The sequence below is a fragment of the Andreprevotia sp. IGB-42 genome, from assembly GCF_009848685.1.
Lineage (GTDB): Bacteria > Pseudomonadota > Gammaproteobacteria > Burkholderiales > Chitinibacteraceae > Andreprevotia.
Genome location: NZ_WXTX01000003.1, coordinates 1 through 228,709, shown reverse-complemented (window position 1 = coordinate 228,709; position 228,709 = coordinate 1). Strand labels below are relative to the sequence as shown.

215 protein-coding genes, 4 tRNA genes and 2 pseudogenes are annotated in these 228,709 nt (G+C 61.1%); 119 read left to right on the top strand and 102 right to left on the bottom strand.

Annotation, left to right across the window (positions count from 1 at the left end):
• Positions 1–14: 14 nt before the first annotated feature.
• From IGB42_RS05995 to IGB42_RS05910, 18 genes are all read left to right on the top strand, one after another.
• Positions 15–422, top strand: coding sequence for an RNA-binding S4 domain-containing protein (locus IGB42_RS05995; protein ID WP_159668413.1), 408 nt, complete (start codon positions 15–17; stop codon positions 420–422).
• A gap of 139 nt (positions 423–561) precedes the next feature.
• Positions 562–1,833 (top strand): diguanylate cyclase, encoded by a 1,272-nt coding sequence (locus IGB42_RS05990; RefSeq protein WP_159668408.1) that lies wholly within the window; start codon positions 562–564, stop codon positions 1,831–1,833.
• Between the two features lie 114 nt (positions 1,834–1,947).
• Positions 1,948–3,768: a M61 family metallopeptidase gene (locus IGB42_RS05985; RefSeq protein WP_159668403.1), complete on the top strand. Its 1,821-nt coding sequence runs from the start codon at positions 1,948–1,950 to the stop codon at positions 3,766–3,768.
• A gap of 175 nt (positions 3,769–3,943) precedes the next feature.
• Complete coding sequence (locus IGB42_RS05980) at positions 3,944–4,957, top strand: putative 2-aminoethylphosphonate ABC transporter substrate-binding protein (protein ID WP_159668400.1); 1,014 nt, start codon at positions 3,944–3,946, stop codon at positions 4,955–4,957.
• A gap of 1,078 nt (positions 4,958–6,035) precedes the next feature.
• Positions 6,036–7,505: a pyridoxal-dependent decarboxylase gene (locus IGB42_RS05975; RefSeq protein WP_159668394.1), complete on the top strand. Its 1,470-nt coding sequence runs from the start codon at positions 6,036–6,038 to the stop codon at positions 7,503–7,505.
• 36 nt (positions 7,506–7,541) lie between these two features.
• On the top strand, positions 7,542–9,083 hold the full coding sequence (locus tag IGB42_RS05970) for a hypothetical protein (RefSeq protein ID WP_159668389.1): 1,542 nt from the start codon (positions 7,542–7,544) through the stop codon (positions 9,081–9,083).
• Positions 9,084–9,110: 27 nt separating this feature from the next.
• On the top strand, positions 9,111–10,274 hold the full coding sequence (locus IGB42_RS05965) for a pyridoxal phosphate-dependent aminotransferase (RefSeq protein WP_159668384.1): 1,164 nt from the start codon (positions 9,111–9,113) through the stop codon (positions 10,272–10,274).
• Positions 10,275–10,391: 117 nt separating this feature from the next.
• On the top strand, positions 10,392–10,817 hold the full coding sequence (locus IGB42_RS05960) for a hypothetical protein (RefSeq protein ID WP_159668381.1): 426 nt from the start codon (positions 10,392–10,394) through the stop codon (positions 10,815–10,817).
• 75 nt (positions 10,818–10,892) lie between these two features.
• Entirely contained in the window at positions 10,893–11,699 is an 807-nt protein-coding gene (locus IGB42_RS05955) for a hypothetical protein (RefSeq protein WP_159668378.1), read from the top strand.
• Between the two features lie 42 nt (positions 11,700–11,741).
• Positions 11,742–12,155 (top strand): hypothetical protein, encoded by a 414-nt coding sequence (locus IGB42_RS05950; RefSeq protein ID WP_159668375.1) that lies wholly within the window; start codon positions 11,742–11,744, stop codon positions 12,153–12,155.
• Between the two features lie 37 nt (positions 12,156–12,192).
• Complete coding sequence (locus IGB42_RS05945; RefSeq protein ID WP_159668372.1) at positions 12,193–12,663, top strand: hypothetical protein; 471 nt, start codon at positions 12,193–12,195, stop codon at positions 12,661–12,663.
• A gap of 70 nt (positions 12,664–12,733) precedes the next feature.
• Positions 12,734–13,282, top strand: coding sequence for a cysteine hydrolase family protein (locus IGB42_RS05940; RefSeq protein WP_159668369.1), 549 nt, complete (start codon positions 12,734–12,736; stop codon positions 13,280–13,282).
• Positions 13,283–13,493: 211 nt separating this feature from the next.
• The gene (locus tag IGB42_RS05935; protein WP_159668366.1) at positions 13,494–14,075 is read left to right on the top strand and encodes an HD domain-containing protein; all 582 of its coding nucleotides are present in this window, start codon (positions 13,494–13,496) and stop codon (positions 14,073–14,075) included.
• Positions 14,072–15,214: a putative 2-aminoethylphosphonate ABC transporter ATP-binding protein gene (locus IGB42_RS05930; protein ID WP_159668363.1), complete on the top strand. Its 1,143-nt coding sequence runs from the start codon at positions 14,072–14,074 to the stop codon at positions 15,212–15,214. The genes IGB42_RS05935 and IGB42_RS05930 overlap by 4 nt, the downstream gene beginning before the upstream one ends.
• Positions 15,211–16,923, top strand: a complete 1,713-nt coding sequence (locus IGB42_RS05925) for a putative 2-aminoethylphosphonate ABC transporter permease subunit (RefSeq protein WP_236822508.1) — start codon at positions 15,211–15,213, stop codon at positions 16,921–16,923. The genes IGB42_RS05930 and IGB42_RS05925 overlap by 4 nt, the downstream gene beginning before the upstream one ends.
• Before the next feature lie 139 nt (positions 16,924–17,062).
• Complete coding sequence (locus tag IGB42_RS05920; RefSeq protein ID WP_159668360.1) at positions 17,063–18,163, top strand: 2-aminoethylphosphonate--pyruvate transaminase; 1,101 nt, start codon at positions 17,063–17,065, stop codon at positions 18,161–18,163.
• 46 nt (positions 18,164–18,209) lie between these two features.
• The gene (gene phnX, locus IGB42_RS05915) at positions 18,210–19,046 is read left to right on the top strand and encodes a phosphonoacetaldehyde hydrolase (RefSeq protein WP_201799840.1); all 837 of its coding nucleotides are present in this window, start codon (positions 18,210–18,212) and stop codon (positions 19,044–19,046) included.
• Positions 19,043–20,143 (top strand): TIGR03364 family FAD-dependent oxidoreductase, encoded by a 1,101-nt coding sequence (locus IGB42_RS05910; RefSeq protein WP_159668357.1) that lies wholly within the window; start codon positions 19,043–19,045, stop codon positions 20,141–20,143. Before phnX ends, IGB42_RS05910 begins: the two co-directional genes overlap by 4 nt.
• Before the next feature lie 76 nt (positions 20,144–20,219).
• Here IGB42_RS05910 and IGB42_RS05905 read toward each other — a convergent pair whose 3' ends face one another.
• The 5 genes from IGB42_RS05905 to IGB42_RS05885 all read right to left on the bottom strand — a co-directional run bounded on the left by IGB42_RS05905 (position 20,220) and on the right by IGB42_RS05885 (position 26,455).
• Positions 20,220–20,945 carry a hypothetical protein gene (locus tag IGB42_RS05905; protein ID WP_159668354.1) on the bottom strand — a complete coding sequence of 242 codons (726 nt, stop codon included), beginning with the start codon at positions 20,943–20,945 and terminating at the stop codon, positions 20,220–20,222.
• A gap of 10 nt (positions 20,946–20,955) precedes the next feature.
• Positions 20,956–24,843 (bottom strand): ATP-dependent RNA helicase HrpA, encoded by a 3,888-nt coding sequence (gene hrpA / locus IGB42_RS05900; protein WP_159668351.1) that lies wholly within the window; start codon positions 24,841–24,843, stop codon positions 20,956–20,958.
• A 36-nt stretch (positions 24,844–24,879) separates the two neighbouring features.
• Positions 24,880–26,148 carry a PAS domain-containing protein gene (locus IGB42_RS05895; RefSeq protein WP_159668348.1) on the bottom strand — a complete coding sequence of 423 codons (1,269 nt, stop codon included), beginning with the start codon at positions 26,146–26,148 and terminating at the stop codon, positions 24,880–24,882.
• Positions 26,149–26,266: 118 nt separating this feature from the next.
• Positions 26,267–26,343 (bottom strand) — tRNA-Asp (locus tag IGB42_RS05890).
• 36 nt (positions 26,344–26,379) lie between these two features.
• Positions 26,380–26,455 (bottom strand) — tRNA-Val (locus IGB42_RS05885).
• A 150-nt stretch (positions 26,456–26,605) separates the two neighbouring features.
• Between IGB42_RS05885 and IGB42_RS05880 the strand changes: the two genes are divergently transcribed.
• The 6 genes from IGB42_RS05880 to IGB42_RS05855 all read left to right on the top strand — a co-directional run bounded on the left by IGB42_RS05880 (position 26,606) and on the right by IGB42_RS05855 (position 32,962).
• Positions 26,606–27,445 carry a type II secretion system protein N gene (locus IGB42_RS05880; protein WP_159668345.1) on the top strand — a complete coding sequence of 280 codons (840 nt, stop codon included), beginning with the start codon at positions 26,606–26,608 and terminating at the stop codon, positions 27,443–27,445.
• Between the two features lie 8 nt (positions 27,446–27,453).
• Positions 27,454–29,592 (top strand): type II secretion system secretin GspD, encoded by a 2,139-nt coding sequence (gspD, locus tag IGB42_RS05875; protein ID WP_159668342.1) that lies wholly within the window; start codon positions 27,454–27,456, stop codon positions 29,590–29,592.
• Positions 29,589–31,058 (top strand): type II secretion system ATPase GspE, encoded by a 1,470-nt coding sequence (gene gspE, locus IGB42_RS05870; protein ID WP_159668339.1) that lies wholly within the window; start codon positions 29,589–29,591, stop codon positions 31,056–31,058. Before gspD ends, gspE begins: the two co-directional genes overlap by 4 nt.
• Positions 31,059–31,143: 85 nt before the next feature.
• Positions 31,144–31,464 carry a PilZ domain-containing protein gene (locus IGB42_RS05865; protein ID WP_159668336.1) on the top strand — a complete coding sequence of 107 codons (321 nt, stop codon included), beginning with the start codon at positions 31,144–31,146 and terminating at the stop codon, positions 31,462–31,464.
• Positions 31,461–32,012: an SRPBCC family protein gene (locus IGB42_RS05860; RefSeq protein WP_159668333.1), complete on the top strand. Its 552-nt coding sequence runs from the start codon at positions 31,461–31,463 to the stop codon at positions 32,010–32,012. The genes IGB42_RS05865 and IGB42_RS05860 overlap by 4 nt, the downstream gene beginning before the upstream one ends.
• A gap of 41 nt (positions 32,013–32,053) precedes the next feature.
• A complete protein-coding gene (locus tag IGB42_RS05855) occupies positions 32,054–32,962 on the top strand; it encodes a polysaccharide deacetylase family protein (RefSeq protein WP_159668330.1) in 909 nt (302 codons plus the stop codon).
• Between the two features lie 81 nt (positions 32,963–33,043).
• Here the strand turns inward: IGB42_RS05855 and IGB42_RS05850 are convergent, their stop codons facing one another.
• The 7 genes from IGB42_RS05850 to IGB42_RS22510 form a co-directional block, all read right to left on the bottom strand.
• Positions 33,044–33,976, bottom strand: coding sequence for an exopolyphosphatase (locus IGB42_RS05850; protein WP_159668328.1), 933 nt, complete (start codon positions 33,974–33,976; stop codon positions 33,044–33,046).
• 19 nt (positions 33,977–33,995) lie between these two features.
• Positions 33,996–34,940 (bottom strand): SPFH domain-containing protein, encoded by a 945-nt coding sequence (locus IGB42_RS05845; protein ID WP_159668325.1) that lies wholly within the window; start codon positions 34,938–34,940, stop codon positions 33,996–33,998.
• Positions 34,941–34,955: 15 nt separating this feature from the next.
• Positions 34,956–35,381 (bottom strand): NfeD family protein, encoded by a 426-nt coding sequence (locus IGB42_RS05840; RefSeq protein WP_159668322.1) that lies wholly within the window; start codon positions 35,379–35,381, stop codon positions 34,956–34,958.
• Positions 35,382–35,550: 169 nt separating this feature from the next.
• Positions 35,551–36,825, bottom strand: coding sequence for a serine--tRNA ligase (gene serS, locus IGB42_RS05835; protein ID WP_159668319.1), 1,275 nt, complete (start codon positions 36,823–36,825; stop codon positions 35,551–35,553).
• Positions 36,826–36,906: 81 nt separating this feature from the next.
• Complete coding sequence (locus tag IGB42_RS05830) at positions 36,907–38,232, bottom strand: replication-associated recombination protein A (protein ID WP_159669067.1); 1,326 nt, start codon at positions 38,230–38,232, stop codon at positions 36,907–36,909.
• A complete protein-coding gene (lolA, locus tag IGB42_RS05825) occupies positions 38,225–38,764 on the bottom strand; it encodes an outer membrane lipoprotein chaperone LolA (RefSeq protein ID WP_236822507.1) in 540 nt (179 codons plus the stop codon). Before lolA ends, IGB42_RS05830 begins: the two co-directional genes overlap by 8 nt.
• 169 nt (positions 38,765–38,933) lie before the next feature.
• Positions 38,934–39,629, bottom strand: a complete 696-nt coding sequence (locus IGB42_RS22510; RefSeq protein ID WP_159668316.1) for an OmpA family protein — start codon at positions 39,627–39,629, stop codon at positions 38,934–38,936.
• A gap of 288 nt (positions 39,630–39,917) precedes the next feature.
• On the opposite strand from IGB42_RS22510, the gene gyrA reads away from it, so the two are divergent.
• The 7 genes from gyrA to IGB42_RS05785 all read left to right on the top strand — a co-directional run bounded on the left by gyrA (position 39,918) and on the right by IGB42_RS05785 (position 46,960).
• Positions 39,918–42,617, top strand: a complete 2,700-nt coding sequence (gyrA, locus tag IGB42_RS05815; protein ID WP_159668313.1) for a DNA gyrase subunit A — start codon at positions 39,918–39,920, stop codon at positions 42,615–42,617.
• The gene (locus IGB42_RS05810) at positions 42,571–43,065 is read left to right on the top strand and encodes a PaaI family thioesterase (RefSeq protein ID WP_236822506.1); all 495 of its coding nucleotides are present in this window, start codon (positions 42,571–42,573) and stop codon (positions 43,063–43,065) included. The genes gyrA and IGB42_RS05810 overlap by 47 nt, the downstream gene beginning before the upstream one ends.
• Positions 43,065–43,484: a PaaI family thioesterase gene (locus IGB42_RS05805; protein WP_201799839.1), complete on the top strand. Its 420-nt coding sequence runs from the start codon at positions 43,065–43,067 to the stop codon at positions 43,482–43,484. The genes IGB42_RS05810 and IGB42_RS05805 overlap by 1 nt, the downstream gene beginning before the upstream one ends.
• Positions 43,485–43,516: 32 nt before the next feature.
• Positions 43,517–44,602 carry a 3-phosphoserine/phosphohydroxythreonine transaminase gene (serC, locus tag IGB42_RS05800; RefSeq protein ID WP_159668307.1) on the top strand — a complete coding sequence of 362 codons (1,086 nt, stop codon included), beginning with the start codon at positions 43,517–43,519 and terminating at the stop codon, positions 44,600–44,602.
• A 3-nt stretch (positions 44,603–44,605) separates the two neighbouring features.
• Positions 44,606–45,679 carry a prephenate dehydratase gene (pheA, locus tag IGB42_RS05795; protein WP_159668304.1) on the top strand — a complete coding sequence of 358 codons (1,074 nt, stop codon included), beginning with the start codon at positions 44,606–44,608 and terminating at the stop codon, positions 45,677–45,679.
• On the top strand, positions 45,676–46,263 hold the full coding sequence (locus tag IGB42_RS05790; RefSeq protein WP_159668301.1) for a TIGR00730 family Rossman fold protein: 588 nt from the start codon (positions 45,676–45,678) through the stop codon (positions 46,261–46,263). Before pheA ends, IGB42_RS05790 begins: the two co-directional genes overlap by 4 nt.
• 82 nt (positions 46,264–46,345) lie before the next feature.
• Positions 46,346–46,960, top strand: coding sequence for an N-acetyltransferase (locus IGB42_RS05785; protein WP_159668298.1), 615 nt, complete (start codon positions 46,346–46,348; stop codon positions 46,958–46,960).
• A gap of 47 nt (positions 46,961–47,007) precedes the next feature.
• Here IGB42_RS05785 and IGB42_RS05780 read toward each other — a convergent pair whose 3' ends face one another.
• Positions 47,008–48,231 carry a GGDEF domain-containing protein gene (locus IGB42_RS05780; RefSeq protein WP_159668296.1) on the bottom strand — a complete coding sequence of 408 codons (1,224 nt, stop codon included), beginning with the start codon at positions 48,229–48,231 and terminating at the stop codon, positions 47,008–47,010.
• Between the two features lie 137 nt (positions 48,232–48,368).
• Here IGB42_RS05780 and hisC point away from each other — a divergent pair, with 137 nt between their 5' ends.
• The gene (gene hisC, locus IGB42_RS05775; RefSeq protein WP_159668293.1) at positions 48,369–49,469 is read left to right on the top strand and encodes a histidinol-phosphate transaminase; all 1,101 of its coding nucleotides are present in this window, start codon (positions 48,369–48,371) and stop codon (positions 49,467–49,469) included.
• 60 nt (positions 49,470–49,529) lie between these two features.
• Here hisC and IGB42_RS05770 read toward each other — a convergent pair whose 3' ends face one another.
• From IGB42_RS05770 to IGB42_RS05730, 9 genes are all read right to left on the bottom strand, one after another.
• Complete coding sequence (locus IGB42_RS05770) at positions 49,530–50,171, bottom strand: hypothetical protein (protein WP_159668290.1); 642 nt, start codon at positions 50,169–50,171, stop codon at positions 49,530–49,532.
• A 98-nt stretch (positions 50,172–50,269) separates the two neighbouring features.
• Entirely contained in the window at positions 50,270–50,701 is a 432-nt protein-coding gene (mscL, locus tag IGB42_RS05765) for a large conductance mechanosensitive channel protein MscL (protein WP_159668287.1), read from the bottom strand.
• A gap of 49 nt (positions 50,702–50,750) precedes the next feature.
• Positions 50,751–51,809, bottom strand: coding sequence for a 23S rRNA (cytidine(2498)-2'-O)-methyltransferase RlmM (gene rlmM, locus IGB42_RS05760; RefSeq protein WP_159668284.1), 1,059 nt, complete (start codon positions 51,807–51,809; stop codon positions 50,751–50,753).
• Between the two features lie 69 nt (positions 51,810–51,878).
• Positions 51,879–53,426 (bottom strand): sensor histidine kinase, encoded by a 1,548-nt coding sequence (locus IGB42_RS05755; protein ID WP_159668281.1) that lies wholly within the window; start codon positions 53,424–53,426, stop codon positions 51,879–51,881.
• Positions 53,427–53,476: 50 nt separating this feature from the next.
• Entirely contained in the window at positions 53,477–54,130 is a 654-nt protein-coding gene (locus IGB42_RS05750) for an energy-coupling factor ABC transporter permease (protein WP_159668278.1), read from the bottom strand.
• Positions 54,127–54,789: an alpha/beta hydrolase gene (locus IGB42_RS05745; RefSeq protein ID WP_159668275.1), complete on the bottom strand. Its 663-nt coding sequence runs from the start codon at positions 54,787–54,789 to the stop codon at positions 54,127–54,129. The genes IGB42_RS05750 and IGB42_RS05745 overlap by 4 nt, the downstream gene beginning before the upstream one ends.
• Positions 54,786–55,637 (bottom strand): DUF4349 domain-containing protein, encoded by an 852-nt coding sequence (locus tag IGB42_RS05740; RefSeq protein WP_159668272.1) that lies wholly within the window; start codon positions 55,635–55,637, stop codon positions 54,786–54,788. Before IGB42_RS05740 ends, IGB42_RS05745 begins: the two co-directional genes overlap by 4 nt.
• 7 nt (positions 55,638–55,644) lie before the next feature.
• Entirely contained in the window at positions 55,645–55,956 is a 312-nt protein-coding gene (locus IGB42_RS05735) for a ferredoxin (RefSeq protein WP_159668269.1), read from the bottom strand.
• Positions 55,957–56,102: 146 nt separating this feature from the next.
• Complete coding sequence (locus IGB42_RS05730; RefSeq protein ID WP_159668266.1) at positions 56,103–57,194, bottom strand: DUF2863 family protein; 1,092 nt, start codon at positions 57,192–57,194, stop codon at positions 56,103–56,105.
• Between the two features lie 247 nt (positions 57,195–57,441).
• On the opposite strand from IGB42_RS05730, the gene IGB42_RS05725 reads away from it, so the two are divergent.
• The gene (locus tag IGB42_RS05725; protein ID WP_159668263.1) at positions 57,442–57,921 is read left to right on the top strand and encodes a WbuC family cupin fold metalloprotein; all 480 of its coding nucleotides are present in this window, start codon (positions 57,442–57,444) and stop codon (positions 57,919–57,921) included.
• A gap of 36 nt (positions 57,922–57,957) precedes the next feature.
• On the opposite strand, the gene IGB42_RS05720 is transcribed toward IGB42_RS05725, so the two are convergent.
• From IGB42_RS05720 to metG, 4 genes are all read right to left on the bottom strand, one after another.
• The gene (locus IGB42_RS05720) at positions 57,958–58,449 is read right to left on the bottom strand and encodes a gluconokinase (RefSeq protein WP_159668260.1); all 492 of its coding nucleotides are present in this window, start codon (positions 58,447–58,449) and stop codon (positions 57,958–57,960) included.
• Between the two features lie 53 nt (positions 58,450–58,502).
• The gene (locus IGB42_RS05715; protein ID WP_159668257.1) at positions 58,503–58,787 is read right to left on the bottom strand and encodes an acylphosphatase; all 285 of its coding nucleotides are present in this window, start codon (positions 58,785–58,787) and stop codon (positions 58,503–58,505) included.
• Entirely contained in the window at positions 58,777–58,920 is a 144-nt protein-coding gene (locus tag IGB42_RS05710) for a DUF3096 domain-containing protein (RefSeq protein ID WP_159668254.1), read from the bottom strand. Before IGB42_RS05710 ends, IGB42_RS05715 begins: the two co-directional genes overlap by 11 nt.
• Before the next feature lie 70 nt (positions 58,921–58,990).
• Entirely contained in the window at positions 58,991–61,009 is a 2,019-nt protein-coding gene (gene metG / locus IGB42_RS05705) for a methionine--tRNA ligase (protein ID WP_159668251.1), read from the bottom strand.
• Between the two features lie 147 nt (positions 61,010–61,156).
• On the opposite strand from metG, the gene IGB42_RS05700 reads away from it, so the two are divergent.
• From IGB42_RS05700 to IGB42_RS05690, 3 genes are read left to right on the top strand one after another with little or no spacing between them, the layout of a single operon-like run.
• A complete protein-coding gene (locus IGB42_RS05700; RefSeq protein WP_159668248.1) occupies positions 61,157–61,504 on the top strand; it encodes an Hpt domain-containing protein in 348 nt (115 codons plus the stop codon).
• Between the two features lie 47 nt (positions 61,505–61,551).
• Entirely contained in the window at positions 61,552–62,172 is a 621-nt protein-coding gene (locus tag IGB42_RS05695) for a trimeric intracellular cation channel family protein (protein ID WP_159668245.1), read from the top strand.
• Positions 62,169–62,783 (top strand): CoA pyrophosphatase, encoded by a 615-nt coding sequence (locus IGB42_RS05690; protein WP_159668242.1) that lies wholly within the window; start codon positions 62,169–62,171, stop codon positions 62,781–62,783. The genes IGB42_RS05695 and IGB42_RS05690 overlap by 4 nt, the downstream gene beginning before the upstream one ends.
• Positions 62,784–62,849: 66 nt before the next feature.
• On the opposite strand, the gene IGB42_RS05685 is transcribed toward IGB42_RS05690, so the two are convergent.
• The 7 genes from IGB42_RS05685 to IGB42_RS05655 all read right to left on the bottom strand — a co-directional run bounded on the left by IGB42_RS05685 (position 62,850) and on the right by IGB42_RS05655 (position 70,861).
• Positions 62,850–64,247, bottom strand: coding sequence for a sensor histidine kinase (locus IGB42_RS05685; protein ID WP_159668238.1), 1,398 nt, complete (start codon positions 64,245–64,247; stop codon positions 62,850–62,852).
• A complete protein-coding gene (locus IGB42_RS05680) occupies positions 64,234–64,932 on the bottom strand; it encodes a response regulator transcription factor (protein WP_159668234.1) in 699 nt (232 codons plus the stop codon). The genes IGB42_RS05685 and IGB42_RS05680 overlap by 14 nt, the downstream gene beginning before the upstream one ends.
• Before the next feature lie 69 nt (positions 64,933–65,001).
• Positions 65,002–66,108 carry a ferrochelatase gene (gene hemH, locus IGB42_RS05675; RefSeq protein ID WP_159668231.1) on the bottom strand — a complete coding sequence of 369 codons (1,107 nt, stop codon included), beginning with the start codon at positions 66,106–66,108 and terminating at the stop codon, positions 65,002–65,004.
• Positions 66,109–66,165: 57 nt separating this feature from the next.
• On the bottom strand, positions 66,166–68,109 hold the full coding sequence (locus IGB42_RS05670; RefSeq protein WP_159668228.1) for a DUF3488 and transglutaminase-like domain-containing protein: 1,944 nt from the start codon (positions 68,107–68,109) through the stop codon (positions 66,166–66,168).
• Positions 68,106–69,065: a DUF58 domain-containing protein gene (locus IGB42_RS05665; RefSeq protein WP_159668225.1), complete on the bottom strand. Its 960-nt coding sequence runs from the start codon at positions 69,063–69,065 to the stop codon at positions 68,106–68,108. Before IGB42_RS05665 ends, IGB42_RS05670 begins: the two co-directional genes overlap by 4 nt.
• 12 nt (positions 69,066–69,077) lie before the next feature.
• Positions 69,078–69,989, bottom strand: a complete 912-nt coding sequence (locus IGB42_RS05660; RefSeq protein WP_159668222.1) for a MoxR family ATPase — start codon at positions 69,987–69,989, stop codon at positions 69,078–69,080.
• A gap of 29 nt (positions 69,990–70,018) precedes the next feature.
• Positions 70,019–70,861, bottom strand: a complete 843-nt coding sequence (locus IGB42_RS05655; RefSeq protein WP_159668219.1) for a hypothetical protein — start codon at positions 70,859–70,861, stop codon at positions 70,019–70,021.
• A gap of 223 nt (positions 70,862–71,084) precedes the next feature.
• On the opposite strand from IGB42_RS05655, the gene IGB42_RS05650 reads away from it, so the two are divergent.
• Positions 71,085–72,026 carry a histone deacetylase family protein gene (locus IGB42_RS05650; protein WP_374705045.1) on the top strand — a complete coding sequence of 314 codons (942 nt, stop codon included), beginning with the start codon at positions 71,085–71,087 and terminating at the stop codon, positions 72,024–72,026.
• Positions 72,027–72,097: 71 nt separating this feature from the next.
• On the opposite strand, the gene IGB42_RS05645 is transcribed toward IGB42_RS05650, so the two are convergent.
• Both IGB42_RS05645 and IGB42_RS05640 read right to left on the bottom strand, forming a co-directional pair.
• Positions 72,098–73,570: an inorganic phosphate transporter gene (locus tag IGB42_RS05645; RefSeq protein WP_159668217.1), complete on the bottom strand. Its 1,473-nt coding sequence runs from the start codon at positions 73,568–73,570 to the stop codon at positions 72,098–72,100.
• A gap of 111 nt (positions 73,571–73,681) precedes the next feature.
• Positions 73,682–75,139 carry a YdiU family protein gene (locus IGB42_RS05640; protein ID WP_159669058.1) on the bottom strand — a complete coding sequence of 486 codons (1,458 nt, stop codon included), beginning with the start codon at positions 75,137–75,139 and terminating at the stop codon, positions 73,682–73,684.
• A 76-nt stretch (positions 75,140–75,215) separates the two neighbouring features.
• Between IGB42_RS05640 and ybaK the strand changes: the two genes are divergently transcribed.
• The 3 genes from ybaK to IGB42_RS05625 are packed head-to-tail and all read left to right on the top strand — an operon-like array spanning position 75,216 to position 76,739.
• Complete coding sequence (gene ybaK / locus IGB42_RS05635) at positions 75,216–75,713, top strand: Cys-tRNA(Pro) deacylase (RefSeq protein WP_174764174.1); 498 nt, start codon at positions 75,216–75,218, stop codon at positions 75,711–75,713.
• A gap of 4 nt (positions 75,714–75,717) precedes the next feature.
• The gene (locus IGB42_RS05630) at positions 75,718–76,140 is read left to right on the top strand and encodes a M48 family metallopeptidase (protein WP_159668214.1); all 423 of its coding nucleotides are present in this window, start codon (positions 75,718–75,720) and stop codon (positions 76,138–76,140) included.
• Between the two features lie 47 nt (positions 76,141–76,187).
• Complete coding sequence (locus IGB42_RS05625; RefSeq protein ID WP_159668211.1) at positions 76,188–76,739, top strand: cob(I)yrinic acid a,c-diamide adenosyltransferase; 552 nt, start codon at positions 76,188–76,190, stop codon at positions 76,737–76,739.
• 63 nt (positions 76,740–76,802) lie between these two features.
• On the opposite strand, the gene IGB42_RS05620 is transcribed toward IGB42_RS05625, so the two are convergent.
• The 4 genes from IGB42_RS05620 to IGB42_RS05605 form a co-directional block, all read right to left on the bottom strand.
• The gene (locus IGB42_RS05620) at positions 76,803–78,419 is read right to left on the bottom strand and encodes a tetratricopeptide repeat protein (RefSeq protein ID WP_159668208.1); all 1,617 of its coding nucleotides are present in this window, start codon (positions 78,417–78,419) and stop codon (positions 76,803–76,805) included.
• Between the two features lie 66 nt (positions 78,420–78,485).
• Entirely contained in the window at positions 78,486–81,290 is a 2,805-nt protein-coding gene (locus tag IGB42_RS05615; protein ID WP_159668206.1) for an EAL domain-containing protein, read from the bottom strand.
• 363 nt (positions 81,291–81,653) lie between these two features.
• Positions 81,654–81,740, bottom strand: a tRNA-Leu gene (locus IGB42_RS05610).
• Positions 81,741–81,784: 44 nt separating this feature from the next.
• Positions 81,785–81,871 (bottom strand) — tRNA-Leu (locus tag IGB42_RS05605).
• 67 nt (positions 81,872–81,938) lie between these two features.
• Between IGB42_RS05605 and rnr the strand changes: the two genes are divergently transcribed.
• Positions 81,939–85,052: a ribonuclease R gene (rnr, locus tag IGB42_RS05600; RefSeq protein WP_159668203.1), complete on the top strand. Its 3,114-nt coding sequence runs from the start codon at positions 81,939–81,941 to the stop codon at positions 85,050–85,052.
• 96 nt (positions 85,053–85,148) lie between these two features.
• Here the strand turns inward: rnr and IGB42_RS05595 are convergent, their stop codons facing one another.
• Entirely contained in the window at positions 85,149–85,484 is a 336-nt protein-coding gene (locus IGB42_RS05595) for a hypothetical protein (RefSeq protein WP_159668200.1), read from the bottom strand.
• Between the two features lie 187 nt (positions 85,485–85,671).
• Between IGB42_RS05595 and IGB42_RS05590 the strand changes: the two genes are divergently transcribed.
• The 4 genes from IGB42_RS05590 to IGB42_RS05575 all read left to right on the top strand — a co-directional run bounded on the left by IGB42_RS05590 (position 85,672) and on the right by IGB42_RS05575 (position 87,791).
• Entirely contained in the window at positions 85,672–86,031 is a 360-nt protein-coding gene (locus IGB42_RS05590; protein ID WP_159668198.1) for a hypothetical protein, read from the top strand.
• Positions 86,032–86,113: 82 nt separating this feature from the next.
• Complete coding sequence (locus tag IGB42_RS05585; protein WP_159668195.1) at positions 86,114–86,824, top strand: SIMPL domain-containing protein; 711 nt, start codon at positions 86,114–86,116, stop codon at positions 86,822–86,824.
• Positions 86,825–86,865: 41 nt separating this feature from the next.
• A complete protein-coding gene (locus IGB42_RS05580; protein ID WP_159668192.1) occupies positions 86,866–87,297 on the top strand; it encodes a protein YgfX in 432 nt (143 codons plus the stop codon).
• Positions 87,294–87,791: a GNAT family N-acetyltransferase gene (locus IGB42_RS05575; protein ID WP_159668189.1), complete on the top strand. Its 498-nt coding sequence runs from the start codon at positions 87,294–87,296 to the stop codon at positions 87,789–87,791. Before IGB42_RS05580 ends, IGB42_RS05575 begins: the two co-directional genes overlap by 4 nt.
• 207 nt (positions 87,792–87,998) lie before the next feature.
• Here the strand turns inward: IGB42_RS05575 and IGB42_RS05570 are convergent, their stop codons facing one another.
• From IGB42_RS05570 to hemP, 6 genes are all read right to left on the bottom strand, one after another.
• Positions 87,999–88,784 (bottom strand): heme ABC transporter ATP-binding protein, encoded by a 786-nt coding sequence (locus tag IGB42_RS05570; protein ID WP_159668186.1) that lies wholly within the window; start codon positions 88,782–88,784, stop codon positions 87,999–88,001.
• Complete coding sequence (locus tag IGB42_RS05565; RefSeq protein ID WP_159668183.1) at positions 88,784–89,833, bottom strand: iron ABC transporter permease; 1,050 nt, start codon at positions 89,831–89,833, stop codon at positions 88,784–88,786. The genes IGB42_RS05570 and IGB42_RS05565 overlap by 1 nt, the downstream gene beginning before the upstream one ends.
• A gap of 87 nt (positions 89,834–89,920) precedes the next feature.
• The gene (locus IGB42_RS05560; RefSeq protein WP_159668180.1) at positions 89,921–90,766 is read right to left on the bottom strand and encodes a hemin ABC transporter substrate-binding protein; all 846 of its coding nucleotides are present in this window, start codon (positions 90,764–90,766) and stop codon (positions 89,921–89,923) included.
• A gap of 2 nt (positions 90,767–90,768) precedes the next feature.
• A complete protein-coding gene (locus IGB42_RS05555; protein ID WP_159668177.1) occupies positions 90,769–91,815 on the bottom strand; it encodes a hemin-degrading factor in 1,047 nt (348 codons plus the stop codon).
• Between the two features lie 108 nt (positions 91,816–91,923).
• Positions 91,924–94,098, bottom strand: a complete 2,175-nt coding sequence (locus IGB42_RS05550; protein WP_159668174.1) for a TonB-dependent hemoglobin/transferrin/lactoferrin family receptor — start codon at positions 94,096–94,098, stop codon at positions 91,924–91,926.
• Positions 94,099–94,221: 123 nt separating this feature from the next.
• Positions 94,222–94,389 carry a hemin uptake protein HemP gene (hemP, locus tag IGB42_RS05545; protein ID WP_159668171.1) on the bottom strand — a complete coding sequence of 56 codons (168 nt, stop codon included), beginning with the start codon at positions 94,387–94,389 and terminating at the stop codon, positions 94,222–94,224.
• Between the two features lie 285 nt (positions 94,390–94,674).
• Between hemP and IGB42_RS05540 the strand changes: the two genes are divergently transcribed.
• A complete protein-coding gene (locus tag IGB42_RS05540; RefSeq protein WP_201799838.1) occupies positions 94,675–97,284 on the top strand; it encodes a PD-(D/E)XK nuclease family protein in 2,610 nt (869 codons plus the stop codon).
• A complete protein-coding gene (locus tag IGB42_RS05535; protein ID WP_159668165.1) occupies positions 97,281–100,622 on the top strand; it encodes an exodeoxyribonuclease V subunit beta in 3,342 nt (1,113 codons plus the stop codon). Before IGB42_RS05540 ends, IGB42_RS05535 begins: the two co-directional genes overlap by 4 nt.
• Before the next feature lie 21 nt (positions 100,623–100,643).
• Here IGB42_RS05535 and IGB42_RS05530 read toward each other — a convergent pair whose 3' ends face one another.
• The 3 genes from IGB42_RS05530 to nadB form a co-directional block, all read right to left on the bottom strand.
• Entirely contained in the window at positions 100,644–100,871 is a 228-nt protein-coding gene (locus tag IGB42_RS05530) for a hypothetical protein (RefSeq protein ID WP_159668162.1), read from the bottom strand.
• Between the two features lie 94 nt (positions 100,872–100,965).
• Positions 100,966–102,126, bottom strand: coding sequence for an AAA family ATPase (locus IGB42_RS05525; RefSeq protein ID WP_159668159.1), 1,161 nt, complete (start codon positions 102,124–102,126; stop codon positions 100,966–100,968).
• A gap of 9 nt (positions 102,127–102,135) precedes the next feature.
• The gene (gene nadB / locus IGB42_RS05520; RefSeq protein ID WP_159668156.1) at positions 102,136–103,731 is read right to left on the bottom strand and encodes an L-aspartate oxidase; all 1,596 of its coding nucleotides are present in this window, start codon (positions 103,729–103,731) and stop codon (positions 102,136–102,138) included.
• Positions 103,732–103,920: 189 nt separating this feature from the next.
• Here nadB and rpoE point away from each other — a divergent pair, with 189 nt between their 5' ends.
• The 13 genes from rpoE (at position 103,921) to IGB42_RS05455 (ending at position 115,838) form a co-directional block, all read left to right on the top strand.
• Complete coding sequence (gene rpoE / locus IGB42_RS05515) at positions 103,921–104,532, top strand: RNA polymerase sigma factor RpoE (protein WP_159668153.1); 612 nt, start codon at positions 103,921–103,923, stop codon at positions 104,530–104,532.
• A 53-nt stretch (positions 104,533–104,585) separates the two neighbouring features.
• Positions 104,586–105,077: a sigma-E factor negative regulatory protein gene (locus tag IGB42_RS05510; RefSeq protein WP_159668150.1), complete on the top strand. Its 492-nt coding sequence runs from the start codon at positions 104,586–104,588 to the stop codon at positions 105,075–105,077.
• Positions 105,074–106,060, top strand: coding sequence for a MucB/RseB C-terminal domain-containing protein (locus tag IGB42_RS05505; RefSeq protein WP_159668147.1), 987 nt, complete (start codon positions 105,074–105,076; stop codon positions 106,058–106,060). The genes IGB42_RS05510 and IGB42_RS05505 overlap by 4 nt, the downstream gene beginning before the upstream one ends.
• 155 nt (positions 106,061–106,215) lie before the next feature.
• Positions 106,216–107,640 (top strand): DegQ family serine endoprotease, encoded by a 1,425-nt coding sequence (locus IGB42_RS05500; RefSeq protein ID WP_159668144.1) that lies wholly within the window; start codon positions 106,216–106,218, stop codon positions 107,638–107,640.
• The gene (locus IGB42_RS05495) at positions 107,637–107,882 is read left to right on the top strand and encodes a glutaredoxin family protein (protein ID WP_159668141.1); all 246 of its coding nucleotides are present in this window, start codon (positions 107,637–107,639) and stop codon (positions 107,880–107,882) included. The genes IGB42_RS05500 and IGB42_RS05495 overlap by 4 nt, the downstream gene beginning before the upstream one ends.
• Before the next feature lie 66 nt (positions 107,883–107,948).
• On the top strand, positions 107,949–109,742 hold the full coding sequence (gene lepA, locus IGB42_RS05490; protein ID WP_159668138.1) for a translation elongation factor 4: 1,794 nt from the start codon (positions 107,949–107,951) through the stop codon (positions 109,740–109,742).
• Positions 109,743–109,769: 27 nt separating this feature from the next.
• Positions 109,770–110,726, top strand: coding sequence for a signal peptidase I (lepB, locus tag IGB42_RS05485; RefSeq protein WP_159668135.1), 957 nt, complete (start codon positions 109,770–109,772; stop codon positions 110,724–110,726).
• A gap of 25 nt (positions 110,727–110,751) precedes the next feature.
• Entirely contained in the window at positions 110,752–111,120 is a 369-nt protein-coding gene (locus IGB42_RS05480) for a DUF4845 domain-containing protein (RefSeq protein ID WP_159668132.1), read from the top strand.
• A 6-nt stretch (positions 111,121–111,126) separates the two neighbouring features.
• Entirely contained in the window at positions 111,127–111,828 is a 702-nt protein-coding gene (rnc, locus tag IGB42_RS05475; RefSeq protein ID WP_159668129.1) for a ribonuclease III, read from the top strand.
• A gap of 29 nt (positions 111,829–111,857) precedes the next feature.
• The gene (gene era / locus IGB42_RS05470) at positions 111,858–112,787 is read left to right on the top strand and encodes a GTPase Era (protein WP_159668126.1); all 930 of its coding nucleotides are present in this window, start codon (positions 111,858–111,860) and stop codon (positions 112,785–112,787) included.
• Between the two features lie 18 nt (positions 112,788–112,805).
• Complete coding sequence (gene recO / locus IGB42_RS05465) at positions 112,806–113,564, top strand: DNA repair protein RecO (RefSeq protein ID WP_159668123.1); 759 nt, start codon at positions 112,806–112,808, stop codon at positions 113,562–113,564.
• Between the two features lie 159 nt (positions 113,565–113,723).
• Positions 113,724–114,095, top strand: coding sequence for an STAS/SEC14 domain-containing protein (locus tag IGB42_RS05460; RefSeq protein ID WP_159668120.1), 372 nt, complete (start codon positions 113,724–113,726; stop codon positions 114,093–114,095).
• A 36-nt stretch (positions 114,096–114,131) separates the two neighbouring features.
• Entirely contained in the window at positions 114,132–115,838 is a 1,707-nt protein-coding gene (locus tag IGB42_RS05455) for a hypothetical protein (protein WP_159668117.1), read from the top strand.
• Between the two features lie 90 nt (positions 115,839–115,928).
• On the opposite strand, the gene IGB42_RS05450 is transcribed toward IGB42_RS05455, so the two are convergent.
• From IGB42_RS05450 to yjgA, 4 genes are read right to left on the bottom strand one after another with little or no spacing between them, the layout of a single operon-like run.
• The gene (locus IGB42_RS05450; RefSeq protein ID WP_159668114.1) at positions 115,929–116,603 is read right to left on the bottom strand and encodes an alpha/beta hydrolase; all 675 of its coding nucleotides are present in this window, start codon (positions 116,601–116,603) and stop codon (positions 115,929–115,931) included.
• Positions 116,600–117,190: a molybdopterin adenylyltransferase gene (gene mog, locus IGB42_RS05445; protein ID WP_159668111.1), complete on the bottom strand. Its 591-nt coding sequence runs from the start codon at positions 117,188–117,190 to the stop codon at positions 116,600–116,602. The genes IGB42_RS05450 and mog overlap by 4 nt, the downstream gene beginning before the upstream one ends.
• Positions 117,183–117,845 (bottom strand): HAD-IA family hydrolase, encoded by a 663-nt coding sequence (locus tag IGB42_RS05440; RefSeq protein WP_159668108.1) that lies wholly within the window; start codon positions 117,843–117,845, stop codon positions 117,183–117,185. The genes mog and IGB42_RS05440 overlap by 8 nt, the downstream gene beginning before the upstream one ends.
• A complete protein-coding gene (gene yjgA, locus IGB42_RS05435) occupies positions 117,842–118,408 on the bottom strand; it encodes a ribosome biogenesis factor YjgA (RefSeq protein WP_159668105.1) in 567 nt (188 codons plus the stop codon). Before yjgA ends, IGB42_RS05440 begins: the two co-directional genes overlap by 4 nt.
• A gap of 99 nt (positions 118,409–118,507) precedes the next feature.
• Between yjgA and pmbA the strand changes: the two genes are divergently transcribed.
• Complete coding sequence (gene pmbA, locus IGB42_RS05430; protein WP_159668102.1) at positions 118,508–119,839, top strand: metalloprotease PmbA; 1,332 nt, start codon at positions 118,508–118,510, stop codon at positions 119,837–119,839.
• Positions 119,839–120,465: a DNA-3-methyladenine glycosylase gene (locus IGB42_RS05425; RefSeq protein ID WP_159668099.1), complete on the top strand. Its 627-nt coding sequence runs from the start codon at positions 119,839–119,841 to the stop codon at positions 120,463–120,465. Before pmbA ends, IGB42_RS05425 begins: the two co-directional genes overlap by 1 nt.
• Here the strand turns inward: IGB42_RS05425 and IGB42_RS05420 are convergent.
• Positions 120,462–120,932 carry a MarR family winged helix-turn-helix transcriptional regulator gene (locus IGB42_RS05420; protein WP_159668096.1) on the bottom strand — a complete coding sequence of 157 codons (471 nt, stop codon included), beginning with the start codon at positions 120,930–120,932 and terminating at the stop codon, positions 120,462–120,464. The two genes, IGB42_RS05425 and IGB42_RS05420, sit on opposite strands and share 4 nt — an antisense overlap.
• A gap of 199 nt (positions 120,933–121,131) precedes the next feature.
• Here IGB42_RS05420 and IGB42_RS05415 point away from each other — a divergent pair, with 199 nt between their 5' ends.
• The 11 genes and pseudogenes from IGB42_RS05415 (at position 121,132) to rpoS (ending at position 131,302) form a co-directional block, all read left to right on the top strand.
• The gene (locus tag IGB42_RS05415) at positions 121,132–122,286 is read left to right on the top strand and encodes a PLP-dependent aminotransferase family protein (protein WP_159668092.1); all 1,155 of its coding nucleotides are present in this window, start codon (positions 121,132–121,134) and stop codon (positions 122,284–122,286) included.
• Between the two features lie 73 nt (positions 122,287–122,359).
• On the top strand, positions 122,360–122,851 hold the full coding sequence (locus tag IGB42_RS05410) for a cyclic nucleotide-binding domain-containing protein (protein ID WP_159668089.1): 492 nt from the start codon (positions 122,360–122,362) through the stop codon (positions 122,849–122,851).
• A 213-nt stretch (positions 122,852–123,064) separates the two neighbouring features.
• Positions 123,065–124,858 (top strand): annotated as a pseudogene (locus tag IGB42_RS22150) (FAD-dependent oxidoreductase); the annotation flags it as partial.
• A gap of 41 nt (positions 124,859–124,899) precedes the next feature.
• Positions 124,900–125,061 (top strand): annotated as a pseudogene (locus tag IGB42_RS22635) (FAD-dependent oxidoreductase); the annotation flags it as partial.
• Positions 125,062–125,184: 123 nt separating this feature from the next.
• Entirely contained in the window at positions 125,185–125,445 is a 261-nt protein-coding gene (locus IGB42_RS22145) for a hypothetical protein (RefSeq protein WP_236822504.1), read from the top strand.
• Positions 125,446–125,707: 262 nt separating this feature from the next.
• Complete coding sequence (locus tag IGB42_RS05395; protein ID WP_159668080.1) at positions 125,708–126,823, top strand: aromatic ring-hydroxylating dioxygenase subunit alpha; 1,116 nt, start codon at positions 125,708–125,710, stop codon at positions 126,821–126,823.
• Between the two features lie 94 nt (positions 126,824–126,917).
• Positions 126,918–127,805, top strand: coding sequence for a DMT family transporter (locus IGB42_RS05390; RefSeq protein ID WP_236822503.1), 888 nt, complete (start codon positions 126,918–126,920; stop codon positions 127,803–127,805).
• Between the two features lie 92 nt (positions 127,806–127,897).
• Positions 127,898–128,641: a 5'/3'-nucleotidase SurE gene (surE, locus tag IGB42_RS05385; RefSeq protein ID WP_159668077.1), complete on the top strand. Its 744-nt coding sequence runs from the start codon at positions 127,898–127,900 to the stop codon at positions 128,639–128,641.
• Positions 128,642–128,667: 26 nt separating this feature from the next.
• On the top strand, positions 128,668–129,297 hold the full coding sequence (locus tag IGB42_RS05380; protein ID WP_159669049.1) for a protein-L-isoaspartate(D-aspartate) O-methyltransferase: 630 nt from the start codon (positions 128,668–128,670) through the stop codon (positions 129,295–129,297).
• A gap of 20 nt (positions 129,298–129,317) precedes the next feature.
• Positions 129,318–130,334 carry a peptidoglycan DD-metalloendopeptidase family protein gene (locus IGB42_RS05375; protein ID WP_159668074.1) on the top strand — a complete coding sequence of 339 codons (1,017 nt, stop codon included), beginning with the start codon at positions 129,318–129,320 and terminating at the stop codon, positions 130,332–130,334.
• Positions 130,331–131,302 (top strand): RNA polymerase sigma factor RpoS, encoded by a 972-nt coding sequence (gene rpoS, locus IGB42_RS05370; RefSeq protein ID WP_159668071.1) that lies wholly within the window; start codon positions 130,331–130,333, stop codon positions 131,300–131,302. The genes IGB42_RS05375 and rpoS overlap by 4 nt, the downstream gene beginning before the upstream one ends.
• 90 nt (positions 131,303–131,392) lie before the next feature.
• Here the strand turns inward: rpoS and IGB42_RS05365 are convergent, their stop codons facing one another.
• From IGB42_RS05365 to dapC, 3 genes are all read right to left on the bottom strand, one after another.
• Positions 131,393–132,490, bottom strand: coding sequence for a porin (locus tag IGB42_RS05365; RefSeq protein ID WP_159668068.1), 1,098 nt, complete (start codon positions 132,488–132,490; stop codon positions 131,393–131,395).
• Between the two features lie 234 nt (positions 132,491–132,724).
• Entirely contained in the window at positions 132,725–133,546 is an 822-nt protein-coding gene (dapD, locus tag IGB42_RS05360) for a 2,3,4,5-tetrahydropyridine-2,6-dicarboxylate N-succinyltransferase (protein ID WP_159668065.1), read from the bottom strand.
• A 57-nt stretch (positions 133,547–133,603) separates the two neighbouring features.
• Positions 133,604–134,803 carry a succinyldiaminopimelate transaminase gene (dapC, locus tag IGB42_RS05355; protein ID WP_159668062.1) on the bottom strand — a complete coding sequence of 400 codons (1,200 nt, stop codon included), beginning with the start codon at positions 134,801–134,803 and terminating at the stop codon, positions 133,604–133,606.
• 285 nt (positions 134,804–135,088) lie between these two features.
• Here dapC and IGB42_RS05350 point away from each other — a divergent pair, with 285 nt between their 5' ends.
• The 8 genes from IGB42_RS05350 (at position 135,089) to IGB42_RS05315 (ending at position 141,051) form a co-directional block, all read left to right on the top strand.
• Positions 135,089–135,565, top strand: a complete 477-nt coding sequence (locus tag IGB42_RS05350) for a low molecular weight protein-tyrosine-phosphatase (RefSeq protein ID WP_236822501.1) — start codon at positions 135,089–135,091, stop codon at positions 135,563–135,565.
• Between the two features lie 19 nt (positions 135,566–135,584).
• On the top strand, positions 135,585–135,785 hold the full coding sequence (locus IGB42_RS05345; protein WP_159668059.1) for a hypothetical protein: 201 nt from the start codon (positions 135,585–135,587) through the stop codon (positions 135,783–135,785).
• 6 nt (positions 135,786–135,791) lie between these two features.
• Entirely contained in the window at positions 135,792–136,076 is a 285-nt protein-coding gene (locus tag IGB42_RS05340) for a hypothetical protein (protein ID WP_159668056.1), read from the top strand.
• A 141-nt stretch (positions 136,077–136,217) separates the two neighbouring features.
• On the top strand, positions 136,218–136,796 hold the full coding sequence (locus tag IGB42_RS05335) for a TMEM165/GDT1 family protein (RefSeq protein WP_159668054.1): 579 nt from the start codon (positions 136,218–136,220) through the stop codon (positions 136,794–136,796).
• Positions 136,797–136,859: 63 nt separating this feature from the next.
• Positions 136,860–138,152, top strand: a complete 1,293-nt coding sequence (locus IGB42_RS05330; protein WP_159668051.1) for an NCS2 family permease — start codon at positions 136,860–136,862, stop codon at positions 138,150–138,152.
• A 30-nt stretch (positions 138,153–138,182) separates the two neighbouring features.
• Positions 138,183–138,743: an adenine phosphoribosyltransferase gene (locus IGB42_RS05325; protein ID WP_159668048.1), complete on the top strand. Its 561-nt coding sequence runs from the start codon at positions 138,183–138,185 to the stop codon at positions 138,741–138,743.
• Positions 138,744–138,805: 62 nt separating this feature from the next.
• Entirely contained in the window at positions 138,806–139,360 is a 555-nt protein-coding gene (locus tag IGB42_RS05320) for a hypoxanthine-guanine phosphoribosyltransferase (protein ID WP_159668045.1), read from the top strand.
• Between the two features lie 32 nt (positions 139,361–139,392).
• Positions 139,393–141,051 carry a hypothetical protein gene (locus tag IGB42_RS05315; protein WP_159668042.1) on the top strand — a complete coding sequence of 553 codons (1,659 nt, stop codon included), beginning with the start codon at positions 139,393–139,395 and terminating at the stop codon, positions 141,049–141,051.
• A 111-nt stretch (positions 141,052–141,162) separates the two neighbouring features.
• On the opposite strand, the gene IGB42_RS05310 is transcribed toward IGB42_RS05315, so the two are convergent.
• Positions 141,163–143,007, bottom strand: a complete 1,845-nt coding sequence (locus IGB42_RS05310; RefSeq protein ID WP_159668038.1) for a carbohydrate-binding domain-containing protein — start codon at positions 143,005–143,007, stop codon at positions 141,163–141,165.
• Between the two features lie 236 nt (positions 143,008–143,243).
• Positions 143,244–143,729, bottom strand: coding sequence for a hypothetical protein (locus IGB42_RS05305; RefSeq protein ID WP_159668035.1), 486 nt, complete (start codon positions 143,727–143,729; stop codon positions 143,244–143,246).
• On the opposite strand from IGB42_RS05305, the gene glyA reads away from it, so the two are divergent.
• The 10 genes from glyA (at position 143,728) to IGB42_RS05255 (ending at position 151,703) form a co-directional block, all read left to right on the top strand.
• Positions 143,728–144,975, top strand: coding sequence for a serine hydroxymethyltransferase (gene glyA / locus IGB42_RS05300; RefSeq protein WP_159668032.1), 1,248 nt, complete (start codon positions 143,728–143,730; stop codon positions 144,973–144,975). The two genes, IGB42_RS05305 and glyA, sit on opposite strands and share 2 nt — an antisense overlap.
• Before the next feature lie 106 nt (positions 144,976–145,081).
• A complete protein-coding gene (nrdR, locus tag IGB42_RS05295; RefSeq protein WP_159668029.1) occupies positions 145,082–145,537 on the top strand; it encodes a transcriptional regulator NrdR in 456 nt (151 codons plus the stop codon).
• Positions 145,538–145,539: 2 nt separating this feature from the next.
• Positions 145,540–146,256: a glutamine amidotransferase gene (locus IGB42_RS05290; protein ID WP_159668026.1), complete on the top strand. Its 717-nt coding sequence runs from the start codon at positions 145,540–145,542 to the stop codon at positions 146,254–146,256.
• Positions 146,229–147,377: a bifunctional diaminohydroxyphosphoribosylaminopyrimidine deaminase/5-amino-6-(5-phosphoribosylamino)uracil reductase RibD gene (ribD, locus tag IGB42_RS05285; RefSeq protein WP_159668023.1), complete on the top strand. Its 1,149-nt coding sequence runs from the start codon at positions 146,229–146,231 to the stop codon at positions 147,375–147,377. Before IGB42_RS05290 ends, ribD begins: the two co-directional genes overlap by 28 nt.
• Positions 147,378–147,519: 142 nt before the next feature.
• On the top strand, positions 147,520–148,134 hold the full coding sequence (locus tag IGB42_RS05280) for a riboflavin synthase (protein ID WP_159668020.1): 615 nt from the start codon (positions 147,520–147,522) through the stop codon (positions 148,132–148,134).
• On the top strand, positions 148,131–149,261 hold the full coding sequence (gene ribBA / locus IGB42_RS05275; RefSeq protein ID WP_159668017.1) for a bifunctional 3,4-dihydroxy-2-butanone-4-phosphate synthase/GTP cyclohydrolase II: 1,131 nt from the start codon (positions 148,131–148,133) through the stop codon (positions 149,259–149,261). The genes IGB42_RS05280 and ribBA overlap by 4 nt, the downstream gene beginning before the upstream one ends.
• Positions 149,258–149,737: a 6,7-dimethyl-8-ribityllumazine synthase gene (gene ribH / locus IGB42_RS05270; protein ID WP_159668014.1), complete on the top strand. Its 480-nt coding sequence runs from the start codon at positions 149,258–149,260 to the stop codon at positions 149,735–149,737. The genes ribBA and ribH overlap by 4 nt, the downstream gene beginning before the upstream one ends.
• Complete coding sequence (gene nusB, locus IGB42_RS05265; protein ID WP_159668011.1) at positions 149,734–150,225, top strand: transcription antitermination factor NusB; 492 nt, start codon at positions 149,734–149,736, stop codon at positions 150,223–150,225. The genes ribH and nusB overlap by 4 nt, the downstream gene beginning before the upstream one ends.
• Positions 150,226–150,235: 10 nt before the next feature.
• Positions 150,236–151,198, top strand: a complete 963-nt coding sequence (gene thiL, locus IGB42_RS05260) for a thiamine-phosphate kinase (protein WP_201799837.1) — start codon at positions 150,236–150,238, stop codon at positions 151,196–151,198.
• A 13-nt stretch (positions 151,199–151,211) separates the two neighbouring features.
• A complete protein-coding gene (locus IGB42_RS05255) occupies positions 151,212–151,703 on the top strand; it encodes a phosphatidylglycerophosphatase A (RefSeq protein WP_159668006.1) in 492 nt (163 codons plus the stop codon).
• Between the two features lie 213 nt (positions 151,704–151,916).
• On the opposite strand, the gene IGB42_RS22505 is transcribed toward IGB42_RS05255, so the two are convergent.
• The 4 genes from IGB42_RS22505 to IGB42_RS05235 all read right to left on the bottom strand — a co-directional run bounded on the left by IGB42_RS22505 (position 151,917) and on the right by IGB42_RS05235 (position 156,011).
• Positions 151,917–153,578 carry a carbohydrate-binding protein gene (locus tag IGB42_RS22505; RefSeq protein WP_159668003.1) on the bottom strand — a complete coding sequence of 554 codons (1,662 nt, stop codon included), beginning with the start codon at positions 153,576–153,578 and terminating at the stop codon, positions 151,917–151,919.
• A 374-nt stretch (positions 153,579–153,952) separates the two neighbouring features.
• A complete protein-coding gene (gene msrA, locus IGB42_RS05245; RefSeq protein ID WP_159668000.1) occupies positions 153,953–154,486 on the bottom strand; it encodes a peptide-methionine (S)-S-oxide reductase MsrA in 534 nt (177 codons plus the stop codon).
• Positions 154,487–154,567: 81 nt separating this feature from the next.
• Positions 154,568–155,410, bottom strand: coding sequence for an NADPH-dependent 7-cyano-7-deazaguanine reductase QueF (gene queF, locus IGB42_RS05240; RefSeq protein ID WP_159667997.1), 843 nt, complete (start codon positions 155,408–155,410; stop codon positions 154,568–154,570).
• A 13-nt stretch (positions 155,411–155,423) separates the two neighbouring features.
• Positions 155,424–156,011 (bottom strand): LexA family transcriptional regulator, encoded by a 588-nt coding sequence (locus IGB42_RS05235; protein WP_159667994.1) that lies wholly within the window; start codon positions 156,009–156,011, stop codon positions 155,424–155,426.
• A gap of 133 nt (positions 156,012–156,144) precedes the next feature.
• Here IGB42_RS05235 and IGB42_RS05230 point away from each other — a divergent pair, with 133 nt between their 5' ends.
• On the top strand, positions 156,145–157,125 hold the full coding sequence (locus tag IGB42_RS05230; RefSeq protein ID WP_201799836.1) for a tRNA-dihydrouridine synthase: 981 nt from the start codon (positions 156,145–156,147) through the stop codon (positions 157,123–157,125).
• Between the two features lie 27 nt (positions 157,126–157,152).
• Positions 157,153–157,569 (top strand): hypothetical protein, encoded by a 417-nt coding sequence (locus tag IGB42_RS05225; RefSeq protein ID WP_159667991.1) that lies wholly within the window; start codon positions 157,153–157,155, stop codon positions 157,567–157,569.
• Positions 157,570–157,648: 79 nt separating this feature from the next.
• Here IGB42_RS05225 and IGB42_RS05220 read toward each other — a convergent pair whose 3' ends face one another.
• From IGB42_RS05220 to IGB42_RS05200, 5 genes are all read right to left on the bottom strand, one after another.
• Positions 157,649–159,067, bottom strand: a complete 1,419-nt coding sequence (locus IGB42_RS05220; RefSeq protein ID WP_159667988.1) for a DUF2252 domain-containing protein — start codon at positions 159,065–159,067, stop codon at positions 157,649–157,651.
• A 154-nt stretch (positions 159,068–159,221) separates the two neighbouring features.
• On the bottom strand, positions 159,222–160,298 hold the full coding sequence (gene bamC, locus IGB42_RS05215; RefSeq protein WP_159667957.1) for an outer membrane protein assembly factor BamC: 1,077 nt from the start codon (positions 160,296–160,298) through the stop codon (positions 159,222–159,224).
• 155 nt (positions 160,299–160,453) lie between these two features.
• Complete coding sequence (dapA, locus tag IGB42_RS05210) at positions 160,454–161,335, bottom strand: 4-hydroxy-tetrahydrodipicolinate synthase (protein ID WP_159667954.1); 882 nt, start codon at positions 161,333–161,335, stop codon at positions 160,454–160,456.
• Between the two features lie 118 nt (positions 161,336–161,453).
• A complete protein-coding gene (locus tag IGB42_RS05205; protein WP_159667949.1) occupies positions 161,454–164,621 on the bottom strand; it encodes an efflux RND transporter permease subunit in 3,168 nt (1,055 codons plus the stop codon).
• 63 nt (positions 164,622–164,684) lie between these two features.
• On the bottom strand, positions 164,685–165,815 hold the full coding sequence (locus IGB42_RS05200) for an efflux RND transporter periplasmic adaptor subunit (RefSeq protein ID WP_159667943.1): 1,131 nt from the start codon (positions 165,813–165,815) through the stop codon (positions 164,685–164,687).
• 451 nt (positions 165,816–166,266) lie between these two features.
• Between IGB42_RS05200 and nagE the strand changes: the two genes are divergently transcribed.
• Positions 166,267–168,327 (top strand): N-acetylglucosamine-specific PTS transporter subunit IIBC, encoded by a 2,061-nt coding sequence (nagE, locus tag IGB42_RS05195; protein WP_159667932.1) that lies wholly within the window; start codon positions 166,267–166,269, stop codon positions 168,325–168,327.
• A gap of 270 nt (positions 168,328–168,597) precedes the next feature.
• Here nagE and IGB42_RS05190 read toward each other — a convergent pair whose 3' ends face one another.
• Entirely contained in the window at positions 168,598–169,584 is a 987-nt protein-coding gene (locus tag IGB42_RS05190) for a malate dehydrogenase (RefSeq protein WP_159667929.1), read from the bottom strand.
• 255 nt (positions 169,585–169,839) lie between these two features.
• On the opposite strand from IGB42_RS05190, the gene IGB42_RS05185 reads away from it, so the two are divergent.
• From IGB42_RS05185 to sucD, 12 genes are all read left to right on the top strand, one after another.
• Positions 169,840–170,568 (top strand): GntR family transcriptional regulator, encoded by a 729-nt coding sequence (locus tag IGB42_RS05185; protein WP_159667926.1) that lies wholly within the window; start codon positions 169,840–169,842, stop codon positions 170,566–170,568.
• 72 nt (positions 170,569–170,640) lie between these two features.
• A complete protein-coding gene (sdhC, locus tag IGB42_RS05180; protein WP_159667923.1) occupies positions 170,641–171,015 on the top strand; it encodes a succinate dehydrogenase, cytochrome b556 subunit in 375 nt (124 codons plus the stop codon).
• Complete coding sequence (gene sdhD, locus IGB42_RS05175; protein ID WP_159667920.1) at positions 171,009–171,356, top strand: succinate dehydrogenase, hydrophobic membrane anchor protein; 348 nt, start codon at positions 171,009–171,011, stop codon at positions 171,354–171,356. The genes sdhC and sdhD overlap by 7 nt, the downstream gene beginning before the upstream one ends.
• Positions 171,356–173,128, top strand: coding sequence for a succinate dehydrogenase flavoprotein subunit (gene sdhA, locus IGB42_RS05170; protein ID WP_159667917.1), 1,773 nt, complete (start codon positions 171,356–171,358; stop codon positions 173,126–173,128). Before sdhD ends, sdhA begins: the two co-directional genes overlap by 1 nt.
• An 11-nt stretch (positions 173,129–173,139) precedes the next feature.
• Positions 173,140–173,850 carry a succinate dehydrogenase iron-sulfur subunit gene (locus IGB42_RS05165; RefSeq protein WP_159667914.1) on the top strand — a complete coding sequence of 237 codons (711 nt, stop codon included), beginning with the start codon at positions 173,140–173,142 and terminating at the stop codon, positions 173,848–173,850.
• A gap of 32 nt (positions 173,851–173,882) precedes the next feature.
• The gene (locus tag IGB42_RS05160) at positions 173,883–174,113 is read left to right on the top strand and encodes a succinate dehydrogenase assembly factor 2 (RefSeq protein ID WP_236822500.1); all 231 of its coding nucleotides are present in this window, start codon (positions 173,883–173,885) and stop codon (positions 174,111–174,113) included.
• Positions 174,114–174,157: 44 nt separating this feature from the next.
• Positions 174,158–175,444 (top strand): citrate synthase, encoded by a 1,287-nt coding sequence (gene gltA / locus IGB42_RS05155; protein WP_159667911.1) that lies wholly within the window; start codon positions 174,158–174,160, stop codon positions 175,442–175,444.
• A 92-nt stretch (positions 175,445–175,536) separates the two neighbouring features.
• The gene (locus IGB42_RS05150; protein ID WP_159667908.1) at positions 175,537–178,344 is read left to right on the top strand and encodes a 2-oxoglutarate dehydrogenase E1 component; all 2,808 of its coding nucleotides are present in this window, start codon (positions 175,537–175,539) and stop codon (positions 178,342–178,344) included.
• Positions 178,345–178,426: 82 nt separating this feature from the next.
• Positions 178,427–179,626, top strand: a complete 1,200-nt coding sequence (odhB, locus tag IGB42_RS05145; protein ID WP_159667905.1) for a 2-oxoglutarate dehydrogenase complex dihydrolipoyllysine-residue succinyltransferase — start codon at positions 178,427–178,429, stop codon at positions 179,624–179,626.
• Between the two features lie 52 nt (positions 179,627–179,678).
• Positions 179,679–181,112, top strand: a complete 1,434-nt coding sequence (lpdA, locus tag IGB42_RS05140) for a dihydrolipoyl dehydrogenase (RefSeq protein WP_159667902.1) — start codon at positions 179,679–179,681, stop codon at positions 181,110–181,112.
• A 66-nt stretch (positions 181,113–181,178) separates the two neighbouring features.
• Positions 181,179–182,348 carry an ADP-forming succinate--CoA ligase subunit beta gene (sucC, locus tag IGB42_RS05135; protein WP_159667899.1) on the top strand — a complete coding sequence of 390 codons (1,170 nt, stop codon included), beginning with the start codon at positions 181,179–181,181 and terminating at the stop codon, positions 182,346–182,348.
• 25 nt (positions 182,349–182,373) lie between these two features.
• A complete protein-coding gene (gene sucD / locus IGB42_RS05130; protein WP_159667896.1) occupies positions 182,374–183,258 on the top strand; it encodes a succinate--CoA ligase subunit alpha in 885 nt (294 codons plus the stop codon).
• A 166-nt stretch (positions 183,259–183,424) separates the two neighbouring features.
• Here sucD and IGB42_RS05125 read toward each other — a convergent pair whose 3' ends face one another.
• Positions 183,425–183,562, bottom strand: coding sequence for a hypothetical protein (locus IGB42_RS05125; protein ID WP_159667893.1), 138 nt, complete (start codon positions 183,560–183,562; stop codon positions 183,425–183,427).
• Positions 183,563–183,797: 235 nt separating this feature from the next.
• Here IGB42_RS05125 and IGB42_RS05120 point away from each other — a divergent pair, with 235 nt between their 5' ends.
• Entirely contained in the window at positions 183,798–183,968 is a 171-nt protein-coding gene (locus IGB42_RS05120) for a hypothetical protein (RefSeq protein ID WP_159667889.1), read from the top strand.
• 47 nt (positions 183,969–184,015) lie between these two features.
• Here the strand turns inward: IGB42_RS05120 and IGB42_RS05115 are convergent, their stop codons facing one another.
• From IGB42_RS05115 to IGB42_RS05100, 4 genes are all read right to left on the bottom strand, one after another.
• Entirely contained in the window at positions 184,016–184,510 is a 495-nt protein-coding gene (locus IGB42_RS05115; protein WP_159667885.1) for a DNA-deoxyinosine glycosylase, read from the bottom strand.
• Between the two features lie 83 nt (positions 184,511–184,593).
• Positions 184,594–186,402: a methyl-accepting chemotaxis protein gene (locus IGB42_RS05110; RefSeq protein WP_159667882.1), complete on the bottom strand. Its 1,809-nt coding sequence runs from the start codon at positions 186,400–186,402 to the stop codon at positions 184,594–184,596.
• A gap of 84 nt (positions 186,403–186,486) precedes the next feature.
• A complete protein-coding gene (locus tag IGB42_RS05105; RefSeq protein ID WP_159667879.1) occupies positions 186,487–186,903 on the bottom strand; it encodes a hypothetical protein in 417 nt (138 codons plus the stop codon).
• Positions 186,900–187,340, bottom strand: coding sequence for a thioesterase family protein (locus IGB42_RS05100; protein ID WP_159667876.1), 441 nt, complete (start codon positions 187,338–187,340; stop codon positions 186,900–186,902). The genes IGB42_RS05105 and IGB42_RS05100 overlap by 4 nt, the downstream gene beginning before the upstream one ends.
• A gap of 116 nt (positions 187,341–187,456) precedes the next feature.
• Here IGB42_RS05100 and IGB42_RS05095 point away from each other — a divergent pair, with 116 nt between their 5' ends.
• Together IGB42_RS05095 and IGB42_RS05090 are read left to right on the top strand one after the other, a co-directional pair.
• Positions 187,457–187,909, top strand: a complete 453-nt coding sequence (locus IGB42_RS05095; RefSeq protein ID WP_159667873.1) for a universal stress protein — start codon at positions 187,457–187,459, stop codon at positions 187,907–187,909.
• The gene (locus IGB42_RS05090; RefSeq protein WP_159667870.1) at positions 187,902–188,771 is read left to right on the top strand and encodes a radical SAM protein; all 870 of its coding nucleotides are present in this window, start codon (positions 187,902–187,904) and stop codon (positions 188,769–188,771) included. The genes IGB42_RS05095 and IGB42_RS05090 overlap by 8 nt, the downstream gene beginning before the upstream one ends.
• A gap of 59 nt (positions 188,772–188,830) precedes the next feature.
• Here IGB42_RS05090 and IGB42_RS05085 read toward each other — a convergent pair whose 3' ends face one another.
• Positions 188,831–189,154 carry a DNA-binding transcriptional regulator gene (locus IGB42_RS05085; RefSeq protein WP_159667867.1) on the bottom strand — a complete coding sequence of 108 codons (324 nt, stop codon included), beginning with the start codon at positions 189,152–189,154 and terminating at the stop codon, positions 188,831–188,833.
• A gap of 131 nt (positions 189,155–189,285) precedes the next feature.
• Here IGB42_RS05085 and IGB42_RS05080 point away from each other — a divergent pair, with 131 nt between their 5' ends.
• The gene (locus IGB42_RS05080; protein ID WP_159667864.1) at positions 189,286–190,086 is read left to right on the top strand and encodes a ferritin-like domain-containing protein; all 801 of its coding nucleotides are present in this window, start codon (positions 189,286–189,288) and stop codon (positions 190,084–190,086) included.
• Between the two features lie 45 nt (positions 190,087–190,131).
• On the opposite strand, the gene IGB42_RS05075 is transcribed toward IGB42_RS05080, so the two are convergent.
• From IGB42_RS05075 to rpe, 8 genes are all read right to left on the bottom strand, one after another.
• Complete coding sequence (locus IGB42_RS05075; protein WP_159667861.1) at positions 190,132–190,806, bottom strand: phosphoglycolate phosphatase; 675 nt, start codon at positions 190,804–190,806, stop codon at positions 190,132–190,134.
• A 44-nt stretch (positions 190,807–190,850) separates the two neighbouring features.
• Entirely contained in the window at positions 190,851–191,300 is a 450-nt protein-coding gene (locus tag IGB42_RS05070) for a hypothetical protein (protein WP_159667858.1), read from the bottom strand.
• The gene (locus IGB42_RS05065) at positions 191,297–192,607 is read right to left on the bottom strand and encodes a phosphatase PAP2/dual specificity phosphatase family protein (protein WP_159667855.1); all 1,311 of its coding nucleotides are present in this window, start codon (positions 192,605–192,607) and stop codon (positions 191,297–191,299) included. The genes IGB42_RS05070 and IGB42_RS05065 overlap by 4 nt, the downstream gene beginning before the upstream one ends.
• The gene (locus IGB42_RS05060) at positions 192,604–194,352 is read right to left on the bottom strand and encodes a bifunctional alpha/beta hydrolase/class I SAM-dependent methyltransferase (RefSeq protein WP_159667852.1); all 1,749 of its coding nucleotides are present in this window, start codon (positions 194,350–194,352) and stop codon (positions 192,604–192,606) included. The genes IGB42_RS05065 and IGB42_RS05060 overlap by 4 nt, the downstream gene beginning before the upstream one ends.
• Before the next feature lie 2 nt (positions 194,353–194,354).
• Positions 194,355–195,098, bottom strand: a complete 744-nt coding sequence (locus tag IGB42_RS05055) for a lysophospholipid acyltransferase family protein (RefSeq protein ID WP_159667849.1) — start codon at positions 195,096–195,098, stop codon at positions 194,355–194,357.
• Positions 195,098–196,048, bottom strand: a complete 951-nt coding sequence (locus tag IGB42_RS05050; protein ID WP_236822498.1) for a phosphatidate cytidylyltransferase — start codon at positions 196,046–196,048, stop codon at positions 195,098–195,100. Before IGB42_RS05050 ends, IGB42_RS05055 begins: the two co-directional genes overlap by 1 nt.
• Positions 196,045–196,644 carry a CDP-alcohol phosphatidyltransferase family protein gene (locus IGB42_RS05045; protein ID WP_159667847.1) on the bottom strand — a complete coding sequence of 200 codons (600 nt, stop codon included), beginning with the start codon at positions 196,642–196,644 and terminating at the stop codon, positions 196,045–196,047. The genes IGB42_RS05050 and IGB42_RS05045 overlap by 4 nt, the downstream gene beginning before the upstream one ends.
• A gap of 144 nt (positions 196,645–196,788) precedes the next feature.
• Positions 196,789–197,472 (bottom strand): ribulose-phosphate 3-epimerase, encoded by a 684-nt coding sequence (rpe, locus tag IGB42_RS05040; RefSeq protein ID WP_159667845.1) that lies wholly within the window; start codon positions 197,470–197,472, stop codon positions 196,789–196,791.
• Between the two features lie 117 nt (positions 197,473–197,589).
• Here rpe and IGB42_RS05035 point away from each other — a divergent pair, with 117 nt between their 5' ends.
• A complete protein-coding gene (locus tag IGB42_RS05035) occupies positions 197,590–199,080 on the top strand; it encodes a DNA recombination protein RmuC (RefSeq protein WP_159667842.1) in 1,491 nt (496 codons plus the stop codon).
• Positions 199,081–199,154: 74 nt separating this feature from the next.
• Positions 199,155–200,438, top strand: a complete 1,284-nt coding sequence (locus IGB42_RS05030; RefSeq protein ID WP_159667839.1) for an HD-GYP domain-containing protein — start codon at positions 199,155–199,157, stop codon at positions 200,436–200,438.
• Between the two features lie 19 nt (positions 200,439–200,457).
• Here IGB42_RS05030 and ispH read toward each other — a convergent pair whose 3' ends face one another.
• The 8 genes from ispH to IGB42_RS04990 form a co-directional block, all read right to left on the bottom strand.
• Positions 200,458–201,390 (bottom strand): 4-hydroxy-3-methylbut-2-enyl diphosphate reductase, encoded by a 933-nt coding sequence (gene ispH / locus IGB42_RS05025; protein ID WP_236822497.1) that lies wholly within the window; start codon positions 201,388–201,390, stop codon positions 200,458–200,460.
• Entirely contained in the window at positions 201,387–201,869 is a 483-nt protein-coding gene (gene lspA / locus IGB42_RS05020) for a signal peptidase II (protein WP_159667836.1), read from the bottom strand. The genes ispH and lspA overlap by 4 nt, the downstream gene beginning before the upstream one ends.
• Complete coding sequence (ileS, locus tag IGB42_RS05015; protein ID WP_159667833.1) at positions 201,862–204,732, bottom strand: isoleucine--tRNA ligase; 2,871 nt, start codon at positions 204,730–204,732, stop codon at positions 201,862–201,864. The genes lspA and ileS overlap by 8 nt, the downstream gene beginning before the upstream one ends.
• 56 nt (positions 204,733–204,788) lie before the next feature.
• Complete coding sequence (locus tag IGB42_RS05010) at positions 204,789–205,442, bottom strand: hypothetical protein (RefSeq protein ID WP_159667830.1); 654 nt, start codon at positions 205,440–205,442, stop codon at positions 204,789–204,791.
• Entirely contained in the window at positions 205,439–206,365 is a 927-nt protein-coding gene (locus tag IGB42_RS05005) for a bifunctional riboflavin kinase/FAD synthetase (RefSeq protein WP_159667827.1), read from the bottom strand. The genes IGB42_RS05010 and IGB42_RS05005 overlap by 4 nt, the downstream gene beginning before the upstream one ends.
• A 70-nt stretch (positions 206,366–206,435) precedes the next feature.
• On the bottom strand, positions 206,436–206,873 hold the full coding sequence (locus IGB42_RS05000; protein ID WP_159667824.1) for a DUF1801 domain-containing protein: 438 nt from the start codon (positions 206,871–206,873) through the stop codon (positions 206,436–206,438).
• A gap of 49 nt (positions 206,874–206,922) precedes the next feature.
• Positions 206,923–207,801, bottom strand: coding sequence for a LysR family transcriptional regulator ArgP (locus IGB42_RS04995; RefSeq protein WP_159667821.1), 879 nt, complete (start codon positions 207,799–207,801; stop codon positions 206,923–206,925).
• A gap of 89 nt (positions 207,802–207,890) precedes the next feature.
• Positions 207,891–208,127, bottom strand: a complete 237-nt coding sequence (locus tag IGB42_RS04990; RefSeq protein ID WP_159667818.1) for a thioredoxin family protein — start codon at positions 208,125–208,127, stop codon at positions 207,891–207,893.
• Positions 208,128–208,255: 128 nt separating this feature from the next.
• Here IGB42_RS04990 and IGB42_RS04985 point away from each other — a divergent pair, with 128 nt between their 5' ends.
• Both IGB42_RS04985 and lysA read left to right on the top strand, forming a co-directional pair.
• Complete coding sequence (locus tag IGB42_RS04985; RefSeq protein WP_159667815.1) at positions 208,256–208,615, top strand: helix-turn-helix domain-containing protein; 360 nt, start codon at positions 208,256–208,258, stop codon at positions 208,613–208,615.
• Between the two features lie 89 nt (positions 208,616–208,704).
• A complete protein-coding gene (gene lysA / locus IGB42_RS04980; protein ID WP_159667812.1) occupies positions 208,705–209,940 on the top strand; it encodes a diaminopimelate decarboxylase in 1,236 nt (411 codons plus the stop codon).
• 129 nt (positions 209,941–210,069) lie between these two features.
• On the opposite strand, the gene IGB42_RS04975 is transcribed toward lysA, so the two are convergent.
• Positions 210,070–210,963, bottom strand: coding sequence for a hypothetical protein (locus tag IGB42_RS04975; RefSeq protein ID WP_159667809.1), 894 nt, complete (start codon positions 210,961–210,963; stop codon positions 210,070–210,072).
• Positions 210,964–211,087: 124 nt separating this feature from the next.
• A complete protein-coding gene (locus IGB42_RS04970; RefSeq protein WP_159667806.1) occupies positions 211,088–213,013 on the bottom strand; it encodes an MAC/perforin domain-containing protein in 1,926 nt (641 codons plus the stop codon).
• Positions 213,014–213,322: 309 nt separating this feature from the next.
• Between IGB42_RS04970 and IGB42_RS04965 the strand changes: the two genes are divergently transcribed.
• Positions 213,323–216,607 carry a helix-turn-helix domain-containing protein gene (locus IGB42_RS04965; protein WP_159667803.1) on the top strand — a complete coding sequence of 1,095 codons (3,285 nt, stop codon included), beginning with the start codon at positions 213,323–213,325 and terminating at the stop codon, positions 216,605–216,607.
• Positions 216,608–216,698: 91 nt separating this feature from the next.
• On the top strand, positions 216,699–217,253 hold the full coding sequence (locus tag IGB42_RS04960; protein WP_159667800.1) for a DJ-1 family glyoxalase III: 555 nt from the start codon (positions 216,699–216,701) through the stop codon (positions 217,251–217,253).
• A 73-nt stretch (positions 217,254–217,326) separates the two neighbouring features.
• Here IGB42_RS04960 and IGB42_RS04955 read toward each other — a convergent pair whose 3' ends face one another.
• Together IGB42_RS04955 and IGB42_RS04950 are read right to left on the bottom strand one after the other, a co-directional pair.
• Positions 217,327–218,088 carry a class I SAM-dependent methyltransferase gene (locus IGB42_RS04955; protein ID WP_159667797.1) on the bottom strand — a complete coding sequence of 254 codons (762 nt, stop codon included), beginning with the start codon at positions 218,086–218,088 and terminating at the stop codon, positions 217,327–217,329.
• A 140-nt stretch (positions 218,089–218,228) separates the two neighbouring features.
• Positions 218,229–218,705 carry a PaaI family thioesterase gene (locus IGB42_RS04950; protein ID WP_159667794.1) on the bottom strand — a complete coding sequence of 159 codons (477 nt, stop codon included), beginning with the start codon at positions 218,703–218,705 and terminating at the stop codon, positions 218,229–218,231.
• Between the two features lie 215 nt (positions 218,706–218,920).
• On the opposite strand from IGB42_RS04950, the gene IGB42_RS04945 reads away from it, so the two are divergent.
• Positions 218,921–219,382, top strand: coding sequence for a hypothetical protein (locus IGB42_RS04945; protein ID WP_201799835.1), 462 nt, complete (start codon positions 218,921–218,923; stop codon positions 219,380–219,382).
• A 108-nt stretch (positions 219,383–219,490) separates the two neighbouring features.
• On the opposite strand, the gene IGB42_RS04940 is transcribed toward IGB42_RS04945, so the two are convergent.
• The 4 genes from IGB42_RS04940 to IGB42_RS04925 all read right to left on the bottom strand — a co-directional run bounded on the left by IGB42_RS04940 (position 219,491) and on the right by IGB42_RS04925 (position 223,990).
• Entirely contained in the window at positions 219,491–220,339 is an 849-nt protein-coding gene (locus tag IGB42_RS04940) for a CheR family methyltransferase (RefSeq protein WP_159667788.1), read from the bottom strand.
• Between the two features lie 90 nt (positions 220,340–220,429).
• Entirely contained in the window at positions 220,430–222,178 is a 1,749-nt protein-coding gene (locus IGB42_RS04935) for a sensor domain-containing diguanylate cyclase (protein ID WP_159667785.1), read from the bottom strand.
• 104 nt (positions 222,179–222,282) lie between these two features.
• Positions 222,283–223,461 carry a DUF2863 family protein gene (locus tag IGB42_RS04930; protein ID WP_159667782.1) on the bottom strand — a complete coding sequence of 393 codons (1,179 nt, stop codon included), beginning with the start codon at positions 223,459–223,461 and terminating at the stop codon, positions 222,283–222,285.
• 43 nt (positions 223,462–223,504) lie between these two features.
• Entirely contained in the window at positions 223,505–223,990 is a 486-nt protein-coding gene (locus IGB42_RS04925; RefSeq protein WP_159667779.1) for a GNAT family N-acetyltransferase, read from the bottom strand.
• Positions 223,991–224,096: 106 nt separating this feature from the next.
• Here IGB42_RS04925 and IGB42_RS04920 point away from each other — a divergent pair, with 106 nt between their 5' ends.
• Positions 224,097–224,432 carry a YkgJ family cysteine cluster protein gene (locus tag IGB42_RS04920; protein WP_159667776.1) on the top strand — a complete coding sequence of 112 codons (336 nt, stop codon included), beginning with the start codon at positions 224,097–224,099 and terminating at the stop codon, positions 224,430–224,432.
• A gap of 17 nt (positions 224,433–224,449) precedes the next feature.
• On the opposite strand, the gene IGB42_RS21950 is transcribed toward IGB42_RS04920, so the two are convergent.
• From IGB42_RS21950 to IGB42_RS04905, 3 genes are all read right to left on the bottom strand, one after another.
• Complete coding sequence (locus tag IGB42_RS21950) at positions 224,450–225,196, bottom strand: VanZ family protein (protein ID WP_201799834.1); 747 nt, start codon at positions 225,194–225,196, stop codon at positions 224,450–224,452.
• A complete protein-coding gene (locus tag IGB42_RS04910) occupies positions 225,114–227,135 on the bottom strand; it encodes a DEAD/DEAH box helicase (RefSeq protein WP_159667773.1) in 2,022 nt (673 codons plus the stop codon). Before IGB42_RS04910 ends, IGB42_RS21950 begins: the two co-directional genes overlap by 83 nt.
• A gap of 412 nt (positions 227,136–227,547) precedes the next feature.
• Entirely contained in the window at positions 227,548–228,411 is an 864-nt protein-coding gene (locus tag IGB42_RS04905) for a mechanosensitive ion channel family protein (protein WP_159667770.1), read from the bottom strand.
• A gap of 90 nt (positions 228,412–228,501) precedes the next feature.
• Between IGB42_RS04905 and IGB42_RS04900 the strand changes: the two genes are divergently transcribed.
• Positions 228,502–228,709, top strand: a 208-nt coding sequence (locus IGB42_RS04900; protein WP_159667767.1) for a WbuC family cupin fold metalloprotein, incomplete at its 3' end; no start/stop codon positions are given.

The following is a 228,709-nucleotide window of genomic DNA, read 5'->3' as shown; positions in this document are numbered from 1 at the left end:
TTCCGGAGCCGGGCATGAAGCAGACAGAAGACGAGAAAATCCGTGTCGACAAATGGCTATGGGCGGCGCGTTTCTACAAGACCCGCTCGATGGCGACCGATGCAGTCGAAGCAGGGCATGTCCACCTCAATGGCGAGCGCCCCAAGCCGGCTCGCGCGCTGAAGATCGGCGACAAGCTGCGCATCTATGCCGCGCATGGCGAGTTTGAAATGACCGTGCGCCAGCTCGCCGACAAACGTGGCTCGGCCGCGATTGCGGTGACGTTGTACGAAGAATCGCCCGAGAGCATTGCCAAGCGTGAGCAAAGCCGTGAAATGCAGGCAACGGCACCGCATTTCGATCATCCGGACGTCAGGGGCAGGCCGACCAAGAAGTGGCGGCGCGAGCTGCACAGCTTCGAGCGCAAGCAAGGGCGCGAATAATCAGAAGCCAATCCTGATATTTGTCCATATGTTGCATATATTGTTAATTAAGCAGTCGGCAGACAGCCGGCTGCTGGGGTTTTACCGATTAGTCGGTAAACTGTAAGCACCTTTCTTACACTGCGAAAACGCATTCCTCATGCTGGATATTGCCGCCCGCCCGATCCTCATTCTCTGCGCCGACGCTGATACAGGCCAGGTGCTGGCGGACGGCCTCACGTCCTTCGGATTCGATTGTCAGGCATTCCAGCGCCCGGCCGCCTTGCTGGTGGCGCTAGCCGAAGCGAAGCCGCTGGCAGTGCTGCTTGATGATGCCGGCCTCGAAAGCGGTCTTGCCTTGCAGGAGCTGGTGCAGCGTCTTGCCCGCATTGGCGATTGGCCGTTGGTGTTGCTGTCCAGTTCGCAAACCATCGTCAGCCAGATCCAGCTGTTGCGGGCCGGCGTGAGTGATTTCATTGCCAAGCCCTGCGATGCCGGCAAGCTGGCAGACCGGCTGGATGCGCTGCTGGAAAACAATGAGCCGGTGCCGTTCCGCGTGCTGGTGGTCGATGATTCGATTGCATCGGGCCATTGGGCGCAGAAGATGCTCGAAGAAAACGGCATGCAGGCCAAGCATATCCAGGATCCGCTGGAAATCTTCCTGTGGCTGCAGCGCTACAAGCCCGACCTGGTGTTGATGGACATTTACATGCCCAGCTATACCGGCGATGAAATCGCCCGCATTGTGCGCCAGCACCCGCAATACGACGGCTTGCCCATCGTATTCCTTTCCACCGAAACGCGGCTGGGGCACCAGCTCTCGGCACGGCGCATGGGGGGGGAGGATTTCATCGTCAAGAACAGCGATACGCAGCAACTGATTTCCACTGTCAGCATCGTTGCAGACCGCTATCGCAAGCTGCGCCGCGCGCTCACGCGCGACAGCCTGACCGGTTTGCTCAGCCATACCCACTTTACCAACCGCTTGCAGTCCGAGCTGTTCCTGGCCACGCAAAGCAACCGCCCGCTGGCGCTGGCGATGATCGATATCGATCACTTCAAGCATGTGAACGATAACCACGGCCACCTGACCGGCGATGCGGTGATCAAGAGCCTGGCGCGCCTGCTGCGCCACGCTGCCGCTGAGCCTGATCTGGTGGGCCGCTATGGCGGCGAGGAATTCTGCGTGATCCTGCCCGATGCCAGCGTGCTGCGTGCCGCACAAAAGGTGGACGAATGGCGCGAACGTTTCTCTGCCATCAGCCATATCGCACCGGAGGCGCGGTTCTGCTCCAGCTTCAGCGCCGGCGTGGCGGTATTCGAGCCGGGCATGAGCGTGCGCGACCTGATCGATGTGGCTGACCAGGGGCTGTATCGTGCCAAGGCGGCCGGCCGCAACCAGGTGGGGCTGGCCAGGATGCCGGGGGCCTGATCGACCTGCGGTAAACCGGTGTGATCAACAAATGGCAATAAATCGCGTTGCGATGGATTGGCTGGCGGCGTGGCATCTGTTGAAATAGAACTTTTGCCGCCAGCGAATCTGCCCATGCCCGCCATTGCTCCCGCCATCCGTTACCGCATTGCACCGCTTGATCTCTCCGCCCACCTGTTCCGCATCACGCTGGATGTGGCGCAGCCTGCAGCGGCGGGGCAGATACTGTGGTTGCCGGTATGGATACCGGGCAGTTACCTGATCCGCGAGTTTGCCCGCAATATCGTGGCGATCAGCGCGCAGGATGAACAAGGGCAGGCAGTGGCGCTGCACAAGCTCGACAAGCATCGCTGGCAGGCTGCCGCCATGCAGGGCGCGCTGACGGTGCAATACGATGTCTATGCATTCGATCTGTCGGTACGCGGCGCCTATCTGGATGAAACACGCGGCTTTTTCAACGGCACCAGCGTATTTCTGGCCGTAAATGGCCAGGAGGATCAGCCGGTAGCGGTGGAATTGTTGCCGCCGCCAGGCGTGGCTGCGTGGCAGGTGGCAACCAGCTTGCCGGCAGCCGGCGCTGTACCGTACACGTTTGGCAGCTACCAGGCAGCCAACTACGAAGAACTGATCGATCACCCGGTAGAAATGGGCGAGTTTGCGCTCGCCACTTTCAACGCTTGCGGCGTGCCGCACGATATCGTCATCGCCGGGCGGCACTGTGCCGATCTGGCGCGCCTGCAGCGCGATCTTACCCGCATCTGCGAATACCAGATCAGGCTGTTTGGCGAGCCGGCACCGTTCGGGCGCTACGTGTTCATGACCATGGCAACCGGTGACGGCTACGGCGGGCTGGAGCACCGCGCATCCACCGCGCTGCTCGCCAGCCGTGATGATCTGCCGCTGGCACACGAAACCGCCATCAAGCCCGCCTACCGCCAATATCTGGGGCTGTGCAGCCACGAATACTTCCACAGCTGGAACGTGAAGCGCATCAAGCCAGCCAGCTATGCACCCTACGATCTGGCACGGGAAAGCTATACCCGCCTGCTGTGGGCATTCGAGGGCATCACTTCCTACTACGACGATCTCACGCTGGTGCGTACCGGTCTGATCACGCAGCAGGAGTACCTTGATCTGCTGGCGCAAACGCTGACCAGCGTTGAGCGCGCTGCCGGCCGCAACAAGCAGAACCTGGAAGAAGCCAGCCTCGATGCGTGGGTCAAGTACTACCGGCAGGACGAGAACAGCCCGAACGTGCTGGTCAGCTACTACACCAAGGGGGCGCTGGCCGCGTTGGGCCTCGACCTGACCATCCGTAGCCGGACGCATGGCGCCAGAAGCCTGGACGACGTGATGCGCGCGCTATGGCAGCGCTACGGGCGTGATTTCTATCCGGTTGGCAATGGCGTGCCGGAGGATGAGTGGGAACGGCTGGCCAGCGAAGTGGCGGGTGTGGACCTTTCTGCCTACTTTGCGCTGGCGTTGCGTTCGACCGAGCCATTGCCGCTGGCCGCGTTGCTGGCCGGCTTCGGCGTGGAAACGCAGCTGCGTGCGCCGGCCGGTAGCAGCGACAAGGGCGGCTGGAAGGAGATCGGCGCACCCGGTAACAGCATCGGCGCCAAGCTGGCTGGCGAAGCGGGCGGGGTGAAACTGGCACAGGTCTTCGATGGGGGCGCTGCGCGCGCCGCCGGGTTGTCTGCCGGCGATGTGCTGGTGGCGTGGGATGGCTTGCGCATCAATATCGGCAATATCGATACGCTGCTGGGGACGGCGCTGCCCGGCAGCAGCGTGCCGGTGCATGCATTCCGGCGTGATGAGCTGATCGTGCGCCAGCTGGACGTACGCGCCGCAGAGGCGGATACGTGGGGGCTGCGGGTGAAGGATGACGACAGCACCGCGCTTGCCACACGGCAGCAATGGCTACTTGCACAATAAAGGGGCCCGGTCGCGGCAACAAGGCGTTGGGGATGGCCTTTCCACGGGTGATCGGCAGCAAGCTGCTGCAGAAATGGACTGCCGGTCACCAAAAATTCGTCTAGACGTCACGTCGATGTAACGATCTCTTTTTAGACTGCACCTGTTCCCATCCAAACGTACGGAGTGCAGTAGCATGAAAATCCGCAATCTTCTTCTCGCGCTGGGCGTGGCATCCATTGCCGCGGCCGCTGTCGCTGATTCCACCCTGACTGTTTACACCGCGCTTGAAGCAGACCAGATCAAGGCCTACCAGGAAAAATTCGAGCAGGAAAATCCGGGCGTCAAGATCAAGTGGGTGCGCGATTCCACCGGCATCATCACTGCCAAGCTGCTGGCTGAAAAAGCCAACCCGCAAGCCGACGTGGTAATGGGCCTGGCGGCTTCGTCGCTGCTGGTGCTGGAAAAGGAAGGCATGCTGCAGCCATACGCACCCAAGGGCGTGGAAAAGCTGACCAAGTCCTATGTCGATAGCGCCGCCGTACCAAGCTGGGTAGGCATGGACGTGTGGGGTGCCACCATCTGTTTCAACACCGTTGAAGCAGCCAAGCTGGGCCTGAAGAAGCCGGAATCGTGGAAAGACCTGCTCAAGCCGGAATACAAGGGCAAGATCGTGATGCCGAACCCGGCATCGTCGGGCACCGGTTACTTCGACGTTTCCGCATGGCTGACCCTTTTCGGCGAGAAGGGCGGCTGGGAATACATGGACAAGTTGCACGAAAACATCGGCCAGTACGTGCATTCGGGCTCCAAGCCTTGCAAGCAGGCTGCTGCTGGCGAATTCCCGATCGGTATCGCATTTGAATACCGCGCAGCCAAGCTCAAGGAAGGCGGTGCACCGCTGGATCTGGTATTCCCCAAGGAAGGCCTGGGCTGGGATCTGGAAGCTACTGCCATCATGAAGGGCACCAAGAGCCTGGACGCTGCGAAGAAGCTGGCAGACTGGTCGGCATCGCGCTCGGCCAACGAGCTGTATGAAAAGAACTTCGCCATCGTCGCCATGCCGGGCGTTGCCAAGCCGAACCAGTTCATCCCGGCCAACTACGAGCAACTGCTGGTCAAGCAGGATCTGAAGTGGTCCGCCAGCAACCGCGACAAGATCCTGGCCGAATGGACCAAGCGTTACGATAGCAAGTCGGAAAAGAAGTAAGCCGTTTTTCCCTGCCGGCCACTGCAATATGTGGCCCGCAAAGAAGCCCGCCGGTATATGCCCGGCGGGCTTTTTCTTTGTGCGTGGTTGATGGGGTGCATCTACCGGGCAAGGGCAGGTTCTTCAGCGGCAGCGGCAGGGCTGGCAGTGACGTTTCGCGCTGGTGCAGCCGCGGATACCCCATTGTGTAGCGCCGGATTTTCAGCTTTTCCCGTTATATGTTGCGGCTGCGTCACCATTGCCTGGCCGTTGTTACTTACGTTAAGCCGGCAAATGTGCCCGAAGCATGACATTGGCCTATCCCGTGCTTACGCCCGATCTGGGCGATTGCTCCCGCGGCGGTTCGGATATGCGACGGGTTTGCCCATGTTGCCCGGCATCTGCACACCGGTACCTGCGCTGGTGATGGTGAGGACTGTACCACTGTGCTGCAGCGCTGCCGCTGACAGCGATCTGGTTGTATACCCCTAATTGCACGTGGCCTGCCAAGCCGTATTTCTTCTGAAATTTCAAGCACATCCCGCATGACAGGCCGATGAGAAAGTCATCTTGTGCTGGTTGCTTTTCAGTCTGCAGCACCAGTCAGGATCCGCTGGCAACGCTTGAGTGTGCGTTTGCGTCGGCATGGTCGTTGCAAGGATGTGCTCCGGATTTTGTAAACCTTATACTTTCTATTTTTGAAAGTAATATTTCAGCAAAATTCAAAATATGATTTCAGTTAATGTAAAATTAATGTGGAGTTCAGCGGTTTGCTGCCCTATCATGCACCCCGTTGAAGCCGGATTGCTGCGCTGCGGCAAACCCGGCCCTTATTCCCGCAGATCGTTGCCTGATTCCGTACAGCCAGCCGGTATGACCCTGCATGATGCCGCGCGCCGGTGGGTGCCGGCTGGGTGAAGGCCTGATCGGCAATGAATGCCGGGGTGCACTGCCGTGGACTGGCATTCCACAGTCCTTTGCCGTCATCACGACGGCCACCAAGGGGGTTTGTTTGATGTATGTGACAGAAAGCCTGGGCATTGAAGAGATCCAATCCGCATCATATGAGAAAAAGACAAATCTGCCCTCGCAGGGCGGGTTGCAACTTCATGCATTTGATCCGCAATTGTTTCGCCATCATGCAGAGATAGCCATTGCCCGGCTGGAAAATCATCTGGCCGATACCAGTATCAGGGGATTGGCACTCACCGAGCCCGCCGGCCTGTTGCAGACAGCCAGAAACCTGATGAATTCCAAATCAGGTGATATCGCGATTGGCGATGACAAGAAATTGGGCGCAATCCTTGATCTATATATCAAGACCGGCATCCAGGTGCATTCACCCGGCTATATGGGGCGGCAATTCTCCGGCGTGGTGCCATTGGCCGGTGTGGTGGATTTTGTCAGCTCCATCATCAATCAGCCTTCGTCATTTTATGAAGCGGCGCAATTGCCCAGCGTGGCCGAGCGCATCATGGCAGAGGAATTGAACCGATTCATCGGTTGGGCGCCGGAGCAATTTGCCATGATCACCACATCGGGTGGATCACTGGCCAATCTGACCGCCATCCTTGCCGCGCGTAACGACAAATTCCCGCAGTGCTGGTCGCAAGGAATTGGCGCCGTGGCCGGGCAGCCGCGCCCCGCCATTGCGGTGGGTGACGACGCGCACTACAGCGTGTGCCGCGCTGCCGGCATTCTGGGCATCGGCGAAGACCAGATCGTGCGCTTGCCGCTCAACCACAAAAAGCAGATCTGCCCGCAGCAGGCCAGGCAGACGCTGGCGGATGCCAGTGCGCGCGGCCTGCGCGTGTTCTGCCTGATTGCCTCGGCCGGCACCACATCGACCGGTGCTTTCGATCCGATCGACGAGCTGGCCGATATTGCCGAAGAACAGGATATCTGGCTGCATATTGACGGCGCACACGGTGCCAGCCTGTTGGTATCGGATACCTTGCGGCACAAGCTCAAAGGCATCGAGCGGGTTGATTCGCTGGCTTGGGATGCGCACAAGATGCTGTTCGTACCGGCCATGTGCACCTTGCTGTTCTACAAGGACAAAGCCAAGAGTTTTGGCGCATTTCGCCAGAATGCCAGTTATGTATTCGAGAAAGAGCCGGATATTTATACCGAATACGATAGCGCAGAACAGAATTTCGAATGCACCAAGCGCCCGCTGATCATGAACCTGTGGGTATTGTGGACGCTGTATGGCCCCGCGCTGTTTGCTGAAAAAATCGAATACCTGTGTGATCTGGCATTGCATGCCTATCACATCATCAATGCCCAGGAAGATTTCGAAACCGTGCACCGCCCCGAGTGCAATATCCTCTGCTTCCGCTATTTGCCTGCCAATCTGCAGGCCAGTAATTACCCCGATTTTCAGGTGGCAATCCGCAACCGCATACGCGGGGATGGCAAATTCTTCATTTCCAAAGTGGATGTGGATGAGGCCGGCGCCTTGCGCATCGTGATGATGAATCACCAGATCACCACCGCGCATATCGAAATGCTGTTGCAGGAAATCCGTATCGTCGGCCAGCAATTGCTGTCCGGCCATACCCGCTAACCGTAACGCCCTGAATCAACCATGGACAAGAAAGCAATGACTCAGCAAACATTGACCGCCAGTGCAATCGATCAATTGGTTCAGCAGCTGATTCCGGCTGCAGAGCTGGAACCGCGTTCGATTGACGAGGTGGTCAAATTGCCCGCATTTGCGGAAAAGATGGCCGCGTGTGCGGCCGCGCTGCAAACGCCATACAGCGAGATCGACCATGTGGTGCAGGACGCGCTGGTATTGCGCCGCCTGCAGCAGATGACCAATACCGTGTTGCTCAACCCGCTGTGGAAAGAGCGGCTGGCACTGGGGAGCATCACGGCAGCCCCGCGCGATTTTGATGAATGGCAGCGCATTCCGGTTGCGGACAAAAGCATCCAGCGTGATTTCTTCATGGGCACGCGGCCCGGCCAGGTGGTACCGCTCAGCTATGGCGGTTTCGAGATTGTCGCCAGCGGTGGCACCAGCAGCGGCCAGCCGGTGGAATCGGTGTATTCGCTGCGCGAATTGCACGATACCTACAAAGTGGCCGGTGATTTCATGGGCCAATACCTGCTGCGCGATTACCTGACCGGTACCGATCCGAAATGGATGATCACCACGCTGGCTGATTACCAGATGTGGAGCAGCGGCACCATGGTGGGCGGGGTATTGCAGCATATCCCCGGCATCAATTACATCGGCGCCGGCCCGGTAATGAAGGATGTATACCAGCACATCATGAATTACCCGGGCCCCAAGGCCTTCATGGGTATTTCGGCTGGTGTGGCCATCCTCAGCGAACTGGGCCAGGGCTTGCCGGAAGCCGCGCGCAACAGCTTCCGCGTGGCGCTGTATGGCAGCGGCGTGGTGGCGCAGCGCAAGCAGGTCGAATTGAAGGCGCTGTACCCCAACCTGAACATCCTCAGCTATTTTGCCGCTACGCAGGCAGAAACCATCGGCTTGCAGCTCGATGCCGGGTCGCCGTGGCTGACGGCGGTGCCGGGCCTGCACCTGATTGAAATCGTCGACGAAAACGGCCGCTGGGTGGCCGAAGGCGAAGAGGGCGAGCTGGTGGTTACCCGCCTGCACGCGCACGAAGCACCGCTGCTGCGCTTCAAGCTGGGCGACCGCATGATCCGCCGCCCCGCGCGCGATGGCGCCGGTCTCAAGGCGCAGCAGTTCGAGTTCTCCGGCCGCAGCGGCGATGTCATCCACCTGGCCGATACCCAGTACGCGGCACCGCAAGCGTATGCGGCGCTGGTGCGCGAGCTCAAGACGGCCAGCGTGTTCGACCTGGATACGCTGGCGCACGACATGCAGTTCGTCAATCACCGCAAGACCAGAACACTGCAGCTGATTGCATCGGTGGACGAGCCCGAAGTGCTGACTTCGCGCCTGGATTACCTGCTCGGTGCCGAGGGGCTGCGTCGCGTATTCATCGAGGCGCTGACGCGTTCGCTATCACTGTTCAACCAGGGCGAAGCCAACCATTACGCCATCGACAAGACCGGCTACCGCTTCGAAATCCGCCTGGTGCACAAGCACTCCGACCAGATCCACCGCACTGATGTAGGCAAAGTGCCGCTGCTGCGGGACATTTTCTGACGCGTATCGTTTTACGGGAACCATGCCATGCCAAAAATCGCCGACCGGATGAACCAGATTCCCTTTTCGGGAATACGGACCATTTTCGAACGCGTTGCCCGCCTGGAGCAGGAAGGCAACAAGATCATCCATCTGGAAGTGGGGCGACCGGATTTCGATACACCGCCGCATATCAAGCTGGCTGCCCAGCGCGCATTGCGCGATGGCCATGTGCACTACACATCCAATTTCGGCATCCAGCCGCTGCGCGAAGCCATTGCCCGCAAGCTCAGGTACGACAACCAGCTGGTGTTCGATCCCAAAACCGAAATCATCGTGACCGCCGGGGTATCGGAAGGCATCGTGATGACGGCGATGGCGCTGCTCAACCCCGGTGACGAAGTGCTGATCCCCGAGCCGCTGTTCCAGTGCTACGAAATCGCCGCGCGCATGGCCGGCGCCGTGCCGGTACCGGTGCCGGTCTATCCGGAGAACGGCTATCAGCCCACCCGCATGGATCTGGAAGTGCGAGTAAGCAAACGCACCCGCCTGCTGATCGTCACCACGCCGGGCAACCCCACCGGCGTGGTGCTGGGCGCCGCCACACTGCAGATGCTGGCCGATTTCGCCATCGATCACGATCTGTTCGTGATGGCCGATGAAATCTACGAAAAGCTGGTTTACGACCAGTGCCGGCATATCAGCATTGCCAGCCTGCCGGGCATGCGCAGCCGCACCATCACGCTCAACGGTTTTTCCAAGAGCTACGCGATGACGGGCTGGCGGCTGGGCTATGTGGCTGCCGATGCCGCGCTGATCCAGGCGCTGGTACGCATTCACCAGTACTCGGTGGTGTGCGCCACATCGTTTGCGCAGTGGGGCGGCGTGGCCGCGCTGGATGAATCGCAGGAAAGCCTGCACAGCATGGTGGCGGAATTCGATCGACGCCGGCTGCTGGTGATTGCCGAGCTGCAGAAGATCCCCGGCCTGGCTTTCCCGCGCCCGCAAGGTGCGATGTACGCCTATATCGATGTCTCCGGCGTGGCAGCCGATGCGTTCGAACTTGCCAATGACTTGCTGGAGCAGGCGCATATCGCGGTGGTGCCATGGGACAAGCGGCATATCCGCATTTCCTATGGCAACAGCTACGAAAACCTGCAGATTGCACTGCAGCGCATGCAACGGCATTTGCAGCTGGAAGCAGTGGTTTGAGGAGTGGGAGGTATGGCCGGCATGGGTTTCGGCATGGGGGGCATATGCATACGCAAGGCGTTTATGGGCACATGCCCATGGAGAATCACACGTGATCAAACAGACAGGTGAGAAGTCATGCAAACGATCAATATCGTAACCATCATCGATGTACTGGGCGCCCTCTCCAAGGGCTCGCTGCAGAACAATATCTACATGGTCGACAACAGCTGGAACAGCGAAAACCAGGGTACCTCCGACCTGGTCACTTCCTGCTATCCCGGCCAGCCTATCAACTGGATCATCCACGCGATGGATGTGCAGACACCGGTACTGATAGACAGCATCAATTTTCTTGATAAAGACCGCCAGTATTCGGTTTCCCACGGTTTTGACGCAAAGCCGGTTCTGGGCACCGCGCCGCATTGGTATACCTGGTCGGGCATTGTGCCGTGCTATCTGCCGGCAGGCGAATACCGCTATAGCCTGAAGCTGCAGATGGGCCGTGGCCAGAACAGCATCATGTATTCCGATGCGCCCGCGCTGAACGTGAATTTGCTGTAACGGAGCGGGAGGCGCCGGCCGTTGCCGCTGCCTGGCCGTTTTCCGGCACACCAACCAATACAAAGAGACCCTGCGATGAGCCAGCAATTAGCCATTCTGATCATGATCGACACTGCCGCAGCCATCAAGGCGGGCAATCTGGCGGATCACATATACCTGATAGACAACGCCAAGTGGGTGGGTTCGACCGGTGAAGCGACGGCCAACCTCGTGACGGCGGTAGACGGCACCCGCGTACGCAGCCAGATGGATGCGCAAGTGCTGAACTGGCTGCCGTATGGCATCGGCGATCTGCCGCACTCGCTGCCGCAATCGTTCTTCCTGAGCCCCGCTGCCAAGAAAACCATCAATGCCACGCTGGTGCACCCGGCCAGCGATCCACAGGCCCCGGCAGGCAGCGCCGCGGCAGACGAAGCCGCCACCGCAACCGCCAGCGTGGCTACGGCCAGGGTGGCTGCGGACGAACCCAGCCCGCATGCACGTGGCGCGCAGCACATTCCGCGGCTGGAAGCCAAGCGCATGGATATCACCGGTGCATTGCTGGGCAAAAGCAAGGCCAAGGGCAATACCGCGCTGTATACGTATCCGATGCCACTGGTCACCAATATCACCGGTGAAGCCGTGGATAAATACGTGATCTTCCCGGCGCAATACGGCTCGCCAGACCTGTTCTCCAAAGGGCTTTACTGGAGCGCAACGGTGGATACCAACAAGGTGGGCACCTATGCCTACACGTTGCATATCACGCTGTTCAATCCTTACGAGAAAGATGGCGAGGTCGCGTGGGAGCCGGTCGCATTGACCTTCGATTCGTATATCAACGTCACCAACGAGGCCACCAGAAACGGCTTTTTGAAAGTGCCACAAATGCTGCCTGCGTGATCAGCGGGTTGCCGGCAATTTCCTCTAATTCGGGAGCACGGAATGAAAGCAATATCCATTGTGGCGGTGGTCGATGTGGTCGGTGCGCTGGCCAACGATACGCTGACCGGTAATCTCTACCTGCTGGACAACAACAAGAGCAATGGCTCGACCGACGAAGGCACCGATGTGCTCAAGACCCGGGTGAAGAAAGGCGATCAACTGGTGTGGGTGGTGCAAACGCTCGAATGCGAAGCGTATGCCAGCATTGCCGGCATCGATGTCGACAGCAAATTCGCCGAATACATCGAGCCGCAGCAAAAGACCTACCAGGGCACCAATGTCACCTACTGGTCGGCCACGATCAAGAAAGACCTCGATGTGCCTGTGCCGTACAACCTGCGCTTCCGGCTGGCCAGCCGCGCCAGCGACATCGCAACGTCCAGTTCACCATTGCTGCTGGGCAGTGCCGCCTGATTCACCGGATCACGACAAGATTAACCAGGAGAAAGTCATGCCCGTACCGCTCAATTCGGTGCAGCTCAATGTCATCACCGTTGTCGATGTCGAAAAGGCCATCCATACCGGCACGCTCGATGGCAGCCTGTACATGATGGACAACAGCGCAGATATCGAAGGCCTGCACAGTGCCGGTCAGGGTAGCCCGCTGCTCAGCACCACCTGCACACAAGGCCAGGTGATCAACTGGATCATCTACCCGCTGGTCGGGCCGACATCGGCACGCATCAGCAACATCGCTTTCGTCGATCACGACGTGTGCACCCGGCTGGAAATCTATGGCGCACCGGATATCGAGGCCTCGCCGCGTTACCTGCCGGGTGTCACGCCGGTTTATGACTACTGGGCCGGCATGGTGCTGCCCGATCTGGCGCCCGGTACCTATCACTACAAGCTGGAAATCCAGATGGGCGGGAAGTACATGTACCTGGAATCCCCGTCGCTGAACGTCATTCCCCTGCAGTAGGCAACGCACCAGCGCAGCGATGCGCTGTTGCCGCCTGCCGCTTCATTGCATGAACTCTAGGAGAATCAAAATGACCAAGGCCTTGCTCGTTATCGATGTCCAGAATGATTACTTCACCGGCGGCAACCAGGAGCTGGTGGGCATGGAATATGCGGCCAGCAACGTGCGCCGCGTGCTGGAGCATTTCCGCACCGCCAATCTGCCGGTGTTTCACGTGCAGCACCTTGCCGTGCAGGACGGCGCGAACTTCTTCGTGCCGCATACCAAGGGCTGCGAAATCAACGAAGAAGTGCAGCCGAACGAAACCGAAATCGTCGTCACCAAGAACTATCCCAATTCGTTCCGTGATACCGGGCTGGACGAAGCACTGAAAAAAGCCGGCATCACCGAGCTGGTCGTGGTGGGCGCAATGACGCATATGTGTATCGATACCACGGTGCGCGCAGCGTTCGACCTGGGCTATGTGAACACCGTGCTATCCGATGCCTGCGCAACGCGGGCGCTGGATTTCAAGGGCTGGCATATCCGCGCTGCCGATGTGCACGTGGCATTCCTGGCTGCACTGCAGGTGCCGTTTGCCACGGTCATCACCACTTCGGAATACCTGAACGCCGCCTGAGCGTACATGCCTGCTGCCGGATAGACCGGCGTTTGCAAGGGCCTCCACTGGAGGCCCTTTTGCATTGGCGCACGCTGATCCATCCGGGTGAACAAGGGTTGGAGCGGGAAACTCGCACACTGGTCGGGTTTTTGCAAAAGTCGTCTAGACGTCATGGGCACGTAACACAAGATGTCTAGACTTCGCGCCATCGTACCCGACTGCAATGATCATGCCGCTGACCTGGCCCCATCTCGAATCCCTGCTCGGCGCCAGCGCCGCGTCGCTCTATGGCGGTGAGGCCATCTCCCAGCTTGAGCACGCGCTGCAAAGCGCGGAGTGCGCAGAGCTGGCCGGCGCAAGCGCTGCCTTGATCACCGCCGCGCTGTTGCACGACGTTGGTCATCTGGTGGCCGGGCAGGGTGATCACGACCTCGCCATGGGCGTGGACGACCGCCATGAGCAGATCGGCGTGGCCGCGCTCAAAGACCTGTTTGCCGACGACGTGCTGGCCCCGATTGCGCTGCATGTATCTGCCAAGCGCTACCTGTGTGCCACCGAACCGGGCTACGCGGCTGCGCTGTCGGACGCATCCGCGCTGTCGCTGGCGCTGCAGGGCGGCCCGATGGATGCCGGTGAAGTACGCCGTTTTGCCGCCAACCCGCACGCCGTTGCCGCAGTAGCGCTGCGCCGCTGGGATGACGAAGCCAAGATCGTTGGCAAGCTTACCCCGCCGCTGGCGCATTACCTTGCGCTGGCCCGGCAGGTTGTCCGTCCTGATTCTTCCCGTACTGCCCGGAGTGTTTCCGCATGAAAGCCGATTTCCCCGTAACCGGAACCACTGCCAGCGAGCTGCTGCGCACCGATGGCATTGCCAAACGCTTCGGCGATTTTTCGGCACTGTCCGGCATCGATCTGTCGGTCAGGAAAGGGGAGTTCCTGTGCTTGCTCGGCCCGTCCGGCTGCGGCAAGACCACGTTGCTGCGCATCATTGCCGGGCTTGAAGCGCCCAGCGCCGGCCGCTTGTTCATGCAGCAGCGCGACGTAACCCGGCTGCCCGCCAGCGAGCGTGATTACGGCATCGTATTCCAGAGCTATGCACTGTTTCCCAATCTCGATGTGGCCGGCAATATCGCCTACGGCCTGAAAGGGCGCCGCGAAGACAAGCAACGCCGCGTCACCGATCTGCTGGACCTGATCGGCCTGGCCGGCATCGAAAAGAAATACCCGGCGCAATTGTCCGGCGGGCAGCAGCAGCGGGTGGCGCTGGCGCGCGCGCTGGCCACATCCCCCGGCCTGCTGTTGCTCGACGAGCCGTTGTCCGCACTGGATGCCCGCGTGCGCGAGCACCTGCGCCGCGAAATCAAGGCGCTGCAGCAGAAGCTGGGCGTGACCACCATCATGGTCACGCACGATCAGGAAGAGGCACTGACCATGGCAGACCGCGTGGTGGTGATGAACCACGGCGTGATCGAACAGGTGGGTACGCCGGAAGAAGTCTATGCACAGCCGGCCAGCCGTTTCGTTGCCGATTTCGTTGGCCACGCCAACTGGGTGGATGCGGTGTTCTCGGTCGAGACTGGCGTGCAGGTCAACCAGATCGGCCTGTCGCTGCAGACGCTGCCGGCGCTGGCCGTGGGGCAGGGTGCATTGTCGCTGTTCATCCGCCCGGAAGACATCGTGCTGCATGCACACTGGGAAGGCGGCGCCATGGGCGAGGCCAATACCGCGCTGGCCGATATTGAAAAGATCGAATTGCTGGGTGGCTTTTACCGTGTGGCGCTCAATGTGCCGCTATGGGGCAACCTGCGCGTGAATGCCGATGTGAGCCGTGGCGATTTCCAGCGCCTGCGCCTGTCGCCGGAACGCCGCGTACCGCTGACGCTGCCGGCCGACAAGCTGCGTGCCTATGCGAAGGAAGATACCGGCTTCGCCAGCGGGGCGGCAGCATGATGGCCATCCTGCAGGCATTGCGCATCCCGGGCCTGGCATTGCGTGGCCCGGCGGCCGAGCGCAGCCAGCGCCTGGCCGGCGTGCTCAGCTGCGTGGTTGCGCTGGTATTGATCGTTTTCCTGGCGCTGCCACTGTCCGCCATCCTGGGCAAGGCAGTGACCGATCAGCAGGGCGCGTTCGTCGGCCTGGCGCAGTTTGTGGAGATCGCTGGCGGCAGCCATTTCTGGCATGCCATCCGCAACAGCCTGGCGGTATCGTGCACCACCGCGGTGATCGTATTGCCGCTGGCGTATGCGTTTGCTTCCGCGCTCACGCGTACCGCCATGCCCGGCAAGACGCTGTTCCGCGGCCTGGCGCTGATTCCGCTACTGGCGCCCTCATTGCTGCCCGGCATTGCGCTGGTCTATCTGTTCGGCAACCAGGGGGTGCTGAAGAGCTGGTTTCCGGACGGCAGCATCTACGGCTTCTGGGGCATCGTGATCGCCGAAGTCTTCTTCACCTTTCCGCACGCGCTGATGATCCTGATCACCGCATTGTCGGTGGCGGATGCACGGCTGTACGAAGCTGCCAATGCACTGGGTGCTGGCCGCCTGCGCCAGTTCTGGACGGTGACACTGCCAGCGGTGCGCTACGGGCTGATCTCGGCCGCGCTAGTGGTGTTCACGCTGGTGATCGTCGACTTCGGTGCTCCCAAGGTGATCGGCGGCCAGTACAACGTACTGGCGGTGGAGGCGTACAAGCAGGTGATCGGCCAGCAGAACTTCCCCAAGGGGGCGGTCATCGGCCTGCTGTTGCTGTTGCCGGCCGTGCTCAGCTTCGTGGTGGATGTGGTGCTGCAGAAACGCCAGCGCGCATTGCTTACCGCGCGGGCACAGCCACTGGTGCCGGCAAGGCAACGCTGGGTGGATCTGCTCAGCGTGGCGTGTTGCGCGCTGATTGCCGCTGGCTTGCTGGTCATCCTCGGCACGGCGGTCGCTGCGGCCTTCATCAAGCTGTGGCCCTACAACCTGGCCCCCACGCTTGCGCATTTCGATTTCGACAATATGGATGGTGGTGGCTGGCTGGCGTTCTGGAACAGCCTCAAGCTCTCTGGTGCCACCGCGGTACTGGGGACGGCCACGGTGTTCACCGGCGCTTACCTGGCGGAAAAAACTGCTGCCGCACCGGTGGCCCGGCAACTGGTCAAGCTGCTGGCGGTGCTGCCCATGGCGGTGCCGGGGCTGGTGCTGGGGCTGGGTTACATCTTCTTCTTCAATGATCCGCAGAACCCGCTGCATTTCCTGTACTGCACGCTGGGCATCCTGGTGCTGTGCTCGGTCGCACACTTCTACACCACCGCGCATCTCACTGCCGTCACCGCGCTCAAGCAGCTCGACGGCGAATTCGAAGCGGTGGCGGCGTCGCTCAAGGTGCCGTTCTGGGTGACCGCATGGCGGGTGACGCTGCCGGTCTGCCTGCCGGCGGTGCTCGATGTGGCGCGCTACTTCTTCGTATCGGCGATGACCACGGTATCGGCGGTGATCTTCCTCTACACACCGGATACGGTGCTGGCTTCGGTGGCTGTGCTGAATATGGATGACGCCGGCGATACCGCCGCCGCCGCCGGCATGGCCACGCTGATCGTACTGACCTCGGCCGGCGTATGCCTGCTGTTCGGCTTGCTGTCACACGGGGTGCGCCGCCGCACCCAGGCGTGGCGTGCACGCTGAATACACCTTCTTCCTCTGCCGGGGCTCGCCCCGGTTTTTTTGAAATGGAAAATTGGTCTAGATGACTGGTTTTCCATGGCCGCAATTGCCAACACCTGTTCCGCCGCTGGTGAACAGGCCGCCCACAAGGAGTAATGAAATGCGTGAACCCATCCTGCTAACCCCCGGTCCGTTGACCACTACCCTGCGTACCAAGATGGCCATGCTCACCGACTGGGGCTCCTGGGATACCAGCTTCAATACGCTGACCGCCAGTGTATGTGCCGATCTGGTCGAAATCGCTCATGCCGGCGATACGCATGTGTGCGTGCCGGTGCAGGGTTCGGGCACGTTCGCGGTCGAGGCGGCCATTGGCAACCTGGTGCCGCGCGATGGCAAGTTGCTGGTGCTGGTGAACGGCGCGTACGGCAAGCGCATGGCGCAGCTGACGCGCGTACTGGGGCGCGCGGTGGCTGTTTACGAAACCGCGGACAACGTGCCGCCCGATCCGGCGGAAATCGCCGCGGTATTGGCGGCCGACCCGGCCATTACCCACGTGGGCGCCATCCATTGCGAAACCAGTACCGGCATTCTCAACCCGCTGGCAGCGATTGCCGCAGTAGTGGCGCAGGCTGGCCGCCGGCTGATCATCGATGCGATGAGCTCCTTCGGTGCGCTGGATATCGATGCACGCACATTGCCGTTCGATGCGCTGATTTCGTCCAGCAACAAATGCCTCGAGGGCGTGCCGGGCATGGGCTTCGTCATCGTCAACCGTGATGTGTTGCTGGCCAGTGCCGGCAACAGCCATTCGCTGGCGATGGATCTGCCCGATCAATACCTGTACATGCAAAAAACCGGTCAATGGCGCTTTACCCCGCCCACCCACGTGGTCGCCGCTTTCCGCGCCGCGCTGGATCAATACCACGAAGAAGGCGGCCAGCCTGCCCGGCTGGCCCGCTACAGCGCCAATGGCGCGGCACTGGTGGCCGGTATGCAGTCGCTGGGATTGTCGCTGTTCCTGCCGGCTCCGTTGCAAGCGCCGATCATTTACACCTTCCTCGCGCCCGATCACCCGGACTACGACTTCCGCCGCTTCTACGAAGCGGTGCGCGAACGTGGCTTCGTGCTCTATCCGGGCAAGCTCACCGAAGTGAACACCTTCCGCGTCGGCTGCATCGGTGCCATTGACGCTGCCGAGATCAAGCAGGCCATCGCCGCCGTGGCCGATGCATTGGACCAGCTGGGCTGGACCCGTTGATTTCACTCCCCGGCGGCTGCGTCCGCGGGTTCAAACAAGGATCTCCATGATGAATTATCGCTATTCCCGCCACTACACCGGCCCGGTACAGGCTGTCATTTTTGATTGGGCCGGCACCGTGTTCGATTTCGGCTCGTTTGCGCCTACCCAGGTGCTGATCGATGCGCTGGCCGGTTTCGGCATCGAAATCAGCATGGCCGAGGCGCGTATTCCGATGGGCCTCGCCAAGTGGGATCACATCCGCGCGCTGGGCGACATGCCACAAGTGGCCGCGCGCTGGCACGCACGCTATGGCCGGCCAATGAGCGACCGCGATGTGGATGCCGTCTACGAGGCATTCATGCCGCTGCAGGTGTCCAAGGTGGGCGACTACTCGCAACTGATATCCGGTGCATTGGTGACTGTGGCTGCACTGCGCGGCAAGGGCATCAAGATCGGCTCGTGCACTGGCTACCCGGGCGTGGTGATGCAGGCGCTGACGCCGATTGCCGCAGAGCGTGGCTACGCGCCAGATTGCATTGTCGCCACCGATGACCTGAAGGCCGGTGGTCGCCCGGGGCCATGGATGGTGCTGGAAAACGTGATCCAGCTGGGTGTGAGTGATGTGGCGGCGTGCGTGAAGGTGGATGACACCGTGCCCGGTATCGACGAAGGGCTGGCTGCCGGCATGTGGACAGTGGGCTTGTCGGTTTCCGGCAACGAAGTGGGACTGTCTGCAGAAGAATGGGTGGCGTTACCAACCGCGGAGCAGGCGCGCAAGCGCACTGCGGCGGAAAAGAAGCTGTACCTTGCCGGCGCGCACTACGTGGTGGATACCATTGCCGATCTGCTGCCGGTGATTTCGGACATCGAAGCGCGCATTGCCCGGGGTGAACGTCCGTGAACACGTGCGATGTGGCCATCGTCGGCGCCGGCATTGCCGGCCTGGCGCACGCACTGGCGGCCAGCAGGCAGGGGCTGAAAGTCACGGTGTTCGAGCGCGATAGCGCTGCGCTGGGGGCATCGATTCGCAACTTCGGCCTGGGGCTGGCACTGGGGCAACGCCCTGGCGACATGCGCACGCTGGCTTTGCGCTCGCGGGAAATCTGGCTGGACGTACTGGCGCAGGCCGGGTGCTGGCACAAGGCGCAGGGCAGCCTCATCATCGCGCGTGATGCTGCGGAATGGGCGGTGCTGCAGGAGTTTCAGGCGGTACGCGGCGCCGAATACCACACGCAGCTTGTCGGCGTGGATGACATCGCCGCACAGGGCTTGCCGGCTACCGCGCTGGGTGGCTTGTTCAGCCCCAGCGAAATCGCGCTGGAAGCGCGTGTGGCCATCCCGGCCATCGCACGCTGGCTGCAGAACATGCATGGCATCACCTTCGTGTTCGGCACGCAGGTCAATGCAATCACGCTGCCGCATATCCACACCAGCAGTGGCGTATGGCAGGCCGGGCGCGCCATCGTCTGCGCCGGGCACGATTTCCAGACGCTGTACCCGGAAGCGTTTGCCGGCCAGGGCCTCAAGCGCTGTTCGCTGCAGATGTTGCGTACGCGCAGCCCCGGCTTCACGCTGGGGCCAGCGCTGATGACCGGTCTATCCACGCTGCGCTACGAGGCCTTCGACGATCTGGCATCGCTTGCCGCCTTGCGGGCGCAAGTGCGCGAACACGATCCGTTCTTGCTGGATGAAGGCATCCACCTGATCGTGCAGCAGGTGGGCCACGCGGGTGAGCTGCTGATCGGTGATTCGCATCGCTACGGTGAATCGGTGGGGCCATTCAATACCGAGGCCGTCGATGCGCGGCTGCTGCAACTGGCCGAAGCCGCACTGGGCCGCCGGCTGGAAGTGGCAGAGCGCTGGCAGGGCATCTATGCCAGCGGCCCGGGTGATTATCTGGTGCGCGATGTGGCGCCGGGCGTCATGGCGGTGGCGATTACCGCCGGCGTGGGCATGAGCATCTCGTTCGCACTGGCGGAGCGTAATCTGGCTCGCTGATGCGGGACAGCTTCACGGCCCATCATGCCCCGGAGCGGCTACCGCTTCCAGATGATGGCCGCGGTACAGAGCATGCTCAGCGGCTGGCGATGCCCAACAAGGTGCGCAGATCGCGGATATCCAGGCTGGCCAGCCCGGGTTCCGCGCGCTGCATCGCCATCAGCACCGCCTCTGCAATGCGCTCGCTGGTCAGTGGCGCGACGGAATGCGGCAGCATGTACGCAAACTGTGCCAGGTAAACCGCCTTGAAGCGTGCCAGGAAGTCTTTGGGCGCATCATCCAGCCGGTAAGCACTCGGATGGATGTGGCTGACGTTTTCAAACGGCAGCAGCGCCAACTGGCGCGCGAGCTCGCCGCCTGCCAGTGGCAGGTTGCGCATCATCTGTACGGATGCGGCCACCGGCTGGATCAGGCAAAAGCGTTTGCTGCCGGCATGGGCGGCGGCTTGCGCCAGCGGCAATGCGTCCTGTGCGCGCATCGTGTGCATACCCAGGTCGCGCTGGCTGGACAGGCTGCGCTCACCTATGTGGCAAAACACATCGTCCACCGGCGGCAAAGCGCAGGCTGCCAGCACGGCGTGGTCCAGTGGCTCGCCGGGCAGATAGACATCATCACAGCGCGTGGTGCTGCTGACCATGGGTTTGCTGGTCAGCACCCACACATGGCGGTATTCCTGCACCAGCCGGTTGAGCAAGGTTTCACCCAGCCGGCCCACCGCGCCGGCAATCAACGCGGTACGGCGGGTATCCACGCTTTTCGGCTGTTCGTACAGTGCGCCGCGCAGGTCGATGTGAGGCTTCATCGTGCGGCGCTCATCGACGGGTGATGTCGTCCCAGATTTTGTTCAGGCGCTTGGTGGAAACCGGGTAGGGCGTGCGCAGCTCCTGCGCAAACAAGCCGATGCGCAGCTCTTCGATCATCCAGCGGAATGGCAGCAAGGGGGCGGTATCGCGTCCTTCACGCTGCCATTTTTCCAGCTCCAGCAGCCAGCGGGTCATCAGCTCGTTGATCTCGGCGCCGCGCTGGCCGTCCCGCTGCGGGTTCTGCACGCGCTTGTCCAGCCGCACGCGGATTGCCTTGATATAGATCGGCAGCCGCTGCAATTGCTCCCAAGGTGTTGCGGTCAGGAAGCCATTGAACACCAGTTTGTCGAGCTGGTCTTTCAGCTGCGCGTGGATGGGGCCGGGCTTGCCCAGATGGGCTGCCAGCGGCGCGTATTCCACCACGATATCAGTGAGCGAACGCGTTACCGCATCGCGCACGCTGGGCAGCCGTACCTTGGCACGGGATTTCTGGGCATCGAAATCCTTGCGGGTGCGTGGCGGCTCGTCGTCACCCAGGAACGCACGGTTGCAGATGGTGCTGACGATATCGGCCATCAGCATGTCCGGGTTGCCCAGTGCGCGCAGCGCAATCGCCAGCTGCTGGAAATTGGGAACGGATTTTTCCAGCTGCTTCACGTGCTCTTTCAGCTCGATGCGCAGCAGTTTCACCACGCCTTCGCGGTGGGCAGCGTCAGCTGCATGCCGGGTATCGAAGAGTTCGATCGCGCAACTGGCTTCCTCGGCCACGAGGGCAGGGTAGCCGGTGAGCTTGCGGCCCTGGCGCTTGATGGTCAGGCTGACCGGCAGATCGCCGAAGTCCCATTTCACCAGGCCGCTCTGTTCGATGCCGACATCATCGGCTTCATCGCGGAAGGTGAGCTGCGCTGCATCGCCCAGTTGTGCGCGGATCGCGATCAGGTCGCGGCCGGATGCCAGCTCCTGCCCGCCGTCATCCACCACGCGGTAGTTCATCTGCAGGTGCAGCGGCAGATCGCTGGTATCGAACTCATCCGCACTCACCTGCTGGCCCACGCCGCGTGTAACCGCCTGCGCCAGTTGTGGCAGCAGCGGTGCTTCGCGGTCGGCTTTTTCCAGATCGGTAAGCATGCGCGTGGCAAATTCGGGCACCGGCACGCACAGCCGGCGGATGGCCTTGGGCAGCGATTTGACCAGCAGCGTGATTTTCTCGCGCAGCATGCCGGGCACCAGCCAGTCGAAGACGGCGTGGTTCACGCGGTTGAGCTGGTGCAGCGGCAGCGTGATGGTCACGCCATCGAGCGCATGGCCGGGCTCGAAGCGGTACGCCAGCGGCAGCTTGGTCTCTGCCAGCCGGAAGAACGGCGGAAACTGATCCTCGGTGACGCTGCTGGCCGAATGGCTCATCAGGAATTCGCGCGTCAGGAACAGCAACTGCGGGTCGGCTTGCTCTGCCTTCTTGCGCCACGCTTCAAAGCCCGCACCGCCGACGATATCGGCCGGTATCAGTGTATCGAAGAACTGGTACAGCGCTTCTTCATCCACCAATACGTCCTGGCGACGTGCCTTGTGCTCCAGTTCTTCGATTTCCAGCAACAAGCCGATATTGTGATCAAAGAACCTGGCGTTGGTCTTGTAATTGAAGCGCACCAGTGCATCGCGGATGAACATCTCGCGTGCTTCCACCGGGTTGATGCGGCCGTAGTTCACGCGGCGGCGGTTCACGATCGGTAGCCCGTACAGCGTGACGCGCTCGCTCGCTACCACTTCGGCGCGCTCTTTCTCCCAGTGCGGCTCGAAGTAGTGCTTGCTGGTGAGGTGGGCGGCAATGCGCTCGACCCATTCGGGCTCGATGGCCGCTACGGTGCGGCCGAACAGCTTGGTGGTTTCCACCAGGCTGCCGGCCACGATCCACTTGGGCCGCGCCTTTTTCAGGCAGGAGCCGGGGAAGATACTGAACTTCAGCCCGCGTGCACCCAGGTATTCGTCGTTTTCCGGCTGCTTCATGCCCAGGCTGCCCAGCAGGCCGGCCATCAATGCCTTGTGGATCTGTTCGTAGGTGCCGGGGGTTTCATTGCTGCGCCATTCCAGGTCCTCCACCGTATCGGCCAGTTGGCGATACAGGTCCCGCCACTCGCGCATGCGCAGGTAGGAGAGGAAATTGTCGTGACACAGCGTCAGCAACTGCTTGTTGGAGGTCTTCTCGTTCTGCGCACGCTCGAAGAACGTCCACAGATGCAGATAGGAGAGGAAATCGGATTTCTCGTCGGTAAACTTGGCCTGTGCGCGGTCTGCCGCCTCGCGCGCATCGAACGGCCGGTCACGCGGGTCCTGCACTGAAAGGCCGGATGCGATGATGAGGATTTCGCTCAGGCATTGGTTCTCATGCCCGGCCAGCAACATGCGCCCCAGTCGTGGGTCAACCGGCAAGCGCGCCAGTTGCTTGCCGGTGGCGGTGAGTTCATTCACGTCGTCTACTGCGCCCAGCTCGTGCAGCTGTGCGTAGCCGTCGGCAATCAGCTTGCCCGATGGCGCTTCCAGGAAAGGAAACTGGTCGACTACGCCCAGCTTGAGCGCCGCCATGCGCAGGATCACCGCTGCCAGGCTGGAGCGGACGATTTCCGGATCGGTAAACCCGGGGCGCAGGTTGAAATCGTCTTCCGAATACAGGCGCACGCAGATGCCACTGGAAACCCGGCCGCAACGGCCGGAGCGCTGGCGCGCGCTGGCTTGCGAGATCGGCTCGATCTGCAGTTGCTCTACCTTGGCACGTGGCGAATAACGCTTGATGCGTGCCAGTCCCGAATCGATCACATAGCGGATGCCGGGTACGGTGAGCGAGGTTTCCGCCACGTTGGTGGCCAGCACCACGCGCCGGCCATTGCCGGGGCGGAATATGCGTTGCTGGTCTTCGTTGGACAGCCGTGCAAATAGCGGAATCACTTCCGCCCCCTTGAGCTTCGTGCGGCGGAATTCCTCGGCGGTTTCGCGGATTTCGCGCTCGCCGGGCAGGAACACCAGCACATCGCCGGCGCCATCCTGCCGCCACAGGTGCTCGACTTCGCGCACGATGGCTTCTTCCATCTCGATCTCGGCATCGTCTTCATCGCGGCTTTGCAGCGGTGCGTAACGGACTTCCACCGGGAAGGTGCGGCCGGATACTTCCAGCACCGGCGCGCCATCGAAGTGTTTCGAGAACCGGTCGGCATCGATGGTGGCCGATGTGACGATCACTTTCAGATCCGGGCGGCGCGGCAGCAACTGCTTCAGAAAACCCAGCAGGAAGTCGATATTCAGGCTGCGCTCGTGCGCTTCGTCAACGATGATGGTGTCGTAATTGGCGAGGTAACGGTCCGACATCGTTTCCGCCAGCAAGATGCCGTCGGTCATCAGCTTGATATAGCTGTCGCCGGTGGATTTGTCGGTAAAGCGCACCTTGAAGCCGACGATGCTGCCCAGCTCGGATTTGAGCTCCTGCGCAATGCGGCTGGCCACGGAGCGCGCAGCCAGGCGGCGCGGCTGGGTATGACCGATCAGCCCGGTCACGCCGCGGCCCAGTTCCAGGCAGATCTTGGGGATTTGCGTGGTCTTGCCCGAGCCGGTTTCACCACAGATGATCACCACCTGGTTGTCGCGGATGGCGGCGGCGATCTCGTCGCGCTTCTGGTTGACGGGTAGGTTGTCGTCGAACTCGGGCTTGGGCAGCCGCGCACGCCGGCCGGCGGTTTTTTCCGCTGCAGCGGCCAACTCACGGTCGAGTTCGCCCAGCATGCGCTCGGACGGCTTGCCGCTGGCCAGCCGCTCGCTGAGGGTGTGCAGTTTTTTTTCCAGGCCCCAGCGATCGCGTGCGGTGGTCAGGTCAAGGCGGGAGGAGAGTTCGGCAAGGCTGGGTAGGGACATCGGGCTGCGCGTAGGGCGGGATCAGCGCCGATTTTATCACGCGGACAATCGCACTTCCGGCAGAAACTCTTTCAGGATCAACAATTGCGCGCTGCGCTCGCCTTGCGAGATGGTTCTGCACACGCAAGGCCAGCGTTTGCCGGATCGGGTGCAGGCAAATTCACTGGCGCTGCCGTCGAGCAAAGCCTGTGCATTGGGCGTGAAAGCGCTGAGCGGGCGGCCCAGCATGGCCGACGGCGGCGCATTGAGCTTCTCGCACGCCAGCAGGTTGGCAAATTCGACAATGCCGTCCCGTACCAGCATGAACGCCACCGGCAATGCATCCGCCACATCACCGGCCAGCGGATCGGTTACGGCAAGGGCAGCTTCGGCTGCCTTGACGTGGCTGATATCGATGGCGATGGACAGGATATAGATGTCTCCTTCGCGCACCAGCGGCTGCTTGGTGATGTCGAACCAGTGTGTACGGCCGTTGGGCAAGGTCCAATGGTCGACGATGCGTATGGTCGCGCCATCTTCCAGTACTTCCTTGTCGCCGGTCGTGAAAGGCTGTTCGTCTTCACCGATGCCCATGTGCGATTGCATCAGCAGTTCATGGCCCAACGTGGCCTGCGTAGCGCGGTTCACCAGCAGGAAGCGGCCGTGCTTGTCGCGTACGTAAATCAGGTTGGGGCTGGAATCGATGATCTGGTGCACGAAGAGCTGCTGGTTGAACAGTGCTTCTTCCGTGTCTTTCAGGTGCGTGATATCGCGGATCAGCGCCACGCAGTTCTTCACCGAGCGCGGCTGCAGCCGGGCCTCGAATACCCGGTTCTTGCCATCTTCACCGGTGAGCTGGTATTCAAACTGCTGCGCTTCCTGCTTGCTCTGCACGGCAATCAGCGTTTCCAGATACTGGCGGGCAATGCGCGCCGGCAACAATGCCGATAGCTTGACCTGGTTGCTTTGCGTGGAAGGGTGGTGCGATGCGCTGGTCTTGTTCAGCGGCGTGACCTCGCGCGTGCCATGGTCGATCAGCCAGATCAGGTCGGGCAGGCAGGCGTAGATATCGGTGGTTTTTTCGATGGCAAATTCGGTGGGCATAGCCAGCGCATTGATCTCCGGCTGCTTTTCCCCGTCTGGCTGGCGCAGGTAGAGCGCGTAGCCCAGGCAGGCCAGTACACCGAGTTCGCACCCGATCAGCCAGATGCCCATGCTGGAATAGGCCAGCACGCTAATCACGAGCAGCAGCAACGCGCCTATGCCCAATGGCAGATGGCGGATGTATGCAGATGGCGGCGTGGCGTTGCTTGCTGACGAGGTCATGCCGTAGGTGGATCAATGTACACGATGCACAGTGTAGCGGGACTGACCGCGCTTGGCATCAAGCGATCAACAGGAATTTAACTTCGGGGGGACTCAGAGGGGAACTGCTTGGTGATGCTGGCGGAGCGGACGGGACTCGAACCCGCGACCCCCGGCGTGACAGGCCGGTATTCTAACCAACTGAACTACCGCTCCGCAGCGGTTCTCAACGTGCCCGATAACCTAGGTTATTGGTGGGTGGTGACGGGATCGAACCGCCGACATTCTGCGTGTAAGGCAGACGCTCTACCTACTGAGCTAACCACCCCTCGTCGAGAGAGGCCGAATTAAACCATGCGGGTTTTTGGTCGTCAACAGCTTTCCGCAACTTTTGTGAATTTCCTGCTGCAATAGTCCGTCATGGGCGGTTGCGTTATACACTGCAACTCTTGCCTGACATCGAACTGAAACCCTGTCCGTGAAACCGTTTTCCCCACTGACTTCAATCCGCTTCCATACACTCGTACGCGTACTGGAAGCCTGTACAGTCATTGCGATTGCCTGGGTACTGGCGGGCCTCTTCTGGCAAGTGCCCGGTGCACGCGGCAATACCTTGCGGCTCACACCAGCCGCATTGCCGCCCAAGGCGGTGGAGCTGCCATGGACCCGTGCACAGCAGTGGTTCGGTGCCGCGCAGGCCAGCGCCGAACCCCAGGCCAGCACGCTATCTGCACAATTGCTGGCGGTGTTTGCCGGCAACGACAGGGAGAGCGTGGCGATTTTCTCCGGTATTGAGGCCAGCAGCGTTGCTGTGCGCGTGGGTGCCGAGCTGCAGCCGGGGGTGAAGCTGGTACGCGTGGCCAGCGATCATGCACAGATAGAACGCAATGGGGTGCGTGAAGATATCCTGCTGGCACAGCCGGCGGGTGGCAGCCCGGTCAACCTGCAAGGGGGCAATGTTGCCGCACCGGTGGCGCCACGCAGTGGCGAGCCTGCGCCGGTGGATGCGTTGCCGGTCACCATTGCGCGCGGTCAGATGGCCGCTGCCATGCAGACCGGCAATATCGCCGACTGGGCCAAGGGCCTGGCACTGGCCAAGGATGGTGGCCTGCAGATCGATAACGTGGCGCAGCAGCCGTTTGCCAAGGTACTCAACCTGCAGAACGGCGACGTGATCAAGAGCGTGAACGGCAAGCCGCTCACCCAGCTCTCCGAGATTTCCTTCCTCTATACGGTATTCAGCCAGCAGAGCCAGGTGGCGTTGATCGTTCAGCGCCACGATAACCCGGTGCAGCTGCGATATCAGATTCAACCTTGAGAATGGCAATGAAGCTTTCCCTAAAGCGTTCCCTTGTGGCCCTGATGCTGAGCGGCTGTTTTGCCGCCAGCGCATGGTCTGCAGACGACCGGATGACGCTCAATTTCGTCAATGCCGATATCGAATCAACGGTGCGGGCTGTCGGCCTGATTTCCGGCAAGAATTTCATCATTGATCCGCGTGTGAAGGGGACGATCAACATCGTTTCATCACAGCCGGTGGATAAATCCGCGGTCTATCCCATCTTGCTGGCTGCATTGCGCCAGCAAGGCTTTACCGCGGTGGAGAAGGGCAACCTGGTGCGCATCCTGCCCGAGGCGGATGCCAAGCAGCACTACAGTGCCACAGTTTCGCGCGCGAACAAGGTGTCGGGCGACCGCATCGTCACGCAGGTGTTTCCGCTGCAATATGAGTCGGCCAACCAGATGGTGCCCATCCTGCGGCCGCTGATCTCGCCCAACAACGCCATTGCCGCCTATGTGCCCGGCAATGCGCTGGTGATCACTGATTACGCGGACAACATCACGCGGCTGGACCAGATCATCCGCAACATTGATCAGCCGCCCAATGGCGAGATGTTCCCGATCAAGCTCAAGTATGCATCGGCGCTGGATATCGCGCAGACGCTGGGCCGGCTGATGCCGGAACTGTCGGTGCAGACCGGTCAGTCCGCACCCACCGCATCCGACGGCGTCAAGCGCAGCGTGGTGGTGCCGGACGTGCGCACCAACAGCATGCTGGTCCGCAGTGAAAACCAGGCGCACGCGCAGCAGATCAGGAAGCTGATCGATGTGCTGGACCAGCCCGGTGCGGCCGGTGGCAATATCCATGTGATCTACCTGAAGAATGCCGAGGCCACCAAGCTGGCCGCCACGTTGCGTGGCATCCTTTCCGGCCAGGACACCGGCAGCAGCGCCAGTACGGGCAGTACGCTGAGCAATATGTCGATTTCCTCGTCCAGTGGCAACAGTAGTGCCGGCACGGGTGCCGCGGCATCGACCACGCCCAATTTCTCTGGTAACAATGCCGCTGCAACCGGCAGTGCCGGCAGCGTACAGGTTGGCGGGGCAACGGTGCTGATCCAGGCCGACCCGATGACCAATGCGCTGATCCTGACCGCGCCGGAGAACGTCTACAATAACCTGCGCAGCGTGGTGGACAAGCTCGACATGCGCCGCGCCCAGGTCTATGTGGAAGCGATGATTGCCGAAGTGAATGTCTCCAAGGTGGGGGAATTCGGCGTGCAATGGCTGCTGGGGGGCGGCAACGACAATGTGGCAGGCATCGGTTTCAGTTCGCTCGGCCTGTTGACTAACAGCCTGTCCAACATCATCGGCGCGGTAATCAACAAGGACCCGACCGCGCTGGGTACTGGTGGCACTTTCGGCATCGTCAACGGCAACCCGTTCTCCGAGACCGGCAAGACGCCCACGCTGGGTATCCTGGCTACCGCGCTGCAGAACACCGGCAACGCCAACATCCTGTCCACGCCCAACCTGCTGACGCTGGATAACGAAGAGGCGCAGATCATGGTGGGCAAGAACATTCCCATCGTGACCGGCACGCAGTCATCAACCGGCAGCAACCCCAATCCGTTCACCACGGTGGAGCGCAAGGACATCGGCATCACGCTGAAGATCAAGCCACAGGTATCCGAAGGCGGCAGCATCACGCTCAGCGTGTACCAGGAAGTATCCGATATCGACGATACGGTGAAAACCAGCGGCGCCGGCATTGCCACCACCAAGCGCGCCATCGAATCTAAGGTGCTGGTGGATAACGGCCAGATCATCGTGCTGGGCGGCCTGATCGAAGACAAGCTCTCCAACGGCAGCAACAAGATTCCGGGGCTGGGTGATATTCCGGGCTTGGGTACGCTGTTCCGTTACGACACCCGCCAGTGGCAGAAAACCAACCTGATGGTGTTCCTGCGCCCGGTGGTATTGCGCGATGGCGATGCCAGCCGCGCACTCTCCAATGAGCGCTATCAATACCTGCGCAACGAGCAGGGTAATTACGAGATGCCATCGCGCTTCGGTCTGCCTGATCTGCCCAAGGTGCAACTGGCGCCGCAGGTGGATGTGATGCCCGCGCCGGCTCCTGTCCCGGCCCCGGCGCCCACCGTGGCTAACCCGGTCAAGCCATGAGTGCGCGCCTGGTGCCTTACCACTTTGCGCGCGAGCACGGGGTGGTGGATGTAGAGCAGGGCGAGCAGTCCGTACAGGTGTGGATGCGCAAGGGTGCGGCATTGTCTGCGCTGAATGAGGTGCGCCGGCTGGCGGCGCGCCCGCTCGATATCGTTCTGCTGGATGCCAGCGAGTTCGAAACGCGTCTGGGTGGCCTGTTCAGCGGCGAAGGTGCGCATTCATCCACGGTGGCGGGCGATCTGGAACACCATATCGATCTGTCGCGGCTGGCACAGGAAATGCCGGCGGTGGAGGATTTGCTGGAAGCCGAAGGCGATGCGCCCATCATCCGCCTGATCAACGCCTTGCTGACCGAATCGCTGCGCGAAGGTGCATCCGACCTGCATATCGAGCCGTTCGAAACACGCTCGGTAGTGCGTTTCCGCGTGGATGGGCAGTTGCGTGATGTGCTCGAACCCAACCGTGCGCTGCATGGTGCGCTGGTATCGCGCATCAAGGTGATGGCTGGCCTCGATATCGCGGAAAAACGCCTGCCGCAGGATGGCCGCATCACCTTGCGCATTGCCGGCCGCCCGGTAGACGTGCGGGTATCCACGCTGCCCACCGGTCACGGCGAGCGTGTGGTGTTGCGCCTGCTGGACAAATCCGCCGGCCGCCTGAACCTGGAAAAGCTCGGCATGGTTGGCGATACGCTGATCGGGTTGGAAAAACTGCTGCAGCAGCCGCACGGCATCATCCTGGTGACCGGGCCGACCGGCTCGGGCAAGACCACCACGCTGTATGCGGCGCTGTCGCGCATGGATGCCAGCCGCAGCAATATCATGACGGTAGAAGACCCGATCGAATACGATCTGGACGGCGTGGGGCAGACCCAGGTCAACCCGCGCATCGACATGAGCTTTGCCCGTGCCTTGCGCGCCATCCTGCGCCAGGACCCGGATGTGATCATGATCGGCGAAATCCGCGATCTGGAAACGGCGCAAATTGCCGTGCAGGCATCGCTGACCGGCCACCTGGTGCTGGCCACGCTGCATACCAACGATGCGGCCAGTGCCGTGACCCGGCTGATCGACATGGGCGTGGAGCCGTTCCTGCTGTCGTCGTCGTTGCTGGGCGTGCTGGCGCAGCGGCTGGCACGCACGCTTTGCCCGGTATGCAAGACACAGCATGTATTGACGGCGGAGGAGGCGGCCGAAATCGGCCTGCCCGCGCATACAACGGTATACCAGAGTGTTGGGTGCGCCGAATGCAAGCAGAGCGGCTACCGCGGCCGTACGGGGCTGTATGAATTGTTCGTGGTGGATGCCGAATTGCAGGGCATGATCCATGCGCAAGGTGCCGAGCAGGAGCTGAAACGCTACGCCGCCGCGCACGGCATGCTGTCGCTGCGACAGGATGGCGTACGCCGGGCGGCTGGCGGGCAAACCAGCCTGGAAGAAGTCTGGCGCGTTACGCGGGACGTCTAGTGCGTGCTCGGCTGTCGGCTTGGCCGCAGTCAGGAGGGTTGCTCGCGTATAGTGGTTCGCGCAACGGAATGATCAGGAGAGGGGAATGCGCTCAGGTTTGCGCGCTCAGGATCAGCGCAGCGCGGTCCGGATACCGGTGAAATGCCAGGCCCGCATCCGTACGCTGGAGCTGGGCCTGTCGTATTACGGCGACTGTATCGATCTGAGTGTCACTGGCATGACCATACGCAGCATCTTCGTGCCGCGCCCGAACGAAGAACTGGAGGTCTGCGTGATGCCGCCGCGGCAGGGTGGTGGCCTTGCCGCACCGCTGACTGCACGCGTGCGCGTGGTGCGCTGCCACGAAGTCGAGGCGGGCAGTGGCCTGTATGAACTGGGCCTGGAAATCAGCGAGATTGTCCGATGAAGCATTTGCTGCCCTGTCTGATACTGGTTTGCTGCAGCTGGCTGGCACAGGCCAGCGAGCCGCCGGTGCAGGTGGATGCACACCGTGATGGCGACAAGGTGGTGATTTCTGCCGCGTTTACCACGCAAGCGACGCGCGAGCAGGTATGGCAGGTGCTGGTCGATTTTGACCATATGGCCGAATTCATGCCGCGCCTGGCACAAAGCCGCGTGATGCAGCGCGATGGCGACAAGTTGACTGTCAGCCAGCATGGCAGCGTGCATGTCGGTTTTTTCGATCTGCCTTTTGAGTCGGTGCGCGAGGTGCTGCTCAAGCCGGTATCGGAAATCGATTCGCGTGCAGTGGGCGGCAATGCCGGCCAGTTGCAAAGCGTTTCCACGCTGTCGCAGCAGGGGCACGATACCGTGGTAAGCTACCGCGCCGAATGGATGCCCGGTTCCAGCCTGATGGCCAGTTTTGGCGTCGACATGATCAAGAGCCAGCTCGGCGAGCAATTTGCCGCGATGCGTCAGGAAGTGATACGCCGCGCGGCCCGGGCAAGCCCATAGCACAACCTGTTTTTCAACTCTGTAGCGACCCCTGAATCCGCATGCGACTGCTTGCACTCAAAATAGACATTGATACCTACCGCGGTACGCGCGAAGGCGTGCCGCAGCTCGTCGAGGCACTCAAGCGCCACAACGCCAATGCCACCTTCCTGTGGAGCCTGGGCAGCGACCATACCGGCCGCGCCATCAAGCGCGTATTCCGTCCCGGCTTCATGAAGAAGGTGTCGCGCACTTCGGTGCTGGAACACTACGGCTGGAAGACGCTGATGTATGGCACGCTGTTGCCGGGGCCGGATATCGGCAAGCGCTGCGCCAGCATCATGCGTGACGTGGCCGCACAGGGTTTCGAGAACGGCATCCATACCTGGGATCACGTGCGCTGGCAGGATGGCGTGGTCAACGCCGATGCGGCATGGACCGGCGCCGAGCTGACGGCGGCGGTCGAGCGCTACCAGGCCATTTTTGACGAACAGCCGCTGACCCATGGCGCGGCAGGCTGGCAGATGAATCCGCACGCCTACCGGCTCGAGCAGCGCTTGGGGTTCCGCTATGCATCCGATGGCCGTGGTACGCACCCGTACTGGCCGGTGGTGAATGGCGAACTAGTGCGGGTGCCGCAATTGCCGACCACCTTGCCCACATTGGATGAACTGATCGGCGTCGATGGCATCAATGTGCTCAATGTCGATACGCATGTGCTCAAACTGACCGAGACGGCGTTGCCCACCGGGCACGTATATACATTGCATGCCGAGCTGGAAGGCATGAAGCTGCTGCCGGTATTCGAGCGTCTGCTGGCAGGCTGGACCGAGCAGGGCTACAAGCTGGTGAGCGTGGGCGAGCTCTTCGATACGCTGGATTTGCAGGCATTGCCCTACCACCGTGTGGAAATGGGCGAAATCACCGGCCGCAGCGGTGAGCTGGCACTGCAGGGCGCTGTGTTCCCCTGACTTTGCTCATCCATTGCCGGAATGCAAACAAAAACGCCGGCGATGCCGGCGTTTTGCATGCACGCAGCGTGCTTGTGCAGATCAGCCGTCGGACGTGATCTTCAGCACCAGTTCACGCAGCACGCGATCTGCGTTTTCGTTGGCAACCTGGCAGGTACCGGCATTTTCGTGCCCGCCGCCGCCATACTGCAGCATCAGCTCGCCGATGCTGGTTTGCGACGAGCGGTTGACGATGGATTTGCCGGTGGCAAACACGGTGTTCTGCTTGTGCAGGCCCCACAGCACGTGGATGGAGATATTGCATTGCGGAAACAGGGCATAAACCAGGAAGCGGTTGGCTGCGTAGATGGTTTCCTCTTCGCGCAGGTCCAGCACCACCAGATTGTCGTAAACGCGTGAGCAGCGCTGCAGCTGCTCGCGCGCCAGCGGCTCCTGTTCCTTGTACAGTTCGACGCGTTCCTTCACGTCCGGCAAGGCCAGGATGTCCTCGATGCCATGATCGCGGCAGTACTTGATCAGGTCCATCATCAGGTTGTAGTTGGAAATGCGGAACGTCTTGTAGCGGCCAAGTCCGGTGCGTGCATCCATCAGGTAATTGAGCAGCACCCAGCCTTCGGGCTCAAGGATTTCCTCGCGGCTGAATTCGGCCGAGTCGGCTTGGTCGACCGCCGCCATCATTTCCTCGCTGATCTGCGGAAAACGCGCAGCGCCGCCGTAGTAGTCGTACACCACGCGCGCGGCGGACGGTGCCTTGGGGTCGATTACATGGTTGCTGCGCTCGCCCTCGTTGCGGATGGTTTCCGACAGATGATGGTCGAACACCATGTGCGCGCCCGGCACATAGGGCAGGTTGGTGGTGATGTCGCGATCGGTGATGGGTATCTTGCCGTCCTGCATGTCCTTGGGGTGAACGAACAGGATTTCATCAATCAGGTCGAGCTCGTTCAACAATACCGCACACACCAGGCCATCGAAATCGCTGCGGGTTACCAGCCGGTATTTCTGTTCGGACATCACGCTTCCCCTATTTCGGTCAGACCTTGTGGCCTGATTTCACAATGCTCATTGCGGTGGCGACGAGGCCAGCCGCATCGCCCACGTTGGCGGGCAGCAAGATGGTGTTATTGGTTTTTGCCAGATTGGCGAAGGCGCTGACGTATTGTTCGGCGACCTTGAGGTTTACCGCCTCCAGCCCGCCGCGATGCTCGATCGCTGCAGCAACCACGGCAATGGCTTCCGCATTGGCGCTGGCCACCAGGCGCAGGGCTTCGGCTTCGCCGGTTGCCCGGTTGATATAGGCCTGCTTCTGGCCTTCGGACTGGTTGATGGCGGCCTGCATGTCACCTTCGGATTTCTGGATCGCCGCTTCGCGCTGGCCGTTGGCCAGGTTGATCTGCTCCTGGCGTACACCTTCGGATTGGGCGATACGCGCGCGTTTTTCACGTTCGGCCGTGATCTGCTGCTGCATTGCGTGCAAGATTTCCTTGGGCGGAGTCAGGTCCTTGATCTCGTAACGCAGCACCTTCACGCCCCAGCTGGTGGCCGCTTCGTCCAGCGCCAGCACCACCGCGCGGTTGATGTCATCACGCTCTTCGAAGGTCTTATCCATTTCCAGCTTGCCAATCACCGAGCGCAGCGTGGTTTGCGCCAGTTGGGTAATGGCCAGGATGTAATCGCTGGAGCCATAGGAGGCGAGGCGCGGATCGGTGATCTGGAAGTAGATGATGCCGTCCACCTGCAACTGCGTGTTGTCACGGGTGATACAGATCTGGCTGGGCACATCCAGCGGGATTTCCTTCAGGCTGTGCTTGTAGGCGATACGGTCGATGAAGGGGATGACCACGCGCAAGCCGGGTTCGAGCACATCATGAAAGCGGCCCAGCCGCTCACGCACCCACGCGTGCTGCTGAGGGACGATCTTGAGTGTTTTGATGATGAAAATCAGGACAACAACAAAGAACACAATTGCAAAAGTCATGCAGCAAGCTCCGGCTCAGTTGGTCTGGTTATCAAGGATCAGCACATTGCCACGCTGCGCAATGATGAAATAGCTGGTTTCACGTGGAGTTGCGTTGCGGGCAAGCTCGCCATCCCACAAGGTGCCGCGATAGCGCACGCGCGCGTGACGTTCGTCCCGCCAACTGTCCACTTCCACGCGCTGGCCCACATCCAGCAGGTTGGTCGGGTTGATATTGGAGATATGCCGGCGCTTCCATTGCTTGAGTAGCCACACCGTCAACAAGGACGATGCGCTGGCTGCCAGCAACTGATAGGTCAGGTCAAAGCCCAGCCAGGCCAGCAGTGCACCAACGAGCATGCCGATGGCAATGGCCAGCAGGTACAGGGTGCCGGAAAACATCTCCGCCCCTACCAGAACTGCGGCGGCTATCAGCCAGAAAGTCGATTCGGTCATCATCATGAAGGGTAAGTGGTTGCCTACAGGTATAGCTGACTGCGGCCTGCTTCGCTAAGCCGTGTGCACGCAGATCGCCGTTTTTATGATGGGTCGGCCAGTGTATGGCAATACCGCTGGCGTGCTTTCGTGGCCGGATCAAAAAAACGGCGATCTGCGGATCGCCGTTTCATGCTCAGACCAACTGCTCCAGCCCGCCCAGATAGGAGCGCAATACCGTTGGTACGGTGATCGAGCCATCCACGTTCTGGTAGTTTTCCAGCACCGCCACCAGCGTGCGGCCAACGGCCAGCCCGGAGCCGTTGAGCGTGTGCACCAGTTCGTTCTTGCCTGCTTCATTCTTGAAGCGCGCCTGCATGCGGCGGGCCTGGAAGGCGCCCATATTGGAGCAGCTGGAAATCTCGCGGTAGGTGTTCTGCGCTGGCAGCCACACTTCCAGATCATAGGTCTTGGTGCTGCCAAAGCCCATGTCGCCGGTGCACAGCGCCATCTTGCGGTAGGGCAGTTCCAGCAGTTGCAGGATGCGTTCTGCGTGGCCGGTCAGCTCCTCCAGCGCGGCAAACGAGGTCTCCGGGTGCACGATCTGCACCATTTCCACCTTGTCGAACTGGTGCTGGCGGATCATGCCGCGCACGTCACGGCCGTACGAGCCTGCTTCGGAGCGGAAGCACGGCGTGTGTGCGGCAAACTTCAGCGGCAGTTGCTCTGCCTTGAGGATTTCGTCGCGCACGAAGTTGGTCACCGGTACTTCAGCAGTGGGGATCAGGTATAGCGGCTCGGCATCCGGGCGGCTGACCTTGAACAGGTCTTCCTCGAACTTGGGGAGCTGTCCGGTGCCGGTCATGCTGGCTGCGTTCACCAGGTAGGGGGTATAGACTTCCTCATAACCATGCTCGTTGGTGTGGGTATTGAGCATGAACTGCGCCAGCGCACGGTGCAGTCGCGCAATCGGGCCACGCAGTGCCGAAAAACGGCTGCCCGAGAGCTTGGTGCCGGTCTCGAAATCCAGGCCCAACGGTGCGCCCAGATCGACGTGATCCTTCACCGCAAAGTCGAAACTGCGCGGCGTGCCCCAGCGCAGCACTTCGACGTTTTCCGCTTCATCCTTGCCCACCGGCACCGATGCATCCGGCAGGTTGGGTGCGCCCATCAGCAGCGTATTGAGTTTGTCCTGCAGGGTGGCCAGTGCCGTCTCCGCAGCGCCCAGTTCGCCCTTGAGGTTTTCCACCTCGGCCAAAATCGGCGCAACGTCCTCACCCTTCGATTTGGCAATGCCGATCTGCTTGGAAACGCTGTTGCGTTTGGCTTGCAGGTCTTGCGTGCTGGTTTGCAGCGTTTTGCGTTCGGCTTCCAGCGCGGCGAATTCGGCGGCATTGAAAGTGTAACCACGGGTGGCAAGGCGTTCGACTACGAGGTCGAGTTCGTTACGGAGCTGGTTGATATCGAGCATGGCGGCTTGTTTGACTTGTAATGAATACGGCGATTTTACACGAACTGCCGCCAGGCGATTTTGGCAAGATGGGTCAGATGCTCAGGATTTTCGCTTGCTGCCATGTTCATCCAGCCAAGCCGCATCAAGCTCGGCGAGGTGACGCAGCTTTTCGGCAATCTTGCCCTCCAGCCCACGCGGGGTAGGGTGGTAGAACTGCGTGCCAGCCAGTGCATCGGGCAGATAGGTTTCCCCGGCGGCATAGGCATCCGGCTCATCATGCGCATAGCGATAGGCCTTGCCGTGCCCCAGCTCCTTCATCAGCTTGGTGGGCGCATTGCGCAGGTGCACCGGTACTTCGCGGCTCTTGTCGCCGCGCACCAGCGCACGCGCAGCGTTGTATGCCATGTAGCCTGCGTTGGATTTGGGGGCGATGGCCAGGTAGATGACGGCCTGTGCCAATGCCAGCTCGCCTTCCGGGCTGCCCAGACGTTCGAACGTGGCGGCGGCGTCATTGCAGATCTGCATTGCACGCGGGTCTGCCAGGCCGATGTCTTCCCACGCCATGCGTATGATGCGGCGCGACAGGTAGCGTGGGTCTGCGCCACCATCAAGCATGCGGGTGAACCAGTACAGCGCGCCATCGGGGCTGGAACCGCGTACCGATTTATGCAATGCGGAAATCTGGTCGTAGAAGTTGTCGCCACCCTTGTCGAAACGGCGGGCATTCAGACTGAGCGCATTGGCGAGGAAATCGGCATCGATACTTGCCAGGCCAGCCACCTCCGCCGCGTTGGCGGATTGCTCGATCAGATTGAGCAAGCGGCGTGCATCGCCATCGGCATAGCCAACCAGCGTGTTGACCGCAGAATCATCCAGTTGCAATGCAGGGTAGGCGGCCGCCAGCGCGCGGGTGCTCAGTTCGCGCAATTCGTCATCGGCCAGTGCGTTGAGCACGTATACCTGCGCGCGGGACAGCAGCGCGGCATTCACCTCGAAAGACGGGTTCTCGGTGGTGGCACCGATGAAAGTCACCAGCCCGGATTCCACGAAGGGCAGGAATGCATCCTGCTGGCTCTTGTTGAAACGATGTACTTCATCGACAAACAGGATGGTGTGTCGGCCCAGCTTGCGGTTTCTTTCCGCCTCGTCCATTGCGGCGCGGATATCCTTCACGCCGGAAAATACCGCAGATAGCGGAATGAATTCGGCATCGAAGTTGCTGGCCAGCAGCCGTGCCAGCGTGGTTTTGCCCACGCCTGGCGGCCCCCAAAGGATCATCGAATGGGGTTGGCCGGAGGCAATCGCCAGAGCCAGCGGTTTGCCGTCTGCCAGCAGGTGGCGCTGACCAATCACCTCGTTTGCCGTACGCGGGCGCAGCCGCTCGGCCAGCGGCTCACGGCCGGGCTCGGCAAACAGGTCATTCACGGACGACATCGACATCCTTGGGCGGGGTAAAGCGGAACTGCGCGGCGTCGATCCTGTTGCTGACTACCAGTTGATTCACCAGCACGCGGGTGGTCTGGCCAAACTGGTCGTACAGCACCATTTCCGCCAGTTCGCCATTGCGCAGGCCGATTTCCACTCGCCTGAAGGTCGATTCGGCATTGCGTGGCGTTGCTTGCAGCCAGCCCAGGCCATTTTTGTCTGTCAGATTTTTCAGCTCATAAAGCTTGTCTATCTGATCGCCAGCCAACAAGGCTGCAGGGCTGGCATCAAGTGCGTTGCCCACTTGCTTGATCGTTACCTGTCGCAAATCTGCGTCATACAGCCAGACTTGCTTGCCGTCGCTCACGATCAGTTGTTCGTACGGCGCTGCATACGCCCAACGGAATTTTCCGGGCCGCTGAATGGCGAAGCTGCCACTGCTTTGTGTTGTTTTTTCGCCACTCTTTTTGGGCTGGACGATCTGTGTGAACTGGCCTTGCATGCCATTACTGGCTGCAAGAAACTTTTTCAAATCTGCAATGGTGTCCGCATGGGCATTGCTTGCCCATAGCAAACCGGCTGCGAGCAACGCTCTGAAAAAGATTGTCAAAGGCGGCACTCCTGATCAAGATTCAATGAATATGGTGGCTGAAGTGCAAATAAAAAAGCCCCGCCTAGGCGGGGCTTTTTACACACCAAGCTTACTGACCAGCAACTTCCTGTACGCCCTTGATTTCGATCTCGACGCGACGATCCGGCGCCAAGCATTCGATCAGCTTGGAACGCGGCTTCACCTTGTCGCAAGTATCGCCAGTCACCGGGTCATTCTTGCCGCGGGATTCAGCGCTGATCTTGTCAGCCGGAGCACCCTTGGTCACCAGATAGTCAACCACGGCCTTGGCACGACGGTAGCCCAGATCCAGGTTGTACTTTTCGCTGCCGATGCGGTCAGTGAAGCCGACAACAACTGCGCTGCCTTCCTTCGGATCCATGCCCTTTACTTCTTCATACAGCTTGTCGAGTGCATCCTTGCCTTGTGGCTTCAGGCTCGACTTGTTGAAGTCGAACAGCACATCGGTACGCAGTGTGAATTTCTTGCTCTTCACTACCGGGGCTGCCGGGGCAACCGGAGCCGCTACCGGTGCGGCCGGAGCAGGTGCAGGCGCTGCAGCTGCTACCGGTTCAACGTAGCCTGCGCAGCCCTTGACAGCCTTGGCCAGTGCCCAAGTGCCGGTCTGCCAGCATTCGCTGATACCGTTCTTCACCACGCCTTCCGGGTTTGCTGCGGAAACGTTGGTTGTGTTGGTGAGGTAAGCATCAGTCGCAGCTTGCGCCGACACTGCCATGCCAAGGGCCGCAGCGATTGCCAGGCTGGAAAGAGTTCGTTTGAGCAGCATAGTTGTTTCTCCTGTTAGACGTGTCAGTACAACTTCTATATAGGATATTTGGAGAGTCGAGTGTCAACTCAAAATTTGTTTCCCTACACGAACATTATTCTAATGTCCTAGCAAATTGATAGGCAAATGAAAACCATGTGAATTTTGGTGGGGACTTCCGAGAATTGGAGTGTGTTGCAGGCCATGTTAAACTCGGCTTGGAGGTACTGAGCCCGACTTCGTTCTCTACGCAAGATCCCATCTGAACCTCCCACCCCCACAAACCGCAGTAGCGCACACAGCTGGAATATGTCCGAACAACCTAGCTTCGCCAAAGAAACAATCCCTGTCAGTCTAGAAGAGGAAATGCGCCGTTCCTACCTCGATTATGCGATGAGCGTGATCGTCGGACGGGCCCTGCCGGACGTGAGAGACGGCCTGAAGCCCGTGCATCGCCGCATTCTGTTCGCGATGCATGAAAGCAATAACGTCTGGAATCGGCCGTATGTGAAATGCGCCCGCGTCATCGGTGATGTGCTGGGTAAATATCACCCGCACGGTGACAGTGCCGCCTACGAGGCGCTGGTGCGGATGGCGCAGAATTTCTCGCTGCGTTACATGCTGATCGATGGCCAGGGCAACTTCGGCTCCATCGATGGCGACAATGCGGCTGCCTATCGTTATACCGAGTGCCGCCTGCAGAAGGTTGCCGGTGAATTGCTGGCCGACCTCGACAAGGAAACCGTCGATTTTTCGCCCAACTACGACGAAAAAGAGCTTGAACCCACCGTTCTGCCGACGCGTATTCCCAACCTGCTGGTCAATGGCTCGTCGGGTATTGCCGTGGGTATGGCAACCAATATCCCGCCGCACAACATCAATGAAATCATTGATGGCGCGCTGGCACTGCTTGATAACGCCGAAATCAGCATCGACGAGCTGATCGAGCTGATTCCCGCACCGGATTTCCCCACTGCCGGCATCATTTACGGCATCCATGGTGTGCGTGAAGGCTACCGCACCGGCCGTGGCCGCGTGGTGATGCGCGCACGCACCCATTTCGAAGACTGTGGCAAGAATGGCGATCGCCAGGCCATCATCATCGATGAGCTGCCTTACCAGGTAAACAAGGCGCGTCTGCTGGAAAAGATCGGCGAGCTGGTGCGCGCCAAGACCATCGAAGGGATTTCTGAAATCCGCGATGAATCGGATAAATCCGGCATGCGCGTCGCCATCGAGCTCAAGCGCGCCGAGATGCCTGATATCGTGCTGAACAACCTGTACAAGCACACACAACTGCAGGACAGCTTCGGCATCAACATGGTGGCGCTGGTCGACGGTCAGCCGCGCCTGCTCAACCTCAAGCAGGTGCTCGAGTGCTTCCTCAAGCACCGTCGCGAAGTGGTTACCCGCCGTACCGCGTTCGAACTGCGCAAATCGCGCGAGCGCGGCCATATCCTTGAAGGCCTGGCGGTAGCGCTGTCCAACGTCGATGAAATCATCGCACTGATCAAGGCCGCCGCAACACCGCCGGAAGCCAAATCGGCGCTGATGGAGCGTGAATGGCAATCGCAGATCGTGACCGATCTGCTGGCCCGCACCGATATCCATGCGTCGCGGCCGGAAGGGCTGTCTGCCGCATTCGGCATGACGGAGCGCGGCTATCGGCTGTCCGACGTGCAGGCGCAGGCCATCCTGGAGTTGCGCCTGCAGCGCCTGACCGGCCTCGAGCAGGACAAGATCGTCAGCGAATACCGCGAAGTGATGGAACGCATCCTCGACCTGATGGACATCCTGGCGCGGCCGGAACGCGTGACGGAAATCATCCGCAATGAAATGATCGAAGTCAAAACCAACTTCGGTGATGCGCGCCGTTCCGAGATCGTGCTGCATGGCGAAGACATCGGCATCGAAGACCTGATCACGCCGCAAGACATGGTGGTGACGCTCACGCATGGCGGCTACATGAAAACCACGCCGACCGACGAATATCGCGCGCAGAAGCGTGGTGGCCGCGGCAAGCAGGGTGCAGCCACCAAGGACGACGATTTCATCGATCAGCTGTTCGTGGCCAATACCCACGATTACATCCTGTGCTTCTCTTCTGCCGGCCGCGTGTACTGGCTGAAGGTGTACGAGCTGCCGCAGGGCAGCCGTACCAGCCGTGGCCGGCCTATCGTCAACCTGCTGCCATTGCAGGAAGGCGAGAAAATCAACGCCGTGCTGCCGGTGAAGGAATTCAGCGAAGGCCAGTACGTATTCATGGCCACCGCCGACGGTACGGTCAAGAAAACGCCGCTGGCCGCATTCTCGCGGCCGATGCGCAAGGGCATCATCGCCATCGATCTGGACGAAGGCAACTATCTGATCGGCGTGGCGCTGACTCGTGGCGCTGGCGGTGCGGTGCTGGAAGATGATGTTGCCGACGAGGAGCAGGTGGCTGACGAAGAACAAGCCGAAGACGGTGATCAGGAAGCTGACGGCGACCAGATCATGCTGTTCTCGGATGCAGGCAAATCGGTGCGCTTCAGCCAGAGCAAGGTCCGGCCCATGGGGCGCAATTCCAAGGGTGTGCGCGGTATGAAGCTGGGCGAGGGACACCGGCTGATTTCGCTGCTGGTGGCCGGATCTGCCGATCAGCAGGTGCTGACCGCTACCGAGAACGGTTACGGCAAGCGTACCCCGGTGGGTGATTACCGCCTGACCAGCCGTGGCACGCAAGGCGTGATCGCCATCGATACCGGCGAGCGTAACGGCAAGCTGGTGGCAGCAACGCTGGTCGACGAAACCGACGACCTGATGCTGATCACCACCGGCGGCGTGCTGATCCGCACCAAGGTGGCAGAAATCCGCGAGACTGGCCGTGCCGCACAAGGCGTGCGCCTGATCAACCTGGATGCCGGCGAGAAATTGTCGGTGCTGGAAAAGGTGTGTGAAACCGATTCGGACGAAGGCGATCTGGATGACGATTCCGAAAGTGGCGCCGATGACGGAAACGTCGAAGCGTAATCCGGAGCCGGTGCTTGCACCGGCTTTTTTCGCGCAAATCATGCACTGGTTCGAACACCTGCCGCATTGCCAGCTGCTGGGCATCAAGCATGTGGCATCGCACGCCGGTAGCGTCACGCTGTCGCTGCCGTTCGCGGATGCCATCATCGGCAACCCGCAAACGCGCGTGCTGCATGGCGGCGTGATCACCACGCTGATCGATACCGCCAGCGGTAGCGCCATCTACACGTTGCTGGCCGAGCCGGAAGCCGTCGCCACGCTGGACCTGCGCATCGATTACCTGCGCCCGGCCAAGCCGGATGAACAGGTGTTCTGCACCGCCGAGTGCTACCGCATGTCCGAACACATCGCTTTTACCCGCGCCACCGCGTACCAGGGTGATATCGACAAGCCGGTGGCCTACGCGGTGGGCACGTTTGCGCGTACGCCGCTGAACAGGGAGGCATGATGAACTGCATCGACATTCACAGCATTGCCGACCTGCAGGCGATGCTGGCCCGCATCCCGTATGCCACGCTGATCGGTGCAGAGGTGCGTGAGCAGGACGGCGAGCCGCTGTTCGTGCTGCCTTACCGTGCATCCAATATCGGCAATGTGTTATTGCCCGCACTGCATGGCGGTGTGATTGGCGGCTTTCTGGAAAATGCCGCAATCTGCCACCTGATGTGGGCGCACGAGGCATCGGTGCTGCCCAAGGTGGTGGATTTCTCCATCGATTATCTGCGTAGCGGCCGCCCTCAGGATGTCTACGCCAGTTGCGAGATCGTCCGCCAGGGCAAGCGCATTGCCAATGTGCTGCTCAATGCCTGGCAGGATGACCGCAGCAAACCCATTGCCGCCGCGCGTGCGCATTTCCTCTTGGCCTGACGTGGCTTGAACTTGTTAGAAGGAAGAAAACAATGACCCAGGTGTTCAACTTCAGCGCCGGCCCGGCGGTATTGCCCCGGGATGTGTTGCTGCAGGTGCAGCAGGAGCTGACGGACTGGCACGGTAGCGGCATGTGCGTGATGGAAATGAGCCACCGCGGCCGCGAGTTCACCCAGATCATCCATGAGGCCGAAGCCGACCTGCGCCAGTTACTGGCGATTCCCGCCGACTACAAGGTGCTGTTCATGCAGGGCGGCGCGCATTTCCAGTTCGGCATGCTGCCACTCAATCTGGCCCGCCAGGACGACACCGTGGATTACGTGAATACCGGCCACTGGTCCAAGATCGCCATCAAGGAAGCGCGGCGCTTTGCCAATGTGAATATCGCTGCCAGCAGCGAAGACCGCCATTTCACCTATGTGCCCGATGAAGCCGGCTGGAAGCGTACCGCTGGTGCTGCCTACCTGCATTACTGTTCGAACGAAACCATCGGCGGCGTCGAATTCCCGTTCATTCCGGATAGTGGCGATGTACCGCTGATCTGCGACATGTCGTCCAACATCCTCAGCAAGCCGGTGGACATCAGCAAGTTCGGCCTGATCTACGCCGGCGCGCAAAAGAATATCGGTCCTTCGGGCCTGACGCTGGCCATCGTGCGCGAAGACCTGCTGGGCCGTGCCCGGCCGGAAACGCCCACCATGCTCGATTACAAGGTGCATGCCGATGGCGAATCGCTGTACAACACGCCGCCGACGTTCGGCATCTACGTGGCCGGCCTGGTCTTCAAGTGGCTGCTGTCGCAGGGTGGCGTGAAGGGTATCGAGCAGCGCAATATCGAAAAAGCCTCGCTGCTGTATGAAACCATCGATGCATCGAACGGCTTCTACAGCAGCCCGGTGGACAAGCCGTACCGCTCGCGCATGAACGTGGCGTTCACGCTGAAAGACGAAAAACTCGATGATGCTTTCCTGGAAGGCGCCAAGGCGCGCGATCTGCTGCAGCTGAAAGGCCACCGTGCGGTGGGGGGCATGCGGGCATCGATCTATAACGCCATGACGGTGGAAGGGGTGCGTGCGCTCACCGACTACATGCGTGAATTCGCCGGCAGCAAGGGCTGAAACATGAGTGAAGAACTGCTGAAAACACATCGTGACGCTATCGACGGCATCGACGCCCAGGTGCTGGCGCTGCTGAACCAGCGCGCGCAGCATGCGCGCACCATCGGCGAGATCAAGGGCAGTGGCGTGGTATACCGGCCAGAGCGCGAAGCGCAGGTACTCAGCCGCATCAAGTCGCTGAACCGGGGGCCGTTGTCCGGGGAAGCCGTTGCAAGGCTGTTCCGCGAGATCATGTCGGCCTGCCTGGCGCTGGAGCGCCCGTTGACCATTGCCTTCCTCGGGCCGGAAGGTACGTTCAGCCAAGCTGCGGCCATCAAGCATTTCGGCCATGCAGCCACTACGCACGCTTGTGCGTCGATCGATGAAGCATTCCGGGCAGTGGAAGCCCGTACGGCGGACTACGTGGTGGCGCCGGTGGAGAATTCCACCGAAGGCGCGGTAGGCCGCACGCTGGACCTGATGGTCAATTCGCCGCTGTCCATCTGCGGCGAGGTGGTACTGCGTATCCATCACCACCTGTTGCACCTTGGGCCGGAGCGCGGCGCCATCAAGCGCGTGTATTCACATGCACAGAGCCTGGCGCAATGTCACGAATGGCTGAACAAGAACCTGCCCGCTGATGTCGAGCGCATTTCCGTTGCCAGCAATGCGGAAGCCGCACGGCTGGCCAGCCTGGACGCCACTTCCGCCGCGATTGCCGGTGATGCTGCCGCAGAGAAATTCGGACTGAACAAGCTGGCGGAAAACATCGAGGACGAACCCAACAACACCACGCGTTTCCTGGTGTTGGGTCACCAGCAGACCACGGCATCGGGCCGGGATAAAACCTCGCTGGTGATTTCCGCCCCCAATCGCCCGGGGGCATTGCATTCGCTGATCGAACCACTGGCGCGCCATGGCGTATCGATGACCAAGTTCGAGTCGCGCCCCAGTCGCGCCGGGCTGTGGGAATACCTGTTCTTTGTCGATATCGAAGGCCATGCCAGCGACGACAAGCTGATCGGTGCGCTGGCCGAATTGCGCCAGACCGCGGCCTTCGTCAAGGTGCTTGGTGCTTATCCGGCGGCGGTGCTATGAAGTCGGTCGCGGTATTCTGCGGCTCGCGCCACGGCGCCAACCCGGCTTATGGTGACGCTGCACGTGCCACCGGCAGGCTGCTGGCAGAACAGGGCCTGACGCTGGTCTACGGCGGCGGGCATGTGGGCCTGATGGGTGAAGTGGCGCAAAGTTGCCTTCAGGCCGGTGGCAGGGTGATCGGGGTGATTCCCGAATTCATGGTAGGGCGCGAGCTTGCGCTGGTAGGTTGCACCGAGCTGCACGTGGTCGATTCCATGCATACGCGCAAGGCAATGATGGCCGATCTGGCCGATGCGTTCATTGCCTTGCCCGGTGGCTTCGGCACCTTCGACGAGCTGTTTGAAATTCTCACCTGGGGGCAGATCGGCCTGCATGGCAAGCCGGTGGGTGTGCTTGACGTAGCTGGCTACTACAGCGGCTTGCAGGATTTCCTGCAAAAAACCGTGCAGGAAGGGTTTGTACACGATGCCGAATGTGCCAAATTGCAATTTGCAGATGAGCCGGCACGCTTGCTGGAACTGCTGATGAATACGCCAGTGCTGCCCACAGGCTGGGCAAAGGCAGACTGGCTGGTCAAGACCTGATCGCCAGGGTGGAACCGTGGCCTTCCGCAGCGCTCTGACCACATTGAGACGAACGCCTGGCATGTCGCTGCAGGAGGTGGCAATGTTGGCTCCAGACTTCAATGACCGTACTGGCCAGCCGCAGGACGCGCGGCAGGCTGCCGCGTTGATCTACCAATCCGACCCCGCATTTTACGATTACTGGTTTGCGCTGACGCCGGAGCTGATCGTGTCCAACCTGGCCCGGTTGTGGCAGGCCGGTGAGGGCAGCTATAGCCATGCACATCACCAGGTATGGCTGCATCATGGCGAGCTGGCTGCACTGGCTGCGCATTACCCGGCCAGCGCCGGCGCAGGCATGGCCGCAGCGCTGGAACGGCAGCTGGATCTGCTGCCGCTGGATGCGTCGGTGTTGCAGCGGCGCACCGCTGAGCTGGCTTTCCTGTTTCCGCATGTGCCCGAGCAGGCATGGTATCTGCGCTCGCTGGCGGTCAACGGTGCGCTACGCGGCCATGGCTTGGGTAGCCGCATCCTGCACGATATCGTGCTGTTGGCCGAGGCTGCGGGCTTCGGCCAGATCCATACCGATGTGGATAATGGCAATCCGGGCGCAGTGAAGTTCTATACCCGGCATGGCTTCAGGACAGTGGTGGAAACGCGCGTTACCGCGCTGCTGGCGCAGGATCCGCCCGCCAGCCTGCGCATGGTGCGCGGCTAGACCATCAGTCTGATCAGGCAAAGCGGTGCTGGCTCAGTTTGCGCGGATCAGGCGGTTTTTTCCAGATCATCCACGCAATGTTCGCCATCCTGCGTCATTGCGCAATTGCGGCCGGCCCGCTTGGCTGCATATAGCGCCTGATCAGCCCGGCGCATCACTTCGCTGACCGAATCACCTTGCGTGAACACCGCCATGCCGATGCTCAGTGTGGGTGCCGGGCCGAATTCCGGAATCACCAACTGGCGCACGCATTTCACGATACGGCTGGCCACCTCGCCGGCTGCATGGCTGTCGCTCTCCGGCAGCAGCACGGCAAATTCGTCTCCCCCCAGGCGGCCCAGCGTATCGCCGCCACGCAGCACGTCCGCAATGGCATGCGTGATGGCGCGCAGTACCACATCCCCCGCCATGTGCCCGCGCGCATCGTTGATCTGCTTGAAGTGATCGACATCGATGATCAGCAGCGCAGGGCGGGGGCCGCGTGCGGCGATGGCCTGCAGGCGCTCGGCCAGAAACAGGAAATGCCGGCGATTGGGTATGCCGGTGAGCCCGTCGGTGTTGGCGAGCTCCATCAGTTGCGATTCGATGGCGCGCAGTTCGCTTTCGGCGCGCTCGTAATTCATCAGCAACAGCATGCTGATGGTAATGATGGCCAGCAATACGAAGGTAATGAATGCCAGGCCGAACATGGCGCCATCGCCCAGAATGGCGGCCTCCTCGGCGGTGAGGCTGATCACGCCGCGTGCCAGTTGTACCAGTGCACACAGCGCATAACTGCCCAACAGCAGGTTCAGCGTGCCTTGCACGGCGGGATAGAGGCTGCGGTAGCCAAGCTGGATCAGTCGCGCGCTCAGCAGCACGAAGCCCATGGAAAAGATGAAGATGCTCACGCCATGCGGGGCATGCCCCAGCACGCTGATCAGCCATGCCGTGTAGGCAAAGCCCCATAGCAGGTAGTCCATCTGCTCGCGCTGACCTACCGCTTGGGACAGGAAGCGTCGCAGCCCGGCTGCGATCAGGATGGGTTGCAGCAGCAGTAGCGCATTGGCGAAATGCATCGACCAGAATGGATCGATGACGCCGCGCAACGCAATGGCCAGCGCGCTGAGCGCGAATGCAAACTGGCCTGCTACCCAGTGCCAGTAGCCGGGGTAGACGCGCCGTCGGCATCCCATCAGTGCCATCATGAACCCGCTGGTGAAGAAGACGGCGGCGGCCAGGGTCAGGATGGAGCGCGGATGCAGGAACTCACTGAGGGGAACTGGATACACAATCGGCATTTTCCAGTGGGCTTCAATCCAACATAGTGAGCAATACTGACAAAGCAAAGCTTGGGGTGACGGACGTATGCGCGTTGCCGACGTGGTAATCTTCAGGTTTCCCGTGCCAGTCAGTCAGGAACTGCCCCATGTCGCTTTGTGATCTCGCCCCCGAATACGTTCGCGCCATTTCTCCGTACCAACCTGGTCGTCCCATCGACGAAGTGGCACGTGAACTCAATCTGGATCCGGCCACCATCGTGAAACTTGCCTCCAACGAAAATCCGCTGGGTATCGGCCCCAAGGCGCGAGCTGCCGTTGCCGCGCAACTGGGTGATCTGGCGCGCTATCCGGACGATGCGGCGTTCTCGCTCAAGCACAAGATCGGCCAGAAGTTCGGTGTGAAGGAAAGCCAGGTCATCCTGGGGGCCGGCTCCAATGACATCCTCGAATTCATTGCGCACGCGTTCCTGGCGCCGGGCGTTTCCTCGGTGTATGCGCAATACACGTTTGCCGTGTACCCCCTGGCAGTACAGGCTACCGGTGCCACCGGCATCGAAGTACGCGCGATCGATTACGGCCACGACCTGGAAGCCATGCTGGCTGCCATCCGTCCCGATACCCGCGTGGTGTGGATTGCCAACCCCAACAACCCGACCGGCACACTGGCTCGCCCCGGCGACCTGATCGAGTTCCTGGAAAAGTGCCCGAAGGACGTGCTGGTGGTGCTGGACGAGGCCTACACCGAATTCCTGCCGCAGGAAAAGCGTTCCGATTCGATTTCCTGGCTGCGCCAGTTTCCCAATCTGCTGGTGTGCCGCACGTTCTCGAAGGCATACGGCCTGGCGGGATTGCGCGTCGGCTTTGCGCTGATGAGCGAAGAAGTGGCCGGCATCATCAACCGCGTGCGCCGTCCGTTCAACGTGAACAACCTGGCACTGGCCGCTGCCGAGGCCGCGCTGGACGATATCGAGTTCCTGCGTGAATCGGTACGCATCAACACCGAAGGCATGGCGCAGATCACCGGCGCACTGCAGCGGCTGGGTATTCCGTTTATCCAGAGCTGGGGCAACTTCGTGACCTTCCACGTGGGCGATGCGAAAGCACTCAACCAGTACATGCTGCAGAATGGCGTGATCCTGCGCCCGCTGGCTGGTTACAACATGCCCGATTCGCTGCGTGTCTCCATCGGCCTGCCGCAGGAGAATGCGCGCTTCATCGAAGTGCTGGAAGCTGCACTCGCCGATTGAGGTTGCGTACCTCACGACAGAACGCCGGCTGATGCCGGCGTTTTTACATTACCGGGTACTTCAGTATCGGCGGCCGAACTTGCTGTTGTCGCGCACAAACGCCGGTACGCGGCCAACCAGGCTTTCCAGCAATTCCAGTTCGGCATCGCTGTGGTTGATGGCCGTGGTGGGTACCATCACCGCCCCGTCTTTCAGTATCCAGTACGGTTTTTCATGGTGCTGGGTGTGATAGCGCATGGCCATTTCCGGCGCGGCGTCCGGGGTCAGCTCGGCTTCACCATAGCACAGGCACACATAGCTGCGTGCTGGCTCGCATTCCATGTAACAGGCGGTGCCACGTATGCCTATGGTGGCGGTGCTGGTGTGCAGCGTGGTATCGCCCTTGCCGAACACGCCCAGCAGGGCGCCGGTGGTCAGCCGCAATATCCGCTTGAGCGGGTTGCCGCCCAGCTCCACGCGGCTGTTGGCGCGCTGCAGGAATGCATCGCTGTCGACTACATAGATCACCTGGCTGTCCGGGCCGGTTTCGATCACGTCACCCAGCACCACCGGCATGCCCGGCTGGGCGGGTTTGCCGTTGAGCATCACTGTACCCTTGATGGTACGTATGCCGGTTTTCGCCGGCGTATCGGCCGCCAGCGTGTGCATCATCCAGCCCAGCGGGCCCAGTGCGGCAAGTGTCAGCAGGTCGCGTCGTTTCATCGTGGCATCCGTCAGCGTTGATAGCGGATTTATAGCCCTGCATAAACGACAACGCCGGCTAAAAAGCCGGCGCTGGTGCCTGCCTGCCGATACGCGGTCTACTTCTTCAGCGAATCGCGGATCTCGCGCAGCAGCACGATGTCCTCAGGCGTAGGCGCAGGTTCTGCCGGTTTGGCTGGCTCGGCGTGGCGCAGCTTGTGCATGGCCTGCACCACCAGGAAGATCGCAAAAGCCACGATCACGAAACTGATGCAGGTATTGACGAAGAGACCGTAGTTGACCGTGACCGCGCCCGCGTTTTTTGCGGCTTCCAGCGTAGTGTAAGGGCCGGGCGTCTTGCCTTCCGACAAAACGAAGAACAGGTTCACGAAATCAACCTTGCCGATGATGAAACCCAGCGGCGGCATGATTACGTCCTTGACCAGCGAATCAACGATCTTGCCGAACGCCGCGCCGATCACCACCCCGACCGCCAGGTCGACCACATTGCCGCGCATGGCAAATTCTTTGAATTCCTTGAGCATGCACATTCCCCTGTATCTGTTGAGCCGTCAGCCTATGCGGTGCGGCATTTGCCTGTCAACGCTGGCGCCCGCTTGGCCGGGCCAGGTAACAGGTGATTTCTTCGCGGTCGTGGTAGAGCTGCTTGGCCACCAGCGTGTACTTGATGCCGGCATCTTCCAGCGTGGAATCGATCAGGTCGAAACAGCGCTCGATTTCCTGCCAGCGTTTCTTCATCGGCAGTTTCAGGTTGAATACCGCATGCCGTGTCATGCCGCTGGCAAACCAGCGCGCCATCAGTTCGGCAATGCGCATCGGCTGCTCGACCATATCGCATACCAGCCAGTCCACCGGGTGCTGTGGCCGGTATTTGAAGCCGTCTTCGCGCAGGTGTTTCACGTGCGGGTGGATGGCCATGTCGCCTTTCATCGGCCCGTTATCGATGGCAAACACCTTGAGTCCGCGGCTGACGAGCTGGTACGTCCAACCACCCGGTGCAGCGCCCAGGTCAACGCCGACCATGCCGGCTTTCAGGCGCTGGTCGATATCCGGAATCAGTACCATGAACGCTTCGGCCAGCTTCAACGTGGAACGGCTGGGCGCTACGCTGGGCATGCGTACGCGGGCTATGCCCAGCGGCCACGGGCTGCTGCGGTAGGGATCGGCCACGCAGATGAAGACTTCCGTCAGGCTGGTATAGAAAAGATGCAGGCGCCAGCGTCCGGCCTTGGCTGCCACGCGTGCCGCCAGCGCCTTGCCGACGATATCGCCAAAGCGCTTGCAGAAGCCCGATAGCTGCTTGCCTGCATCGCTGTCCGGGTGTTCCAGCCAGATTTCGCTCCATGGCCCTTGCTGGTTGGCTGGCAGCGCATCAATGGCTGCGAGCAGCGGGGTCAGGCGGTCGCGCTCACCCAGTTCAACGCGGGCCAGTGCAAATACCAGCTGGCGGGCAAAAATCAGCTGGTTGACGTCCAGCTCGCGCAGCAGGCGCTGCGCTTCAGCATAATCGTGCGGGGTGAACAGTACGTAGCCGATACCCTTGTGCCATTCACCGTCGTCGCGCAGGTGGGTGGTCAGCTCTTGGCAGCAATCATCTTCAAAACCGGGGCGGCAATAGAGCAATATCGAGGGAGTCATGGCGTACGTGTCTGGCAAAAGCGCAAGCATAGCAGGCCCGGACGGACAAACGCCGGGAAGCGGCCTTTTTCAGGCCAATTCAGCGGCTGTTGCACGTCTGGGGGCTGCAAGCGGAATGCTGATGATGAATGTGGAGCCTTCCCCCGGCATGCTCTTGACCGCCACGGTGCCAGCCAGCGTTTGCGTGACCAGATTGTAAACCACGTTCAACCCCAGCCCGCTGCCGCCGCTGCCGCGCGCGGTGGTGAAAAACGGATCGAATATCCTGCCCTGGTGCTCATAGGCGATGCCTTTGCCAAAGTCGGTAAAGCGGATGATCGCTGCGCTGCCTTCCTGTTCGGTGGAAATCTGCAGCCTGCCGGCCTCGCCTTCTTCATACGCATGGCAGATGGTATTGGTGACGAAATTGGTGATGACCTGCGATAACGCACCTGGGTAGCTGTCCATCTGTATGCTGCCGGTAATTGCCACTTCTACATTGAGCTGGCTGCGCTTCAGCGTGGGGTGCAGGCTGGCGATGACCTCATTCAGATATTCGCCCAGCTCGAAGGTACGGCGCGCTTCAGAGGTCTGGTCGACCGCCACACGCTTGAAGCTGCGTATCAGTTCGCTGGCGCGCTCGGCATTGCCCAGGATCAGCTCGGCTGACTGAACCGCCGTATCGCAATAGCGCAGCAGGTCCGATTTCTTCATCGCGCCTGCATCGAGCTGCGCGCGTAAATCGCGGCTTTCCTCGGCCAGCACCGATGCGCTGGTCAGGATCACGCCCACGGGGGTATTCACCTCGTGCGCCACCCCGGCTACCAGCCCGCCCAATGAGGCCATTTTCTCGATCTGCACCAGCTCGTTCTGTGCCATTTTCAGCTCGTGGTAGGCCTCGTCGGCGCGGAACATCGCGTCTTTCAGCGCCGCATTGGCATTGCGGCGCTCTTCCAGCTCCGCCAGCAAGCGCGCGGCAATGCGCCGTACGCTGTCCGCCAGGCTGGCAAACTCGTTGCGCAGGTTGCCGCCCAGCTTGAGCTCATCAAGCGAAAAGTGCGTTTGCCCGGCCGCGTGATCCAGCGCGCCGGCCAGCGTGCGCAGCGGGTTCAGGATGATGATGTTGAAGCACACCACCAGCGTGAGCGTCAGTACCAGGTCCAGCAGCAGGATTTCGGCGATTTTTTCCACGATCAGCTGGCGCAGCCGCATGTCCATGCGTTCGCTGGACACGCGGTAGTGTACGGTGCCGATAGGTTTGTCCGGGCGTTCTTCGTAAATGATGGACAGCGTTTTGTAGCCGTTTTCCGTGCCGGGCAGCGCGGTAACGCGCACCACCTTGCCATCGACGCGCTCGCGCCCGGCAAACAGCCCGTCATTGGCGCTTACCGCCAGCGTTTGCAGGTCTGCCCATTCCATCTGGGCATCCAGCACGCGCTGCAGCAGCGCCTGGTCGAAATTCCACAGGATGCCGGGCAGGATGGTGGACAGCCGCTTCTGCAGCGCCAGCTCGTTTTCCTGCAACGAGGTGCGGTACTGATCGCGGCTTTGCAGGTAGGAATACGCGCCAGACAACGCCAGCACGATGGTGACGGTCAGGATGATGAGCAGATTGAGGCGGGTTCGGGTGCTGAGCATATCGCGGCGGGCTGGTTTGCTTTCAATCTAGCCGTCTGCGCGGCAGTACGCTAGCGCAGATAGAACGTATCGTCGAAAGTGCCCACCCATTGCGGGCAATACACGACCAGCAGCGTCAGGTTGATGCCGGTGGTGAACGCTTCCGGCCAGCCCATCAGGAAATAGAACGGCAGTTGCTCTTCCAGCAGGAAGCCGAATCCATACACGCCGGCCAGCCACAGCAGCGTGCAGTTGAGCAGGCCCACCAGCCACATGCCGATGGCACCGGCGGCAAAGGCATTGAAAAAGATGTAGACGAAATAATTGGCCGGCAGGCGTTTGCGCGCCAGCTGCAGCAGCGCGGCGGTGGTGAACACCGGCATCACGCATACCAGCCAGCACAGCCCCAGCGCCATCCATTCGCCATGCGCATAAGCGGCCTCGGTGGCCAGGATGACCGCCATGCTGAGCAACGCGCGCTGGCGGCCGGCAATCAGCGTCAGTGCGGTGGCGCCCAGCAGGTGGTAAGAAAGACCCGGCTGGATACCAGCCTTCAGCTGCCACAGCGCCAGCACCGCAACGGTGGCACCGAACCAGCCGGTCAGCTCATGCTGCTGCAGGTGCAGCCAGCGCAACTGCATGGCGGCGTGCAGCAACAGCATGGCGGCCAGCACCCATGCCGCAATCAGCAGCGATGGCGGGAAGGGGGCTGCCTGCAGGTTCATGCGGTCGCGTTTACCTGGCTACGTAGACGCCATTGCAGGTCCACGATGTCTGCCAACTGCGTCAGGCGGCCGTGGAAGAAATGCCCGACGCCGGGAACGACGATCAGCGGCAGCTGCTGCGGGCGCGCCCAGTCCAGCACCGCCTGCAGGCTGATCACCTCATCTTCCTCACCGTGGATGACGATGGTATCCGCAGGTACGCCCGGAAAATCGTAACGGCTGACTGCGGGGCCTACCAGGATCAGCCCGGCCACTTCCGTGTCATCCAGCCGCTGGCGCAAGCGCGCCTGCACCAGCGTACCGAACGAGAACCCGGCCAGCACGGCTTTGCCCGCGCCGGGGTTTTCTGCCTGCGCGTGGGCCAGTACGGCGGCCATGTCATCCGGCTCGTGCTCGCCACGGCTGTGCGTGCCCTCCGAGTTACCCACACCACGCAGGTTGGGGCAATAGCAGGTATAACCCTGCCGCGAAAGCGTCTTGGCCAGTGTATGCACGATCTTGTTGGTGAAGCTGCCGCCTTCCAGCGGGTTGGGGTGCGCGATCAGCGCAATGCCCTGTACATGATCCAGCGCAGAGGCCAGTTTCAGGCATTCGAGCTGGCCAGCCGGGCCGGGAATCGATAGCGGCTCGAAAGTTGCCGCCTTGCGGATCAGGGTCATGCCTGTGTTTCCTTGCGGGCGTGCCGGCTGGCACGCCAGGTTTTCCAGCGCTTGCGCAGCCACAGCAGTGGCAGCCACAGCAGCAATATCCATGGCAGGATGCTGGCAACAAAAATCAGCACATTGGCCACGTTGTCCATGAAGCGGTGGCCGATGTTGTGCCACGCCTCCACCAGTGGCGCAAACACGCTGCGCTCGGCTACCGAACGGCGCGCCTGCAGGTTGATGTCGATGGCTACCTTGTCGGTCTGGTTGGCAAGCATCAGGCGCCGGCCGGCCATGGCGTCGAGCTGCGCCTGGGCTTCGGCCAGTTCCTTCTGTACCGCCAGCAGATCGGCCAGCTTGGCGTTCTGCGTATCGAGCATCTTGCGCAGGTTGTCCCGCAGCTGTGCCAGGTTCTTCTGCCGCGCCTCGACATCGATCACTTCGTCGGTCTTGTCTTCACGCGCAATCGATTGTTCGACGATCTTGCCCTGCTTGCCCAGGCTGGCGATGAAAGCCGGCGCTGCATGGGGGCGGATGCGCACCGAAACCACTGCGCTGGGCACACCGAAATCGCTGGCCTGGTTGAGCGTGGCGCCCAGCAGCTCGCAAACCGGCTCCTGGCAGCGCGCCTGCACAGCCTGCCACACGGCGGCCAGCTCGTCGGTGCCCGTTTCCACCGTCAGGTGCTGGCGCACGGCGATGTAGCGGCGTGGTGCCGCCTGATCCCCGGCTGTTGCCGCTTCGGCCTGTGGTGCTGCGCGCCCGCCGGCGGTTTCAGCCAGCGCAGCGGCCGGGGGTTCGCCCTTGCTGCAGGCAGCCAGCGCAAGTGATGCAAACAGCAGGCAGGCGTATCGTTTGATCATGGCGGGCTCAGATTTTCAGGCGTTCAACCACACGACCATGCTGCAGGTGCTCGGTAACGATCTCGTCGATGTCGCTCTCGTCCAGGTAGGTGTACCAGGTTTCTTCCGGGTAGATCACCAGCACCGGGCCTTCTTCGCAACGGTCCAGGCAGCCGGCCTTGTTGATGCGTACCCCGCCGGGGCCAGCCAGCTTCAGCGCCTTGACCTTGTCCTTGGCATACGCCTGCATGGTGCTGGCGCCGCAGCGGTTGCAACTCTGGCGCTCGCCTTCGCCGCGTTCGTTCAGGCAGAAAAACACATGGTGTTTGTAATAACTCATCGCCGTAATCCTGTTCAGCTCGGGTTTACCCATTCCAGCGGACTGTTGCACCAGGCGCACCCGGTGCCAGTCCGATATTGGCGCAGGGGCGTGATTGCACGCCGTGCGCCGATTGCAACATCTGCCCACGCAACGGTAGCGCCTTTTTATTGCTGGGTAACCGGTTTGATGTGTGCGGTCACGAAGAAGGGCAGGCCGTCGAGATCCTGGTCTGGCTGTACCGCGTCGATGACACGGATATCGTCCAGCCGGCACTCCTGGAACAGCTCTTCGGCAAAATGGCGGATGCGCTCGGCCGAATCCAGCGGCGCCAGCGGCCATACGAAGCCCTCCCAGCGCTCCTTGTCTTCGCGGATCGAATACGTGATGCGGATTTCGCCGCCTTCGTGGCTGGCAATGGTGGCAACCGGGCTCTGGCCGTTGCTGCGTATGCTGCGCAGCGCATTGCTGGTGGCCACCTGCAAACGGGTTTCCAGCTGCGTGACCCGGCCTGCCTCGGTGGCGGCCAGCCACGCCAGTGGCGTGCGCGGGATCGGGAACAAGGTCACGCCATTGGTCTTGAGCGCATCCCCCAGCTTTTGCGCCAGCGTCAACGTCCATTGCGCGGGCTGTGTATTGAGCTTGATGGCAGCTTCCGCACCGCGCTGCTGGATGGCCACACCCACCAGGTAGCGCTGGAACACCGCTTCGTCCTTGAACGCAAGCGGTGCCAGCTCGAACTGGCGTGGCAGGCCGGCGGCAGCGCTGTCCAGCTCATCACGCCAGCGGGTGAGTTGCGTGGCGCTGACGGCGGCCAGCTGATCGGGGCCCAGCAATTGATCAGACAGCCATACATCCGCATCGGCTGCGATCACGCCGCCCGCTTTCAGCGCATCCAATGCCACTGCGGCATCGATTTCGCCCGGCAGCGTGACGTTGCCCTTACTGCCAGCCACCAATACTACCGGAATGGCAAACGGGATCGCCCAGCGGGTACAGCCCCCGGCGGGGTTTTCCACGGTTTCACGCAGCAACTCCCACAGTACCTTGTAGGCATCCTGCGAAGGCGCCTGCGTCAGTGCCGCGTTCAGCCCGGCATTGTCATTGCTGCCGATCAGATCACCCAGCAGGCTGGCAAGCTGCAAACGCTTCTGCGCAGCCTGGTGGCCATCCGACTCGGTCAGATAGGACATCAACGCGCGGATCACCGGGTTCTGTGCGTTCACACGCGGATATAGGCGGGGGTCTGGCAGGTACATGGAGCAAACCGGAAGGCAAAGCGTGATTATACCCTGCCACCGCGCTCAGGTCGCTGATGTGACACTGGTACCATCGAGCGCTTTCTGATAGTGCAAGGCATTGAATTTATTTGACTATTTTGGTGCGGATTGGGTAAAGTACCTATTCTGTCTCGACGCGCGCTTAGCGTCCTGATGGTTTCTCCTTTGTAGATGTTGTTGGTAACCCGGGACGCGCGTTCCGGGTTTTTTTTCGCCGGACACGACCATGACCGATCCCCTTTTCATCGACCAGGCCATGCTCGCCAGACTGGGCGCAGAGGCGCTGCAGGCGCCGCGGCTGCGCAAGAACCGCAATTTCCATACCGATAATGCCGATCCCTGTCACCGCCTGATCAATGCGCTGGCACCCGGCACCTATGTACAGCCGCATTGCCATCTGGATGCGAGCAAGGCCGAATCCATCATTGCGCTGGCCGGGCGGATCGGGGTGCTGTATTTCGATGCGGCAGGCCGGATCGGGCACTCCTGCGTGATCGAACCCGGTGGCGATGTGGTTGGTGTGAATATTCCTGCCGGTGTATTCCACAGCGTGGTGGCGCTCTCGGATGGCTGCGTGTTCTTCGAGAGCAAGGCCGGGCCGTATCAGGCGCTGGGCAGCGGAGAAAAAGCCCATTGGGCGCCTGCCGAGGGTGAGGCCAGCGTGGGCGAGTACCTGCAATCCATGCTGGCGCACTTTGCCGGCTGATGGCAGTTGGTAGAGGCTATGCCTGCCACGTGCGGATTACTCAGCGTGCGGCAATGCCGCCTGGATGCTGGTGACGATGTCGGCTGGTGGTGGCGCGATATCCACGGTGATCGCATCGGCCGGTTCTTCCAGCGTGGCCAGCTGGCTATCGAGCAGGTGCGGATCGAAAAAATGCCCGCTGCGGCCAGCCAGCCGTTGCGCCAGCAGGGCCGCACTGCCTTTCAGATAAACGAAATGTACGTCGGCATCGCCTTTGCCGAGGATGTCCCGATACACCGCCTTGAGCGCCGAGCAGGTGAACACATGGTCTTCGCCCCGTGCCTGATGCGCCTCGATGGCCGCGCGGATTGCCGCCAGCCACGGCCAGCGGTCGTCATCGGTCAGTGGCGTGCCCGCGTGCATTTTGGCCTTGTTGGCGGCACTGTGGAATGCATCGGCATCGGAAAACCCGCAGCCCATCTGCGCGGCAAGCAGTTCCCCGACGGTGGTTTTGCCACTGCCTGATACACCCATCAGTATCACGATCATTGTTGCGGTCCTTTTGTCGATTCATTGCATACGGGCTAGTTGAAGGGGGCCATTCAGAGCGTGGCAATCTCTTCAAAGCTGTCGTGATGCTCGAAGGCGGCCTCCGCTGCATCCACCCGTTCCACGCGGGCATGTGCCGGGCCTTTCCCGGCCCAGTCGAGCAACGCAGCCAGCGCGGCTGGCTCACCCTCGGCATGGATTTCCACTGTACCGTCGGTACGGTTGCGCACCCATCCGGTAATGCCCAGCTTGCGCGCAGCCAGCACCGTGGCGTAGCGGTAGCCCACCCCCTGCACCAAACCATGCACGCGCAGCCGGCTGGCCGCCTCAGAGGCCATGCGCACCGCCAAACAGGCCCACGAGGCCGATGATGATCAGGTAAAGCGCAATGATATAATTGAGTAGCTGTGGCCGCGCCAGGATAAGGATGCCGGCAATCAGCGATACGATGGCATTGATGTGAAAGTTCATGCTGTACTCCTCTAGTGTATTGCACCGATATCGGCCAAAAACAAACCGGCGCTCACGGCGCCGGTCTGGATCACTTCACACGCATGCCCGGCTTGGCGCCTTCATGCGGTTCCAGGATGTACAGGCCGCCATCGCCGCCGGCCGCCAGTACCATGCCTTCGCTCAACCCGAACTTCATTTTGCGCGGCGCCAAGTTGGCCACCATCACCGTGTGCTTGCCGATCAGGTCTTCCGGCTTGTACGCCGATTTGATGCCGGCAAACACATTGCGCGTTTCACAGCCCAGGTCCAGCGTGAGCTGCAGCAGTTTCTCTGCGCCTTCAACGTGCTGGGCATTGGCGATGCGCGCAATGCGCAGGTCCACTTTCATGAAATCGTCGATGCTGATCGTTTCGGCAATGTCCGGGATTTCATAATCCGGTTTGGCAACTGCCGCTGCAGCAGGTTCCAGGCTCTGTTTGTTTTCTTCTACCATGGCTTCCACGCTTTTCGGGTCGATTCGGGTCATCAAATGCTGGTACACGTTGATGGTGTGTGCCAGCAGCAGCGTCTGTGCATCCGCCCAGGAAAGCGGCGCTACCTTGAGAAATGCCTCCACATCACCGGCAAGCTTGGGCAGCACCGGCTTCAGGTAAATGGTCAGCAGGCGGAATGCATTGATCAGGATCGAGCACACCTGTTGCAGTTCGGCATCGCGGCCTTCCTGCTTGGCCAGCTCCCACGGTTTGTTCTGGTCGACATACTGGTTCACTTCATCGGTCAGCGCCATGATATCGCGCAGCGCGCGGCTGTATTCGCGCGCTTCGAAGCTGGCGGCAATATCGTTGCCGGCAGCCTGCAGCTTGCCCAGCAGCGGCGAATCGAGCGTGGCGGCGAGCTGGCCGTCAAAACGCTTGCTGATGAAGCCGGCGGCGCGGCTGGCGATATTGATGTACTTGCCGATCAGGTCGCTGTTGACGCGTGCAACGAAGTCCTCCAGGTTGAGATCGGTATCTTCGATGGAGGCGTTGAGCTTGGCCGCGTAGTAGTAGCGCAGCCATTCCGGGTTCAGGTGGCGCAGGTACGATTCGGCGGTGATGAAGGTGCCGCGCGATTTGGACATCTTGGCGCCGTCCACAGTAAGGAAACCGTGGGCATTGATAGCGGTCGGCGTGCGGTAGCCGGCATATTCGAGCATGGCCGGCCAGAACAGCGCGTGGAAGTACAGGATGTCCTTGCCGATGAAATGGTACAGCTCGGCATCGCTGCCCTTGCGCCAGTAGCTGTCGAAATCGAGGCCCAGCCGGTCGCACAGGTTCTTGTGGCTGGCCATGTAGCCTACCGGGGCATCCAGCCACACGTAGAAATACTTGCCCGGTGCATCGGGGATTTCAAAGCCGAAATACGGTGCATCGCGCGAGATATCCCAGTCATTCAGGCCGGCCTCGAACCATTCCTGCATCTTGTTGGCCGCGCCTTCCTGCAGCTTGCCCGGTGTTCTGGTCCATTCCCTGAGGAAGTCTTCGCACTCGCCCAGCTTGAAGAAGAAGTGCTCGGAATCGCGCAGCTCCGGTGTGGCGCCCGATACCACCGAATACGGGTTCTTCAGGTCGGTGGGCTGGTAGGTGGTGCCACACACTTCACAGTTGTCGCCGTACTGATCCTTGGCCGCGCACTTCGGGCACTCGCCCTTCACGAAGCGGTCCGGCAGGAACATGTTCTTCACCGGGTCGTACAACTGAGAAATGGTCCGGCTGACGATCTTGCCGTCCTTCTTCAATGCATCGTAGATCCGGTAGGAAAACTGGCGGTTTTCCTCGGAATTGGTGGTGTAGTAGTTGTCGAAGTCGACATGGAAGCCGGTGAAATCGCGCAAGTGTTCACCATGCACGCGCTCGATCAACGCCTCGGGCGTGATGCCTTCCTTTTCTGCCCGCAGCATGATCGGTGTGCCATGCGTATCGTCCGCACACACGTAGTGGCAGGTATGGCCGCGCATCTTCTGGAAACGCACCCAGATATCGGTTTGCACGTATTCGACCAGGTGTCCCAGATGGATGGAACCGTTGGCATAGGGCAGGGCGGAGGTAACGAGGATTTTGCGGCTCATGCTGGACTGTATTCTGGCTTGGCAGGGAAGCGGCGATTATACCGCAGCCACGATACCGCCCGATGTGCACACATGATGCCGGCGCGCTTTATTCATTCGGTATTCCACGGTAAATTAGCAAAAAATCATATAACAACAGGTTGAACGGTGCTGAATCATCAGGACGAAATCGCCAGTATCGAAGCCACCTTTGTCGCGCTGGAGCAAACGCTGGGGATGGATTTGCGCGGCGAACTGCTTCATGCGTACTTTGCCACCCAGGAAGAATGCCTGATCGCGCTGGACGCCGCGCTGCACAATGGCGAGGCGCAACTGGCCATCGAGGCTGCCCACAAGCTCAAGGGCGCTGCCGCCCAGCTGGGGGCGCTGCAACTGTCCGCTTCGTGCAATCTGCTGGAGCAGGAAGCGCGTGCAGGCCGGCTGGCCGGTTTTGCCCCGCACTGGCAGCGTATGCACGCGCTGGCCACGCAATTGGGCATTGCCCTGAAGCCATGACGCCGGCGTGCGGCTAAACTGGCGGTTTCAGCCCCGCGCCGGATGCCATGCACGCCTTGTTCCAGTTCGACTGGCTGTACCTGATCGGTACCGCAGCCTTTACCGTATCGGGTTACCTGATCGGCGCCCGCAAGCAGTTTGATCTGCTGGGCGTGATCATCCTGGCATTGCTGACCGCGATTGGCGGCGGCATGATCCGCGATGTGCTGGTGGGGCGTACGCCGCGCATCTTCCTCGATGCCGAGCCGCTCTACACCATCTTCGGCACGCTGGCACTGGTATGGCTGATCAAGCTGCACCAGCGCAACAAGGGCCTGTTGCTCAAGCTGTTCATCGTTGCCGATTCCATCGGCCTTGTGGCTTTCAGCATTGCCGGTGCGCAGGTGGGCATCGATGCGCGCCTCAACCTGTTCGGCGTGGCCTTTTTGGGCTTCGTCACTGCGGTGGGCGGGGGTCTGGTGCGCGACATGATGGTCAACGACGTGCCCTTCATCCTGCACGAAGATTTCTACGGTACCGTGGCTATCCTGGTCGCCATCATCCTGTTCCTGCTGTACGGCTGGGGTTACGCTGGCCCGCTGGTGGACTGGCCGCTGTTCGCATTCGGACTGGCCCTGCGCCTGATCGCGCACTGGCGGGAAATCCGTTTGCCCAGGGTGGAACGGTGATCCCCGCCAGCGCGGAGCTTGCCCGCTGGCTACATCAGCGGCTGGCCGCGCACCAGCCGCGCCATGACGGAGATCACCCGGACTACAGCGCGCACCGCGCCGCTGCAGTGCTGATCGCGCTGGTGCTGCGCCCGCAAGGCGCTACCATCCTGCTCACCGAGCGCGCGCAGCATTTGTCCACGCATGCCGGGCAGATCAGTTTTCCCGGTGGGCGGGTGGAAGAGACCGATGCGGACGTGGTGGCCGCTGCGCTGCGTGAAGCGCAGGAAGAAATCGGCCTCGACCCGGCGCAGGTCAGCGTGGTGGGGCGGCTGGGCAGCTATGCCACCATCAGCGGTTATCTGGTGACCCCGGTAGTGGCATGCGTGGCCGCGGAACACCTCGCATTGAGCGTGGATCCGGGCGAGGTGGCCGCGGTATTCGAGCTGCCCGCCAGCGTGTTGCTCGATCCGGCCCGCTACGAGCGGCGCGTGGTGGAGCGGCGTGGCATCCGCGGGGTGAGCCATTTCGTGGAATACGATGGCAAGCTGGTATGGGGGGCGACGGCCGGCATGTTGCTGATGCTGATTGCCGCGCTGGATATCGACGGCAGCCCGCGTGATCTGACCTGATCACTACGCTGTGCGGTGTACTTCGGGCTTGGATGGTGGTCTTGTATGCCGATGCCGAACCCGGGCTTAGCGGCCTGCTGCGTCCGCACCCTTGGGTAGTGTCACGTGCACGATCAGGCCATGCGGCGCTGCATCGCGCAATTCCACGCTGCCGCCATGGCGCTCGGCAATTTCCTTCACGATGGCCATGCCGAGGCCACAGCCATTGCCTTCGTTCTGATTGACGCGAAAAAAGCGCTCGAACACACGCGGCTTCTGTTCATCCGGTATGCCGTTGCCGTCGTCTTCCACATCCACCAAGTAGTGGGTGGCGGATTCTTCCAGCCGCACGGTGATGCTGCCGCCGCGCGGAATGTACTTGATGGCGTTTTCGATCAGGTTGATGAACAGCTCGCGCAGCAATGCCGGGTTGCCATCGATGGGTGCGGTGGCCAGCACCGTATCACAGCCCAGATCCATGCCGGCAGCCAGCGAGCGCGGCACGCATTCGGCAGTCAAGTCGCGTATCAGCTTGGCCAGATCCACCTTCACCGTGGGCATGCCGTTCTGGCTGCCCGGTTCCGAGCGTGCCAGCGTGAGCAACTGGTTGACGAGGTGGATGCTGCGCGTGGCACTGGCATGCACCATGTTCAGCCGGTCACGCAGTGTTTCCGGCGAGGTTTCACGCAATGCCAGCTCGGTTTGCGACTTCAGCCCCGCCAGCGGCGTGCGCAGCTGGTGCGCGGCATCGGCGATGAAGCGGCGCTGGCGGCTGATGCTTTCGTTGGTGGTGGCCAGCAACTGGTTCAGCGCGTTGGTGATGGCATGGACTTCCTCGGGCGCATCCAGCAGCTCCAGCGGTGCCAGATCCTGCGCCGAGCGCTTGCCCACCAGGCTTTGCAGCCGGGTCAGCGGCAACAGGCCGCGACCGATACCCCACCACACCAGCAAGCTCATCGCCACGATCAACAAGCCCAGCGGCAAGGCGGTGGCAAACAGGATTTCCCGCGAAAGCTGGTTGCGGCCGGATAGACCCTTGCCGACCTGAACATGCAGGAACTTGCCGCCTGCACCCAGCTGGTAATTGATCGATACCAGGCGCAACGGTCCGTTGGGCTGGTCGATATTGTAGAAATAGGGCGTGCCCGGCGGCGCGGTGCTCAACGGCGGGCGGGGCAGGGTGCGATTGCCGGCAAGCACTTTGCCGCTGTCGGTCCAGACCGAATAGAACAGTTTGTCGTCGGGGTTTTCGTCGATCAGGAGCTGAACGACTTTGTAGAGGTCATCCACGCTGCCGGCATCCTGGGGTTCAACCTGGCGGGCAATGGCGCGGGCAGTCTGCAACAGGCTGTTGTCGATGACTGCGTTGGCGTAATGAATGGCAACCTGGTAGCTGAGGACGGCGCCTGCCAGCCACAGCACCAGTTGCGGAAACAGCAGCCACAGAAGCAGCTGCCGTTTCAGTGAGAACTTACCCTGCGGCATCCTGAGCAAAAGGCTGCTGCTTCTCTAGGAGATAGCCAAGACCGCGTATGGTGCGGATGACCACGCCACACGGCTCCAGTTTTTTGCGCAGGCGATGCACGTAAACTTCGATCGCGTTCAGGCCAACCTCGGCGTTGTCCGAACCCAGTTCGGAAACGATTTGCTCCTTGGTCACCACACGGTCGATATTCGACATCAGAATTTCGAGCACAGTGAGTTCACGGGCGGACAGGTCGAGCGGGGTGTCGTTACACCACGCACGCTGGCCGGCACGGTCAAGGCGCAGGTTGCCCAGTTGCTGTACCGATTGCGGCAGGATCTGGCTGCGACGCAGCAAGGCACGCAGGCGTGCTTCCAGTTCCGCAAATTCGAACGGCTTGGCGAGGTAATCGTCGGCACCGGCATCAAGGCCGGCAACACGCTCGTCCAGACCATCCAGTGCAGTCAGGATCAGGATAGGCAAGGACGGCTTGTGCTGACGCACATTACGCAGCACGGTCAGGCCATCCATATTCGGCAAGCCGATATCGAGCACGACTACGTCATAGTCATTGTGCAGCAGGATTTGTAAGGACAGTGCGCCGTCGTTGACGCAATCGACCTGGAAATCCGCCTGCGAAAGACTGGTTTTCAGCGCATCCGCCAGAATAAGATCGTCTTCGGCGAGAAAAAGCCGGGTGCTCATGGGGCTAAACCTCCGGTTGTAAGTTGAATCTTACTGCTGAGTTTAACTGTAATTTCTGGAATACCCAAGTTAATTTTGATACCCCGCTGTACGGGCGCGTTGCAAGCTTTGCCGGGCGGCTGATTGCGCTGTTTCCAGCTGCCAATCCGGCATGAGCCAAGCTGACAGCTCGCGTTCTATCATTGTGGCCAACGCGTTGATCCACAAGGGCTGATCGTTCAGACAGGGAATATAACGGAAAGCTTCGCCGCCGGCTGACAGGAAGTCCTGTTTTCCTTCAATAGCGATTTCTTCAAGCGTTTCCAGGCAATCGGCAACGAAGCCGGGGCACATCACATCCAGCTTGCGCACGCCGTCTTTTGCCAGTTTCTTCAAGGTAGCAGTGGTGTAGGGCTTGAGCCACTCGGCTTTGCCGAAACGTGACTGGAACGACAGCGTGTACTGCCCGGCGGCAAGGCCCAGCGCTTCGGCAACCAGTCGCGCGGTCTTGTGGCACTGGCAATGGTACGGATCGCCCAGATCCAGCGACCGCTTGGGCAAACCATGAAAACTCATCAGCAGATGATCACCACGGCCGTTGATGCGCCAGTGGTCGCGCACGCTTTGCGCCAGCGCGGTAATGTAGCTGGCATCATCGTGGAAGTGATGCACTGTACGCATCGCGGGCTGGTTGCGATAGCGTTGCATTTGTGCAAAAACGGCATCGCCTACGCTGGCGGTGGAGCTGGCCGCATACTGCGGATAGAGCGGCACCACCAGGATGCGGTCGCAGCCGGCTGCCCTGAGTTCATCCATGCGTGTGGCAATGGCTGGCTGACCGTAACGCATCGCGTAATTAATCACGATCGGTGCCTGCAGCCGTTCACCCAGATAACCTTTGATCAGGGATGCCTGTTTTGCTGTCCAGGTCTGCAATGGCGATCCCTCGCTCGTCCAGATGCTGGCGTACTTCCGCGCGGATTTCCTGGGCCGGGTATTGAGGATGATGCCGCGCAGGATGGGTTGCCACACGAACGCAGGGATTTCCACCACGCGCGGGTCGGAGAGGAACTGCGCCAGGTACGGTTTGACCGCGGCGGCAGTGGGCGCATCGGGGGTGCCGAGGTTGACCAGCAGCACGCCGATGCGGGCGATCTGGTCGTGCTTGAATTCGGGTTCTGGCAGAAAACGGGGCATGTTTCGCAAGCAGTCTGGATGAAGAAGGCAGGCCCGAGGATAGCAGCTGTTGCTGCATCAGGGCCGGAATGGCGGCACGAGGCGGGTTAGCTCGGCCTGGGCAGCTGCATCGCTCCGGTAACGCGCGGCGAGATAGGCGGTGCTGATCGCGTGGATGGCTGCCGCCTGCGCAGGCATGGCGCGCGCTGCGCGGGCGGCGAAGTCTGCAGGACCTTCGCCCCGCGCCGGTATCAATTGATGGCGTGCCAGCCGGCGCAGGAAGCGCAGCCACAGGCGCTGCGCGGCATCGGGGCGCTTGTGGCGGCCTTGCAACGTGTGCAGTCCTGCATAGATTGCCAGGAACAGTACGGCAATACCGCCCAGCCAGGCCAGCAGGCGCGGTGAGGCCAGATCATCGATGCCCAGCCGGCCGAAGAGCTGCAGCTGCCGCTGCGCGTCATAGCCGATGACCCAGCGGTTCCAGCCATATACCACCGCATCCCAGCGCAGGCGTATGCCATTGAGCCACGCTGCGTTGTCGCGCAACAGATAAGGCAGGTTCTGCGCACCGCGCACGCTGCCGGCAATCCCGCGTGTGATCCTGCCCGGCGCCACCACCGCTGTCGGGTCCACCCGTTGCCAGCCTTGACCATCCAGCCAGACTTCCGCCCAGGCGTGGGCATCGGTTTGCCGCACGATCAGGTAATCGGCGTTTTTTTCCCCGCCCAGGTAACCGGCTACGACGCGCGCGGGTACGCCGGCGGCACGCATCAGGAAAACGAAGGCGCCGGAGTAGTGCTCACAAAAGCCTTCGCGGGTATTGAACAGCAGATCATCGATGGTGTTCTGCCCGGGCAGCAACGGGGCATCCAGCGTGTAGCTGAATCCGTTGCTACGCAGATAGTTTAGCGCTGCCTCCACACGTGCCGGGGGTGGTAGCCCGGCCCAGCCTTGTGCAAGCGCGCGCGCGCGCGGGTTGCCACCGGCTGGTAACTGCAGGTCTGCGGCCAGATCGACGTTTGTATCGGTCATGCGCCAGCTCGTCACGCTTTGCATCTGCACGCGCTTGCGCTGGCTGACGGGCTGGTTGCTCACCAGTTGCAATCTGGACGTTAACCGGGTGCCCTGCGGCAATGCGCCAGGGGCCGGCAGATCCAGCGCCAGCAGCCAGTTGCGATTGTGTGGCTCGAGCGTGATGCTGTAACTGAATGCCGGGCTGAGCGCTTCGTATGAGGGCGTGCTGCGCTGGGTATTGAGCAGTTGCTGCCAGCTGCGTCCGTCAAAGTATTCGAATACAGGGCCGCGCCAGTAAAGGGCGTTGCGTGGCGGTTGCGCGCCTTCGAAATCTGCGCGGAAGGCCACGCTGTCGTCCAGTGCCAGATCGGTAAAGCTGCCGGGCGACATGTCATCGGCCAGGCCGATCTTGGCGCCGCTGTCGTTGCCGGGCATTTGCCACAACGGACCGGATAGACGAGGGAACAGGAAAAACAGCAGCAGCATTACCGGCAATGCTTCCAGCATCATCCAGCTGGCGCGCTTGTATTCCTGTACATCCAGCTTGCCGTCCAGCCGCTGCCAGCTGCGCAGCTGTGCGATGATGGCAATGGCGCAAATCGCCGCATAGGCCAGCATCCAGAACGCCTGTGATACCAGGAAGGCTGCACTGGTGGCAAAAAACGCCAGCAAGGTCAAGACGCGGGCATCACGGCGCTGGCGGGTTTCCAGCAGCTTGACCGCTAGCAGGCTGACCAGCAGCGTGACGCCGCCATCGCGACCCAGCAGCGTATTGAACTGCAACAGCACGATGCCCACCAGCACCGCGGCATATAGCAGTCGCAGCCAGCGGGCGGGTAGCGCCTTGCCCTGCCAGGCCAGCCAGCTTCGCCATACCAGTGGTAGCAGCACGATGGCGGCATGCCATGGCGCCAGTTGCAACAAATGCGGCAGCAAGGCCAGCAGCAGCGCAAACACCAGCCCATACAGCGGCAGCCTCGGCAGATCGTCGCGCAGCGCCGTTTTCATGCGTCGCTTCCGTAAAGCGCCAGCGCGGTCAGGCAGGCAATCTGGTGTATCGGTCCGCTATCGAGCGGCAGGCGTTTGCCCGGCAGGTTGAGGCCATAACGGTCTTCATTCTGCTCTGCAGCCAGCACCCATGCCGCCAGGCGGGACAGCCTGGCTTCGTCGTTCAGCCCTTCCAGCTCATACCAGTCGAAGCTGTAGGCTGCGCTTTGCGGGCTGTCGTACTGCTTGATATTCAGCCGGTCGTCGCGCGCCGCCTGTTTCCAGGCAATGCGGCGGATCGGGTCGCCGGCCTGGTAACGGCGCAGGCCGGAAAAATCATCGTCGCCACGCCGCCACGCGCTGCCTCCCAGTTCCGCGAGGCCGGTCAACTGGTAAGAAGGCGCTTCAGCCTCCGGGGTAGGGTAAACAAGGCAGCACGCTGCCAGATGGGCATAACTCCACACCCGGCATAGCTGGGATGGGTAACGTGTTTCCAGCTGGATACTGGGCAGCAGCAGCCAGCCGCGCTGGCTGGTAGCAACCGGTATCCAGGCATCGAAGCCACCGGGTGGATCTATCCTGACTACGGCGACCGCCTCGTTCTTGCCGGCGCCCAGCATGATGGCGTGCCGCAATTTCTTGCTGTCCAGCCGTACCGGAAAATGCGCGGTTTCGCCGGCAAAGACCGCTTCGGGCATGCCGGCAGTCAGCTGCAGGCCCAGCAGGTTGCGGAAACCATGCAGCAGGCTGGCATGGCCCAGCCCGATCATCAGGAAGGCAAAGCCGTACGCCAGGCTGATCTGGTAGTTGATGGCGCCAACCAGCACCAGCAGCGTCATTGCGGCAAACGCAAAGCCGAAGCTGGTGGGCAGTACATAGATGCGGTTGTGCCGCAGCGCAACGGTATCGCTGCTGGCGGGGTGACGGCGCGCCAGCCAGGTTTGCCAGCGCCGCTCCAGCCAGGCCGGGGTTTTCATCTGCACCTGCAGTCAGGGAATGGCAACGTTGCTGAGCAGTTCCGCTGCCGAACGCGGATCCGGCCTGCCGCTGGCGCGTGTCGGCAGGCGGTGGCCAGCCACGCTGGGGAATACCGCTTGAATGTCTTCCGGAATCACGTAATCGCGGTTATCCAGCCACGCCCACGCACGTGCAGCGTTGACGAGCCCCAACAGCGCACGCGGCGACAGACCATAGGCAAAATCGGCATGGTTGCGCGTGGCCAGTGCCAGCGCCTGTACATAGTCCAGCAGTGCCGGGCTGATATGCAGCGCTGCCACTGCATTCTGTGCCGCCAGCAGCGCGTCTGCCTCGATACTGGCGCCCAACTGGGCGATCAGGTCGCGCCGGTCGCTGCCCACCAGCATTGCACGCTCGGCATTGGCATCCGGGTAGCCCAGCTCGATGCGCATCAGGAAGCGGTCCAGTTGCGATTCCGGCAGCGGAAAGGTGCCGATCTGATGCTGCGGGTTCTGCGTGGCGATCACGAAGAAAGGCTCTGGCAGCGGGTAAGTGGCGCCATCGATAGTGACCTGGCGTTCTTCCATCGCTTCGAGCAATGCGGATTGGGTTTTGGGTGGCGCGCGGTTGATTTCATCGCCCAGCAGCACCTGGGTGAACACGGGGCCCTGGTGGAAGCGGAACAGGCCGGTATCACGCTCATAGATCGATACACCCAGCAGGTCCGCCGGCAGCAGATCGCTGGTGAACTGGGTACGCTGGAACTTCAGCCCCAGGCTGACCGCCAGCGCATGCGCCAGTGTGGTCTTGCCCACACCGGGCACGTCTTCCAGCAACAGGTGGCCCCGTGCCAGCAAACATGCGAGCGCCAGTCTGAGCTGGGTATCCTTGCCGAGGATGATCTGGTTGAGTTGCTGGAGCGTGCTGGTGAGTGGGTGAGCCATGCGTGTTTTTCTTGTGTACTGGACAGTCTTTAAAAGTGACCGGTGAAGTTCACACCGATGGTGGGGTCGATATTAAAGCGATCCGGCGATAGCGCGTTACCGTTTTCGTCTTCCATGTTCAATTTGCCGCCAAACAGCCCGGTTGCGTACAGATCGACCTTCCAGCCCGGATGCGTGGCATAACCCACGCGCAGGTAGAGCGGTACCCCTGAGCTTTCGCCAATACCACTGGCGGTGCCATTGAAGCGGAAGCGATCGCTTTTCCAGGCGCCGCCGGCCGCAAATTGCCAGCGATCGAACGGGCTGTAGCTCAGCTCCACGCCCGCCGGCCCGGTGGGACTGGTCTGATCCGGGTTGACCAGCCGCCATTGCTCGCTGATCTGCCAGTCCACCAGCACATACGGCAATACGCGCGTCTGGTCGAGCTGACGATAAATGCCCGCACCCACACCCAGGATCAGGCCTGCCTGGATTTGCCGGCTGGCATCGACACGGGTGCCGAAATCCCATTGTTCGTCACCACGCTGGCGGGTGTCCTGGTGGTACAGCGTGGGAGATACCGAATACAGCCAGTTGTTGCCATCCTGGTAGCTCAGCCGGAACCCGGTGCCGCTGCGGTAGATCTGGCCCAGTGGCGTTGCGCTGGAGAGGGCGAACGGGTTGTCGCTTTGCCAGCGTGCTGGCGCCAGCCGGATGCCGAGTCCGTTGCTGGCATCGCCGCCATCGGCCGGAGTGCGGATGGTGGCTTCTTCACCGAACTGCACCGCATCGATGCGCAGGGTGCCCGCCTGGTCTGCCGCCTGTGCCTGTGTAAACACCAGGCCGCACAGGCTGGCGTGCATCAGTAATGTTGCAAACAATCTACGCGTCATGATCAGGTACTCGTCACGTGCAGCGAGGCAGAGGGGCTGTCTTCATCATGGTAGGCGTTGTCACACAATGCAAAGTCGCCATGCGGTGCTGGTTCGCAAGCGGTGCGCGGCGTAAACTCGCCGTTCCAGAAAATGCACTATACCGGGTCATCAATCCGCGCCACGGCACCAGTCTGGAAACAATCGGCATGGGGCGCACCGCCCCCAGTGAAGGGACGCAACGTTGTATCCTGCAGACGAAGGCATTACCGCATACCTGACGCACTCCGCCTGTGCGATGCATGAAATGGGCCAGGGCCATCCGGAATGCCCGGGCCGGCTGGCCGCAATCCAGGACAGGCTGATTGCCGCGCAGCTGTGGGATTACCTGCTGCATGTGGATGCGCCTGCCGCCACGCACGAGCAGCTGATGCGCGTGCATGACGAAGCCTATATCGATCGCCTGACCAGCATGGTGCCCGGCCATGGTTACGTGCACCTGGACCCGGATACCGCAATCAACCGTTTCAGCCTGCTGGCTGCGTATCATGCTGCGGGTGCGGGCGTTCACGCGGTGGACCTGATCATGCAGGGCAGGGCGAATAACGCATTCTGCTCGGTACGCCCACCCGGCCATCATGCAGAGCGTAGTCGCGCGATGGGCTTCTGCCTGTTCAACAACCTGGCGGTGGCGGCTGCACACGCAATGGATGTGCATGGCATCGAACGCGTTGCCATCGTCGATTTCGATGTGCACCACGGCAACGGCAGCGAGGATATCTTCTGCGATGACCCGCGCGTGCAGATGGTGGGCTTTTTCCAGCACCCGTTCTTTCCGTACTGTGGCGATACGCCACGTGGCCCCAACATGCTGAACGTGCCGCTGCCGCGCGCCACCACCGGCCTGCAGTTCCGCGACATGGTGGTGGAGAAATGGCTGCCGGCGCTGGATGCATTCGCGCCGCAGTTCATCTTCATTTCCGCCGGCTTCGATGCCCATCTCGAGGACGAAATGTCGTCGATGGGTCTGGTCGAAGCCGACTACGCGTGGATCACCCGGCAGATCAAGCAGGTGGCGAAGCAGCATGCGCAAGGTCGCATCGTATCGACGCTGGAGGGCGGCTACGATCTGTCTGCGCTCGGGCGCAGCGTGGCGGTGCATATCAAGGAACTATCCGGTTTGTAATGCCGGTCGATACGGTATGCAGACATGAAAAAGGCCACGTCCCGACGTGGCCTCTCCGTTTGCATCGCGGCTCAGACGAACAGCTTTACCGATAGCCAGAACAGCCCGGCTGCCAAGCCCATGGCTGCGGGCAATGTCAGCACCCAGGCCAGCAGGATTTTCTGCACGGTGGAAATCTGCACGCCGGTGCCATTGGCCACCATGGTGCCAGCCACGCCGGACGACAACACATGTGTGGTGGAAACCGGCAGTCCGAACAGGTTGGCAATGCCGATCGAGCACGCCGCGGTGATCTGCGCGCACATGCCTTGTGCATAGGTCATGCCCTGCTTGCCGATCTTTTCGCCCACAGTCAGCACCACGCGCTTCCAGCCCACCATGGTGCCCAGGCCCAGCGCAGCGGCCACTGCCAGAATCACCCAGAACGGCGCGTATTCGGTGGTGGCAGTCAGGTCCTTGCGCAACTTGTCGAGGTCATCGCGATCCTGTGCAGGCACGGCGGGCAACTTGGCAACCTTCTTGGCGGTATCGTCCAGGCACAGCAGATAGCGGCGCACCTGGGTACGGGCCTCCGGCGTGAGTTCGCGGTAGCTCTTGATGCCTTCCAGCGATTTGAGCAATGCGGCGATGGTGGGCATGGTCAGTGTAGCTTCACAGCGGAACTTGGCCGGGAGTTCACTCGCGTTGTTCTTGCCCAGGGCGAGGTAATCGGTGAGCTCGCCTGCGTGGCGCTCGTAAAACTGTTGCAGGTGCACGGTGGCGTCCCGCGTGCGTTCGATCTGGTAGGTGGTGCTGTCCTGATCAAGCACGAATTTGCCCGGCACGATGCCGATCAATACCAGCATGATCAGGCCAACGCCCTTCTGGCCATCATTGGAGCCATGTACAAAGCTCACGCCCATTGCGGAGAGCACCAGGACCAGCCGATTCCAGAACGGCGGGTGCTTCTTGCCGTCGAGCCCGCGGCGGGTTTCCGGCGTTTTGTGCATCTTGGCCAGCGGCAGGTAGCGCTTGAGCAGCCACAGCAGCAGGCCGGCCAGTGCAAAACCAACCAGTGGCGATACCAGTAGCGACAGGCCGATATCGATGGCTTTCTGCCAGTTGATCGACGTCGCCAGTGGTGCGTCGCGCATCACGGCGTTCATCAGGCCCACGCCGAGGATGGAACCGATCAGCGTATGCGAGCTCGATGCTGGCAGGCCGAAGTACCAGGTGCCCAGGTTCCACAGGATGGCGGCGGCAAGCAAGGAAAACACCATGGCCAGGCCTTGGCCGCTGTTGACGTTGATCAGCAGGTCTACCGGCAGCAGGTGGACGATGGCATAGGCAACGCCCAGCCCGCCCAGCAACACGCCAAAGAAATTGAACAGGCCGGACAACATCACCGCCAGGTTCGGGGGCATGGCCTTGGTGTAGATCACGGTGGCAACAGCGTTGGCCGTATCGTGGAAACCGTTGATGAATTCGAAGGCCAGCACGAAAAACAGCGCCAAAGCCAGACTCAGACCGATGCTGAAATCCAGCCCGCTGAAAAGATCGAGCATGAGAAACTCTGTGAAGGATATGTGACAGCGCGGATTATCCCAGAATCCGTGCAGCCGTGTCTGCACACGAAGAAACCGCTGCCCGCCAATGGTGCGGCATGCACCATGCGGTCATGATGAGCACGATACGCTCAGCGTGTCGGCCCAGTCTGGCGGCGCTGCGGCGTAGCCGGCGTATTCGGCCCGTTCTTCGAATGGCTGTGCCAGGCAGGCCTGCAGGCGGGCGATTTCGCTGAAGTCGCCGGCTTCTGCCTGGCGGATAGCGACTTCAGCCAGGTGGTTGCGCAGCACATAGGCGGGGTTGGCCTGCTGCATCGCTGGCAAGCGTATGGCATCGTCACCGTGATTGAGTAGCAGACGTTCGCGGTACGCGGCAAACCAGCCATCAAACGCATCGCGGTCAAGAAACAGATCGCGCAACGCCGCTGGTGCCTGCGACGTGGATGGCGTGTGGCTCAGTGTGCGCCAGAATATCGTCCAGTCGGTACCGGCAGCCTGCATCAATTCGAGCAGACCGGTAACCAGCGCCCAATCCGTTTCCTGCCATGCATCGAAACCGAGCTTGCGTTGCAGCAGGTCGCTGAATGCTTCCTCGAACAATGGCTGGAAGCGGTGCAACGCGGCGATGGCATCGTCGCGTTCCAGCAAGGGCAGCATGGCTTGCGCCAGGCATTGCAGATTCCACAGCGCGATCTGCGGCTGCTGGTTGTATGCGTAGCGACCGCTTTCATCCGAATGGTTGCAGACATGGCCGGCATCGAAGCCATCGAGGAAGCCGAACGGGCCGTAATCGAGCGTGAGGCCGAGGATGGACATGTTGTCGGTATTCATCACGCCGTGGCAAAACCCCACTGCCTGCCAGTGCGCAATCATCAGCGCGGTGCGCTCGATCACTGCATCCAGTAACGCCAGGTAGGGCTGCGCTGCTGATTGGCATGCCGGGTAGCAATGCGTGATGGTCCAGTCGGCCAGCGCGCGCAATGCATCGTGCTCGTTCTGGTAGAAGAAGTATTCGAAATGCCCGAAGCGCACGAAGGTGGGGGCAACACGGGTGACCACGGCGGCGGTTTCTGCCGTTTCGCGCCATACCCGTTCGGGCGAGCCGGCAATGGCCAGCGCCCGCGTGGTGGGGATGCCCAGCCCATGCATGGCTTCGGAGCACAGGTATTCGCGGATGCTGCTGCGCAATACCGCGCGGCCATCGCCACGGCGCGAGTACGGCGTGGGGCCGGCGCCCTTGAGCTGGATTTCCTGCAACGTGCCGCTGCTGTCGCGGGCTTCGCCGATCAGGATGGCGCGGCCGTCACCCAGCTGTGATACGTAGACACCAAACTGGTGGCCGCAATACACGCTGGCAAGTGGCCCGGCATGCTTGGGCAACGCGTTGCCGACCAGATAGGCGGGCAGGTCATCGCCGGGCTGTGCGGGCAGGTCCAGTTCGGTAGCCAGTGCGCTGTTCCATGCCACCAGATGCGGTGCCGGCAGCGGCGTGGGAGCAACGAGGCTATAAAATCGGTCAGGCAGTGCGGCGAAGCGGGTGTTGGCGATCAGGTCGGCAAAGGTGTGCATGCGCAGCATCGGCCATTGTTGAGTTGTCCAGTCGGGTATTGTACGCTCGCAGACCTCCCCGCCTCAAAATCGGATCATGAGCGAAAAAGCCCCCGTTACCGCCGCAATCCGCGTATTGCGCCAGCACAAGGTTGCGTATACCGAGCATCTGTACGAATACGAGGAGAAGGGCGGTACCGCTGTCTCCGCGCGCGCGCTGGGTGTGGATGAGCATGCGGTGATCAAGACGCTGGTGATGGAAGACGACAGCAAGCAGCCGCTGATCGTGCTGATGCATGGCGACTGCGAGGTATCTACCAAGAACCTGGCGCGCCTGTTGAAGAAAAAGACCATCCACCCTTGCGTGCCGGAGATTGCCAACAAGCATTCCGGCTATGTGGTGGGCGGCACCTCCCCGCTGGGCACCAGGAAAGCCCTGCCCACCTATATGGAGCGCAGCATTGCTGCGCTGGACCGGATCTACCTGAATGGCGGCAAACGCGGCTTTCTGGTGGGCTTGTCGCCAGCCGATATCATTGCCATCCTGAAGCCGACACTGGTGGACGTGGCCAACGCGCACGATGAACAGGATTGAACCGATGAGCACCTTACCCGCCATCCTGCACGACCAGATTTCCGCCTTGCTCGACGCTGGTGACCGGCTGTTCGAACGCGGCGATGACGAAGGCGCACTGAGGAAATACCGCGAGGCCGAAGCATTGCTGCCCTCGGTGCGCGAGCCGTGGGAAGCCAGTACGCTGGTACTAATCGCCATCGGCGATACGCTGTTCCAGATGCGCGATTTTGCTGCTGCTGCCGAGGCGCTGCTGGACGCCATCGACTGTGCCGGCGGTGAGGAAAACCCCTTCATCCACCTGCGCCTGGGGCAATGCGCATACGAGCTGGGCGAGCACGAAGGCGCCGTCGAATCCTTGAAGGCCGCGTATGAGCTGGGCGGCCCGGATGTGTTCGAAGATGAAGAAGAGGTGTACCTGGCATTGCTGCAGGTCAAGCAGGCATAGCCAGCACTGTTTTTTGTCAGGCAGCCCACACTCCACAAGGCAACAGCATGAGCGACCGGCTTACCATGATTACCACCCGCGGCGGTGATGGCGGCGAAACCAGCCTTGGCGACGGCACGCGCGTGCCCAAGCACAGCCTGCGCATCGCGGCACTGGGCGAGGTGGACGAGCTCAATTCGCAACTGGGCGTGGTGCTGACCGAAGCGCTGCCGGCCGGGGTGGTCGATTGCCTGGAGCGCGTGCAACACGACCTGTTCGATCTGGGCGGCGAGCTGTGCATCCCTGGCCGCGAGGCCATCAGTGATGCGCAACTGGGCCGGCTGGAAACCGCAGTGGAAACATTCAACGCTGCATTGCCGTCGCTGGCCGAATTCATCCTGCCCGGCGGTTCACGCGCCGCCGCGCAGTTGCACGTGGCGCGCTGCGTATGCCGGCGTGCCGAGCGCACGCTGGTGGCGCTGGACAAGGAAGAAGTGCTGGCGGCTACCGGCATCAAGTACCTGAACCGGCTATCCGATCTGCTGTTCGTGCTGTCGCGCACCGCCAATCGCCACGCAGGCAGGGGCGATGTACTCTGGCAGCCGGGCTTGAACCGCTAGCCGGTTCGACGCGGCGAAGTTTCGCGCTTGGGGTGCGCTGCAGTCGCCGGCGGCCTCATTGCATCACCCCTCAGCCGCAAGTGCATCCAGCTCGTTGCGCATGCCGTAGAGCACGCCTTCGTCGGTGTTGCCCTGCAGCCGCTCCAGAAACAGGTCTATTTTGCGGATCAGCGCCTTGCGCTCGCCATCCGGCACTTGGCCAGCCTGCAGCGCCTTGATGCTGGCGTGCGTGGCGGACAGCATCAGCCGGTGGTTGAACGTGGTCTGCGCCGCGGGCAGCAGCTTGGCCATGGCTTCGGCAAACTGGTTTTTCATCAGGATTTGCACGCCTTCACGATTCAGCTCGCTGACTTCCTGGCCGATATGCTGGATATACGCCTGCCATTCCGGCCGCTGGCTGGCAGCGCTCTCCAGCATGCCGGAAATGTATTTGGTGGTGACAAAACGGCGCGCCAGCGCGGCCAGCCACCGGTACGGTGCCACGTTTTCATCGGCTTGCTCGCCCGGAAGCGTGGGCGGGCAGACCTGATCTGCGGTCATGATCCAGTTTACTGCCAGCTCCAGCGTGAAATCCGGCCGGGAAACCTGCTCGGCCAGTTCGCCCAGCGCATCGGCCTTGCCGGCAAACAGTGTGCTGGCCAGTGTCCCCACCACGCGGTTCTTCAGCGTATCTTCACGCTGGCAGATGGCGGTGACCATTTTCAGATACTTCTCGGCATCGCCATGGGCGTTGTCGCGGCGGGCGGCCAGCGCCAGCTGCAGCACCGTTTCCGGCGCCAGCACCGATGAATTGCCGCCACAGGTCACTGCTTTTTCCAGCATCTGCCGCGCCTTGGCCGAATCGCCCAGCATATTGGCCAGGTTGCCGGCCTTCTGCAGCCGGGTGACATTGTTCGGTGTCATCGACAGGCATTTCTCGAACACCGCCATCGCTTCGTCCAGCCGGCCCTCCGCCATATACATATTGGCGAGTTCCTCGTATGCATCCACGTACTGGCCGTGATCACTGATGGCGCTCTGCAGGGTGGCTTCGGCTTGCGACTTGTTGCCCTGCTTGTTGAGTACGCGCGCCAGGTTGAGCCTCGCCCACGGCACGATGCGGCTACCGAGTATTTCTTCCAGCAGCACGCGCGCTTCATCCAGCCGGCCGGTTTCCAGCAGCAGGTTGGAGAGCAGGCGCAGGCAATCGTTGCGGTATTGGTCGGCTACCTCAAGGATGTCGCGCAGCACTTCGATGGCGGCATGCGGGTCGTTCTGCTCGATTTTGTCGTACACCGGGCGGAAGAACTTTTTCTTTTCCCACGCCACCTTGAGCCGGTCGGTGAGCTTGGCACTGGTGAAGGGCTTGATCAGGTAATCGTCCGGGCCGATTTCCGCCACCGCGACCACTTTTTCATAACTCGCTTCGGCGGTGATCATGAACCAGATGGTCGATAGCGGCAGTTCTGCGGTCAGGCGCATTTCTTCCAGTAATTCCTGGCCGGTGGTGCCTTCACCGAAGTAATAGTCACACAGCACCACGTCGTATACGCCGTTTTTCAGCCGCCGGCGTGCTTCGCCAACGCTGGCTGCGGTATCCACGCGCGAGATGCCGGTTTGCGACAGCGTCATGCGTACCGACTGGCGTACTACCGAAGCATCGTCAGCGACCAGGACCCTGGCTTCATTGAATTCCGGCATCGGCTTCCATATCCACTTGCTTATTACTAGCAATATCGGCTTTATTTGCCCGCTCTGCAGCATTACTTACAATATGGCACCTTGGCCGTTGTAACGGTTGGCGGTTTGATCAGCGGTATCCGTTGCGCCGAACGGTTGGGGATGCGCTACTGCATAGCCTTGGGCGTAATCCACACCGATCTCGCGCGTCAGCTGCAGGATGCCCGCGTTCTCGACGAATTCGGCAATGGTGCGTTTGCCCATCACGTGGCCGATGTGGTTGATGGCCTCGACCATCGCGCGGTCGGATGCATCGTTGAGCATGCCCTTTACGAAGGCACCATCGATTTTCAGATAATCGACCGGCAGGTGCTTCAGATACGCGAATGACGACATGCCGGAGCCGAAGTCGTCGAGCGAGAAACGGCAGCCCAGTGCCTTCAGCGCATGGATGAACACGGTGGCGCGGGTGAGGTTGGCGATGGCGCTGGTCTCGGTGATTTCAAAGCAGACCGAGGTGGCCGGCACGCCGCTTTCCAGCAACTGGCAGCACACGTATTCGAGGAATGCTTCGTCGCCGATCGATGTGCCGGACAGGTTGATCGAGCATACCAGGTCGGTCTTCAGCGCCCGCATGGTGGCCAGTGCGGTCCTGACCACCCAACGGTCTATGGTGGGCATCAGGTTGTAGCGCTCTGCAGCGGGAATGAAGGCAATCGGCGGCACGATGCTGCCGTCTTCGCCGATCAGCCGCAGCAGCACTTCCACATGGCGTACCTCGTGGCCGTGCAGCGGGGCAATTTCCTGTGCATACAGGCAGAAGCGGTTTTCATCCAGCGCGCGGTGGATGCGCTGCACCCATTCCATCTCGCCATAGCGTACCGTCAGCTCGGCATCGTCCGGTTCGTAGCGCTGCACGCGGTTGCGGCCTTTTTCCTTGGCGAGGTAACAGGCCACATCTGCGGCGCGCATGCTGTCCTCCAGTGTGGAGAAACTGTCATCCAGCGCGACGAGGCCAATGCTGACGCTGACCGAGAATGGCTGGTTGCCCCAGGCAAAGTGCAGCACCTCGATCGATTCGCGCAGCGTTTCCGCAATGCGCTCTGCAGGCTCGGGCGGGCAGCCTTGCAGGATGATGCCGAATTCGTCGCCGCCCAGTCGCGCCAGCGTGTCGTCGCCCCGCAAATGGCCTTGCAGCGTTGCGCATACCTGGCGCAGCAGTTCATCACCGGCGGCATGGCCGCAGGTATCGTTGACGAGCTTGAACTGATCCAGATCCAGATACAGCACGGTGTGATGTGCCGGGCGATGCGGGCGCTCGGCAATCAGCCGCGCCAGCCGCTGCTCGAACTCGCGGCGGTTGACGAGGCCGGTGAGTTCGTCGTGGCTGGCCTGCCACGACAGGTTGGCAACGAACTGGCGCTCGCGCGTCATGTCGTGGAAGGCGAGGGCCACCCCGGCTATGCTGCCCGCTTCGTCGTGCATTGGGGCTGCCACCAGGCGCACCGCTGTTTCCGATCCATCCAGCCGGATCAGCCACAGGTTGCGGCCATCGGTATCGGCGGCAGTCCCTGCCAATACCTGGCCAACGGGGTCGAGCACGTTCTGCTGCTGGGCTTCGTCGGCCAGCCGGCAAACGTGCTCCAGCAACAGGCCGGGGGTGTGGCGTACGCCCAGCAACGCTTCTGCCGCCGGGTTCATGTAGCTGACCCGCCGCTGCGTATCGGTGGTGAGCACCGCATCGCCGATAGAGGCCAGCGTGACCAGCGCACGCTCCTGTTCCGCCTGCAGCGCCGCTTCCATGCGTTTGCGTTCGGTCACGTCCTCGAAGGTGCCGGCCATGCGGATGGCCTGGCCATTGCCATCGTGGGTGGCGCGCCCTGAGGAGTGATACCAGCGGTATTCGCCATCGATGGTATGGATGCGGAATTCGTGCTCGTAGTGAGCGCCGCTTTGCAGGTGGGCATCGAGCGCAGCGCCGACCGGTTGCTGGTCATCCGGGTGCAGCTTTGCCATGATGGCCTGTAGCTCGACCGGTTCATCGTTGCCGGCAAACCCGAACAATTGCTTGTATTGGGTGGAGATATAAACGCCATTGCTGGGAATATCCCAATCCCATACGCCATAGTGGCTGCCACTGACCGCCAATTGCAGGCGCTCTTCGCTTTTCTGCAACGCGTCTTCAAGTTTTTCACGCTCGGCCAGATGCTTGCGGGTGCGCCAGACCGCCAGCACGATCAGGAATAGCGCGGTGGCAAGGTTGCCATAAAGCAATAAATCCCGGATTGCGTGCGAGGCTTCGCCGAGCGTGCCGGAGAATTCATTCTCTATTGGCGTCAGCCGGCTATTGATGGCTTCCAGTTGCCGGCGTGCAGCCCGGGCGCCGGCTTCGTCCAGCGTATTGCCGCTGATACCGGCATGCAGCCGGCTTGCCACTGCATCGAGTTCCGCCAGCGATTCATCAGCCTTGCCCCAGATGGTGATTGCGCGGTCGATATAACTCACATCGCGGAAATAGTGGAACAGCCAGATCATCGCCGGCACGTCGGCGGGCAGGTTGCCGCCGGCCAGGAAACCGCGCTTTGCTGTTGTGAAGTCAGGCTCCGGCGCATCGAGGGCCAGCCGCGCCACATGATCGCCCTTGGGAATGGCGATGGCCTGCCGGTATTGCTGGTAGGCAACCGGGTCACGCGTATCGAGATAGAGAGTCAGCGCATAGATGGCATCTTTCTGTCCCTTGGACCACAGGCTTTCACCGGCTACATAGGCGCGTACCGCAGACAGGATGTTGATGCTGAGTATGCCGGCCAGCACCAGCAGCATGACCACGACAACAAAAGGCCAGATCAGCAGGATCAGCCTCTGGTAACTGTTGTGGCGGTGTGCGGGCATGCAGGGTTCCTGTCTGGCACATCGCGGCTGGCTGTGCCGCGCGCAGGGTGGCGATGGGAAACGCCATTGTATTAAATATTGCTAATTTACTGATGTACTGCACGGAATTTTGATCTGCGGCGCACAGGCGTGGCAGCCTGCCCGGCCGGGCAATTGCCCGCTGGTGCGCAAGCAGGCATGCAATAGCCGTTATCGATCAGATGCTTATGCACTTACTGCATGCTGTCATCGATCACTATATGCCACTGCGCGCGGGTTTGTTCCTGGCGGGACGAGCGGCGGGGAGGGCGGGGAGGGCGGGGAGGGCGGGGAGGGCGGAAAAACAAAAACCCCGATCTTTCGATCGGGGTTTTTGTCTGGTATTGGTGCCCAAGAGAAGACTCGAACTTCCACGCCCTTGCGAGCGCTAGGACCTGAACCTAGTGCGTCTACCAATTCCGCCACCTGGGCATTTCTTCAATACAGTTCTGGCAGTAATTCCAATTTGCGTAGTATGGTGCCCAAGAGAAGACTCGAACTTCCACGCCCTTGCGAGCGCTAGGACCTGAACCTAGTGCGTCTACCAATTCCGCCACCTGGGCTACGCTTGCTGCTAGAATTACTGCTGTGCTGCAAGAAGAGGCGCAATTATCGGGAAACAAAGGACAGATGTCAACAAAGAAAACGCAGAATATTCGACCATCGACACGCGGCAGCAAAAAAACCAGCCTGCGCGAGCAAGACCCATGGCTGGAACGTGAACGCCAGCGATACGATAACCCATTGCCCAGCCGGGAATTTATCCTGCAGCTGCTCACCGAATCCGGTGCGCCGTTCGATGCGGCGGAGCTGGCAAAAAATTTATCCATTACCGAAGCCGAACAGCCGTTTTTTGATCGCCGCCTCGCTGCCATGGCGCGCGAAGGCGAGCTGATGATCAACCGCAAGGGCGCATTGTGCCTGCCGGAGAAAGTCGATTCGATTGCCGGGCGTGTACAGGGCCACAAGGATGGCTTCGGTTTCCTGGTGCCAGATGATGGTAGTGACGACCTGTACCTTGGCCCGCGCGAGATGGACAAGGTATTGCATGGCGACCGTGCGTTGGCACAGCAGATTGGCCTGGATCGCCGTGGCCGCCGTGAAGGCAAGATCATTGAAGTGCTGCAGCGCGCCAATACTCGCCTGGTGGGGCGCTTCCATCTGGAGCGTGGTGTTTCCATCGTGGTGGCGGAAGAAAAACGCATCAGCCAGGAAATTCTCATTCCCCCCGGTGAAACTGCCAATGCCAAGACGGGCCAGGTGGTGATGGTGGAGATGATCCAGCAGCCGGAGCGCCACGTGAAGCCGATCGGCCGCGTGGTGGAAATCCTTGGCAACTATGACGACCCCGGCATGGAAATCGAGATCGCACTGCGCAAGCACAGCCTGCCGCACGAGTTCTCGGTCGAGGCCGAAGCGCAGGGCCGTGCCACCCCGAAGAAGGTGCGCAAGCAGGACTGGGATCCGGTCGATGGCGTGGAGCGCGTGGATCTGACCGATTTGCCGCTGGTGACCATCGACGGAGAAACCGCCAAGGATTTCGACGATGCAGTCTATGCAGAGAAGAAAGGCAAGGGCTGGCGGCTGGTGGTGGCGATTGCCGACGTCAGCCACTATGTAAAGCCGGACGATGCGCTTGACCAGACCAGCTTCGAGCGCGGCAACTCGGTGTATTTTCCTCGCCGCGTGATCCCCATGCTGCCCGAAGGGCTATCCAACGGCATCTGTTCGCTGATGCCGGATGTGGAGCGCCTGTGCATGGTGTGCGACATGCAGGTGTCTGCCAGTGGCGAGATCAAGAAATACAAGTTCTACCCGGCGGTGATGCATTCCAAGGCACGGCTGACCTACACCAAGGTGTGGGACATGATTTCCAGTCCCGAAGGGGAGACGGCCAAGCAATACAAGAAGCTGCTGCCGCACCTGCAGACCTTGTATGCGTTGTTCCAGACCTTCCTCACCGCGCGGCATGAGCGCGGCGCCATCGATTTTGAAACCACCGAAACGGAAATCCGCTTCGATGAAGTGGGCAAGATCCGCGAAATCGTGCCGGTGGTGCGCAACGATGCCCACAAGCTGATCGAGGAATGCATGCTGGCCGCCAACGTGTGCGCGGCCAACTACCTGATCGAGAAGAAGCACCCGGTGCTGTTCCGCGTGCATGAGGGCCCGAACGAATCCAAGCTGGAAAAGCTGCGCGAGTACCTGCGCAGTTGCGGTCTCTCGCTGCCGGGTGACATGGACCCGACTGCCAAGGATTACGCGCAGCTGCTGGAGCAGATCAAGCTGCGCCCGGATGCCGAACTGCTGCAGACCATGCTGCTGCGCAGCCTGTCGCAGGCGGTATACACGCCTGAAAACGCTGGCCACTTCGGCCTGAGCTATGAAGCGTACGCGCACTTCACCTCGCCAATCCGCCGTTACCCTGATCTGCTGCTGCACCGTGCCATCAAGGCGGTGCTGGCCGGCAAGAAGTACCAGCCGGCACAGAAATGGGAGCAACTGGGTCAGCAATGCTCGATGACCGAGCGCCGGGCCGACGAAGCCAGCCGCGATGTGCTCAACTTCCTCAAGTGCTACTTCATGCGCGACAAGGTGGGTGAGGAGTTCGAAGGTACCATTTCGGCGGTTACCAACTTCGGCCTGTTCGTACAGCTGGACAAGCTCTACGTGGAAGGTCTGGTGCATATCTCCGAGCTGGGCCAGGATTACTTCCACTTCGACGACCGCCGTCATGAACTCAAGGGCGAGCGCAGCGGCAAGCTGTACCGGTTGACCGATCGCGTGCAGGTGCGCGTGGTGCGGGTGGACATGGAATCGAACAAGATCGATTTCGTGCTGGTAGAGCCGCAGGCAGCAGCGACGCCGCAGCAAACGCGTGCAGGCAAGCAGGCAGCGATCAAGAATGCGCAAGCTGAGCCGGTTGAGGAAAACGCTGCCAAGGGCCGTTCCCGCAGCCGCAAGGGCGCTGTACAGGCTGCTCAGCCGCAAGCAGTAGCCGAACCGGCCCCGAAGCAGCGCACCAAACGCACTGCCGAACCGGTGAAAACCGCAACCGCTGTGGCAAAACCGGCCCCTCGCAACGCAAGTACTGGCAATAGCGCCGCCATTGAGCAGCAGTCGTCGCAACCAGCACCACAGCCAGCACCTCAGCCAGCTGGACGGCAGCGCAAGGCCAAACAGGCAGAGGGCAATGGCGCCGGAGGCAAGTTGGCAACCGCCGCGACCACGCCGGTTGCCGAACCGGTGCGCAAGTCACGCACGGGCAGCAAGCCCCAGCCGCAAGAAGAAAGCCAGGCCGCGCCGCAGGGCACCAGGCAGAAGCGTGCGGTGGTCAGGCAGGTCAGCGCGCTGGCAACACCACCCGGCAGCAATGCGCCGGTTGCAACGCCCGCATCCGCTGCTGCCCCACGTCCCGGCACGCGACCGGCACGGCAGGTCGCACGCTTGCTGCAAACGCCGGAAGCCGTTGCTGCTGCACAGGTGCTTGCGTCTGCCGCCGCAGAGGCAAAGGCAAACCAGTCGCCAGCACAGCCGCAAGATAAGCCGCAGGATAAACCCAGCCGCAGCCGCAGCAAGGCCGCAACGGTGCAGGCCGATCAGACGGCACAGCCGGCAGCACGCAGCAGGGCCGCCAGAAAACCGGCTGCCGGGGCTGCTGCAGCGCAGGACGGCGGGGTAGCGGATGGCGGTGCACCGACCGCAGGCAGGCGCCGGCGACGCAGTCCGGGCGGGCAGGGCTGAACAGGATGACGGCACGGTGTGCCGTCATTTTTGCTGGATCAATCCGGATTTATGGTCAGCGCACTGGCTTGAGCAGCCGGTGCTGCGGAACGGCGCTTAGCTGAGCGCGCGGTTGAGCAGCTCGCGCTGGGAATCGGGCAGGTCGACAATTTGCCCGATCAGCTTGAAACGGCTGATCTGCCCCATCAGCGTGGCAGTGGTGATTTTCAGTTTGCAGTCGAGGTAGCGTTTTTCGTTGCCGCCAGCGCTGGGCAGGTCGACAAACAGGCGGCAGACGGTGCCGGCCCTTATTTCCTGGTCGGCCAGAATGATCAGGCTGCTGCCCGATGCTTCGACCACGCGGCCGAGCATTGGGGGCGTTGCCGGATCGAGCATGATGGCTGCGCGCCAGCCGACGATCTTGCGCTGCTGTTGGGAGGATGATTCGCTCATGATGACAGGATCAATGCGTGAGGTGATTCGTGGCAGCGGGACACTGCACAGCGCAGGATGGCAATGGCCGGGCTGCCGAAAGTACAGGCGCCATGATACCCTCTCACCCGGGCGCTGTGGCGTGTGCGGCCACTTTTAGTTCGTGTTAAAAATACTCCCCCTGATTTTGCAAGGAGCTCTTCCAGTCATGTTCATCGTTGATCGTTCCGTTGCCCTGATCCGCCCCAAACAGCTGTTCCTGGACTGGCTGCTGGCGTTGCCAGGCAACGATATTCCGCTGACGCTGGAAGATATCCGCAGTGATTGCACGGTGATCCTGATCCCCGAAGCCGCAGAGCCGGAAGACGGCATCGCCTATATCGACGAGATTGCCGACAAGCTGTTCGAGATGGAATTGTCGTCCTGGGTGGGCGATGAGGAACTTTGGCCCAAAAAGCGCAATCTCAAGCTGTTCTGGGAATGGTTCGATGTGGAAATTCACCTTGGCGTGATGGACAGTGTGGATGAGGATATTCACAACACGCCGTCCGACCACGGATACCATTGATGCTGACGGCGCCGGGTGCGCCGTTTTTCATGCCCGCTGCCCGCGTCTGTCCACTTCGGATTCACCCGCTACAGGAAACCTCATGCAACGCCTGATTGCCCCTTTGTTTGTTGCCGCAATGGCAACTGTTGCTCACGCAGAACCACTCAATTACAACGTGGTGAACCTCGAAGCCAATGCCACCCGCGAGGTGGGCAACGATACCGCATATGCCACGCTGTTCATCGAGCTGAGCGAGAACGATCCGGCCAGGCTGGCCGACAAGGTCAACCTGGCGCTTGCCGGTGCCGTCAAGCAGGTGAAGCAGGTGCCTGCGGTGCAATCGAATGGCACCGGTTATTCCACTTATCCGATTTATGAGAGCAAGACCAACAAGCAGCAGGGTTGGCGTGGCCGGGGTGAACTGCGCCTGAGCAGCCGCGATTTTGCCGCGCTATCGAAGCTGCTGGGGCAGTTGCAGTCGCCGCAGGACGGGCAACCCGGCCTGCAACTGGCGGAAGTCCGCTATGGCGTTTCCGAGCAACAACGCACCCAGGTCGAGAATGAGCTGATCGAGGAAGGCCTGAAGGCATTCCGCCAGCGTGCCGAGCTGATCCGCAAGGGCATGGCTGGCCAGAGCTGGAAGGTGGTGAACATCAATGTCAATGCTGGCACTGCAGCACAGCCAGTGATGCCATTACGCACATACAAAGCTTCATCAATATCCCAAGATGCTGCAGCTATACCGACACTGGTAGGTGGCGAGAGCCGCGTGACCGTCTCGGTGAATGGCAGCGTGCAGATCGCCGAATAAGCGCGCCATCTGCCTGACCACCAGCGCCCAAGCCTGATCCCATGCCGCCCTCCTTGCTCATTTCACGCTCGGTCATTGCATTGCGCTGGGCGGCATTCGCGCATGGTGCTGCGCTGCTGGTGGCATTGCTGCTGCCTTGGGGCTGGATGATGGCGGCATTGGTGCTGGTGGCGATTTCTGCATGGCGGGTACGCAAGGCTGCGGCTGGCCCGCAACGGCTGGATGTGCTGGCCGATGGGCAATTGCGCGTCGGCTGGGCCGATGGCCGCAGCGCGGATGCCGGCCTGTTGCCGGCCAGCCGGGTTACCGCGTGGCTGACGGTATTGCAGTTGCAGTTGCCACAACAGCGTTGTGTACTGGTGCTGTGGCCCGACAGCGCACCAGCCGATACGCTGAGGCAATGGCGCGTGTGGTTGCGCTGGCACTGGCCGGCGCTACAGCGTGCTGCGCTGATGCAGATGGAACAGCAATGAACGAGGTCATCGTGCAATACAGCACGGTAAACGGGCAGGACTTTGAAGCATTGCTGGCATTGCGCATTGCCGCGATGCGCGCCAGCCTGGAACAGGTGGGGCGTTTTGATCCGGAGCGCGCCAGACAGCGCTTTGCAGAGTCATTCGACACTGCCGCCAGCTTCAGTATCGACATTGATGGGCAATGGGTCGGGTTCTATACGCTGCGCCCGGTTTACGCTGAGCCTGCTTCAGATCAAACGGTTACAGATGAGCCGGTTGGCGATGCGCTGGGGCTGGATCATCTTTATTTGCATCCAGACCATAGCGGTCGTGGGGTGGGCAGTATGGTGATGGCGCGACTGATCGCCATTTCACGGCAGTTGAACCTGCCGATCAGGCTGGGCGCATTGCGGGGAAGTGCCGCCAACCGTTTTTACCAGCGGCACGGTTTTACACAGTGTGGCGAATCCGAATGGGACATCCTTTACGAGCGCATGCTCAACGCCGTGTGAGTGATAGCAGCGCAGGGCTGCTTCTTTGATGGCCCCAAAGTAGATAGCACTACTGAAGAGCAACAGCAAGGCTCCCTCGCGAGGGCGGGGGAATCAACCAGGGAGAGCCGCTGCCTCACTTGCCAGAGCAGGTTAGGACCCGGCTCGGCCGGGTTCCTGATGCCGGTTGATCACAGATGCTAACCCAAGGTATACGCCAGGCTTGCCCTAGCCGAACATCACCAGCCGGTGTTCGGCATTTTCAGGATGCGCCAGCACGCGGGCCGGCAAGCCGTATACGTCTTCCAGATGGGCCGCAGTCAGTACCTCGTCGGGCGTACCCAATGCCACGGTCTGACCGTGCGATAGCAGCAATAACCGGTCACACCAGCGCGCAGCCAGGTTCACATCGTGCAGGACGACCAGTGCGGCAATGCCTTCCTCTCGTACCAGGCTGGAAACCGTTTGCAGCAGCAACAGCTGGTGCTTGGGGTCCAGGCTGGCAGTGGGTTCATCCAGCAGCAGTACGCGGTATTCGCCGGCTTGCCGTGCTGCCAGTATCTGTACCAGCACGCGGGCGAACTGCACGCGCTGTTGCTCGCCGCCCGACAGCGTGATGTAGCGGCGATCAGCCAGCCCCGTGGCATCGGCCAGTGCGAGCGCACGTAACACCAATGCATCCAGCTCGCCCGGGGTGAGTTCGGGGAAGGGGTATGCGCCCATGCCCACCACCACGCGCACGTTCAGATCGAACGCCAGTGATGGCGATTGCGGCAGCACCGCTCGGCGGCGTGCCAGTGCATCGGGTGCCCAGCTGGCCAGTGCGCGCTCCTCGAACCGCACCTCGCCGGAACCCGCCTTGAGTTCACCGGCCAGTGTGGCCAGCAACGATGATTTGCCGGCGCCATTGGCGCCCAGCACCCCCAGCACTTCGCCCGCTTGCAGGGTCAGCGTGATGCCGTGCAATACCGTGCGCTTGCCGCGCACGCAACTGAGTTGATGGACGGCAAGCATCAGGCAGTCCTCCGTGTCAGCAGCCACAGGAAGAACGGGCCACCGATCAGGCTGGTCACGATGCCGATGGGCAGCTCGGCCGGAATGACCACCATGCGCGCCAGCCAGTCGGCCAGTGTGAGGCCGATGGCACCGGCGATCAGGGTATTGGGTAGCAGCCAGCGGTGATCCGCGCCCAGCGGCAGGCGGATCAGGTGCGGTACCACCAGGCCGACGAAGCCGATGGTACCGGTGACGGCCACCAGCGGGCCGACCAGCATGGCGACAATGATGATCAGCCGGCGGCGCAGCAGTTTGAGTGCAAAGCCCAGATGCTGCGCTTCGCGCTCGCCCAGCAGCAGCGCATTCATGGCCCGCCAGTCGCGCAGCAGCAGCGTGCACAGGATCAGCACCCACGGCGTCAGCCACGCCAGCAGCGTCCAGCTGGCACCGGCCAGGCTGCCCAGGTTCCAGAAGGTGAGGTTGCGCAACTGGGTATCGTTGGCCTGATAGGTAAACAGGCCGATCAGGCTGCCGCAGATGGCATTGATGGCAATACCGGCCAGCAGCAGGTTGGCAACGCCGCTCTGGCGGCTGCCCAGCTTGTAGGCGAGTGCGGTCGCCAGCAGGCTGCCGACGAAGGCCGCCGGCGCGATCACCATCAGCCCGGGTGCACCCAGCACGATGGCGCCGACTGCGCCCAGTGCACCGCCCAGCGAAATGCCGATCAGGCCAGGCTCGGCCAGCGGGTTGCGGAACAGCGCCTGCATGGCGGCGCCGGAGATGGCCAGCCCGGCACCGACCACCACGGCAAACAGCACGCGCGGCAGCCGTACTTCCAGCAACACGTTGCGCCACATGGCTTCATCGTCGGTGGTGGCGCCCGAGAACAGCAGCGCAGGGATGCGTACCAGCGGAATGGATACGGCACCGCTGGAGGCAGAGGCAAATACCAGGATCACCAGTGCAATGCACAGCACCAGCAGTACGCGCAGCGGCGTGATGCGTGGCGGGGGTGGCGTGGCTGAAACATCAGCGGCGGCGTGCGGGGAGGAGGTCACTGCAGGCATGTTAATCGATTTCTTCACAGGAGGCTGTTGCGGTAAATGGCAAGCGGCAGGCGTGGTGCCTGCCGCTTGCCAACGGGCAAGGATCGCTTACTTGCCAGCGCGCCTGGGTAGCATGCTGGCCTGGATCTGGCGCAGCGCTTCCGGCAGGCGCGGGCCGAAACCCAGCAACAGCAGGTCATCCATCACGAGCACGCGGCGGGCCTTGGCGGCCGGCGTGACGGCGATGCCCGGCTGTGCGAGGAAGGCTTCCAGCCCGCCCTGCGCCGTCACCGACATCGACGTGGTGATGATCCAGTCCGGCTTGAGCGCAGCAGCAGCTTCGGCCGAAATCGGCTTGTAACCCTTCACGTTGCCCAGCACGTTGCGCGCACCGGCCAGCTTGACGATGGCATCGGCAGCGGTTTCTGCGCCTGCACCTTCGAGCTTGCCGGTGTGGCTGCTCACCAGCAGCACGCGCTGCGTCAGCTTCACCTGTGTGTATTGCGCCGTCTGCTCGCGGATCTGCTTGACGAGCGCCCGGCCATCGTCACGCAGGCCCATGGCCGCAGCCACGCCGTGGATGCGCTGCTCGAGTGCATCCAGCGTCGGAGCGGACGGTAATACCACCACGCGCTTGCCCAGCCGGCGCAACTGGTCCACCGCTTGCGGCGGGCCAGCCTGGTCGGATGCAAGGATCAGATCCGGTTGCAGGCTGGCAACGCCTTCTACCGAGAAAGCGCGGTAGTAACCGACCTTGGGCAGCTGATGCACGGCGGGCGGGTAGATGCTGGATGAATCGACACCCACCAGCTTGTCGCCGGCGTTCAGCGCGTAGACGATCTCGGTCAACGCACCGCCCAGGCTGACCACGCGTTGCGGCACTGCTGCCTGCGCAAGGCCGGCCAGCAGCATCAGGCCGGCGGCCAGCCAGCCAGTCCATGTCCTGATCGCCATGATCATGCTGCCAGCGGTGCGTTGCACAGGCTGACCAGCAGCTCGCGCCACGCGGCCAATTCCGGCTTGCCCGGCTTGCGCTCGCCAAAGAACTGCACGATCAGCTCGCCACTCGCGGCGTAGATTTCCAGCGAGGTAACCCAGCCATCCACAGTTGGCTTGTTGACGATCCAGCTCGAGGCAATCGCTTCGGTGTTCAGATGCAGATTGAATTTGGCATCGAGCACGTTGTACCAGGGGCCGGTACGCACCAGCTTTTTCACCGGGCCGGAATGGATCTGCACGATGCCGCGGTTGCCCACGAAGCACATGATGGAGAGCTCCTGCTCTGCAGCACGCTGCAGCATGGTTTCCACGGTGTCGTTCGGCACGGTTTGCGCGAGGTCTGCACCGACAGCAGCCAGGGCGCCCAGACGCGAGACCTTGAACTTGCGCAGCATCGGGAAGAACGCGTGCGTGTCTTCCAGCCCCAGCCAGTGCGCACGCAGTGCAGCCGGGTCTTCTGCCTGGTTGCTTTCTGCCGGGATCACGATGGCTTCGACTTCAGGCACGCGCTTTTCAGCAGCCTTGAACCTGGCCACGAAGGCATCCCATGCCGCGACATCGCTGCCCTCGGTCTTGAATACCTTGTGGACGGCCACGCTTTCCTTGTCGAAGAACTGGATGCTGTCGCGGCCACCTTCGGACACCGCGTAGAAGTAACGCCAGCTGCCGAAGAACAGGCGCAGGTCGATGTCGGCACCCAGCACCAGGCCAACCGGGCCTTCGGCCTGGATGTCTTCATACTTGCCGTGGCGCTCGTGCACACACCAGTCATTGCGCGACAGCGCCATCACGTTGCCCAGCGTACCGATCTCGCGGAAGATTTCCTGTGCGGTGCCGGAGAGCTCGAACGAGACAACGCCGCATTCGGCGGCAACGAGCGCGGCCTCTGTGCTGCCCAGACGGGCTGCGCGCTCGCGGATGCGCAGCTTGGATTCATCGGCAATCAGTGCAGCGTGACGCTGCTGCAGATCGGCTGCGAAGTCGACGAAGATGGGTGTGTTCATGATTTGCCTTTCTAGTCTTTTAAAAACAGCTTGCCCGCAATGCGGGCAAGCTAGCTTGCAGTCGATCGGTTTCGACAGGTTTGCGGTGCGGTGCGCCGCGTTTTTCCTTTAGAACTGCCAGTTCACCGAAGCACGGAAGTTGCGGCCCGGCTGGGTGTAGCGGTCCATCACGGTGCTGGTCGATGCCAGGCCGCGCACGTCGCTGTCAACCCAGTATTTGCGGCCGCCTAGGTTGTACACGCCACCGGTGATGCGCAGATCCTTGGCGGCAACCCACCATGCGGTCAGGTCAACCAGGCCATAGCCCGGTGCCTGGAAGTAAGTCGGCGTGCTGACCTTGTCCTTGGCGCTGACGGCGGTAAGACGGCCTTGCGCCCCCCAGGTTTCATTGCCGTAGCCAAGTGCGAATACACCCTTCAGCGGCGATACGCTGTCCAGGTATTTGTCGGTATCTTCATCACGGCCCACTGCGTATGCAATGCCGGCGGTGGCCTTCCAGCCCGGCATGAACGACCAGAATGCTGCGGCATCTGCGCCGTAGATCCGCACGTTGGCCTTGTTCACGTACTGGTAGGTGGTCGATGTACCGGGCACGCAGTTGACGTTGCCCGGGCAGTTGTAGGCGTCTTGCTCGATGAAATCCTTGTAGCGGTTGTCATAGGCGGTGATGCTGCCGCCCAGTGTCTTGCCGCCCAGGCGGGTACCGAATTCAAAGCCGCGGCTCTTTTCAGGCTTGAGGCTGGGGTTGGCGATGGTTGCATAGCCAAACGCCAGGTTGGTGAAGCCCGAGTTGAGTTCCGAATAAGCCGGCGCACGGAAACCGTATGCATACTGGCCGAACAGCGTGAAGCCTTCGCTGACGTTCCAGCTGGCGGCCAGCTTGGGCGACCAGGCGCTTTCGTCCTGGTTGACCGGTTTCAGGCCGGTGTAGTACTTGTCGGTTTCCGGGTCCAGTTTGTAGCTGTCGTAGCGCAGGCCGGGGGTCAGCGTGTACTTGCCGTTGGCGAACGAGATTTCATTCTGCGCAAACACGCCCCATTGCTTGGTGGTGGTGTTGGGGAAATCGCGTGTCGGGAAGCCGCTGGTATTGGGCACCGCGCAGCCGGTTGCGCACTGGTAGCCGGAGCGCAGTTCGCTGCTGTCGGTAGTGAACCATTCGGCGCCATACACCCAGTGCTGGCCGATATCACCGGCAACGATGCTTTCCAGCTGGCCGTTGATGCCCTTGGTATCCTGGCTGAACTCGGATACACGGTTCCATACCTTGCTGGCTGCCGGTGTGCGGATGCGGTCGGTCTGCTGGCGGGCATCGCTATCTTGCTTGTAGAGCATCACCTTGGCGCGGTCGATCAGGCTGTCCTGCAGCGCGGTATAGCCGTATTGCAGCGATGCGCGCTTGCGGTTCAGCTCATCCTGGGCCTTGCTGGAGAGCGGGGTGGACAGCGTGGCATCGCCCAGCTCGTTCAGCAGCGAGGTATCGGTTTCGCTCTTGAACGCCTCGAGCGTGACGCCCAGCGAGTGGCCGCTTTCGAAATTGTGCTGCAGCTTGGCCAGTGCGCTGGTCTGCGTGTAATCCTGCGGGTTGGGCGTGGTGCGGCGCGGGCCGTTGACATCGCGCTCACCCATATTGTCCTGCTCGTGACCCTTGCGGCCGTTGGCCTGCACCAGCCATAGCGTGCCGGCACCGGCTTCACCGGCCACGGCGGCGCTGCCACCGTAGCTGCTGTCGCTGCTGTCGTAATCGCCCTTTACCTGGCCGGCAATGGATTTGCCCTTGCCGCGCAGCAGATCGGCGGGTTCCAGCGTATTCATGCCGACCACGCCACCCAGTGCATCCGAGCCATACAGGCTGGAGCCCGGGCCGCGCACGATATCGATACCGGATAGCGTGGCGAAGTCGACGCTGTTGCGGCCGCTGTTGAGCAGCGGGCCAAAGTTGAATGCATCCGGCAAACGGATGCCGTCCACCAGCATCAGCACGCGGTTACCTTCCAGGCCGCGGATGTTCACGCTGGAGAAGCCGTAGCGCGGATCACGCACGATATTCACGCCCGGTTCCAGATCACCCAGATCGCGCCAGTTGTTGACTTGCTGGTTATCCAGCGTGCTGCGGCTGGTGGTGGTGACCGCCGGCGGCAGGTCTTCCAGTGATTTTTCGGTACGGGTGGCGGTAACGACAACCGGGGCGAGGGTATCGTCGGCCTTGGGGGCATCAGCGGCAAAAGCGCTGTGCAAAGCGCAAGCCATCAGGGTAAGGGCGATCGGGTGCGTGGTACGAGTCATGCCAGGGTCCTTGAGCGGGAGCAGTGTGGGCTGGTGCCCAACGCGGCTGGCTACCCGGCATGAAGTCCGGAACTGGCTGGCGATGCGTGTGTTTGAAGAAGCGGGCACATTGCTGCGCCAGCATCATTTGGTGAGGATCAGTTTGCCTTGCTTGGTTTCGCGCAATGTGTAGCGCACGCCTTTGTGCTCGATCACCACCACCTGCTGATTGGCCAGCAGGCTGCGGCTATCGATCACTGCTGGCAGCGGCTGGGCAGCGGGTGAAGGCGGAGTGGCGCGGGGCGTATTCATGGGTGAAGATAATAAATGATAACAATTCGTATTTGCAAATAAAGCTTACAAAATTTCTGCGCTTTTTGCTTGAAACCGACCGGCGGCAGCATCAATAGCGCTGTTTTGCCCGTAAAACAGGCATGTTCATGGCATTTTCTTACGGTGCAATACCATTGTGTATGTTTTTGTGCAACACGCAGCGTGGTGCACAGTGCTGCGGGTGGCGCTGGCTGAACTGGTATCATCAGCCTGCTACCGCCTTCACCGATGCCGATGACCCCAACCGTTCCGCTATTGGCCTTGATGCCTGACCAACTGCAACGCCTGCCGGCAACGCAGACGGTAGTGCTGACCGTCAACAATCGCCTGGCAAGGCGATTGCATGCCGAGTTTGCGCGGCGGCTGGAAGAGGCCGGGCTGGCCGTGGCAGAACTGCCAGCGATCCTGCCGATTTCCGCGTGGTACGCCGCGCAGGCCGAAGCGGCCGCGTTCCTGCCGGGCGAAATCTTGCCCGCGCACACGCTGGATGCGTTCTCTGCCCAGTTGTTATGGACACTGGCAATCCGCACCGAGGAAAAAGACCGCCCCCTGTTTGACGAGCGCCAGCTGGCGCTGCTGGCCGCTGACGCCGATGCATTGATCAGCGAATGGGTATTGCGCCTGCACGCGGCAGAAGAAACCGATGAATCGCGCCAGCTTGCACGCTGGCAGGCGCGCTACCGCAAGTTGTTGGCACGCACCGATGCGGAAGATGGCGAAGCCGGGATTGCGCGCACCTTGCGCCTGCTGGAAAACGGCCAGTTGCGCGCGCCGGCGCACCTAGTGCTGGCCGGGTTCCGCGAATTGTCGCCGCGCCTCATTCGCCTGCTGGCTGCGATGGCGGCACAGGGCGCGCAGCTTTACCGGCTGGAAGACGCCGCAACACAGCAAACGCAAACCGGGCGTTACCAGGCCGCAGACCGCACTGCCGAATGGACAGCAGCGGCGCAGTGGGCGGCGCGCGCGCTACAGGCCGAACCAACCGGGCGCTTTGCCATCCTGGCGCCAAGACTGGAAAACGATGCGCCGTTTGCACGCCGCGTATTGCTCGATGCGATAGGCGATGCAGATCTGATCAACATCGCCATCGGCAGGCCGCTGTCCGAATGGCCGCTGGTGCGCGCCGCACTGGCCTGGCTGGCGGTGCTCACAAGGCCGGGCAACTGGCAGCCCGCCGAATTGGGGGCCGCGTTGCTGGCCGGCCATTGCGCCGGTGAAGTGGCCGAAGCGGGCGAGCGGGCGCGCATCGATGCGCAATGGCGCTGGCGCGGTACGCTGGAAGTAGCGCAGCACGAATGGTTGCGCCAATTGTTTACCTGCCCGCAATTGTCTGTTGCGTGGCCGCTGGCTAAAGCCGCGCTGGACGACGGGCGCAGGCAGGCCAGGGCGGATGCTTGGGCAGGAAGGCTGGTGGCCGCGTTGACTGCGCTGGGTTTTCCCGGCGAGCGCGGGCTCGATAGCGTGGCTTTCCAGGTGCAGGAAGAATTGAAAGCGGTATTCACGCGCTTTGCCGCGCTGGCGCCTGCCGCGGGCGAGCTCAATGCGCGTGGCGCGGTGCAATTGTTTACCCGGCTGGCACGGGAAACCCCGTTCCAGCCGCAACGCAGTGCCAGCGCACGGCTGGATGTGCTGGGTCTGCTGGAAGCCGAAGGCGAGCGCTGGGACGGCGTATGGATGCTGGGGCTCACCGATGACGTGTTGCCTGGCATTCCCAAACCCAATCCGCTGTTGCCCTTGCCGGCATTGCGCACCGCTGGCGCACCGCGCGCCACGCCGGAGCGTGAACTCATCTACGCGCAATCGCTGTTTGTCGCACTGCAGGCATGTGCGCCCGAAGTGATTGTCAGCCATGCCGAACTCGACGGTGAACGCGAGCTGCGGCCGTCGCCATTGATTGCCCATATACCGTTTACCCGTTGGCGGGCGCTTCCCGTGATGGTGGCCGAGCCGCTGGCATTGCTTGCCCGGCAGGACGATGCCGGGCCGGCGCTGACCGAGCGCGACGTGGTTTCCGGTGGCGTGGGCGTGCTGGAAGCGCAAGGCAAGAACCCGCTGTGGGCGTTCGTGCGTTACCGGCTGGGCGCACAACAGTTGCCGGAGTATGCGGAACAGGTGCCGCTAAGCCTGCGTGGCGTGTTCATTCACAAGGCGATGGAAATCCTCTGGCGCGCATTGCAAAGCTCGGCCGGGCTGGATGCAGCAATCGCGCAAGGCGTGTTGCCCGAGATGATTGCCACTGCGGTGGCCGAGGCCGCGCCACGCAGCCTGGAGGATTTGCCGCCAGCCATCCGTGATCTCGAATGCGCACGTGCGGTGACGGTAATCGGCGACTGGCTGCAGCTGGAACTGGCGCGCACGCCGTTTGAAGTGGCTGCCACCGAAGCGCCGCATACGTGGCGCCATGGCCCGCTGAACCTGCGCTTGCGGCTGGACCGGCTGGACCGGTTGCCCGATGGCGGCGCGGTGATTGTCGATTACAAAACCGGCAAAAACCTGGATATCTCCGGTTGGGGCAAGCTACGGCCATCCGAGTTGCAGTTGCCGCTGTATGCGTCTGCCATTGCCGCCGATGTACGTGGCCTGCTGCTGGCTGGCTTGCACGCACGCGAAGTGGCGGCCAAGGGGCTGGCGGCGGAAGACCTGGGGCTTGCTGGCGTGGCCGACCCGGCGGCGCTCGATCCTGGCAAGGATGCGCTGGGCGGCATGGCCTGGGATGCGCTGCTGGCCACCTGGCAGCAACGCATCAATGCGCTGGCCGATGAGTTCGTCGCCGGCCATGCCGCCAATGTAGCAGCCCGCCCGCAGGACATGGATTACTGCGACGTGCTGCCGTTTTTGCGGCTCGATCTGGAAGACGACGAGGACGCAGCATGAGCCGCCAACCGCAAGACTGGCAGGCACGGCTGGCTGCTCTGGACCCGGCGCGCTCCTTTTTGGTACAGGCGCCAGCGGGCTCGGGCAAGACCGAGCTGCTGACTGACCGCATTCTGGCGCTATTGCCCACGGTAAGCCGGCCCGAAGAAGTGGTTGCCATTACCTTCACCCGCAAGGCTGCGGCGGAAATGCATGCACGGGTAATGCAGAAACTGGCGCGCGCGCGTGGTCCGGCGCCGGAGACCGAGCATGCACTACGCAGCTGGCAGCTGGCAGGTGCGGTATTGGCACACGATGCCGAGCAGGGCTGGCACCTGCTTGATCACCCCGGCCGCCTGACCATACAGACTATCGATTCGTTCTGTGCCGGGCTGGTACGGCGCATGCCTTACCTGAGCCAGCTGGGTGGTATGCCCGCCACCGTGGACGATGCGCGCCCGCATTATCAGGCGGCGGCGCGCGCCACGCTGGCGATGGCGGGTGATGAACTACTGGGCGCACCGATCCGCTTGCTGCTCAGCCATCTGGATGTGGACCTGAAAGCCACCGAGGAACTGCTGGCGGCGATGCTGGCCAGTCGCGATCAATGGCTGCCATTGCTGGGCGGGCTCGCCAATGCATTCGATGCGACCGAACTGGCGCAAGACCGGGCATTGCTTGAATACAATTTGCGCCAGCTGGTGGTGGAAGAAATGCGCAGCCTGGTCGATGCCATGCCCATGGGCTGGTATCACGAACTGGCACCCGTTGCGCGTGCGGCGGCAGAAGCGCTGGAAGCGGAAAAGCCGGGCGTGCTCACCGCGCTGATGGACTGGCAAGGGGAGCTGCTGGCTACCGGGCCAGAGGCCTTGCCACAGTGGCAGGCATTGCGCACGCTGCTACTGACCGGGGGCAAGCCGCGCAGCCCGCGTGGCCTGAGCAAGAACCTGGGGTTTCCGGTGGGCTGCGCGCACAAGGCACCGATGGCCGACTGGCTGGACCGGCACGGCATGGAGGCGCAAGCCGCATGGGCGCAGCGGCTCGATGCGGTCGACGTCTTGCCGGTGCCACGCTTTACCGATGCGCAGTGGCATACGCTGGCGGCGTTGCTGACCACGCTCAAGCTCGCTGCTGCGCAATTGCTGGTGCGCTTTGCCGAGCAGGGTGAAGTGGATTTCACCGAGATTGCTAGCCGCGCGGTGGCAGCGCTGGGGCAGGCGGATGAGCCGAGTGATCTGCTGCTGCGGCTGGATGCGCGCATCCATCACCTGCTGATCGATGAATTCCAGGATACCAGCCAGCCGCAGATCGATCTGCTGGGCAAGCTGACCGCCGGCTGGCAAGCCGGGGACGGGCGCACGCTGTTCCTGGTGGGCGACCCGATGCAGTCGATCTATCGTTTCCGCAAGGCGGATGTGGGTTTGTTCCTGGCCGCGCGTGATCACGGCGTGGGCGAGATCGCACCGCAGTTTCTGGCGCTGACGGATAACTTCCGCTCGCAGGCAGGCATCGTGGACTGGGTGAATCTGGCGTTTGCCCGGCTGTTCCCCGCACAGGACGACGCGGAAAACAGTGCAATCGCCTACGCGCGCTCCGCGGCGTTCAACCCCGCTTTGCCCGATTATGCGGTATGTTTCCACCCGGTATGGCGCCGCGACAGCGAGCTGCCAGCGCAGGCCGAGGCCGATGTGGTACTGGCCTTGGTGCAACAGGCATTGGCGCACGACGAGAGCGGCAATGTCGCCATCCTGGTGCGTGCCAAGAATCACGCACACCGCATTGCCCGCAAGCTGGCGCAGGCGGGGATTGCGCACAAGGCGGTAGACCTGGTGCCGCTGGCGCAACGGCCGGTGGTGGCCGACCTGGTGCAGCTGACGCGGGCACTTTGCCACGCGGGTGACCGGCTGGCGTGGCTATGCGTGCTGCGCGCGCCATGGTGCGGACTCAGCCTGCATACGCTGGCCGCGCTGTTCGGCCATGATCATGTCACGGCGATTCCTGTACTGTTGGCGCATGCGCCACGGCTGGCCGCGCTGGACGAAGACGCGGCGGCGCGGGTGGCCGCGATCGTACCCATTCTGCTTGATGGTAGCCACGCCAACGGCAGTCTGCCGCTGGCAGCACATGTGGCGCAAATCTGGCGCCGGTTGCAGGGGCCGCAGATCTATTCGGCCCCACGCGATGCGGTCGACGCCGAGCGGTTTTTCCAGTTGCTGGAAACGCTGGCCCCCTACGGTGCGCTGGACCCGGCTGCGCTGGATGATGCGCTGGCCAGCCTGTTTGCCGCGCCCGATCCGGCGGCAGACCGGGTCGAGATCATGACCATGCACAAATCCAAAGGCCTGCAGTTCGATACCGTGATCCTGCCCGGCCTGCACCGCAAGGCGCCGCCGGATCATCCGCCGCTGCTGCGGCTGGAGGTCTCGCAAGGCCGCTTGTTGCTGGGGCCGATCAAGCCGCTGGCCGAGCGCGATGCGGACCCGCTGTCGCGTTACCTGGGCGAGCGCAACAAGCGCCGCGCTGCCTATGAGCTGGATCGCCTGCTGTACGTGGCTGCCACGCGTGCCAAACGGCATTTGCATCTGGTGGGGGAGCTAGCGGTCAGCAGCAAGACCGGCGAGATCAGGCAACCACAGTCATCCAGCCTGCTGGCACGCCTGCTGCCGGTGCTGCCGGCGCTGACGCCGCCTGCATTGGTTGCGGCGGTGGACAATGATGAAGCGCAGACAGTGGCCGGCCCCGTGTTTGCCGCATTGCCGGCTGATCTGCTGCCAGCCATCCAGCCCATCATGGAGCCGGAGCGCACCTATGGCCGTTTTTCTCTGGCCGCGCAGTTGGTGGAAGCCGCGGTTGGCACGGTGGTGCATGCCTGGCTGGAACGCATCGGCAATGATGGCTTGGCGCAATGGCCGGCAGCCCGGCTGCAACAGTCGTTACCACTGATGATCCGCCAGCTGTTGCGTGCTGGCCTGTCGTCCGGCGATGCCGCCAGTGCGGCGCAAACGGTATTGACCACCTTGCAGGCCACGCTGGCAGATGCGCGCGGGCGCTGGCTGCTGACGCAGGCTGCACGGCGCGAGTGGCGGCTGATCGATGCAGCAGGCAAGGTTGCGGTGATCGATCTGGCGCTGGAAACCGCCGATGGCTGGCTGGTGGTGGACTACAAGACGGCCAATGCGCGCGATGGTGAGGATGAGGATGTGTTTGCCGAGCGCATGTGGTCAGCACATGGCGAGCAACTGGCGCTGTACTGCAATTTGCTGGCCGCGCTGACCGGTAAGCCGGTCAGCGCCGCGCTGTATCTGCCGCGTGCAGGCCGCTGGCTGGAAAGGACGCCTGTAGCCAAATCCAGCGATTGATGCTGGCGACCTTTCCGGTGGTCAGGGGCGGGGCGTTGTGGTGGGCAACTGGTCGGGCGGGGTGCAGGTATTGTCGGCAAACGGGCCTTTATGCTGCTCCCAGCCGCTGCCGGGGTTGCTCTGCACGCAGATCAGCTTGCCATCCAGTTTGCTTTTCCAGGTATACCAGCCGGCAGGCGCGGCCCATGCGGTGCCGGGTAGCGCAGGCAGCAGCGTGAGCAAGATGGCAATCGTTGCTGCAGTTTTCATGCCGGATTTCCTTTGGCAGGCATCCATGTATGGGCACAGCATGCATGGGCGGGCGGCGTGTGCGCAAGCGTGAAAAATCGCACCGTGGCCGGCTTCAGCGTGATGGCCAGTGCCAGGGCGGCTGGTCCAGCGTTTGCTGCCCTTGCAGCCGGGTTTCGCCCAGTTCCTTTTCCAGCATCAATGACTGGCAATCGGCGCTGCGCTCCAGCGTGGCAATCAGCCGTGGCGCGTGGGATACCACCACTACCTGCGTCTGCCCGGCCGCCAACGCGATCAGCCGCCCCAGTGCTGGCAGCAGATCGAGATGCAGGCTGGTTTCAGGTTCGTTCAGTACCAGCAAAGCGGGCGGGCGTGGCGAGCGCAGCGCGGCGATCAGCAACAGATAGCGCAAGGTGCCATCCGACAATTCAGCGGCACGCAACGGCCGCAGCAGACCGTGCTGGTGCATCAACACTTCGAAACGGCCATCCAGATTGCGGATTTCGATGCGCGCACTGGGAAAGGCGTCTTCCAGCGCGGCATCCATCGCCGCGTTGTCGCCGATTTCCCTTATCGTCTGCAGTGCGGCGGCCAGGTTGGCGCCATCGTCGGCCAGTACCGGGCTATGGGTGCCGATCTGTGCCTGACGCGCCGGGGCGCCTGCATCGCTGCGGAAATGATCGTAGAAGCGCCATGAACGCATTGCCTCGCGCAGCCGCAATACCTCAGGTGCACGCAGCGGGTCTGCACAGTGCGTCATCATGCTGTCGAAGCTGGGCAGCTTGTGGTGCAGCGCCAGCCAGCTGCGGCCGTCACGCATCCGCACGGCTGCATTGCTACGGTCCACCAGCGCACTGGCGGACCGGTAATACGGCCCGGCCCAGATGCATTCGCGCTTGATCACCGGGTCGTGCCCGAACAGCGTGCGGTGCGGAACGGGCATGCCCAGATCGATGGCGTAGCCGAACTCGTCGCTGGCAAAGCCCAGCTTGAGGTTGACCGATTCGCTGCGCACCGTGCCTTCGATGGGCGCATCACCGCGCCGCATCGCGTTCGAGAAATTTTCCGGCCCCGCCCACAGTGTCGATTGCAGGCCACCTTCGCGTGCCAGCGCCGGAATCACACCGTCCTGCGCGGTTTCCGCCAGTAGCCTCAGCGCACGGTATACGCTGGATTTGCCGCTGCCATTGGCGCCGGTAATGACATTGAGTTGCGCCAGCGGCAGGATCAGCGCGCGCAAGGAGCGGTAATTGGCAATGGCCAGCGTGGTGATCATGCGCTGTGGTCAGTCTGCGGCTCTGGGGGGCGCCAGTACTGTCGGCACCGCAGTAGCGAGCATGCCGGGGTAATCACGGCTGTAGTGCAGGCCGCGGCTTTCCTTGCGCTCCATCGCGCAGCGCACGATCAGCTCGGCGGTGGTAACGAGGTTGCGCAGCTCGATCAGGTCATTGCCCACGCGGAAGTTGCTGTAGTACTCGTGGATTTCACTCTGCAGCAGCTGGATGCGGTGCAAAGCACGCTCCAGCCGCTTGTTGGTACGCACGATGCCCACGTAATCCCACATGAAGCGGCGCAGCTCATCCCAGTTGTGCGAGATCACCACCTCTTCGTCCGGATCGGTCACGCGGCTTTCGTCCCATTCCGGCGCTTTCGGTGGCTTTGCGTTGCCGCGTTGCAGGATGTCGTTGGCGGCAGCCTTGCCCAGCACCATGCATTCGAGCAGCGAGTTGGAGGCAAGGCGATTGGCACCGTGCAGGCCGGTGCACGCCACTTCACCCACGCCATACAAGCCGGCAATGTCGGTCTGGCCCTTCAGGTCCACCACCAGGCCACCGCAGGTGTAATGCGCGGCCGGCACCACGGGTATCGGCTCCTTGGTGATGTCGATGCCCAGCTCCAGGCAGCGCTGATAGATGGTGGGGAAGTGTTCCTTCACGAAGCGGGCCGGCTTGTAGCTGATATCCAGGTACACGCAGTCGTAACCGCCTTTTTTCATTTCGAAGTCGATGGCGCGTGCCACCACGTCACGCGGGGCCAGTTCGGCGCGCTCGTCATGATGGGGCATGAAGCGCGTGCCGTCCGGCAGGCGCAGGATGCCGCCTTCGCCGCGTACCGCCTCGGTAATCAGGAAGGATTTGGCATCCGGGTGGTACAGGCAGGTGGGATGGAACTGGATGAATTCCATGTTGGCCACGCGGCAGCCGGCGCGCCAGCCGATGGCGATGCCGTCGCCGGTGGCCACATCCGGATTGCTGGTATACAGATACACCTTGCCCGCACCGCCGGTGGCCAGCACCGTATGGCTGGCCAGCACGGTTTCCACCTTGTCCGCTTCGATATCGTAAACGTAGGCGCCCCATACGCGCTGATCCGCGCTGCCCAGCTTCCTGGCGGTAATCAAGTCGAGCGCAATGTGGTTTTCCAGTACGGTGATATCGGGGTGCGCCGCGACCTTGGTGGCCAGCGTTTCGATGACCGCAGCCCCGGTGGCATCGGCTGCGTGAATGATGCGGCGATGGCTGTGGCCGCCTTCGCGCGTCAGGTGGTAGCCGTGGTAGTTGATGTCGCCCGATTCATCCTTGGTGAACGGCACGCCCATGGCAATCAGCCAGTCGATGGCTTCGCGCGAGTGCTCGATGATGAAGCGGGTGGCATCGGCATCGCACAGGCCGGCACCGGCAACGAAGGTATCCTTGATATGCAGCTCGACGCTGTCGTGGTTATCGAGCACCCCGGCGATGCCGCCTTGTGCCCAGCCACTGCCGCCATCGCGCAATTCGCGCTTGGTAACCAGCCCGACCTTGAGCGTGTCTGCCAGGTGCAGTGCCATGGTCATGCCACCCAGACCGCTGCCCACGATCAGTACATCGAATTGCTGCATTGCCCTTGTTCCATCTTGCACGGTAGGCCGGTAAATATAACAGAGCGGCTGCGCTTGCCGTGCGCAAAGCGCTAAGTCAGAATCGGCGCCTTGTCGGTGCTTGCAAAATCGTGGTGTTGCCACGATCTGTACGCAGATAGCATGAGGCCCGCATGACGGGCCCTGAGCGCCGACTGTACGGAGCACGCATTGGAAAAACCCACAGAACGGGATATCGACGCAGAGCTGGTCGCACGGGCGCAAGCCGGCGACAAGCGTGCGTTCGAGCTGCTGGTAGCCAAGTACCAGCGGCGGATTGCCCGCCTTTTGACACGCCTGATCCGCGATCCGCATGAGATTGAGGATGTAACGCAGGAGGCCTTCATCAAGGCTTACCGCGCGCTGCCGTCTTTTCGCGGCGAATCGGCCTTTTATACCTGGCTGTATCGCATCGCGATCAACACGGCCAAGAATTACCTCGCCTCGCTGGGGCGCCGCCCGCAATTGTCGACCGACTACGAAGACGAAGACGGTGAGACACTGGACGCTGCGGCACAAATACCGGATCACAACACACCGGAATCTGAACTCTCCAACCGGCAGATTGTCAGAACTGTCAATGAAGCTGTCGACGCATTGCCTGAAGAGCTGCGCACGGCCATTACACTGCGAGAGATGGACGGCCTGTCTTACGAGGACATTGCCGATGCAATGAATTGCCCGATCGGCACCGTGCGCTCGAGAATTTTCCGGGCGCGCGAGGCGATAGCCGGCAAGTTGAAACCGCTGTTGGAGACCGTTGGCAAGGATCGCCGCTGGTAGCCCTGCAGGGCGCCTGAACGGGATTTGATCACGACGTGTTTAGAGGCTGAAAAATGAAAGAACAATTATCCGCGCTACTTGATGGTGAACTTGCCGGTGAAGACTGCGATGCGGTGCTGCGCGCAATCGGCAATGATCCTGCATTGCAGACAGACTGGCAGCAATGGCATCTGGTCGGCGATGCACTCAAGAAAGAGCATCCCATCCTCTCGCCGGATTTCATGAGCCGCTTTTGCGAGCGCCTTGCCGCAGAACCGATCGTGATTGCACCCGTGGTGCATCGTCGCAAGCGGGATCTGATCCGCCGCGCGATCGCACCGGTATCGGTTGCTGCGTCGGTGGCGTTTGTCAGCATGGTGGGCTGGCAGGCATACCGCGGCGCATCCCAGCAGCCCGTGGCGCAGTTTGCCCAGACGGCTGCCGCTGCGCAGGCAGACAGTGCACGCCTGCGCGCCTATCTGGCTGCGCATCGTGCTGATAATGGCAATGTGTTTGCCAGCCAGGATGTAATGAACGTGTCTTATCAGGATTCCCCTACACGATGATGGCTACGGCGGGATTGAAGTGGTGCGCACCACTGGTGCTGGCGCTGGGTTTGGCGCTGCCTGCTGCTCAGGCTGCACCCGGCGATATATTGTCGAATCAGGATGCGGCACAACTGCTTAACCGGATGGCACGGGCCCCGCAGGATGTCTCCTATCAGGGCGTATATATCCACCAGTTCGTCGATCGCATGGAAGCCGTGCGCGTGGTGCATATCCGTGATGGCAGTTTCGAGGCAGAGCGTCGCGAATCGCTGGACGGATCACCGCGCGAATACTTGCGCCAAGGTGATCAGGTCAGCCTGTTCCTGCCGGAAAATGGCCAGATTTCGCTGGATCGTCACCACACTAGCAAGCTTTTCCCCCGCCAGTTGCCGGATCAGCCGGAGCAATTGCTGGCCGGTTATCAGATACGCCAGCTCGGCCGTGAACGCGTGGCCGGCCTGGAAACCGAAATCTATGATTTCGAGCCGCGCGACAAATTGCGTTTCCTGCATCGCTTCTGGATCCATCCGGAAAGTGGCTTGACTCTGAAGGCTGCCATGTTCGGGCAGAAACGCGAATTGATGGATTTGCAGGTTTTCTCGCAGGTCCAGGTGGGTGGGGCAATCAGCCGCAAATTGCTGCGGCCTGCTCATCCGCTCAAACCGGTGCCCATTGAAGCCAGTGGCGTCAGTGGTGGCCTGCCGGACAAGCAACTGGACGTACGCGCGGTGCCGCAAGGGTTTCAGTTGCTGCGCCAGGTGCAGCGTCCCATGGTTGTGCATGGCAAGCCGGTCACGCACCAGCTTTTCAGCGATGGTCTGGTCAGCGTTTCCGTTTTCATAGAGCCCTATGATGGCAAGGTGCCACTGGGTCTGGCAGACCAGGGGCCGGTCAATCTGTATTCCCGTCAGGTTGGCCCCTATCTCGTCACGGTGCTGGGTGAGGTGCCCGCCGAAACCGTCCAGGTATTTGCCGGTGTCTATCAGTGGAAGAGCCGCTGACGCGTCAACCTGCAATGCAATTGCGCGTTGGGAACAAAGTGCATGCATTTTCGTCGAATGCTGCACGAATTGCCGGTAACGACGGCCTGTGAAGGTTGTCGTTACCGCGTTCGAATCCTGCATAACATTCCGCAAGAAACAAGGAAGAACCCACGATGATCAAAAACTGGATCGCTACCGGCCTGCTCACGTTCGGTTTTACGGCTGCAGCACAGGCAGCGGCGCCGGCTTCATTGCCAGACTTTACCCAACTGGTCGAAAAGGAAGGCAAGGCTGTCGTCAATATCTCCACTACGGCAACCATTACCGATCAGGCGCAGTTTGGCGGCGACGAGGATGTCCTCGATCTGTTCCGCCGTTTCGGTTTTCCCACCCCGCCTGGCGGGCGTGGCCAGCAAGGCCAGCCGCAGGAGCGGCAAACCCAATCACTGGGCTCCGGCTTCATCATTGAATCCGGTGGCTATATCCTGACCAACGCACACGTGATTGCGCAGGCGGATGAAATCAAGGTCAAGCTGACCGACAAGCGTGAATTCAAGGCCAAAGTCATCGGCTCGGACGCGCGTACCGATGTCGCCTTGCTGAAAATCGAGGCGACCAACCTGCCCAAGGTTGATCTGGGCAGCGCTGAAAAACTCAAGGTGGGTGAATGGGTGGCGGCGATCGGTGCCCCGTTCGGCTTCGAGAATAGCGTGACAGCCGGCATCGTATCGGCCAAGGGCCGTAGTCTGCCGGATGAAACCTTCGTGCCATTCATCCAGACCGATGTGGCGATCAATCCGGGGAATTCGGGTGGGCCGCTATTCAATCTGGCTGGCGAGGTCGTCGGGATCAATTCGCAGATATACAGCCGCTCCGGTGGTTTCATGGGGCTGAGTTTTTCCATTCCCATCGATGTGGCGATGAAGGTGGCTGAAGAACTCAAGGCGACCGGGCATGTGACACGTGGCCGTATCGGCGTGACCATCCAGGACGTCACCGAGGAACTGGCCAAGAGCTTCGGCTTGCCCAAGGCGGGCGGGGCGTTGCTGTCGTCGATCGAGAAGGATGGCCCGGCGGACAAGGCTGGCCTCAAGCCAGGCGATATCATCCAGAAATTCAATGGCCAGCCGATTGCCACGCCGGGTGATCTGCCACGGTTGGTGACTGCAACCAAGCCGGGTACCCAGGCCAAGGTGCAGGTATGGCGTGACCGCGCAACGCGTGATGTCACATTGACCGTGGGCCAGCTCGATGCGGCAGACAAAGCGTCCAAAGAGCGTGAATACAAGGGCGGGCAACGCCAGGAGGACAGCAACCGCTTCGGCCTGACGGTGCGCGAACTCAATGCGCGTGAACTCAAGCAACTCGGCCTCAAGTTTGGCCTGGTGGTGCAGGCGGCAGCGGGTGCTGCTGGCCGCGCGGGACTGCAGCAGGGCGACGTGCTGGCGGGTATCGGCAATAGCGAAGTGACCAGCATGCAGCAACTGCGCAATGCATTGAACGTGCTCAAACCGGGCGAAACAATCGCCCTGCGGGTGATTCGTGGTGACGGCGCGCAGTTCCTGACACTGAAGGCGCCGGAGAAGGCGGATAAATGACTACGTTGACGCTGTATGGCCGCACTTATTGTTCATTGTGCACGGTGATGCGTGAGCAGCTGGCGGTGCTGGCGCCGGAGAAAGGCTTTACGATCAGTTGGGTGGATGTCGACGACGACGACGCGCTGGAGCAGAAATACGGTGAGCTGGTACCGGTTCTGGAGCGCGGGGACGGGGTGGAGATTTGCCACTATCATCTCGACTTGGCCGCGCTGGATGAATGCCTGGCCAAAATCCGGTAAGATTGCGGGCAGACAGCACTGAACGGGGCACGCGCGGCGTGCCCCTTTTTCGTAACACGGAAGTCCATGGACCATATTCGCAATTTTTCTATCATCGCCCACATCGACCACGGCAAGAGCACGCTCGCCGACCGCTTCATCCAGTTTTGCGGTGGCCTGGAAATGCGCGAGATGAGTGAACAGGTGCTTGACTCGATGGATATCGAGAAAGAGCGCGGCATCACCATCAAGGCACAGACCGCAGCGCTGACCTACAAGGCGCGCAATGGCGAGATTTACAATCTCAACCTGATCGATACCCCCGGGCACGTGGACTTCAGCTATGAAGTGAGCCGTTCGCTTTCTGCTTGCGAAGGCGCACTGCTGGTGGTGGATGCTTCGCAAGGCGTCGAGGCGCAGACGGTAGCCAACTGCTATACCGCCATCGAGCTGGGCGTGGAAGTGCGCCCGGTGCTCAACAAGATCGATTTGCCTGCAGCCGAGCCCGAGCGCGTGGCGCAGGAAATCGAAGACATCATCGGGATTGAGGCGACAGACGCCGTACGCGCATCCGCCAAGGCGGGTATCGGTATCGAAGACATTCTGGAAGAAGTCATCAGCAAGATCCCGGCGCCGAGAGGCAATCCGGAAGGGCCGTTGAAGGCGTTGATCATCGACTCGTGGTTCGACAACTACGTGGGCGTGGTGATGCTGGTGCGCGTGGTGGACGGCGAAATCCGCCCCAAGGACAAGATCCTGTTCATGTCGACCAAGGCGCAGCATCTTTGCGAGCAGGTTGGCGTGTTCACGCCCAAATCGGTACAGCGCGATGTATTGCGCGCTGGCGAAGTGGGCTTCGTGATTGCGGGCATCAAGGAGCTGGCATCGGCCAAGGTGGGCGACACCATCACCATCGCCAAAACGCCGGCCACAGAGGCGCTGCCAGGCTTCAAGGAAGTGAAGTCGCAGGTGTTTGCCGGCCTGTATCCGATCGAATCGCATGATTATGAATCGCTGCGCGATTCGCTGACCAAGCTCAAGCTCAACGATGCGGCGCTGCAGTTCGAGCCGGAAGTATCGCAGGCGTTGGGCTTCGGCTTCCGCTGCGGTTTCCTCGGCCTGTTGCACCTGGAAATCGTGCAGGAGCGGCTGGAGCGCGAGTTCGATATGGACCTGATCACCACGGCGCCGACCGTGGTATATGAGCTGGTGCTCAAGGATGGCACCATCACGCATATCGAGAACCCGTCCAAGCTGCCCGAGCAAACCAAGTACGAAGAAATCCGCGAACCCATCATTACCGCCACCATTCTGGTGCCGCAGGATTATGTGGGTGCGGTGATGACCTTGTGTAATCAGAAGCGCGGCTCGCAACGCAATATGCAGTACATGGGCCGCCAGGTGATGCTGACCTATGACATGCCCATGGCCGAAGTGGTGATGGATTTCTTTGACCGTCTCAAATCCGTATCGCGCGGTTATGCTTCGCTTGATTATGACTTCAAGGAATTCCAGGCCGCAGATCTGGTCAAGCTCGATGTGCTCGTCAACGGCGAAAAGGTCGATGCGTTGAGCCTTATCGTGCACCGCAGCACCAGCGTGTATCGCGGCCGTGAACTCGTCAGCAAGATGCGTGAGCTGATCCCGCGGCAAATGTACGACGTTGCGGTGCAAGCGGCCATTGGCGGTGCCATCATTGCGCGTGAAAACGTCAGGGCAATGCGCAAGGATGTGCTGGCCAAGTGTTATGGCGGCGACATCACCCGCAAGAAAAAACTGCTCGAGAAACAGAAGGCCGGCAAGAAGCGCATGAAGCAGGTAGGCAATGTGGAAATCCCGCAGGAAGCCTTCCTCGCCATCCTGCAGGTCAGCGACAAGTAACCTTACCCGGCATCCTAGGAAGTCTGCATGAACTGGATTTATATCGGCATTGCGCTAGCTGTCATCGGCCCCATCATGGCGATGATCGGCGCCAAGCATGAACGCAAGAATGGCGAGGCACCACAACTGGTGCAATACGGCTATATGGCGGTGATCATCGGCGTATTCATCCTGCTGGTACAGATGCTGTCGATTGCGTGGGCAATGCTGCTGTTCGTACTGGTGACGGGTGTGGTTTGGGCGCTGGACAAATTCGTGCTGGCCAGGAAGCGTGGCGATGCGCCGCCGTCAGACTGGGTTGAATATGGCCGTGGCTTCTTCCCGGTGATCTTGGTGGTGTTCCTGCTGCGCGCCTTTCTGGTCGAGCCGTACCAGATTCCGTCGTCGTCGATGCGCCCGGGCCTGGTGGTCGGTGACTTCATCCTGGTGAACAAGTTTGCCTATGGCGTGCGTGTACCCATTGCCAACAATGTGATCATTCCGGTCGGTACCCCGCAGCATGGCGACGTGATGGTGTTCAATTATCCGCAGAACCCCAAGATCGACTACATCAAGCGCGTGATCGGCTTGCCGGGTGATCTGGTGGAATACCGCAACAAGCGCCTGACCATCAATGGCCAGCCGGTTGCCAGCATGCCGGCGGGCCAGCATGAATACGTGGAAGGTCTGGGTCTGGTCAGCAATGACCAGGCGATGGAGAAGTACGGTACGCACCAGTACTACACACTGACCGTGAAGGACATGCCGTCGTATTCGCTCTCCAACGTCAGCGATTTCCCGTACCGCGAAAACTGCCGCTATGATGACGAAGGATTCAGCTGCAAGGTACCGGATGGTCACTACTTCATGATGGGTGATAACCGCGATCACAGTGCGGATGGACGCTATTGGGGTTTCGTGCCCGACTCGTATATTGTCGGCAAGGCATTCCTGGTCTGGTTCAATCCGAAAGCGCTGGGCCGTATCGGTACCCGCATTCAATAAAATATATAGAAACATTGAGGACTAGATGATGCGTGCACAACGTGGCTTGAGCTTGTTCGGTTTCATGATCATTTCCATCGTGGTCATTCTGGTTGCCGTGCTTTTCATGAAGGCATCGCCAGCGTACGTGGAATATTTCTCGGTCAAGAAAGCCATCGATAACGTGATTCGTGACCAGGGTGGCGCTTCGCCTTCATCACTCAGGGATGCGTTTGTCCGTCAGGCAACCATCAGCAATATCCAGGCCGTCAAGGCTGAAGATCTGGTGATTGTGCAGACGGGTAGCTTGACCAAGATTTCTGTTGCTTACGAGCAGGTCGTTCCCTTGTTTGCCAATATCAGCCTGCTGTTCGATTTCGAATATTCGAAATCGAGTGGCTCCAGCAGCCAGTAAGCGATTGTGGCTGTCGTATTGCCTACCGAGCGTCTGTGCAGGGCGCTCGGTTATGTTTTTTCAGATACCGGATTGCTGCGCCAGGCGCTGACGCATCGCAGTTTCTCGTCCAGCAATAATGAGCGGCTCGAGTTCATCGGCGATGGCGTGCTCAATGCCACTATCGCCCGTGTGCTCTACCTGCAATTCCCGCAGCTGAACGAAGGCGAGCTATCCCGTCTGCGTGCCAGCCTGGTTCGCCAGGAGGCACTGGCCGAAGTGGCCAGTGGCTTGCAGCTGGGTGATTACCTGAGCCTGGGTGAGGGCGAGCTGAAAAGTGGCGGCCATCGCCGACCGTCCATCCTGGCGGATGCGCTGGAGGCGATTTTTGGTGCAATCTGGCTGGATGGTGGCTTTGCGCAGAGCGAGGCAGCCATAGAACGGCTGTTTGCCGCGCGCATCAGCAATATCGATCCGACCCAGGCCTTGAAGGACCCCAAGACGGGTTTGCAGGAATGGTTGCAGGCACGACGGCAGGATCTGCCCGAATATCGCGTGCTGCGCCAAGACGGCGAATCACCGAATCAGGTTTTTGAAGTCGGCTGCGAAGTGAAAGCGCTGAAGGTGATTGCGCGCGCCGAAGGCCCCAGCCGCCGTGCGGCCGAGCAGGATGCCGCTGCGCTGGTGCTGGCCCAACTCAGACAAAATTACCCCGGCAAGCGGCTTTGAACATTGCCTGTGCCGGGCGGAGCAACAAGATGACCGAAGAAATCCAGACCCCGCCTGAAGCGGGCGATTACCGTTGCGGCTTTGTCGCGATCGTGGGCCGTCCCAATGTGGGAAAATCCACGCTGATGAACCAGTTGATCGGCCAGAAGATCAGCATTACGTCCAAGAAAGCGCAAACCACGCGCCATCGCATTACCGGTGTGCTTACATCCGATACCGCGCAGTTCGTGTTTGTCGATACCCCGGGTTTCCAGACCAAATATCGCAATGCGCTGAACCAGGCGATGAACCGCAGCGTAACCACCACGCTGGCCGATGTGGATGTGATCCTGTTCGTGATCGAGGCTGGCAAGTTTGGTGCGCCGGATCAGGAAGTGCTGAAGCTGCTGCCGAAAAACCGGCCGGTGGTGCTGGTGATCAACAAGATGGATGAAGTGGCGGATAAATCGAGCCTGCTGCCTTTCCTGTCCAGCATGTCGCAACAGCGTGACTTTGCTGCCATCGTGCCGATTGCCGCGCTCAAGGCGCAGATGCTGGATGTACTGGTCAAGGCAGTCGAGCCGATGCTGCCCGAATCCACGCCGTTCTACGACGAAGACCATGTGACTGATCGCAATGAACGCTTCCTGGCGGCCGAGATGATCCGTGAAAAGGTTTTCCGTCTGATGGGTGACGAACTGCCGTATGCGATCACGGTCGAGATCGAGAAGTTCACCGAAGAAGAAACCAAGGATGGCCGCGAGTTGCGGCATATCCATGCGGCCATTCTGGTCGATCGCGATAGCCAGAAGTCGATGCTGATCGGCCGCAATGGCGAGAAGCTCAAGCGCATTGCCAGCGAAGCACGGCAGGACATGGAAAAACTGTTCGAAGCCAAGGTGTTTCTCGAAGTCTGGGTAAAAGTGAAGGGCGGCTGGGCAGACGATACACGTCTGGTGCGCCAGTTCGGCTACGAATAAGGCCACCGCCGGCCACCGATGACTGCATCATCTGCTGCCTCCAAGCCACGCCGGCGCAAGCCGGCATCCGTGCCGCGCGTGGATGCCGCACCCGCATTCATCCTGCACCAGTACCCGTACCGCGAAACCAGCAAGCTGCTGGATGTATACAGCCGTGACCATGGCAGGGTGATGGTGGTGGCCCGCGGCGCGCAGCGGCCCGGCTCGCAATTGCGCGGAGTATTGCTGGCCTTCCAGCCCGTGCTGTTGTCCTGGTTTGGCGCAGGTGAAGTCAAGACCCTGCACACTGCCGAATGGCAGGGTGGTTTGCCGCAGTTGACCGGTTTGCCATTGCTTTGCGGCTTCTACCTCAATGAGCTGTTGATCAAGCTGTTGCCGCGTGACGACATTAACCCGCAATTGTTCGTCAGCTATTTCGAGGCGATCCGCGCGCTGGCGCAATTTGATCAGATGCGCGTCGAACCCATCCTGCGCAGCTTCGAGCTCGTGCTGATCCGGGTGCAGGGCTATGCGCCGGACTGGACCTGTGAGGTGAATGGTCTACCTGTGCGGGCTGGTCTTGCCTATGCGTACGATGTCAGCCATGGCATTACCGCACATCAGGGAACCGGCCCCGCATTCGACGGACAAACCTTGCTGGATGCAGGCGCTGGCGCATTTCAGGATGATCGTGCTTTAGCCCAGGGTAAGCTGCTGATGCGCCAAGTGCTGGGAGAAATCCTTGGCGATGCACCGCTGCATACGCGCAGACTGTTGCTGGATTTGCAAAAATTGTGACATCAGTAAACGCTGATTTCCCGCTATGCGTAAGCTGACGCTAAAATACCTCACCAATCGCTGGCCAAACTGACATATTGCCGTAATTCCTGCGTAGCAGTAGCAGATCGGCTATGCTCGGAGAGTCTGAGTCAGAACAAGCTTCACCCGGGAGAGAACATGCTCAGTATCAGCCATGAACCGAATTATCTGCACGTTGCCGTGCTGAGCGAATTCACCGTGCACGACTTCCGTGAGTTCGAAGAAGAAGTGCTGTACGAGATCCGTTTTCGCGGTGCGGTGAACCTGCTTTTTGATTTGACGGAAATGCTGGGCTATACCCTCGACATGGCGTTGGAAGAAATCAGGTTCGCGCGTGCGCATCGCCGTGACTTCAAGCGTGTTGCCATTGTCGCAGATGATCAGTGGGTAACTTGGTCGGCATGGCTCAACCAGTTGCTTTCCGAGGCAGAAATCGAAGTCTTCTCCGATGTCGATGCTGCCCAGGGCTGGTTGAACGAGGATATGTCCGATGTCGAGGCTGCCGCCTGAAAACCATACTCCAAGCGCCAATCAACGATAAGCCCTATGCGTGAAATGATCAGCAGCCTGTTCTCCCGCGACAAGTCGCCCTTTGTTGGCCTCAAGCAGGCCGCCGGCTGGATATCAAGACTGGAGCAAGACGATCCTGCTACCCAGCGCCTGAAGCTGCTGCAGGCGCTGGATGACTTCCTGAACGGCCAGCGCAAGCTCAATATGGAAATCCTGCAGGCAGTGATGCTGGTGGATGATGCCGCGCAGACCGGCTTTGATGCGATTTGCTATCAGTACATCTCCAACCCGCGCATGTCCAAGGAGATCGAGCAGAAGCTGTGGCGCGATATTGTCGGCTTTTCACAAACCTGGGTATCGGTTTACCAGAAGTTCGTTCAGCACGAACCTGCATCGGTTGAGCGTACAGGCTTCGAGGAATTGATGCCCAAGGTGCTGGCGCGCAGCCTGCATTATCTGTCCACCCAGGCCAAGTGGCATTATTTTCACTTCGAGAAAGTGCCGGGTGATCTGTGGACCTTGATACACCGCTTGTATCGCCTTTCTGAAGTTGACGGTTTTGACAGCAACCCTTTCCAGCTCTATCCGCACCGGGCTGACGAGATCAGCTCCTGTGCCGATGAGTACATCCAGATCCTGATGCTGGCCACGCTGGCAAGCAACAACCTGTCCGTGCGCCAGCTGGACTGGGCCGATCAATGGCTGAACCGCTGGTCCAAGCTGATCCAGCTGTCACGCAAATTCCAGCAGGATCGCCACCATTTCTGCATCAACCTGCAGGAGCCGCTGGGGCCGCAGAAGATCCAGCCCGATTCGAGTGGCGAGCCATACCGTTACTGGAGCCTGTTCGACATGATGTCGGACATGCAAGATGCACTGCGCAAGCTGGAGCAAGGCGTTGCCCCCAAGGAACTGGGCCTGGGCAGTGATATCCGTACCCCTTCATGCCTGGAGTTGCTCAAGCACCTGGATGTGTTCTGGACCATGGCTATCCGCAATGCCGAAGTCACGCGCAGTGAGCGCCGTGATGTGCGCAAGGCAGCGGATGTGGTGTACACGCTGGAGAAAATCTACGCCAGCGTGCGCAGCGACAACGACAAATACTCGCGCCAACCCACCGAGACCAAAGTGCAGGTCGATTACGATGAAATCATGGATATGCGTCTGTATGGTTTTGTCTCCTCGCGTACCCGTTCCAAGCAGATCCACAACCCGTATTCCGTACCCAACAAGCAGCAGGAATGGGTGACCTGGACCATAGAGAACGAGTCGGATGGCGGTTACGGCGCCTTGCTGCGCTTTTCTGAAAACGAATGGGTGCGGCCTGGTCTGTTGCTGGGGCTGCGCCTCGACGCCAGCGAGAACTGGAAGGTTGGCGTAGTCAGACGGCTGAGCCGCAAGAGTGATGACGAGGTTTATGCCGGCATACAGGTGCTGTCGAGCACCCCGGTAGCCGTCAGCATGCACTCTGCCGAGCAAGACAGGCTGGAGCAGATTTCGGTGACGGAGATGACGCCTTTTGGCGTCGAGTTGCCCAATATGCGTACCGCGCTATATATCCCGCATCAGGTAGATGGTGCCAATATCAATACCTTGCTGATCCGTTCTGCTGATTACAGCGTGGGGCGTATATACCGGGTACAGGCGCGGGATCGCGTGTTTACCGTGAGCTTGGGGGCACTGCTGGAAAAGGGCGTGGAATGGACTTGGGTAACCGTGCAGGTACTGCGCCAGGAAAGCTGAGTGGGGGAAGGCCAGGTTCACATGGATGCAACAAGAAACGGCGCTTTGAAGCGCCGTTTCTTGTTGCTGCTTGATGGATTGATGCCGTTTTCAGCTTGCGAGCCGCTGGCCAAGAAACTGGCCGATGGCCCTGATTTCCGGCAGGCAGACCGAATGCGGCATCGGGTAGGTATGCCATTGCACCGGGTTGCCCAGTGCTTCGACGCTGGCAACGGCCTTTTGCCCCAAGGCCAGCGGCACAACCGGGTCGCTGGTGCCATGCGCCGCAAGCACCGGTGTGCCGGCGTTGGCAGCCAACGCATCACCGGTCAGCAGTGCCGGTGCCGGCAGGTAGGTGGACAGCGCCACGATGCCTGCCAGTGGCTCCGGGTGCGTCAGCCCGGCGGTATACGCAATGGCGCCGCCTTGCGAGAAACCGGCCAGCACGATGCGGGATGAAGCAATGCCGCGTGCGTTTTCGGCTGCGATCAGTGCGCGGATCATGCCGACCGAAGCGAGCACGCCGGCTTCATCCGCGTGGCGGCTGATTTCATCGAAATGCAGGATGTCATACCAGGCGCGCATCACGTAGCCATTGTTGCAGGTGATCGGCATGTGCGGTGCATGCGGAAAAATGAAGCGTACCGCCAGTCCGGCGGGCAGGCCCAGCTCCGGCACGACAGAAACGAAATCATTGCCATCGGCACCCAGGCCATGCAGCCAGATCACGCTGGCAACGGGGTTGGGGCCGGACTGTACTTCTTCGAAGGGGAGCAGGTCGCTCATGCGGTTCCTTGCGGCTTGTTCGCGCTTTTGGGCCGGAACGCCGCGACGACATCCGGCCGGGTTTCGATATAGGGGCCACCCAGCAACTGGATGCAATACGGCACGCTGGCGAAGATGCCGGGCACGAGTACCTTGCCATCGGCATCTTTCACGCCTTCCAGCGTTTCCCGGATGGACTTGGGCTGGCCTGGCAGGTTCAGGATCAGGCTGGCGGCCCGGATCACCCCCACCTGGCGGCTGAGCAGCGCGGTGGGTACGTAATGCAGGCTGATCTGGCGCATCTGTTCGCCAAAACCGGGCATCACGCGGTCTGCAACGGCCAGCGTGGCATCCGGCGTCACGTCGCGCGGTGCCGGCCCGGTGCCGCCGGTGGTCAGCACCAGCTGGCAACCCTGCTCATCGACCAGCGCCTGCAGCGCGGCTTCGATCTGCGGCTGTTCATCCGGGATCAGCCGCTGTTCCAGCGTGAAGGGGGTGAGCAGCGCACCGGCCAGCCATTCCGCCAGTGCCGGCAGGCCCTTGTCGCCGTACACGCCGCTGGCTGCGCGGTCGGATACCGATACCAGACCGATTTTCAGTTCAGCCATGCGCGCGCAACACCTCAAGCGTGATGCCGCTGGCCGAGACTTTCAGTGCAATATCGTGCCAGTCGCGGATGATCAGATCCGCGTCGCCCAGTTGCTCGATCGGGTGCGACGTTGCCAGTGCCACCACGGTCATGCCGGCCGCCTTGGCAGACTGGATGCCGCTGATGGCATCTTCGAACACCAGGCAATCGGCCGGATCGACACCGTGATGCGCGGCGGCCATCAGATAAGGCTCCGGGTGCGGCTTGCCGTTCTTCACGTCATCGCCACCGATCACGTGCTCCGGGATGGCAAGGCCGACGAAGCCCAGTTTGGCCGCCGCCAGCGCATGCGTGGCAGAGGTGACGATGGACCAGCGCGCGCCACCCAGCGATGCCAGCATGGCCTGCACGCCGGCAATCGCCGTGGTGCCATCCAGCGTGACCGCTTCTTCCGCCAGCAATTGGCGTACTTCTTCCTGCACATCAAGGTGCGGCGCCACTTCCGGGATCACTTCCTGGCCGCGCCGGCCATGGATCTTGCTCATCAGCAACGGCACATCCACGCCATGCCGCTCGGCCCAGCGCCGCCATACCAGCTCGATCACCGGGGTTGAATCGATCAGCGTGCCATCCATGTCGAACAGCACCGCAGCAAAGTTGCGTTGTATGCTCACGCTTCGTCTTCCTCTGCGGTATCCAGGTGTGCGCCGGGCAGCGCGGGTTCCGGCTGGTATTGCTTGAGCAACTGGAACAATTCACGGAATGCCTTGGGCGGGCGCTGTTGCTCGCGTTCTTTCAGCGCATTGCGGATCAACTGGCGCAGTTGCTGTACATCGGCCTGCGGGAACTCGGCAATGAACGCTTCCAGCGCCTTCGGGTCGTCAACCAGCTTGTCGCGCTGGCGCTCCAGCTGGTGCAGCCAGGCGTTGTGGCGGTCGGAAACCCCGGCAATCGAATCGAGCAGTTCCTGGATGGGGGCAGGGTCCACATGCCGCATCCACTTGCCGATGTACTGCTTCTGGCGTGCAACGGCGCCATTGGCGGTGATTTTCTTGGCATCGATCAGCGCGTTGTACAGCCGCTCGGGCAGGTTCAGGCTTTGCAGCAGCTTTTTGTCGAGCGGGATCAGCGCCTCGCCCATGGCCTGCAGCGCCGCTGAATCACGCTTCATCTGGGATTTGCTGACGAGTTCGATTTCGTCGTCAGTGGGTTCGGTCTGCTTGTTGTGTCGAGGCATGGCGGGAAGCTAAGGTGCAAAAGCGTTATTATCCACCTATTCCAATTTGCGTTCGAACCGGAATTTGCTCCGGTTACCGCATTCAGCTCAAGGAAGCCTATGTCCGAGTTCAGCTTCAGCCAGCAGCAATTTACCGATCTGGTCCGTTTTACACTTGAAGAAGCACAGCGCCAGGGCGCTACCGCGTGTGATGTCGACGCCTCTGAAGGGTTTGGCCAGAATGTTTCGGTGCGCCTGGGCGAAGTCGAAACCATCGAATACAACCGCGACAAGGGCGTGGGCGTTACCGTTTATCTGGGGCAGCGCAAAGGGCATGCCAGTACATCGGATTTCTCGCGCCAGGCGCTGACCGATTCGGTGTCCGCTGCACTGGCGATTGCCCGCTACACTGCCGAGGACGAATTTGCCGGCCTGGCCGACCCGGCGCTGTTTGCTACCAGCTTCCCAGATTTCGATCTGTACCACCCATGGGCATTGCCGGTGGAAGCCGCCATCGAGCTGGCGAAGGAATGCGAGGCGGCTGGTCAGGCGGTGGATGAGCGCATCAGCAATTCCGAAGGCGGCAGCGTCAGTACCTCGGCATCGCGCTGGGTGTATGCCAATTCGCTGGGCTTCATCGGCCATGGCGACAGCACGCGTCACAGCATTTCTGCCGCGCTGATCGCCGAGGATGCCAGCGGCATGCAGCGCGACTACTGGTACACCAGCGCCCGTGCGCAGGGTGATCTGGACGGCGCCGCAGCAGTGGGCCGCCGTGCCGGCGAGCGCGCGGTGCGCCGGCTGGGTGCGCGCCGCATTAAGACCGGTGATTATCCGGTGCTGTTCGAAGCGCCAGTGGCGGGCTCGCTGATTTCGCACTGGGTATCTGCCATCAGCGGCTCCAGCCTGTATCGCAAATCCAGCTTCCTGCTCGATAGCCTGGGGCAGCAAGTGTTCTCGCCCATCGTGCAGATCGTGGAAGACCCTTTCCTGCTACGCGGCCAGGCCAGCGGCGCATTTGATGCCGAAGGGGTTGCCACCACGCGGCGCGATCTGGTCAGTGCCGGGGTGCTGAACGGTTATTTCCTGTCCAGCTACAGCGCCCGCAAACTGGGCATGGCCACTACCGCCAACGCGGGTGGCCCGCACAATCTGCTGGTACAGGCCACCGCCAGCTTCGAGCAATTGCTGCAGCAACTGGGTACCGGGCTGCTGGTGACCGAGTTGCTGGGCCATGGCATCAATATGGTGACCGGTGATTATTCACGCGGCGCGGCCGGCTTCTGGGTGGAGAACGGCGTGATCCAGTACGCGGTGGAGGAAATCACCATCGCCGGCAATCTGCGTGACATCTTCAAGGGCATCGTCGGCATCGGTGATGACATCGTGCCGGGCAGCAGCAAGCGGGTGGGCTCCATCCTGATCGACAAACTCACCGTCGCGGGCGAGTGATGATCATCGGCAAGCCCGATTACTGGGATCAGGCGTGTGCCGAGCTTTCCGCTGCCGATCCGGTGCTGGCAACGCTGATTGCCACCTATCCGCAAATCAGCCTGGAAGGGCGCGGTGACGCATTCCAGACGCTGGCGCGCTCCATCGTTGGCCAGCAGATTTCGGTGAAGGCGGCCGATTCGGTGTGGCGCCGCGTGCTGGCCGAACTGGGCACGATGGAGAGTGCGCATGTACTGGCAGCAGAAGTGGATGCGCTGCGCGCCTGCGGGCTGTCTGGCCGCAAGGTGGAGTATCTGCAGGCGCTGGCCACGCATCATGCGGCAGGGCGCCTCAACCCTGCCGACTGGGTGGCTTGGGATGATGACGCCATCATCACCGAGCTTACATCGATTCGTGGCATCGGGCGCTGGACGGTGGAAATGTTCCTGATGTTCCACCTGCTGCGCCCCAACGTGCTGCCCTTGGACGATATCGGCCTGATACGGGCAATTGCGTTGCACTACCACGCCGGAGAGCGGCTGGGCAAAGCCGAGGCCCGCAAGCTGGCGGCGCAGTGGCAACCGTGGTGCACGGTGGCCACATGGTACTTCTGGCGCAGCCTGGAACCGGTACCGGTTTCCTACTAGGCAGTCTTCACTTGGGTGGCCTTGCCGTCCGGTGGTACATCGGCTGCGGCCAGCTCTGCCATCACCTGCCACCAGCCGGCTTCCGCCGCCGGGCCGGCGGCGGCAAATACCCCCGCCAACAAATCCCGCTGGCTGTCCGACAATGCGCGCTCCAGTGCTGCGCCTGCGGTGCTGAGGCGCAAGCGGCGCACACGCTTGTCCTGCCCGCAGATCAGCGCCTCGATCAAGCCGGCCTGCTGCAGATCGCGCAGCGGCGCATTGAGTGCCTGCTTGCTCACACGCAGGCGCAGCAGCAGTTCGCCCACGGTGCTATCGGGCTGATGCCCGACAAAATACAGGATGCGATGGTGTACCCGGCTCAGGCCCCGTTCGGCCAGCAGCGCATCCGCCTTGGCGGTGAACGCGCGATAGCCGTGGAACAGCAATTCCAGTGCACGGTCGAGCGGGTGATTTATTTGGTCAATCATGTTGACTTTATTTTCTGATTGTAGAATTATTGGTCAATGTATATGACCTAATTGCGCTGTGCCAGCCCCGATGGTGAAAACCAACACCTGCAGGGGCCGGTGCCGGGCAGCACGCAAGACGTGAATCCAGGTTGCCATGCGTTGTGTTGCCGCCCGATCGGGCCGGCAGTGCATGCGCCATTCACGTCAGGAGCTGCCCATGTTTGCCCGCCGTATCGAACGCCTCACCTCGTCGCTGGTCCGCGATATCCTTGCTGCCGCCACCCGTGACGACATGATTTCCTTCGCTGGCGGCCTGCCCGCTGAAGAAGCGCTGTACCAGCCCACATTGCCCGGCGGCAAGCTGCCGGATATCTGGCAATACGGCCAGACCGAGGGTGAACCGGCGTTGCGCGAACTGGTGGCGGAAAATGCCCGGCAGCTCGGCATACCGTGCAATGCCGCCCAGGTACTGATCGTCAACGGATCGCAACAGGGCATTGATCTGGTCAGCAAGCTGTTGCTGGACGAAGGCACGCCCATCGTGACCGAGGCACCGGCCTATCTGGCGGCATTGCAGGCGTTCAGATTGTTCGGTGCGGATATCCGCAGCTTTGCCGTCACCGGTGGTGGCCCCGATCTGGCAGCGCTCGATCAGGCACTGTTGCATGAGCGTGCCGTCTACCTCACTCCCACGTTCCAGAACCCGTCCGGTTATTGCTACAGCGAAGCCGAGCGTGATGCGGTGGCGGCACGTATCGATGCAGCGGGCGCCATCTTGTTCGAAGACGACCCCTACCGCGATCTGGCCTACGAAGGCCCGGCACCGTCACCCATCGCCGGGCGGCTGCAGACTGCGCGCTGGATTTATCAGGGCTCGTTTTCCAAGACGCTGGCACCCGGCCTGCGCCTGGGTTACCTGATCGTGCATACAGATTTCATCACGCCACTGACACGGCTCAAGCAGGCGGCCGACCTGCACAGCAACCGCCTGAGCCAGGCACTGGTGGCAGATTGCCTGGCGCGTGGCGCGCTGGCCGCCCACGTGCAGGCGGTGCTGCCCTTGTACCGCGCACGGCGCAATGCGATGGATGCGGCGCTGGCGCGCCATCTGGGCGCGCGCGCGCAGTGGCATACGCCGGCGGGCGGGCTGTTTTTCTGGGTAAGGCTGCAGCAGCCGGTGGATACGCGCCTGTTGCTGCAACAGGGGCTGGAAGCCGGTGTCGCCATCATGCCGGGCGAGGCATTTTTCGATGCCGCACCGGGCGAGAGCTGGTTGCGGCTCAATTTCAGCCATGCCGCCCCGGCGTTGATAGAAGAAGGCATGCGCCGGCTGGCAGCCTTGCTGGACGCGCAAAGCCGCCTGGCTGCCTGAGCGGGGGAAGCTGCTTGAATTGAGCAGCGAAATGGGCTCTACCGATAGCACCACAGCGTGCGCGGAGGGCTCCATGAGCCTGACTTCCTTTTTCGATTATGGTGCAGCAGGCGGCGATGCGGATGCCGAACCCGCGCTGGTCTTCCTGGGGCAGGCATCGACTGAAGACTGGCGCCAACTGCTGAGCGTGGCCGAGCAACGGCGCTTCAGTGCCGGCGATATGCTCATCCTGGCAGGTGAGCAGACCCGCGCGTTCTACATCGTTGCGGAAGGCGAGCTGGAAGTGCTGGCAGATTTTGCCAGCGGCAAGCCACGCCGGCTGACCACCATAGGCCGGCAATCGATTTTCGGCGAGCAGGCGTTCTTTGACGGGCAGGCCAGGTCCGCATCGGTGCGCGCGCTGCAGGCCGGGCAGCTTTACGGCATTTCACCGGATGCGTTCGAGTTGTTGGCGGGGCGTCAGCCCGAGCTGGCGCGGCGCGTGCTGTTCGATCTGGGGCGTATCCTGTCGTTGCGTCTGCGCAGCATGACCGGCAACGTGCTTGGCGTGGTCAGAAAACCGTGAACGCCATCATCCGTTTTCCCAACTACCTGCAGATCCCCTCGCGGGTACCGATGCCGCTGTGGTTTGCATTGCGGGTGGTCAGCGTGTGCTGCGCACTGGCCATGGCTGCATTGCTATGGCTTGCACCACAAACCGGGCTGTTGGTGTGGTGGTCGGTGATCGTGCCGCTGCTGCCCGCAGTGTTCTTCATTGCACCGGGCTTGTGGCGCATATATGCCCGATGGCTGCGCTCAACCAGACCCCGCGGCTGTTCGGTTTTACCCGTGGCTTCAGCCATACGCGGCATATCCGCGAATACAGCTACGTGCTGGGCATTGCGTTGTTCCTGTTGCTGGTTTCCAGCCGCAGATGGCTGTTCGATCACAGTGGCGTGGCCAGCAGCCTGTTGATACGGGGTGGCTTGGCAGGCGCTTTTCTGGGCGGCGTGATCTTCAAGGGCAAGAGCGGCTGGTGCAGCAGCATCTGCCCGTTGCTGCCAGTGCAGCGCATCTATGGCCAGACGCCATTCATCCTGCTGCGCAATGCGCATTGCCAGCCCTGCGTAGCTGCACCAGAAACTGTTACGACTTCAACCCCGGCGTGGCCTACCTGGCGGACCAGTACGATGATGACCGCCGCCATGCGGGCTACCGCAGGTTGTTCGCCGGCCTGCTGCCCGGTTTCATCCTGGCGTTCTTCACCGTGCCGCAGCACGAAGCGCTGGTGGCCATCTATGCGCATTTCGCGCTGTATGCCGGCCTGAGCCTGGCGTTGTTCCATGTACTGGATACCTTCCTGAAGCTGCCGCAAAACGGCCTGGCCGTATTGTTCGGCGCGCTGGCATTCAATTTCTATTACTGGTTCGCCGCAGGCAGCTGGGCGCATGGGGTTAGCACGCTGAGCGGCATGGTGATACCGGATAGCGTGCCGATGCTGATCCGCCTGGCACTGGCCGTGCTCACCGTGTGGTGGATCGCGCGCAGCGTGATCCGCGAGGGCTGGTTCCGCGAACAGATTGCCGCCCGGAACGTCAATGTGTCTGCCCGCCTGGGCGAGGTGGCGGCTACCGCGCAGGCCGAAATCACCATTCAGCCGGAACAGCGCCGCGTGCCGGCCACCGCAGGCATCACCCTGCTCGAGCTGGTGGAGCGCAGCGGTTGTGCGATCGAATCCGGGTGCCGCATGGGAGTGTGCGGCGCCGATCCGGTCGCCGTTACTGTCGGCATGGACAACCTTTCGCCAATCGGTGATGACGAGAAAAACACGCTGGCCCGCCTGGGGCATGCGGATAACACGCGCATGGCGTGCTGTGCACGTATCCAGGGCGGCAAGGTCAGCATCGCGCTCAAACCGGAGCGGGCGGCTGCCCGGGCCGTGGATGGCGCTATCCGGGCCAACCCGGCCATCAGGTATGTGGTGGTGATCGGCAACGGCATTGCCGGGGTGACGGCTGCCGATCATGTCCGCCGCCGCCACCCGGCGTGCCAGGTGACCGTGGTGGCGGACGAGAACCACGCGCTGTACAACCGCATGGGCATCACCCGGCTGATCTACGGGCGTTCTGCCATGCAGGGGCTCTACCTGCTGCCGGATAACTGGTATGCGGAACGCAGCATCGACGTGTGGCTCAATACTGCCGCCTGCCGCATCGACCCGCTGGCACGCACCGTCGAGCTGGCCGATGGCGAAGTCCTCGGTTACGACAGGCTGATCCTGGCCACAGGCTGCAGCAGTTTTGTGCCACCGATTGCCGGCTACGGTGGCGAAGGCTGTTTTGTGCTGCGCATCGCGAACGATGCAATGGGCGTACGCCGTTACGCGCAACATACACATGCACGGCATGCGGTCGTGGCGGGCGGTGGCCTGCTGGGGCTGGAGGCCGCGTATGCATTGCACAAGATGGGCTTGAAAGTGAGCGTGATCGAGCGCAACGCATGGCTGCTGCACCGGCAACTGGATGAGACGGGCGGGCGCATGCTGCAGCGCTACCTGCAAAGCCTGGGGCTCGATATCGTACTGAACGCGCAGCTTGATGGCGTAGGCGTGATGAAAGCGGTGCGCAACGGGCCATGTTCAACGGGGATGCCGCGATTGCTGCGGATATCTTCATCGCTGCCGCAGGCATTGCGCCCAATGTGGGTCTGGCGCGGGATGCCGGGCTCACGGTGGCGCGTGCGGTGGTGGTCGACGACAGCATGTGCACCAGCGATCCGCATATCTACGCAGCGGGTGACGTTGCCGAATGGCAGGGCAAGGCACCCGGGCTGTGGCCAGTGGCGGTGGAGCAGGCGGAAGTGGCTGCCTGCAATGCCCTGGGCGAGCAGCGTGTCTACGCCGAACCGGTCCTGTCGACCATGCTCAAGGTGGTAGGGGCCGATGTGGTTTCGCTGGGGCGCTTCAAACCGGACGTGGGCGATGAGGTATTTGCCGACGAAGATGTTGCCACGCATCGCTATCGCAAGCTGTTGATCAGCAAAGGGTATTGCGCTGGCGGCATCCTGATCGGCTGGCCGGTGTTGAACGATGCGCTGGGGCGCATGGTGAAGGGGCGGCGGCCGGTCAGTGCCGATCAGTTGGGCCGCTTGCGCGCGGGCGACTGGAGCACGCTGCTCTAGCCTGCCGTCATTTCGATAACCGGCAGCGCAGCAGCCGGAAATTCGCACCGGTTAGCGGTTTTTTGAGTGCTTACAAGCGCTTGCGCGCATGGATAGGCTTGCCCGCCGCGGGTATTTGGGCGACAATTCGCGCCTTTCGGCGGTTGGTGAACGAAGCTGCTTGTCACAGCATCACCGGCTTTTCATTGATGGCTTGCCCACCCATCGTTTATCGAATCTGATAACAAAGTGGCAAGACCTTCTGGCCCAGGAGGTATTGGCGATGACCAATCTGGCTACGGCTGCCGCGTTGCAGCTGGACATGTCGACACAACTGCCCGTGTCGTCCTATTTCGACGAAACGCTGTATCAGCACGAACTGGAACGCCTGTTCCAGCGTGGCCCCAAGTACATTGGCCATGAACTGATGGTGCCGGAAGCCGGCGACTATCACGTGCTGGAGATGACCGGTGGTGCCAAGTATCTCAAGCACACCGATGCCGGCATCAAGCTGCTTTCCAATGTATGCCGCCACCGCCAGGCCAGCATGCTGTCCGGGCGAGGCAAGAACACGCATACCGTTTGCCCCTTGCACCGCTGGACCTACGATCAGCATGGCCATCTGGCCGGCGCGCCGCATTTCCCGGGCAACCCGTGCCTGCACCTGCCGGAAACCCGGCTGGTGAAATGGAACGGCATGCTGTTCGAGGACAACGGCCACGATATCGAGGCGGACCTCAAGGATCTGGGCGTCGCGAAGAACCTGGATTTCTCGAACTACGTGTTCCACAGCGTGCAGGTGGACGAGTACGAGGGTAACTGGAAGACCTTTATCGAGGTCTATCTGGAGGATTACCACGTCGAGCCTTTCCATCCGGGCCTGGGCAAGTTCGTTACTTGCGATGACCTGAAATGGGAATTCCGCGACTGGTACTCGGTACAGACCGTGGGCGTGAACAACGCACTCGCCAAGCCGGGCTCCAAGGTTTACGCCGAGTGGCACAAGCAGGTGCAGGCCTACTACGGGGACAAGCAGCCGGCACATGGCGCTATCTGGCTGACCTACTACCCGAACGTGATGGTGGAGTGGTATCCGCATACGCTGGTGATTTCCACGCTGATCCCCACCGGGCCGCGCAGTTACAAGAACATCTGCGAATTCTACTACCCGGAGGACATCGCCTGGTTCGAACCGGAATTCGTGGCTGCCGAGCAGGCCGCCTACGCGGAAACCGCAGTGGAAGACCGCGAGATCATCGACCGCATGGAATCGGGCCGTACTGCGCTCTACAAGGCAGGCCGCAACGAAGTGGGCCCGTACCAGAGCCCGATGGAAGACGGCATGCGCCATTTCCACCAGTTCATCCGCCGCGAAATGGGCGACGTGCTGGGCGCATGAACATTGCAGGGTAATCCCGCATCGCGCCGCACGCGGCCATGCGGATAATCGGGGAGGGCAGCCGGGTGCTGCCCTCTTCATTTTCAGGCCTTTTATGACTCAAGAAAATTCCTGGCACCGGCTGCGGGAATCCGGCCTGTTCTGGATGGCCATGGCCGGCTTGTGTTTCGGCGTGATGGGCGTGTTCGTCAAGCTGGGCAGCAGCATGTTTTCCACTGCGGAGCTGGTGTTCTATCGCTGCCTGGCGGGCCTGGTGGGCATCCTGCTGATCGTGTTGCCGCAAGGCCGCTCCTTGCTGGTGGCGCCTGCCGTGCTCAAGCTGCACCTCACCCGCAGCATTTCCGGCTTCGTGTCGCTGATGCTGTACTTCAATGCGATCGCGCACCTGCCGCTGCCGACCGCGGTCACGCTCAACTATACCTCGCCAATTTTCCTGATGCTGCTGACCTTGCTATGGCAACGCCAGTGGCCGCAACGTGCGCAGATGCTGGCGGTATTGCTGGGCTTTGCCGGCGTGGTGCTGCTGTTGCATCCCACATTCAGTGCCGACCAGACCAGCGCGGGCCTGATCGGCCTGGCGTCCGGCCTGCTGGCCAGCATCGCTTACATGAACGTGCACGAACTGGGCCGCGCCGGTGAGCCGGAATGGCGGACGGTATTCTATTTCTCGCTGGTGTCGTCCTTGGGCGGTGGTGTGCTGATGCTGCTGCAGAGCGAGCCGCTGGCGGCCATCCGCTGGAGCAATGTGTGGATCATCCTGGGCATGGGTATCTCCGCCACCTGCGCGCAGCTGGCGATGACGCGTGCGTATCGCAAGGGCAGATCGCTGGCGGTGGCCAGCTTTGCCTACCTTACGGTGGTGTTTTCCACGCTGTTCGGCGTGCTGGTATGGGGGAATGTACTGCCCGCGATGAGCTACCTGGGCATTGCGGTGATCATTGCCACCGGCATCCTCACGACGCTGGCGCAACGGCGCAACTAAGCAATTTTGCGGCAGTGCCGCAGACAGCTAGAATAGCCCGCAATATTAGGCTGCAGTGATTGAGTAAAGCGTTGCGGCCAGCGGAGAGTGAATTGCGGATACTGATTTCCAATGACGATGGCTACTTTGCAACCGGCATTGCTAGGCTGGCGGAGGCCTTGTCGCAAACACACGAGGTATTCGTGTGCGCACCCGAACGTGACCGCAGTGGCTCCAGCAACTCGCTGACGCTGGATCGTCCGCTCACCGTGCGCACGGCGCCCAACGGCTTCCACTACGTGAACGGCACCCCCACCGATTGCGTGCACCTTGCGGCTACGGGCCTGCTCGGCGGCCTGCCGGACATGGTGGTTTCCGGCATCAACCACGGCGCCAACATGGGCGACGACACCATTTACTCCGGGACCGTGGCCGCCGCCACCGAAGGCTATCTGCTGGGCATTCCTTCACTGGCCATTTCACTGGCATCGCGCAACCCGCAGCATTTCGGAACGGCGGCGCGGGTGGCGCATGATCTGGTCGAGCGCGCGGTACGCAATCCGCTGCGTGGCGCGGTGCTGCTCAATGTCAACGTGCCGGATCGGGAGTACGATGGCCTCACCGGTTTCGAAACCACCCGTCTGGGCCGCCGCCACAAATCGGCGCCGGTCATCCGGGACGAAAATCCGCGTGGCGAAACCATCTGGTGGATCGGCCCGGTAGGGCTGGCCGCCGACGCGGGCGAAGGGACCGATTTCCATGCCATCAATGCGGGGCGGGTGTCGATCACGCCGCTGTCCATTGATCTGACTGCGTACGCACAACGGGATGACATCGCATCATGGCTGCACGGATGAACTTCGCTGAAATGGGCGGCGCCGGCATGACGTCGGCGCGCACGCGCACGCGCATGATAGACCGGCTCAAGCAGCAGGGCATACGCGATGCACGCGTGCTGTCGGTGATGGGCGAGGTGCCGCGCCATGTGTTCGTGGACGAAGCCATTTCGCACAAGGCCTATGACGATACCTCGCTGCCCATCGGCTTCGGGCAGACCATCTCGCAGCCCTATATCGTGGCGCAGATGACCGAGCTGGCACTGGGCGCGGCCCGGCATGAAAAGGTGCTGGAGATCGGCACCGGCTGTGGCTACCAGACGGTGATCCTAGCCCAGCTGTTCAAGACCGTGCACAGCATAGAGCGCATCGGCGGGCTATCGCGCGCCGCGCGCGAGCGCTTGTCCCGGCTGGGCGTGTACAACGCCAGGTTGCGCCATGCCGATGGCAGCAAGGGCATGATGGACGCCGCGCCGTTCGACGTCATCATCATGACCGCCGCAGCGCCGATTCCGCCGGAAAACCTGCTGGATCAGCTGGGCCTGGGCGGCCGGCTGATTTTCCCGGTGGGCACCACCGAGCAGGAGCTGCGCCTGATCGAACATACCGAGGCGGGTTTTGTCGAAACCCGGCTGGAAAAAGTGAAGTTTGTCCCGCTCTTGCCAGGTCTGGCTTGATGCAAACAAGGAGAAGTAGAGTGAGTTGGCAACGTAGTCTGGTCGTTTCTCTAGTATTGATGCTGGCCGCGTGCGCCAACGAGCCACGCAAGCCCGCACCCATCGTGGACCGCCAGCCTGCCAGCAACATCCCCGTCCCGGTGGTGGACCGTGGCAGCCAGCCTGCCGCAGCCAGCGAAGCCCGGCCCGGCACCTATACGGTCCGGAAGGGCGATACGCTCTACCGCATCGCATTGGACCATGGCCTCAGCTACCGCGAGCTGGCCGCGTGGAACAACCTTAACGACGTCAACGGCATCAATGTCGATCAGGTGCTCAGGCTGACTGCGCCCGATAGCGCCGGCAACGCCGGCGTGGAAACGCGGCCGCTCAAAACTGACGACAGCCCGGCCGTGGTGACCACCCTGGCAGTCGCTGCGACACCAGCGCCGGCCACAGCTCAGCAGTACCCGAAAGCGATCAAATTACCGTATAGCGCAGCAGCTGCCAGCAGCGTGGCGGCACTCGCGGATGGGCCGGTCGTTGCAGCCAAACCACAAAGTGATACGGTAAAACCCACTCCTAAGCCGCTTGTTGCGTCCAGTGTTGCATCTGCGCCTCAAATTGAAAAAAACCAAGACAAATCAAGCACTAAGGTGGATTCTGTACCTGTATCAGATGACGCTGATGTCGGTGAGTGGCTGGCACCGACCGTTGGCAAGCCGCTGAAAGCATTCAGTGAGGAAAGCCGCGGCATTGATATTCCCGGCAAAATGGCGCAGCCTATTTTGGCGTCAGGGTCCGGTAAGATCGTTTATGCAGGCGCCGGTTTGCGTGGCTACGGCAAGATGATCATCATCAAACACAACAAAGAATTCCTGACTGCTTACGCACACAACAGCAAATTGCTCGTCAAGGAAGGAGATAGCGTCAAGAAGGGCGAAAAGATCGCAGAGATGGGCAATACCGATACCGACCAGGTCAAACTGCATTTCGAGATACGCAGATTTGGTAAACCGGTCGATCCAGCCAAATTCATCCAGTTAGAAAAACCATGAACGATCAAATCGACATCCTGGAAGACGAAGTTCCCCTCGAAGATGAAGATGTACTCGAGAGCGCGGACGAAGATAGCGAAGCCGAGGTAGAAGCCGAGGCCGCAGAAAGCGAAGAGGCCGAAAAGTACGTCACCGAGAGCACCGGCGACGTTACGCAGATCTACCTGAACGAGATTGGCCACAGCCCGCTGCTTACCCCCGATCAGGAGCGCGCGCTGGCACGCCGCGTGGTGCAGGGTGATTTCGAGGCCCGGCAGAAAATGATCGAGCACAACCTGCGGCTGGTTGTGAATATCGCCAAGCACTACATCAACCGCGGCATGACCCTGCTCGATCTGATCGAAGAGGGCAATATCGGTTTGATGCATGCGCTGGAGAAATTCGATCCTGAGCGTGGTTTCCGTTTCTCCACCTACGCCACATGGTGGATCCGCCAGAGCATCGAGCGGGCGATCATGAACCAGAGCCGTACCATCCGGCTGCCGGTGCATGTGATCAAGGAGCTGAACGTCTACCTGCGTGCGCAGCGCCATCTTGAAGCGCACCTGGGCCACGAGCCGACCTTCGAGGATATCGCGCACCTGGTCGGCAAGGATGTGGAAGACGTGCGCCGCATCATGGGCTTGAACGAGCGTGTGGCTTCGCTGGATGCCCCGCTGGATATCGACCCCATGCTTACCATCGGCGAATCGATTCCCGATGATCAGCATGACGGCCCGGAAACCATCCTGCAGAACGCCGAGATCGAGCGTTATGTGCGTGAATGGCTCAAGCAGCTCAACGACAAGCAGCGCATGGTCATCGAGCGCCGGTACGGCTTGAATGGCTACGAGGTCTGTACGCTGGAAGATCTGGCTGCCAGCCTGAGCCTGACCCGCGAACGGGTACGCCAGATCCAGATCGAAGCGCTGGAACAATTGCGCCGTATCCTGCGCCGCTATGGTGTATCGCGCGACGTGGTGCTGTAACGAAACAGTTGCCGTAGTACTGTTGGTTTGCGGTCACGGCAGCAAAAAGCCCTCGCATGCGAGGGCTTTTTGCTGGATGCAGTTCATGGATCAGAAACCGGTCCAGGTACCGATCAGGAAGCGCGTGGCGTTGTCCGTCTTGCCTGCGCCGTCGAGCTGCGAGCTGTCGCTCATCACGCTGGGCTGGCCGGCGGTATCGAGCATGTGGTGGCGGATCTGCACGAAGCCCACTGTCGCCTTGGACAGCGTGTAGTTGTACTGGAAGTTGATGGCCTGGATACCATCGTTGCGGGTAACGCCATCGGTCTCGCTATCAGCCACATTCTGGTAGGCCAGATTGAAGTTGTGCTTGCCCATGGTGTACGCACCCTTGATCACCCAGTGATCGACGCGGGTCTTGTTGGCACCGGCAGCATGCACATCCGGTACATCGCCCAGCCATTCATTGCGCTTGAAGATGCCGGCCAGCTCGAAATCGCCGAACTTGTAATGCGCACCCACGAAGCCAACCTTGGCCTTGTTCTTGCGGGTGTAGCCGCCGCCACGACCAAAATCGGCACTGCCGTAGGTTTGCGAAATGGAATCGGTGCTGTCGCTGTTGCGGGTTTCCGCATAGCCGCCGTCGATTGTGAAGTCGTCATTGGCGTAGGTGGCCGATAGCTCGTAGGCGTGCGCGCTGACTGCCGAATCACCCAGGTCGTACTGGGCGTTGAACTTGAAGCCAGAAAATGTCGGCGAGAAGTAGCTGACCGCACGCGGGTATTGCTGCTCCTGCGCGCCAAAGTCGCCCAGCAGGTTGCCTACGCCGTTGGAGTCGTAATAGGCATCGATGATGGTGTTGTACATCGTCGAATACTGGTTGCCGAAGCGCAGCGTGCCCAGCGCGCTGCTGTAGCCTATCCATGCTTCGTTGGCACCCCAGCTGTCATAGCGATAATCGGTGGCTACTTTCTGGCCGACACGCCAGCTCAGCGTACCGCCATCATCCAGTTTGTCGGTGCCATCCAGATTGATGAAAATGTCGATTTCTTCAAGCCATTTTCCGTTCGTGTTGGTGTCCTGGAAATTGCTGCCGTTGTGGGTTCGGTAAAAGAAGTCCATTTCCGCGCTACCGCTGATGGCGATGTCGGCAAACGCAGGGGCTGTTGCCAGCGCGAGTAATACGGCCAGTCGAACGCGTTGCTGCATGGTAAAACCTCGTCGTGGCATGGGAGGGGTTGCAAGTCTGGTATTAGTTGCTTTCGATGACGGCTGCAAGACTTTGTTTGCAGATTGAAAGCTTGCCGGCAGTTTGACGTGGCTGCGTGCCTCATGACACTGGGTTTTTCCCTGATTCACTGCTGCAATGCCTGCGTGGCTGCTGGCAAGCATGAAAAAACCCCGCTTGCGCGGGGTTCTTCGGAGCGGCTGGCAGTGCGCAGATCAGATGCCGCGCAGCAGCTCGTTGATACCGACCTTGCCGCGGGTCTTTTCGTCCACCTTCTTGACGATCACCGCGCAGTACAGGCTGTAGCTGCCATCGGCGGATGGCAGGTTGCCCGATACCACCACCGAGCCTGCCGGTACGCGGCCGTAGGTGACTTCGCCGGTTTCACGGTCGAAAATCTTGGTCGACTGGCCGATGTACACGCCCATCGAGATCACCGAACCTTCTTCGACGATCACGCCTTCCACCACTTCCGAGCGTGCGCCGATGAAGCAGTTGTCTTCGATGATGGTCGGGTTGGCCTGCAACGGCTCCAGCACGCCACCGATGCCCACGCCACCGGACAAATGCACGTTCTTGCCGATCTGCGCGCAAGAGCCCACGGTGGCCCAGGTGTCGACCATGGTGCCATCATCCACGTAGGCACCGATGTTCACGTAGGAGGGCATCAGCACCACGTTCTTGCCGATGTGCGCGCCCTTGCGCGCAATGGCGTTGGGTACCACGCGGAAACCGCCGGCACGGAAATCGGCTTCGGTGTAGCTGTCGAACTTGCTCGGCACCTTGTCGAAGTACTGGGTGGAGCCACCAGGCATCGGCGCGTTGTCGTTGATGCGGAACGACAGCAGCACGGCTTTCTTCAGCCACTGGTTGGTTTGCCATGCGCCACCGATTTTCTCCGCCACGCGCAACTGGCCCTTGTCGAGACCGTTGATGACTTCGTTGATGGCATCACGCAGTTCGGCAGACACATTGCCCGGATTGATGTCGGCACGGTTTTCGAAAGCGGTTTCGATAACGGTTTGCAGCTGGCTCATGGTTGTTCCTTCTGGTGATCGATATTGATCGGTATTGATGGAAATGGCGTGCCGCGCTCAGGCGCGCTGGCAGAAACGGGCAATGCGGCCGGCTGCCTCGATGCAGTCGGCCAGTGGTGCAACGAGTGCAATGCGGAAATAGCCGGAACCCGGGTTCACGCCATGCGCTTCACGCGCAAGGTAGGAGCCCGGCAACACGGTCACGTGCTGTTCCGCATACAGCCGGCGTGCGAACTCGGCATCGTCGCCGCCGGCCACATGATCCGGCACCCGGGCCCACAGGTAAAAGGATGCATCGGGAAAATCGACGTCCAGCACGGTTTTCAATAGCGGCGTGACGGCTTCGAACTTGGCGGTATATTGCGCACGGTTTTCGATTACGTGCGCCTCATCCTGCCAGGCGGCTGCGCTGGCGGCCTGCACGGTCGGGCTCATCGCGCAGCCGTGGTAGGTGCGGTAGAGCAGAAATTGTTCAAGCAGGGCCGAATCGCCCGCCACGAAGCCAGAACGCATGCCCGGCACATTGGAGCGCTTGGACAGTGACGAGAAAATCACCAGCCGGCTGAAATCGCGGCCCAATTTTTGCGCCGCTTCCAGCGCGCCCAGCGGCTTGGCATCGTTGAAATAGATTTCCGAATAGCATTCATCGCTGGCAATCACGAAGCCATAACGGTCGGATAGTGTAAACAGCTGCTGCCAGTCATTCAGCGAAGCGACTGCGCCGGTGGGGTTGCCGGGCGAACACACGAACACCAGTTGCGTACGCTGCCAGATGGCCTCCGGCACGCTGGCCCAGTCAGGCTGGAAGCGGTTGGCGGCAAGGCAGTTCACGTAATACGGCTCGGCGCCGGCCAGCAGCGCAGCGCCTTCGTAGATCTGGTAGAACGGGTTGGGCGAGATCACCACCGGTTGCGTGCCGGACGGATCGATCACCGTTTGTGCAAACGCAAACAGCGCTTCGCGGCTGCCATTGACCGGAATGATTTCTTTTGCAGCATCGAGCTGCAGGCCATAACGGCGCTCTGCCCAAGCAGCAATGCTGCCGCGCAACGTATCCGAACCCAGCGTGGCTGGATAGGCAGACAGCCCGTCGAAATTGGCGACCAGCGCGTCTTTGACCAGTTGCGGCGTAGGGTGCTTGGGTTCACCGATCGACAGGTTGACATGCGTCAATGCCGTATTGGGCGTGACACCGGCAAATAGCGCGCGCAGTTTCTGGAACGGATAGGGCTGGAGTGCTTGCAGACGCGGCGACATAAGAGGCGGTGCCGATAGACGGTAAAGACAGCGATTATAGCCTGCACCGCCGCGGGCGGCCATCCAGCGCGGTATGCGCTGGCGTGGATCGGGTGCAATGCCTTTGCTGGTGGTGGGTGTAGCTGCTACTGCAAGACCGTTGGGCGATGCGGCGAACGCGGGAACGGATAGCTGTCTGGCATGCCGGCAACATGCCATCGGCCGGGCAGTCAGCGCGCCGGTCGCCGGGGCCTTTGCTTGCGGTTAAGATTGCGCTACCGAATAGCGCAGTGTTCTGATTCCAGCATGAAAAAATTCAATGTACTGATGGTTTGTACCGGCAATATCTGCAGAAGCCCCACTGCAGATGGCGTATTGAGCAGCATGGTGGCCGATGCGGGCCTTACGGATCAGGTTGAAGTCGATTCTGCCGGCACGCACGATTACCACGTGGGTGAAGCGCCTGACCGGCGTGCAGTGGCGCATGCCGCCAAGCGCGGTTTCGATTTGTCCACGCTGCGTGCCCGGGAAGTGTCCGCCGCCGATTTCAGCCGCTATGACCTGATCCTGGCCATGGACGAAGGCCATATGCGGCTGCTGCAGCGCGCCTGCCCGCCCGCGCAACGCCACAGGCTCAAGCTGTTCCTGGAATTTGCCACGCATCACAGCGAGCGCGAGGTGCCGGATCCTTATTACGGCGGTGCCGAGGGCTTCGAGCATGTGCTCGATCTGGTGGAGGATGGTTGCGAAGGCTTGCTTGCCCATATCCGCAGCAGTCTTTGAATCATCCGGGGAGTGACGTATGTCTTCATTCATCCAGTTGCCACGCTTGCAGCTGCAGCATCACAACTACGGTGCTGTTTTGCTACTCAAGTTGCCGGCTGCCGATCTGTCAGCACTTCACGGCATCGTGTTCGAGTGTGACCTGGATGATCTGGATTATTTTCTTGGCGCGGTGGTGATGCTGGAGGAGAACGGCACGCTTTACTCCCTGCGCGAGTAGGAGGGCATGTCGGGTGGCGGTACTGAATTGCTGCTGCCGTGGGCCGAATTTACTTACAGTCTCCCAGCACAATCCAGGCTGGAAATGATTGATCAATTGAGAGCGATCATAGTGCGCCTCAACATCGAGCCAGCGCTGCTGAGCTGGATCCGCGATGATCTGCAGCATGTGGTGAGATCGGAAAGATGCGCTTGTAAGGTTGAGCTTGTAAGCAAAAGCCTCTACAATGTGCAGGTCTTCAGGGGAGTAGTCGCCCGCGGTTTCCAGCGGGAGTTGCATCAACAGGCTTGAAAGCGGTGTATTCCGGATTTCATGGTGCAATTGACGGTTCGCAATGAACCCGTCTGGCAAGACCTGAGGCCACTTCGCAGCGCCTTGGATGGGCCGCCGCGAGGCGGCCTCTTGTTTGTTGCCCATCCCCGGAGTATTTCCATGAGTTTCGATGCATTCCTGGTATCCACAGGCGTGGTTGCCATTGCCGAGATGGGCGACAAGACCCAACTGCTGGCGCTGATCCTGGCCACGCGCTTCCGTCAGCGCATGCCCATCATTGCCGGCATTTTCGTATCCACGGTGCTGAATCATTTTGCTGCCGGCTGGCTGGGCAGTTTGCTGGCCGGGTTTTTCGATCCATCGTGGCTGCGCTGGATCGTGGGTATCGGCTTCCTGGCCATTGCCGTATGGGCGCTGATCCCGGACGAGATGGATGAAGGCGATGCTACGGTAAAGCCTTATGGCGCTTTCATTGCAACGGCGATAGCGTTCTTCCTGGCCGAAATGGGCGATAAAACCCAGATCGCGACCGTGGCGCTGGCGGTGAAATACCACCCGCTGTGGCAGGTGGTAATGGGAACCACCATCGGCATGATGATTGCCAATGTGCCAGCGGTATTGCTGGGCAACTGGATGGCCGAGCGCATGCAATGGTTGCGCGCCGTGCGCTTTGCCGCAGCGGCGCTGTTTGCATTGCTGGGCATCCTGGCTTTGCTGGGCGTGGGTACCAGCCACTAAGACGCTGGCCTTGCGGCTGATCGCGATCTAAGACAAATAGAATCAAATCAGGGAGTGAGTGTGATGTTGGAAAAGCTGTTCAAGCTCAAGGAGCACGGCACCGATGTAAGGACGGAGGTGATCGCGGGCTTCACCACGTTCTTGACGATGGCGTATATCGTGTTCGTCAACCCGTCCATCCTGTCGCTGACCGGCATGGATTTCAATGCCGTGTTCGTCGCCACCTGTCTGGCCGCGGCACTGGGTACCGCCATCATGGGCCTGGTGGCCAATTACCCGATCGCACTGGCGCCCGGCATGGGCCTGAACGCGTACTTCACGTTCTCCGTGGTCAAGGGCATGGGCGTGCCGTGGCAGGTCGCGCTGGGTGCGGTATTCATTTCCGGCATCGTTTTCCTGGCGGTAAGCCTGTTCAAGGTGCGCGAAGCCATCGTCAACGCCATTCCGCAGTCGCTGAAGTTTGCGATCTCGGCCGGCGTGGGTTTCTTCTTGGCGCTGATCGCGCTCAAGAACGCCGGCGTGATCAAGGGCTCCGAAGCCACGCTGGTGACGTTGGGCAGCATCCACGAGCCGACCACATTGCTGGCAGTGTTCGGGTTCTTCCTGATCGTGGCGCTGGAATATCGCCGCGTGCATGGTTCCATCATCATCAGCATCCTGGCGGTGACGCTGATTTCCATCTTGCTGGGCTACAGCAAATTTGGTGGCGTGTTCTCCGCTCCGCCTTCGCTGGCCCCCACTTTCATGCAGATGGATCTGGCCGGGGCGATGAATGTCGGCCTGCTGGGCGTGGTATTCGTGTTTTTCTTTGTTGATCTTTTCGATACCACCGGTACGCTGATCGGTGTTTCTCACCGCGCCGGCCTGCTGGACAAGGACGGCAAGCTGCCGCGGCTGAAAAAAGCGTTGCTGGCCGATTCGGTGGCGATTTCCGCTGGCGCTGCGCTGGGTACGTCATCCACCACCGCCTATATCGAATCGGCGGCGGGTACTGCGGTGGGCGGTCGTACCGGACTGACCGCCGTGGTGGTGGCATTGCTGTTCCTGGCTGCGCTGTTCCTGGCACCATTGGCAGGCTCGGTGCCGGCCTTCGCGACCGCGCCGGCGCTGTGCTATGTGGCTGTGCTGATGGCACGTGGTCTGGCGGAAATCGAATGGGATGACCTGACCGAAGCGGCACCGGCGGTGCTGACGGCGCTGGCGATGCCATTTACCTTTTCGATTGCGGACGGCATCGCCTTCGGTTTCATCAGCTATGCTGCCATCAAGCTATTGGCCGGGCGTTTCCGCGACCTGAAGCCGGCCGTGCTGGTGATTGCCGTACTGTGGATCGTCAAGTTTGCGCTGTTCCCGTAACGCAATACCCTCTGTAAAGGCCACAACCGCATGAGCAGCTTGCTCGATAGTGCTTTGGATAGCACCTATATCCGGAACCATATCCGCACCGTGCCGGACTGGCCCGAGCCGGGCGTGCAGTTCCGCGATATCACGCCATTGCTGCAGAACCCGAAAACGTTCCGCGTGCTGGTCGATCTGTTCGTCCATCGCTATATGGACCAGCAGCTGGACGTGGTGGCGGGCGTGGATGCGCGCGGCTTCATCCTGGGGGCCGTGGTGGCGTACGAACTGAACTTGGGCTTTGTACCCATCCGCAAGAAAGGCAAGCTGCCATTCCTGACCGTGCAGGAGGAATACGAACTCGAATACGGCTCGGCTACGGTGGAAATCCATACCGATGCGTGCAAGCCGGGTGATCGCGTGTTGCTGATCGATGATCTGGTGGCCACCGGCGGTACCATGATCGCCGCGGCCAAGTTGCTGACGCGCATCGGCGCCACCGTGGTCGAAGCCGCAGCGATTGTCGATTTGCCCGAACTGGGTGGCTCGAAACTGATCCGCGAGCTGAATATCCCGCTGCACACGGTATGCAATTTCGACGGCCACTGAGCCACGCTGTTTTTTTCTACCCACTTGATGGAAACCCCGCTCTGCAAGGGGGAGCACCGACGATGACACTAGAACTGCCTGAAGCCCGCACCATTATCGACAACGCAGACTGCCTGCACAGCGAGGCGGAAGTGCTTGCCGCGCTGGACCGGATGGCGGCGCAGATCACCACGCGCCTCGCAGATGCCAACCCCATCGTGTACACGATCATGAATGGTGGCCTGATCGTGGCCGGACACCTGCTGCCACGGCTGCGCTTTCCGCTGGAATGCTCGTATTTGCACGCCACGCGCTATCGCCATGAAACCAGTGGCGGCGCGCTCAACTGGAAAGTGGCACCCAGCGAGGAGTTGAAAGGCCGCACCGTGGTGGTGGTGGACGATATCCTGGATGAAGGCCATACGCTGGCGGCAGTGATCGATTACTGCAAGAAGCAGGGGGCGCGCGAAGTGCTGGTGGCCGTACTGGTCGACAAGCAGCACGACCGCAAGGCGCCGGGTGTAAAGGCGGATTTTGTCGGCCTGAGCGTGGAAGACCGTTTCCTGTTTGGCTGCGGCATGGATTACCAGGGCTACTGGCGCAATACACTGGCGATCTACGCGGTGAAGGGGCTATAAAACCAGCATTATAAAAACGGGAGGGGCTGCACATGGACCGAGAAAACGATCTCCTGGTGCGGCACTTTCGCCAGATCCTGATCTGGCCGTTGCAGCTGATGCCCGGCGATGATGGCGTAGGGCGCCACTGGGAGCGCATGCTGGAGGCGGCCAGGAACGGCTCGCCCTGGCAGCGGCGCCCCACCGAATTCGATTGCGATGCGGTTGAATTCCAGGAGCGCCATTACCGCGAGTTCGTGACCTTCCTGCCGTATGTGCAGCGCTTCCTGTATGGCGAAGGCGATAGCGAGGTGGATAACGCCGCCACCTACGGGCGCTCGCCCATCCACGTGTTCCGCCGCAGCGATATCCAGGGCACGCGGGTCACCTTCAAGGATGGCGAGACGATCGATTTTCCGATCGCCCACATCGACCTGTATTTTTTCTTCGATATCGATATCGTCATCCTGGCCTTTGAAATGAAAGGCGATGACCTGCCGCTGCAGCGCGTGCAGGATACGATGTTCCGTTTCGGCCGCGCCTTTCCCGCACAGTGGGATGAAGACGAAGAATCTGCCAACTGCCCGCGCCGCGTGGCGTGGCTGGATGCGGTAGGGCGCGAGATCGCGGTATCCGATTACGATGATCGCGTGGTTTACCTGGCGCATCTGGGGCAATTCCGCTCGCCGCGGCTGGCCAGTCATTGGGATTTCCTGCTGGCGCCCATGGTGCCGCATCACTCCGACGTTGCCGGCCCGGTGCGCTACCGGCAGATTGAATACCACCGCATGCCGCTGATGGCCTACCTGTCGCTGGATGATCCGTTCCAGCTCGATGATGACGATTTCTACCAGCTCGGCAATATCGCCCGCCCCGGTGACAAGGACAGCGTGCCGCATTCAAGCCGGCTGTTCCTGGAGTTTTTGCGGGAATGCTGTTTCGATCGCTTCTGGTCGCCCGATCGCAAGCAGGCGGGCGCCTCCACACGCATGATGTGCAACGGCCACGCGTTCGTGATGGTGGGCATGCACAGCCGCAAGCATTTCTCGGATGCCAATACCGGCGCGCTGGGGCAGTTTCGCCACCAGCTGTTCCTGCTCACCCTGATCGCGCATTTCCACAAGGCCGCCTTGCTGTTGTTCTCCGATCGCGTAGCGGCCTTGCTGTCGCGGCTGAATATCCGTGATCCGCTATCGGTGCGTACGTTCAAGCGCGATATCCGCCTGCAGCTGGAAGTATTCCTGCGCTTCCGCCAGCGCTACTGGTTCCGCGAGGTATCTAACCAGATGGTGGCGGACCAGCTCTACAGCATGTTGCGCAAGCACTTGGGTACCGAGGCGCTGTTCGACGAAGTGCAAGCATCGGTGCAGAACATGAACCAATACCTGGAAAACGATGATCTGCGCCGCCAGGCCGATACGGTGGTGCGGCTGACCGTAGTGACCATCCTCGGCATGGTGGGTACCACGGTGACAGGCTTCCTCGGCATGAACATTTTCGACCTGGCCGCGCAGCCGTTCTGGCATCGCATCGGCTATTTCATGGCGGCATTGGTGCCCACGGTGCTGCTGACCTTCTACACGCTGATGCGCTCGCGCGGCTTGAGCGAATTCCTCGATTCCATGGCCGATGAGCGGGTGCCATGGAAAACGCGCCTGATCGCGTTCCGGAAAATCTGGAAGAAAAAACCGGCAACCAGCAAGGCGGCCTGATCTGCCAACTGGCAGCGTCATGAAAAACCGCCGCATGCCAGAAGGCAATGCGGCGGTTTTTTGTTTGCCCTTGCCCCGGATGGCCTGTTGCGCCGCCCGGGCCATTTACGGCTAGTTGCCGATATCGACCTGCAAGCCGCTGGCGGAGCGGTTGCCGTTTTCATCGAATACGAACAGGTAAGCCGGCGAGCCGGTGGGCAAGGTGCCCAGGTTGACGTCGAAGCTGATCTGGCCATCGCTCCAGGACTTCAGTACCTGTGGTTCAACAATGGTTGCCAGGCTGTAATTGGCGTTATTGGCCAGCACCACGCGGGCAAACGAGCGGTCGTAATACACCTGCGAGTAGTAGCGGAAGTTGTTCTTGTAGAACTCCTCCGTACCGGCATCGCGGTGGTAGCCACCGATCACCGTTTCAGACCTTGCCACAGTGGCCTCGCTGCTGCGGTTGTCCAGCGACATGTCGTTCACCAGCACGTTGTTCACCCACATCCGTTCCAGCCCGAACTGGTCTTCGTGCCTGAGCTGCATCTCGATCTTGATCCAGCCAACGAAGGGCCCGGGCGTGGCAATCCTGGGCAGATAAGACCCGGTTTCCGGATAGTAGTTATACAGCGCGAGATTGGTCTGGTCGTGATTGACCGTCATCTGCATGCACGTGTCGCCCGTGCACCTGAATTCGCCATTGTTGAAGCCCCAATCCACCAGAGCGTCTTCGGTGCCGGCCCACAGGATGCCCGCGTAGTAGTTGTGGCCACGCTCGCCAAAATAACCGCTACCGATGGCCCAGTCATACTCCTTGAAATTCTTGTCGCAATCGGAGCCGGTGGCGTTGGTCACCTTGCAGCGGAAGCTCCAGCTTGGATCGATGCGCAGGTAGTAGCTGATATAGGTGTTTTTCTGGTCTTGCTGGTTGTTCTTGCCCAGGCACACGTTATAGAGGTTGTCGCCGTACGGCGCGCCGGAGATGTACTTGCCGATCCGCTGGTGTGGCGTAGGCACGCCGCCGGTTGCGCCATAGGCCCTGACGATTTCCGCCGGCGCGCGGTAGGCCATGCGGTAATCGGCATCTGCTGCGCTGTTGCAGCTGTAATCCCATTTATCACTGACGGCATTGCCGCTGGCATCGTCGAACAGCACACGGCTGACCGGCACGCTGCGGGTGCCAAAACTGCTGCCGGTTACCGTGACATTGGCTTTATGCTCCAGCCGCGCCGCGCTTACGCCCTGCAGGCTGGGGTTGCCCGGAAGGGTGGTTGGCAGCGGCGTCGGGATCGGTGTTGGCGCCAAGGTCGGGGCAGCTGTCGGAATAGCCGTCGGAACAAGTGTGGGAGTGCGTGTCGGCGCAAGCGTCGGCACTGCAGTCGGCGTGCGCGTTGGCGCCAGTGTCGGGACTGCAGTTGGCACCTTTGTCGGTGCCAAGGTCGGTACCGCAGTCGGTGCACGCGTCGGCACTGGTGTCGGTACCGCTGCCGTGATGAAGCGCAGCGCGCCATTCCACAGCAGGTTGCTTTGGCCGGCAATCACATCCGCGCCATCCCAGGCCTTGGCGCCGGCACCACGGTCATACACCACACCCTTGCTGGTGGGGGTGTAGATGACGCCATTGATGGTGACGGATTCAATGTAGAGATTGCGGTCTTCGGCGGTAGTGGAGGTGTCGTTGTTGTACACCACATCCACGCGGATGCCTGTGGCAATCGGGCCTACCTTGAAGGTGTAGTCCTGATATTCGCTGTTCCGCACTTCAACTGCACTGCCTACCGCGACATGATTGACGCGCAGCAGCATGTTGGCGCCGCGGTTCTGTACCAGCGTGGCGCGTGCACGCACGGTAACGGTATCGAAGCTGGCCGCAGCGGCCGCAACTTTGGGCGGCGTAGGCGATACGGCTGCGTGGCTGGCAAGAATGGGGCTCAATGCCAATAGGCAGCCCAATTTGTAAATGAATGAATTCATATGATCCTGCACCTTGTGCTGGTTGGTAGGATTACAGTTTCCGGTTTGCACAGTGATTCAATTGGCCGAGGCATACACTTGCCAATGCTGTATTTGAATACAGCCGGGCTGATTGAATTGAACGCGTGGCAATGTGTAAGGCGTGCGGTATTGGCGCGAGCCAGGCTGACGCTGCCCTGCGTTGTGCGCTGACAGGTCTTGCCAGTGCTGACACTAGGTGCAGCAAGAAGCAGTGGTCAAATATATCTTGTACATTGTGGCAATTGCATCGGGGTTGCGTTGGCATTGGCTTTGGAGGTGCCATTGGCAATGGCGGCCGGCTGAAATGAATGCGCATTCCATTCATTGGCAAGGCAATGGCGACACCATTTAAATACCGTAATGCATGCAATTGAATTGACTGCTTGAATATAAGTAATTGTTGATAATTTGGTGCATACAATTGGGCGGCAATTGCAGCGATCAGCAGCCGGATGGGTAAATCCGCGCGCTGGGCTCCCCGCCATTTTCGTGGTGCCATCTACGTGGCAGCGCCATGGGATAAGGGCTTTCGTCCTGCCACGCAGTGGTGCCGGCATGCCGATTTTGTGCCGGCTACGCTGCCGGATATGCAGGACATGAGCGGGATTCATGGCTGCCGCGTTTGCGCTGCAATGCGAAAAGTGGCGCGTGCATGGTAAAATGGTCATCTTTCCCAGTCTTTCAACGGAACCTGCCGCCATGTTTTCCCGCTCCGTCACCCTCGCCCAGTACGATCCCGACCTCAATGCCGCCCTGCAGGGCGAAGTGGTCCGTCAGCATGAACATATCGAGCTGATCGCTTCGGAAAACTACACCAGCCCGGCTGTGATGGAAGCACAGGGCTCGCAGCTGACCAACAAGTATGCCGAGGGTTACCCGGGCAAGCGCTTCTACGGCGGCTGTGAATACGTCGACGTGATCGAGCAACTGGCCATCGACCGCCTGAAGGCGCTGTTCGGTGCCGAATACGCCAACGTGCAGCCGCATTCGGGCTCGCAAGCCAACCAGGCGGTGTATTTCAGCATCCTGAAGCCGGGTGATACCGTGATGGGCATGAACCTGGGCCACGGTGGCCACCTCACGCATGGTTCGCCGGCCAACCTGTCGGGCAAGCTGTTCAATATCGTGGCCTACGGTCTCAACGAGAATGAAGAGATCGATTACGACGAAATGGAACGCATCGCCATCGAAACCAAGCCCAAGCTGCTGATCGGCGGCGCATCCGCTTATGCGCTGCGCTTCGACTGGGCACGCATGCGCGAAATCGCCGACAAGGTTGGCGCTTACTTCATGGTGGATATGGCGCATTACGCCGGCCTGATCGCCGCCGGCGTGTATCCGAACCCGGTGCCGCACGCGCACTTCGTGACCTCGACCACGCACAAGACACTGCGCGGCCCGCGTGGCGGCATCATCCTCGCCAAGGCGGAATTCGAGAAATCGCTGAACTCCAACGTGTTCCCGACGCTGCAAGGCGGCCCGCTGATGCACGTGATCGCCGGCAAGGCAGTAGCGTTCAAGGAGGCGGCCACACCGGAATTCAAGGCTTACCAGGAGCAGGTGGCGAAGAACGCACAGGCAATGGCAACGGCGCTGGCTGCACGTGGCGTACGCATCATCTCTGGCCGCACCGAATCGCATGTGTTCCTGGTTGACCTGCGCCCCAAGGGCCTGACCGGCAAGGCTGCCGATGCTGCACTGGGCAAGGCACACATCACCGTCAACAAGAACGCCATCCCGAACGACCCGGAAAGCCCGTTCGTGACTTCCGGCATCCGTATCGGCTCGCCGGCGATCACGACGCGTGGCTTCAAGGAAGCTGAAGCCGTGCAGGTCGCCAACCTGATTGCCGATGTGCTGGATAACCCGCACGACGAAGCCAACCTGGCAACCGTGGCCGAGAAGGTCAAGGCATTGACTGCGCAATTCCCGGTTTACACTGCGTAAGCGCTGTTAGAGACCGTGCCGGGACAGGGTGGAGCGTGCTCCACCCTTTGCCTTTTTCGCACGTCCGAAATGGGTTTGGCCCAAGCTTCTCCATGGAGTGATGCGAATGAAGTGCCCGTTCTGTGGTTCCCCTGATACCCAGGTTGTTGATTCACGCGTGTCCGACGAGGGCGATCTGATTCGCCGCCGTCGCCGCTGCTCGGTATGCGACAAACGTTTCACCACGTTCGAAACCGCGGAAGTGCGGCTGCCGCAAGTGGTGAAGAACACTGGCCAGCGCGTGGACTTCGACCGCGAGAAAATCCGCACTTCGTTCCAGCGCGCGCTGCACAAGCGCCCGGTGCCGACGCAACTGGTGGACGAAGCCATCTCGCGCATCATCCAGAAAGTGCTGACCGTGGGTGACCGCGAGATCATGTCGCGCCAGGTGGGCGAGATGGTGATGAACGAGCTCGCCAAGCTCGACAAGGTGGCCTATATCCGCTTTGCATCGGTCTACCGCAGTTTTTCGGATGTGGATGATTTCCGCGACGTGATCCGCGAAGTGACCAAGAAGGAGTAGCCATGCGTAGCAGCACCTGCTGGGCGATACGCCATATTGCGTTTGAAGACCTGGCTACGCTGGCCGGGCCACTGATTGCCGAAGGGTATGCCATCCGCTACCTGGACGCAGGTGTGCAGGATCTGCAGCCGCTGGAGCATGCTGCCGGTGACGATCTGCTGGTGGTATTGGGTGGCCCGATGGGCGTGTACGAAACGGATCGCTACCCGTGGCTGCAGGCGGAAATCGATGCCATCGCGGGTTGGCTGCACAAGGGGAGACCGGTGCTGGGCATCTGCCTTGGCGCGCAGTTGATCGCGCGTGCGCTTGGTGCTGCGGTCTATCCCGGCCGCAATGGCAAGGAAATCGGCTGGGCGCCGCTGACGGCTGCACCTGGCGCGCAGGACCCTATCGCCCCATTGCTTGCACCGCATACCGCTTTGCTGCACTGGCATGGCGATACGTTCGATTTGCCGCCGGATACGCAGTTGCTGGCATCGACCGATGTCTATCCGCATCAGGTCTATACATGGGGGTCGCAAGTGATCGCTTTCCAATGCCACCCCGAATTCGATCACGAACGGCTGGATGAGTGGCTGACCGGTCATGCCGAAGAGCTGGCCGCTGCCGGTGTCGATCTGGCTGCATTGCGCGCGGATTCGGCCGAACATGGCCCGCAGTTGAAAGCACAGACGGCAATCTGGATGCAGAAATGGTTGAAGCAGATCAATCTTTCGTGAACGACATCGCGGCGGATCACTACTGGATGCAGCAGGCGCTGGTGCTGGCCGAGCGTGGCCAGTGCAACACCACGCCCAATCCGTGCGTGGGCTGTGTGCTGGTCAGGAATGGACAGATCGTGGGCGCAGGCCACAGCCAGCAGGCGGGCGGCCCGCACGCCGAGGTAATGGCCATGCGCATGGCAGGCGATGCCGCACGCGGTGCTACCGCGTATGTCACGCTGGAGCCTTGCAGCCACCATGGCCGTACACCGCCGTGTGCCGATGCATTGATCGCCGCAGGCATCGCCCGCGTGGTGGTGGCGCTGCGCGATCCGAATCCGCTGGTGGCGGGGCAGGGGCTGGCGCGTTTGAACGCTGCAGGGTTGCAGACCCGATCCGGTGTGCTGCGCGATGCCGCGCTGGCGCATCACAAGGGTTTTCTCAGCCGCATGGTGCGTGGCAGACCATGGCTGCGGGTCAAGATTGCGGCAAGTCTGGATGGTCGCACTGCGCTGAACGACGGACAATCACAATGGATCACCGGCCCGGCTGCACGCGCCGATGTGCAGCGCCTGCGCGCGCGCTCGTGCGCGATGCTGACCGGCATCGGCACCGTGCTGGCGGATGATCCGCAACTGACAGTACGTGATCCTGCCGGCGTGGATTGGCAGGGCCGCCAGCCGTTGCGCGTGGTGGTGGACAGCGCGCTGCGCACACCGCCGGCAGCCAGGCTGCTGGGTACACCGGGCGTACTGATTGTTGCCGCAGCAGAGTCTGCGGAGCGCCGGGCGGCACTCGAATCTGCAGGTGCGGAAGTGATCGTGCTGGCTGGCAGCGATGGCCGTGTTGACCTCGGCGCATTGTTGCTTGAGCTGGGGCGGCGCGGGATGAACGAAGTGACGGTGGAGGCGGGCGGTGCACTGGCAGGTGCGCTGTTGCAGCAGGGCCTGGCCGACGAAATGGTGCTGTACCAGGCACCGGTGTTGATCGGCGAGGGACGTGGCACGGCGGAGTTCTCGCTGGCCCGCCTTGCGGACAAGCTGGCACCCAGCGTATTGGAGCGCCGGCTGGTCGGGAACGATCAGCGCATTACATTGCGCTTTACCGACCTGCAGTTGCTGAGCGGCGATATACACTGAACGCAGCAAACTGCCGGGTTTTCAACACTGTCCGGCTGTACACAGATAAAACAGGCCCGCAGCCTTGAAGCATGCGGGGTATGCCCCGACTCTGCTTGGGTTGATCAACAGTGCCGCAGGCTGCGGCGCACAGGGAGCAAGCATGTTTACCGGCATTGTAGAAGCAATTGGCACCATCGACCAGGTGGACGCATTCCCCGGCGGCGTGCGCCTGACCGTGCACGCACCGGCACTGGATTTCTCGGATATCGGGCTGGGCGACAGTATCACGCACAATGGCGCCTGCATGACGGTGACTGCATTGCTGCCGGAAGCACGCTTCACCATCGATGTATCGGATGAATCGCTGCGCGTGACGGTGGGCCTCGATCAGCCGGGCAACCGCGTGAATCTGGAAAAAGCGCTGAAAGTGAATGCGCGCCTGGGTGGGCATCTGGTATCCGGCCATGTGGACGGTATTGGCGACATCGTGTCGTTCGATCCGGTGGGCGATAACCGCGAGCTGGTCATCCTGGCCCCCAGGGCACTGGCCAAGTATCTGTCGATCAAGGGCTCGGTGGTGGTCAACGGCATATCGCTTACCACCAACTTCGTACGCGATGTGGCGGATGGCTGCGAGTTCTCCATCAACGTAATCCCGCACACGCTGGAAGTGACAGCACTGGGCGGGCTGGCTGCTGGTGATCGGGTCAATCTGGAAATCGACTTGATTGCCCGCTATGTGGAACGCATGCTGTCTGTGGAGGCAGCCCGATGAGCGTGGTAAATTTCCCCGGCGTCAGCATTTCGCCCATGCAGGACATCATTGCCGATATCCGTATCGGCAAGATGGTGATCCTGGTGGATGAAGAAGATCGCGAGAACGAGGGCGACCTGGTACTGGCAGCCGATTTCGTCACGCCGGAAGTGATCAACTTCATGGCCAAGTACGGCCGCGGGCTGATTTGCCTCACGCTGTCTGCCGAGCGCGGCAAGCAGCTGAACCTGCCGCTGATGGTCAGCCATAACGGCTCGGGCCACGGCACCAATTTCACGGTATCGATCGAGGCGGCGCAGGGCGTATCGACCGGTATCTCCGCCCACGACCGTGCGCTGACGATCAAGCGCGCGGTGGCGTTCGATGCCAAGCCGGCGGATATCGTCTCGCCGGGGCACGTGTTCCCGCTGCTGGCGCAGCCCGGTGGCGTGCTGGTACGCGCCGGCCATACCGAAGCCGGCTGTGATCTGGCGATGCTGGCGGGTTTGCAGCCGGCATCGGTGATCTGCGAAGTGATGAATGACGACGGCACCATGGCCCGTTTGCCGGAATTGCTGGCATTTGCCGCCGAGCACGACCTGAAAGTCGGTACCATTGCCGACCTGATCCACTACCGTAGCCAGACAGAATCGCTGATCGAATGCGCGGGAAGGCGTAAAATCCAGACCTTCGCTGGCGAATTCGAGCTGGCAGTGTTCCGCGACAAACTCTCTACTGCAACGCATCTGGCGCTGGTGAAGGGCAGCCCCACCCCGGATACCGAAACGCTGGTGCGCGTGCACGAGCCATTGTCGGTAATGGACTGGCTCGACCTGAGCCACACGGGGCACTCGTGGAGTGTGCCGGCTTCGCTGCAAGCAATTGCCGAGAATGGCAGTGGCGTGATGATCCTGCTGCACCGTGACGAAAGTGGCGAGGACGTGCTGGCACGTGCACTGCCGGAACTGAACCTGGAAAAACCCCGTAAATGGGACCTGCGTACCTATGGGATTGGCGCGCAGATGTTGAAATACCTCGGCGTGGGCAAGATGCGCCTGCTTTCGCCGGAACGGAAAATCCCCAGCATGACCGGCTTCGGGCTGGAAATCACCGGCTTTGAATGCCTGAAAAAAGGAAAACAACAATGAGCGAAACGCTTCCCGTCATCGAACCTGATCTGAATGGCCATGGCTTGCGCATTGCCATCGTGATGGCACGTTTCAATACCCCCGTCTGCCATGGCCTGCGCGATGCCTGCCTGGCCGAGCTGACCCGCCTGGGCGTGGCACAGCAGGATTTGCTGCTGACGACGGTACCTGGCGCACTGGAGATTCCGCTGGTGCTGCAAACGCTGGCCGAATCGGGCGAGTACGATGCGCTGATCGCGCTGGGCGCGATCATCCGTGGTGAAACCTACCACTTCGAACTGGTATCGAATGAATCCGGCGCGGGTGTTACCCGTGTCGGCCTTGATTACGGGGTGCCGATTGCCAATGCAATCCTCACCACGGAAACCGATGAGCAGGCGGAAGTACGCATGGTCGAAAAAGGCCAGGACGCGGCACATGTTGCAGTGGAAATGGCCAATCTGCAACGCAATCTGCAAGAGGCACTGGAAGCATGAGCGAGAACCAAACCCCCGCACCGGCCGCAAAACCGGCCAAACCCAAATCGGCCCGCCGCCGCGCGCGCGAATTCGCGGTGCAGGGCATTTACCAGTGGCAACTGACCGGGGATACCCCGGCGGTGATCGAGCGCAACCTGCGTGACAGCGATACCTCTTTCGCCCGCGCGGACGAAGCGCTGTTCCGCGCCATCCTGTTCGGCACATTGAAGGATTTTGCCGAACTCAAGGATGCGCTGGTGCCGCATATCGACCGCGATTTCTCCGAGGTCAGCCCGGTGGAAGCCGCTGTGCTTTACGCCGGTGCATTCGAAATCATGCTGATGCCGGAAACGCCGTACCCGGTGATCGTCAACGAATCCATCGAGCTGGCCAAGACTTTTGGCGGCAGCGATGGCCACAAGTTCGTCAACGGCGTGCTGGACAAGCTGGCTGCGGCCAAGCGCCCGGAAGAGATCGAAGCGATCCGCGCCAAGCGTCGCGGCTGATTGCTGCGCCGTGAGCGAGTTTGACCTGATTGCGCGCTACTTTGCCCGCCCGACCCGGCATGCCGTGCTGGGGGTGGGCGATGATTGCGCGCTGCTGGCGCCCACGCCCGGCATGCAACTGGCCATTTCGGCAGACATGCTGGTGGAAGGCCGGCATTTCTTTGCCGATGTCGACCCATGCCGTCTCGGCCACAAGGCGTTGGCCGTCAATCTGTCCGATCTGGCTGCCATGGGCGCCAAACCTGCCTGGTGCACGTTGTCGATTGCACTGCCCAGCCTGAACGAGAACTGGGTAGCGGCTTTCTGTACTGGATTCTTTGCACTGGCCAATGCCCATGGGCTGGAGCTGGTGGGTGGTGATACCACGCGTGGCCCGCTGACCATCGCCGTGCAGATCGCTGGCGAGCTGCCACCCGGCTGCGCCATCCGCCGTGATGGCGCGCAAGTTGGAGATGACATCTGGGTATCGGGCACGCTGGGCGCCGCTGCAGTTGCAGTCATGGCCCGCACCGGCAGGCTGGATGACGCCGGGCTGGATGCCTTGGCAGGCATGCAATGCGTGGACAGGCTGGACTTGCCGACGCCGCGCATTGAACTGGGCCTGGCACTGCGTGGCATCGCCACTGCGGCGCTGGATATCTCTGATGGGCTGCTGGGTGATCTGGCGCATATCTGCCGCCGTTCCAGCTGCGGTGCGCAGATCATCTGGCCGTTGCTGCCCGTGCATCCGGCGCTGGTCGCGTTGCCCGAGGCGATCCGCCAGGAGGCCGCACTCGCCGGCGGGGATGATTACGAGTTGTGCTTTACCGCTGCTGCATCGCGCCGTAATGAGCTGCAGGCATTGTCGCAGCAATTATGCCTGCCGCTGACGCATATCGGCGTGATCGACGCTGCAACCGGCGTGCGCGCCGTGGATGCAAGCGGGCAGCCCGTATTGCCCGGTAAAACCGGTTTTGACCATTTTGCGGCTTGAAGCCGCCCCAGGTATGGCCTTGATACATCCTGACCGCCGTTTCCTGCTTGCGCATCCCGCACATTTCATTGCATTGGGCTTTGGCAGTGGCCTGCCGCGCAAGGCACCGGGTACGTGGGGGACGCTGGCTGCGCTGCCGCTGTATGCGCTGCTGGCACTGGTTTTGAGTGCGCAACAGATTGCCTGGTTGTGCATCCCCGTGTTCCTGCTGGGATGGTGGGCCGCGGACCGGACGGGCAAGGCGCTGGGCGTGCATGACCATGGTGGCATCGTCATCGATGAAATCGTTGCCATGTGGCTGGTGCTGGCATTCACCCCGGCTACCTGGCTGGGCTGGCTGCTGGCGTTTGCTCTGTTCCGCTTGTTCGATATCTTCAAACCATGGCCGATACGCTGGTTTGATCTGCGCGTGCCGGGTGGTTTTGGTGTGATGCTCGATGACCTGCTGGCCGCCGGTTATGCCTGGCTGGTGCTGTGGGCATTGATGCACTGGCGGCTGATCTGATCGCTTGTCTGGCAGCATCGATGGCTGCCGGGTGATGGTCGTGGGTGCAATGGTTTGATCGCGCTGGCCGTGATGCGCTGAATGGCACCGTTTGGTCTCTTGGCAAGTCGCCTTATTTTTCGCCTGGCAAGCGGACCAAACGAAACCCCCCGCAAGGCAACACCCTGCGGGGGCAGATGCCGCTTTCGCGGCAATGGGCTTACCGATCCCTGTTTACGGTAGCAGCTTGGGTAGCGTCGGCAGTACATCGCTGCAATTGCCAACCAGCGGCAAGTTGTAGCAGACGAATTGGCCCGCACTGTTTTCCGTGGCTGCGCCGGCCGGTGCCGGTTGATGCACGCGCTGTTTCCAGATTTGCCAGATCATGAAGCCATCATTGGGTTTCCCCTTGTTCTTGATGTACTTCACCAGCGTTTGCACGTTGTAGTACGGCGTAGCCTGGTTGTTGAGGCCGGTGAGCATGTCGGCATCGTACTGCACGCCGTTATCGTTCAGCTTGAGCACCGCTGCACCGGCACCTTCCGGCGCGATTTCCATGCCCATGTTGATCGGGCCATTGTAGATGGCCCGGTACGATTCATAGCCCTCACGCGGATCGTAATACTCGCCGCCGTCATACGACATCAGGTTGACGTGGTTGATCTTGCTGCCCTGGTTTTTCACCACGCTGTACATCACGCCGCCGAAAGGCGAACCCCACTGCACCTTGCCTTCCTCGAACGGCGAGCCCTTCACGTAGTAGGCACCGGTCGACCAGCCCGCCACCGAGATGCCGATATTGGCGCCGCGGTTGTGGATTTCGTTGTACAGCGTGTTGATGATGTTGGCGATCTGCCCGTCGGTATTGCAGCTGAAAGTGCTGGCATCGCCCTTGTTGCACTGTGCGCCTTCGGTTTCCCAGTCCACGTCCACACCCGAGGCGCCCAGATCCTGTACCAGATCGACCACGCGTGCGGCGTTGAAGTTGGCCCAGCTGCTGCCCTGGCTGTAGGACCAGCCACCGATCGATACCCACACCTGCGTGCCGCGCGACTTCAGTGCGGCGATATTGTTGCGCAGATCCTGCGCTTGCTGGGCGGTGAAGGTTTTCTGCCCGGAGTTGGTGCTGGCACCCTCGTAGAACTCGAAGCCCGCCACCGACTGGTCGAACTTGTACGAGCCCTTCACATAAGCGGTATCGGGCTTGGCGAATGCGATGTTGATATGGGTGAAATAGTTCGGGATATTGACGGTGGTCAGGTCATAGATGCTGGTATTCCACGTGCTGGAATAACCCACGTACATGCGGCTGCCACCAGGCAGCGGCGTAGGTGTCGGGCCGCCGGGGATGGGAGTTGGAGTCGCGGTTGGCGTCGGGGTCGGCGTAGGAACATTGCCGCCGCAAGCGCCGTTGTCGGTCCATGGCTGGCCATCGCCGGTGCTGCTGGATGGCACGTTGCCCTGAGTCCACCATTTGGCGGTGTAGTTGCGGCCGTTGTAGCTGACCTTGGCCCCGCCGTTGTACGCGGTGCTGCTGTTCCAGGTCGCCGCACAGCCGCTGCCGGGTACCGGCGTGGTGGTCGGGGCACTGCTGGGCACCGGAGTCGCTGTCGGCACGGTGGAAGGGCGTGGTGTCGTGGTGGGAACCGGTGTGGCGGTCGGAGTGGTGGTTACACCGCTGCTCGCACCCAGATCGGTCCATAGCGCGGCATTGGTCGGGTTCCAGCCGGTACTGCTGTAGTCGGTCTGGTTGACGAGGGCGCGGTAGTCGTGGCCGTTGTAGCTGACCACGGTACCTGCCGTGTAGTAGGTATCCGGCTGCCAGGCCGGTGCGGCAGCTGCGTACACCGCCGTCATGCTGAACACGACGGCCAGCAGGGTGTTGCGTTGGAACATGGTATGTCTCCTCTCGTTATGGATGATCGCGTTCCCCCCGGCAGCGGGTGCCGGGCCGGATCGTGATCAACGAGTAACTTTCCATGTCATGAAAGCGCTGTCAATCAGATGCGTGACAAAAGGCGACAGCCGGCATGCCGGAAAGTCATGATATTTTTATTGAGAGGAGTAAGTTTTCCCGGCCACCCGGCGGGTGGAGCATGCATGCGGTATTCGCATGCAAGGGGATGTGCGGGCCAGACTGCAACAGCCAACGTGTGCATGAGTACATGCGGGCAATATCCTCCGCCCACCACCTATTGGCATGGCCCAGCCAGTCGGCAGGCGACCATGGCGGGTGTCCTGGCTGGAATGGCCGCCATGGCCCGCACTGCCTAGTGGCTCAGTGCTGCGTGGTGTTTCATCAGCTTGCCGACCTTGGGGCCGACTACCGCCATGCAATAGGGCTGGTTGGGATTGCGGTTGAAGTAATCCCGATGGTATTCCTCGGCCGGATGGAAGGTGGCCAGCGGTACGATCTGGGTAACGATGGGGTCGCTGTAGGCATGCGCTGCGGTCAGCGCGGCCACTTTGGCATGTGCAGCGGCTTCCTGCGTGGCGTCATGATAGAAAATGGCCGAGCGGTATTGCGTGCCGCTGTCGTTGCCCTGGCGGTTGAGCGTGGTCGGGTCGTGGATGGTGAAAAACACATCCAGCAGGCTGTCGAACGACACCACGTCGGCATCGAACGTGATCTGCACCACTTCCGCATGACCAGTATCGCCACCGCATACCGCACGGTAGTCCGGCCGGGGCGTATGGCCGCCCATATAGCCCGATACCACCGCGTCCACGCCGCGTACGCGCTGGAAAACCGCTTCAAGACACCAGAAACATCCGCCTGCCAGTGTTGCCACTTCGCGTTTCATGCCATTTCTCCCGATGAGCCCAGCTGAACAGATGCGGGCATGCGCCGCGCATTCAATGGCCAGGCAGCAGGCGGCGATGCCTTACTGTCTGGCGGTACGCAGGTTGGTCGGCGGTGGTGCATTGAAATTACAGCGGTAGGGGTTGATATCCAGCCCCCCGCGCCGTGTATAGCGTGCATACACCGCCAGCTTGATCGGCTTGCAGTCACGCAGGATGTCCATGAAGATGCGCTCGACGCATTGTTCGTGGAATTCGTTGTGGTTACGGAACGAGATCAGGTAGCGCAGCAGCGATTCGCGGTTGATGGGCTGCCCCACGTAGCGGATCTGTACGCTGGCCCAGTCTGGCTGGCCGGTCACCAGACAGTTGGATTTGAGCAGGTTGGAAGTGAGGACTTCATCCACCGGCGCATCGGCCTCGTCGCATCGCAGGATGCCCGCTTGCGGGCTGTAGGTATCCACTTCTATATCCAGATTGTCGATGCAATAGCCATCAAGCTCGCCAAAGCGGATACCGGGATGGCGTTCATCGGCAAAGCGCGCGGATTCGATCAGCAGGACCTGCACCGGTGCTTGCACCGCCTGCGACAGGTCATCGCGCAGCAGCGTGGCCAGCGCTTCGGCATTGGCAAGGCGCGTCTGGTTGAAGCTGTTCAGGTAGAGCTTGAAGGATTTGGATTCGACGATATTGGCGCTGCTGGCCGGAAAGCGGAATACCGCCAATGCCACTTGTGGCTTGCCGCGCGGGTTCAGCCAGGATAACTCGTAGCCATTCCAGATATCCTCGCCCATGAAGGGCAAGGTGCCGGTGACACCGATCTCATCGCGCTTGCCCTGGCGGGGAATGGGAAACAGCAGGCCGGGATCGTACTCGGTGATGTAGCTGACGGTTTTGCCCAGCGGGGAATGTTGTGCATCGCTCATTTGGTGCTGCCCCTCAGCGGTATTTGCGGATCAGGCCAACCATGATGCCAAAGATTTCCAGCCCCTCGCGCGGGCGTATCGGCTGGAATTCGGCATTGCGTGGCAGCAGCAGATAACCCTGCTTGTCGCGCGACAGTTCTTTCAATGTGTATTCGCCGTCGACGATGGCAACCACCACATCGCCCAGGCTGGCGGCGTGGCGTTTTTCCACGATGGCAATATCGCCATCGTGGATGCCGGCTTCCATCATCGAATCGCCGCGCACCTTCACCATGATGGTGGTGGATGGGCGCGGGATCAGGTATTCGTCGATGGACAGCGATTCGCTCATCGCATCGTTGGCGGCAGCGGGCAGCCCGGCGGGTACGTTGAAATCCGCCAGCTCGCGCTCGAAAAAGCGTTTGGTGGGCGCCAGGCGTTTTTCCGGCGTCATTTCCACAAAGCCTGCCAGCGTCAGGCGTTTTACCAGCGCCGATACCGCCGACTTGGATGCCATGCCCAGCAGTTCGCCTATGGTGGCAAAGGAGGGCAGGATGCGGTTGCCGGCATAATAATCCTGCAGTTTGCCCAGGTATTCGGTATCGCGGTTCGGGTTGCCCATTGCTTTCGCTCGCAGAACATTCGTTCGGTTAGCTTAAAGTGAACGATCGTACGCTGTCAATCGTCGGCGTGATGATACCGGGCGGGCAGGGTGGAGTAGAATCGCGCCTTTGTTGCTGCAAGGAAGTGCTGGCGTGCGGATTTACCTGGCTCCGATGGAGGGGCTGCTTGATCATGTGTTGCGCGATATGCTCACCCGGCTGGGCGGGGTGGACCTGTGCGTGACCGAATTCGTGCGCGTTTCCGGCACGCTGCTGCCCAACAAGGTGTTTTACCGGATTGCGCCCGAGCTGCTGCATGGCAGCCGCACGCCGTCCGGCGTGCCGGTGCGGGTGCAACTGCTGGGCTCGGACCCGGTCTGCATGGCGGAAAATGCTGCCAAGCTGGCCGCGCTGGCCCCGCTGGGTATCGATCTCAATTTCGGCTGTCCGGCCAAGACGGTGAACCGCCATCGCGGTGGTGCGGTATTGCTGGATGAACCGGAAACCGTGCACGCCATCGTGGCCGCGGTGCGTGGTGCGGTGCCGGCCCACATCCCCGTTACTGCCAAGATGCGGCTGGGCTATACCGACCGCGCGAAGAAGCTCGACTGCGCGCTGGCGATAGAAGCAGCCGGCGCCGCCGAGCTGGTGGTGCACGCGCGCACCAAAACCGACGGTTATCGCCCGCCCGCATACTGGGAAGAATTGCCTGCGATCCGCGATGCCATCCATATCCCGCTGATTGCCAACGGTGAAATCTGGAACCTGGTCGATCTGCAGCGTTGCCAGCAGGTATCGGGCTGTAACGACATCATGCTGGGGCGTGGCATGGTTGCTGCGCCGGGCCTGGCGCGTGCGGCCAAGGGGCAGGGCGATGCCGGCTGGGCAGAGATCGAGCCCTTGCTGGAACTGTTCTGGTACAAGGTGGCGCCGGAGGTGTTGCCCAAGCATCGCGCCGGCCGGCTCAAGCAGTGGCTGGCCTACCTGCGCAAGATCTATCCGGAGGCCGACGCGCTGTTCCAGCGCTGCAGAACCTTTACCGAACCCGATGAAGTGCAGCAACTGGTGTTCGGCAGCATGGACGGCGCGGCCGCAGCACGCCATCATAGCGGCTACAGTCAACCTGTCGGCTGAAATCAGCCTTGCTTGCGGAGAACTTCCTTGCGTATTCAATCCATCCTTTGCGCGTTGGCGCTGGCGACCTTGTCGCCGCTGGGCTTTGCCTATGGCTATGGCTTCGTCAGCGATTCCCCGTTGCTGAAATTGACCAAGGAGGAAGCAGCCAGCCTCAATGCCATGCTGATGGATACGCTGGATCAGGCCAAGGACGAGGAATTGCGCAGCTGGAACAACGACGACACCACCAACCGCAACAAGGTGGTGGTCGACATCACGCCGGCCAGAACCTACCAGAAGCAGGGCATGGATTGCCGCATGCTGCGCGTGGCCATCAAGGTCAAGGCCAGGACGGATCGCCTCAGCCCCAACTACTGCAAGGTAGACGGCAAATGGCAATCCGATCTGGCGCGCGCCAGCAAGGGCAAGAAGAAAGCATCGGCCGCTTCGGCCGCACGCTGAACCGACAGCAGGATTGAAAAAGCGCTTGCTGCCGGCAAGCGCTTTTTTGTTCTGCGCGCTGCAAACAAGCGCGAATCAGCTAGATGGAAAAATCGGCCGCATAGTCCTGATCGGTGCGGGCCGCCACCTTGCCACTGCGGCAGGCTTGTGCGAAATGATCGTAGTCGCGTTCCACCTGGTCGGCGTAGCTGGCAGAGTATTTGACGATAGCCTCGGCAAAGCTGTCGTTGGTGCCCAGATAGCCACTGATCTCCGCTGCCCTGCCGCCAGCCCGTGCATGTGCACGCGCCAGTACCCAGCCACACAGCTTGGCATAGCCCTTGAGCAATTCCGGAGTGTAAAGCTCGATTTCAGCCGATAGCTTCATGTCGCGCAGTTGCCGGCCATAGAAATGCCTGCCCGAAGGGCCGGTGGTCCAGCCCAGGAAAATATCGCTGGCTGCCTGCATCAGCCGCTGCCCATCGACGACGCGCCGGCCTTCGTGCTGATACACGCTTTTTACCTTCACGTAATCGGCCAGCACCGAACGGCGTGATTCCTTGAACTGCAGGAACAACGGCTTGCCCTGCGGATCAACCATCAATGCAATCAGGCAACGCGTGCCTACGCTGCCCACGCCCACCACCTTGAAGGCCATGTCGTGCCGTTCGAAATGGCCCAGCAGTTGCCGGTGGCTGCCGGACAGCGTGCCAAGATAGTCCTTGTAGAGCTTGTCGATGATGGGCGTGGCGCTGGTCAGCTTCATCCAGTCATCGCCGTCATCGAACAGCGTGCTGGCGCCATGGATATGAAAAATGCCGGGCGGCGTATCGCGGATGGTCCAGATGCCGTCCTGCTCCACACCGAGCTTGGGCAATAGCTGTTCACTGGTGCGTTTGCCGGCGCGGCTCATTGCCTCCTTGAAACGCTTGCGGCCCTCAGGCAGTTGCGCCTGTGCCAGCAGGCGATCAAAGGTCAGCCTGTCGTACCAGATTTCCAGTGCACCCATCTGCGCGTATTCGGCCATGTGGCGCTGATAGCTTGCGGCGGCGGCGTAGGCGGCCTCCTGTGCCGCTGCCTCGCCATGGCGCAGGTGGCGAGACGCCACCACAAAGCTGGCAGTCAGGCGCTTCAGGTCCCATTCCCACGGGCCGGGGTGGGTTTCATCGAAATCGTTCAGGTCGAAGATCAGATTGCGCTCGGGGGTGGCAAAACCGCCAAAGTTGGACAGGTGCGCGTCACCGCAGATCTGCATGTTCAAACCGGAAGTCGGTGTATGCGCAAGATCGTGTGCCTGCAGGATGGCGCTGCCGCGGTAAAAGGTAAATGGTGATACCAGCATGCGCCCATAGCGCAATGGCACCAGCTTTTCCACCCGCCCGGCGCTGTTGTGCTGCAGCAATGCGATGGGATCACGCTTGGTATTGCCGATATCCGAGTGGCTCGAGCGGGGCACAGCCTTGCGCAGCTGCCTGCCAATTTCGAACCTTTCCGCCAGAGTACTTGCCGTTTTTGTCATGGTCCCTTCCAGTCAGAAGAAATATATCTTTCACATTCTAGGTAACTGGCATATTGATAATCCAGCAGTTCCTGCTGCGGCAAACCCGTAGTCGGCATCGGTTGCAGCAAAAAAAAGACGACCCATGGGTCGTCTTTTTTTGTGGCTTGCGGCCTTACTTCAGCTGGCTGAGCAATGCGCTCAACAGTGCCTGCTGGGCGTTGGCATCAGCCGGCTTGCCATCGCGGCCGCTAACAACCAGCTTGGTCTGGTTGACCGACTCCGCCAGCTTGATCTCGAATTCATTCTGCTTGGGCGCCGGTGCGGATTTGTCATCCTTGCTACCCCAAAATTTCATCTTGCCCCAGAAATCGCTGTCTTTTTCCTGCGCGATATCTGCATCCGCACGGCGCACGTAGTAAACGCCCTTGCTGCGGTCACGGTCGGTTACCACGTAGCCGCTCATGTCCAGCGCCAGGCCAACACGGCGCCATGCGCGGTCAAAGCTGTCATACACGGCCAGTGCCTGACTATTGTCCACCAGTGCTGCACGCGCCTGCTGCATTGCCGGCTTCTGCACGGTAGCCGCTGCCTGGTCGCCGGTCATGCCGAAGCGCTGCAGCATCAGGGCAAGCATTTCTGCTTCCAGTTCCGGATCGGATGGGCGCGGAGTCCAGATCGTCTTGGTTTCACCCGATTGCGCGCTGACCTTGGCATCCGACGAGCCATCGGCAAACACTTCGACCATGCCGCGGTGGGTCAGGTAGATATCGGTGGTATCCGGCGCGCTGCCGCGTTCGATACGGGTACGGAACTTGTCGAGTTCGCCGGTGGAAATGAAGCTGTCCGCCACTTTGCGCAGCACGCGGGTAAACCAGTCCTGCGGCAGGTTGGCGCGGTTTTCCAGCCAGTCCGTTTCCATGATGCCGATCGACGGATTGTCGATCTTCAGCAAGAAGCCATTATCCAGCCAGAATTCGCGCAGTTGCGGCCACACTTTCTCCGGCGCGCCTTTTACTTCCAGCCAGCGCTGGTTGCCATCCTGAACGACACGCGCAGCGGTGGCACTCTGCAGCACCGGGCTGGTGCTGGCGGCGACGGAACTGGCCGCCTGGTAAGTAGCCAGCGACTTGGTTGGCAGCGCGTAGGTGCTGTTGTTGGCCGAAGGGGCAGTCAGATCGGGCGGTACTTCCAGATCGTTGGTGGTGAGGTTGTCGCTACCGGAGCGATAGTCGACTTTTCGCTGCATCATCAGCTGGTCGCTGCTGCAAGCGGCAAGGCCGAGCACGACCAAGAGCGCAGTCAAACGGGTAAAGGTTTTCATCAGATTCGATTCGCTTGCAAGTTGGCTTGGACGAGGCGGGTCGGAGTGGGGGCATGTCATCGCCCCCGACAGGGTCCGGGGCCTTAGCCCTGGACGAGGCCAGCCATGATAAGGGCATCACGAACCACGCCCTGGTTGGCAAAGGACAACCGGGTCAGCGGCAGGCGGATGCCGGCGCCAATGTGGCCCAGTGTTTCCAGCGCCCATTTCACCGGGATGGGGTTGGCTTCAACAAACAGATGCTTGTGCAGGCCTTGCAGGCCATCGTTGATTGCCCGTGCTTCGGCAAGCTTGCCGGCGCTGGCGGCAACGCACAGATCGTGCATGGCACGCGGCGCCACATTGGCGGTTACCGAAATCACACCATGACCGCCAAGCAGCACGAACGACAGCGTGGAGGCATCGTCGCCGGACAGCAGCGCAAAACCCTTCGGCGCGCGCTTGGCCAGCTCGGCAATCCGTTCCATGTTGCCGGTTGCGTCCTTGATGCCGACGATGCCCGGCAGTTCGGCCAGACGCAAGGCGGTGTCATTGGATAGATCGGTAATGGTGCGGCCAGGTACGTTATACAGCAGCGTCGGCAGTTCAACCGCTTCGCTGATGGCCTTGAAGTGCTGGTACAAGCCTTCCTGCGTGGGCTTGTTGTAATACGGAACCACCGATAAACCGTAGGATGCGCCCACTTCCAGTGCGCGGCGCGACAGCGCGATCGCTTCCTTGGTCGAGTTGGCACCGGTCCCGGCGACCACCGGCACACGGCCAGCGGCTTGCTCGACGATCACGCGCACGATCTCGATGTGCTCTTCCACATCCACCGTCGGTGATTCGCCCGTGGTACCGACGGCGACGAGGCCATCGGTGCCTTGTTCAATATGCCAATCAACCAGCTTTCTCAAGCTGGCAAAGTCGAGACTACCGTCTTCGAACATCGGGGTGACGATCGCCACCAAACTGCCTGTAAGCATCAAACGCCTACCTTCTTTGAAAGTAAACCGCAGGGAATCGGCATTCTAACCGATGCCCCCTGCGTCTGGAACTCAAAACACCACCAAAGATTGCCAATTGTCATTTGGCGCAGGTCCTTCAGCGCGGGTGCTTGCGTGAGCCTTCGTCCTCGTCCCGGTGCGGTTCGGCAGGCGTTTGCGTACGCAGCGCCGGGTCGTGGCCGATTTTTCTCAGGAACCATGCGCCCAGATCATCCAGCCACGTGAACACCACCGGTACGACGACGAGCGTCAGTAAGGTGGAGGTAATCACACCGCCGATAATTGCATGCGCCATCGGCGCGCGCTGCTCGGCGCCTTCACCCAGCGCCAGTGCCAGCGGCATCATGCCGAACACCATGGCTGCCGTGGTCATGAGGATGGGGCGCAACCGCACGCGGCCTGCCTCGGCAATCGCAGCGGCACGGTCCATGCCTTCGCGGCGAAGATGGTTGACGAAGTCCACCAGCAGGATGGCGTTCTTGGTCACCAGCCCCATCAGCATGATCACGCCGATTACCGAGAAGATGTTCAGCGTACTGCGCCACAGCAGCAGCGCCAGCAGCACCCCCACCAGCGAGAGCGGCAGCGAAGTCATGATGGCCATCGGCTGCAGGAAGTGGCCGAATTGCGAGGCCAGGATCATGTAGATGAATACGACGCCAAGCAGCAGCGCGGCGACCGCGTAACCTGCCGATTCGGCCATGCTCTTGCTGTCGCCACCCACCACGAAGCGATACCCGCTGGGCAGCTTGAAGCGTTGCTGCAGTTCGGTGATCTGCTTTTGCACTTCGCCGGTGGTCTGGCCGGCCACGTTGGCGGTGATGTTCACTTCGCGGAAGAGATCACGGCGGTTGATCTGCACCGGGCTGGTGGTTTGCCGGATGGTGGCCAGCTCGGACAACGGCAGCGTAACCGGCAGGCCGTTGGCGTCCAGCGTGCTGCTGGTCAGGTACAGCGATGCCAGTTTTCCGGCATTGCTGCGTTCGGATTTTTCCAGCCGCACGTTCACATCGTAGTTTTCGCCATCCGGCGCCTGCCAGGTGCTGGCGGCAGTGCCGGCAATCAACGGCCGCAGCGCGTTGCCGATCTGCGCCAGGTTGAAGCCCAGGCTGGCTGCGCGTTCACGGTCGATATCGACGTTCAGCGTGGGCTTGGCATCGCGCATGCTCGAATCGATGTCCACCACACCGCGTATCTTGCCCATTTCCGCGGTAAAGGCGGCAGACAAGCGGCGCAGCTCGTCCAGATCCGGCCCCTGCATGGAAATCTGCAGCGGCTTGCCGCCGGGGCCGCCACCGCCCATCGGGCTGATGGCGCGCAATTCCACACCCGCCAACTGGCCCAGCCGGTTGCGGAACAATGTGATCAGTTCATCTTGCCCGCGCTTCCGGTCATGCTTGGGCTGCAGCGTCACTGTCATGGTGGCGCTGTTCTTGCCCTGCGCCTGGCCGGTGTTCGCGGTGGTGTAGATCTCGATCACCTCGGGGAATTCCTTGAGTGCCGCTTCCACCTGGCGTGCCTTGCCACTGGTGTAGGCGAGCGATGACCCGGTCGGCGTGGTGAACTGGATCGATACCTTGGACAGGTCGGCCTTGGGCACGAACTCGCTGCCGATGAAGCGCGCCAGCGCAAATGCCGCCACCAGGCTGCCGATGGCAATGGCGATCACGATCAGCCGGTGCGCCAGGCTCCAGCGGATCAGCCGGCTGTAGCGCTCGCCCAGGCCGTTCATGCTGTTTTCTATCCAGTCCAGCAGGCGGCCCAGCGGGCGCTTGCCGCCGTGCACATGCGGATCGCGCCATACCGATGACAGCATCGGGTCCAGCGTGAAGGACACGAACATCGAGATCAGTACCGCTGCACACACGGTGATGCCGAACTGATGAAAGAAGCGGCCGATGATGCCGCCCATGAAGCCCACCGGCAGGAACACCGCAACGATGGTCGAGGTGGTGGCGAGTACCGCCAGGCCGATTTCCTTGGTGCCATCGAGCGCGGCGCGGAAGTGATCCTTGCCCAGTGCGGCATGGCGCACGATGTTTTCGCGCACCACGATGGCATCGTCGATCAGCAGGCCGATACACAGCGACAGCGCCATCATGGTCATCACATTGATGGTGAAGCCGGCCAGATACAGCACATAGAAGGTGCCGATCAGTGCTACCGGCAGCGTCAGGCCGGTGATCACCGTGGAACGCCATGAGCCGAGGAACAGGAACACGATGGCAACGGTGAGCAGCGCACCTTCGATCAGCGAGGTTTTCACATCGCGCAGCGATGCGCGGATGCCTTCGGAATTATCGTAGAGTACCGACAGCTTGATGCCTTCGGCGGCCAACTGGGTATTGAGTTCGGCCATGGTCTTGCGCACGCCATCACTGGTTTCGACGGTATTGGCCTTGTTGACCTTCTTGATGTCGAGCGAGATCGCGCGCTTGCCGTTAACGAGCGCAAGTGTTTCTTCCTCGGCCTGGCCATCGCGCACCGTGGCGACGTCGGACAGGTAAACCGGCACGCCATTGCGCGATGCCACGATGATGCGGTTGAACTCGGCGGCGGTCTTCAGCCGTCCCTTGATCTGCACCACCTGTTCGGAGCCCTTGTCCTCGATGGTGCCGACCGGTACTTCGGCATTCTGCGCCTTGATTGCTGCATTGATGTCGTTGATGCCCAGCTTGAGCGCAGCGAGGCGCTCCGGCTTCACGCTGATGTTGATTTCGCGTTCCACGCCGCCGATCAGTGCCGCCTGGCCCACGCCGGGAATGATCTCGAAGCGCTTCTTGATGAATTGCTCGGCACGGCTGGTCAGCTCGCGCGGGGTCAGCCGGTCCGAGGTGATGGCCAGCGAGACGATAGGCATGTCATCCGGATTGTAGCGGCTGATGGTGGGGGCATCGATTTCATCGCGGAAAGAGGGGGAAACCACGCCGACTTTCTCGCGTACGTCCTGCACTACCTTTTCCGGATCCACATCCAGGTCGAACTCTGCAATCACCACCGATACGCCCTGGTAGGTATGCGAATACACCTGGTTCAGGCCGCTGATGGTGTTGATGCTTTCTTCCAGCGGCTTGGTGACCTCGGATTCGACGATCTCCGGTGCGGCATCCGGGTAATTGGTGCTGACCACGATCACCGGGAACTGCACGTCCGGCAGCTCTTCGACCGGTAGCCGGGTGATGGAGAAAAGGCCCAGCACCAGCAACGCCAACATCATCATGGTGGCAAAAACCGGGTTCTGGATGCTGATACGGGTAAACCACATTGCGTGGTGCTCCTGATTGGATCGCTAAGGGTAGCGGACGGGCGGGATGGGGATGGTGCGCGATCAGCGCGCAGCGCTGGCGGGCAGCTTTACCGCCATGCCGGTGGTCAGGCGTACGCCGCTGACCAGCACGATGGCGCCTTCGCTGAGCCCGCCGGTGATTTCCTGCCGGGCCGTAGCCGGGTCGGTCGCGCCCGGGGTCACTTCATGGCGCTTGAGCGTATTGCCCTCGACCACCAGCACGTAGTGCTTGCCGTTTTCCTCGCGTACCGCAGCCACCGGCAATACCAGCACGCCTTTGCGCACGTCCACCAGCACGCGGCCCTGGCCGAACAGGCCATCGCGCAGCAGCCCCTGTTCATTGGGGATGCTGATGTACACCTGCACGCTCTTGCTACCGGCATCCACGCTGGGATTGATGCGGCTGACCTGGCCGGTGAAGGCCTGGGCGAAACCGTCCACCTGCAGTTGCGCGGTCTGGCCTACGCGCACTTCGCCAATCTGGCCGGACGGCACGCTGGCCACCCATTCCAGTTCGGTCAGATCCACCAGCGTGAACAGCTTGCTGTTGATGCCAACACGCTGCCCCGGCTCGACCAGCCGCTCGGCAATGGTGCCGGCAAACGGTGCTGCCACCCGGCCCTTGGCCAGTGCCTGGCGGGCGAGTGCCAGCTGCGCCTCGCTGACGTTCACATCAGCAACCGCGGTCTGCACCTGGCTGTTGGTGGAATCGAACGCGTTGCGGGAAATGAAGTTCTGCTTGAGCAGGTTGGCGTTGCGGTCAGCCAGCTTGCGGTTGTAGGCCAGCGTTTCCTGGCTTTTCACCAGTTGGGCTTCGGACACCATCAATTGCTTTTGCAGATCGCGGGTATCGAACTGTGCCAGTTCCTGCCCAGCCACCACGCTGGCGCCGGGGCGCACCGCAACGCTGCTGACCACGCCATCCACCTGCGCGGTGAGGGTGGTCTGGCGCAGCGCCTGCAGGCTGCCGGTGAGCGCGATCGAGTGATCCAGATCGGCGCGCTTGATCACCACCACGTCTTCACTGGCAAGCTCGGCAGCGGCCGGCCCGCTGGCTGCTGCGGTATCGGCTTTCTTGCCGCTGCAGGCCCCCAGCGCCAATGGCAACACGATGGCTGCAAGCAAACAGCATGAACTGGCGAAGGAAGGGCGCAGGAAGGGCGGGTTCAGCATTGCAGTCAGGTCCGTAAACACATACAACGCAGATTCTAACGGCGTTCCGTGTGCCGGGCATGGCTAAATCGCGCGACCTATTGCCGGATACCGCTGATAAACCGCCCGGCACCGCTGGTATGGCAGGCTTGCGCTGCATCAACATCCACGCAGTTTTTGCGTGCTGTCGGGCAGTAAATTGCGTAAGCTTCCCACCTACATTCTGTAGTGTATGTTCGCCATGGTCGTGGTAAACAGGGTCGAATGAGCGATTCTGCTTTACACATCCGTGCGCGATGTTTACAACTCGGTTGCAAGGAACTTGGTTGGACCGGGAAAACGGGCCCAGCCGGAAGGACCCACCGGCATCGCTGTTACCGCGGCAACGCGGCGGCAGCTGTGCTGGCTGCCCATAGTGGCTATGGATGTAGTGTGTCGATAAATTTGCTCAATCGCGTTTAGGGGGTAGACCGTGAGTGTTCTAGGTTATTTACAGAAAATCGGCCGGGCGCTGATGGTGCCTGTGGCCACGCTGCCGGCAGCCGCGATCCTGATGGGGATCGGTTACTGGATCGATCCGAACGGCTGGGGCGGTGAAAGTGCTACCGCTGCATTCCTGATCAAATCAGGGGCGGCCATCATCGACAACATGTCCATCCTGTTTGCGGTAGGTGTTGCATACGGTATGTCGAAAGACAAGGACGGCGCTGCGGCGCTGGCGGGTCTGGTGGGGTACTACGTGCTGACCACGCTGTGTTCACCCGGTGCGGTTGCACAGTTGCAGGGCCTGAAGCCGGAAGATGTGCCGGCCGCTTTCGGCAAGATCAACAACCAGTTCGTGGGTATCCTCACCGGGGTGATTGCGGCCGAGCTGTATAACCGCTTCAGCCACGTGGAGCTGCACAAGGCGCTGGCATTCTTCAGCGGCAAGCGGCTGGTGCCGATCGTGACGTCGTTCGTGATGATGATCGTTGCTTTCGTGATGATGTTTGCCTGGCCAGTGATTTACAACGGCCTCGTGCACTTCGGTGAAAGCATCAAGGATATGGGTCCGTTGGGCGCAGGTATCTATGCGTTCTTCAACCGCCTGCTGATCCCGGTTGGCCTGCACCATGCGCTGAACTCGGTGTTCTGGTTCAACGTGGCCGGTATCAACGACATCCCGAATTTCCTCGGAGGCCAGCAATCGATTGATGCCGGCAAGGCCGTGTTGGGAGTTACCGGCATGTATCAGGCTGGCTTCTTCCCGATCATGATGTTCGGTTTGCCCGGCGCTGCGCTGGCGATCTATCACACCGCCAAGCCTGAAAACAAAACCCGTGTTGCGTCGATCATGATCGCTGCGGCGTTTGCATCGTTCTTCACCGGCGTGACCGAGCCGCTTGAGTTCTCGTTCATGTTCGTGGCACCGTTCCTGTATGTGATCCATGCGCTGTTGACCGGTATTTCGGTCTACATTGCGGCGAGCATGCAATGGATTGCCGGCTTCGGCTTCAGTGCCGGCCTGGTCGACATGGTGCTGTCGTCGCGCAACCCGCTGGCCAAAGACTGGTTCATGCTGATTGCGCAGGGTATCGTGTTCTTCGTGATCTACTACGCGGGTTTCCGTGCCGCGATCAGGGTATTCAACCTGAAAACGCCGGGTCGCGAAGATGACGAGGAAGTCAGCGTATTGCCGGGTGCTAGCACCGTGGTTGCCACACCGGCGCCCGCTGCCAGCGGTAGCCTGGATGACCTTGCCAAGGCATATATCGGCGTGGTGGGCGGTGTTGCCAACCTGGCCGCCATCGATGCGTGCATTACCCGTCTGCGCCTGAGCGTGAATGATTCGTCGCTGGTCAACGAGGCGGAAGCCAAGCGCCTTGGCGCTGCCGGCGTGGTCAAGCTTAACAAGCAGAACGTACAGATCATCATCGGCCCCAAGGCTGAACTGGTGGCTGACCAGATGCGCAAGTGGCTGACCGCAGGCACCACTATCCGCGAGGCAGTCCAGGCTGCGCCGATTTCCAGCGAGCAGAAAGCGGCAACCATCAGCGCGCTGACTCCGCCACCGGCGCCGCAACTTGCCGTGGGCGAATTGATCCTGGTCGCCCCGGTGACCGGCGAGGCCGTGCCGCTGTCCGAAGTGCCGGATGCCGCATTTGCCAGCAAGGCCGTGGGCGATGGCATTGCCATCAAGCCGACTGGCCGCCTGGTGGTGGCGCCGACCAGTGGTACGCTGGTGAAGATTTTCAACAGCAACCACGCGTTTGCACTGCAGGCGGACAACGGTGCGGAAATCATCGTCCACATCGGCATCGAAACCGTGAAGCTGGGCGGGCAGGGCTTCCGCCGGCTGGCCGAGCAGGGCGCGCATGTGAATGCGGGCGAGCCGGTGCTGGAACTGGATCTGGATTACCTGGCAGAGCACGCGCAGTCGCTGATCAGCCCGGTGGTGATCAGCAATATCGATCAGTTCGGCGGTATTGCCAATCTGGCCAGCGGCCCGGTGGCTGCAGGCCAGAGCGCACTGTTTACGCTCAAGCCACGCTGATCCGGTATTGCTGGATACAGGCAGTTGAATGGAAAACGGACCGCTCGCGGTCCGTTTTTCTTTAGTGCCAGCGGCTTGATGCTTGCGGGTGCCGGCGCGATGGTGGTGCCGCATAGTGGCCGGTTGGCTGAAGAGTCTGAGTAGCGCTGCGGCACCTGCCCCCGCGCGATGTTGCATGCTGTAGTTGCAGCACGATGGACAACAAAAAGAGCGATCCGTGGATCGCTCTTTTTGCTTGCCGATGCTGCCCAAGCAGGCAGCCAGCCTTGCTTAGCCCAGCAGGTGCTTGACGGCGTCGCGCTCTTCCGACAATTCCTTGGCGGTTGCGTCCATGCGGCCGCGGCTGAATTCGCTGATTTCCAGGCCTTCAACGATGGTGTACTTACCGTCCTTGCAGGTGACCGGATAGCCATAGATCAGGTCGCTGTAGCCATATTCGCCGTTGGCCGGAACACCCATGGTGACCCAGTCGCCTTCCGGCGTGCCCAGTACCCAATTGCGGATATGGTCGATGGCAGCGTTGGCGGCCGAAGCGGCAGATGACAAGCCGCGCGCCTTGATGATGGCGGCGCCACGTTGTTGCACGGTCGGAATGAATTCGCCTTCCAGCCATTGCTGGTCGTTGATCAGCGTGGCGGCGTTCTGGCCCTTCACTTCGGCGTGGAATACATCCGGGTACTGGGTGGCCGAGTGATTGCCCCAGATGATGACTTTCTTCACGTCGGTAACCGCATTGCCGGTCTTCTGGCCGATCTGCGTCAGTGCGCGGTTGTGGTCCAGGCGCATCATGGCGGTGAAGTTGGCCGGATTCAGATCCGGTGCATTCTTCATGGCGATATAGGCATTGGTGTTGGCCGGATTGCCGACCACCAGTACTTTCACATCACGCGAAGCGACGGCGTTCAATGCCTTGCCCTGGGTGGTGAAGATGGCGCCGTTGGCTTCCAGCAGATCCTTGCGCTCCATGCCCGGGCCGCGCGGACGTGCGCCAACCAGCAGCGCGATGTCTGCATCCTTGAATGCCACGTTCGGATCATCCGACTGGACGATGCCGTGCAGCAGCGGGAATGCGCAGTCGTCCAGTTCCATCACCACGCCAGCCAGCGCCGGCAGCGACGGGGTAATGTCCAGCAATTGCAGGATCACCGGCTGATCCGGGCCAAGCATGGCGCCGGAAGCAATACGGAACAGGAGGCTGTAGCCGATCTGGCCGGCTGCGCCGGTAACGGCAACGCGTACGGGTTTCTTCGTGGTCATGGAATTACTCCGGATCAGGTGGGTACTTGCCACGCATCGACTACGCCGAATGCATGGTGATTGAGTCGGTTGCGCACCAAGGTCCGGCACGGGGTGCTGACTTTGGTGCAAGGCGCGAAGATTTTAGCACGCACGATTGCCGCTGCGCTTGCGTTTTGATGTAATTTGCCCCATTGGGGGTGTATGTCTTTTGTCTTATATAAGACTGTAGTAGACTCCGCTTCGACAACATGATAAAAAGCGAGGCAAACAGGTATGGCAAAGCTCACGCAGCAGCCGTTGTATCGGCAAGTGGTGCGCGAGGTGCTGGCAAGAATCGAAACCGCCGCATGGCGCGATGATGAAGCGCTGCCCAGCGAGACCGAACTGGGCAAGACACTGGGTGTCAGCCAGGGAACGGTACGCAAGGCGCTGGATGTGCTGGTGACCGAAGGCGTGCTGTACCGCCGGCAGGGTGTGGGCACGTTTGTGGCCGGTACCAGCGATTTCCTGGCGCGCGGGCGCTTTACCCCGCTGACGGGGATGGGTGGCGAAGCGCCGAAGTTCGAGTTGCTGGGCTGTGTGCGCATCAACGCCGGCGAGCAACTGGCCGAGGTGCTGGGCCTGCGGCGCGGCGCGGCACTGTGGCAGGTGCGCAAACTGTTGCGTGCCGGTGGGCAGATCGTCGGGCTGGAAGAGCTGTTGTTGCCAGAAAGCGGTTTTCCGGATCTGGATACACGCCGGATCCGAGAGTTGAAAGGTAATGTTGCGGAGTTATGTTGGCGGGATTTCGGTGTGCGGCTGAAAGATGGCGAGGTGCGTTATCGTGCAGTAGCCGCAGCGCAGGCCGAAGCCCGTTTGCTGCAGGTGGAGGTGGGTGATCCATTGTTGCAGGTGGTGCGGCTCTCGCGTGATTTCGAGGGCAGGCCGCAAATCTGGAGCGTGGCGTGGTTGAGAACGGAGCAGGATGCGTTCGAGCCCGCGGTGGCGTTCGACAAGCAGTGAAGCAAAACGGGCGCAAGCCCGGTGGGGTGCCGGTATTTCCGGTGCCCGGATTAAAACCAGTAAGGAAAGCGTATGAGTAAAACACGCCCCAAGCATCTGGATTTGCGGGTTATCAAGTTCCCGCTGCCCAGCATCGTGTCCGGCCTGCATCGCATCAGCGGTGCGCTGCTGGCCCTGTCCATTCCCTTTGTGCTGTATGCGCTGGCCGGTACGTTGTCGTCCGCCGAGCGCTTCGATGCATTCCGGGCCTGTATTTCGCACCCGGTGGTGAAGCTGGCGCTGCTGGTGTTGCTATGGGGTTTCCTGCATCACGCCTGCGCCGGCATCCGCTTCCTGATGATGGATATCCACAAGGGTGTCGATCTGCCCACCGCGCGCCTGACTGCCAAGATCGTCATGGTGGTGAGCCTGTTGCTGACGGTGATCATCGGGGGTCTGACATGGTAAATCGTCAAGTTGTCGGCGCACATTACGGCCTGCGCGACTGGCTGGTGCAACGCGTTACCGCAGTGATCATGCTGGCGTATGCCGTTGCCATCGTCGCCTTCCTGCTGCTGGCCCAGGGCGCCAGCTATGCCGCGTGGCAGCAACTGTTTTCCTGTACCTGGGTCAGGGTTCTGACCACGGTTACCATCCTTGCGTTGCTGTGGCATGCGTGGGTTGGCCTGCGTGATATCTGGATGGATTACGTGCAGCACATTGGCGTGCGCCTGACGCTGCATGTCCTGACCATCCTCTGGCTTGTGGCCAGCCTTGTTTACGCTATCGTCGTTGTGTGGGGTGTCTGATGTCCGTTCCTGTTCGTAAATTCGATGCGGTCATCGTCGGTGCGGGTGGTGCAGGCCTGCGTGCCGCACTGCAATTGTCCGAAGCCGGCCTGAAAACCGCCGTGCTGTCCAAGGTATTCCCCACCCGCTCGCACACTGTGGCAGCGCAGGGTGGTGTTTCGGCATCGCTGGGTAACTCCGAGCCGGATCACTGGCACTGGCACATGTACGATACCGTCAAGGGCTCGGACTGGCTGGGCGATCAGGACGCGATCGAATTCATGTGCCGCGAAGCACCGAATGTGGTGGTGGAGCTGGAGCACTTCGGCATGCCGTTCGACCGCAACGCCGATGGCACCATTTACCAGCGCCCGTTCGGCGGTCACATGTCCAACTTCGGCGAGAAGCCGGTGCGCCGCGCCTGTGCCGCAGCGGACCGTACCGGCCATGCCATGCTGCATGCGCTGTACCAGCGCAATGTGCGTGCCAATACCCAGTTCTTCGTCGAGTGGATGGCACTGGATCTGGTGCGCGACGAGCAGGGCAATGTGCAGGGCGTGGTTGCCATGGAAATGGAAACCTCAGAAGTCTACGTCTTCCAGGCCAAAGCCACGCTGTTCGCCACTGGCGGCGCAGGCCGCATTTTCTCGTCCAGCACCAATGCCTTCATCAACACCGGTGATGGCCTCGGCATGGCAGCACGTGCCGGCATCCCGCTGGAAGACATGGAATTCTGGCAGTTCCACCCCACCGGCGTGGCCGGTGCAGGCGTGCTGATCACCGAGGGCGTGCGTGGCGAAGGCGGCATCCTGCGCAACAGCAACGGCGAGCGCTTCATGGAGCGCTACGCGCCGAATGCCAAGGACCTGGCATCGCGCGACGTGGTATCGCGCGCCATGGTGACCGAGATCAACGAAGGCCGCGGCTGTGGCCCGAACAAGGATCACGTGCTGCTGGATATCACCCATCTGGACCCGGAAGTCATCAAGTCCAAGTTGCCGGGTATCCGCGAAATCTCCATCAAGTTTGCCGGGGTAGACCCGATCAAGGCGCCGATCCCGGTCGTGCCGACCTGCCACTACCAGATGGGCGGCATTCCGACCAACTACAAGGGCGAAGTGGTGGTCGACGAGCAGATCGTCAGCGGCTTCTATGCCGCAGGCGAAGTGGCGTGTGCATCGGTGCACGGCGCCAACCGCCTGGGTACCAATTCGCTGCTGGACCTGCTGGTATTCGGCAAGAGCTCGGGCAACTCGATGATCGATTTCATCCGGAACGCGCCGAAAGACCTGCCGGTGCTGGCCATGGCCGATGTGGAGCGCTCGGTGGCGCGCGTGGACGAACTGGACCAGCGCAGCAGCGGCACGCAGGTGAACGATGCGCGGCTGGCCATGCAGGCCACCATGCAGAAGCATTGCGGCGTGTTCCGCTTCAAGGACATGCTCAAGGAAGGCGTCGAGAAGATTCTGGAAGTCGAGAAGCAGGTCAGCACCATCGTGATCGCCGACAAGTCCAAAACCTTCAATACCGCCCGCCTGGAAGCGCTGGAGCTGCAGAACCTGATCGAAGTGGCCAAGGCCACGATGATCTCTGCCGATGCACGGACCGAATCGCGTGGCGCGCATGTGCGTGATGACCATGAAGACACGCCTGCCAACCCGAATGGGCGTGACGACGTTAACTGGCTCAAGCACACCTTGTGGCACCGCGAAGGCAACCAGCTCAAGTACAAGCCTGTCACCATGAAGCCGCTGTCGGTTGATCCGATCGCGCTCAAGACCCGTTCTTACTAAGGGTGAAGAACATGACTACCCGTAACGTCAAATTCAGCATTTACCGCTTCGATCCGGAAAAAGATGCAAAGCCGTACATGCAGGACTACACCGTCGAACTCGATTCCACCGAGCACAAGCTGCTTGATGCACTGGTCAAGCTCAAGGTACTGGATGATTCCGTGTCGTTCCGCCGTTCCTGCCGCGAAGGCGTATGCGGTTCGGACGCGATGAACATCAACGGCAAGAATGGCCTGGCCTGCGTGACCGATGTGGACAGCCTCAAGCAGCCGATCCAGATCCGCCCGCTGCCCGGCCTGCCGGTGGTGCGTGACCTGATCGTGGACATGACGCAGTTCTTCAAGCAATACCACTCGATCAAGCCGTACGTGCAGAACGATACGCCGCCACCAGACCGCGAGCGCCTGCAAAGCCAGGAAGACCGCAAGGAGCTCGATGGCCTGTACGAATGCATCCTGTGCGCATGCTGCTCGACCTCCTGTCCGTCTTTCTGGTGGAACCCGGACAAGTTCGTGGGCCCGGCCGGTTTGCTGGCTGCGTACCGCTTCATTGCGGATACCCGCGATACGGCAACCAACGAGCGTCTGGACAATCTTGAAGATCCGTATCGTTTGTTCCGTTGCCACACCATCATGAACTGCGTGGATGTGTGCCCGAAAGACCTGAACCCGACCAAGGCCATCGGCAAGATCAAAGACCTGATGGTCAAGCGCATTGCCTGACGTCGATGAGCAATCTCATCGACGACGCTGAAATGAAACGCATCCTCTGGCGCTCGCGCCGGGGCTTGCTGGAGCTGGATCTGCAACTGGAGCGCTTTGTCGCCGAAGCGCTGCCGGGTCTGGGCGCTGCGGAGCTGGAGGATTACCGCCGGCTGCTGCTGTTGCCCGACCAGGATTTTCTGGAATACCTGAACGGCAAGAGCCTGTGCCCGGATGAGTCGCTCAGAGCGATCATCGCGCGCATTCAAGCCTTGCAACAATAAAACGGGCCTGGCACCAGCCGGGCTTCAACCCTGGAGTCACACAGATGGAAAACAAAGTCACCCTGACTTACAAGAACGGCGAGCAAACGATCGACTTGCCGGTTTTGCCGGGCACACTGGGTCCGAGCGTGGTCGATATTCGCGCTTTCTCGAAGACCGGCATGTTCACCTTCGACCCGGGTTTCCTTGCTACTTCTTCGTGTGAATCCAAGATCACTTTCATCGATGGCGACCTGGGCCAGCTTTACTACCGCGGCTACCCGATCGAGCAACTGGCCGAGCACAGCGATTACCTGGAAGTGTGCTACCTGCTGGTCTACGGCGAGCTGCCGACGGCCGAGCAGAAGGCCGAGTTCGAAACCACCGTTACCCGCCACACCATGGTGCACGATCAGCTGAACTCGTTCTTCAAGGGCTTCCGCCGCGATGCGCACCCGATGGCGATGATGGTGGGCGTGGTTGGCGCGCTGTCGGCGTTCTACCAGGACAGCCTCGACATCAATAACCCGCGTCACCGCGAAGTGGCCATCTACCGCCTGATCTCCAAGATCCCGACCATTGCGGCAATGTGCTACCGCTACAGCAAGGGCCTGCCGTTCAACTATCCGAAGAATGAGCTGAGCTACACCGGCAATTTCCTGCACATGATGTTTGCCAATCCGTGCGAAGAGTTCAAGCCGAACCCGGTGCTGGTACGCGCGCTGGACCGCATCTTCACGCTGCATGCCGACCACGAGCAGAACGCGTCGACGTCGACGGTGCGCCTGGCCGGTTCGTCCGGTGCCAACCCGTTTGCGTGCATCTCCGCCGGCATCGCTTGCCTGTGGGGTCCGTCGCATGGCGGCGCCAACGAAGCCGTGCTGAAGATGCTCGATGAAATCGGTTCGGTGGAAAACGTGCCGGCGTTCATGGAAGGCGTGAAGGCCAAGACCCACAAGCTGATGGGCTTTGGCCACCGCGTGTACAAGAACTTCGACCCGCGCGCCAAGATCATGAAGCAGACCTGCGACGATGTGCTGAACGAGCTGGGCCTGCGTGACGATCCGAAATTCCAGCTGGCGATGAAGCTGGAAGAAATCGCGCTGAGCGATCCGTACTTCATCGAGCGCAAGCTGTACCCGAACGTCGACTTCTATTCGGGCATCGTGCTGACCGCGCTGGGTATCCCGGTGTCGATGTTCACGGTGATCTTCGCGCTGGCACGTACCGTGGGCTGGATCAGCCACTGGAACGAAATGATTTCCGACCCGGGCATGAAGATCGGCCGCCCGCGTCAGCTGTACACCGGTGCGCAGCGTCGCGATTACGTCGAGGTTGCCAAGCGCGGTTGATGCAGTATCAGGCGTCGCCCCCATGTAAAAGGGGCGGCGCTTTTGCATTGATCCGGCTTGACCAGGCGTGGCAAGGACAGGACTGAATAAAAATGATGAAAGAACTTGAGTTGAATTCCCACCTGTTTGGCGGGAATGCCCCGTTCGTGGAAGACCTCTACGAACAATACCTGGCCGATCCGGCTGCGGTGGACGGCGAGTGGCGCAGCTACTTCGACCAGCTGACGCAGGGCGCTGCCAGGCGTGATGTTGCCCGCGCGCCGATCGAGGAATCGTTCCGCCAGCTTACCCGCAGCCCGGTGCGCGTGGTGCAGGGCGTGGCGGCCGATGAGGAAGCCACCGAGCGCCAGGTGAACCTGCTGCGCATGATTTCCGCCTACCGCATCATGGGTAGCCGCCAGGCACAGCTCGACCCGCTCAAGCGCATGGACCAGACCGCGCTGCCGGAGCTGGACCCGAAAACCCATGGCCTGACCGATGCCGACATGGGCATCACCCTGGGCACCAATATCGGTGGCCTGCCGCGCGCTACGCCGGCCGAAGTGCTGGCTTTCCTGAAGCAGACCTACTGTGGCAGCATCGGCCTGGAATACATGCACATCACCAACAACGAGCAACGTCGTTGGGTGCAGGATTATTTCGAATCGCGCCGTTCCACGCCGTCGTTCAGCACGGAAGAGAAGCAGCGCATTCTCAAACAGGTGACTGCGGCGGAAACGCTGGAACTCTACCTGGGCAAGAAGTACGTGGGCCAGAAGCGCTTCGGCCTGGAAGGCGGCGAAGCGATGATCGCCGCGATGGACCGCATCGTGCAGGGCTCCGGCCGTGATGGCGTGCAGGAACTCATCATCGGCATGGCGCACCGTGGCCGCCTGAATGTGCTGGTGAACACGCTGGGCAAGCTGCCGCGTGAACTGTTCAGCGAATTCGAAGGCCGCCCGACCACCGAGCTGCCGTCGGGCGACGTGAAATACCACAATGGTTTCTCCGCCGACATCCCCACGCCGGGCGGCCCGATCCACCTGTCGCTGGCGTTCAACCCGTCGCACCTGGAAATCGTCAACCCGGTGGTGGAAGGCTCGGTACGTGCACGCCAGCAACGCCGTGGCGACAAGACCGGTGCGCAGGTGCTGCCGGTGCTGATCCACGGTGACTCGGCCTTTATCGGCCTGGGCACCAACCAGGGCACGTTCAACCTCGCCAACACACGCGGTTACGGCACTGGCGGTACGCTGCACATCGTGGTGAACAACCAGATCGGCTTTACCACGTCGGATACCCGCGATACCCGCTCCACCATCTATTGCACCGATATTGCCAAGATGGTCGAGGCGCCGATCTTCCACGTGAACGGCGATGATCCGGAAGCGGTGTGCCTGACCGTGGAAGCCGCGCTGGCGTTCCGCAAGCAGTTTGCCCGTGATGTGGTGATCGATATCGTCTGTTTCCGCCGTCATGGCCACAATGAAGCGGACGATCCCTTCATCACCCAGCCGATGATGTACAAGAAGATCGCGCAGCATCCGGGCGTACGCAAGAAGTACGTGGACCGTCTGATTGCCGAAGGCGTGGTGAGCGAAGCCGAAACCAATGGCCTGATCGATGCTTACCGCGCAGCGCTGGACCGGGGCGAGCACGTGGAACAAACCACGCTGACCGATTACAAGCGCTCGTACGCGATCGATTTCTCCAAGTACATGGGCAACCACTGGCGTCACCCGGTCACCACCGCGGTACCGCAGGCAGACCTGCAACGCCTGGGCGAGAAGCTGCTGCAGGTGCCGGCCGATTTCAAGCTGCGCGCCAACGTGGAGAAAATCCTCAAGGACCGCGGCGAGATGGTGAACGGCAATCTGGGCGTCGACTTCGGCACTGCCGAATCGCTGGCCTATGCCACCTTGCTGACCGAGGGCTATGCGGTGCGTATCTCCGGTGAAGACTCGGGCCGTGGCACGTTCAACCACCGCCACGCGGTGCTGCATGACCAGAACCGCGAGAAGTGGGACCAGGGCGTACATATCCCGCTGCAGCATATTTCCGACAACCAGGCGCACTTCCTCGTGATCGATTCGATCCTGAACGAAGAAGCGGTGCTGGCGTTCGAATACGGCTACGCATCATCGGCGCCGGATGAACTGGTGATCTGGGAAGCGCAGTTCGGTGACTTTGCCAACGGCGCACAGGTGGTGATCGACCAGTTCATCACCTCCGGTGAAACCAAGTGGGGCCGTCTGTGCGGGCTGACCATGCTGCTGCCGCACGGTTACGATGGCGCCGGCCCTGAGCACTCGTCCGCACGTGTCGAGCGCTTCCTGCAGATGTGTGCCGAGCACAACATCCAGGTGGTGCAGCCATCCGAAGCGGTACAGATGTTCCACGTGCTGCGCCGCCAGATGGTGCGCCCGGTGCGCAAGCCGCTGGTGGTGATCATGAGCAAGAAGCTCCTGAAAGCCAAGAATGCCGCCAGCCCGATCGAGCAGTTCAGCAACGGCGAATTCCGTACCGTGATCGGCGAAGCCGGCGAGCTGGATGCCAAGAAGGTCAAGCGCGTGATTGCCTGCGCCGGCCAGGTGTACTACGACCTGCTGGCTGCGCGTACCCAGCGCGAGATCAAGGACATTGCCATCGTCCGTGTCGAGCAGCTGTATCCGTTCCCGACTGAAGAACTCAAGGCAGAGCTGGCGCGTTTCGGCAATGCCAGGGAAATCATGTGGGTGCAGGAAGAGCCGCGCAACCAGGGTGCCTGGCACCAGATCCGCCACCGGCTGGAAAACTGCATGGAGCCGAAGCAGACGCTGCTGTTCGCCGGCCGTCCATCGTCGGCTTCCCCGGCAGTCGGTTACATGAGCAAGCATAACGCGCAGCTGAAGGCCTTCGTCGAAGAAGCGCTGACGCTGTAATTCCAACGCGGCGCCCACACCGGGCGTCGCGTCTTGTCGTTTCGGGATCGCCCGCACGAACAGAGCCATTTGGAGAAACACCATGATCGTAGAAGTCAAAGTCCCGCAGTTGCCGGAATCGGTTGCCGAAGCCACGCTGCTGCAGTGGAAGAAAAAGCTTGGCGAAGCAGTCGCCCGCGATGAAAACCTGATCGATATCGAAACCGACAAGGTGGTGCTGGAAATCGTTGCGCCGCAAGCCGGCGTGCTGGTGTCCATTTCCCAGCAGGAAGGCGCCACCGTCGGCAGCCTCGACATCATTGCCACCATCGATACCGCCGCAGCCGCTGCCGCTACCCCGGCTGCAGCACCTGCTGCAGCCGCACCGGCGCCGGCTGCTGCCCCGGCCGCATCGGCCGCATCGGCCACCGCCATGCCGGCTGCCAAGAAACTGGCCGCTGATAGCGGTGTGGACCTGGCCAAGGTGGAAGGCTCGGGCCGCGGTGGCCGCGTGCTCAAGGAAGACGTACAGAATGCCGCCGCAGGTGCTGCCAAGCCGGCGGCTGCCGCGGCTGCAGCACCGGTCGCCGTGGCTGCGGGCGAGCGCGCCGAGCAGCGCGTGCCGATGTCCCGCCTGCGCCAGCGCGTGGCAGAACGCCTGCTGCAATCGCAGCAGACCAATGCCATCCTCACCACCTTCAATGAAGTGAACATGAAGCCGGTGATGGACCTGCGCAACAAGTACAAGGACAAGTTCGAGAAAGAACACGGCGTGAAGCTGGGCTTCATGGGCTTCTTCGTGAAAGCCGTGGTGGCCGCGCTGAAGAAGTACCCGATCGTCAATGCATCGGTGGATGGCAACGATATCGTTTACCACGGCTATTTCGACATCGGCGTAGCCGTTGGCTCGCCGCGCGGCCTGGTGGTGCCCATCATCCGCAATGCAGACCAGCTGAGCCTGGCCGAGATCGAAAAGACCATCGCCGACTTCGGCAAGCGCGCGCAGGAAGGCAAGCTGACCGTTGAAGAGCTGACTGGCGGCACCTACACCATCTCCAACGGTGGTACGTTCGGTTCGTTCTTCTCCACGCCGATCATCAACCCGCCGCAAGCGGCCATCCTGGGCATGCATGCCACCAAGGAGCGAGCCGTGGTTGAAAACGGTGAAGTGGTGGTGCGCCCGGTGATGTATCTGGCTCAGTCGTATGACCACCGCATCATCGATGGCCGCGAAGCTGTGCTGAGCCTGGTTGCGATCAAGGAAGCGATCGAAGACCCGGCCCGCCTGCTGCTGGATCTGTAATAGCGACGGGGCGGGGCAACCCGCCCCCTGTGCATCAACCAGGAATTACACCATGTCCCAACAATTTGACGTCGTCGTCATCGGCGGCGGCCCTGGCGGTTATGTCGCGGCGATCCGTGCAGCGCAGCTGGGTTTCAGCACCGCCTGCATCGATGCAACCCGCAGCGCAGACGGCAAGGCCAGCCTGGGCGGCACCTGCCTCAACGTCGGCTGCATTCCGTCCAAGGCGCTGCTGCAATCGTCCGAGAACTATCACAACGCACTGCACGGCTTCGCTGATCACGGCATCGACGTAGGCAGCGTAAAGCTCGACGTGACCAAGATGCTGGCGCGCAAGCAGGAAATCATCAACAAGAACACCGGCGGCATTGCTTACCTGTTCAAGAAGAACAAGGTCACGTCCTTCCTCGGCTACGGCAGCTTCAAGGCACGCGCTGGTGACAAGTACCAGATCGAAGTGAAGGATGGCGACAAGGTCGACGTGATCGAAGCCACGCACGTGATCATTGCCACCGGCTCCAAGGTACGCCAGTTGCCCGGCGTGACGATCGACAACCAGCTGGTGCTGGATAACGAAGGCGCGTTGGCCATTGCTGCCGTACCCAAGAAGCTGGGCGTGGTTGGCGCCGGCGTGATCGGTCTGGAAATGGGCTCGGTCTGGAAGCGCCTGGGTGCAGACGTGACCGTGCTGGAAGCAATGCCATCCTTCCTTGGTGCGGCCGATGAGCAGGTGGGCAAGGAAGCATACAAGTTCCTGACCAAGGAAACCGGCCTCGCCATCCATACCGGCGTGAAGATCGGCGACATCAAGGTCGGCAAGAAGGACGTGACCGTTGCGTGGACCGATGCCAGCGGCGCAGAACAGAAAAATGTCTTCGACAAGCTGATCGTCGCGATTGGCCGTGTGCCGAATACCGACAATCTGGGTGCGGAAGCCGTTGGCCTCAAGCTGACCGACCGTGGCCAGGTGGAAGTGGACGACGAATGCCGTACCGCACTGCCGAACGTATGGGCGATTGGCGACGTGGTGCGTGGCCCGATGCTGGCACACAAGGCATCGGAAGAGGGCGTGGCCGTGGCCGAGCGCATTGCCGGCCAGCACCCGCATATCGATTTCAATACCGTGCCGTGGGTGATCTACACCAGCCCGGAAATCGCCTGGGTGGGCAAGAGCGAGCAACAGCTCAAGGCCGAAGGCGTTGAATACAAGAAGGGCCAGTTCCTGTTCTCGGCCAACGGCCGTGCACTGGCGCTGGGCGAGGCCAAGGGCTTCGTCAAGATGCTGGCCGATGCAAAAACGGACCGCATCCTGGGCGTACATATCGTTGGCCCGTTTGCATCCGAGCTGATTTCCGAAGCCGTGGTGGCCATGGAATTCAACGCATCGTCCGAAGACATCGCCCGTATCGTGCATGCGCACCCGTCGCTGTCCGAAGCACTGCACGAAGCAGCGCTCGGTTGCGACAAGCGCGGCCTGCACAGCTGATTTACAGCGGGCCGCCATGCTGCGGCCCGCGGCCCCCGACACCTCTCCTCACAAAGGATCTCAGAAATGAATCTGCACGAGTATCAAGCCAAGGAACTGCTGGCTAAATATGGCCTGCCAGTACAGCGTGGCATTCTGGCAAACAGCGCTGAAGAAGCTGCTGCTGCTTACGACACCCTCGGCGGCAAGTTCGCCGTGGTCAAGGCCCAGGTGCATGCCGGCGGCCGTGGCAAGGCGGGTGGCGTGAAAGTGGTCAAAAGCCGTGAAGAAGCCGCTGAAGTGGCCAAGACACTGATCGGTACCAACCTGGTGACCTACCAGACCGACGCAGCCGGCCAGCCGGTGCACTCGGTGCTGGTGTGTGAAGACATGTACCCGGTACAGCGCGAGCTGTACCTGGGCGCCGTGGTGGATCGTTCCAGCCAGCGCGTGGTGTTCATGGTTTCCACCGAAGGTGGTGTCGAAATCGAGAAGGTTGCCGAAGAAACCCCGGAAAAGATCATCAAGATCGAAATCGATCCGCTGGTTGGCGCACAGCCGTTCCAAGGCCGTGATGCCGCGTTCGCGCTTGGCCTGCAAGGCCCGCAGGTTGCTGCCTTCACCAAGCTGTTCCTCGGTGCTGCCAAGGCGTTCATCGACAACGACTTCGCGCTGTTCGAAGTGAACCCGCTGGCATTGCGCGAAAACGGCGAACTGGCCTGCGTGGACGGCAAGATCAATCTCGATTCCAACGCGCTGTATCGCCACCCGGACCTGCTGGCCCAGCGCGACAAGTCGCAGGAAAACGAGCGTGAAGTGAAGGCATCCGAGTTCGAACTGAATTACGTGGCGCTGGAAGGCAGCATCGGCTGCATGGTGAACGGTGCCGGCCTGGCCATGGCCACCATGGACATCATCAAGCTCAAGGGTGGCCAGCCGGCCAACTTCCTTGACGTGGGCGGTGGCGCCACCAAGGAACGCGTGATCGAAGCGTTCAAGCTCATCCTGGCTGACGATACCGTCAAGGGCGTGCTGATCAACATCTTCGGTGGCATCGTGCGTTGCGACATGATCGCCGAAGCCATCATTGCCGCGGTGAAGGAAGTGAACGTGACCGTGCCGGTTGTGGTTCGTCTGGAAGGCAACAACGCTGAACTTGGCGCCAGGATCCTCGACGAATCCGGCCTCAAGCTGACTTCGGCCCAGGGCCTGAACGACGCAGCCGAGAAGATCGTTGCTGCTGTTGCAGCCCTCTAAACCGCACGCGTAAAAGGATTTTGAAATGAGCGTACTCGTCAATAAAGATACGAAAGTGCTGGTGCAAGGCTTCACCGGCAAGAACGGTACCTTCCACGCTGAACAAGCGTTGAAGGTCGGCACCAAGGTCGTTGGTGGCGTGACCCCGGGCAAGGGCGGTGCCGAGCATCTGGGCCTGCCGGTGTTCAACACCATGAAAGATGCCGTGCGTGAAACGAAGGCTGATGCCTCGGTCATCTACGTGCCGGCACCGTTTGCCAAGGATTCCATCCTGGAAGCCATCGACAGCGGCGTGCAACTGATCGTATGCATCACCGAAGGCGTGCCGACCCTCGACATGCTGTACGTGAAGAAGGCTGTCGACGAAGCCGGCATCCGCCTGATCGGGCCGAACTGCCCGGGCATCATCACCCCGGGTGAGTGCAAGATCGGCATCATGCCGTGGCACATTCACCAGCCGGGCCGTATCGGCATCGTGTCGCGTTCCGGCACGCTGACCTACGAAGCCGTGGCGCAAACCACCGCGCTGGGCCTGGGCCAGTCCACATGTATCGGTATCGGCGGCGACCCGATCCCGGGCACGTCGCACATCGATGCGCTGAAGCTGTTCCAGGACGATCCGGATACCGACGCGATCATCATGATCGGCGAGATCGGTGGTTCGGCTGAAGAAGAAGCTGCCGAATTTGCCAAGTCTTACGTGACCAAGCCGGTTGTTGGCTACATTGCTGGTGTGACTGCCCCCAAGGGCAAGCGCATGGGCCACGCTGGCGCCATCATTTCCGGCGGCAAGGGTACGGCAGAAGAGAAGTTCGCCGCGTTCGAGCGTGCAGGCATTGCCTACACCCGCAGCCCGGCCGAGCTGGGCAAGACCATGTTCGAACTGCTGAAAAGCAAGGGCATGATCTAAGCTTGCGCTGGCCCTGCTGCAACGGCCACGGCAAGAAAAACGCCACCTTCGGGTGGCGTTTTTTCATGTCCGGCGCCTATGGGCAATCCCGAATGCCAAAAGCCCCACCGAAAGGTGGGGCTTTTGGCATGCACAGCGGCTTTACGCCGGCTGTGGCAGCGCCACATCAGCCGTTCGGGCAGTTCTGGTAAGCCTGGATGCAGCTCGGGTAGAACGGGTTGTTCTCACAAACGCGATGCTTGATTTCGCACCACGGGTTGCCGTAGTCGTCGGCAAATGCCGGGGCGGAAACGGCGAATGTCATGCCCAGAGCCGTTACCAGTGCAGCGATGTTGACCAGCGCTTTGCGCCTGGATGCTCGTATGCTTTCTTGCAATATAAGCTCACAATAATGTTTGGTTACACATGCCGGTCTGTGTAGATCTATGCTGAAGGCCCTATTTTCATTGGATTTTCTTCTGACTGTTCTTAGCCTCGCATCAAGTTTTGCGTGTTGTTTTTGCAACAAAATGTTACTTTCCGGTTTGTCAGGAATGCCGATGAAAGGCGTCACACCGGTCGGATTTTTTTCATCTCTGTCAGATGTGGCGGCTTGCGAGATTGTTTGGCAGCAGAACTGTAAGCAGGTGTTACTGGCCGATGGTTGGCTGGATCGCAGCAGAGCTCGCTACTGGTACTGGCGGAGTGCACGGCCGCAAGAAGATGGCTGAGGTCAAGTTCGATCTGTTTCTGCAGCCATGCCGCAGCTCGGTCTGCGTCAGCCCCGGATGAGGTGGCCGGCAATAGCCGACCATAGCTGCAGTTTCTGCTCGAACCGGGTGGTCAGCGCGGGGCTGGTGGAAGGTAGCGCGTAGTGCTGCAGAGCGGCTGGCAGTTGCCGGTGCCCCAGCTTGTAGGCGGTCTGGCCGTTGAAGGCGACTGCTTGCAGCTGCGGTAGTTCTGCCAGCAGTTCTGGCAGTGCATTGGGTGCAATGGCGCGCAGATCGGCATCCAGGCTGCCGCGCCGCTCGGCTTGGCCGACGACATCCCACAGCCCTACGCCAGCGGCCAGCAGCGCCTGCAGCCGCTCCGGGTAGGGCATGGTCACTAGTGACTGCCCTGTCAGCGCCGCCATGATGGGCCAGAACGCATTGCGTGGATGTGCGTAGTACGCCTGCTGGGCCAGCGAGACCACCCCGGGCAGGCTGCCAAGCACCAGCAGGCGAACGTCAGCGTTGACCACCGGTGGAAAACAGTTGAGCGGTAATTGCATCGGCATTCAATCCGTACACGCGTGGCGGAAGCTTCACAATGAAAAGCGCCACCGTGAGCCGGTGGCGCGCTTTCCGTTCACATTCAGCGGCCCAGCGTCTCCTGGGTGAGCACACTGGCATCGAAGCCCAAGCGCAGGCCACCCCAGTGGCGACCGTCGATGGTGATGGGCACATCCAGCTCGGTCATGATCTCGCCGGTATCGCGTACATAGGTCTGCAGCAGGAAGCGCTGCGTATTGCGCCCGGCACGCAGGCCGGCCGGGTCATTGAAAATGCGCTTGTCGCGGCTGTTGACGAGATCGACGGCCTTGTCGCCGGTCTGCGGCTTGGAATACCAGCTGTTGTGCGTGGGGCCGTAGCCGTTCACGTCGATGGCCAGCGAGAACTTGCCACCCGGTGTTTCCTTGGCCAGCCGGTCGTAGAGCGGCTGGATTTCCTTCTCGAACAATTGGTCGTAGCTGGTCTTGAATTTGGGCGGATTGCTGCCAGCAATGGCCTGGTAATTCTGGTCGAACACGTTCACGCCGCGCTTGCGGAAATCCTCGATCTTGGCGGCCACCTCGTCGCGTACGCGTCCGCAGCGCTGGATGGCGGCATCCAGTTCACCCTTGCCCACCACGAAGCGCCCGATCAGTTCCTGTACTTTTTCCGCTGCGCGCGAGAGATCCTGCGACGATTGCGCCGAGCGGGTCATGCGCTCGTTCACGGCCAGCGAAAGCTGGTGGATTTCCGAGACATTGGCGTTGACGAGGTTGTTGGCGACGGAAAATTCTTCCAGCGTGCCCGCAATACCCTGCAGTGCGTCGCTGGTGGATTCGAAATCGCCCATCATCTTGGCAAACTGGCCAGAGGCCTTTTCCACCACCTCGTGCGTGAGCTTGGCATCACGGTTGATCAGTTCGGTTTCCGACAGGGTTTCGGCCACCTGGCTGAGCATGCTGTCGATATTGTGCGAGATGTCGTCGGTGGCAAGGCCCACCTTGTCTGCCAGCTTGCGCACTTCATCGGCCACCACCGCAAAGCCGCGGCCGGCCTCACCGGCGCGCGCAGCTTCGATGGCAGCATTGAGTGCCAGTAAATTGGTTTGCCCGGAAATTTCCTTGATCAGGTCGACAATGGCCTTGATATTGGCTGAGCGCTGGTTCAGCCCGTTCACGGTCACATTGAAATTGTTGATCTTGCCGGTAATGGCATTGATGCGTGCGGTGACATCCTGCAGCTCGGCATACGATTCACGCGCCAGCACCAGGTTGCCGCCAGTGGTTTCCGAAATGGCTTGCGTACGGTGTGTGACTTCATTGATGCCACTGGTGGTTTCGTTGCTGGCTTCCACCACTTTTTGCGCCAGCTGATCCTGTTGCTGCGTCGAGGTGGCCGAATCCTTGATGTTTTTCATGGATTTCGCGGCCTCCAGCGCTATGCCCACCGTCATGGTCTGCACGTTTGCGATGATATCGCGCTGCTTGGCGAGGAAAGCGTTACAGGTCTTGCCCAGGTCGGCAATTTCGTCACTGGTGATGATGGGTACATCAGTGGAAAGATCGCCTTCACCGCTGGCAACATCGTCAAATACACCTGTGATGCGCCGGATCGGCCGGGTAATCCAGTAATTGAAGTAAACCAGTTGCACGGTGACCAGGATCAGCGTCAATACCAGCCCCACCCATCCCCACAGCTGAACGCCATCAAGCGTGCTGGTCAGGCGTGCCGTTGCAGTGGCATCAAGCTTGAGTGCGCGGGCTGAATCAGCCAGCTCGCTACCAGCCAGATAACTCGCCAGCAATACGGCCAGTGGGAAGAGGGCAAACAAGTAGAGGAAAGCGAATTTGCGGCCCAGTGTGGGCAGCAAGTTGCGCTCCAGGCTGGTATGGAAGCTATCGAACCCTGACATGCCGATTCCTTGGAACAGCTGATGCTGTTTTTATGGGCTTGGCCATGCTATCGGCCAAGCCTTGCTGAACTGTAGGACAGGCGATCAGATCGCGGCAAATGCAGCCTGCAGTTGTTCCAGGCTCAGATGCCAGCGGCCCAGCATATGACGGAATACGGCGAGTTCAGCATCGCTGAATTCGTTATCGGCCTTGGAAATATCCAGCGCCAGTGCGGCAATTAGCAGGCGTTTTTTCGGATCGTCCACGGTATCAAGCAGCATGTCGATACGGTCGCGGTCGATCAGTTTGATCTGGCCTTCGTCATCGGCCTCGTTGGAGAGGTCGTTGCAGTAATCCTGCAGCACCACGATAAAATCCTTGCGACTGATACCCAGTGCTTCGTACACATGCAGGTGCTCCAGCTCATCGATCTCGGCCGGATCGAAATTGCCGTCACAGATCATCTGCATGACCAGGATGCGTGCCTGTGCCTCGGGGCTGTTGTTGGCGTATTTCTTCATGACTGTTGTTCCCTTAATCCCTGCAAGGCCTCGATAAAGGCGGGTGGTATCGCGGCGCTTTTGCGCTTTGTGTAATCAAAAAAAACAATACTGGTCTTGGCGTCGGCCACCGGCCGCTCGCCCGCGCTCACGCGGTAGTACAGATCGAAGCTGCTACGCCCCATTTCATCGGCTGCCAGCGTAATCGTCAACTGTTCTCCGGCAAACGCTTCACTGCGGTACACCATCACCGCATCGGCCAGGATGATGCCCGGCTGCGTGGTGCTACCGATCTCGCTGAAGCCCAGCGCAGTAAGAAAACGTACGCGTGCCTCGTGCAGCAATGCCAACAATGCCTGATTGGCAAGATGGCCGCCATAGTTGAGATCGGTAATCCGCACCTCGATGACAGTGGAATAATCCACTATTTCGGGCACGTTGAGTTTGATGCGGGCCATTTTTTGCTGCAATCGGAAAGGTAAGCCAAGTGTAATGTCTGTGGCGATGCCACCGCAACCCGCATGCGGGGGCATCTGCTAGACTGATAACAGGGCGCAAACCCAAGGAGAACGCGATGTATCAGAAAATCCTGGTGCCGGTGGACGACAGTGAAACCTGCGTTGCCGCGCTGAAAGAGGCCACCCGTTTTGCCAATGACCAGCACGCCAGGGTCCGCCTGGTGCATGTGATCGATCTGGCGCAATTTGCCTGGAGTGCAAACGAATTCCTGGATGTACCGCAACTGCAGGAAGCGCTGCGGCGTGCCGGCCAGCGCACGTTGGCCACGCAGGCAGAACGCATGCAGGAGGCGGGTATCGAGGCAGAAACCGCGCTGCTGGAAGCGTGGGGCGGCAACCTGGCCAAAACCATCGTCGAGGACGCCGATGGCTGGCAGGCAGACCTGATCGTGATGGGCACGCATGGTTATGGCGGGCTGACGCATTTGCTACTGGGCAGCGTTGCCGAAGGCGTGATGCACCAGACTACCGTGCCGGTGTTGCTGGTACGGGCCAAAGCCAATGCCTGATGGCGTCAAAACCGTCATTCCGTTGCGGGTGGACAACCATGATCGCGATAACGCCGGGTTTACCTACGTCTACCCGGTGATTTCGCGCCGCGCGGGCGGCGTATCGGTGGGGATCAATCTCAACCCCAACAATGCCTGTAATTGGCGTTGTCTGTATTGCCAGGTGCCGGATCTGCAGCGTGGCGGCCCGCCAAACATCGATATTGCCCAGCTTGAGGCCGAGCTGGTGCACATGCTGGATGACATCGTGCATGGCGATTTCATGCAGCAGCGCGTGCCTGATGGTGCGCGCCGGCTCAATGACGTGGCTTTCTCCGGCAATGGCGAACCGACGATGAGTGCGGAATTTCCGGCGGTGGTGGAACGGGTGGGGCAGGTGCTGGCAAGGTTCGGCTTGCTGGGCAAGATCAAGCTGGTGCTGATCAGCAATGGCAGCCAGTTTTACAAATCCGCGGTGCAGCAAGCAGCAGCACGCATGCGCGCGCTCGGAGGGGAAATCTGGTTCAAGGTTGATCGTGCGCCGCAGGATGGTTTCAGTATGGTCAACCAGGTGCAGCTCAGGCACGATGCCGTTACGAGGCATCTTGCCGCTGCCAGCGCAGCCTGCCCGACATGGATGCAAACCTGCATGTTCAGCCAGGATGGCATTTTGCCGTCCTCCGCCGAACTGGATGCCTACTGCAGCTATCTGCAGGCATTGCCGGACGCGGGCATTGCATTGCAAGGGGTACTGCTGTATGGCCTGGCGCGGCCTTCCATGCAGCCGGAAGCCCCGCGTTTGCAGGCGGCACCGGCAGAATGGATGCGGGCACTGGCCGTGCGCATCGAGGCGCTCGGCTATGCCGTCAAGCTCAGCGTGTAACGCACACGGCCAGCCAGGCTGGCTGCGTGGTTGGTGCTGAGGTCAGAACGTTGTCTGGCTCAGGATGCCGAATGGGCTACATGCCTGGCCTGAGCCGGCGCAGCCTGGCCCGGCTCACTGGCTTCCAGCAACAGCTGGTAGAGCTCCGGGCGGTTCTGCTTCAGGTATTGCAGTACCGCTACATCGTCCTTGCCGATTTCAGCCAGATCGATGCGCTCCACGTGCACTACGCGCAGCAGTTCCTTCACGGGCTTGGGCATGGCACGGCCGCTTTCATAGCGCGAGCCACCGCTTTGCGTCACGCCGATCTTGCCCCAGAATTCCTGCTGGTTCATGCCCAGTTCGTGGCGGATTTCGCGTGGGTTGACGGATTTGGCAGTCATGGTATTTCTCCTTGAACGTCGCCGGGGATGGAATCGTGCTAACGGCGAATGATGGCTACATCTTAAAATCCACAGAAAAAAGAAACCCGTAACTATTCGGCTGTCATCGCGTGTACTAATTACAATGTCCTATGGGAACTGAAGATCTCTCTTTCGATGCGCTTGTGCTAGCGGCCCTGCAGGAGGCTGATCCGCAGCGCAAAGCGGCCATGACCACACAGCTTTCCGGCGGCAGCGCATCGCGCTCTGCCGCAGTGCCGATGATGCCGGTGGCTGCTCCGGGGCGGCCTGCCAGGCCGATATTGGTGGCACCGGCGGAACTGGTGCAGCGCAAGGTCAGCACCCGCGAGGGGCGTGCGGCCTTGTTGCATGCCATTGCCCATATCGAATTCAATGCGATCAACCTGGCGCTGGACGCCGTGCACCGCTTCCGCGACATGCCCGATGCCTACGTGAATGACTGGCTGCAGGTTGCCAGGGAGGAGGCATTGCATTTCACGCTGTTGCGCGAGCATCTGCGCACGCTGGGCTACGATTACGGGGATTTCCCCGCGCATGACGGCCTGTGGGATATGGCAGTCAAGACGGCGGACGATGTGCTGGTGCGCATGGCACTGGTGCCACGCATCCTCGAAGCGCGTGGCCTGGATGCCACGCCACCGATACGCGGCAAATTGGCCGGTGCCGGCGACAAGCGCGCCTGCGAAATCCTCGACATCATCCTGCGTGATGAAATCGGCCATGTGCAGACCGGCAACCGCTGGTACCACTGGTGCTGCGCGCAACGCGGGCTGGAGCCGGTGGCTACGTTCGTGCGGCTGCTGCGTGAATACGAGGCGCCGGCATTCCGCGGTGCACTCAATTACCCGGCGCGACTGGAAGCGGGCTTCAGCAACGACGAACTGGCGTTGATCGAGTCACTCAAGCTCTGATTGCCTGCCGACATCCCATGCTACGCGTCTGCAGCATGCCGTCTGTCAGGACCGGGCATCCAGATGGGTAATCAATTCGGGCAGCATGTCGAACGCCGATACCAGTGCATCCGCGCCCAGTGCCGCCACGTCATCGCCGTAGCCGTAATCCACCATTACGATGGGGCAGCCGGCTGCGCGTGCGGCCAGCAGGTCGTTTTTCGAATCGCCCACCATCAGCAGTGCTGCCGGTTCGATATTGAAGGCCGCTGTCACATGCAGCAGCGGTTCTGCCGCCGGTTTCTTCTGCGCCAGCGTATCGCCAGCCACGATGCAGTCAAAGTGCTCATGGATGCCCAGCAAGGCCAGCAGCGGCAGCGTATAGCGCTCCGGTTTGTTGGTGACAATGGCCAGCGGGTAACGCTGATGCAGCGTTGCCAGCGTGGCCTGCACGCTGGGATAGAAATCGGTGACTACCTTCAGCCCGGCGGTGTAATGCGCATCGAAACGCGCCATGGCCTCTTTTTGCACCGGGCTGCCTGTGTATTCGGCGTGGTGGTCGTCTGCCAGCGTGCGCGCCACCAGGCTGGATGCGCCATCGCCCACATAGCTGGCAACCGTGGCTACTGCCAGCGGTGCCAGGCCCAGATCGGCGCGGGCCAGATTGGCGGCGGCGGCCAGATCATGCACGGAATCGATGAGGGTACCGTCGAGGTCGAAGGCAATGGCGCTGATGGGCATGGGCTGATCCGGATATGGGGAAAAGCGTGATTCTAATGGCGTTTTCAGCGCAGCGTTGCAAGCAAGGCCAGCAATAGCGCAATGATCTGCAGCGCGAACAAGCACAGCAGGCGGCGCAATAGCCGCAACACACCTTGCCAGCGCGATGCCATGCTGCGTGGCGGATTGGCGGGTGCTTTGCCGGTGAGCGTTGCCAGCGCCAGATCAAACGCTGCGGTATCGCAATCTGGCGCATAGAGCGCGGCAAACAGCGCGCGGTCGAACATCAGCCGCGCGCCATGGTATTGCACACCGAGCGCCAGCACGACCGATGCAAGCAGCAGAATCTTTGCAATCAGTGGCGCCAGGAAAACGCATGCGGCAGCCAGCACCAGCAATGCAGCGGAAAAGTACGTCAGGCGGCTGGCTATCGCGAGCGCGGCCAGCAAGACCGCGCCTGCACTCTGATGTTGCAGATCGTATGGTGGTTCACGTTGCTGATCGGCATTGCTCATGATCTGGCCGCTGCCCAGCGCTGCAACAATGCCGTATGCGGCTCGTGCAGTACCACGCCGCCACGCGCCTTGCGCACCCGCGCAATGGCACTGGCCATGTCCGCCGCCTGTCCACTGGCCAGCAACCAAGCGGCAACAACCGTGGCACTGCGCGATAGCCCCAGCGCGCAATGGATCAACACCGGGCCGTTTTTACGCAATTGCGTGAGGGTGGCCAGTGCTTGCTCGAGTTCGCGCTCCGAAGGGGGCACCAGGTCCAGCAAGGGACAGGCGGCATATGTCAGCTTTGCTGTGGTGCGACTGCGCGGCAGTTCTGCAGCCAGATCGAGTACACCGGCCACACCGGCCAGATCCGCGGGCTGTGGATAATGGCCGATGGCCACTTCGGGTGTTACCCAGCCAGCCGGGCTCAGGCCAGGCAGATAGCGCCGGTATGACAGCCATGCGCCCAGCCGGTGCGGCGCCAGCAGGAATGCGGCAGTGAGCGTGTAGCGCCCATCAGGCCCTTTCTGGAAAATGCCCGGGCCCACCAACAGGTAAGCCAGCGCGACCAGCGCCAGCGCGGTGCACGGCCACAGCAGCAGCCAGTACCAGCCGCCCAGCAAGCCGGCTGGCAGCGCACAAAGCGCCGCGCCCAGCAGGTAGAGGCCGCCCAGCAAGCGTGCCCGCTGCGTATTGCCGGCCTGCCAGTGCTGCCAGTGGTGTGGAGGCATGGGCAGCGCATGGGTGATCAGCATGCCTACCATTAATCCGCTGATCACGTCGATGACGTGATGCTGCCAGGTGGTTAGTACCGAGAGGCCGATCAGGGAAAACCAGCCATGCAGCAACCAGCGCCAGCGCGGGCCGGTATGCGCGGCGTAACGCAACCACAGTATCCACAGCAGCGAAATGTGTAATGAAGGCGCCTGGTTGAAGGGCAGGTCAAAACTGGTCAGCGATGCAAACAGCGCACCGAACAGCCCGTCGGTTTCTGGCCGGGTGAAGGAGAACCTGAGCGGAAACAGCAGGAAGCCGATGACCGAGACGCCGGTGGCCAGCGCCAGCCGCAGTGCATGGGTATCGAGCTCGCGCCGGTTCACGCACAGCAATACGGATGCCGCGTACAGCAGGTCGATGCTCCAGTACGGCACGATGGTCCAGGGCCAGAACGGGATGTGCTTTTCCCAGCTGAACGCCATGCTGCCCACCTGCGGCAAACCGGCGGTATGTGTATTGGCAAAGCCATAGCTCAGGAAAAAGAACGGCCCCAGAAACATCAACCAGAGCGCGGCTGCCCGCCATGGCCGCTGCGTAGCTGTGCTCATGCCACCCGCTCGGCCAGTGAAACGCTGAAGATGCCCCATTCGTCGATCAGCTGTGTGAGCTTCCTGAAGCCAGCAGCGGTCACGAGTGCATCCATTTCCGCCTGCGTGCGGCGCCGCATCACCCACGGTTGGCCATCGCGGTGGCTGGTCAGCGCGCGTGCAATCATTTCCAGCTGCGGGTGCCACGGCTGGTTGGTGTAGACCAGATAGCCGCCAACCGGTACCGCATCTGCCAGCCCCTTCAACGAGGCCAGAATGGGCGGGTTATCCGGAAACAGTTCATACAGCCCGGAAACGATCGCCAAGGTCGGCTTGGGGTCGAGCGTGGAGAGGCTATCGCGATCGAAGGCATCGCCCTGTTTGAACTGCGCCTTGTGGGCAAGGCCGCGTGCTTCGATCAGCTTGCTGCCTTGTTCCACGTTCAGCGGGCTGTAGTCTCGCAGCAGGATGTGTTCTGCATCGGGAATCTGGTTCAGCGCATCCAGTACATATCGGCCATGCCCGGCGGCAATGTCTACCACGCGGATCGGCTCGCCACGTGCCTTGAGCTTGCCGGCGGCGGTGGCAATCAACTGCTCCAGGTGCAGTTTGCGGGCGCGGATGCCGCGCCAGCCTATGCTGTCGAGATAGATCTTGTCTGCCAGCTTGCCCAGCGGCGTGCTGCCGGTCACCTGGTTGCGGTACACGTAATCGAGCGTACTGCCGGAATCAAAACCGGTTTGCAGGCCCAGCTTGATGCCATCCGACAGGCTGCCCAGCGTGCGCATGTTCAGTCGGGTCAGCCCGTAGTACAGCCCCTTCGGGGAGAGTGCAGCCAGCGGTTGCTGCAGGGTGCGGTATTCATGTGCGGTATGGCCGTGGCGGTCTGCAGCCAGCAGATCAGGCCCGGATTCGTTGTCAGCGTAGATCTTGTCGACAAATACACGGATCTTGTCGAAAGCGAGCTTGCGATCACGCTCGCCCAGCGTGTCGTGATAGAAGCCTTCCAGCACGTGCTTTTCCTTCACTGCGCTGCCCAGCCGATCAAAAAATGCGTGCTGCGGTTCGTGGTGCACCACGAAGTCGGCACCGGAAATCAGCAATTGCGTGGGTACGGTGATGGCGCCGGCATCCGCCACCACGCGCTCGGCAGCTTCGTACAGCGCCAGCAGGATATGCGATGCAATCGGCCGCGTGATCAGCGGATCGGCCTCATAGGAGGCGATGCGTTCCGGATCGTGGCTGAGAAAGCGCGCTTTCACATAGGAATTGACAAAGAAACGGCCGCGCAGCTTTTCCAGCAGCGCGAGGCCCGGTCGTGCCAGCGGCACATACAGTTTCACCCTGAACGCCGGCGACGCCAGCACCATGCCGCGAATACGCGGCGCATAGTCGTGCACCCAGGTGGCCACCAGCACTGCGCCCACGCTTTGCGCGATGATCAGCACGTTTTCCATCGGCACGCCGCTCACTTGCGATGCGTGGCGCACGAACGCATCCACATCCCTGACCGATGCACCCAGGCTGGGGCTGAAGCCGCGCTCGCCCGGCGAGCGGCCGTGGCCGCGTGCATCCCAGGCAAATACCGGCACGCCGGGCATCGCCAGTTCATCCACCACGTGCTGCAACCGACCGGAATGCTCGTGGCCGCGATGGAACAGGACGATGATCCGGTCTGCCGGCGCGTTATCCTCGGCCGGCCAATGACGGTAGAAAAGCTGGGTGCCGTCGAATGTATGGAAAAGGTGTTCTTCTGCGTGGCGCATGGCTAGCCTTGTCTGGGTTCCGTTCCGGGTACCTGCCGTGCGGCATCCGGAGTGGCGGAGCGGGTTTCGCGCGGGGCTGCTGCTTGCCCCGTCACTTTGCGCTGCAGGGCAACAAAACGTGCCTGCAGATCGTTCTTGAAACGGACCTTGTCTTCATGCCAGCAAAAGGGCCGGTCGACATAGACATCGACAAAGAAGGGCACCGGTACACGCTGCCCCTTGGCCATCACCCGACCCAGCCCGTACATGTAAACGGGCACGATGGGGATGTCCGGATAGCGGCGGGCAAGGTGCCACAGGCCGGATTTCAACTCGGACAGTTGCCCGGGCTCGCCGCGCGTGCCCTCCGGGAACAGGATGACGATGCGCCCGGCCTCCAGTGCGGCTGCGCATCCGGCCAGCGGATCGACCGATTTGCTGGCACCGCCGCGCATCACCGGGATGATGCCCACCACATGCGTGGCAAACCACGCCAGCCAGCGGTTCACCAGAAAATAATCGGCCGCGGCGGCAGGGCGCACGTTCAGCACCCGCGACAGCGGAAACAGGCTGTAGAGCGTCAGGATGTCCAGATGGCTGTTGTGGTTGGCCACAATGATGGCGGGGCCCTTCAAGGGCAGTCGCTCGCGGTGCCGCAGCGTCAGGCCCAGCCATGCCAGCGTGACCGGGTAAGCCACGCCGACCACGAACAGCAGGCGCAGCGGCCATTGCCAGATCGGGACTGTCGGGGTGGCGGGCGTGCTCATCAGTAGTACAGGTAACGCAGGTAGTGGAAAAACAGCGGCGCGGTGTAGGTCAGTGAATCGAGCCGGTCCAGGATGCCGCCGTGGCCTGGTAGCAGGTCACCGGTATCCTTGATGCCGAGGTCGCGTTTCATGCCCGACATCACCACATCGCCAATGAAACCCGTTACCCCGATCAGCAAGCCGGCTACTGTTGCATACAGCGGTGACATGGGCGTCAGCAGTGGCCCCAGCAACCAGCCCAGCAGGCTGGTGGTGGCAACGCCGCCGACAAAACCGGCAATGGTCTTGTTGGGGCTGACCAGCGGAATGGCTTTCATGCGCCCGAATGCCTTGCCCCACAGGTATTGCGCCACGTCGTTGAGCTGCGTGAGCGCCACCAGGAACAGCACCAGCATCGGCCCGTTGCCTTTCATGGTACCGGTGACATCGGTCGGCAGCACCAGCAGATAGGCCATGTGCGACAGGCTGAATACCGTGGTCATCAGGCCCCAGTGCAGGCTGCTGGCCGCATGCAGGTAGCCACGCGTATCGCCCACCAGTACCATGCGCATGGGCAGAAACAGGAACATGTAGACCGGGATGAAGATGATGAACATGCCGTACCAGCCATCCCAGATCCAGAAATACTGGATGGGAATCGCCAGGTAAGCCCAGAACAGCGGCATGTGATCGGCTCGGCGCGTAGGCACCAGCGTCAGGTATTCCTTGAACGCGATGAAGCTGACGAACGCCAGCACCAGTAGCGATACCGTGCGGTTGACCGAGATCGCCAGCACGAACACCGTGACGATCCACCACCAGGTGCGGATGCGCAGCCGCAGCTCCAGCCAGTTTTTCTGCGGATAACGCCAGGCCAGCAGCGCGCTGGATACACTGGCGATCACCAGCAGTGCAAAAACAGCCCCCAGCATGTACCACAGCATGTGCGGTGCCTGATTCAGCGCCATCATGCGGCGGCCACCAATGCCTTGCGGCCGCGATGGATGCAGGTCAGCACCGATAAGCCGGCCAATAGCCAGAACAGGCCGTTACCCCAGGCCAGTGCGGCCGGGTAGCTGCCCACCAGCAAGGCGTAGCTACCCAGCACGAAAGCACGATCGCTTTTGCCCAGCGGCCCGTCGTAGCGGCGTGGCCCGCCCAGTGTTTGCCCCAGCACACCGATGAACTCCGTCATGCCTGCCAGCAGGACGAACAGCAGCACCGGCAACACGCCGGCTTGCGGCAACAAGGCGAAGGGCAGGTAGAGGGCGGCATCCGAAACCACGTCGCCCACTTCATTGAGTAGCGCGCCCAGCCTGGATTGCTGGCGGAATTCACGTGCCAGCATGCCATCGATGGCGTTAAGCGCCATGCGCAGCAGCAGGAAGCCCGGCAGTATCAGGAAATAGGCCGGGGTCGGTGTCCAGGCCAACCGGATGCCTACCGCCAGCGACGCTGCCATTGCCAGCAAGGTGACTTGGTTGGCGGTGATGCCGGCGTTGAACAGCGCGCTCAGGAGCGGGCGCAGCAACGATTGGAAGCGGGGTTTGAGATCGTAAAGCGTCATGCTTTTTTCTGAATTTTCATTGTCAACATGCGGTTTTGCCGGATGGATTGTTACGCCAAATGCATGGCGCAGGCAAACACTGTTGTAACAAACGACACAGCCGGCGCAGGGCCGGCTGTTGGCAGAACGCAGGCGATTGCCCGGTCAGCGGGTGTGGCTGGCGATCTCGTGTTTCATCTGGCTGATGATCTCGGCGTAATCGGCATGGCCGAAAATGGCCGACCCGGCAACGAAGGTATCCACGCCGGCAGCCGCAATTTCGCCGATATTGTCGATTTTCACGCCGCCATCGATTTCCAGATGAATGTGACGGCCAGTTATTGCCTTGTAGGCATCCAGCTTGGCGCGGCAGGCGCGTGCCTTGTCCAGCATGGCGGGGATGAACGACTGGCCGCCGAAGCCGGGGTTGACCGACATCAGCAGCACCATGTCCACCTTGTCGAGCACGTAATCGAGATGATCGAGCGAGGTGGCCGGATTGAATACCAGGCCAGCCTGACAGCCGTGTTGCTTGATCAGGCCCAGCGTGCGGTCGATATGCTGCGAGGCTTCCGGGTGGAAGGTGATGATATTGGCGCCCGCCTTGGCAAAATCCGGAATGATGCGATCTACCGGGCTCACCATCAGGTGCACGTCGATCGGCACGGTGGCGTAGGGCTTGATGGCTTCGCAAACCAGCGGGCCGATGGTGAGATTGGGCACGTAATGGTTGTCCATCACGTCGAAATGGATCAGGTCTGCGCCTGCGGCGATAACCTTGCTCACCTCTTCACCCAGCCGGGCGAAGTCGGCGGAAAGGATGCTGGGGGCGATGCGTACTGTCGTCATGGTGCGCTCCTGGATGGTGTCATGCCGCCATTCTAAACGAGGCTGCCTCCATCGGGCGCGGTACGAATGTGCGTGATTGGCCTAGAATCCGGGTCTGACTTACCGGAAATGCATGTCATGCTCGAATCGTTGTTTGGAATTACCACGCTGGTCGTACTGCTTGCCGGTGTACTGGTGGCTGTCCGCTTGCAGCAGCTCAGCCGCAATCAGCATGCGTCGCTCGAGCTGCTGGGGCAAGAACTCGAAGCACGCCACCGCGAGATGCTGAACGATCTGCATCAGGGCCTTGCGCGCCAATCCGAGGCCCAGCATGCAGCGCTGGCACAGCATGGCAATCTGCTCACGGATACCGTCAATCGCTCCGGTGAACGCCTGCGTGAAAGCATGAGCGAGAGTTTTGATCGCCTGCGCGAAGGCGTAAACCGCGAACTGCAGGAAACGCGTGAATCGATGAACCGCTTGCAGACGGCGCAGGGCGAATCGTTTGCCACGTTGCGGCTTGCGCTGACCACGTCGCTGGGTGAAAGCCGTGAATCCACCGCGCAGCAGCTTGCGCATATTTCCGAAGCGCTGCAAAGCAAGCAGGATCAGCTGCGCGAGGATGTGTTGCTCAAGCTGGGGCAGATGCTGGCCGAGCAATCAAAGCGGGAAATGGAGCTGATCCAGTCGATGCTGACCACCTCTGCACAGCAGCTCACGCAATCGGTGGGCGAACTCACCAAGACGGCGGATGGCCGGCTGGCGGAAATCTCCGGCAAGGTGACCGAGCGGCTGGACGAGGGCTTCAAGAAAACCAACGAAACCTTTGCCAATGTGATGGCACGCCTTGCCACCATCGACGAAGCACAGAAGAAAATCGACGGCCTGACCACCAACGTGGTCAGCCTGCAGGAACTGCTGGGTGACAAACGCTCGCGCGGAGCGTTTGGCGAGGTGCAACTGGAGCACCTGGTGCGCAACGTGCTGCCCAACCAGGTTTACGAGCTGCAGGCTACGCTATCGAACGGCACGCGCGTGGATTGCATGCTCAAGCTGCCCGAGCCGACCGGCACGGTGGCGGTGGATGCCAAATTCCCGCTGGAAAACTATCATCGCATGTTCGAGGCGGGCGGCGACCGCGTGGTGGCCACGCGCGCGTTCAAGGCCGATATCAGGAAACATATCGATGACATTGCCAGCAAATACATCATTCCGAACGAGACTGCCGATGGCGCGGTGATGTTCGTGCCAGCCGAAGCAGTGTTTGCCGAAATCCATGCTTACCACCCGGAGCTGGTGGACTTGGCGATGTCGCGCCGCGTGTGGATCGTATCGCCCACCACCTTGATGGCGGTGCTCAATACCGCGCGCGCGGTGATCAAGGATGTGGAAACGCGCAAGCAGGTACACATCATCAAGGAAGCACTGGGGCGGCTGGGGCAGGAATTCGGCCGCTTCGACGAGCGCATGAAGAAGCTGGCCATGCATATCCGCCAGGCGCACGACGATGCGCAGCAGGTATCGATCACCAGCGAAAAAATCTCGCGCCGCTTCGTCGAGATCGAGCAGGTACGACTGGAGGGCGAGGCGGCACCTGCCGAAGCCTTGCCGCTGGCTGACGATCGTTGATGTTGTTGTGCATCTTCCCTGTCTATAACTGATAACTGGAGCCAACCGCACAACAGTATTCAGGATGCACCGGCATGGAAGAATGCTTTGTCATCAACCCTGTCAACCCACACTACCTGGATCGCATCGTGCATGTTGCACAAACCCAGGGAGTTGAAGCCAGCGAGGACATCTACAGCGCCAGCGGGATCAAGCTGATATCCAAGGGGACACGCATCAGCGCGGATGTGCGTGATCGCCTGATCGTGCACAAGCTGAAAAAGCCCCTTGAACACTGCATACGTGTGCAGAACGGTACCGATATCCAGCAGTTATACGAAGATGCACGGGCGCTGTTCGAAGAGAGCAGCAAGCTGCGCCCGCTGTTCGAGCATGCCAGCATACTGAGCGTGGTGCGTGAAATTTCGTTACGCGCTGCAACGCTGGGTTTGCTGGATGTCGCCGCAGGCCAGGACAAGCATGGTCTGCAGCACTACTTGCTGGTTATGCTGATCGGATTGGCCATTGCGCACCGGATGAAATGCGGTGCAGAAATCATGCGGACGGTCGCCATGGCCGGGCTGTTGCATGACATCGGTGAGCTTTACCTGGAGCGCCGCTACCTGGAGGAAGGGGATAGCGAACTGGGAGACAGTGACTGGCGCAAGATCGCCGCACACCCCTTGATCGGCCAGAAGCTGGCCTGTGATGTGTGTGGCATGCCGCAAAGCGTGGGCGTGGCGATACTGGAGCACCATGAACGGGCCAGCGGCGGTGGCTACCCGCGTGGGCTGACCAGCGGGCAGCTGTCTCTGCCGGGGCAGATCGTCTCGATTGCCGAAATGCTTGCAGCCCTGACTGAACGCCATGATCGCCCGCTGGTGCGCCTGGCACTCGCAATCAAACTGGTGCCCGGTGAATACAGCGGTGAACTGCTTGCGGCGCTATCGACAGGCCTGGCGCAGCATGACGCAGAAATCGGCGCCGATATCCCGGCAGCGCTGACCGGCATGATGTTGTCCACGCTGTTCGGGCAGGTGGAGGCAGTGAATGCGCTGATCGAGGCATGCCAGCGCTCGCCAGCGCTGGATTCAAGCGATACGAAAGAGATGCTGCAGCGGGTAAAGCGCCGCTTCCTGCATATCCAGCAGGCGTTGCTGAGCACGGGCGTGGGGATGTATTGCAGTGCCGACGGTGATTGCAGTATCGGCCTCAATGGTGCGCCAGCCGATCTGCTTTACGAGGTGGATGTGATCCTGCACGAGATACGCTGGCAGATGCGGGCGCTTTCACGTGATCTGCAAATGCGCGCAGCGCTGGTATCGCCAGGCATTGCACAGGCGTTCCGTGCGCTGATCGAAGCGCTGGACGCTGCCTGACGCCAGCGCTGCCCGTGATTCAGGCCAAGCCCTTGGGCAGCGAGAACACCACGCTTTCTTCGATGCCGCTCATCGGGGTGACTGATTCGGCACCATATTCCTTGATTCTCTCGATCACGCGTTGCACCAGGATATCCGGGGCAGAAGCACCGGCAGTGATGCCCACCTTGACGTGTTCGTTGAACCAGGCCTGTTGCAGCTCGGTTTCATTGTCAACCATATAGGATGCAATGCCGAGGTTGGCGCCCACTTCGCGCAGGCGGTTGGAGTTGGAGCTGTTGGGCGAACCCACCACGATCAGCATATCCACCTCGCGCGCCAGTTGCTTTACAGCATCCTGGCGGTTTTGCGTGGCATAGCAGATATCGTCCTTCTTGGGGCCGACAATGGCGGGGAAATGGCTGCGCAGCGCATCGATCACCACCTGCGCATCATCCACCGACAGCGTGGTTTGCGTGACATAGGCCAGTTTTTCCGGCTCGGTCACGCGCAATGCGGCCACATCGGCCACATCCTCGACCAGGTACATGCCGCCGCCTTCCGCCTGCCCCATGGTGCCTTCCACTTCCGGGTGGCCTTTGTGGCCGATCATCACGATCTCGAAGCCTTGCTGGCGCAAGCGCTTCACTTCCAGGTGCACCTTGGTCACCAGCGGGCAGGTGGCGTCATACACGGTCAGCCCGCGCTCGGCTGCCTCGGCCCGCACCGCTTGCGATACGCCGTGTGCAGAGAAAATTACCGTATTGCCGGCCGGCACATCGGCCAGCTCCTCGACAAAGATCGCGCCCTTGGCTTTCAGGTCTTCGATCACGAACTTGTTGTGCACCACTTCATGCCGCACGTAGATCGGCGCGCCAAAGCGGGTCAGCGCCGTTTCCACGATGGCAATGGCCCGGTCCACACCGGCACAGAAGCCGCGCGGCTGGGCGAGGATGATCTGCATATGGCTCATGCTTGCTCCTTGTTGCGTCCGGCAAAGCTGTCCCACACCATCAGCGCGGCGCCGACGCAGATGGCTGAATCTGCGATGTTGAATGCCGGATAAGCGTGGTTACCAATATAAAACAGCAGGAAATCGATCACGTGGCCGAACGCGATACGATCAATTACATTACCCAACGCACCGCCCAGAACCAGTGCAAAGGCCAGCGAGATACGCGTCTGCTCAGGATGTTTTTTCAGCTGGAGGATGAGGAAGGCGGATACCACCAAACCCAGCCCGGTAAAGAAATGCTTCTGCCAGCCACCCGCATCCGCGAGGAAGGAAAACGCCGCACCGGGGTTATAAACCCGGGTGAGATCGAAGAACCCGGGAATGACCACATGCCTTTGCTGATACAGCAAGGTGGCTTCGATCAGTTGCTTGGTGGCCTGATCCAGTACGATCACCACCAGCGCCAAGCCCAGCCAGGCCAGAAAACGCTTAGGCATGCTTGCGTGCCTCGCCCTTGCCGAACAGGTTGTCGTGGCAGCGGCTGCACAGGCCCGGGTGATCCGCGTGGCTGCCTACCGATGGCGTGTAATGCCAGCAACGCTCGCACTTGGCATCTGCCGACGGGGTCACGACCACCTGCGTGTCGCTGCCGGCAGCCACTTCGGCTTTCGAGGTGATCAGCACGAACTTGAGTTCATCGCCCAGCGCTTGCAGTGCCGCCAACGTGTCGCCCGCTGCGGTCAGCGCGATTTCCGCCTGCAGGCTGGAGCCGAGCTTGCCGTCGGCGCGCAGCACTTCGATATCCTTCTGCACCTGCGTGCGTACTTCACGCACCAGCGCAAACTGCGCCGACAGCGCTGCCGCATCGGCCACGCCCGGCACCACGTGCCACAGCGCCAGCTGGATGTTTTCTTCGGCGCCCGGGTTGGCATCCTTGAGCACATCCCACACTTCGTGTGCGGTGAACGACAGGATCGGTGCCAGCAGTTTGGTCAGCGTCAGCGTGATATGCCACAGCGCGGTTTGCGCGGAGCGGCGCACGGCTGCATCAGCACCGGTGGTGTAGAGGCGATCCTTGATGATGTCGAGATAGAACGAACCCAGTTCTTCCGAGCAATACGCGTGGATTTCCTGCACTGCCGAGTGGAACTCGTAGCGGTCGTACAGCGCGGTCACGCGTTGCTGGAATGCGGCCAGTTCGACCAGCGCATAGCGGTCCAGCGTCAGCAATTCTTCTACCGGCAGCGCTTGCGCGGCGCTGAAGTCCGAGATATTGGACAGCAAGAAGCGCAGCGTATTGCGGATACGGCGGTACGAATCGGTGGTGCGCTTGAGAATTTCCTGCGACAGCGACATTTCGCCCGAGTAATCGGCGCTGGCCACCCACAGGCGCAACATGTCTGCGCCGATGCTGTTGAAGATTTCCTGCGGTTCGATGCCGTTGCCCTTGGACTTGGACATCTTGTGACCCTTTTCATCGACGGTGAAGCCGTGGGTCAGCAATTGTTTGTACGGTGCGCGGCCTTCGGTGGCGCAGCCGGTCAGCAAGGACGACTGGAACCAGCCGCGATGCTGGTCCGAGCCTTCCAGGTACAGGTCTGCAGGCCATGCCAGTTCCGCGCGCTGCTTGAGCACCGCGTAGTGGGTGGCGCCGGAATCGAACCATACGTCCAGCGTGTCTTTCAGCTTGTCGTAGTGGGCGGCTTCGTCGCCCAGCAGATCGGCCGCGTCGAGCTTGAACCAGGCCTCGATGCCTTCTTGCTCGATCAGTTTGGCTACCTGTTCCAGCAACTCGCCCGAGCGCGGGTGCAGCTCGCCGGTTTCCTTGTGGATGAAAAAGGTCATCGGCACGCCCCAGTTGCGCTGGCGCGAGATACACCAGTCCGGGCGGTTGCCGATCATCGATTCCAGCCGTGCGCGGCCCCAGGCCGGGAAGAACTCGGTGTCTTCCACTGCCTTGTTGGCGATATCGCGGATGGTCTTGCCGTTCACCGGCTTTTCCATGGCGATGAACCATTGCGCGGTGGCGCGGAAAATCAGCGGGGTATGGTGGCGCCAGCAATGCGGGTAGCTGTGCTCCAGTTTCTTGTTGGCCAGCAGCGCACCGTGTTCTTCCAGCGTGGTTACCACCAGCGGGTTGGCTTCCCATACGCTCTTGCCGGCAAACAGCGGCGTGGTGGAGATGAAGCGGCCATTGCCGGCCACCGGCACATCGGTGGGCAGCTTGTACTTGAGGCCGACGTTGTAGTCGTCGAGGCCGTGCGCAGGCGCGGTATGCACGAGGCCGGTACCGGCGTCCGTGGTGACGTGCTCGCCAAGGATGATGGGCACCTGACGGTCATAAAACGGGTGCTGCAGCTGCAGGCCTTCCAGCGCGGCACCTTGCGCTTGGGCGATGACTTCATTGGCGTCGATGTCATAGCGCTTGAGTGCGCTTTCGGCCAGATCGCGCGCCAGGATCAGCAGGCCCTTTTCGGTGGCAACGAGATCGTAAGTGAGTTCCGGGTGTACGGTGACTGCCTGGTTGGCAGGCAGTGTCCATGGCGTGGTGGTCCAGATCACCGCAAACGCGGTCTGACCCTGCACATTCACACCACCAAAAGCCTGGGCGAGCGCAGCCGTATCCACCACGCGGAAGCCCACATCGATGGCCGGGGAGACCTTGTCTTCATACTCGACTTCAGCCTCGGCCAGCGCAGAGCCGCACTCCACGCACCAGTGCACCGGTTTCTGGCCCTTGACGATGAAATCGTTGGCGTGAATCTTGCCCAGCGTGCGCACGATGTCCGCTTCGGTCTTGAAGTCCATGGTGCGGTACGGGTTTTCCCAATCGCCAATGATGCCGAGGCGAATGAAATCCTTGCGCTGGATATCGATCTGCTTTGCCGCGTAATCGCGGCACAGCGCACGGATGAACGCCGGGGTCAGCTCGGTGGATTTCGGATCCAGACCGTTGGCCTTGCGGTATTCCACGATGCGCGCATGGATATCCGGGTTGGCTTTGACTGCCTTGGAATCGAGCTTGGTGATTTTTTCGATCTGGTGCTCGATCGGCAGGCCGTGGCAATCCCAGCCTGGCACATAGGGGGCATCGAAGCCGGCCAGGCTCCTTGATTTGACGATGATGTCTTTCAGGATCTTGTTCACCGCATGGCCGAGGTGGATTTCACCATTGGCATAAGGCGGGCCGTCGTGCAGCACGAACTTGGGGCGGTTTTGCGCCTTGGCCGTTTCGCGCAGCTTCTTGTAGAGCGCAATGTCCTGCCATTGCTTGAGGAAACCAGGTTCGCGCTTGGCAAGGTCGCCGCGCATCGGGAACGGGGTGTCTAGCAAATTGACGGGGTATTTGTTGTCGGCCATGGGTGAACTCGGGTTTAAAACGCTGAATATTTAGGGATTATGTCAGGGCGGGGCGCTTATTTGTCCAGCTTGTTCATCAACAAGCCGCGTTTCTCAGCGCTATCCAGCCAAGCTTTGAGTTGGGGCGGAACGGGCAAATAAACACCCAGTTGCGTGAAATTGCCGTGCTTCGCTTCGCAGCCGTGCGACAGGCCGAAACGCACCGCTACCTGATTGTTCTTTATGTGATGGAAGGCATAGCTGGTTTCAATGCCTTGCAGCGTGAAGTCGCAATCACCATTGGTTTTCTCGGCAAGCTCCTTCAGCGTCGTCACGGAGTGACCTGCCAGCGCTTTGCGCACCACCTTGTCCTGCTTGAGGGCCGCCAGCACGGTGGCTTCGTCGAACAGCGCAGTGATGGGCAGCAACTTGCCGGTGCGTGCGTCGTAGGCTTCAAAGCGCAGCTCAGCCCAAGTGTGTGCCGCACCCTTGCAATAGCCACTGCTGCCGGCCAGAAAAGAAATGACCGGGCCGACTACGGAACGCAATTGGCGATTGCTGTTGCTCTCGCATTCGGCGTCATTTTCTTCCGGTGCATACAACGCGGCGGGGCCTACGCTGGCTTGCGTCGCATTCCATTGCAGCTTGGCACCAACCGGCGCATCAAGCGTGACCACATCGGCATATGCCAGGCCCGCGAGCAGGCAAGCGCCAAGCAGCAGCCATTTCATGCGCATACCTCGTGGACAAACCAGGCACGCGCATCCTCGCAATCGCGGCTGATCTGCGCGATCAGCTCGGGCAGGCCGGCGAATTTCGCTTCATCGCGCAGCTTGTGCAGGAAATCCACATGCAGGTGCTGGCGGTAGATCTGCCGGTTGAAATCGAACAGGTGCACTTCCAGCACCGGCGCAGCGCCGGCGCCTTTCACGGTGGGCCGTACGCCCAGGCTGGCAACGCCCTGCACCGGTTGTTCCAGCCCATGTGCGCGCACCACGTAGATGCCCTGCATGGGCGGGCGGTTGTGGCGCATGCGGATGTTGGCGGTGGGGAAACCCAGTTCGCGTCCCAGCTTGTCGCCATCGATCACCTGGCCGGAAATCGAATAGGGCCGGCCCAGCAGGTGGGCGGCACGCGCCATATCGCCATCCGCCAGCGCGCGGCGCACTGCGGTTGACGAAACGCGCTCGCCATCCAGCGTCACCGACGGCAGGCTGGCGACTTCGAACGAACAGGATTGCGACAGCAAGGCAAAGTCACCAGCGCGCTTGGCGCCAAAGCGGAAGTCATCGCCCACCAGCACGAAGCGGGCGTTGAGCTTGCTGGCCACGATGTCGTCGCGGAAGGTCAGCGGCTCGCAACTGGCAAACGCGCGGTTGAAGCGTTGCACGATCAGGTAATCGATGCCCTCGGCGGCCAGCAGCTCCAGTTTCTCGCGCAGGCTGGTCAGGCGGGTAGGGGCGGTATCGGGGGTGAACAGCTCGCGCGGGTGCGGCTCGAACGTCAGCACCGCTGTTTTCAGACCGCGTGTTGCCGCCGCCAGGCGCAGTTCGGCCAGCATGGCGCGGTGGCCAAGATGCAATCCATCGAAATTGCCGATGGTGAGTGCGACAGGGGGAAGTTGGGCGGCATTGACGCCGCGGACGATGCGCATCCGGTTCCGGGCTCGCGTTCCGCATTGGAAACCGCCGATTTTACCGGCTGGCACGTGCTTTGTCAGGCAATTACTGGTCAATGGGCGAGGGGAGTGCGGCAGGCTTGCTGCGATGGTAGGTGAGCGCTGCGGCAATGCAGAAAATCAGCGCATCGGTGGCGGGTTCAGCGGCCACGTCAAACACGATGGCACGGTTGCCTTCGAATCTGAAATGGCCGCCGAATACGGTCCTGAATGTATCAATCAGGCTGGTCTGGCAATTGAAGTACATCGTGTATTGCGCGGGCGCACCGGCCTTCCAGGCAATGCGTATCGTGCTGCCGCTTTTGCTCCGGGCGGTGAGGTACGCGGGCTCGCCCCACTTGAGGGTTTCCTGCAGCTCGCCCACGCCGTCGAGTGATGCCGCGGTGGCAAAAATGAGTTCGCGCAGTGCCAGCAGCTTTTGCCGTGGCGCATCCGGGTAGCCATCGAACACCGCTGCGACGGCAGCATCGTGAAATGGTTGCATGGTCAGCTCCGGCAGCTTATGCGCATCGTTTGTGGGCTGGCTGGCTTGCTCATCCGGCAAATCGGCTGGTAGCAAACGCGGCAATGGCAGTGGCCAGTTGAGCGGCCGATTGCGTTTGCTGTGCCCAGTGATGCCAGTACAGCGGCACGGCAATGGCATCACCGAGGGCGATCAGTTCGCCCTTTGTCAGCGCATCCGCCACCTGCGGCTGCGGAGCGACCGCATAGGCAAGCCTGGCAATGGCCAGCGCGTACAACGCATTTGAATCCGGAATCACATGGCAGGGGTAACTACCCTCGCTGAGCGCGTAAGCATCCCGCAGCCAGCGGCGGTGCAGACTATCACGGTGACCAAATACGGCAGCTGGCGCGTTGGTCAGCGCCGCAGTGGTCAGGCCGGCAGGGAAATGCTGGCGGGCAAACGCCGGTGCGGCAACGGGCAGGTAGTGCAGCGTACCCAGCGGCATCACTGCGCAACCGGTGACGGGTTCTGCCTGGGTGGCAATGCAGCCCAGCACTGCACCGCTGCGCAACAGATCCAGCGTATACGCTTCGTCGTCGATCACGCAGTCCAGTAGTAGCCGCGCTTGCGCCAGCACTGGCGCAATGCCGGCAATCAGCCCCAGTGCCAAGCTGTCTGCATTGATGCCTACCGGCAGCGATACCCAAGTGTCGGCAGGTTCGTCGCCCTCGGCCCGCAATGCGGCCTCCAGTTGCCGCACCTGCCGTACATGCGCCAGCAGCCGCTCGCCTGCTGCGGTGGGGTGCACCGGATCGCGCGCCAGCAATACGCAGCCGTGGCGTTCTTCCAGTTGGCGTATGCGCTGGGAAATGGCTGACTGGGTCAGGTTGAGGCGGCGTGCGGCACCATCGAAGCTGCCGGCAAGGGCGACCATCTCCAGCGCTTCGAGCAATTTGTAATCGAGCATGGCGCAGTGTCTGCAGGGCAATACGCTGTTTTACCACGCAATGCATCGGCCTGCGACGGGGCAAGGCGCAAGCCTTGCCCATCGTGCCGCTACACCAGGTCCTGGATCGAGGCCCCGTAGTTGATATGGTAAACCTCGCCGCCCAGTTGCAGCGCCGGCACCGATTTCACGCCGATGGCAATAGCTTCCGGTACGCGTTGCTTCTGCTCGCCCAGGTGAACGATTTCCAGTTGATAACGTGCGGGATCGAGCGAGTGGGCAAGATTCTGTTCGGCATCGATGCATACCGGGCAACCGGCGTGGTAAAAAATGGCTTTACTGGTCATGATGGCATCCTTGGTCAGATTGGTGGCAGCAGAAGTAATGACTGCTCGATGCCAATCTAAGCCGGTGCGGCAACGCTGAACAGCGGGCACTTTTCGGTGCCCCGGGCACTTTTGGGGGTAAAACGGCTTTGGACCAGCAGAAAAATATTTCGGGCACCCGCAGCGATTATCAAAAGCTGGAAGACGTGGTGGGCTGCAAGTGGTCGGTATCGGTGCTGCAGTCTGTTGCCGCCGGCATCAACCGGCCCGGCACGCTGGAGCGGCATATCGCCGGTATTTCCACCAAGGTGCTCAGCGAGCGTTTGCGCAAGCTGCAGGCCTACGGTTTGCTCAGCAAGCACAGCTATGCAGAACTGCCACCGCGGACCGAATATGCGCTGACGCCGGCGGGCAGCAGGCTGGTGAGCATCATCGAGCAGATCCACAGCCTGGACGAAGAAATGGCGGCACCGCAGCCGACATCGGTAGCTGGGCAGACGACGGGATAAGCAGCGCTGATCGCGCATAAGGATTCGTCGTTTTACCCGGGCGGGCCGTTCTGTTCCAATGCACGCCTGCCCAACTCAGGATGTATGCCATGAAGCCCGTCAACGGTCCCCAGCTTGTTGCCATTGCCCGCCAGTACGGCACCCCCTGCTGGGTGTATGACGGCGCGGTGATCCGCGAGCGCATCAACCAGCTCAAGCAGTTTGACGTGATCCGCTTTGCCCAGAAAGCCAATTCCAACATCCACGTGCTCAAGCTGATGCGCGAGCAAGGCGTGAAGGTGGATTCGGTATCGCTGGGCGAGATCGAGCGCGCATTGGCCGCAGGCTTTACCGCCGGTGGCGAGCATTCCGGCATCGTATTCACTGCCGATCTGCTGGACCGTGAAACGCTGGCGCGCGTGGTTGCGCTCAAGGTGCCGGTGAACGCCGGCAGCCCGCAAATGCTGGAACAACTGGGCAAGGCCAGCCCGGGGCACCCGGTGTGGCTGCGCATCAACCCCGGCTTCGGCCACGGCCACAGCCAGAAAACCAATACCGGCGGTGAATCGAGCAAGCACGGTATCTGGCATGAACATCTGGCCGAGGCGTATGCATTGATCGCGCAATACCAGCTCGATCTGGTCGGCCTGCACATGCATATCGGCTCGGGCGTCGACTATAGCCATCTGTCCAGCGTGTGCGATGCGATGGTGGCGCAGGTGAAGGCATCCGGCCGCGATATCCGTGCCATTTCCGCCGGCGGTGGTCTGTCGATTCCCTACCGCGAAGGTGGCGAGCGCATCGACACCACGCACTACTTCAGCCTGTGGGACAAGGCGCGCAAGGAAGTGGAGGCGCATCTGGGCCACCCGGTCACGCTGGAAATCGAACCGGGCCGTTTCCTGGTGGCCGAATCGGGCAAGCTGATAGCCGAGGTGCGCGCAAAGAAAGACGCAGGCAGCAATCACTTCGTGCTGTGCGATGCCGGCTTCAATGACCTGATGCGCCCGGCCATGTATGGCAGCTACCACGAGGTATCGGTGCTGGATGCTGCAGGCGTAACCAAGACCGCCGCCGCGCGGCCGACGGTGATTGCCGGCCCGCTGTGCGAATCGGGCGACGTATTCACGCAGGAAGAGGGCGGCACGCTCACGCCGCGCAACCTGCCTGCCGCCGAAGTGGACGATTTCCTGGTGTTCCATGACGGCGGTGCCTATGGCGCCAGCATGAGCAGCAACTACAACACCCGTCCGCTGATTCCGGAAGTGCTGGTGGATGGCGAATCGATCACGCTGATCCGCCGCCGCCAGACGGTGGCGGAATTGCTGGCGCTGGAACTGATCTAGCACCGTTGCCCGCTCTCTATTGGCGGCAGGCATCCCGGGAAGTGTTGTTGCGCTTCCCGGTTGCCGGTGGCAGCGTCGATGCTGCTGCCGGTGTTCCCTGCCGGTGGCGCTGCGCTCGTCCCGCCACCCTCAGCGTGGCGGTGGTTCATGCCGCGTGGCGGTTTTTTCCTCGTGGTAGTGCGGTCTGGTGGCTTCCGCGGACATCACCGCATCGGTAGCGAGAATGGTTTCCGTAACCAGCTGCTGCAGGCCATCCTGAAACCAGCAGGCCAGTGCCGAATTGCGGTTGCCGTGCAGATCGACGATCTTCAACCGCGCATCCGCAGCAGGTGCGTTATCTGAAGGCGGATCCGGAAACCGCTTCGGTGGCAGGATCAACGCATCGCCCGGCTTGATCCACAGGTCGGCCAATGCAATCTCGTTCACGAACGGCCGCCAGCGCGCCACGCTGATCACCAGCGGCGGCTGCGTGGCATCTGCAAAAAATACGTGCGGAAAATCGTGGTATTCCAGATCGGTCGGGTTATGGGTCAGCAATTCGCGGTCCCGCGCGGCGCCGATATACGGCGACTGGTGGCCGGCCCATTTGCCGTAGGTGTATTGCGCGGCGCGCAGATCGCGGTAGCCGAAACGGATGCACTGGCGGTTCTGCAGCAAGGTCATACCGAATGCCTGTGCCGTGTGGCTGGTGGCCCACATCGGCTCGTAGCGTACTTCGGGCACCTTGAAATCGAATTCCTTGATCCAGTATGGCGTTGCATTGTCTGCAGCGGCTTCATCCAGCGGCGGGATGCGCTTTTCGCGCCAGCTGATGCCGATGTAACTGGCGCCGAGTTCCAGTTCCGGGCGCTCCGGATTCAAATGGATTTCCGTGTATCCAACAGCATCTTTCGCCAGTTTGGCGTGGCCCTCCATATTGCACAAGAAAGGAAATTGGGCGGTGTCGAGCTCGTTTTCTTCCCCATCGCGGATGAACAGCACGGTATCGAAAAGCGGGCGTTGCACATAGGGTGTATCTGGCATGGCTGTAGATCCGGTTGAGTGACACTGAATGTAGGCGAGAAAGCACCGTATTGCCGTTGCGCACCGCGCGCCGCCGGGCCGTTCCGGTGTACGGACGGCCCGGCGACTTGATCGAGGTATCTGATTACACAGTTACATACTCGCGGAACCAGTCCATACCGTGCGGTTCGCGCCATTGCCTTACCGCGGCACGGTTGCCGATCTGGGTCAGGCAGAGTGAGCGGTTGTGGTAGTACACCATCAGCAGATGGAATACCTTGTCGCCGCGCAGATCCCAGATCACGTCGTCTTCCTGTGTCCTGACCGGGTCCAGCCCGCTTTCGCTCTGGTCGAGCTTGCCCTGCAAGACCGCGCCGGTTTCATAGTTGAACAGCACAGTGGGATGATTGATTTCCGGGTAGTTGTCGCGTTTTTTCAGTGCGTGTGCATACCACAGATGCGCCGGGTTGGTCGGATCCGGCTTTTGCATGATGAGCTGGGCCCTGTTGTCCGGATCTGCTGCCAGTGCCGGCTGGCTGTCCGTGTTGTTGCGCAACACGAACAGGCGTGTATTTGAAGCCACCAATGGTGCTTCCTTGCGCGCCAGCTTCAAGCGGCCAAATGAATCATGGGCAAGCCGTGCATGGATCGACACGCTCGGCTTGAGATTTTCGCCCGGGTTGCCGAAACCGGCGGCCACGCCATCCTCGCCTTTGCCTGGCGCATTGATGCTGCCCGCCAGCACATAGCTCAAGCCGGCAATCGGGCAAGGCTGCATGAATTCGGTCAGTTTTTCCCACCGTTCTATCGTGGCTGCCGTGGCGCCGTGCGCGACAAGCTCTTCGCGTGCCCGGCCTTTGGGCACGTACCGCCGGTCACGCGGCCAGCGCGCTGTTGCCAGCAATACCAGTTGCTGGTGCTTCCTTGCGTCCTTGAGTTCGTCCGCTACCTGGCTCCAGAAATGCGTGAACACGTCTGCCCCGGCATCCGGCGACGGCGCGCCGATGGTGACTTCGCTGTGTTGCTCGGTAGTGAGATCGACACGCACCAGCCGCAATGCGGCGGCGGTGCTGGCCGACCTGGCTTCCGCCTGAAGCAGGTTCTTGCCGGTAACGATCAACGTATCCTGCCAGCTCGATTGCACCTGTACCGGGTAGCTGGTGTACCACTCGTAGGCTTGTTCCAGCGCCGCCTTTCTTTTTTCATCGCCGACAAACTCGAATATTTTCCTCAGTTTCACCTCGACCACCGCCAGGTCGTCGGTCAGTGACTGCCGCCATTTGGCGAATTCGCCCGGAAACAGTTCCGGCTTGGCCTTGCTGATATCCACACCATGGCTGCCACCGGCGGTGCGCAGATTGGTCTGGTGCTGGCTCATGCGCCGCTTGATTTCCTCCACATCCTTGGCCGAAGCCTGGCCCTTGATGAAGGTATATTCCGCGGTGACCGTGGCGCCGATGGAGGTTTTCTGATCCAGATCACGCTTATAGGCGGTGGTTGCATAGTTGAGCGAGCCGCCCAGAATGACTTCGCTGACGATATCCGCGCCATAGGTGACGAAGAAATCGAAAAACGTCTTCGAATTGCCGCGTTCGAATGTCGTTGGCAATTTCTCGACCGCTTTGCGAAAACCTTCCGTGGTTTTGTCGCTGTCGATGGTGAGCTTCAATAGCTGGATCGATTCGCTGTACAGCGCGGATTCCCGTTCTTCCATCTGCTTGATGTCGTAACCGAAAGTGGCCTCGAATGAGGCCGAAAATGCCCCGTAACTGCCGGATGCTTCTACCTTGGCTTCAAGATGCCGCTCATATTCGTTGCTGGACGAAAATTCGCTGACGGAAATCTCGGTGCGGGTATGCGAGGTCAATTCCACCTTGTTGCCGATCTTGTAGGATTTGCCGCCGTACTCTTTCACTTCCTCGCCGCTTTCGGTATCGCCAACCAGCAAGCCGACCTTGCCGTCCCCGCTATGCCAGTCCATGCGGTTCAGGCCACGGCCCAGCAGGTCCAGCCCCGGAAACTTGAACACTACCGGGGCGCTTACGCCACTTTTCACACTGTTGTCGCTCATGTCTTTCTCCACTTGGATTGGCGGTTCATTGATGGGCCTTCTGGCCACTGTCATCACCGGTTCCCAGTCTAAAATTGTCGCATCGCGGTCAACAGTTCAGAGCAGCATCAGTTTGGTATCAGCCTGGTATCAATAGATAACGGATGCCGTACTGCCTTCGCTGGCAATCGCTTTCACCACGATGTGACTGCCTGCCATTGCGATACAATCTGGTTTGCCACCGGTAGCAGCTTGCGCATCCGCCGCTATTTCTGCCCGGGCTGAGAAGGCCAGCGAGAGGCGATTCCCTTGTTTTCAGAACACAGTGCCATGCCACCATCCGCCAGCGGCGTACAGGCCGTTGCAGACGGACGCGTGCTGCTGGACGCCGGCACGCTCAAACGGCTGCGCAAGAAGCAGGGCCTGAGCCAGGAAACGCTGGCGGAGGCATGCATCGACCAGCATCTATGCGTATCCATTGCCTCGATCAAACGCGCGGAAACCGGCAAGGCAGTGCTGTACCGTACCGCGCGGCATCTGGCGGTGGTATTCAGCGTGGATGTGGAATCGCTGCTCGCACGCGCTGCGGTTGAAACTGCAGTCATTTCCCCGCTGGTCGCAGCATCCGCCGGTAGTGACGAAGTGCCAGCGGCCAGCGAGGATAGCGACATAGCTACCATCCGCTATGTGCTGGAACTGGGCTTCGAAGCGCAATCGGACGACGACACGCTCGCACAATTGATCCAGCAGTTTGGCGGCGTGATGGCCGCGCGGATGCAGCACACGGTGATCGCCCGCTTCGGCTCGCCGCATGCCTACCGCAGCGATGGCGAACGGAGCCTGCTGTGCGCGCTGGCGCTCAGCCGGGATCAGCATGTGCTTGCCGGGCATGCGATGACCTTGCGGCTGCTGCGCAGCGACGAAACCGCCGCAGATGCCGACGAGGCCGGCACAGGGCTACCCGGGGCAGACCTGCACGGCAACGCCCCCGTATACGTTGCGCATAACCTGATCGAGCAGCTGTTTCAGCGCTTCGAGTTTCTGCCTGCAGAAGCGGCATTTCCGGATTATCGCCGGTGCCTGCGCCAGCGCAACCCGGATGAAAATGCCCAGCGCGCATTGGCCGGGCGGGCGATTGAAATTCTGCAGTTCAAGGGCGTGATCGAAGCGACGCAGGAATGCCAGGATGGCCACGTGGTATACGTGCGCGGCATGGTCGGCATCGGCAAGACGCATCTGGTGACCGAATTTGCCGAGATCGCCCGGCACAACGGCTTTGCATGCCACCGTGCCGACGTACCGGACTTCGGCATGGATAAATGGTTCTTTCCGCTGGGGCAACTGGTGCGTAGCGTGCTGGGGCTGCCAGCCGCGATGGCTGAGGCTGATGACGATACGCTGCCTGCTGCACTGGCGGCTGCCGCATTGCAGTTGAAGTTGCCCGCTGAACACCACGTATTCCTGCTGGTACTGGCGGGTGCCAACCCGGCGCGCGATCCTTTCCGTGAGCAGTTTCCTTTTTATGCCGCGATGAGCAATGATGCCCGCACGCAGGCTTTGCTGACTGCGGTGCTGGATCTGCTGCTGCGCGCAGCCATGCAGCGGGCATTGCTGGTCTGCATCGAGGACCTGCATTGGGGTGACGCTGCGCTGTATGTTGCGCTGGGCAAACTGATTGCCCTGACCGGTGAGGCACCGATCATCTGGCTGCTGACCGCGCGCAACGAAGGGGATCCGCTCGAGCATGCGCTACGCCCGCACTTTGCCAGCGCGCTGAGCCTGCTCGAGCTGGCCCCCATGCGCCAGCGTGAAGCCGCGGCGCTGGCAGACCAGTTTGCCGATGCCGATCCGCACTACAAGGCAGACTGCATACGGCGTGCGCAGGGGAACCCGTTGTACCTGACGCAATTGTTGTCGAGCAACGAAGGCACCTTGCCCGATAGCCTGCGCCACCTGATCCAGACGCGGGTTGACCGCTTGAACCCGGTGCAGCAGCGCGCGCTGCGTTGTGCTGCGGTATTCGGCAACCGCTTCGAGTTGATGCTGCTGCGCGAAGCATTGCGCCAGCCCGATTACCTGCCGGAAGCGGGCATGCGGCAGGGGCTGTTCCGGGAGGCCGAACCCGGCTGTTATCTGTTCGTGCACGATCTGGTGATGCACTGCATCTACGATGCCATGCCGCAGGTACAGCGCGAGCAGTTGCATCGGGATGTGGCCGGGGTATTCCGCCAGCGTGATCTGGCGCTGCATGCGCGGCATCTGCTGCGCGCCGGTGATGATGCCGCGTTCGATGCACTGCTGGCCGCCGTGCAGGAAAAAATGCAGGCCTATCTGTACGCGCACGCGCTGGAACTGGCGCGACTGTGTGAGCACTTTGCCGTACGGTCAGCCAGCAGCTTCCTGCTGGCCTTGCTGTGCGGGCAGGCCAGCGCCGGCATGGGGCACAGCATGGCAGCGCGCCGACATTTCGAACTGGCGCTTGCGCTGGCCGGGCAGCCGGGCGAACGGATCGAAGCGGCGCTGGGCCTGGCACCTGTGCTCAATACGCTTGATTGTCTCGACGAAGAAGAACGGCTGATCATCGAGACGGTGCCGCTTGCACGGGCAATGAACGCGCATACCGCACTGGCGCGCTTGTTCCAGCTGCGCGGCAACATCTACTTTCCGCGTGGTGATTACGCGCAATGCCGCCATTTGCACGAAGAAGCGCTACAGTTTGCCCGCGTCAGCCTGCATCTGGAAACGGAGGCCAAGGCGCTGAGCGGCATCGGTGATTCGTATTATGCCGAGGGACGCATGCATACCGCATACGAGGTATTCGACCAGTGCGTGCGGCTGTGCGAGCGCAATGGTCTGGCCAACGTGGAGGCGGGCAGCCGCAGCGCGCGTGGCTCGGCCAATATTTACCTTGGTCAACCGATACAGGCGCTGCACGATGCAACGGAAGCCATAGCATGCAGCCACCGTATCGGTGACCGGCGGGCAGAGGTGTTTTCGCGCCTCACCGCATCCTGGGTGCTGATGGCTGCGGCGCAGGATGATGCCGCACAAGAGCAGTTATCCACCGCACTGACGCTGGCACAAAGTATCGGCGCCAGCCGCTTTGAAGCCATGGTGCTGGAAGGATTGGCGCGACTGGCGCTGCGCCGCGGTGAGCAGGCACAGGCCATGCAGCTGATTGCCGCTGCGGTGGAACTGGTGGAACGCATGCAGTTGCAGCGTTACATCGGCCCCTGGGTGTATGGCAGCATGGCGCTGATCGCCACCGATGCTGCAACACGGCAGCATGCGCTGCAGCAGGGTGAGCTGCAGCTTGCACAAGGCGGCGTTGCCCACAACGCATTGCGTTTCCGTGTGGCCGCAGCCGAGGTATGCCTGCTACGCGGCGATTACGTGCAAGTGGCCCGGCACAGGCAGGGCTTGCTGGCTGTTGCCGCAGCACCGTGCGCATGGGTTGAGCAGCACGTGCAGTGGATCGATGTAGCCGGCCGCTACCTGCAAAGCGCTGATGAGGCGGGCAGGCAAGCGTTGCAGGCATTGGCATCGGCAGCAAAGCGCAACGGTTTTGTGGCAACCATGCCCCGGCTGATGCATTTGCTGGGTATGCCCGGCTGAACGGGCACGGCCAGCAAGATTTTTCTGCTTGCCGAGCGGGATTGAAGCGGTCTGCTCGTGCAGGCCATCGTTGATTCAAAAGGAGATTGCCATGCCCACAGCCCACGTTTATGTCGCACCGGGGTTTGAAGAAGTCGAACTGATCTCCATCGTCGACGTCTTGCGCCGTGCCGATGTGCAAACCACGCTGGTGGCACTGGACCATACGCTGGCAGTGCGCGGCGCCCATGACGTCACCGTCCAGGCGGACGCCACCTTTGCCAGCATGGAAGGGCAACTGGCGGATGCCATCGTGCTGCCCGGTGGTGGCCCCGGTACCGATGCACTGGCTGCTTGCCTGCCGCTGTATGACCGGTTGCGTGCGCATCACGATGCCGGCCGCCGCGTTGCGGCAATCTGCGCCGCCCCTACCGTGCTTGCCAAGGCTGGCCTGCTGCAGGGCAAGGCGGCCACGTGCTTCCCCGGCCGCGAGCCGGTACTTGCAGAGCACGGCGCCAAAGTGACCAATTATCAGGTGGTGACCGACGGCCTCATCACCACCTCGCGCGGGCCGGCTACAGCAGGCCTGTTCGGCATCGAGCTGGTGCGCCTGCTGGTGAGCGATGCCAAGGCTGTCGAAGTGGGCAGGGCAATGCTCTATATCTAGCGATCAGTTATGCCACGTGGAGATCAAGACGAATGTTCCGGATGTCGGCATTACTCCGGATTGAATCAAGGATTCACCTGGCGGTGATTGGTTTGGTCAGGATCCAGATGAATCCAGGAGATAGCCACATTATCCTGTGCGTAATCAATTTGGCTATCCGGGCTTTTTTACTGCCCGGGGGGAGCATATATTGCGTATGGAATTTCGCCGGATCATCGACTACTTTCTTGGTGTAATCATTCACGGCGAAATTGCCCGCCAGTTTTTTCAAGCCAAAATAGGTGTAGTGCAGTTCATGATAGTGACTCGCTTTTTTTGCAATGCGGACATAGAGATGTGCTAACGGGCGTGGCAGTACGGATAGCAGGGGCAGATTGTAATGTGGCTCATTCCACATCAGCCGATTGCCGGCCGCAAAGTAGCATGCTCCACCGGGGATGAGAACACGATTGATTTCCCGCATCATTTTCTCGGGATCGGGAACATGTTCGTAAACCTGCGAGCAAATGACTACATCGAAAGAAGCATCCGCAAAGTCCAGATTCAATGCATCACCAGTCTGGAATTTGAGATTGGTCTTGATAAAGCGGCTTTGGGATTTTTCGATTGCCGGTGCGTCGATATCGATACCGGTAACTGATCGAAAATGATTGGCGAGATAGTTATCGATGATGCCAACTGAACTGCCAACATTCAATACGTTCAGGTCTGCAAGAGGCCGCTTGAAATGATCCTGCAAGACTGCGACCATCGTTTGCGCTTTCCGCTCCCGCCCTTGCTCGTCATAGCTTCCTGCAGGCAGGCTCGAAAAGTTATGCTGGTATCCGCGTGCCACGTATTCGCTTCCATTTTCGGCGTAGACAATCGGTCTACATTGATTCAACCATGGTCATGATAAAGATGGCGCAAAAGTCGATCCACTTCATGAAGCGCAATTTCCCTCATGCAAGGCGGGTGACTGCATCCGATAGGTGCTTATGGTACAGGTTTGTCTGATGAAGGTGGCAGATCGAACACCAGCAGCGTGGACGTTGCCGATGCATAAACCTGGCCGCTGGCATCCACCAGCTTGCCCTCGGTAAATGCTACCCGCTTCCCCACGGTAATCACGCGGGCTTCCGCGGTAACCGGACCGGTCTCTGCGGTCATTGCCTTGTGGTAGGAGACTTTCAGTTCCAGCGTGGTGTAGCCCTGGTTGGCTGCCAGTGTTGAATGCACCGCGCAGCCGCAGGCTGAGTCGAGCAGCGTGGCGGCATAGCCACCGTGGATGGTGCCCAGCGGGTTGTAGGCATGCCGGCCGGGTACGCCGCGGAATACCGCCCGGCCGGCTTCGATTTCAACCAGGTTGAAATCGAGCGTGTCGCCGATGGGTGGCCGGCGTTGCGTATCGATCAGCGATTGCAGTAATGCCAGCCCATCAAGCCGGCCCTGATTTTCTTCCAGTACGTTCATGAATGTCTCCTTTGCATGCGGTCTGGCTTGCGCGTGCTGATTAGTGCTGACTTGTAATCCACAACGCCCATAATGCAAACGTCATGGCATGTTTCATGCTGTTGCGCCATCTTGCTCGCGCAGCGGGCGAGCGCGCTATCGCCCGCCATGGATATCCCGCTCATGCCCCACCTTCCGGAGAAGCTAGTATGTATGGATTGACGCAACTTGGTGTGATGCACACGGCCATCAGCCTGATCGCAGTCATTGCCGGGCTGATTGCCTTGCTGCGTGCTCGGCAGATTTCGCTGCGCAATACGCTGGGCAAGGTGTATGTAGTGACGACAGTACTGACCTGTGTGACCGGTTTCGGCATTTTCCAGCACGGTGGTTTCGGCAAACCGCACGTACTCGGCATCATCACGCTGATCGTGCTGGCCGTTGCCTATGTCGCGGCCAATACACGCTGGTTTGGCCGCGCATCGCGTTATGTCGAAGTGGTCAGCTATTCGGCTACTTTCATGTTCCACATGATCCCTGCCATTACCGAAACCACCACGCGATTGCCGCTGGGCGCACCACTGTTGGCCGATGCCGAAGCGCCTGAACTGAAGGCTGCCACTGGCGTGCTGGTGTTGCTGCTGATCATCGGCGCCACACTGCAGGTCCGCCGTTTGCGCGCGCAAGGGCAGCCATGAAGGCGGCAGGGAAAGCGCCAGCCAGATGGTAGGCGCCTGCATGCCAGCGATGACAAAAAAGGCAGCCATGGGCTGCCTTTGCGTGGTATTGCACGATTGCGTTCCCGGTCAGCGCAGCAAGGATGGCGTACCCATCGATCTTGCCAGCTCGTACACGGTCTTGCCGCGCAGTTTGAAGAGGTCGGCGGCGTGATAGAGGTTTTCCGAGTGCCCCACATACAGCAAGCCATTTGATTTGAGCAGCGGTGCAAAGCGCTGCAGTATTTTCAGCTGGGTCGGCTTGTCGAAGTAGATCATCACGTTGCGGCAGAAAATGGCATCAAACGGGCCGCGTATCATCCAGTCCGGTGCAATCAGATTCAACTTGCGGAATACGATCATGTCGCGCAATTCCTGCTTGAGCTGGTATTTGCCGGTGGCAGCCTGCTTGTCGAAGAAGCGCTTCACCCGCGTTGCACCCAGCTTGTCGACTTCCTCTGCCGCGTAGACGCCGGCCTTGGCTACCTCGAGCACATTGGTATCCAGGTCGGTGGCAACGATCTTCACAGGGGCGCGCAGGCTGTCGAACGCTTCGCAGGCGGTAATGGCCAGCGAATAGGGCTCTTCGCCGGTACTGGATGCCGAGCACCACAGGTTGAGCGTGCCCACCTGGCGATTGGCCGCCATGTATTCGGCCAGGATGTCGAAATGATGCGATTCGCGGAAAAACGAGGTGAGATTGGTCGTCAGCGAATTGGTGAACAGCTCCATTTCGCGGAAATCGCCGCGCTCCAGCACCTTCAGGTAATCGCCGAATGTTTTCAGGTTGAGCGCGCGCAGGCGCTTGGCCAGCCGGCCGTAAACCATATCGTGCTTGGCGGGCGAGAGGGCGATGCCGGCGTAGTCATAGATCAGCTTGCGGACTTTCTCGAAATCCTGCTGGTTGAAGTCAAATTCGCGGGTAGGGGGCGTCAACATGTTCTGTTCCGTGCGGGCAGCGTGCCCTTTGTGCAGCATAGCCGGACTATATCCCGGTTGCGGCCACTCTTGTGCTTCCCTTGATGCGTATCAAGGGTTTTCCGTAGCTGGCGGCAAGATCAGCTCGGGTAGCGCCGGGGCGATCACCACGCGGTTACGACCGGTATGCTTGGCCTCATACAGTGCCTTGTCCGCGCGTGTCAGTAGCGCTTCGAGCTTTTCGGTGCTGCCCAGCCGCGCTACACCGAAACTGGCCGTCAATTGCAACAGGTGATCCGGCCGCTTGATCACGATATTGGCTATCGCCGCACGCAGCCGTTCCGCCACCAGCGCAGCACCGCTTTCATCGGTATCCGGCAGCAGCGCCACGAACTCTTCGCCGCCGAAGCGGGCAAAGATATCGATGTCACGCAGTGTGGCGCGGCAGGTGGCAGCCATCTGCTGCAGCACCTCGTCACCGATATCGTGCCCCTCCTGATCATTGATGCGCTTGAAGAAATCGATATCGATGGCAACAGCGGACAGCGGCTTGCCATTGCGTTCGATGCGCTTGAGTTCCTGCTGTGCCTGCTCGTAAAAGGCGCGGCGGTTGGAAACCCCGGTCAGCACATCGGTATTGGCCAGTTCTTCCAGTTGCGCTACCAGCGCATTACGTTCTTCCAGTACCTGCATCAGGTTCTCGTTGGTGGTATTGAGCAACTGGGTGCGCGCAGCCACCATGGTTTCCAGCGTGTTGTTCAGCGTGGTGAGCTGTTCGCTCTTGCTCGATAGCGCCAGGATCAGCTCGCGTAGCGAGTGGCTCAGGTGCCCCACCTCCTGGTAGGCATTGCTCACCGGTATTTCCACGGCCTCGTTGCCTTCGCGCAATGCATCGGCCGCGTCGCTCAGCTTCTGCAGCGGGCGCGAAATGCGGTTGGCAATCAGCACGCCCAAGCAGGCAAACAGGAACGCGCAGCCCGCCCCCGTCCACAGGATCGCATGGCGCAGCGCCTGCACCGGGGCAAACGCGCGCTCGGTGGACTGGCGTACCACGATCTGCCAGCCCAGATCCTGCGGGCCGGTTTGCTGTGAGCGCCTGATCGTGGTCAGGTACTCCTTGCCATCCGGCCAGCGGATCACGCTGCTTTGCACATCCGCCGGCAGCGGCGGGATGCTGATTCCTTCCAGCCCTTTTGGCGCGAGCAGCACCTTGCCGCTTTGCGACAGCATGAAGGTTTCAACGCCGCCTGCGCTGACCGGGCCGAATACCTTGCGCTCGACATTACGCGCCCATTCCCAGGAAAGATGGGCGCCGATCACGTTCAGCAAGCGCCCTTTGGCATCGTAAATGGGCGAGGCGACGTCCAGAAAGCGCAACGGTTCACCGTCACCGGGAGCTGGCAGCAATTTGGCCAGCAACTTGGCTTCGTGCACGTCGCCGATGAAAGGGCCGATCAATGCGGCCCTGAACCAGGGGCGTTCCAGCACGTTGGCACCATCGAGCAAGTGATCTGCAGCGTACAGTACCTTGCCGTCGGGCTTGGCCACGCCGATCCACGCATATTCGCTGTAGTTCTGCCGTAATTGCTGCAGCACCGCGCGGTTGTCTTCGTTCGGTGTATCGGCATCGCGGAACTGCTTGAGATGCGCAATGATGGTGACGTCGCGCAAGCGCTCCGCCAGGCCATTCTGCAATTCATCGTACATGCGGCCCGATAACGCATACAGCGCATCGCCGATATCCTGTTTGGCACTGGTGGTTGCCAGCCGGTCAAGCAGGACGGAAACGGATGCTGCCATCAATATGGATACCGCGGCAAAGGCGATACCCAGAGCGGTGCGCAGGTTAAATCTTGTCATGCGGTATTGGCTCCCCCTTTCCATGCATTTAAGCAGAGGTCCGCAGCAAGGCAAGGATGCGGTGCTGCGGAACACGGGCGAGGCGTCGGCGCCTGCGGGCTGGATCAGTGCAATGTGGCCGGCTGCACGCCCGCTTCTTCTTCGGGCATTTCCGTGTGCAATAGTTCACCGTCCAGATTGGGGTAGTAAGGGCTGCCACAATCGTCGCAGTACTCCAGCGGGAAATCCTGCTCGTGTACGTGCACGGCGGTCACGCCGATTTCCTTGAGAATGGCCTCCATCTCCGCAATGCAGTCGGTGTGCACGTCTTCGCCATCCAGCAATGGCCATACCACGCCGTGCAAGACGGTATCCTCGCCGAACTTGCTGAAGCCCACGCGGTATTCTTCCAGCTGGGTGCCATGAAACTGCCCGATCACTGCCTGCAGCTGCCGCGGCTCGAGGCCCAGCGTGATGGTCAGGAACGCCACCGTGGCCTGGATGGAATAACCGCGGGACAAACGATCAGCCTCGCGCCAGGCGCTGTGGTAGGCACCCGGCATGGCCAGCTCGAAGGTGGAGCCGTTCAGCAGACCCTGCATCACCGCGCTACCCTGTTTCTGCCACTGCTCGAACGCTGTCTCGCGCTCGCCGTCCTCTTCCTGCCAGCGGAACAACGGCTGGCCGGCAGGCGCGGCGACCACGCCCAGCAGATAACGGGTATCCGCAAGAAACATCCTGGTTTCCGGCATGCCGGTGGTGTCCACATGCAGGTGCTGCCCGGCCAGCGCCGCTTCCGTCAGAAATTGCGTCAGCTCGGCGGTGGTGGTGAAGCCGCGCGGCAACTGGTCGGGGCTGAACAGGAAGTCTGCCAGCGCAAGCCTGGTGCCCTTGGCCAGCGTGTGTGCGCCAAGTTGTACTTTCAGGTTCTGCAGCGTATCCGGATTGATGCTGCCACCGCTGATCTGCCAGCGTGACCAGGCCAGCGCCGGTGCGGCAATCAGCAGCGCATCCCAGCTCTGGCCGTCCACGACGATGCGGGTGGATTCGCAAGCGCCTTCGATCATGTCCGCCAGTGCCTCGTAGGCGCGGCCATCGGATTGGGATACCGCATCAAGCGCGCTGTTGAGCACGTCTTCTTCGCGCTCTGCCAGCAAGGTGGCGATCTTGTGGGTCAGTAGCGCTTCCCAGAAACTGTCTTCGACACGGCTGGAAGAATCAGCCAGTCCATTCGCCAGCCGCATCAGCTCGGTTTCGTCGGCAGTGGTGCGGCCGCGGCGGGCAGGGCGATTGCGTTTCAGCATGGCGGACTCCAAGGATCAATCCGCCATTTTACCCTCTCGCGGCTTAACCGCGCTGCATCAATGCGGCATCCTTGCCGTAAGCCGCTGCGGCGGCTACCGGTTTGAAACCCCAGCGCTGCCAGAATGGCACCGAACCTTGCACCGCAACCAGCATGGTGCGCGCATAGCCTTGCTGCGCTCCCCACTGCAGCGCGGCCTCGATCAGGCGGGGTGCCAGCCCTTTACCACGCGCAACCGGGTGCAGTGCCAGATCGTGCAGGAAGTGGCAATCGGGCGCTGCGGGCAGCCCCGCAAGTTCGTGATCCAGATCGGGTGGGGCATCACCAGCCCATGGGTGGGTGAGGAAGTAGCCGATCGGTTCGCCCCGGTGTTCGGCCAGCCAGTGCGAATCGGGCGATACCGCCAGCTTGCGTGCAAACACCGCGCGGGATTCATGGAAGCCGGCCGGGTAGCACGCAGTCTGGATGGCGCAGACGGCATCCAGATCGTTGTGATCCAGCGCGCGTATGGTAATGAAATCGTGATTCAAAACAGCATCTTGCAATCTATTCGGAGGGGAAAGAGCTTAGCGGTTTCACCTGTTGGCGGCAAGGCGATAAAATACGCCGCCATCCGGCAATCCATTTTCCTGACGCATGAATCCCTGTTTATCCTGTGGTGCCTGCTGCGCGGCGTTTCGCGTGAGTTTCGATGAATCCGAGCTGCAATCGGCAGGTGGCTGCGTGCCCGACAGCCTTGCCGATCCCGAGGCGGGGCGCACTTGGCGCTTGCGCGGCACCGACTACGCACAACCCCGTTGCATTGCGCTGATCGGACAGGTTGGCCAGGAGGTGGCTTGCGGTATCTATCGTGAGCGCCCCAATCCATGCCGTGAGTTCGCACCGCTGGCCGAGGTGGGCGTATTCTCCAGCGCGTGCAACCGCGCGCGATCAAGGCACGGGTTGCCGCAACTGGTGATCGCGCCCGAATAACTGCGAATCTGCCGGAATCAACTGCGGATTTGCCTGAATACCCGGCTTATCACTACATCCATACTCCATACCATGGCAATTGCTGCGGCATCCGCCACCAGATCTGCCCAGTCTGCTGAGCGATCGGGTGTGAAAGACTGCAATATCTCGATCAGAATGCCAAAGGCCAGCAACCCCTCCAGCAGCAGCCCGTCGTGGCCGGGAAAGGCGCGCCTGCCCAGCACGACAAGCGTACCAAATGCCAGGAAATGGTTGCTTTTATCCCAGCCGGTAGAAGGCGCGCCTGTCGGGGGCATCAGTGCCAGCAGCAACACCGCGCACAGGCATGCGGCAAAGAGCCAGCAACCCAATGCGGGCATACGGGAGCGCGGGATCATTGCCATATGGACATGGCTTGCCTGAAAGTGGCGGGATGGGTGTCGGGCATGGTCAATCGGTATCAAAGTCGGGGATGGGGCGATATTTTGCTGCCATGCAGCAAGGCAAGTCGAGCGCGCCGTGCGTGAATAGTGCTCGCTGTGATTGCCGCCGGGGATGGGTACACCGGTATCGAGGATGGCATCCTGGTCTGCCTGTTCTCCCGCAACAGCCACGCCTGCGTGCCGGACAGCAAAAAGCCCGGTTCCCCGGGCTTTTTGCTGATGCCAGTGCGGCGCTAACCTACATCGACTCGCTGACGACTTAGCGGAACTTGCGGGCCGGCTTGTCGGTAGCAGTAAAGCCACCACGGTCTGCACGGTCGCCGAAGCTGCGCGGACGGTCACCACCGAAGCCGCCTTCGCGACGTTCGGCACCGCCACCGAAGCTGCGTTCACGGTTGCCACCTTCACGGCCACCGCCGAAACCACCGCGGTTGCCGTCAGCCGGCTTGCGGTCGCTGCTGAAAGTGCGTGGCTCGCGGGCCGGGGCATCGCCAAAGCTGCGCGGTGCACGGTCTGCGAAGCTGCGATCACCTTGTGGGCGGTCGCTACGCGGTGCGCGGTCGCTGAAGCTGCGGTCGCCCTGCGGGCGGTCGGTACGTGGCGCACGGTCGCCAAAGCTGCGCTCGCCACCGAAGCCACCACGGTCACCCTGCGGGCGATCGCCGAAGCTGCGCGGTGCGCGGTCACCGAAACCACGGTCGCCTTGCGGGCGGTCGGTGCGCGGTGCACGGTCGGCAAAGCTGCGCTCGCCACCGAAGCCACCGCGATCTTCGCGCGGCTTGAAGCTGCCGCCGTCACGCTGGCCTTCCGGACGGGCGCCCTGGTAACCGTTGCCCTGCGGGCGATCACCACCGAAACCGCCACGGCTCTGGCCGTCGCGATTGCCGCGGTAGCCGCCACCATCACGGTTGCCGCCGCCGAAGCCGCCACGGTTGCCATCGCGGTTACCGCGATAGCCACCACCGCCGCCTTCACGCGGAGCGCGGTCGTTCGGGTTGAAGCGGGCTTCCAGGCCTTCCACAGCCAGGGTCGCCGGCGCAATGTTGTAGCGGCGACGGATTTTGGTCAGCAGATGGAAATCGTTCTTGCCTACCAGCGAGATGGCGCGACCTTCGCGGCCGGCACGGCCGGTACGGCCGATGCGGTGCACGTAGTCTTCAGCAAACTTCGGCAGGTCGAAGTTGATCACGAGGCCGATGCCGGCCACGTCGATCCCGCGGGCTGCCACATCGGTGGCAACGATCACGTCGATTTCGCTGTGGCGCAGGCGGTTCAGCACCTTGGTACGAACGCGCTGCTGCAGGTCGCCGTGCAGTGCATCGGCGCGGATGCTTTGCATGCGCAGGTAGTCGGCAACCGAATCGGCATCAACCTTGGTGGCGGTGAACACGATGGCCTGTGTACCCGGTGCAGCCTTGATCAGTGCTTCGGTCAGTTTTTGCTTGTGCTCGTAGCCATCGGCAAAGTGGATCGACTGCTCTACGCTGTCGGTCGGGTTGCCGGTTGCTGCCAGCTCGACCTTTTTCGGGTCGCGCATCATCGGCAGCGCAAAGCGCTGGATGGTTTCGGACAGCGTGGCGGAGAACAGCGCGGTCTGGCGTTCAACCGGCAGTTCGGCAACGATGGTGTTGATGTCGTCGATGAAGCCCATGTCCAGCATGCGGTCGGCTTCGTCCAGTACCAGCAGTTCCAGGCGACGGAAGTCGATACGACCACCGCGCATCAGGTCCATCAGGCGGCCCGGGGTGGCAACCAGCACTTCGAACGGCTGTGCCAGTTGCTTGTGTTGTACCGGGTAAGGTACGCCACCCACCACGCTCACGACTTTGCAACGCGGCATGCGGCGCACGAACTGGGTGGCCACCTTGGCAACCTGGTCGGCCAGTTCGCGTGTCGGGGTCAGTACCAGCACGCGCGGGCCACGGCTGTGGTGCGTTGCCGGCTTGGCCAGCTTGTGGATGGCAGGCAGCAGGAAGGCGGCAGTCTTGCCGGTGCCGGTCTGGGCGGATGCCAGCAGATCGTGACCTTCAAGAATGATGGGGATGGCGTGTGCCTGGATCGGTGTCGGGGTGCTGATGCCCTGGCGTGCGACATCTTCAGCCAGTTCTTCGGACAGGCCCAGCAGCACAAAGGCTTTGCCGGTTGTATCTGCGGCCGGTGCGGCAGCGGTTTCCACTGCGGCAGGTGCAGCGGTTTCGGCGGCAGCGGTTTCAATCACGCTGGCGACGATGGTGTCGAGGGTGTTGACGGCGGTGTTTTCGTTATTTTCGATTTGGGACATCGTGCGTTCCTTGCAAGGTGAAGCCGCAAGCGAAGCCGAAAATGTCAGACATGTAGAGTCACGCATTGCACAGGCAATACGCATCCCGTGGCGCTGTAAGCAAACAGGCCTGAGGTCTAAATGAGGGCGAAGTACGAATGAATGGCTGTGCTTCGAATAGGGCAGCAGCGCTGGTCGCAATCCAATCCCGCAACATCTCGGCGGAGCAATTCCGCGGCAGGACATCGACGCTAACCAGCAAGAACCGCGCACATCCCGGCGTTCAAAAGCGCCTGGTGAAGCTGTACCGGAGAGAAGGTCAGGTATCGATGCAAACCCCGTGTTCAGTAGTGCCACACGGGTTGAAGCTGCGCATTATGCACAAACTGTCGCGACATCGCAACAGCTTTGTGATTTTTCTTGAAAAGCCCGCTTATTCGGTCTTGGCTTGCATCCCTGTCAGGAAGTCGCGAAGCAGTCGCTGCTCCACCTTGGCGCGCTGGCCCAAGGGCACCGGCAGTTGCAGGTGCAGGCCGATCTCTTCGCGGTCTTCCAGCGCGATGCGCAGCCGTGGCGCCAAGGTGGGGGTTTCCAGTGCGTAACCGGCGGCCAGCTCGCGCGCATGGCGTTGCAGTTCATCGTTGTATTCGGCCACAACGGCCTCTGCTGCACCCAGCAATACCTGCTCTGCGCGCTGCCAGTCTGCCTGCCGGTCTATGGCGATATGTATGGTCTGCACCACGAAACTGCCCAGCATGGTTTCGTTGTATACCGGTTGTGACAGCAGCAGGCTGTTGGGTAGCGTGATGCCGCGCCCCACCGTGCCCTTGTGCGGTTGCGCGTGGCTGGATTCGGCAATGGTGAAGGACAGCAAGTTGGTATCGATCACCTGGCCCTTGATGTTGTTGATCTCGATGCGGTCACCCACGCTGAATACATGCGTGCTGGTACGGTAGATCGACCCCATCATGCACAGGATCATTTCCTTGGTGGCCAGCACGATGGCTGCGGCAATGGCAACCAGCGAAACCGCCAGCGTCTGCAGCTCGTGCGCCCAGATCAGCACCAGCCCGATGAACGCCAGCACCAGCGCTAGATTGCGTACAGTCACCAGCCAGCGGCGCTTGTTTTCCGCCGACAGGTCACTACGTTGCAGGATGGCGCGACGAACCAGCGTACGCAGCAGCAGCAAGACGACCATGAAAACGACCGTGGTGATCAGGTCGCGCAGCACCGTGCGGTCGGCAAGCGAGGGCAGCAGGTTTTCCAGTGCAATGGCCGGGTTGAGTGTCGTCATGGCGGAATTCTAATGGATGGCGTGGTGGATGCGCTTGTGCAATGGTGTGGCTGGCGCTAGGGTGCGTGGCTGATGCCCCTTGGAATCGCCATGAAGAAACTGGATACCGCTGCACTGTTTCAGCTGGCTGACAACGCCCGCAGTTCCCCGCGCCTGCGTGCCAATCACAATTTCCATCCGCAGCTGGATGACCCCATCCAGCGCCTTGCCATTGCCATGCAGCCGAGCACCTATGTGCGGCCGCATCGTCATCCGCATACCTTCGAGCTGCTCCACCCGTTATCGGGCCGCTTCGTGG

Excerpts from the sequence above, each read along its gene's own strand:
- IGB42_RS05995 (WP_159668413.1), top strand. The coding sequence starts at position 15 with ATGAAGCAGACAGAAGACGAGAAAATCCGTGTCGACAAATGGCTATGG.
- IGB42_RS05990 (WP_159668408.1), top strand. The coding sequence starts at position 562 with ATGCTGGATATTGCCGCCCGCCCGATCCTCATTCTCTGCGCCGACGCT.
- IGB42_RS05985 (WP_159668403.1), top strand. The coding sequence starts at position 1,948 with ATGCCCGCCATTGCTCCCGCCATCCGTTACCGCATTGCACCGCTTGAT.
- IGB42_RS05980 (WP_159668400.1), top strand. The coding sequence starts at position 3,944 with ATGAAAATCCGCAATCTTCTTCTCGCGCTGGGCGTGGCATCCATTGCC.
- IGB42_RS05970 (WP_159668389.1), top strand. The coding sequence starts at position 7,542 with ATGACTCAGCAAACATTGACCGCCAGTGCAATCGATCAATTGGTTCAG.
- IGB42_RS05965 (WP_159668384.1), top strand. The coding sequence starts at position 9,111 with ATGCCAAAAATCGCCGACCGGATGAACCAGATTCCCTTTTCGGGAATA.
- IGB42_RS05960 (WP_159668381.1), top strand. The coding sequence starts at position 10,392 with ATGCAAACGATCAATATCGTAACCATCATCGATGTACTGGGCGCCCTC.
- IGB42_RS05955 (WP_159668378.1), top strand. The coding sequence starts at position 10,893 with ATGAGCCAGCAATTAGCCATTCTGATCATGATCGACACTGCCGCAGCC.
- IGB42_RS05950 (WP_159668375.1), top strand. The coding sequence starts at position 11,742 with ATGAAAGCAATATCCATTGTGGCGGTGGTCGATGTGGTCGGTGCGCTG.
- IGB42_RS05945 (WP_159668372.1), top strand. The coding sequence starts at position 12,193 with ATGCCCGTACCGCTCAATTCGGTGCAGCTCAATGTCATCACCGTTGTC.
- IGB42_RS05940 (WP_159668369.1), top strand. The coding sequence starts at position 12,734 with ATGACCAAGGCCTTGCTCGTTATCGATGTCCAGAATGATTACTTCACC.
- IGB42_RS05935 (WP_159668366.1), top strand. The coding sequence starts at position 13,494 with ATGCCGCTGACCTGGCCCCATCTCGAATCCCTGCTCGGCGCCAGCGCC.
- IGB42_RS05930 (WP_159668363.1), top strand. The coding sequence starts at position 14,072 with ATGAAAGCCGATTTCCCCGTAACCGGAACCACTGCCAGCGAGCTGCTG.
- IGB42_RS05925 (WP_236822508.1), top strand. The coding sequence starts at position 15,211 with ATGATGGCCATCCTGCAGGCATTGCGCATCCCGGGCCTGGCATTGCGT.
- IGB42_RS05920 (WP_159668360.1), top strand. The coding sequence starts at position 17,063 with ATGCGTGAACCCATCCTGCTAACCCCCGGTCCGTTGACCACTACCCTG.
- phnX (WP_201799840.1), top strand. The coding sequence starts at position 18,210 with ATGATGAATTATCGCTATTCCCGCCACTACACCGGCCCGGTACAGGCT.
- IGB42_RS05905 (WP_159668354.1), bottom strand. The coding sequence starts at position 20,945 with ATGAAGCCTCACATCGACCTGCGCGGCGCACTGTACGAACAGCCGAAA.
- hrpA (WP_159668351.1), bottom strand. The coding sequence starts at position 24,843 with ATGTCCCTACCCAGCCTTGCCGAACTCTCCTCCCGCCTTGACCTGACC.
- IGB42_RS05895 (WP_159668348.1), bottom strand. The coding sequence starts at position 26,148 with ATGACCTCGTCAGCAAGCAACGCCACGCCGCCATCTGCATACATCCGC.
- gspD (WP_159668342.1), top strand. The coding sequence starts at position 27,454 with ATGAAGCTTTCCCTAAAGCGTTCCCTTGTGGCCCTGATGCTGAGCGGC.
- gspE (WP_159668339.1), top strand. The coding sequence starts at position 29,589 with ATGAGTGCGCGCCTGGTGCCTTACCACTTTGCGCGCGAGCACGGGGTG.
- IGB42_RS05865 (WP_159668336.1), top strand. The coding sequence starts at position 31,144 with ATGCGCTCAGGTTTGCGCGCTCAGGATCAGCGCAGCGCGGTCCGGATA.
- IGB42_RS05860 (WP_159668333.1), top strand. The coding sequence starts at position 31,461 with ATGAAGCATTTGCTGCCCTGTCTGATACTGGTTTGCTGCAGCTGGCTG.
- IGB42_RS05855 (WP_159668330.1), top strand. The coding sequence starts at position 32,054 with ATGCGACTGCTTGCACTCAAAATAGACATTGATACCTACCGCGGTACG.
- IGB42_RS05850 (WP_159668328.1), bottom strand. The coding sequence starts at position 33,976 with ATGTCCGAACAGAAATACCGGCTGGTAACCCGCAGCGATTTCGATGGC.
- IGB42_RS05845 (WP_159668325.1), bottom strand. The coding sequence starts at position 34,940 with ATGACTTTTGCAATTGTGTTCTTTGTTGTTGTCCTGATTTTCATCATC.
- IGB42_RS05840 (WP_159668322.1), bottom strand. The coding sequence starts at position 35,381 with ATGATGATGACCGAATCGACTTTCTGGCTGATAGCCGCCGCAGTTCTG.
- serS (WP_159668319.1), bottom strand. The coding sequence starts at position 36,825 with ATGCTCGATATCAACCAGCTCCGTAACGAACTCGACCTCGTAGTCGAA.
- IGB42_RS22510 (WP_159668316.1), bottom strand. The coding sequence starts at position 39,629 with ATGCTGCTCAAACGAACTCTTTCCAGCCTGGCAATCGCTGCGGCCCTT.
- gyrA (WP_159668313.1), top strand. The coding sequence starts at position 39,918 with ATGTCCGAACAACCTAGCTTCGCCAAAGAAACAATCCCTGTCAGTCTA.
- IGB42_RS05810 (WP_236822506.1), top strand. The coding sequence starts at position 42,571 with ATGACGATTCCGAAAGTGGCGCCGATGACGGAAACGTCGAAGCGTAAT.
- IGB42_RS05805 (WP_201799839.1), top strand. The coding sequence starts at position 43,065 with ATGAACTGCATCGACATTCACAGCATTGCCGACCTGCAGGCGATGCTG.
- serC (WP_159668307.1), top strand. The coding sequence starts at position 43,517 with ATGACCCAGGTGTTCAACTTCAGCGCCGGCCCGGCGGTATTGCCCCGG.
- pheA (WP_159668304.1), top strand. The coding sequence starts at position 44,606 with ATGAGTGAAGAACTGCTGAAAACACATCGTGACGCTATCGACGGCATC.
- IGB42_RS05790 (WP_159668301.1), top strand. The coding sequence starts at position 45,676 with ATGAAGTCGGTCGCGGTATTCTGCGGCTCGCGCCACGGCGCCAACCCG.
- IGB42_RS05785 (WP_159668298.1), top strand. The coding sequence starts at position 46,346 with ATGTTGGCTCCAGACTTCAATGACCGTACTGGCCAGCCGCAGGACGCG.
- hisC (WP_159668293.1), top strand. The coding sequence starts at position 48,369 with ATGTCGCTTTGTGATCTCGCCCCCGAATACGTTCGCGCCATTTCTCCG.
- IGB42_RS05770 (WP_159668290.1), bottom strand. The coding sequence starts at position 50,171 with ATGAAACGACGCGACCTGCTGACACTTGCCGCACTGGGCCCGCTGGGC.
- mscL (WP_159668287.1), bottom strand. The coding sequence starts at position 50,701 with ATGTGCATGCTCAAGGAATTCAAAGAATTTGCCATGCGCGGCAATGTG.
- rlmM (WP_159668284.1), bottom strand. The coding sequence starts at position 51,809 with ATGACTCCCTCGATATTGCTCTATTGCCGCCCCGGTTTTGAAGATGAT.
- IGB42_RS05755 (WP_159668281.1), bottom strand. The coding sequence starts at position 53,426 with ATGCTCAGCACCCGAACCCGCCTCAATCTGCTCATCATCCTGACCGTC.
- IGB42_RS05750 (WP_159668278.1), bottom strand. The coding sequence starts at position 54,130 with ATGAACCTGCAGGCAGCCCCCTTCCCGCCATCGCTGCTGATTGCGGCA.
- IGB42_RS05745 (WP_159668275.1), bottom strand. The coding sequence starts at position 54,789 with ATGACCCTGATCCGCAAGGCGGCAACTTTCGAGCCGCTATCGATTCCC.
- IGB42_RS05740 (WP_159668272.1), bottom strand. The coding sequence starts at position 55,637 with ATGATCAAACGATACGCCTGCCTGCTGTTTGCATCACTTGCGCTGGCT.
- IGB42_RS05735 (WP_159668269.1), bottom strand. The coding sequence starts at position 55,956 with ATGAGTTATTACAAACACCATGTGTTTTTCTGCCTGAACGAACGCGGC.
- IGB42_RS05730 (WP_159668266.1), bottom strand. The coding sequence starts at position 57,194 with ATGTACCTGCCAGACCCCCGCCTATATCCGCGTGTGAACGCACAGAAC.
- IGB42_RS05725 (WP_159668263.1), top strand. The coding sequence starts at position 57,442 with ATGACCGATCCCCTTTTCATCGACCAGGCCATGCTCGCCAGACTGGGC.
- IGB42_RS05720 (WP_159668260.1), bottom strand. The coding sequence starts at position 58,449 with ATGATCGTGATACTGATGGGTGTATCAGGCAGTGGCAAAACCACCGTC.
- IGB42_RS05715 (WP_159668257.1), bottom strand. The coding sequence starts at position 58,787 with ATGGCCTCTGAGGCGGCCAGCCGGCTGCGCGTGCATGGTTTGGTGCAG.
- IGB42_RS05710 (WP_159668254.1), bottom strand. The coding sequence starts at position 58,920 with ATGAACTTTCACATCAATGCCATCGTATCGCTGATTGCCGGCATCCTT.
- metG (WP_159668251.1), bottom strand. The coding sequence starts at position 61,009 with ATGAGCCGCAAAATCCTCGTTACCTCCGCCCTGCCCTATGCCAACGGT.
- IGB42_RS05695 (WP_159668245.1), top strand. The coding sequence starts at position 61,552 with ATGCACGCCTTGTTCCAGTTCGACTGGCTGTACCTGATCGGTACCGCA.
- IGB42_RS05685 (WP_159668238.1), bottom strand. The coding sequence starts at position 64,247 with ATGCCGCAGGGTAAGTTCTCACTGAAACGGCAGCTGCTTCTGTGGCTG.
- IGB42_RS05680 (WP_159668234.1), bottom strand. The coding sequence starts at position 64,932 with ATGAGCACCCGGCTTTTTCTCGCCGAAGACGATCTTATTCTGGCGGAT.
- hemH (WP_159668231.1), bottom strand. The coding sequence starts at position 66,108 with ATGCCCCGTTTTCTGCCAGAACCCGAATTCAAGCACGACCAGATCGCC.
- IGB42_RS05670 (WP_159668228.1), bottom strand. The coding sequence starts at position 68,109 with ATGAAAACGGCGCTGCGCGACGATCTGCCGAGGCTGCCGCTGTATGGG.
- IGB42_RS05665 (WP_159668225.1), bottom strand. The coding sequence starts at position 69,065 with ATGAAAACCCCGGCCTGGCTGGAGCGGCGCTGGCAAACCTGGCTGGCG.
- IGB42_RS05660 (WP_159668222.1), bottom strand. The coding sequence starts at position 69,989 with ATGGCTCACCCACTCACCAGCACGCTCCAGCAACTCAACCAGATCATC.
- IGB42_RS05655 (WP_159668219.1), bottom strand. The coding sequence starts at position 70,861 with ATGACGCGTAGATTGTTTGCAACATTACTGATGCACGCCAGCCTGTGC.
- IGB42_RS05645 (WP_159668217.1), bottom strand. The coding sequence starts at position 73,570 with ATGCTCGATCTTTTCAGCGGGCTGGATTTCAGCATCGGTCTGAGTCTG.
- IGB42_RS05640 (WP_159669058.1), bottom strand. The coding sequence starts at position 75,139 with ATGCACACCTTTGCCGACCTGATCGCCAACACCCGCTTCGCCGCACTG.
- ybaK (WP_174764174.1), top strand. The coding sequence starts at position 75,216 with ATGAGCGAAAAAGCCCCCGTTACCGCCGCAATCCGCGTATTGCGCCAG.
- IGB42_RS05630 (WP_159668214.1), top strand. The coding sequence starts at position 75,718 with ATGAGCACCTTACCCGCCATCCTGCACGACCAGATTTCCGCCTTGCTC.
- IGB42_RS05625 (WP_159668211.1), top strand. The coding sequence starts at position 76,188 with ATGAGCGACCGGCTTACCATGATTACCACCCGCGGCGGTGATGGCGGC.
- IGB42_RS05620 (WP_159668208.1), bottom strand. The coding sequence starts at position 78,419 with ATGCCGGAATTCAATGAAGCCAGGGTCCTGGTCGCTGACGATGCTTCG.
- IGB42_RS05615 (WP_159668206.1), bottom strand. The coding sequence starts at position 81,290 with ATGCCCGCACACCGCCACAACAGTTACCAGAGGCTGATCCTGCTGATC.
- rnr (WP_159668203.1), top strand. The coding sequence starts at position 81,939 with ATGTCAACAAAGAAAACGCAGAATATTCGACCATCGACACGCGGCAGC.
- IGB42_RS05595 (WP_159668200.1), bottom strand. The coding sequence starts at position 85,484 with ATGAGCGAATCATCCTCCCAACAGCAGCGCAAGATCGTCGGCTGGCGC.
- IGB42_RS05590 (WP_159668198.1), top strand. The coding sequence starts at position 85,672 with ATGTTCATCGTTGATCGTTCCGTTGCCCTGATCCGCCCCAAACAGCTG.
- IGB42_RS05585 (WP_159668195.1), top strand. The coding sequence starts at position 86,114 with ATGCAACGCCTGATTGCCCCTTTGTTTGTTGCCGCAATGGCAACTGTT.
- IGB42_RS05580 (WP_159668192.1), top strand. The coding sequence starts at position 86,866 with ATGCCGCCCTCCTTGCTCATTTCACGCTCGGTCATTGCATTGCGCTGG.
- IGB42_RS05575 (WP_159668189.1), top strand. The coding sequence starts at position 87,294 with ATGAACGAGGTCATCGTGCAATACAGCACGGTAAACGGGCAGGACTTT.
- IGB42_RS05570 (WP_159668186.1), bottom strand. The coding sequence starts at position 88,784 with ATGCTTGCCGTCCATCAACTCAGTTGCGTGCGCGGCAAGCGCACGGTA.
- IGB42_RS05565 (WP_159668183.1), bottom strand. The coding sequence starts at position 89,833 with ATGCCTGCAGTGACCTCCTCCCCGCACGCCGCCGCTGATGTTTCAGCC.
- IGB42_RS05560 (WP_159668180.1), bottom strand. The coding sequence starts at position 90,766 with ATGGCGATCAGGACATGGACTGGCTGGCTGGCCGCCGGCCTGATGCTG.
- IGB42_RS05555 (WP_159668177.1), bottom strand. The coding sequence starts at position 91,815 with ATGAACACACCCATCTTCGTCGACTTCGCAGCCGATCTGCAGCAGCGT.
- IGB42_RS05550 (WP_159668174.1), bottom strand. The coding sequence starts at position 94,098 with ATGACTCGTACCACGCACCCGATCGCCCTTACCCTGATGGCTTGCGCT.
- hemP (WP_159668171.1), bottom strand. The coding sequence starts at position 94,389 with ATGAATACGCCCCGCGCCACTCCGCCTTCACCCGCTGCCCAGCCGCTG.
- IGB42_RS05540 (WP_201799838.1), top strand. The coding sequence starts at position 94,675 with ATGCCTGACCAACTGCAACGCCTGCCGGCAACGCAGACGGTAGTGCTG.
- IGB42_RS05535 (WP_159668165.1), top strand. The coding sequence starts at position 97,281 with ATGAGCCGCCAACCGCAAGACTGGCAGGCACGGCTGGCTGCTCTGGAC.
- IGB42_RS05530 (WP_159668162.1), bottom strand. The coding sequence starts at position 100,871 with ATGAAAACTGCAGCAACGATTGCCATCTTGCTCACGCTGCTGCCTGCG.
- IGB42_RS05525 (WP_159668159.1), bottom strand. The coding sequence starts at position 102,126 with ATGATCACCACGCTGGCCATTGCCAATTACCGCTCCTTGCGCGCGCTG.
- nadB (WP_159668156.1), bottom strand. The coding sequence starts at position 103,731 with ATGCAGCAATTCGATGTACTGATCGTGGGCAGCGGTCTGGGTGGCATG.
- IGB42_RS05510 (WP_159668150.1), top strand. The coding sequence starts at position 104,586 with ATGAAAGAACAATTATCCGCGCTACTTGATGGTGAACTTGCCGGTGAA.
- IGB42_RS05505 (WP_159668147.1), top strand. The coding sequence starts at position 105,074 with ATGATGGCTACGGCGGGATTGAAGTGGTGCGCACCACTGGTGCTGGCG.
- IGB42_RS05500 (WP_159668144.1), top strand. The coding sequence starts at position 106,216 with ATGATCAAAAACTGGATCGCTACCGGCCTGCTCACGTTCGGTTTTACG.
- IGB42_RS05495 (WP_159668141.1), top strand. The coding sequence starts at position 107,637 with ATGACTACGTTGACGCTGTATGGCCGCACTTATTGTTCATTGTGCACG.
- lepA (WP_159668138.1), top strand. The coding sequence starts at position 107,949 with ATGGACCATATTCGCAATTTTTCTATCATCGCCCACATCGACCACGGC.
- lepB (WP_159668135.1), top strand. The coding sequence starts at position 109,770 with ATGAACTGGATTTATATCGGCATTGCGCTAGCTGTCATCGGCCCCATC.
- IGB42_RS05480 (WP_159668132.1), top strand. The coding sequence starts at position 110,752 with ATGATGCGTGCACAACGTGGCTTGAGCTTGTTCGGTTTCATGATCATT.
- era (WP_159668126.1), top strand. The coding sequence starts at position 111,858 with ATGACCGAAGAAATCCAGACCCCGCCTGAAGCGGGCGATTACCGTTGC.
- recO (WP_159668123.1), top strand. The coding sequence starts at position 112,806 with ATGACTGCATCATCTGCTGCCTCCAAGCCACGCCGGCGCAAGCCGGCA.
- IGB42_RS05460 (WP_159668120.1), top strand. The coding sequence starts at position 113,724 with ATGCTCAGTATCAGCCATGAACCGAATTATCTGCACGTTGCCGTGCTG.
- IGB42_RS05455 (WP_159668117.1), top strand. The coding sequence starts at position 114,132 with ATGCGTGAAATGATCAGCAGCCTGTTCTCCCGCGACAAGTCGCCCTTT.
- IGB42_RS05450 (WP_159668114.1), bottom strand. The coding sequence starts at position 116,603 with ATGAGCGACCTGCTCCCCTTCGAAGAAGTACAGTCCGGCCCCAACCCC.
- mog (WP_159668111.1), bottom strand. The coding sequence starts at position 117,190 with ATGGCTGAACTGAAAATCGGTCTGGTATCGGTATCCGACCGCGCAGCC.
- yjgA (WP_159668105.1), bottom strand. The coding sequence starts at position 118,408 with ATGCCTCGACACAACAAGCAGACCGAACCCACTGACGACGAAATCGAA.
- pmbA (WP_159668102.1), top strand. The coding sequence starts at position 118,508 with ATGTCCGAGTTCAGCTTCAGCCAGCAGCAATTTACCGATCTGGTCCGT.
- IGB42_RS05425 (WP_159668099.1), top strand. The coding sequence starts at position 119,839 with ATGATCATCGGCAAGCCCGATTACTGGGATCAGGCGTGTGCCGAGCTT.
- IGB42_RS05420 (WP_159668096.1), bottom strand. The coding sequence starts at position 120,932 with ATGATTGACCAAATAAATCACCCGCTCGACCGTGCACTGGAATTGCTG.
- IGB42_RS05415 (WP_159668092.1), top strand. The coding sequence starts at position 121,132 with ATGTTTGCCCGCCGTATCGAACGCCTCACCTCGTCGCTGGTCCGCGAT.
- IGB42_RS05410 (WP_159668089.1), top strand. The coding sequence starts at position 122,360 with ATGAGCCTGACTTCCTTTTTCGATTATGGTGCAGCAGGCGGCGATGCG.
- IGB42_RS22145 (WP_236822504.1), top strand. The coding sequence starts at position 125,185 with ATGCTCAAGGTGGTAGGGGCCGATGTGGTTTCGCTGGGGCGCTTCAAA.
- IGB42_RS05395 (WP_159668080.1), top strand. The coding sequence starts at position 125,708 with ATGACCAATCTGGCTACGGCTGCCGCGTTGCAGCTGGACATGTCGACA.
- IGB42_RS05390 (WP_236822503.1), top strand. The coding sequence starts at position 126,918 with ATGACTCAAGAAAATTCCTGGCACCGGCTGCGGGAATCCGGCCTGTTC.
- IGB42_RS05380 (WP_159669049.1), top strand. The coding sequence starts at position 128,668 with ATGACGTCGGCGCGCACGCGCACGCGCATGATAGACCGGCTCAAGCAG.
- rpoS (WP_159668071.1), top strand. The coding sequence starts at position 130,331 with ATGAACGATCAAATCGACATCCTGGAAGACGAAGTTCCCCTCGAAGAT.
- IGB42_RS05365 (WP_159668068.1), bottom strand. The coding sequence starts at position 132,490 with ATGCAGCAACGCGTTCGACTGGCCGTATTACTCGCGCTGGCAACAGCC.
- dapD (WP_159668065.1), bottom strand. The coding sequence starts at position 133,546 with ATGAGCCAGCTGCAAACCGTTATCGAAACCGCTTTCGAAAACCGTGCC.
- dapC (WP_159668062.1), bottom strand. The coding sequence starts at position 134,803 with ATGTCGCCGCGTCTGCAAGCACTCCAGCCCTATCCGTTCCAGAAACTG.
- IGB42_RS05350 (WP_236822501.1), top strand. The coding sequence starts at position 135,089 with ATGAAAAAATTCAATGTACTGATGGTTTGTACCGGCAATATCTGCAGA.
- IGB42_RS05345 (WP_159668059.1), top strand. The coding sequence starts at position 135,585 with ATGTCTTCATTCATCCAGTTGCCACGCTTGCAGCTGCAGCATCACAAC.
- IGB42_RS05340 (WP_159668056.1), top strand. The coding sequence starts at position 135,792 with ATGTCGGGTGGCGGTACTGAATTGCTGCTGCCGTGGGCCGAATTTACT.
- IGB42_RS05335 (WP_159668054.1), top strand. The coding sequence starts at position 136,218 with ATGAGTTTCGATGCATTCCTGGTATCCACAGGCGTGGTTGCCATTGCC.
- IGB42_RS05330 (WP_159668051.1), top strand. The coding sequence starts at position 136,860 with ATGTTGGAAAAGCTGTTCAAGCTCAAGGAGCACGGCACCGATGTAAGG.
- IGB42_RS05325 (WP_159668048.1), top strand. The coding sequence starts at position 138,183 with ATGAGCAGCTTGCTCGATAGTGCTTTGGATAGCACCTATATCCGGAAC.
- IGB42_RS05320 (WP_159668045.1), top strand. The coding sequence starts at position 138,806 with ATGACACTAGAACTGCCTGAAGCCCGCACCATTATCGACAACGCAGAC.
- IGB42_RS05315 (WP_159668042.1), top strand. The coding sequence starts at position 139,393 with ATGGACCGAGAAAACGATCTCCTGGTGCGGCACTTTCGCCAGATCCTG.
- IGB42_RS05310 (WP_159668038.1), bottom strand. The coding sequence starts at position 143,007 with ATGAATTCATTCATTTACAAATTGGGCTGCCTATTGGCATTGAGCCCC.
- glyA (WP_159668032.1), top strand. The coding sequence starts at position 143,728 with ATGTTTTCCCGCTCCGTCACCCTCGCCCAGTACGATCCCGACCTCAAT.
- IGB42_RS05305 (WP_159668035.1), bottom strand. The coding sequence starts at position 143,729 with ATGGCGGCAGGTTCCGTTGAAAGACTGGGAAAGATGACCATTTTACCA.
- nrdR (WP_159668029.1), top strand. The coding sequence starts at position 145,082 with ATGAAGTGCCCGTTCTGTGGTTCCCCTGATACCCAGGTTGTTGATTCA.
- IGB42_RS05290 (WP_159668026.1), top strand. The coding sequence starts at position 145,540 with ATGCGTAGCAGCACCTGCTGGGCGATACGCCATATTGCGTTTGAAGAC.
- ribD (WP_159668023.1), top strand. The coding sequence starts at position 146,229 with ATGGTTGAAGCAGATCAATCTTTCGTGAACGACATCGCGGCGGATCAC.
- IGB42_RS05280 (WP_159668020.1), top strand. The coding sequence starts at position 147,520 with ATGTTTACCGGCATTGTAGAAGCAATTGGCACCATCGACCAGGTGGAC.
- ribBA (WP_159668017.1), top strand. The coding sequence starts at position 148,131 with ATGAGCGTGGTAAATTTCCCCGGCGTCAGCATTTCGCCCATGCAGGAC.
- ribH (WP_159668014.1), top strand. The coding sequence starts at position 149,258 with ATGAGCGAAACGCTTCCCGTCATCGAACCTGATCTGAATGGCCATGGC.
- nusB (WP_159668011.1), top strand. The coding sequence starts at position 149,734 with ATGAGCGAGAACCAAACCCCCGCACCGGCCGCAAAACCGGCCAAACCC.
- IGB42_RS05255 (WP_159668006.1), top strand. The coding sequence starts at position 151,212 with ATGGCCTTGATACATCCTGACCGCCGTTTCCTGCTTGCGCATCCCGCA.
- IGB42_RS22505 (WP_159668003.1), bottom strand. The coding sequence starts at position 153,578 with ATGTTCCAACGCAACACCCTGCTGGCCGTCGTGTTCAGCATGACGGCG.
- msrA (WP_159668000.1), bottom strand. The coding sequence starts at position 154,486 with ATGAAACGCGAAGTGGCAACACTGGCAGGCGGATGTTTCTGGTGTCTT.
- queF (WP_159667997.1), bottom strand. The coding sequence starts at position 155,410 with ATGAGCGATGCACAACATTCCCCGCTGGGCAAAACCGTCAGCTACATC.
- IGB42_RS05235 (WP_159667994.1), bottom strand. The coding sequence starts at position 156,011 with ATGGGCAACCCGAACCGCGATACCGAATACCTGGGCAAACTGCAGGAT.
- IGB42_RS05220 (WP_159667988.1), bottom strand. The coding sequence starts at position 159,067 with ATGACAAAAACGGCAAGTACTCTGGCGGAAAGGTTCGAAATTGGCAGG.
- bamC (WP_159667957.1), bottom strand. The coding sequence starts at position 160,298 with ATGATGCAGCGAAAAGTCGACTATCGCTCCGGTAGCGACAACCTCACC.
- dapA (WP_159667954.1), bottom strand. The coding sequence starts at position 161,335 with ATGCTTACAGGCAGTTTGGTGGCGATCGTCACCCCGATGTTCGAAGAC.
- IGB42_RS05205 (WP_159667949.1), bottom strand. The coding sequence starts at position 164,621 with ATGTGGTTTACCCGTATCAGCATCCAGAACCCGGTTTTTGCCACCATG.
- IGB42_RS05200 (WP_159667943.1), bottom strand. The coding sequence starts at position 165,815 with ATGCTGAACCCGCCCTTCCTGCGCCCTTCCTTCGCCAGTTCATGCTGT.
- IGB42_RS05190 (WP_159667929.1), bottom strand. The coding sequence starts at position 169,584 with ATGACCACGAAGAAACCCGTACGCGTTGCCGTTACCGGCGCAGCCGGC.
- IGB42_RS05185 (WP_159667926.1), top strand. The coding sequence starts at position 169,840 with ATGGCAAAGCTCACGCAGCAGCCGTTGTATCGGCAAGTGGTGCGCGAG.
- sdhC (WP_159667923.1), top strand. The coding sequence starts at position 170,641 with ATGAGTAAAACACGCCCCAAGCATCTGGATTTGCGGGTTATCAAGTTC.
- sdhD (WP_159667920.1), top strand. The coding sequence starts at position 171,009 with ATGGTAAATCGTCAAGTTGTCGGCGCACATTACGGCCTGCGCGACTGG.
- sdhA (WP_159667917.1), top strand. The coding sequence starts at position 171,356 with ATGTCCGTTCCTGTTCGTAAATTCGATGCGGTCATCGTCGGTGCGGGT.
- IGB42_RS05165 (WP_159667914.1), top strand. The coding sequence starts at position 173,140 with ATGACTACCCGTAACGTCAAATTCAGCATTTACCGCTTCGATCCGGAA.
- IGB42_RS05160 (WP_236822500.1), top strand. The coding sequence starts at position 173,883 with ATGAAACGCATCCTCTGGCGCTCGCGCCGGGGCTTGCTGGAGCTGGAT.
- gltA (WP_159667911.1), top strand. The coding sequence starts at position 174,158 with ATGGAAAACAAAGTCACCCTGACTTACAAGAACGGCGAGCAAACGATC.
- IGB42_RS05150 (WP_159667908.1), top strand. The coding sequence starts at position 175,537 with ATGATGAAAGAACTTGAGTTGAATTCCCACCTGTTTGGCGGGAATGCC.
- odhB (WP_159667905.1), top strand. The coding sequence starts at position 178,427 with ATGATCGTAGAAGTCAAAGTCCCGCAGTTGCCGGAATCGGTTGCCGAA.
- lpdA (WP_159667902.1), top strand. The coding sequence starts at position 179,679 with ATGTCCCAACAATTTGACGTCGTCGTCATCGGCGGCGGCCCTGGCGGT.
- sucC (WP_159667899.1), top strand. The coding sequence starts at position 181,179 with ATGAATCTGCACGAGTATCAAGCCAAGGAACTGCTGGCTAAATATGGC.
- sucD (WP_159667896.1), top strand. The coding sequence starts at position 182,374 with ATGAGCGTACTCGTCAATAAAGATACGAAAGTGCTGGTGCAAGGCTTC.
- IGB42_RS05125 (WP_159667893.1), bottom strand. The coding sequence starts at position 183,562 with ATGACATTCGCCGTTTCCGCCCCGGCATTTGCCGACGACTACGGCAAC.
- IGB42_RS05120 (WP_159667889.1), top strand. The coding sequence starts at position 183,798 with ATGAAAGGCGTCACACCGGTCGGATTTTTTTCATCTCTGTCAGATGTG.
- IGB42_RS05115 (WP_159667885.1), bottom strand. The coding sequence starts at position 184,510 with ATGCAATTACCGCTCAACTGTTTTCCACCGGTGGTCAACGCTGACGTT.
- IGB42_RS05110 (WP_159667882.1), bottom strand. The coding sequence starts at position 186,402 with ATGTCAGGGTTCGATAGCTTCCATACCAGCCTGGAGCGCAACTTGCTG.
- IGB42_RS05105 (WP_159667879.1), bottom strand. The coding sequence starts at position 186,903 with ATGAAGAAATACGCCAACAACAGCCCCGAGGCACAGGCACGCATCCTG.
- IGB42_RS05100 (WP_159667876.1), bottom strand. The coding sequence starts at position 187,340 with ATGGCCCGCATCAAACTCAACGTGCCCGAAATAGTGGATTATTCCACT.
- IGB42_RS05095 (WP_159667873.1), top strand. The coding sequence starts at position 187,457 with ATGTATCAGAAAATCCTGGTGCCGGTGGACGACAGTGAAACCTGCGTT.
- IGB42_RS05090 (WP_159667870.1), top strand. The coding sequence starts at position 187,902 with ATGCCTGATGGCGTCAAAACCGTCATTCCGTTGCGGGTGGACAACCAT.
- IGB42_RS05085 (WP_159667867.1), bottom strand. The coding sequence starts at position 189,154 with ATGACTGCCAAATCCGTCAACCCACGCGAAATCCGCCACGAACTGGGC.
- IGB42_RS05080 (WP_159667864.1), top strand. The coding sequence starts at position 189,286 with ATGGGAACTGAAGATCTCTCTTTCGATGCGCTTGTGCTAGCGGCCCTG.
- IGB42_RS05075 (WP_159667861.1), bottom strand. The coding sequence starts at position 190,806 with ATGCCCATCAGCGCCATTGCCTTCGACCTCGACGGTACCCTCATCGAT.
- IGB42_RS05070 (WP_159667858.1), bottom strand. The coding sequence starts at position 191,300 with ATGAGCAATGCCGATCAGCAACGTGAACCACCATACGATCTGCAACAT.
- IGB42_RS05065 (WP_159667855.1), bottom strand. The coding sequence starts at position 192,607 with ATGAGCACAGCTACGCAGCGGCCATGGCGGGCAGCCGCGCTCTGGTTG.
- IGB42_RS05060 (WP_159667852.1), bottom strand. The coding sequence starts at position 194,352 with ATGCGCCACGCAGAAGAACACCTTTTCCATACATTCGACGGCACCCAG.
- IGB42_RS05055 (WP_159667849.1), bottom strand. The coding sequence starts at position 195,098 with ATGAGCACGCCCGCCACCCCGACAGTCCCGATCTGGCAATGGCCGCTG.
- IGB42_RS05050 (WP_236822498.1), bottom strand. The coding sequence starts at position 196,048 with ATGATGGCGCTGAATCAGGCACCGCACATGCTGTGGTACATGCTGGGG.
- IGB42_RS05045 (WP_159667847.1), bottom strand. The coding sequence starts at position 196,644 with ATGACGCTTTACGATCTCAAACCCCGCTTCCAATCGTTGCTGCGCCCG.
- rpe (WP_159667845.1), bottom strand. The coding sequence starts at position 197,472 with ATGACGACAGTACGCATCGCCCCCAGCATCCTTTCCGCCGACTTCGCC.
- IGB42_RS05035 (WP_159667842.1), top strand. The coding sequence starts at position 197,590 with ATGCTCGAATCGTTGTTTGGAATTACCACGCTGGTCGTACTGCTTGCC.
- IGB42_RS05030 (WP_159667839.1), top strand. The coding sequence starts at position 199,155 with ATGGAAGAATGCTTTGTCATCAACCCTGTCAACCCACACTACCTGGAT.
- ispH (WP_236822497.1), bottom strand. The coding sequence starts at position 201,390 with ATGAGCCATATGCAGATCATCCTCGCCCAGCCGCGCGGCTTCTGTGCC.
- lspA (WP_159667836.1), bottom strand. The coding sequence starts at position 201,869 with ATGCCTAAGCGTTTTCTGGCCTGGCTGGGCTTGGCGCTGGTGGTGATC.
- ileS (WP_159667833.1), bottom strand. The coding sequence starts at position 204,732 with ATGGCCGACAACAAATACCCCGTCAATTTGCTAGACACCCCGTTCCCG.
- IGB42_RS05010 (WP_159667830.1), bottom strand. The coding sequence starts at position 205,442 with ATGAAATGGCTGCTGCTTGGCGCTTGCCTGCTCGCGGGCCTGGCATAT.
- IGB42_RS05005 (WP_159667827.1), bottom strand. The coding sequence starts at position 206,365 with ATGCGCATCGTCCGCGGCGTCAATGCCGCCCAACTTCCCCCTGTCGCA.
- IGB42_RS05000 (WP_159667824.1), bottom strand. The coding sequence starts at position 206,873 with ATGCAACCATTTCACGATGCTGCCGTCGCAGCGGTGTTCGATGGCTAC.
- IGB42_RS04995 (WP_159667821.1), bottom strand. The coding sequence starts at position 207,801 with ATGCTCGATTACAAATTGCTCGAAGCGCTGGAGATGGTCGCCCTTGCC.
- IGB42_RS04990 (WP_159667818.1), bottom strand. The coding sequence starts at position 208,127 with ATGACCAGTAAAGCCATTTTTTACCACGCCGGTTGCCCGGTATGCATC.
- lysA (WP_159667812.1), top strand. The coding sequence starts at position 208,705 with ATGAAGCCCGTCAACGGTCCCCAGCTTGTTGCCATTGCCCGCCAGTAC.
- IGB42_RS04975 (WP_159667809.1), bottom strand. The coding sequence starts at position 210,963 with ATGCCAGATACACCCTATGTGCAACGCCCGCTTTTCGATACCGTGCTG.
- IGB42_RS04970 (WP_159667806.1), bottom strand. The coding sequence starts at position 213,013 with ATGAGCGACAACAGTGTGAAAAGTGGCGTAAGCGCCCCGGTAGTGTTC.
- IGB42_RS04965 (WP_159667803.1), top strand. The coding sequence starts at position 213,323 with ATGCCACCATCCGCCAGCGGCGTACAGGCCGTTGCAGACGGACGCGTG.
- IGB42_RS04960 (WP_159667800.1), top strand. The coding sequence starts at position 216,699 with ATGCCCACAGCCCACGTTTATGTCGCACCGGGGTTTGAAGAAGTCGAA.
- IGB42_RS04950 (WP_159667794.1), bottom strand. The coding sequence starts at position 218,705 with ATGAACGTACTGGAAGAAAATCAGGGCCGGCTTGATGGGCTGGCATTA.
- IGB42_RS04945 (WP_201799835.1), top strand. The coding sequence starts at position 218,921 with ATGCACACGGCCATCAGCCTGATCGCAGTCATTGCCGGGCTGATTGCC.
- IGB42_RS04940 (WP_159667788.1), bottom strand. The coding sequence starts at position 220,339 with ATGTTGACGCCCCCTACCCGCGAATTTGACTTCAACCAGCAGGATTTC.
- IGB42_RS04935 (WP_159667785.1), bottom strand. The coding sequence starts at position 222,178 with ATGACAAGATTTAACCTGCGCACCGCTCTGGGTATCGCCTTTGCCGCG.
- IGB42_RS04930 (WP_159667782.1), bottom strand. The coding sequence starts at position 223,461 with ATGCTGAAACGCAATCGCCCTGCCCGCCGCGGCCGCACCACTGCCGAC.
- IGB42_RS04920 (WP_159667776.1), top strand. The coding sequence starts at position 224,097 with ATGAATCCCTGTTTATCCTGTGGTGCCTGCTGCGCGGCGTTTCGCGTG.
- IGB42_RS04910 (WP_159667773.1), bottom strand. The coding sequence starts at position 227,135 with ATGTCCCAAATCGAAAATAACGAAAACACCGCCGTCAACACCCTCGAC.
- IGB42_RS04905 (WP_159667770.1), bottom strand. The coding sequence starts at position 228,411 with ATGACGACACTCAACCCGGCCATTGCACTGGAAAACCTGCTGCCCTCG.